The organism is Niastella sp. sgz303648 (assembly GCF_059587045.1).
Map to the genome: position 1 here is coordinate 1 of NZ_JCAPSW010000017.1, position 186,595 is coordinate 186,595.

The window sequence follows — 186,595 nt, forward strand, 5'->3', positions numbered from 1 at the left end:
TCACGATTTAGATTAAATACGATGAAATGTAATTTTTTTTCCCCGTGATTTTGAAAATTACTAAGCATTTTAAGTTAATTCTCAATAAAAAAAAATCTACGGCCGCAGAAAAAGTAACTATCACCGGAACAAATGAAGTTATCAAGCCGGAACATGAATCTAAAACGGTAAAAGAAGTGACTAACGCTGAAGAAAATGTTGCTATCGATGGAGGGGAAGTAATTATCGTGCAGGGACTTTAAAGCTATAGCCGGGAAAACTAATTATAGATGCAAAAAAGTAACTAAAATTGGAAAATGATGCTATTACAGGAGAAAAATACTTAATTACCTGCGAACAAAGCTAACTGCGGGTATTTAATATTCTCTAAATATACTGTCCTTTCAGGAATTTTTATGCCTCAACAAGCCCTCCACAGCTTTTCAACATGATCCTCCATCACCTGATCCCCATTTATTTACTTTACGAATAAAATCGCAACACGCTTAAATGCAAAAACCCTCAGCTATTGCCGAGGGTCTTTGTTGCCCGACCTGGATTCGAACCAAGACAAACTGAACCAAAATCAGTTGTACTGCCATTATACTATCGGGCAGTGCCTGAAGCACTTCTGAAAGGAGTGCAAAAGTAAGGCCTTCAGTTGTTTTTCCCAAATGATTTGTGCCGATAATTTATTATTTTTCCTTTTTCTGTGGCCGGAAATTAAAATTAACAGCCTTACCTTAAAATAGTTACATGCCAACATTTAATCGTCGTTCATTTTTGCAAACCTGTAAAGTATTATCTGCCGGAACTCTGTTGTCGTCTTTTACTGAACCGGCCTGGAGCCGTAACCTGCATAAAGCTTTGTCTGCAACTACCGATAAATCGCCCGAACAACTGGCATCTGATGAAGATTTCTGGTACTATGTTCAGCAGTCTTATAATGTTTCATCCGGCATCATTAATTTAAATAATGGGGGCGTGGCGCCATCGCCAAAAACCGTGGCAGATGCCATGAAAAGGAATTTCGATTTTAGTAACGAGGCGCCCAGCTACGCTATGTGGCGAATTCTTGACCAGGGCAGGGAACCCCTGCGCCGTAACCTGGCCAAACTGGCGGGTGTTGAAGCCGAAGAGGTTGCTATTCAACGAAATGCGTCGGAAGCGTTGGAAACCATCATTTTCGGACTGCCCCTGAAACCGGGCGATGAGGTGGTGCTAAGCAAACAGGATTATCCTAATATGATCAATGCCTGGAAACAGCGCGAACAGCGCGAAGGAATCAAATTAGTTTGGGTGAATCTCCAATTGCCCAGCGAAGACACCGACTACCTCGTAAAATCATATACTCAGGCATTTACGCCCAAAACAAAAGTGGTGCATATAACCCACACCATTAACTGGAACGGTCAGATATTGCCTGTGCGAAAAATTGCCGACGCAGCCCATCAACGCGATATTGAAGTGGTGGTCGACGGGGCCCATAGCTTTGCACATTTTCAGTTTACGATACCCGATACAGGCGCCGATTATTTTGGCACCAGTTTGCATAAATGGCTTAGCGCCTGCATTGGGGTAGGTTTGTTGTATATAAAAAAAGAAAAAATTAAAAATCTGTATCCTTTTTTTGCGGCTGCCGATGCTCATGCCGATGATATACGCAAATTCGAACAGTTGGGTACACGTCCGTTTTTTATTGAACAGGCTGTTGGCAAAGCCATTGATTTTTATGATATGATAGGGGCGCAGCGAAAAGAGCAACGGTTGCTCTATTTGAAAAATTACTGGATGAGTAAGGTAAAAGAAATTCCGGGGGTTCACCTTGGCACATCCATGAAGCCGGGTTTTGGCTGTGGTATCGGCATTATAAGTATGCAGGGTAAAGCAACGCTCGACTTTGAATACTTCCTGTGGCAGAATTATAAAATACATACTTCTCCGGTCGACTGGGACAGCATCAAAGGGTTGCGCATAACACCCAATGTGTATACTACCACAAAAAATCTTGATGTGCTGGTGCAGGCAATAACGGAGTATGCTAAAAAGTAAAACTGATCAGATTGTTCAGCAAAAAAATACACTAATATTAAATTCAAAATCATGAATTAATATTAGTGTATGCGGGAAATCTATTAAACTAAACTGCTTTTACAAGATAGTAGTTGCCTTTTCCTTTTTTCACAAGTATGTATTTCCCATGTAGTAACAAAGACGTGCTGAGATTTAGCTGGATGCTATCTACTTTTTTACGGTTAATGCTCACCCCGCCGCCCTGCACCATTTTACGGGCTTCGCCTTTGCTTGGAAAGATTTTCGATTCGGCCAGAAAGGTTACTACGTCGATACCACTTTCAATTTTGTTTAACTCATAATCATACTTCGTTACGCCATGCATACCTTCGAGGTCATCGATGCTCAGCGATTCGGCCGGGGCTTCCTGTTGTCCGAATAACTTTGCGGTAGTTTCAACAGCCTTGTGATATTCTTCTTCACCATGCACAAAAATGGTTACTTCTTTGGCCAGTGTTTTTTGTAATAAATGGTCTGCTTCATTTTTACGGTGTTCTTCAATCAGCTGGTCAATGGTTTCTTTTGTTAAGAAAGTAAATATCTTAATCCATTTTTCAGCATCTGCATCCGTGGCCTTTAGCCAGAACTGGTAAAACAGGTAGGGCGATGTTTTGGCAGGATCGAGCCATATGTTACCCTGTTCGGATTTGCCGAATTTGCCACCATCGGCCTTGGTAAGCAGGGGGCAGGTTAACGCAAATGCTTCCCCGCCGGCTTTGCGCCGAACCAGTTCGGTACCGGTGGTAATATTTCCCCATTGGTCGCTGCCGCCCATTTGCAGTTTGCAGTTTTTATGGGTATATAACCAGTAATAATCGTATCCCTGCATTAACTGGTAAGCAAATTCTGTATAGCTGATGCCTGTTTCGCCTTCAATACGTTTTTTAACGCTGTCTTTGGCCATCATATAATTTACAGTAATGTGCTTGCCCACATCGCGCAGAAAATGTATAAACGACATATTCTTAAACCAGTCGTAATTGTTGGCCATTTCAGCCGCATTGGGTTTTGATGCATCAAAATCGAGGAATTGCTGCAGCTGGTTTTTTATGCCATCGAGGTTTTTTTGCAGTTGCTCTTCGCTTAACAAATTCCTCTCTTCGCTTTTGCCCGAAGGATCGCCTATCATACCGGTAGCTCCACCCACCAGGGCAATGGGTTTATGACCGGCTTTTTGCAGGTGAACCAGCAATAAAATGGGCACCAGGCTTCCAATGTGAAGGCTATCCGAAGTTGGGTCAAAACCAATATAGCCGGTGGTCATTTCCTTGTTCAGTTGCTCTGCAGTTCCGGGCATAATATCCTGTATCATACCCCGCCATTGTAATTCTTCAACCAGGTTCATATTCAATTGACATTAAAGAAGTAATAAAATCTGTCGACTAAAAAAGCCCCCTCATCGGTTTACTTTCCCGGTACTATGCAATAAACGGGATTTTATACATAGTTTTATGTAGTAAATCAATGATTTGTGCAAATGTAAGGAATACCACAACTTTGCCCGGGCAGCTGCAATATTTTAATTACAAAATCGTTTGGATAAATCGACCCCGACCTGAAAGAAAGCTTCACTATTTGAGATGACCCGGAACGCTTTTGCTTCGGGGTGCAGCCAATATCCTGAAGAAATAGTCTAATACTTGAAATTGCTTATTTAGAAAACTGGATCAATGAAAAGGAGCCATTATTACGTAACCCTGGTCGTGTTGCTTTTGGTACAGCAATTTTCCTATGCACAGTTTCGTAAATATTCCAATGAGTTTTTGAATATAGGAGCCGGAGCCCGCGGTTTGGCCATGGCCAGTGCGCAGGTTGCTTCGGTTAATGATGGTACCGCCGGTTACTGGAACCCGGCAGGTTTGGTGTATGTGAAAGACAATCCCCAGCTGAATTTAATGCATGCCGAATACTTTGCCGGTATCGGCAAATACGATTATGGCAGCCTGGCCATTCCTTTAAAAGATAATAAACGGGTGTTGGGATTATCGTTATTACGGTTTGCAGTAGATGATATTCCAAATACTATTTTCCTGGTTCAGTCCGACGGGTCGATTGATTTTACCAAAATGACCACCTTTTCATCGGCCGATTATGCGTTTCTGGTATCGCTTGCCCAGCAGGTAAAAACAACCGGAAGCACTAAAATAAATGCCGGTATCAATGCCAAGATCATTCATCGCAAGGCCGGCGACTTTGCATCGGCATGGGGTTTTGGTTTTGATGCAGGGGTGCAAATCGTTAATGATAAATGGAAAATTGGCATAATGGCCCGCGACGTTACTACTACGTTCAATGCCTGGTCGTTTAGCCTGAACGATCAGATGCGGGAAGTTTTTTATGTTACCCAAAACGATATTCCTGTAAAATCAACCGAGTTAACGGCTCCCAAACTGATTGTTGGGGGCGATTATACTTTCAGGCTGAATAAGAACCTGCACCTGATGACCGAAGTCAACCTCGATCTTACGTTTGATGGTCGTCGTAATACCGTGCTTAGCTCAAATGTGGTAAGTGTTGATCCAAAGCTGGGAATGGAGTTGGCGTGGAAAAACGTTTTCTTTGTTCGGGCCGGTATTAATAACTTTCAGAAAGCCCTTGACGACAACGATATAACCAATCAAAAGAAAGTATGGATTTACCAGCCTGGCGCCGGCGCCGGCTTCAGAGTATCGAACGTTCAGATAGATTACGCATTTACCAACCTTGCTAACCAGTCGAACCCGTTATATACCCATGTTTTTTCGTTAAAAGTAGATTTGAAGAAGAAGGAAAACAAAAAATAAAGTACCCTATAGAAGGAATCTGAAACTTGTATATTATGAGGAAGATTTTTACCCTGTTGCTATTATTGGCAGGCTTTGTCGTTTCTGCTCAGCAGTACAACAATGAATGGATTCAGTTTAATCAAACCTACTATAAGATTAAAATAGCGATGGCCGGTGTTTACCGGGTGCCTAAATCCCTGCTTGATGCATACAGTTTGGGAAATACCCCGGTTGAAAATTTTGAATTGTGGCGCAATGGCCAAAAAGTGCCGTTTTACCCGTCGGTAAGCAGCGGGGCGCTTCCGGCCAATGGTTACCTCGAATTCTGGGGTGAACCGAATGATGGAAAACCGGATAAAATTCTGTACCGGGATACTACCTATCAACATACCGATAAAATCAGCCTGCAAACCGATACGGCCGTTTATTTTTTAAGTGTCAACGCTAATCAATCGGGTTTTCGATACACAGATGTTTTTAATAATGTAGCAGGCAATTCGTTACCGGCGGAGACTTATTTTATGTATACTGCCGGTAATTATTATTTTATACCTGCCAGTCTTCCAAACTCAGGTTTTGCAGCGGTAGTAGGGGCCAATGTGTATTCATCTTCGTATGATAAAGGGGAGTTTTTTGCCAGTGGTAGTATTACTCCTGGTGGGGGGCTTACTACAACGTTGCCTAATTTATATCCTTATGCGGGTAGTAGTCAGGAAAGCACGTTAAAATTTGGTGCTGTAGGAAATAACCTTAATCAACGGCATATCAAAGTACAGGTTAATGGAACAGAGGTAAAGGATACAATCATGGATTATTTTAATGATGTGCTTACTGCAGCATCTGTCGATAACGCCCTGATCAGTTCGGGGGCAGCCGCTGTTAGTTTTATCAATACGTCGTCAATTTCGACCGATAAAATGGTGGTATCATTCTTTGAACTTACTTACCCCCGGCAGTTTAATTTTAACGCACAAACGAATTTTAAATTTGTATTACCCGCAAAGAACAGCGGTTATTTTTTACAGATAACCAACTTTAGTTACGGCAGTGCACAGCCCGTTTTATATGATATCACAAATGGTGAACGATATACCGGAGATATTTCTTCGCCAACTATGGTGCAGTTTGCATTGCCTGGCACGGCGAACGACCGGCAACTGGTTTTGGTTAGTGAAGACGCAGCTAATATTAATTCGGTAACAGACCTTACGAAACGCAATTTTACCCGGTATACCGATGTTGCCCACCAGGGCGATTTCCTTATTATATCTCATTCGATCCTTCATAGCGGATCATCCGGAAATGATCCGGTGATCGATTATAAAAATTACCGTGAATCTGCCGCAGGCGGAGGTCATAAAGTGCTGGTTGCAGATATTGACGAACTGGTTGACCAGTTTGCATTTGGTATTAAAAAACATCCGCTTTCTGTTCGGAACTTCATTCGTTTTGCAAGAGACAATTTTCCTCAGCCGCCAAAGTTTGTTTTTTTGATGGGGCGGGGGATGAACTATGCAGAATATCAAAGAGCAAATAGAAATCCTGGTTCATACCCGCTGGCTGAGCAACTAAACCTGGTTCCTACTTTCGGGTTTCCGGGTTCCGACAACCTGTTAAGTGCTACAGATATAACCATTCCTGTACCTGGTACGCCCATTGGCCGCCTGTCGGTTGTAAGTGGTAAAGAGATAGAAAATTACCTGGAAAAAATTAAAGAATATGATCTTGCCCAAAAAACCGCTGCCAATACAATAGACGGCCGGGGATGGATGAAGAATGTGGTACATATAACCGGGTCGAGCGATGCTTATCTTGGAACGGTTTTATGTAATTACATGAATGCCTATAAACAGGTTATAGAGGATACATTGTATGGGGCTAAGGTGACTACATTTTGTAAAACTTCAACCAATCCGGTTGATATGGTATCGCCTGAAAGAATATCAGCGATGTTTGAAGAAGGGATAAGTTTTCTTACCTATTTCGGGCACTCATCTGCTACTACCCTCGAATTTAATATCGACAATCCTGAAAATTATAATAACCAGGGAAAATATCCTGTGTTTTTCGTGAATGGTTGTAAAGCGGGTGATTTCTTTACATACTATGCGTTACGACTTCAGGTAAATGAAACATTGTCTGAGAAATTTAATTTAGCCAAACAGCGCGGTACGATAGGTTTTGTGGCCAGTACCCATTATGGCCTTGTAAATTATCTGAACCTTTTTTTAACCGGCCTGTACGACGTAATAACAAAACAGGATTTTGATAAATCACTGGGCGAAACAATGCGCGACGCTTTGCGCGAAATGATAAACGCAACCGGTAGCTACGACTTTTTCTCCCGTATGCATGCAGAGCAAATGACATTGCATGGCGACCCTTCAATTTTCATAAATGCCCAGCCAAAACCTGATTATGTGATAGAAGAATCACTTATAAGGGTAAACCCGGCATTCATTTCACTGGCCGAACAAAGCTTTGATGTAAAAGTTAAAGTAATAAATCTTGGTAAATCGACACCCGATTCCATTACGCTCGAAATAAAGCAACAATACCCAAATGGAAGCACCGGAATACTTTTCAGGCAAAAAATAAAGGGAATACGTGAAGCGGATTCTGTAACACTGGTTGTACCTATTATATCTGCCCGCGATAAAGGCCAGAATAAAATTACTGCTACCATTGATGCTGATTTTAATGTAGATGAAGTATCTGAAAGTAATAATACAGCTTCGAAAGATATATACATCTATGAAGATGAGGCGCGGCCGATATATCCTTATAATTATGCAATTACCAATAATGTAACTCAAAAATTATTTGCATCTACTGCAAACCCGGTCAGCGCTGCAAAAATGTATGTGATGGAGATCGATACAGCAGGGGCATTTAATTCCTCGTTAAAAGTGCGTAAATCTGTTACTACGGGAGGCGGTATTATTGAATTTGATCACGGTTTACATTTTATCGACAGCACCGTTTATTATTGGCGAATTTCCCCCTCGGCTGCTTCTGAAAGTGATCTGCGGTGGAATGTAGCCTCATTCATGTATATTAACGGCACTGTAGATGGATTTAATCAGTCGCAATATTATCAGCATAGGGAATCAACACTGGATCGAATGACCATTGATTCTGCCAGTCATGAATGGAGATTTGGAGTTAATGCGAATAATGTTTTCATCAGAAATGGTGTGTTTCCCACAGCCGCCAACCAGGCGTCAGACGTAATGGTTTCTATTAATGGCTCATCCGCCATTCAAAGTGTGTGTGATGTATCGGGTCTTATTTTTAATGTATTTGACCCCATTACTTTAAAACCCTGGTATAATAATGATGTAGGCCTGCCTGGCCAATATGGCAGTGAGGTTATTTGCGGTACTGAAAGGCGTTGGAACTTTCAATTCAATTTTTCACCCACTGATACAGCCAAACGCCATAAAGTGATCCAGTTTATGGATATGATCCCTTCGGGCTACCTCGTTGTTGCTAAAAATATGTGGAGCAGTACCTATCCTACATTGAATGCATATGTTCAGGACTGGATGGGTGATACTATGAATCTTGGAAGCAATACTTCTATTTATCACCGGTTGCTGGAACAGGGCTTCACTACCATTGATTCTATGAACAGGAACAGGTCGTTTATATTTATTTATGAAAAAGACCGTCAAAGCTATTTTACTCCGCGTTATGTGTTAAGCAATGGCGTAGCCGATCGTATTAATCTGTCGTTAACTGTTAATACACCGGATACTATCGGATATATTACTTCTCCTAAATTTGGTCCGGCGAAGCAATGGCGCCAGGTTTTATGGAATGGAATTTCCGCTGAAAGTCCTGTAGTTGATAATCCTTCTGTGAATATAATAGGTATCGATAATAATAACACAGAAACTGTATTATACACATTGGATAAAGATACCCACTCGTTTGATGTCTCTGGGGTTGATGCGATCAAGTATCCGTATTTGCAGTTGAAAATGCGAAATATTGACTCGGTCAGATTAACGCCCTATCAGTTAAAGAACTGGCGTATTTTATATGATCCGGTACCTGAAGGGGCTTTGGCTGCCAACCTGTACTTTACAACAAAAGATACGCTGGATATTGGTGAAACGCTGAAGTTTGGAATTGCCTTTAAAAACGTAAGTAAAACACCGTTCGATAGTATAAAAGTGAAGGCGCAGGTTTTAGACCAGAGCAATGTTTCTCATACGCTGTTTGTACGCCGGCAAAAACCAATTATTAGCGGTGATACCATTAAAGTTGAATTTGAGCTGAATACAGCTTCCTATTCAGGAAACAATACCCTGTTTGTAGATGTAAATACGGATAATGACCAAAAAGAGCAGTATTTCTTTAATAATTTCATCTACAGGAACTTTTATGTAAAACCGGATAATAAAAATCCGCTGCTCGATGTAACATTTGATGGCGTACATATTTTAAACCGTGATATAGTTTCGGCCAAACCGCATATACAGATCAAGTTAAAGGATGACTCGAAATACCTGTTGCTGAACGATACATCGATAAGCAATGTACAGGTTCGATACCCCGACGGTACCCTGCGTACCTATAACTTTGATGGCGACACATTGCGGTTTATACCAGCTACCAGCGGGGCCGACAATACAGCAACTATTGAATTTACCCCGCAATTTTCGGGGCAAATAAATCCTGAAGGTGATGTGTATGAGTTGATCGTTAAAGGAAAAGATAAAAGAGGTAACAATACAGGCGATATATCATACCGTATTGCATTTACGGTAATTTCGAAACCAATGATTTCGAATATCCTGAATTATCCTAACCCATTCAGTACTTCCACCGCTTTTGTATTTACCGTAACAGGTAGTGATATTCCTCAGAATATCAGGATACAAATATTAACGGTAACCGGTAAAATTGTTCGTGAAATAACCATGAATGAATTAGGGCCTATTCACATCGGAAGAAATATTACCGACTTTAAATGGAATGGTACCGATCAGTACGGTCAAAAACTGGCCAATGGTGTATATCTGTATCGTGTTATTACTTCAATGAATGGTAAAACCATGGAAAAGTATAAGTCGAAAGATGATGATACGGATAAATATTTCAACAATGGGTACGGTAAAATGTATTTAATGCGATAATTTTTATAACCCGTATTTGCAAAAAAGTATCAATTCACTAAGAGTTGATACTTTTTTTATTGGCAAAATATTTTCAATTAATTTCGATGATACGGATTCTAATATGAGCAATATAAAACAACTGCCTTCGCTAACAGGAATCAGATTTGTTGCTGTAACAATGATTTTTTTACTTCATTATAATTCGCCTTTGTTTGGCAAACAATTAAATGCGGTGTTTAATCAGTTTTATTTGGGTGTAAATATGTTTTTTGTGCTTAGCGGATTTTTAATTTATTACAATTATGGTAAATCGGCTTCCCTTGAAAAAACATTTTTAAAGAAATACTACCTCAACCGGTTGGGGCGTATCATGCCTCTTTATTTTGTGATTTTGACGGGTACGTTTATAATGTTTCATATACGGCATATTGGTGGTAATCATTTGTTTGGTGTTTATTTGCTGAATCTTACATTTATTAAAGGGTTTTCGTATAAATTTATGTTTACAGGTATTTATCCTACCTGGAGTTTAACACCCGAAATGACCTATTATGTGCTCTTTCCGTTTGTTTATATCCTGATCGTAAGATTTGGCTGGTTGTTAAAACAAGTAATATTATTTTGGATAATCGGACTGTTGCTGCTTTTGTTTTTTCATTATTTCCCTTTTGAAGGATTTTTTCAGGATTTTCATTTTATAGCGATGGCGACATTTTTTGGCCGTTGCTTTGAATTTTTTTTAGGTATTAAACTCGCCATATTAATTAATAACCGGCAGGCAAAAAATGACTTAAATGATCCTGATGAATTAAAAAGGCGATTACCAGTATATACTATTTCTGGCGCTCTTTTGTCAATTGCAATAATTGGTATACAGGCAGTCATAAGTCCAACAACAGGTGCTTCAACTCAGGGCGTAGGATTGGCTTTAAGCTTGCTGGCTTTCCCTGTTGCGGTGTTTGTTTTATTTTGGGGGATTCTTACAGAAATTACCTGGTTTAGCAGAGTGCTGTCGTCGTCTTTGTTTCAGGTATTGGGAAAAAGCTCATATGCCTTATTTCTTATACACACAGGCGTTATTGCAGGCTATGTAATTCCGTTTTGGAAAGATAATCTGCTTCTTTCATTTATTTCATTAACAGGTATCTCAATTATCCTTTTTTACTTTTGGGAAAATCCGGTTAATAAATGGATAAAAGCCTATACTGCTAATTTAACATATACAAAAGCCCACTGATTACCTGATTGTTTTTGTTCAATCATTTAAGCATTTTCTTCATCCCGGCTTTTAAAAGAATACGCTTGGCAGAATTTTTGACTAACTCTTTTACTGGGGTGGCTATTTTTTTGAAAAAAGGTTCTTTGGGCCTGGCTTTAAAAACTGTATCGTGATAGATAACACCATTTGGCAAAGGAGTAAAGTAATATTGATAGTAAGACTTCCTTGTAATTTCTTCAGGCACTGAAATTTTGCTGTACCCGTGGTACGAAACATCTGAACACTCAAAAATTACACACCGGTTAAATATCGGGGCTATGCTTTGAATACAGTTTTTAACTTCACCATCCCATAATTCAAGATGCCCTCCATAATTGCTTTCCCAGGCAGGATTAAAGAAAAGGATCAGGTTCAGTTTGCGATACAGTTTCTGAATAGGGTGAATGTTGTAATCAATATGTATGTCGAGAAAGCTATTATTTCCTCCCTGATGTAATCCATAACCCAGGCGATCGTTTATTATAGTACAGTTATCAATGCCGGTACATTCAGTAATCCATTGAAGAAACTGTTCAGACGAAAGTGCATAATGCATTACTGAAAAGCAGCTTTCCAGTATATCAAAATTCGAATCTTCTGATTTTTGCTCATTCAAACCCTTGTAACGGGTTTTCATGGCTTCAAGCGAAGGGAAATTTTCGTATATATCTAACGCAAAACGATTTTCAAGAAAGTTGTCAATTACTATATGGCGGATGGGCTTATTGGTGTTAAATAAATTATGAAAATTTTGCTTGTTTTTCTCCGTAAACAAGTTGGTGTTGAATATTTCATTTCCTGCCATAGGATGTGAATATAATAAATAGTTTATTTATAACCGGTAAGCCAAGGAATATTATGTAGGGCGAAATACTTAGGAAAAAACGGTTATGCCAATCGTCACAGGTGAGAATGGTGGTTGCCCAGGTTGTTAAAATAGCGCAGGAAAAATACAATATCCAGTAAGGGTAATTTTTAAACCACCATTTTATGCTTAAAATGGCGATTATATAGGTTGGATAGAAAAATGAAGCGAGAAAAATATTATGGCCTGTACTGAAATAAGAACGCATTAGTCCAAAAAAGGCTTTGGTTTTTAGCAAAGCAAGGCGCGAAAACTGACCGAAGTTGTGAATGATATAATACCATAAACCATAAACCGAATTGCCGTCAGGTGCTGTCTTTATATCCACAAAATGATAAAGGGTAGGCACCCCGCATATAATCCGCTCATCGAGGAAAGGCAACATAAAATCCCACTCTCCTTTACTGCCGATCACTGTATTAAGAGCAAACAAAAAAATAACAGTTACGGTTAGTATAATGATTGTTTTTACTACTGTGCTTATGAATTGTAAATACCGGAAGAACAGGTATAAAAATGTAGCCGGCACGAAGAGAATACCGGTAGGGCGGGTGATGCAAAGAAGCAGGAGTGAAAATAATATAACAAGAAAATGCAAAAATGTAAGTCTTGAACGACTCAATAAATAAACACTGAAAATAATAGTAAAGCTGAAAAATAAAGATTCGGTTTGTAAATACATATTATACTCCTGCAATGGATAGTTAAGCAGCAGTAATACTGCACAGGCAGCAGCTGTATTTTTAGAAAATAACCTGCCGGCAAGCCGGTAAAATGCAAAGGTTGCAATTAAATTAAAAAAGAGGTGTACTGCTATTACAAACCAAAATCCCAGGCCAAGTTTCTGGGTTAGTGTTATGAGAAAAATTTCGGTAGAATAAACCCAGAAGTTAGGAGCGCTGAGTGTTCCGGTGGCGATAAAATACTTCGCCTCAGTAATATATTTTTCAGGTTCGCCAATAACGACTATACCTTTTTTGTACATCAAAATGGCCTGAACTATTAGCCACACTATAAGTATAAAATATGCTGACCGGGATTTAAGACCGAGTTGTTGTAACAAAATGAAAATTTTATTTATTGGAGAATTAACCGCTGGTATGCAAAGGCTATTTTTTATGCAGTTACACTATTTACCTGATATATCCGGTTAACATATTTCCCCATCATATCGAACTCAATATTAACCACGCTTCCCGCTTGTATGTTTTTAATATTGGTATGTTCGAACGTGTAAGGTATGATGGCTACCGAAAACTCATTTAAAGCAACATTGAAAATAGTTAAACTGATGCCATTCAGGCTGATGGACCCTTTTTCGATCACCAGCATGGCAAATGCTTCGGGAAAACGGAAACGGAATTCCCAGCTGCCATCCAGTTCCCGGCTGTTGATGCAAACTGCCGTAGTATCTACATGGCCCTGAACAATATGTCCGTCGAGCCGCCCATTCATTTGTAAGCACCTTTCTATATTTACCAGGTCGCCGGTTTGCAGGGTGCCCAGGTTGCTCTTTTGCAGAGTTTCGTCAATGGCTGTAACCCGGTGGCGGTTGCCCTGAACTTCTTCAACAGTGAGGCACACGCCGTTGTGGCTTACGCTTTGATCGGTTTTTAGTTCATGCGATAGGGATGAGGTGATCCAGAGCGTTTTATTGGATCCGCTGCTGCTAATTGCTTCAATTTGGCCAATGGTTTCGATGATTCCTGTAAACATGGATGCAAAATTCGGATTTTTGACGGTAAGTTTCGTGTTTTCGGATTTTTGGTTATATTTGCACCCCTTAAAGGTTTAAAGGAGGTATAATAAATTATGCTGATCATCGATTCAAAAGATTGCGAAAATATCGACAAGGCGCTCAAGAAATATAAGAAAAAATTTGAGAAAGCGAAAATATTGGTGCAGTTAAGAGAGCGTCAATCGTTCACCAAACCGTCTGTAAGGCGTCGTAACCAGGTGTTAAAAGCCGTTTACAAGCAAAAAGTTGCCAGCGGTCAGATCGAAGGATAACTTTTCTGTTACAATAAATAATTAAGATAGCTGCAGGGCCGTTAGGTTTTGTAGCTATCTTTTTTATTTTATATGGTGTAGATTTGGTGTAATTTATGATGGATCAATCAACGCACCTGGTCATACAGTCTTTTATCGATTACCTTAAATTCGAAAAAAGGTATTCGCCGCATACGATTACTTCGTACCAGGATGACCTGGAACAGTTTTTTACTTTTTTGAACGCTCAGTTCGAAATGAAAGATCCGGCGCTTACCGAAATTTCCTCCTCTTTTATCCGCAGCTGGCTGGCGTCGCTGAAAGAAGCAAAGAACAGCGCCAAAACCATTAACCGGAAGATATCTTCGCTAAAGTCGTTTTTCAAATATCACCTGCGTACCGGTAAGCTCGAACAGTCGCCCATGACTACTATCGTAGCTCCCAAAATACCTAAGCGGTTGCCTGTGTATGTTGAACAAAAAGATACCGGTACTTTGTTTGAATATGTTGAATTTCCGAACAACTGGCGGGGTAAAACCGACCGGCTGTTACTCGCTGTTTTTTATAATACCGGTATGCGGTTGTCGGAGCTGGTACATTTAAAAGAAAGCCAGGTAAATGTTGCTTCCAACACCTTAAAAGTGCTTGGAAAGGGGAATAAGGAACGGGTAATACCCATTAGTTCTCAACTGGTTAAGGAAATCAGCGAATATATTGATCAGAAGAAAACGACCCTTGAAAAGGCCGACAGAACCTTTTTACTGGTAAATGAAAAGGGCCGTCGTTTATATGCTAAATATGTATATCTGACAGTTAAAAAATACCTGGCCCTTGTTACAACTGTCGATAAAAAGAGTCCGCACGTACTGCGACATACTTTTGCAACGCATCTTACCAATAACGGCGCCGATCTGAATGCCGTTAAAGAATTGCTGGGCCATTCGAGCCTGGCCGCCACGCAGATATATACACATAATACTATTGAAAAGTTAAAGGATGTTTATAAGAAAGCCCACCCGAAAGCGTAGGAAAAAAGTAGCGTCAAAATATCGAATGAGCAACGATATTTAATTTGGAAATACACCCTTGTTGTATTATCTTCATAGAGATTAAAAAACGGATGCTTATGTAGCAATATCATTCCCTGGAATTAGCCATCTGTTTAGCTTTTATCTCCCCGATAATGATGGCTCCCAAATAAGATCTTTCATTTATTGTTTAAATATTGTTTCACTGTTAAAATGCGATTGTTATGAACGTAAACATTCAGACTGTGCGGTTTACTGCTGATGTAAAACTTATCGAACATGTTCATCGTAAACTTCAAAAAATTAACACATTTCACGACCGCATTATTAAGGTAGACGTTTATCTGAAGCTTGATAATGTGGTTCACACAATAAAGGATAAAATCGCAGAAATCAGAGTTCAGGTCCCTCGCCATCAGTTTTTTGTTAAATCAAGTTCCAAATCGTTTGAAGAATCTTTCGACAATGCCCTGGAATCACTGGTTACCCAGGTTAAACGAAAAAAAGAAAAACAAGCTGCCTGATAAAATAATTTACTGTAAACTTAAAACCTCCCCCTGCGGGAGGTTTTTTTATTTGGCGCCGTTGAAGAATCTCCCTCACATTGTATTAGTTATTGGTTAATCCCGAATATCTTTGCGGCGGAAATTGAGTATTCCGGCAGGGGGTGTTTATTTCTGCGATAAATAGTTTAACCCCGGAAAAATGAAAAAAGGTTTTTTGTTCCCGGTAAAATGCTTTGCAGTTCTTTCCGGTTAATGGTAAGCGGTGGCAGAATTGCAAATCATTGAAAACAAACAAAAAAAATCTGAATCAAAATTTCTGAATTACACAAATTCATTTACCTTTGCCTTCCTCAAAAAAAGGGCAGGTGAGAAATGAGGATAGAGGGAGTTCTTTACAGGCTTGAATTTCATTGAATTCCACGGATTTTTTAAGGAGTAAACCGGCAGATATAATAAATAACGGTAATGGAAATTTAATATTGCCATTTTGCTTCGCCGGAGGCCGTAAGTTGATGATAGAAAAGGCCAATTCTTATAAAAAAAAGCCACTTTAAGCTTAGCCGGTAGAGCATCCCGACTTTGAAGTTGGGAAGATCGTTGGTTGAAAGATTAAAAGGCAATATGTTCTTATAAACAATGCCACTTTAGCTCAGCTGGTAGAGCAACTGATTTGTAATCAGTAGGTCGTTGGTTCGATTCCGACAAGTGGCTCAAGGTATATTTCAGGGCAGGTTCCAGAGCGGCCAAATGGGGCGGACTGTAAATCCGCTGTCTTTCGACTTCAGAGGTTCGAATCCTCTCCTGCCCACAGATTAAATTTGAAAATTAGCCAATTTGAGAATTGGCATTTTCGAATTTTTTGAGTTCATGCTAATACCGGTTGAAGTTTGACTGTATGCCTGATTTTTAAATGAGCACATTTTCAAATTTTCAATTTACAAGCGGAAGTAGCTCAGTTGGTAGAGCGATAGCCTTCCAAGCTATAGGTCGCGGGTTCGAACCTCGTCTTCCGCTCAGTTCTTTAAAAAATATTGAATGTGAGAATTACTCACAGCTTTACCAGCCGTTGTAGCTCAGTGGTAGAGCACTTCCTTGGTAGGGAAGAGGTCGTGAGTTCGATTCTCACTAACGGCTCAAAAGTTATTTGAAAACTTTCATCTATACCAGCTTCGGACCGCGTGGTTAACGGAAAGAAGAAAAGCTGAATATAGATCCAAACGCTGAAGTGTGCGACGCAACAAAAGTCTCATCGGCTTTCTGTTGCCGGTTACATAAATCCTTTATTTCCCGGGTGGATGATAAAGGAAGGCCTATTTAATTATTTGTAAAACCACAACTAAAAACAGATAACGATGTCAAAAGAGACTTTTAAGAGGGATAAACCTCACGTTAACGTTGGTACCATCGGTCACATTGACCACGGTAAAACCACTTTAACTGCCGCCATCACCACCATTTTGGCTAAATCGGGTTTGGCGACAGCAAAAAAATATGACGAAATTGACGCAGCTCCTGAGGAAAAAGAGCGTGGTATTACCATCAATACCGCTCACGTGGAGTATCAGACTGCCAATCGTCACTATGCACACGTGGATTGCCCCGGTCACGCTGACTATGTGAAGAACATGATTACCGGTGCTGCCCAGATGGATGGTGCTATTCTGGTTGTGGCTGCTACAGATGGTCCTATGCCCCAAACAAAAGAACACATTCTGCTTGCCCGTCAGGTAGGTGTTCCCCGTATGGTGGTATTCATGAATAAAGTTGACCTGGTTGATGATCCTGAGTTATTAGAGCTGGTTGAAATGGAAATTCGTGAGCTGTTGACCTTCTACGGTTTTGATGGCGATAACACTCCGATCATTAAAGGTTCTGCTACCGGCGCTTTAGCTGGTGAAGAAAAATGGGTTAAAGCTGTTGAAGAACTGATGGCGGCTGTGGATACTTACATTCCCCTGCCTCCCCGTCCTGTTGATCAGCCTTTCCTTATGTCTGTTGAAGACGTATTCTCAATCACTGGTCGTGGTACAGTGGCTACCGGTCGTATCGAAAGAGGCCGTATAAAAGTAGGTGAGGGTGTTGAAATCGTAGGTTTGGTTGAAAAACCTTTGACTTCTACAGTTACCGGTGTTGAAATGTTCCGCAAACTGTTAGATGAAGGTGAAGCTGGTGATAACGCAGGTCTGCTGCTGCGCGGTATTGAAAAGAAAGATATCCGCCGTGGTATGGTAATCGTTAAACCCGGTTCTATCACTCCTCACACTGAATTCAAAGGCGAAGTATACGTACTGAGCAAAGAAGAAGGCGGACGTCATACTCCGTTCTTTAACAAATACCGTCCTCAGTTCTACTTCCGTACAACCGACGTAACCGGTGAAGTAGAATTACCAGCTGGTACTGAAATGGTTATGCCTGGTGATAACACCAACCTGCATGTGAAGCTGATTCAGCCGATCGCGATGGAAAAAGGTTTGAAATTCGCTATCCGTGAAGGTGGTCGTACCGTAGGTGCCGGACAGGTTACTGAAATCCTGAAATAAGCGTTCGCCCCCGTTCCGCCAACAGGCGGATACGCAGAGTGCAATACGTTTAGTATATTTGCAAAGTACTTGAGCGGTTTAAGTTCAGGTACTTTGTTTTCTAATACGGAAGTTCTTTCATAACGCTAAACGCATAAAGCAAAACGCAAAACGCTCAAAGCTCCGGCAACAAAGCGTTAGGCGTTCAGCATTAAGCCTTTAGCGTACCTACGGGCATAGTTCAACGGTAGAATAGAGGTCTCCAAAACCTTCGATCTGGGTTCGAATCCTAGTGCCCGTGCTAAAATGTGCTAATTTGATAATTAGCTGATGTGCTAATAAACCCTTTGAATTCGGGGGCCGTTAGCACATTATCACATTAGATAATTAGCTAATCAGGAGTTATGAATAAAATATCAACATACCTCAGGGAGTCATACAGGGAACTGGTAGAAAAGGTAACCTGGCCAACCTGGCTGCAGTTACAACAATCAACCATCATTGTATTGGTAGCCACCTTGCTGATCACTGCAGTGGTTTGGGCTATGGACCTTGTTGCCCAGTCTGCCCTTCATTTCATTTATTCACTATTTTAGATAATGGAAAATCAAGCTACTCAACAACAGGAAACTAAATGGTATGTGCTACGGGTGGTGAGCGGTAAAGAACGCAAGGTTAAAGAATACCTTGATAAAGAGATCTCCCGTGGCGGATGGGGCGAGGTGGTTAAGCAAGTGTTTCTGCCTGTAGAAAAGGTTTATAAAGTGCAGAATGGGAAAAAAGTGATGCGTGAACGGAACTATTATCCGGGCTATGTAATGATTGAAGTGCTGGAAAATAAATTAAGCGACGATTTACGCGAAGCCATTAAAAACACTACTAATGTAATTCACTTCCTGGGTAAGGAAAACCCTATAGCCCTCAGGAAGGCCGAGGTAAACAAAATGCTCGGTAAAATGGATGAAATGGCCGAAACCGGCGGTGTTAGCATGAGTGAGCCGTTCATTGTAGGTGAAACCATTAAGATCATCGAAGGACCGTTTAATGACTTTAACGGTATCATTGAAGAGGTAAACGACGAAAAGAAAAAGCTGAAAGTTACAGTAAAAATATTCGGGCGTTCTACACCGGTAGAGCTGAACTATATGCAGGTCGAGAAATTGAGTTAACACTGTGCCGAACCCCAAAAAATACTATAAACATCTGCCCCCGGGCGGATGTTTTTTTTGCATATGCCACAAGCCCCGAAGACGGAAGTCTGATGTCTGAAGTCAAAGAAAAAGCAAATGAGCTAAAGCATTTGGGTTCTTCTGACTTCTGACCGCTGTCGACTTCAGACTTCCTTAAAACAAAAAACCTTTCCGCTTCGGGGAAAGGTTAATTTTTTTTGTAGCAGATCACCCGCAACTGTTTATATTTCGTTGTCATCATCCTCGTCACTCACGTCTTCGCCCATGTCGTCGTCGCCTTCAACAGGTTCTTCAATGGTATCAATGTCTGTATCGGTATCTGTGTCAGTGTCTGTATCAGTATCTGGTAAGTCCTCTGCCGGAATAGGAGCTATAATTGTTTCCTGTTCCTGAACGGGTTCTGCTACTGGTTTTGAAACGGCTCTTTTCTTTTTCGGAGCTTTTTTGGCTGCTTTCTTAACTGCCGGGGCAGGTGATTTTTTCGCTGCTTTGGCAGGCGATTTCTTAGCTGCTTTTTTCGCGGCTTTTTTCGGAGCTGCTTTTTTGGTAGCCTTTTTTGCTACTTTCTTGGCGGCTTTCTTCGGAGCTTTTTTGGCGGCTTTTTTCGCAGCTTTTTTCACTGCTTTTTTCACTGCTTTCTTAGCAGCTTTCTTTGCAGCTTTTTTGGCTGGTGATTTTTTCTTCGCTGCCTTTTTAGGTGCAGCTTTCTTTGCTGATTTTTTCTTTGCTTTGGCCATAGTGTTGATGTGTTTTTTTTTGTTCTTGGTTAATTGCTATTAAGAAGAAGCAATATAGCAATATTATTAAACGCAAAAGCTACGCATAAAAATTCAAAAAATAAAAAACTACTATCATTTTGCTAACAGCTATGATGCATAGTGGTGCATAATTGCATTGTTTAATGATGCTGTTATTGCAAAAAACCGGCCATCATTTATAGGTTTTAAGAGCATTATTTTATGTGATCATTCTCATATAACCATTGCCTGCTGTCAGGTGAATATGCTATACATGAAAATCGGCTGAAACATTTGCTGGTACCGGGTTCTGTTCAAAATGACCCGCTTCGGATATAGCCCCCGGACCCCTGTAAAAGGTGCCCTTTTTTGTACTGCTGCGGGTATTACAACCATATTGAATGATATTATTTAACAGGAATGATGTAGTAGCAACAATTAAACATAAAGCGTTTAACCGGCTAACTATAAAGTATACTGAACAGATAGATCAAATAGTTTGGGTTCCATACAAATTGAGTTGATTAGTTTGAACATTACTTTGAATGTTTCATGCTGCTTGTGTAACTCTATTACAACTGTTGTTATAACATAAAGTTGTTTCGGCCATACCGCCATCATATGCCGGCTGCCTGGTGTTTGTGCTTCAGGAATGGCCCCCTGGGGTGGTTTATTGGGTGGCTGAAACCGAACCGGGACGCGATTTTTATACTATTTTGCCCTTTTAATTGGTGTTTGTTTAATAAAAACCTTTTACTATCTTTGCGACCCCAAAAGAAAGTTCTTTAAAATCCGTCGCTGTTGGCGGATAGAGGAATTTGGGAGATTAAGTAATCGCGCCACAGGCGTTATGAAAGATCGCTTGAACCAATAAATCAGTAAACATGGCAAAAGAAATTACCGGCTTCGTAAAGCTACAGGTAAAAGGTGGTCAGGCCAATCCGGCTCCTCCTGTAGGTCCTGCACTGGGTTCCAAGGGTATCAACATCATGGAATTCTGCAAGCAATTCAACGCCCGCACGCAGGATAAAATGGGCAAAGTTCTCCCAGTATTAATCACAGTTTATTCCGACAAGTCGTTCGAGTTTGTAATTAAAACTCCCCCGGCATCAGTTCAGCTGCTTGAAGCTGCCAAATTGCAAAGCGGTTCAAAAGAACCTAACCGCAACAAGGTAGGAAAGGTTAACTGGACGCAGGTAGAGGCTATTGCGAAAGACAAAATGCCCGACCTGAACTGTTTTACCATTGAAAGCGCCATGCGCATGGTGGCTGGTACTGCCCGCAGCATGGGTCTTACTGTAGAAGGTAAAGCTCCCTGGGAAAATTAATTGTTCAATTCCCGGCATGGTCGGGATTATTAAAACTGAATGACAATGGGAAGAATTCCTAAAAAAAGAAAAGCAGCTGAAACAAAGCTCGATAAAAACAAAGTGTATTCACTGAAAGAGGCTTCCTCGATCGTGAAAAACGTTAATACAACAAAATTTGATGCGTCGGTTGATTTACATATCCGTTTGGGTGTAGATCCTAAGAAAGCCGATCAGGCCATTCGTGGTACAGTAACCCTGCCCCACGGTACCGGTAAAACCAAAAAAGTGCTGGTATTATGCACACCCGATAAAGAAGCCGATGCAAGATCAGCCGGTGCTGATTTTGTAGGTCTCGATGAGTTTGTTACAAAAATCGAAGGTGGCTGGGTTGATGTGGATGTTATTATTGCAACCCCCTCTGTAATGCCTAAAATTGGTAAGCTGGGTAAAATATTAGGTCCCCGTAACCTGATGCCCAACCCCAAAACAGGTACCGTTACCAATGATGTAGCAGCAGCCGTTAACGAGGTAAAAGGCGGTAAAATCGCGTTCAAGGTAGATAAAGCCGGTATCATCCACGCTTCTATCGGTCGCGTAAGCTTCACCCCTGAAAAAATTGCCGAGAACAGCCACCAGCTGATCGACGCCATTATCAAGGCTAAGCCCTCCTCAGCAAAAGGCACTTACCTGAAAAGCATATTCATGGCCAGCTCCATGAGTCCTGCTATTGCTGTAGACACAAAATCTTTAATGAACTAAACTTTAATAACGCAACAATATAGCCCGGCTTCAATGGGGAAGAGGTTATAAGCGAAACAAATAAAAAATCAGCGTTATGACAAAACAGGAAAAAAATGAAGTAATTGAAGTATTGAAGGAGAAATTTTCTCAATACAACAATTTCTATGTTACCAATACAGAGTCGTTAACGGTTGAGCAGGTTGTCAAACTGCGCCGGGTATGCTTTAACAAGCAGGTTGAAATGAAAGTGGCCAAAAATACCCTCATTCGTAAAGCGCTCGAAGCCCTCGACGAAAAAAGGTATGCCGGCATGTTCGATTCACTGAACGGCGTAACCGCTTTAATGTTCAGCGAAAATGCGAAAGAGCCCGCATTGATCCTCACTGAGTTTCGCACTGCCCTTACTAAAGGCAAAAAAGACGCCAAGGAGAAACCCGTGTTGAAAGCAGCTTTCATCGATGGCGATGTATTTATGGGCGACGATCAATTGAAGACATTGACTTCTCTGAAAAGCAAAAACGATCTTATCGGGGAAATCATCGGTCTGTTGCAATCTCCTGCCAAGAATGTTATCAGCGGCCTGAACGCCGGCAACAAACTGGCTGGTTTGATCAAAGCACTGGAAGACAGAGCGCAATAATTTCTGATTTTTTGATTTTGAGATTTTGGGATTTAAATCCAAAAATCTCGAAATCCCGAAATCTCAAAATATTAACCTGAGCCTGAAGGTTAAGAACACAAATTTTTTTAAACATCCGCCGGAGCTCCGATCAGGCTATCGGAACAATGAAGGCGGGAAAAATTTACAACAATGGCAGATTTAAAAGCATTCGCAGAACAGTTAGTAAGCTTAACTGTAAAAGAAGTTAACGAGTTAGCAAAAATCCTGAAAGAAGAATACGGCATCGAGCCTGCAGCTGCTGCTGTAGCTGTTGCTGCTGGTCCTGCTGGCGCTGCTGCTCCTGCTGCTGAAGAAAAAACTGCGTTCGACGTTATCCTGAAAAATGGTGGCCCTAACAAACTGAACGTAGTGAAAGTGGTTAAAGAATTAACCGGTTTAGGTTTGAAAGAAGCTAAAGATTTAGTTGATGGCGCTCCGAAACCAGTTAAAGAAGGTATCAGCAAAGCTGATGCTGATGCTCTGGTTGCTAAGCTGAAAGAAGCTGGCGCTGAAGTAGAAGTAAAGTAAGAAGCTACAAACTGGCTATAATGACCCCGCCCATGGCGGGGTTTTTTTATGGAAATACCCTTGCTTTCAGGAGGATATAAAAGCAGAAGCCGCCGCCAATCGGAATTTATAGTGCGAAATCAATGGTAATAAGGTTTAATTTCATAGTTTAGTAGTCATCTTTATATAATATATTATCTAATATGAAACGGGTCTCCCTCAAAGATATCGCACGCATCGCCGGTGTGTCGCCCTCAACCGTATCATTTGTGCTGAATGGCAAAGCGAAGCAAATGCGAATTAGCGAAGCACTTGCCGGAAAAATAATGGAGGTTGCAAAAAAAGAAGGTTATCATCCTAACCCGGTAGCAGTTAGCTTGCGAACCGGTAAATCACAGATACTCGGACTGATCGTTGAAACTATTTCAGGTAACTTTTTTGCTTCACTTGCCAGGATCATTGAAGATGAAGCCGCCCGCTTTGGCTATAAAATAGTTTATACCAGTACCGAAAATAATCACCAGAAAGGAAAAGAATTAATCGGCATGCTGTCGCAGCGCCAGGTCGACGGATATATCATTACCCCCACACCCGGCATGGAACCGGAAATCAGGGAATTGATTGCCGACAATAAAGCGGTGGTTTTAATGGACAGTTATTTCCCCGGTATCGATGTACCACATGTACTGGTAAATAACTATGAAGGGGTGATGAAGGGCATGGAACATATGATCGAAAAAGGATATCGCCGCATAGGGTTTGTTACCGTTGATCTTGAACTGGTGCAAATGGAAGAACGGTTAAGAGCCTACCACGACAGCATGAAAAACCACCATCTTGCCGATGACAACCTGGTGCTTACGCTGCCTTATGATGGCGCCAAAGAGAGCGGCATTCAGCAAATCACCGACTTTATAAAAAATACCTCCGACCTTGAGGCTGTATTTTTTGCAACCAATTACCTCGGATTGCTCGGGCTCGAAAGCATACACCGTTTGGGTTTTAAACTGCCCGACGACCTTGCTATGATTTGCTTCGATGACCACGATGTATTTCGGCTGTATCCGCCCGGTATTACCTGCATTCGCCAGCCGGCCGAAGAAATTGCAAAAACAGCCCTTGAGCTGCTCATGAATCAGCTGGGCAAAGGCAACAATACAGCAGGTCAAACCAAAATTGAAGTATCACCGGCATTGATCGTACGCGGAACTACCGAGTACGTTCAGAAGGTTAATAAATAAGCAGCCTACCGGTATATGTTGCGTTGATTAACCCGGCATCGGTAAGCAATTACAGAAACAGACAATTCTTCTTTTTTTATTGAATAAAATGCTCAGGTATGCAGGCTTTCAGGCCCGTACCTTACGCCATGCACTGTTGAATTCCGCTATTTGATGAGTTTTCAAGGCAATTTAACTGTAAGTTCATTCGAAATATTTTGCAAAATCGTTTTAGAATTTGTACTTTAGTCCTACAATTCAACAGATTATTATTTAGAAAAGACTTCTTCAAATTATAGCCATATGTATTGTAGGAATGACTCTTCGCGGCAGGTGGTCCCGTAAACCTGTTTCGCCGTCCTTGTTTTACTGTTCTGGTATTTGGTAGCTGATAGCATTATTAATCCGTTCCGTATTTTATAAATATCCGGCAGGATATTTTAATCCGGTTACTAAAGGCATAGCCATGAAATCCGGCCCCTGAATGCGGTGCAGTTAGTGAATGCAGGATCAGGCCATGAGTTTTGCATTATAATGTACCTGCAATTATACATCCCCACCCGGACCCAGGTATAAATGGAGTATAGTATATAACTCCATGGCACATGCGATGCCATGTGCCTGTTATTTTATTGCCTAACATTTTTTGGTAGCAGAATGAATGTCTGTTTCAGGAGTAGAGACAATATAAATTCAACTGTTCTTTTTGCTAAAACGTTGTAGTATTTATTTTAAAACCAAAACTTGCATATGAAAAAGCAGTTTTATCCAGTCGGAAGGTTAGTTCTTCTATGTTTTCTCGCAATGTTCATTTCAGTTTGCGCTATTTCACAAAACCGCATTATTAACGGGAAAGTCACCGACCCCAAAGACGGGACGTTGTTACCCGGTGTGTCGGTTACCGTTAAAGGTCAGCGTACCGGCGTAACAACCGACATGAATGGAAATTACAGTATCAGTGTTCCCCCGGGCGCAACGCTTGTTTTTAGCCACACGGGTTATGAAGGCCAGCAAATTAAGGTAGGGGAGGAAGCTACGCTTAATGTTCAGCTGCAGTTAAATAATTCTGCCCTCGGCGAAGTGGTTGTGATCGGTTATGGTACCGTTCGAAAAAAAGACCTGACCGGGTCGGTAGGCTCGGTTAAAGCCACGCAGCTGCAGGAACGGCCCTCTGCTTCGGTGAATGAAGCTTTATCGGGTCGCATAGCCGGTGTTCAGGTAAGCACCAACTCGGGCCGGCCGGGTGGTCAAACCCGTATTCGTGTGCGCGGTTTCAGTTCCATCAACTCATCAAGCAATCCATTGTATGTGGTAGATGGCGTGTACATTCCCATCGGCAACCAAACGCTCAACAGTAATTCTATCGACTACATCAACCCGAACGATATAGCCTCGGTAGAAGTGCTGAAAGACGCATCGGGAACTGCCATCTATGGTGCCCGTGGCGCCAATGGCGTTGTGCTCATTACCACTAAACGGGGTACAAACGGACCTGCCAAAGTAACGTACGATGGTAATTACAGCGTACCCACTATCGGTCCCAAAAGAGTGCACATGCTGAATGCACAACAATACCTCGATCTTGAAAATCTGGCTTACGATAATATAAAAGTATACGATCCGGCAGGATGGGCTGCCGGTAATTATTCATCAGTAGCAGATCCCCGGGTAAAAAGAAAAAGTTTGCCCAACCTGTTCGATGCCAATGGTAACCCTTTGTATAATACCGATTGGCTGAAAGAATCGTTACAACACAAGCTTTCGCAAAACCATCAGATTGGTGTAACCGGTGGAAGCAACAACAATTTATATGGCCTGTTCCTGGGCTACCGCGATGATAATGGCTTACTGCTTAATTCTTACCTGAAACGTTATTCGGCCCGCTTTGTTCTTGACTTAAAACCCAAAGACTGGTTGAGGATCGGCGGTAGTGTAAGTTATAATAACCAGGAAGAAAATCTGGTTGATCAGGGAACCGGCGGACTGAACTCGGTGCGTATGATCACAGAAGCATTCCCTTTTATGCCGGTTAAGTTTGCCGATGGATCGTGGGGAGATAACTACCTGTATCCCGGTGCCGAAGGCGGTTCAAACCCCGTACACATTTTGACCGACAGAAAATACATTGTGAACGTTCAGAATATGCTGGGTCATTCATATATAAATCTTTTACTCGGAAATGGTTTCGATATCAAAAGCCAGGTAGGTGTAAGCGTTGTGCAACGGCAGGAAAACCAGTTCAGCGGCCGGTCGCTTCATAATATATCGATGGACCAGAACGGTATCGCCAGCATTTTTGATAACAGGGAAATATACTGGTCGAGCGAAACTTTCCTGAACTACAACAAAAATTTTGGGGAGGCTCATTCGCTGAATGGTTTGGTGGGGCTTTCGTGGCAGGGGACCAATTATCAATCGGTAAACGCCAGCGCCCAGAATTTTTCGACCGACTTTTTCCAGTACTATAACCTGGGAGCAGGTAGTGTTCAAAATGCATCGAGCTCGGGTAAAAGCGGCTTTGCTTTCAACTCTTACTTTGGCCGGTTGAACTATGGATACAAAGAAAAGTACCTCGTAACTTTTACCGGTCGTGTTGATGGCAGCTCAAAATTCGGCGATAACCATAAGTTCGCTTTTTTCCCTTCGGCAGCAGTAGCCTGGAAAGTATCGAGCGAAGATTTTCTCAAAAACGACAAAATCATTTCTCATCTTAAACTGCGCGTGAGCACTGGTTTAACCGGTAACTCAGAAATTGATCCTTATTCATCAGATCCTTTGCTGGGATCTTACACCGCTATCTTCAACAATTCGCGTTTCAGCGGCGTGGGATCGAACCGGTTAGGCAACCCCGATCTGAAATGGGAAAAAACGGCCCAAACCGATGCCGGGGTTGAATTAGGCCTGCTCAACAACCGGATCAGCTTTGAAGCGGATTATTATTATCGCAAAACAACCGACATGCTGCTGGCGTCGCCATTGCCAAGATCAACCGGCTATCTTTCTATCATGAAAAACGTGGGCAGCATGGAGAATAAAGGGCTTGAGCTTACTTTAAATACAGTTAATATCAATACCAAAGACTTTACATGGAATACCACTTTTAATATTTCTCTGAACAAAAATAAAGTGCTTTCGCTTGCAACGCCGGCACCTATCTTCTCAGGTAATCCCAACTTTTTATCAAACACAGGAATCATTCAGGTAGGACAGCCAGTTGGTTCGTTCTGGGGGCTTGTACGCCTGGGTGTTTGGACAGAAGCAGAAAGAGCAGAGGCTGCGAAGTATACCAGCTACCGTGGCGGTAAACCCATTTTGCCAGGCGACTTAAAATACCTCGATGTAAACGGTGATTATGCTATCAATGATCTCGACAGGGTGATCATTGGTAATGGCAATCCTAAAGGCTGGGGCTCTTTCATCAATAGTTTCAAATATAAAAACTTCGATTTGCTTATTGAGATCGGTTATATGTACGGAAACGACGTGTTGAACCAAAGCCATCACTCCGGTGAAGACAGAACCGGTATTGCCAACAGCTTCAGCTCGGTGCTCGATTATTATCAACCCAGCAAGAATAATAACAATACCATGATCGCAGCCATTCGCGATACACGGGCAGGTTATGTAACCAATGTTGATACCCGCTGGGTAGAAGACGGTTCATTTATTCGCGGAAAGAATTTATTGCTGGGCTATAATTTACCCGCCGGTACTGTAAGCAGGTTAAAAGTGAACCGGATAAGAGTAACGGCTTCTGTTCAGAACTTTTTCCTTAAAACAAAGTACTCGGGCAATGATCCCGAAGTAACCACTTACAGCAATGCCTTTGCACAGGGACAAACATTCTTTGATTATCCCAAGCCAACAACTTACATGCTGGGAATAAGTGTGGGATTATAAAAATTAACATTAAATAAGCTCATATGAAAATTTGTAAAATAAATTCTCTATATATTCTACTGTTATGTGCTTTCGTGTTTACAGCCGGTGGTTGTAAAAAATGGCTGGTAGATGAGGATAATGATCCATCGAACCTTTCGCCCGACAATTATTATACATTGCCCGGGCATGCCGATGCGGCCATCGCTGCTGCCTACGACAGAACACGTTTCATTGGCAATGGCGCCGGCATATTTGCCAACAATTTCTCTATGCTCGAAATGCCAACCGGTACGGCCAAAACCGAAACCGGACAAAATACCGATCTGAACAACCTGCTCGGTCTTAGCTACAATGGTGACAATGTATTTGTGCTTAACTGGTGGACGGGTTTGTACAGCGTGATTGCCCAAACCAACCTGGTATTGGATAAGGTGCCTGGTATAAAAATGGATGATGCCTGGAAAAAGCGGGTATTGGGTGAAGCGCAGTTTTTACGTGCCTGGTCGTATTTTTATCTGGTACGCCTGTTTGGCGATGTGCCTTTGCTTACTACATCAGTTTTGACAGCAACCGATTCAAAGATATTTGCCGGCCGAACAACCAAAGACTCAATTTACATGCAGGTGGTAACCGATCTGAAGGCGGCTGAAGCTTCGGGCCTGGCCTGGACAGATGCCGGAGGACGTGCTTCGCTGGGCGCTGTGAAATCGCTGCTGGCAGAAGTATATTTAACAATGGCCGGATATCCGCTTAATAAGGGAACCGCCTATTACCAGCTTGCTGCCGATAAGGCCCGGGAAGTAATTGCCAGCGGTAGTTTCAGTCTTTTTCCCAATTACATGTACCTGCACGATGAGGCCAACGAAAATAAAGGAGAACAGATTTTTGAAATACAATACCTCGCCGGTGTGGCCAATAATGACAACCAGGCTATATTGTTGCCAAACTTCAAGGATATTTCGGCATACGGTACCGAAATCGGCTCTACCGTGCCTACCACTCAGTTTTATAATTCATTTGAACCGGGTGATTTAAGAACGGTTGACAGACACGGTTTTTTTTATACTTCGTATTGGTCGGGTGGCAATGGCACTTTGCAAAACCTGGGGGCTCCATATATATTTAAACATTTCGACTCACTGGCCAACGGCAAAGAAGGTTTGGCAGGTACAGCTAACAGTGGATTGAACTGGATGAACATGCGGTATGCACAGGTATTGCTTACTTATGCCGAGGCGCAGAACGAAGTAGCAACCAGCCCTACACAGAGTGCGCTGGATGCATTAAAAAGTATACGCGACAGGGCAGGGCTTACAACCGGTGCGCTGGGCAGCTTTACTCAAACTTCTTTCAGGGAAGCTGTGTGGAAAGAGCGCTGGCACGAGCTGTGTTACGAAGGCGTAACCTGGTTCGATATGATCCGGTTGAAAAAAGCCTATAACGAATCCACCAACAGCTTTGAGAATTTTGTTGGTCATGTGTTGCCCGAAAGCAAAGCGGTACTGGCCGAAAAGCATTTGCTTTTTCCGTTACCTACGCTTGAAATGCAAAACAATCCGAACCTGAGACCACAAAATTCGGGATACCCTGGTATTTAATGAGGTAACAGGTATATGTGAATAAGTATAATTGAGTAAAACATATTTTTCAGCCGCAAAGTAATCATGCTTTGCGGCTTTATTTTTATCTTTACACCCTGTTCAGGTATCCGGGTTTTACCCCACCTGAAGTCCCTTTCCTCAACCTGCCAGGCCCTTATCTCAACCCGATTGGCAGGGATCTTTTCCGGTCCGATTTTTGGGCAATTAATTCTTGGTAATTAAGGTATATTTCTTACCTTTGCCCTCCATTTTTCACAAATGCTAATTAGCAGAGGTATAGTTGATACATGGCCATATTCACATAACTGCCTCTTTTTCAATTCTTTGGGAGTTTAGCCTTTACAGTTCAAATGAACAGGAAAGGGATGAAATTCTCAAGGGATAATTTTTTTGTCTATAGATGATTTGACGTCGAACATTAAAAAAACCGGTTTTAAGCAATATGTCTTCAACAAAATTGTCAAACAGGGTCAACTTCGGTAAGATCAAAAATTTAGCTGAAGCTCCTGACTTACTCGAAGTACAAATTCAATCTTTTAAAGAATTTTTCCAGTTAGAAACCACCCCCGATAAACGTAACATCGAAGGGTTGTTCAAGGTATTCAAGGAAAATTTTCCTATCACGGATACCAGGAACATATTCGTACTGGAATTTCTTGATTATTTTATTGACCCGCCCCGTTACACCATTGAAGAGTGTATGGAGCGCGGATTAACATATGCCGTTCCTCTGAAGGCGAAACTGAGGTTGAGTTGTAATGATGAGGAGCACGTTGACTTCCAGACCATCGTGCAGGATGTGTTTTTAGGGAACATTCCTTATATGACTCCCCGTGGTACTTTCGTGATCAACGGTGCCGAACGTGTTGTGGTATCGCAGTTACACCGGTCACCTGGTGTATTCTTCGGCCAGAGCATTCACCCCAACGGTACAAAAATCTATTCAGCCCGCGTAATTCCTTTCAAAGGCGCCTGGATGGAGTTTGCTACCGATATCAATAACGTGATGTATGCCTACATCGACCGTAAGAAGAAATTCCCGGTAACTACGTTATTGCGTTCGATCGGCTACGAAACAGATAAAGACATTCTGGAACTGTTCGGAATGGCCGATGAAGTAAAAGGCGATAAAAAATCACTGCAAAAATATCTTGGCAAACGCCTCGCAGCCCGTGTATTAAGAACATGGGTTGAAGACTTTGTTGACGAGGATACCGGTGAGGTGGTTTCTATCGAAAGAAACGAGGTTGTGCTTGAGCGCGACACCGTTCTTGACGAAGAAGCTGTTGATATGATCGCCGACATGGATGCGAAGAGCGTGTTTGTGCAGAAAGAAGATGTGGGTGGTGACTATGCAATTATATATAACACGCTTAATAAAGATACCTCGAACAGTGAGCTGGAAGCCGTTCAGCACATCTACCGCCAGTTGCGCGGTGCCGATGCGCCGGATGATGAAACAGCCCGTGGTATCATCGACAAGCTGTTCTTCAGCGATAAACGTTATGATCTGGGCGAAGTTGGCCGTTATAAGATCAACCGCAAGCTGAACCTGAATCAGCCGCTCGATCAAAAAACATTGACCAAGGAAGATATTATCGAGATCATCAAATACCTGGTTCGTTTAACCAATGGTAAAGCTGAAATTGATGATATCGATCACCTGAGCAACCGTCGTGTACGTACCGTGGGTGAGCAGTTGTACGCTCAGTTCGGCGTTGGTTTGGCCCGTATGGCCCGTACCATTCGCGAAAGAATGAACGTGCGCGATAATGAAGTATTTACGCCGGTTGACCTGATCAATGCACGTACGCTGTCGTCTGTGATCAACTCGTTCTTCGGAACCTCACAGTTGTCGCAGTTCCTCGATCAAACCAACCCGCTGAGTGAAATCACGCATAAACGTCGTATCTCGGCCCTCGGACCCGGTGGTTTAAGCCGCGAAAGAGCAGGTTTCGAGGTGCGTGACGTACACTACAGCCACTACGGCCGTTTGTGTACTATCGAAACGCCTGAAGGTCCGAACATCGGTTTGATCTCTACCTTGTGCGTACACGCCAAGATCAACGAAATGGGCTTTATCGAAACGCCTTATCATAAAGTAGATAACGGAAAGGTTGACCTGAAAAAGCTCACCTTCCTGAGTGCCGAAGAAGAAGACAACGCCAAGATCGCCCAGGCAAGTTCGCCGCTCGATGAAAAAGGACACTTTGTGGAAGAGAAAATCACTTCGCGCCAAACCGGCGACTTCCCGATCCTCGATCAGGGCGAAGTGGAATTCATGGACGTAGCGCCGAACCAGATCGTTGGTTTGAGTGCTTCGCTGATTCCGTTCCTTGAGCACGACGATGCCAACCGTGCGCTGATGGGATCGAACATGCAACGTCAGGCCGTTCCGCTGATCCGCCCTGAAAACCCCATCGTGGGTACAGGTTTGGAAGCCAAAGCTGCCCGCGACGCCCGTGTGCAGATCCTTTCAGAAGGTGAAGGTGTTGTTGAGTATGTTGACGGTAGCGAAATACACGTTCGTTACGATCGTACTGAAGCTGACCGTTTGGTGAGCTTCGAAGACGATCTTAAGATTTACAGACTGACCAAGTTTATAAAAACCAACCAGGAAACCTGTATCAACCATAAACCTGCGGTTAGAAAAGGACAACGCCTGAAAAAAGGCGATTTCCTTACCGAAGGATATGCAGTTCAGGCTGGTGAACTGGCCCTGGGCCGTAACCTGAAAGTGGCCTTCATGCCATGGAAAGGGTACAACTTCGAGGATGCCATTGTAATCAGTGAAAGAGTGGCTAAGGAAGACCTGTTCACTTCTATTCACATATCTGAATATGAACTGGAAGTTCGCGATACCAAACTGGGTGAAGAAGAGCTGACCCCCGATATTCCAAACGTATCGGAAGAAGCTACCAAAGACCTCGATGAAAATGGTATCATCCGCCTGGGCGCCGCTATTAAAGAAGGCGACATCCTGATCGGTAAAATCACCCCTAAAGGTGAAAGCGATCCTACTCCTGAAGAAAAACTGTTACGCGCCATCTTCGGTGATAAAGCCGGTGATGCCAAGGATGCTTCGCTGAAAGCTCCGAACGGTGTAGAAGGAGTGGTGATCGGTAAAAAACTGTTCCAGCGCGCCAAGAAAGATAAGAACGCAAAAATTCGTGAAAAAGCAGCTCTGGAAAAACTGGAGAAAGTTCACGAAAAGAATGTTGAAGAGCTGAAAGAAGAGTTGTTGAATAAACTGCAGACTTTATTAAAAGATAAAGCCTCTGCCGGTGTAAACAACAACTTCGGTGAAGTTCAGATTGGTAAAGGTGCCAGGTTCAATGTAAAGAACCTGAGCTCGATCGATTACCAGAACGTGAATCCGCTGGGCTGGACAGGTGATGCTTCTATCGATGATTCCATCAACACCCTGTTGCACAACTACAACATCAAGTACAACGAAGAGCTGGGTAGATATAAAAGAGAGAAGTTCAACATTTCGATTGGTGACGAGTTACCAGCCGGTGTGTTGAAGCTGGCTAAAGTATACCTCGCCGTTAAGCGTAAGCTGAAAGTGGGTGATAAAATGGCCGGTCGCCACGGTAACAAAGGTATTGTGGCCAAGATCGTTCGTGCTGAAGATATGCCGTTCCTCGAAGACGGAACACCGGTTGATATAGTTCTGAACCCGCTGGGGGTACCTTCGCGTATGAACCTGGGTCAGATTTATGAAACTGTACTTGGCTGGGCTGGTTTGCAAATGGGAGTGAAGTTCGCTACGCCTATCTTCGACGGAGCTACTACTGATGAAATAGCTCAATACATTAATAACGCAGGTTTACCAAGCTTTGGTCATACTTTCCTGTACGACGGTGAAACCGGCGACCGCTTCCACCAGAAAGCAACCGTGGGCGTAATTTATATGATTAAACTGCACCACATGGTTGATGATAAAATGCACGCACGTTCTATCGGGCCCTACAGTCTTATTACACAGCAGCCGCTGGGTGGTAAAGCGCAGTTCGGTGGTCAGCGTTTTGGTGAAATGGAAGTTTGGGCGCTCGAAGCATACGGTGCATCGAACATTCTGCAGGAATTGCTCACCCTTAAATCGGATGATATTATCGGCCGTGCAAAAACCTATGAGGCAATTGTAAAAGGTGATAATATTCCAAGAGCCGGTATTCCTGAATCGTTCAACGTATTGGTGCATGAGTTGAGAGGATTAGGACTTGACCTGAAATTTGAATAGGCCCCCTCCCGACCTCCTCCGGTGGGGGAGGAGAAACACAGGAGGCGACTAGAAGAGTAGAGTAGGAGAGCCGAACGTTGAAGTGTGCGACGCAACAGTAGTTGAAATGAGTTGGTGTCGCTGGTATCAGAAATTTTAAACGAATAAGAAAATTAAGATATGGCTATCAAAAAAGATAATCGTCCCAGAGCCACATTTTCTAAAATTACTATCGGGTTGGCTTCGCCTGATTCCATTTTGGAACGCAGCTATGGTGAAGTATTAAAGCCCGAAACAATAAACTATCGTACGTACAAGCCTGAGCGTGATGGTTTATTCTGCGAACGTATTTTCGGTCCGGTAAAAGATTATGAGTGCGCGTGCGGAAAGTATAAGCGTATCCGTTATAAAGGCATCGTGTGCGACCGCTGCGGTGTTGAAGTAACTGAAAAGAAAGTACGTCGCGAACGCATGGGCCACATTAAACTGGTGGTGCCTGTAGTTCATATCTGGTATTTCAAAAGCTTACCTAATAAAATCGGTTACCTGCTGGGCGTTAGCTCCAAAAAGCTCGAAAGTATTGTGTACTACGAGCGTTTTGTGGTAATACAGGCTGGTATTCGTGAAGATCGCGGTTTAAAAACAGCCGATCTTTTAACTGAAGAAGAATACCTCGAAATACTGGAAAACCTGCCTAAGGAAAACCAGTATCTGCCTGATGATGACCCGCAGAAATTCATTGCCAAAATGGGTGCCGAAGCGGTGCACGATTTGCTGCAAAGAATTGAGCTGGATACTTTATCATTCGATTTGCGTAATTCAGCTGCTACCGAAACCTCACAGCAACGTAAAGCCGATGCTTTGAAGCGTTTGAGTGTGGTAGAAGCTTTCCGCGAAGCCAACAGCCGCATCACCAACCGCCCCGAGTGGATGGTAATGCAGTACATTCCGGTTATTCCGCCGGAGTTACGTCCGCTGGTGCCTTTGGATGGTGGTCGTTTTGCATCTTCTGACCTGAACGACCTGTATCGCAGGGTGATCATTCGTAACAACCGTTTGAAAAGATTATTAGAGATCAAAGCCCCTGAGGTGATCTTACGTAACGAAAAACGTATGCTTCAGGAAGCTGTTGACTCACTGTTCGATAACTCGCGTAAATCAAACGCAGTAAAAGCCGAAGGTGGTCGCGCACTGAAATCACTGTCGGATGTACTGAAAGGTAAACAAGGCCGTTTCCGTCAGAACCTGTTGGGTAAACGTGTTGACTACTCAGGTCGTTCTGTAATTGTGGTAGGTCCTGAACTGAAACTGCATGAGTGCGGTTTACCGAAAGATATGGCGGCTGAATTGTTCAAACCGTTTATCATTCGCAAACTCATTGAAAGAGGTATTGTGAAAACGGTGAAATCGGCCCGCAAACTGGTCGACAGAAAAGAAGCCGTGGTTTGGGATATCCTCGAAAATATTCTGAAAGGGCACCCGGTTATGCTTAACCGCGCCCCGACGCTCCACCGTTTGTCGATCCAGGCCTTCCAGCCTAAATTAATTGAAGGTAAAGCGATACAACTGCACCCGCTCGTATGTTCTGCGTTCAACGCCGACTTCGACGGTGACCAGATGGCGGTTCACGTTCCGTTGAGCAATGCCGCTGTACTGGAAGCCCAGTTGCTGATGCTTTCTTCGCATAACATTCTGAACCCGCAGAACGGTGCGCCGATGACCCTGCCTTCGCAGGACATGGTACTCGGGTTATATTATATTACCAAGGGTAAAAAATCTACTGAAGCAGAAAAAATTCGTGGTGAAGGCAAGGCTTTCTACAGCACTGAAGAAGTGATCATTGCCTATAACGAAGCACGTGTTGACCTGCATGCATTCATTAAAGTAAAAGTGGATGTACGTGTTGCAGAAGGTAAGATTGCAAGAAAACTGATTGAAACAACCGTAGGACGCGTTATTTTCAATGAATTCGTTCCTAAGGAAGTAGGTTATATCAACGCACTGCTCACCAAGAAGAGCCTTCGTGAAATCATCGGTGATATTATTACCATCACCAATGTACCTAAAACAGCCAAGTTCCTTGATGATATCAAACAGCTTGGTTTCCGTATGGCCTTCAGAGGTGGATTGTCGTTCAACATCAACGACCTTATTATCCCGTCTATCAAAGAAGATGTGCTTGATCAGGCAAAAGGTGAAGTAGATGAAGTATGGGATAACTATAACATGGGTCTTATCACCAACAACGAACGTTATAACCAGATCGTAGACATCTGGTCGAGGGTGGATACCCGCATCACTGAAACGCTGATCCGTGAGTTGAGCAGCGATAAACAAGGTTTCAACTCGGTGTACATGATGCTTGACTCAGGTGCCCGTGGTTCGAAACAACAGATCAAACAGTTGTGCGGTATCAGAGGTTTGATGGCAAAGCCGAGAAAATCAGGTTCAAGCGGAAGTGAGATCATCGAAAATCCGATCCTCTCAAACTTCAAAGGCGGATTGAACGTATTGGATTACTTCATTTCTACGCACGGTGCCCGTAAAGGTTTGGCCGATACGGCCCTTAAAACAGCGGATGCCGGTTACCTGACCCGTCGTTTGGTCGACGTTGCACAGGATGTAGTAATTACCGAAGAAGATTGCGGTACGCTGCGTGGTATTGCCATCAGCGCATTAAAAGACAACGAAGAAATTGTAGAGCCGCTGTATGATCGTATCATCGGTCGTACGTCGCTGCACAATGTTTATAATCCTCAAACCGATGAGCTGATTGTTGAAGCCGGTAAGGAAATTGATGAAGAAATCGGAAAACAAATTGAGGAAGCAGCTATTGAAGCCGTTGAAATTCGTTCGGTACTTACCTGCGAAAGCAAACGCGGTGTGTGCGTGAAATGTTATGGTAAAAACCTGGCTACCGGTAACCGGGCGCAGAAAGGTGATGCAGTAGGTATCATCGCCGCCCAGTCGATCGGTGAGCCTGGTACACAGTTAACCCTGCGTACCTTCCACGTGGGTGGTGTTGCCGGATCTGCTTCGGTTGAATCTTCGATCGTTGCCAAATTCGATGGTACCATTCAGTTCGATGGTTTGCGTACTGTTGCATCGGTTAATAATGAAGGTGATCCGGTTCAGGTAGTTATCGGCCGTACCGGTGAAATCCGTAACATGGATCTCAAGAACGACCGCTTGCTGAATGTGGTGAACGTTCCTTATGGTTCTACGCTGTTTGTTAAAGATGGTCAGTCGGTGAAAAAAGGTGATACCATTTGTACCTGGGACCCCTTCAACAACGTAATCGTGGCCGAAATTGTAGGTCAGGTGAAATTTGATAACGTTATCGAAGGCATTACTTATCGCGAAGAGGCCGATGAACAAACCGGTCACCGCGAAAAAGTGGTTATCGAAACAAAAGATAAAACCAAAATACCTACCCTTATTGTAGAGGGTAAGGATGTAAAACAATACAACCTGCCTGTAGGCTCGCACATTGTGGTTGATGAAGCCGAAGATGTAAAAGCCGGTCAGGTGTTGGTGAAAATACCTCGTACGTTGCGTATGCAGCGCGACATCACCGGGGGTCTGCCTCGTGTAACCGAGTTGTTCGAAGCACGTAACCCGGGTAACCCTGCCATCGTTTGCGAAATCGACGGTGTGGTTGCTTTCGGTGCCATCAAACGTGGTAACCGCGAGATCATCGTTGAAGCGAAAGATGGTGTTATTAAAAAATACCTGGTGCCGTTAACACGCCAGATCCTGGTACAGGACGGTGACTTTAACAAAGCCGGTGCACCGTTGTCTGACGGTCAGGTTTCTCCGAGCGATATCCTCGCCATCAAAGGTCCGTTTGCAGTACAGGAATATGTGGTGAATGAAATTCAGGAAGTTTATCGCTTACAGGGTGTGAAGATCAACGATAAACACATTGAGGTGATCGTTCGCCAGATGATGAAAAAAGTTGAGATTGTTGATCCGGGCGATACACGCTTCCTTGAAGAAGATCTGGTTGACCGTTTTGATTTCAATGATGAGAACGACTGGATATTTGATAAGAAAGTAATTGCTGATCCCGGAGAAAGTGCACGCCTGAGAGCCGGTCAGATCGTGAGCCTGCGTGAAATTCGTGAAGAAAATTCACTGCTGCGCCGCTCCGATAAAAAACTGGTTGACTACCGCGATGCCAATCCGGCCACATCTCATCCTGTATTACTCGGTATTACCAAGGCTTCGCTGGGTACGCAAAGCTGGATCTCAGCTGCATCGTTCCAGGAAACAACCAAAGTATTGTCATCGGCTGCCATTCAGGGTAAAACCGACGATATGCTTGGTTTGAAAGAGAATGTGATCACAGGTCATCCGATACCGGCAGGTACTGGTTTGCGTGACTTTGAGAACATGATCGTTGGTAGCAAGGAAGAATATGAATTGCTGCAAACAACCCGCGAAGCGATGAGCTTTGACGACGACGAGTAAGCAACATTAATTTGTTCGAAACAAAAAATATAAAGTAGGAAGGCAACTTCCTACTTTTTTATTAAGACGATTCTCTGTTAAAACTTTTAACAATTCTATTTTAGACTTGTATTCTATCTTGCAAAAAAGGCGTTCATGAAAAATATCTCTACTATATTATCTGTTATCGCTCTTGTCCTCATAGGTATTCTTTTTTATTTACATTTTGCAAAAGGTGAAAAAAAGAACGGTTTAACCGTAACCTCAGATAAGAATGCTGCTCCCCATTTTGCCATTGCCTATTTTGATATTGACTCCCTGCAGGAGCATTATGAATATTTCAAGGATGTGTCGGGCGACATTAAGAAGAAAGAGAACGCCATGAATGCCGAATTGAGCGATTTAAATGCAAGAAACCAACGCACCATTCGCAAATGGCAGGAAAAAGGCAATAATATTACCCAATCCGAATACGAAGCTGCCCAGCGGGAAGTAGGTATGCAGCAACAGCAATTCAATCAACGCAAGGGCGAACTGGAGCAGGAAATGCAAAAGCTGCAGGTTGAACACATGACTGAGCTACGCAAACAGGTTGAAGAATATCTGAAAGAATACAACAAGTCGAAGAAATACGCGTATATACTTTCTTACGAGCCCGGATTTATCATGTACTACAAAGATTCTGCCTACAACATTACAGGTGACCTGATCGATGGGTTAAATACACAGTATAAGGAAAAGAAAAAGTAACCAATTGGCAATTTGCAATAAGCAAATGCCGATTTTTTATTGTTAATAACTCTTTTTTAAAGTTGCCGATTGCCAATTGCCAATTGCTTATTGTCAATTGGCTTTTGCTTTTGTCCTTCGGAGTAGTTTCCTTATCTTCAGGACGATTATTAATTTGATTATCTTACCCTTATACAATTAATATGGCAGAACACGCTTCGTCTTTTAAACCATCATTAAGTTTGGTTGATGCTACTATGGTTGTAGCCGGTTCTATGATTGGTTCGGGTATTTTTATAGTTAGTTCTGATATTACCCGCAACGTAGGCAGTGCAGGCTGGATGATTGCCGTATGGCTGATCACCGGTTTTATGACCATTACAGCAGCTGTGAGTTACGGCGAGTTGAGTGGTATGTACCCAAAGGCCGGCGGCCAATATGTATACCTGAAAGAAGCATTTAATCCGTTAGCCGGATTTTTATACGGATGGAGTTTTTTTGCTGTAATACAAACAGCAACCATAGCCGCCGTAGCAGTTGCTTTTAGTCGTTATACTTCAGTGCTGATACCTGAGCTTGGAGAATCGAATGCACTGTTAACAATCGGTAAGTTTAAAATATCAGCAGCTCAATTGCTGGCTATTGCTCTTATTACATTTCTAACCTATACTAATACGAAGGGCATTAAGGGTGGAAAAATTATTCAAACTACATTTACCACGGTTAAATTGCTTTCTTTATTTGGATTGATCATTTTAGGTTTTTTACTGGCAAAGCATAGCTTTTGGGGTGAAAACTGGCAAACAGGCATGCAGGCAACACATTACACGCCGGCTGCGTCTGGTACGGGGGGCGAATGGTTGTCGATAGGCGGTTCTGCTTTGATAGGAGCTATTGCGGCAGCAATGGTTGGTTCTATTTTCAGCAGTGATTCATGGAACAACGTTACATTTATAGCAGGTGAAATAAAAAACCCGAAGAGAAATATCGGTTTGAGTTTGTTTTTAGGAACACTCATCGTAACTATTATTTATGTATCGGCTAATCTTATGTACCTGAATGTGTTGCCATTAAACCAGATAGCTTTTGCCGAAAAAGACCGGGTAGCGACAGCTGCAGCTAATTCTATTTTCGGAACGGATGGCGCATATGTAATAGCGGTAATGATCATGATCTCAACCTTTGGTTGTAACAATGGATTGATACTGGCAGGCGCCCGCGTATATTATACTATGGCAAAAGACGGATTATTTTTTAAACAAACAGGAACATTGAATAAGAATGCCGTACCTGAATTTGGATTATGGATACAATGTGTCATGGCAAGTATATTATGTTTAAGCGGCAGCTACGGCGATTTGCTGGATATGATATCGTTTGTGGTGGTGTTGTTTTATGCGCTGACCATATTAGGAATTTTTATCCTGCGCAAAAAGCAACCCAATGCCGAGCGCCCATACAAAGCATTTGGTTATCCTGTATTACCCGTTATTTACATTATACTCGCATTGACATTTTGTATTTTCCTTATTAAAATGAAACCGCTTTATGCAGGTATTGGCCTGGGAATTGTTTTAACAGGTGTGCCTTTGTACTATATTGCGGTGCGAACAAAGAAAAATGCATAGTTACAGGTTTCAGGTTGCAAGTTTCAAGGGCTGAACCTGAAACCTGAAACTTGTAACCTGCAACAATAGATAGTATGAGCAACATAGATTTTGACAAACTTTTTGCCGGGTTTTCAGATATAAAAGTGGGCGTTATTGGCGACGTAATGCTTGATGTATACTGGTGGGGGCATGTTGAACGCATTTCGCCTGAAGCACCGGTACCGGTGGTGGCGCTTGATAAAAAAGAACATCGCATAGGTGGCGCAGGAAATGTGGCGCTGAACCTGGCAGCACTGGGCGCCAACGTTTCGGTATTAACCGTTATAGGCCACGATGACAACGGTTCGGCTTTGACTACATTATTCAACGAACATCACATCAATACAAACTGGTTGTTGCTGCAAACATCTCGCATTACCACTACTAAAACACGTATTATTAGCCGCAACCAGCAAATGATGCGGCTCGATGCAGAAATTACCAAAGAGTTATCGGCCGATGATGAAAATGCGCTGCTTGAAAAGGTACGTCAATACATCATCGCTGAACAGCCGCAGGTGCTTATTTTTGAAGACTATAACAAGGGTGTTTTAACTGAGCGGGTGATTAAAGAAGTAACTGCATTTTGCAAAAAACACAACGTGATCACTACGGTAGATCCGAAACGGAAAAATTTCTTTTCGTATGAAGGAGTAAACATCTTCAAACCTAACTTAAAAGAAGTTAAAGACGGATTGAACCTGCTGATCGATGAAGTGAACCTGCCAACCCTGAATGATATTCATATCCAGCTGCAAAAAAAGCTGAACCACTCTATTTCATTCATAACGCTGAGTGAAAAAGGTGTTTTTTACCAGGATAAAAGCACTTCGGAAATCATTCCTTCACATTTAAGAAATATAGCCGATGTGTCGGGCGCCGGTGATACGGTGATTGCCGTTGCCTCCTTAATTTATGCAGCTACCAAACGCATTGACCTGATGGCCGAAGTGGCCAATATTGCGGGTGGGCTTGTATGTGAGGAGGTAGGTACTGCCGCTGTTAACAAAGATCGGTTACTGCACGAGTGTAAATTGCTGTTGAAATAAGAATAATTACTTGCCTGGTACCAGTTACCGGATCCCGGTAACCGGCGACTGGTAACTGCTTCCTTTAACTATCATTCTACGCCTGGTCTGAAGCCTGGTTCCGAAGCAGGTACTTTTTCTTTAATAGTGAAAGAAGTAGTGATCGCCATACAAAAGCCCCGGGGTAATTTTTCAACACCAAATATGGCGCGGGTATGTTTTCCTGCATCGCCTAATACACTTAAAAAAAGATCTGAGGCGCCATCGGCAACGCGCGGAGCTTCGTCCCATTGTTCGGTACCGCGATAATAAATATCTGCGTGGTTCAATCCTGCTATATGCTCTAACCCAACGAATTTGTCTATTTGCCCCAACACATTAATGGCGGCCATTCTGGCGGCCTGATAACCTTCTTCGGTGGTTACTTCTTTTCCCAATCGCCCGATATAATAAAACTGATCGTCTTTAATCGCAAACTGAATGGCTACGTATGCAATGTTTGCCCTGATGTTTACGGCAACATATGAGCCGCCCGGTTTAGGTATGTTATTAAACTGAATGCCCAGTTCTTTTAGTTTGCCTGCGATGGTACTTTTTTCCATTGATGGTTTTATTTTCCAAGATAGCAAAATACCAGATACCAGTTACCGGTTTCCGGGTACCCGGTAACAGGAAACTGGTAACAGGCAAACGCTTAGCTTTGAAATATGATTTCCACTTCGGTTCAGTTGTATGTTCAGCAATGGCTAAAAGATACGATGGGGGCGGCGCCCACTTCTTTACGATTTACACCAGTTGGTGGTGGTTCTATCAATGAAACCTACCGTATTACAGCAGGGGAGCAATCGTTCTTTTGTAAGATCAATAGCAAGGCAAAATTTCCCTCATTATTTGAATGCGAACAAAAAGGACTTGAATTACTGGCTCAGCAAGCCATTATTCGCGTGCCGCAGGTAGCCGCTTGCGGCCATGCCGGTAGCGAACAGATACTGATACTGGAATGGATTGAACAGGGACTGAAAACCTCAACATTCTGGAAACGCTTTGGTGAACAGCTGGCGGCCCTGCATCATGTACAGGACGAATCATTTGGCCTGATCACTGATAACTATATGGGCGCTCTGCCTCAGTACAATAAACAGGCAAACCGGTGGACTGATTTTTTTATTCACCAGCGGCTTGAGCCACAGATACGGCTGGCCCTTGAAAATAAACTGCTGGAACCTGTGCATGCAAAACAGTTTGAAAACATGTTTAAAAAGTTGCCGGATTTATTTCCTGCTGAGCCTGCCGCTTTGTTGCACGGCGATCTATGGAGCGGGAATTTTTTATGCGATGACAGTGAAAAACCGGTTCTGATAGACCCGGCGGTGTATTACGGACATCGCAGCATCGATTTAGGTATGACCACCCTGTTTGGCGGTTTTGACGCTTTGTTTTATGAAAGTTACCATTATCATTATCCGCTGCCGGCCAATTATCGCGAGCAATGGGATGTATGCAATGTATACCCGCTTCTGATACATGTAAATTTATTCGGTAAAAGTTATCTGCCCGATGTGTTGAATACAATCCGTAGATATTGATTTACGTTATTGAGTGGGTAGGTGGGCAATGGACAGTTGGCAGTAGCTGTTGCAACAGCATCCTGTTGATTTTTTGTTGTCTGTTGAAAATTCGGGTGGTAACTGCAAATTGCTCCCGGCCAGCCGGGCCTAACTGCAAACTGGTTATATTTGTACAACCTAATGCAGCAGAATAAATTATATAATCGTCTTAAACAAAGTGATAACTTTTTAACGTATTGAATGCTGGCAGTTACTATACTGGGAAATAATTCGGCTTTGCCCGCTTACGACCGGCACCCTACATCGCAGGTAGTGACGCTGGATGATAATTTATTTCTGGTAGATTGCGGCGAAGGCACCCAGCAGCAACTGGCCAAATATCGCATTCGCTGGTCGCGCATTAACTATATTTTCATATCTCACCTGCATGGCGACCATTACTTTGGTTTACCGGGTTTTTTACACAGCATGGGTTTGTTGCACCGCGAGCACGACCTGCATTTATTTGCCCCGGCTCCATTAAAACAAATACTCGATCTGCAGCTCGAAGCTGCTTCCAATATGCTGCCTTACCAGCTGCATTTTCATCCCCTGCACGAGGAAGGGGTACTGGTTGAGAACGACCGGTTTAAAGTAACCTGTTTTGCCACCAAACACCGCATTCCCTGCTGGGGTTTCAGGTTCGATCAGGTACGTGCGCCACGCCGTGTAAATCCCGAAAAAGCCATAGAACTGGGCGTTCCGGCTGCTTTTTACGACCGGTTGAAATGGGGTGAAGATTATGCTACCAAAAGCGGTGAACTTATAAAAAATGAGCAGGTAACCAATCCGGGTGTTAAACCCTTATCATACGCGTATTGCGCCGATACTATTTTTGATGAAGAGCTCATTGAAAAAGTACAGGGCGTTGACCTGCTGTATCACGAAACCACTTATTTAAAAGACCTTGAATTAAGAGCCGCCATGCGCTTTCATTCTACCACCACGCAGGCTGCCTGCATAGCCAAACGGGCAAAGGCCGGCCGTTTACTGATCGGTCATTTCAGCTCCAAATACGATAAACTCGAAATTTTTGAACAGGAAGCCTGTGAAGTTTTTCCTTCAACCAGTCTGGCGCTTGAAGGCGTTACGTTCGTAGCAAGAATGGGAAAATGAGACTGGGATGCCGGGATTATTGGGATTTAGAGATTTTCAGATTTTGAGTTATAAATCCCGAAATCCAAAAATCTCCAAATCTCAAAATCATTTATTATTTGTCTTTAAGGTATCCTTTTACTTTCTGGTGAATGCCTTCACTTAAAGGCACCATAGGCAGGCGCAGGTAATTACTCAGTAAGCCCATTTCGGCCATGAAGGCTTTTACGCCGGCAGGGTTATTTTCGACAAACATCAGGTCGTATGCTTCAATCAGCACATCGTTCAGTGATTTGGCTGCTTTGAAATCGCCTTTTAAACATTGCCGTATCATGTGTGTGAATTGCTGGGGAAATGCATTCGCTGCCACGCTGATCACACCATCCATACCACAGGCAATCTGAGGTAATACCAATGCATCATCACCGCTTACCACCAGGAAATTGTCGGGGCGGTCGCGCAGTATTTGCATGCATTGCGCCATATCGCCGCTGGCTTCTTTAATACCCGCAATATTAGCTACTTCATTGGCCAGTCGCAGGGTAGTATCGGCCGTCATATTACGACCGGTGCGGCCGGGCACATTGTATAATAAAACAGGTTTTGGCGATGCCGCAGCCAGTGCTTTATAATGTTGAAAAATGCCTTCCTGCGAAGGTTTGTTGTAATAAGGGCTGGCGCTTAAAATAGCTACTGATTTATCTAACGGAAATGTTTCGAGCTCATTTATTACTTCATGTGTATTGTTACCACCGATACCTACAACTACAGGAACACGGCCGTTCACTTTTTCGTAAGTGAAACGAATAATGGCTATTTTTTCTTCTTTGCTGAGAGCGGGTGTTTCGCCGGTTGTACCAAGGGTAACAATATATTCAGTACCGCCATTGATAACAAAATCAATGATCCGGCTCAGAGCATCAAGGTCTACTTCAAAATTTGATTTGAAAGGAGTGACCAACGCCACGCCGGTGCCATATAATGTTTGACGAAGAGACATACTAATTTATATTTTGGCTGCCGTTGTTTTCGGCAGCAATTTGGTTGAAAAGATGAATAGAGATAAGAACGTACAAGTGTGCGACGCAACGTAAGATGGGTAGTGGGGTGGTGCCGACACTTCGACTTCGCTCAGTGTCGATGCCCGTATCCTTCGACCCTTCGACTGAGCTCAGAGCAAGCTCGCTCAGGACGCGCTTAGGAAGCAGATTCTTCCCAGAAGCCCATCTTACAAAACTTATCGACCCGCTTTCGGATGCGTTCTTCAGGATCCATCTGTTTCAGCTCATTGATGGTGTTGATGAGATGCGGTTTTAAAAGATTTGCGGCTTCGTCATAATCCCAGTGTGCGCCGCCAACAGGTTCGGGAATGATACCATCAATTAATCCAAATTGGTGCATATAATCGGGAGTGAGTTTCAATTGCTCGGCTGCTTTTTCTTTCTGATCCCAGCTACGCCATAAAATTGAGCTACAGCTTTCGGGCGATATTACTGTGTACCAGGTATTTTCGAGCATGAACACACGGTCGCCCACGCCAATGCCAAGGGCGCCGCCGGAGGCTCCTTCTCCGATGATCACGCATATTACCGGTACTTTCAGTCGCATCATTTCATATATATTACGGGCGATGGCTTCGCCTTGTCCTCTTTCTTCTGCCTCGAGGCCGGGATAGGCGCCGGGCGTATCGATAAGAGTAATGATCGGTTTATCGAATTTTTCGGCCAGTTTCATCAGCCGAAGGGCTTTGCGATAGCCTTCGGGATTGGCCATACCAAAGTTACGCAACTGCCGTGCCTTGGTATTGATACCTTTTTGCTGACCGATGAGCATTACGGTTTGTCCATCGAGCGAAGCAAACCCACCCACCATTGCTTTGTCGTCTTTTACGTTTCTGTCCCCAAACAGCTCCACAAAATCGGTTGTCATTTTGGAGATGTATTTCATAGTATACGGACGATCGGGATGCCGGCTCAACTGAACTTTTTGCCAAGGCGTAAGGTTTTGGGTGATAGCCCTACGGGTTTCGATCACCCTTTCTTCGAGTTTCTTTATCGGGTCGCTTAGGTCAATCTTACTTTTTTCGGCCTTTTGCTTCAAACCTTCTATATCATCAAATAAATCTTTGATTGGTTTTTCAAAATCCAGGAACTGACGATTTTTATCTTGCGGCATAGGCGGTGCTAATGAGCTGTAAAATTAAGGTATGATGGATTTTTAATAAAAGTTTTCTGTAAAGCGGTACCTGAGAGAACACAGAAGCACGCAAAATTGCTGCTTTTTTCCGTGAGCTCTTTAGCGGTACCAAACTGTTTAAAGAAAAATTTCTCTTATAATCGTTTCATTATTAATGTTCTTTGGTTTTTAATGAGCTAAGATTTCCTGCAAAGAAACACTCTATGATGATAAATTGATCACCTGGACCGTTTTTATTGATATTAAAATACTGAATTTGACCGGTTACCGCCTGTTCGGGGCTTTTCTCAGATGATCGCACGGGTGGGTAAATGCGCCCGCATATGCACAAGGCACAGATATATATTTCATTGATGGTCCTGGGTTTGTTCCCCCAAAATTGAACGATAATACCCCCATATTTGGCCAAATAATCCCTCAACCCAACTTCCCCGCAGTAATATTTTTGTATTAGCGGAACAAATACCTCGGGTGTGAACAGTTCATCCCCCGTGTTTTGTTCAGAACCGCTTGTATCAGGTAAAAAAAATGACTTAAAACCTGTAATTTACAAGCCGCTATACTTTACGATTTTGCTTATTGCCATGTACCAGCCACTGTTAAATTTTCTGAGAATCCCGATACGAAAAGCCGCTGCTGTAGTGAGTGTGCTGGTATGTTTATTATTACCCGCCCTGGTACAGGCAACGCCTTTGCCGCCGCTCGCTTTCCTCGATAATGAACAGGGATTATCTAATAACACGGTACGCAGTATTTTCCAGGATCACAGCGGTTTTATGTGGCTGGGTACATTCGACGGACTTAACCGTTACGATGGCTACGACTGTAAAGTATACCGCCACAAACTTAACGATGCACATTCACTGGTGCATAACATTATACTTTCTATTACAGAGGATAGCCTGCATAATATCTGGATTGCCACAAGACAGGGGGTTAGCCGCCTTTCTCCACTGTTGGATAGATTCAGTTCTGTTTATCTGCACGGCAACAAAAGCCAGCCACTGAACGCTGTGGTAAAAGAAGTGCGGGTCGATCGCAGCAATAATATTTTCCTGGCCACCGAGGGTATGGGGTTGTTGTTGTGTGCACAGGGTGCTTTGGAGGCTGAGCCCGTGCCGCTGGTTCAGGCAAACGGTATTATTACCAGCTACACCGTAAAAACAGTACGTGCAGATGCGGCAGGTAATTTATGGGCGCTGGTTCAAAAGCACGGACTGGCGCGCTATAACTATGCCACCAAACAACTGGTACTGGTAAATGCTTCACTGCCCGATGCAACCTGGCTTGAAACACTGGGCAGCAACCTGGTAATTGCCAACGGCACATCGCTATACAGTTACAACCCAACCATTCCCGCACCAGCTGAATTGTTCAACTATCAGCTGCAACTACCCGATGCCGGTAGTATTCTTACCTTTGCCATTGATTCAGCAGGCCGTTACTGGATGGGTACGTTATTAGGTCGCCTGCTGGCATGGAAGCCGGGAGAGCAGGTAGCCGCTTTGCCCGACAGAAAGGATGGCAACCAATCATTCAGCAGATTGGGGTTGCATACTTTGTTTATAGATCGTCAGTCGCGCAAATGGATAGGCACTGCTAACGGCGGCGCAGCGGTGATGGATCCGCACAAGGATCGTTTTCAAATACTCACCAGTGAACCGGGCAACAGCAATTCACTGGCCGATAAGGTGGTATCTGCCCTATACGAAGCCGGGGATGGTACCATGTATATTGGTACCGATGGTGGCGGTGTATCGATATGGAACAGAAAAGGCAACAGCTTTACTACTCTGCGCAACCGCCCCGGCGATGTGTATTCACTTTCAGACAATGCTGTTATCACTGCGATCAAAGCCGATAACACAAACCATATATGGATAGCTACCTTTCGACAGGGCATTAACCGTTATTCCCCCGCCACGAAAAAGATAGATCATTATCCTTTGATGAACCCGGCAAACAATACAGAAGACAGGATAGCCTATGCCGTGCTGGAAGATCGCAGCCACCAGCTTTGGGTATCTACCCTGCGCCTGAATAGTGTGTATGGTGCATTGTATCGCCTGAATGCTGCAACCGATCAATTTGAGGTGTTTGATGCATCGCTGTCTGATTTGTTTACGCTGTATGAAGATGGCAATGGTATATTATGGGGCGGTAACCTGAACCAGCTGGTAAAAATTGACAGGGTCACGAAAAAACATACCTTTTACAACATAGGCTATGCAGTAAGAAGTATTTATGAAGATAGCCGGGGTAACCTGTGGCTGGGTACCGAAGGCGGAGGCCTGCAATTGTTTGACAGGATGCGTCAGCGTGTTATTGCACGCTACGCTACCTCAGAAGGTCTGAGCAGTGATGTGGTGCTGACCATACTTGAAGATGGCAGCGGACATTTATGGCTGAGTACATTTAACGGACTGGTTCGGTTCGACAGAGACAAACGCAGCTGCCGTAACTTTTACCAGGCAGATGGTTTGCAAAGCAACCAGTTTCATTATAACAGCGCTCTGGCCTTACGCAACGGTCAGCTTGCTTTCGGTGGTATTAAAGGGCTGAACCTGTTTTACCCCGAAGCCATATGGGTAAACCATTCTATGCCACCGCTGCAGCTGACAGACATAGTTATTAATAATACACCGGTAACGGAAGACACTGCCTATATAAAGCAGATTGCGAACGATAATATTGCTGCAATTACCCTGCCCTATAACAAGGCTGTGCTCTCTTTTAAATTTACTGCACTGGAATACAGTGTACCGGGCAAGATTACCTACGCCTATTATATGGAAGGGTGGGACCGTAGCTGGAACAATGCCGGTAATATGCGCACTGCCGCATATACCCACCTCGATGAAGGCAGTTATGTGTTTCGGGTAAAAAGTACAAACGGCGAGGGTGAATGGAACCCACAGCAAATTGCTATTCGCATTACTGTGTTGCCACCCTGGTATCGCAGCTGGTGGGCATATGTTTTATATGGTATATGCCTGATAGCGGCAATATACCTTTTCATCAGTTATAAAACACGGCAGAGCCGCCTTCACTACGAAGTGAAAGAGGCTCAATTGCAAACCAAAGAAGCGCAGCTGAATGCACAAAAGGAAAAAGAAGTACATGAAAAGCGACTCACCTTTTTCACCAACCTTTCACACGAGTTTCGCACGCCGCTCACATTAATTATTGACCCCGTAAAAGAAATGATAGAGCAGGAAAAAGAAACCGTGCAAAAGGAAAGCTTACACATGGTATTTCGCAATGCCCGTCGCCTGCTGAGCCTGGTAGATCAACTGCTGCTGTTTCATAAAGCCGAAACAGAAGCCGATACGCTGCACCTTACCATGCTGAATGTAACAGAGTTGTGCAGAGAAGTGTTTTACAGCTTTGTGCAACAGGCACGTATTAAAAAACTCGACTATCGTTTTGAGTGTGCGAATGAAGTAATGGAGCTGTGCGCCGACCGGGAGAAACTGGAGATCATTGTTTTTAATCTGCTATCTAATGCTATTAAGTTTACCCCTGCCGGCGGTTTGGTATTATTGAAACTGTCAGCAACCGATACTCAGGTGCTCATACAGGTGAATGACAATGGAGCCGGCATACCCGCTGGCACAGGTGATAAATTGTTCAATCGTTTTTACCAGGTGAAAGATAGCTCCACCGCAGGCAAAACCGGCTTTGGTGTTGGTTTATTCCTGGTAAAGCATTTTACCACGCTTCATCACGGGCAGGTTACCTACGAAAGCAGGGTAAACGAGGGCACCTCCTTTTCACTTACCTTATTAAAGGGTACAGCCCACTTTGCCGGGTACGAAATCAATCCCGGGGAGCAAACCGCTGAAGAGCATACCACAGCCGAATTAGTAATACCCGAAGAAGCGGTTATTACTCCTGATAAAGGCAAAGAGCTGTTGGCCCTGGTTACAGAGAAGCCCGCTCTGTTGATAGTTGACGATGACGACGACCTGCGGAGTTACATAAGCAAAGTATTCAGCAATGAGTTTACTGTATTACAGGCTATAAATGGAAGGGAGGGACTTACATTGGCACAACAATACCTTCCTGATTTAATTATCAGTGATATAGCGATGGATGAGCTGGGGGGTATGGAGTTGTGCAAACAGGTAAAAGAAAACCCTTCTTTATCGCACATACCTGTTATTTTGCTAACAGCCAGCACCGCATCCGAAACACGGCTTAAGGGCATCGAGGCGGGGGCCGACGATTATATTACCAAGCCATTTGAAAAGGAACTGTTGAAAGCAAGGGCGGTGAGCCTGCTGAAAAAGCGTAACTCCCTGCAGCAGCATTTTTATAATGAAATTACGTTACAGAAAAGCGATGGCAAGGTATCAGTTGAATACCGCGAATTCCTTGATAAATGTATTCGCATAGTAGAGGATCACCTCGATGATGAAACATTTTCTATTAAAACACTCACTACCGAAATGGGGATGAGCCGTTCAAGCCTGTACCGGAAAGTAAACTCGGTATCCGGCCAGTCGATTGTTGGGTTTATCCGGTTTATTCGTTTGCGCAAGGCGGCAGAGCTGATGATAAATACCGAAAACAACGTAACAGAAATTGCTGCCATAAGCGGCTTTTATGATACCAAATACTTCCGCACACACTTTTCACAACTGTTCGGCATGAACCCCTCGGAATACATTCGCCGCTTTAGAAAGCCGTTTCATAACAATTTGCAACTCAATAAGAACATTCGCAAACCAGAATAGGGGAATTGAACGTTTATACCCCCTTTTTTGGTTTAAAAGACCACCCTCCCTGTATTTTTCCCCCTCTATTTTTGGGTCGTTCAACAATTACGATTCAACTCGCTTCAATTCATTTTTCAACAATTGCTGTATGAGAATAATCAGGCCCCTTTTACTATCATTAGTGGCAATACTGCCGGTCAGCATGCACGCCTGGGCGCAAACCCGAACCCTGAGTTCTCTATCAGGTCACCCGCAGGAATTTCCGAAAGCTATTTTGAGCGGTGATTATCCCGATCCATCTATTATACGTGAGGGAGAAGATTATTACATGACGCATTCCCCCTTTTATTACGCACCCGGTTTTTTAATCTGGCATTCGAACAACCTGATGAACTGGGAACCTGTTTGCCGGGTGATCACGGATTACAAAGGTTCTGCGATGGCGCCCGACCTGGTGAAATACAAGGGGAAATATTACATCTATTACCCGGCCGCCGGTACAAATTGGGTGGTTTGGGCTAATAACATACGTGGGCCATGGAGCAAACCCATCGACCTGAAAGTTGCAGGTATTGATCCGGGACATGGCGTTGACGAAAAAGGCAATCGCTACCTGTATGTGAGTGATGGCGAAGTAATTCAATTGACCGAAGATGGCCTGGCAACCATCGGCCAAAAGAAAAAAGTATATGAAGGCTGGGTATACCCTAAAAGCTGGGTAACCGAATGCATGTGCCTCGAATCGCCAAAGCTGACTTACCATAATGGTTATTATTACCTGATTTCAGCAGAGGGAGGCACTGCCGGTCCGGCTACCAGCCACATGGCTGTTGCCGCACGTTCAAAAAGCATTTTGGGACCCTGGGAAAATTCGCCGTATAACCCCATTGCGCACACGTATAGTGCCAATGATAACTGGTGGTCGAAAGGGCATGCTACATTGATCGATGATGTGAACGGAAACTGGTGGATGGTGTATCACGCCTATGCCAATGGCTATCATACCCTGGGGCGCCAAACACTTATTGAGCCCGTTGAGTTTACAAGCGATGACTGGTTCAGGACCAAAGCCACCAATGCACCCGTAAAAATAACAACAACGATAAAGCATGGTACTGAACTTAGCGACGACTTCAATAAAGATACATTAGGTCTTCTATGGACCTTTTGGAAAGAGTTTGCACCACAGGCGCTAATCTTCAAACAACAAAGCCTTTTTGTTGAAGCAAAGGGAACAACGCCTGGCAATGCCCGCCTTTTGCTGACCACCGCTGCTGATAAGAATTATGAAACACAGGTAGAGGTAACCTCAGGTAAGGGTAATACTGCCGGATTGATGCTGTATTACAACGAAAAAGCTTATGCCGGAATAGTGTGCAACGGAAGCCGGTTTACTATTTATAAGAATGCAAATGACTCCCTAACCGCGCCTGATACCATAGGAAAGCACTTCTATGTAAAGCTTCAAAACCGGGGAAATAGCGTTGATATATACACGAGTAAAGATGGAAAAACATGGATTTCAATGATAGAAAACCTTGATGTTTCCGAAATGAACCATAACAAATTCGGCGGATTTTATGCATTGCGCATAGGCCTGCTTTCAGCGGGGAAAGGAAGCGCCCGGTTCAATCAGTTCCGATACGAAAATGCGGTTCCGCAGGAAAAAGATATGAGTGCTTACCTGATGGTTTTCCATAAAGATGAAACGCATGGTTTGTATATGGCTTTAAGTGCCGATGGTTACAAATTTACTGCCTTGAACAATGGAAAACCGGTTATAGCAGGCGACACCATCGCACTGCAGAAAGGCATTCGTGATCCTCATATTTTCCGCGGTCCCGATGGAGGCTTTTATTTAGCGATGACCGATCTGCATGTTTTTGCAAAAAGAGACGGTCTTCGCGATACGGAATGGGAGCGTGATGGTAAACTGTATGGCTGGGGCAATAACCGTGGCCTGGTTTTGATGAAATCATGGGATCTGATCAACTGGAAACGCACGAATGTGCGCTTTGATACCCTGTCGGCAGCGTTGAGCGATATAGGGTGCGCGTGGGCGCCCGAAACCATATACGACGAAAAGAAAGGGAAGCTGATGATTTATTTTACCATGCGTTATAAAAACGAGAGGAACAAACTATACTATGTATATGTAAATGATGATTTCGATAAAATAGAAACGCTGCCGCAGCTCCTGTTCCAATATCCGAATCCAAAAGTTAACGCTATTGATGCCGACATAACAAAGGTGGGAGATAAGTACCGGATGTTTTATGTTGCGCACGATGGACCGGTAAGTATCATGCAGGCTGTTTCGGATAAGATCAATAGTGATTACCGGTTTGATGCCCGTAAGTACGACCCTGAAAAAGTATATTGTGAAGCACCCCATGTATGGAAGCGTATTGGTGAAAACAAATGGGTGCTGATGTACGATGTATATGGGGTTACACCACACAATTTTGGCTTCAGCGAAACCAGCGATTTTGTAAACTTCACTGATTTGGGCCATTTCAATGAAGGCGTGATGAAGACCACCAATTTTACTTCTCCCAAACACGGCGCCATTATTCACCTTACGAAAGAGGAGGCTACCAAACTGGCTCAGCATTGGGGACTTTCGTACGATTCGCTAACTGCACCGGATAAATGAAGATAGCAACATCATTTCAGCACTTTAAAAAGCATTTAAAATATAGGTATGGACACAAAAAACAGGAATGAAAATCGGATGATTGGAAATATTGTATGCATGATGTTGTATGTTATAGGCCTGCTTTTCCCTTTTGGGGTTATGGGGCAGTTACATGTTTTTGATGCACCGGCAGGTGTTGCACTGAATAATCGATTTATGGTACAGGTTAGGCTGGCCGGACAACAGCAGTGGCAGCGCGTGACAGCTTATAATGTACAGGTGGCTAAAATGGAAAACCTGCAGAAAAGTGAAGAAAATGCTTCACTGGCTTATTTCAGCGCTGCCGGTAAAGTTGAAGTTGCAGTACATCTGAATGAAGGTACTCTGCAAACTGCCCGTATAAGGCCATTGTCGTATGACATTAAACCAGAGCTCGAAGGCAATACGCTTTATTTTACCCTTGATAAGCCCTGCAACCTGTCGGTTGAGGTGAACGGCGATATTTTTCACAACCTGCATCTTTTTGCCAACCCCGTTTACGAATTCGCAGATACCCTGGCTAAAAATGTGATCTGGTTCAGGCCGGGTTTACATGAATTGACAAACGGACAGTTGCGGGTGCCTTCCAATACAACAGTATTCGTAGCGGGCGGGGCTTTTGTTAAAGGCCGCATTCTTTTCGATAGCGTTTGTAACTCCAGATTATTGGGTTATGGCATCGTTGATCCTTCTGAAAGTGGTGGTATAAGCATTGACAAATCAAAAAATATAGAAGTGGAGGGAGTGATCTCATCAAGGTGTTTTACAGGTGGATCCGCTGATATAAAGATAAAAAATGTAAAAGCCATTTCAGCTTACAGATGGGGCGATGGTATGAATGTAGTTTCCAGCAGCAATGTGTTGCTGGATGGTGTTTTCAACCGCAACTCCGACGACTGCACCACCGTGTACGGTACCCGTGGCCGTTTCAGTGGCGGCTGCAACAATGTAACCATGCAAAATGCTACCCTGTGGGCCGATGTGGCGCATCCTATATTGATCGGCACGCATGGCAGCACGCCCAATAAAGACACGCTGCAAAATCTCACCTACATAAATATCGATATACTCGACCACAACGAGACGCAGATCGACTACCAGGGCTGCATGAGTATCGATGCAGGCGACAACAACCTCGTAAGGAATGTTCGTTTTGAGAACATCAGGGTTGAAGATTTCAGGAAGGGCCAGTTGTTTAATGTGCGGGTGTTTTTCAATGCCAAGTATTGCACTTCACCGGGCAGAGGTGTTGAGAATGTATTGTTTAAAAATGTTGTTTACAATGGGAAACATGCTTCTACTTCAGTAGTGGATGGATATAACGACGATCGTAAAGTGAAAAATATTGTGTTCGAGAACCTGTTGGTCAATGGCAGATTGTATTACGACGGTATGAAAGAGAAGCCAGGCTGGTATAAGACTGCCGACCTCGCCTGTATTTATGTGGGCAATCATACAGAGAATATCATTTTTAAAAAGTCTGAATAAATAATGAGGAATACACGAATATGTTTTTTGATGCTGTTGCTGGTAGGGTGCATCGATTATGCCGTTTTGGCAAACGAGCCGGATTCAGTTTACCTGGTTTCTTATGCCACCCTTAATGATAAAGGACGTAGCGGATTGCGTTTTGCGTGGAGCGCTGATGGAAAAAACTGGGATCTGGTTGGCAACGGAAACGTTTATGTAAAATGTGACTATGGATCTCAGAAATATATGAACAGTCCTTACCTGTTTATGAACGCCACAGGAGAGTGGCAATGTGTTTGGAGCCTCAATGAAACGGTGAATCAGTTTGCGCATGTAGCTTCAACCAATCTGGTGACCTGGGGCAGGCAAAGTTATCCTTTCCTGAAGCAAAGCCAAAGCTTCAGGCAGCCCGTTGTACATTACGACAAAAGTAGCCGGCAGTATACCATTGCCTTTATCTCGGGCAACCAGTATCTTAAAATAAACACCAGGGATTTTAAGGCATTTGATCCGGCTGTAGCTATTCCTGCTGAAGAATATAAAGATGACCGGATCACGATAAACCTGCCTGCCGCAGGTGCCGTAACTGGCAACATGTTAAAGGTTGCCTGGCAGGTTGTTGACAAACTAACCGAAGCATATCAACTGAGGCAGTACAAAAACAACCAGGCCAAAGAATCATCATCCTTATACGACAGCATACGGTTTTCAGGATTAAAACAACTTACGGCAACCATTACGCTGAAACCTGAAACCCCCAAACCCATATCCGACCTTCTTATAGGTGTTTTCTTTGAAGACATCAACTATGCGGCCGACGGAGGCCTGTATGCGGAATTGCTGCAGAACCGTGATTTTGAATACGAACCCCGCGACAGGTTATACCGCGACAGTAGCTGGAACAGCAGGCACTCCTGGACAACCACCGGCCAATACCTCAGCTTTACTATCGACAGCATAGAGCCGCTTCATCCCAACAACCTGCATTACGCAGTGCTGAATGCAGAACAAACCGGCGGTTCATTAATCAACAGCGGTTATGATGGCATTCCCCTGAAAAAAGGTGATGCCTACGAGTTTTCGCTTTTTGCAAAAAACAGTGATGGCAAAAACCGAAGCCTGCTTGTAAAACTGGTAGCGCAGGATGGTAGTATACTGGCACAGGCAACGGTACCGCTCACAAGCGGTACCGGTTCGCCGAAGTGGCAAAAATACTCCACCATACTGATTGCCGGTGCTGATGCAAAAGATGCACAGCTGCAGGTGCAACCATTGTTTACCGGTCGACTGATGCTCGACGTGGTTTCGTTATTTCCTAAAAAGACTTTCAAAAACAGGAAAAATGGCATGCGGGCCGATCTGGCAGAAACCATTGCTGCCATTCACCCCCGGTTCATTCGTTTTCCGGGTGGTTGTGTAACGCACGGTGATGGCCTGGGAAATATTTATCGATGGAAAAACACCATCGGCGCCATCGAAACCCGAAAACCGCAACCCAACATATGGCGCTACCATCAAAGCGCCGGCCTTGGATACTTTGAATATTTCCAGTATTGCGAAGATATAGGTGCAGCGCCTTTGCCTGTGATCGCTGCGGGCGTTCCCTGCCAGAACTCAGGCCTGCTTACCGGGGCCAATGGCCAGCAGGGGGGCATACCCATGAACGAAATGGACGAATATGTGCAGGATATCCTTGACCTGATTGAATGGGCTAACGGGACCGTACATTCTAAATGGGGCAGGCTGAGGGCCGAAGCAGGCCATCCGGCGCCGTTCAACCTTAAATACATCGGCATCGGCAATGAAGATCTTATCACAGATGTTTTTGAAGAGCGTTTCACCATGATCTATAAAGCCCTTCAGCAAAAGCATCCTGAAATAACCGTGATCGGAACTGTGGGGCCAAATTATGAAGGAACTGATTACGAACAAGGATGGGCGTTGGCCGGCAAACTGAAAGTTCCTCTGGTAGATGAGCATTATTACAATAGCCCGGGTTGGTTTATCAACAACCAGCATTTTTATGATAATTATGATCGCAATAAACCAAAAGTATACCTGGGTGAATATGCTTCCCGAGGTAATACATTATACAATGCCCTTGCCGAAGCGCTGTACCTGACCAATATCGAACGCAATGGCGATATAGTTCGTATGACTTCCTATGCACCGCTGCTTGCAAAAGAAAAACACACCCAATGGAACCCCGACCTGATTTATTTCAACAACACTGAAGTAAAGCCAACTGTGAACTATGAAGTGCAGAAATTATTTGGAAACAATTCCGGAAATGAATACCTGCCTTCGGGCATAAAACTGTCGAATGAAGATGAGGCAGTAAGCAAGCGGTTGGGTATTTCGGTTGTACGCGATACAACCGATGGCGCCGTGGTTGTAAAGCTGGTTAACCTGTTGCCCGTTGCCACCACGGTGAAACTCGACCTGGGAAATATAACGGCAGGCGCCAAAGCCAATAAATCAGTAATACAGGGTTTGCCAAACGACAAGGCGCTTCCTGTAATAGTTACTGCAATGCCGGTTGCCAATGTGCTGGAAGATACATTGCCGCCCTGGTCATTTACCGTATGGAAGATTCATAAATAGCACCGAATAAGTGCATTGATACAAAAATTAAAACCAAAACGATTGTTATGTCTATGAGATTTCCTTTTCATTGTCTCTTAAAGAAGACTAAAATCCGGAACTGTCTATGGATAACAGTTATTACCATGTTGACTGGTACAGCTGCCATGGCACAACGCTTTGTGCATCCCGGCATACCGTTTACGAAGTATGACCTTGACCAGCTCAAAGCAAATATTACCAAAGAGCCCTGGCTATCGGCTTACAATGCCTTTGCAGGGGACTACCGCTCTAAACTTTCATACACGGGAAACCCCCAGGTTTCGGTGAGCCGTGCTCCGAATTTGTATAACACAGTTTGGATCAATGATATGATCGCGGTTCATCACCTGGCCTTTATGTGGATATTTACAGGCGACTCGGCTTATGCCCGCAGGGCGACCGACCTGCTGGATGCCTGGGCGGTGACCAATACGGTTTGGGGTGGTAATGAATCCATGCTCGATATTGGCGACTATGCCCAATGCTGGGCCACAGGCGCCGATATTTTGCGGGGCACGTTTCCCGGATGGACAGATTCGAATACCCTTCATGTTAAGAATTATTTTGCCAATGTACTCTATCCTACCGCCTTTGTGCCTTATCCGCTACGCGATGCCAACAAAGGCGCCCTTCAGTTGAAAATAGCGCTGGCTGCAGCAGCTTTCCTGGATGATGCTACTAAATTCAAAGAGGCCATTGATGTGTACCGCATGGATGCAGGCGGTGGCATGCGCAATTCACTCACAAACGGTGAAGTAGGTGATGCCGGGCGCGATGACCATTGGCGGGTACAGGCGGCAGCCCTGGTTTGGGGCGCTGAGGTAGCTTTCAAGCAGGGTATAGACATGTATGAAGAACTGGATAAACGTGTTTTGGCTATTGGCGAGTTGTATAACAAATATTCATTTGCAGGAGATACAATGACGTTTATTCCCATGGGTGGATATGCTTCTTTCTGGACCAGCTGGGGAATTCCAACAGGGTACAAGCAGGGCGACTATACTAACATTTTGAACGGAGCCTATAAGCTGCGCAAAGGTATTGCTACACCTTATAACGATATGATGCGGACAGCATTAATGCAGCCGGGCACCAGCTATTATTCTCCTGCCGGAGGCGATTTTTTATATCTGAAATCTTCCGATACTTCTACCGCAACAGTTCTTGCCCCGGTTTATTATCCGGCAGAGCATGTGCAGCCGGTAACTAATCTTACCAATGTTGATATTGGCAATCCTGGTATTGCCGGTAGTGCTTCTTATAACAACGGCGTGTGGACCGTAAACGCAGCGGGCAATTCAACAAGCAGTGCATTTAATTTTACTTTTAAGAAGATGAGTGGTGATGCCGGCCTTGTGGTAAAAGTGAACAGCATGTCGCTCAATTCGTCGGGTTGCGGTGTGATGATCCGCCAGTCACTGGCGCCCGGCTCCACTTTTTATGACATTTACCTCGCAGCCACGGGTGGTATTGGGAGGCATGGGCAGCCGAAAGCTCCGTGGTGGCTTAAGATCGAGCGGGTAGGCAACCGCATATTTACCTATCATTCACCTGATGGTGTTAACTGGACCGGTCTTAGTTGTTGGTATTCCCCTGCAGGTTATGCTAACGATCTGTATTATGGCTTTTACACGCTGTCAAACAATACTTCGGCACTCAATACGGCCGTTTTTACCAATGTAGGTTTCAGCCAGGCTGCTCCGGCGGGTTCTCCTGAAATCAGCAGTGTTACTTCGGCTACGGCTACCGTTGGTTCTCCATTTAATTATACGATCACTGCAAGCGGAGGCCCCACTACCTATAGTGCCGGCGGGCTTCCTTCGGGTTTGAGCATCGATGCTGCCACTGGTGTTATTTCAGGAACACCCACGGCAATAGGACAAAGTGAAGTAACCATCAGTGCAACGAATGCCACCGGTACAGGAACCGCCACTTTAATACTGAACGTGATTAATAGTGTTGCCCCGCCTGCGCCAGCTTCACTGGCCGCGTCGGTAGTGAACAGTACTCAAATCAAACTTACCTGGTCGGCGTCTGCTAATGCAACCACCTATTCGGTGAAGCGATCCCAGGCTTCAGGCGGGCCCTATACAACCATACAAACAGGTGTTACCGCCACCAACTTTATTGATGCCACACCTGTTCCCGAGGTAAATAATTACTATGTGGTGACAGCGCTTACCGGCAATAAAGAGAGTGCTATATCTAATGAAGTTTTTGCTGCAGTGCCACCGGCTGTTCCCGGCAAACCTGTAGTGACAAACAAAAACGGGCAGATAGATCTGGCATGGGATACAGCACATGGCGCCGCTACCTATAAAATAAAACGTTCGCTTGTTTCCGGCGGACCTTACACCGTCATCGCACAGGTTGCTGCAAACAGTTATTCTGATTTGAACGTTACCAACGGTACAGGATATTATTACGTTGTTTCATCTATGGGTAATACATTGGAAAGTGCGAACTCCATAGAATCATTCGGTGTGCCCGGTTCCAATACTTCTACCTGGAGCGCCACACCGGTATCTGAGAATTGGAGCAACGGCTCCAACTGGGTGGAAGGCACGGCGCCTGCCAGCCCGGCCCTGCTTACTTTCAAAAGCACTGCAGACAGCACTATAACAAACGACCTTACGGGGCTGCAGGTTTCGAGGTTGCTGTTCGATACTACCGCGAGCGATTACACGATCAGCGGTAACCCTATTAAACTGAAAACCGACCTCGTCAATAATTCGGCTTACACGCAAGCCATAAGCATGCCTGTTACAATAGACAGCCAGGTAACGGTAAGCGCCGTGTCGGGCATCAATATGACAGGTGTGGTAAGTGGTGCAGGCGGTTTGCTGAAGAGCGGAAGCGGTGTTCTGCAATTGACTGGTAAGAATACTTACTCAGGTAACACTACGCTTACCGGGGCCATTGCTATTGCCGGAACCGGAGCCGGAACATCGGGTACGCCCACATATGGTCCGTTGGGAACCGGAAAGATCATCATGAACGGCGGCACTATATACTCCGGTGACAGCGCGGCAACGATATACAACGATATTGAAGTGGCCGCAAATGCGAAAAGTTATTTGCTGCAAACCACGAATTCGATCACCCTTTACGGCCGCATTACCGGAAGCGGCACTTTCTGGGAAGATGGTAACGACTATCCGGGTGTGAACCTGTATGGCGATAACAGCGGTTTTACCGGAACATTTGTGGCAGCATTGCGCAGCGGAAGGAACCGCGTTCGCTTCATGGTGCCTGAATCGGGCAGCGCGAATGCGCTTTGGAACCTCGATGCCAATGGTATCGATTGTATTGGCATAGGCTTCACTTCCGGCACGCTTAATTTTGGCGGCCTCACCGGTCGTGGCTATTTCCGCAATGATGGCGGCGGCAAGCCAACCATCAGTATCGGCGCTTTAAATACCGACACCTGGTTTGGCGGTACATTGAACAATTATTTCGACGTTGTTAAAGTAGGTACGGGAACGCTTAATTTCACAGGCAACCATACCTATGGCGGAACAACTACCGTAAAAAATGGAAGGTTGTTATTGAATAATAATACCAGCACCGGCACCTTCGCCAGTGCAGTTGTTGTGCAGGGCGGCGCTTTTGGCGGAACCGGCAGAACACAGGCTGCTGTAAAGGTTGGAACGGGTTCCGGAACAGGTGCTTCCCTGGAGCCGGGCAGCGATGGTATCGGCACGTTCACTACAACGTCGGCCTTAACGATGTACACTGATGCCACTTTAAAAGCAGAACTGAGTATCCTGAATGATACATCAGATAAGGTGAGCGCGAACGGCGTAACGCTAAACAATCCCAAACTGGCAATAACAGGAATTGATTCCGGCGCTTTGGCATCGGGAACCAACCTGGTTATCATCGACAACAGCAGCAGTACCGCTGGAAGCGGTATAACGGGTACTTTCAACAATTTACCCGAACTGGCCCTGGTAACCGTGAAAGGTTATAATTTCCGTATTACTTATAGAGGCGGAGATGGCAATGACGTGGTGTTGCTGGATGAGCGTGTATTACCGGTCACTATCAGCAGTAAGACTGCCGACACTACCTTGCTTGGCAGATCATACACCTACACCATCACGGCCATTAAATCGCCCACCAGCTTTAATGCCACCGGTTTACCCGCAGGTTTAACGGTGAATACTTCCACGGGTGTTATAACAGGTACAGCTACTGTGGCAGGTTCGTTTGCAGTGACATTAACAGCCTCCAATGATACCAGCACCGCTACGGCGACATTGAATCTTTTAGTGCGCAACACTGTTGTTGACGGGGTAACGGCCATAGCTGGTACCGGAAAGAATACCATCGAATGGAACCAGGTGTTGAATCTTGGTTACAAGGTAAAGCGTGGCACTGCAGCTGCAGGTCCGTTCACTACGCTTGCAAACACGAGCAACACCTTCTATGTTGATTCAACAATTACAGCCGGCACCACTTACTATTATGTATTGGCGGCTTACGATTCAACGGGTGAATTTGGAAACAGCGCGGTGGTAACACCGGTTGTAACAACGGGCGCATACAGCTATTGGGATTTCAATGACAGCAGCGCTACAACAGCCAATGATCTCTGGGGCAGCCGCAAGGCAACGCTTAATTCGGGTGTTACCCGCGTAACCGGCGCCATTAAACAGGGCATCAGGCTCGATGGAACAACCAGTGGATATGCATCCCTTCCCTCCGGGGCTTTCACTTCGCTCAATGATTTTACTATATCAGGCTGGGTGAAAATGGATGTAGCCGCCAACTGGGCCAGAATGTTTGATTTTGGAACCGGCACCACTGCCTATATGTTCCTTGGAAGAAACAGCACCGGTTATTTGAGATATGCCATCACAACAGGTGGCGGTTCAAAGGAGCAGGGCATTACCAGTAACACGCCGATCAGCACCGGTATATACACGCATTTTGCAGTAACCTGGAGCGGCAACGTGGGTATCCTTTATATGAATGGAGTGGAAGTGGGACGCAACAGCGCCATGACATTGAAGCCATCGAGCCTGGGAACCACTACGCAAAACTGGTTCGGCCGTTCACAATATTCCGGTGATGCATATCTCACTGGTATCCTCGATGACATCCGCATCTATAGCCGCCAGTTGAGTGCATCAGAAATTCTGGGCATTGTGAATGCTACAGCGCCTTCCCAGCCAACAGGATTGACGGTGAATTCGGCGGGATCAAAGAATATAAAATTTACATGGACTGCATCTACAGGCGCAGCCAGCTATAGTATCAAGCGCTCAACAACAAGCGGTAGCGGGTATGCGGTTATTGCCAGCGGCGTTACAGCCACTTCGTATACCGATACAACGGTGGCCGGTGGTGGTCCGTATTACTATGTTGTAACAGCCCGGTCGGGTTTGTTTGAAAGCATTCCTTCCAATGAAGTAAATGTATTACTGGCCCCCGCAGCAGTAACTTATCCCATTGCTACCAGCTGGAATAAGCGGGTTGATGTAAGCTGGACAGGAGCATCAGGCGCCACCAGCTATACGGTGAAACGTACAACAGGAACAGATACAACGACGATTGCAACGCTTGCCGGTGTTACGTATAGTGATACCAGTGTAACGAATGGAACAGCTTATTCATATATTATATACGCTTCCAATTCGGTAGGAACAGGTGCCGCCAGCGCGGTGGCAACGGCTACTCCAATTAGTGCGCCGGTGGTGAATACCTGGTCGCACAGTGATGTAGGTTCAACAGTGCTCACGGGAAATGCCGGTTATGCAAATGGTATCACTGTTTATGGTTCCGGCGCCGATGTTTGGACCACTGTCGATGCTTTCCATTATACCTATCAGTCTTTAAGCGGTGATGGCGCCATTGTGGCTCATATAGCCAGCTTACAGAATTATGCAACAACTGCCACGATCAGCGGTGCTGCAAAAGCGGGCGTAATGATCAGGGAGTCGTTGGCGACAGGCTCAAGACATGGCTATGTGGATGTAACTCCTACAACAATAGAATTTATCCGGCGCTCTGCAACCAATGGCTCCAGTGTTGCCAGCTATGCTTCAGGCATTACAGCGCCCTATTGGTTGAAACTGGTCCGTTTGAAGGATACGTTGACGGCGTACCGTTCTGCAGATGGTATCAGTTGGACGAGCGTCGCCTCACAAACCATTAGCACGTTTGCAACAAATGCATACATTGGTTTGGCAGTGGTGAGCCATAATACGGCAGCTCTCGCCCGCGGCGTGTTCGACACGGTAAGTGTGGCCACTGCGGTTCCGGCCATTACCAGCGCGAAAACAGCTTCGGCTATTGTTGATTCGTCGTTCAACTTCCAGGTTACCGCAACCAATTCAGCGTATCATTATGGGGCTACCGGTTTGCCCACCGGATTATCGATAAACATAGGAACGGGTGTTATATCTGGCATACCGGCTGTTGCAGGTACTTTCCCTGTAGCTGTCGCTGCAACGAATGCATTGGGTACAACAACAGATACCTTGAAGATAACTGTTATGCGCAATCAGGTAATAACATTCCCTGCTTTAACCGAAGTGCATGTTGGCGTAGCCGACTTCGATGCAGGCGCAACAGCCTCATCAGGCCTGGCCATAAGCTATAGCAGCTCAAACGACAGCGTGGCAACAATAGTAAATGGTTTGATCCATATTGTTGGTAAAGGTGTTGCAACCATTACTGCTTCACAAACCGGAGATAGTACCTATAATGCTGCGCCAACAGTAAGCCGGCAATTGAATGTGTACATGCTGCCAGCAATAATAACCAAAAACATACAGGTGGCGGTAGGCAATGATGGAACGGCATCGGTTATTGCGCAGCAGGTCAATAACGGTTCAGTAAGCTACTCAGGGGCCTTAACATTAAGCCTTAACAGAACCGGTTTCAGTTGCGCTGATATTGGTACGCCTGTTACAGTAACGCTTACAGGAACCGATGCAGATGGACACTCAGATTCTGCAACAGCACAAGTAACGGTTGTTGACAGTCTGGCACCCGTTGTAACCGCGCCACAGGATCAGTTCTTCTGCTATAGCAATGGCGGTACATACACTGTTCCTTCTTTAACGGCAACAGATAATTGTGGTGTTGCTTCGGTAAGCTATGCTGTGAGCGGGGCTACATCGCGGAGCGGTACAGGAACCGATGCAAGCGGCGCCTATAATGCCGGCGTATCGACCATTTTATGGACGGTAACCGATGTTCATGGAAATGCCATCGCAAACACAACAAGGGTAACGGTAAATCCGGCGCTGAGCGCCACCATTCCCGATGTATATGCAATGAATCCGGCAGTGGATGCGAAGAATACCGTTTATATTGGGTATGGCCCAACTTCTCTTACTATTACTGCCACTTCTCAGGGAGGTACAACACCATACAGGTATTTGTGGAATACAGGAGACACCACAGCATCTGTTAGCGTGAGCGCGGCAGGAACCTATACGGTAACTGTTACAGACAGTAAGGGTTGTACCACTACTGCTTCAATAGTAATGAAAACGCTCGATGTACGATGTGGTAACAATAATACCAAAGTGATGATCTGTCATAATGCAAAAACCATTTGTATTTCGAAAGATGATGTGCAGAATCATTTAAATCATGGTGATTATTTAGGTTGCTGCACGGGTGCAGGAGCCCGCCAGGCTAATGAGGAAACACAAACCAATGGCAATGCTTCCTTAATCATTGTATATCCAAATCCTGTAAGTGAAAGACTCACTATTCAGTTAGGGGCCCTGAACACAGGTGCGGTGATGGAACTATACAATTCGGGTGGTGTATTAGTTGAAACTGAAAGACTGGTCAATAGAACCACAGAACTTTCTGTAAAAGCACTACCTGCAGGAATGTACTATGTAAGAATAAAGAATGGAGAAACTACCATTACGCACAAAATAGTGAAGTTGTAGTTAGTTGTTTTTAGTTTATGTTATCACGAGGCAGCCTCAATTGAGGCTGCCTCGTGAGTTTTTAGGCATATCATCCCTTATCAGTATTCCAATACCAGCACCTGAAAGGTATTGGGAACAATGGCCGGTCGTGCATTGGCTGTTGCAGCGGCTTCAAATTCGGCCGTTGGCAAATAAATCTTATGCGTGGTTGCATCGATCGCAATGGTTCTGGCGCCTTTTTTTGTAGTAACCGTGGCTATCTTATTAAAACTGTCTTTTGAGTTTTCCTTTATTACTGTTAATGTTCCATCGGCAGCGGAAGCAAAGATATAATTGTGTCCGGCATCAAATGCTACCCCATCGCAATCTGCTCCTATCGGTAACGAGGCAACTACCTTACCGTTCGCAGCATCCATTACAATCAGCATTTTATTATCGCTGCAACCCGAAAATAAACGGTTGGTTGCTTTGTCGAATGCCAGGCCGGTAGGCGCTTCGCCCGACCCCAGCGGCCAGTGATCCGTTACCTTAAAGCTGTTGGCATCGATGGCTACGATCTCGTTTTTGTTTTCGATATTAACATATAGCTTTCCCGCTCCATTGCTTACGACTTCTTCGGGTTTACCGCCAACGTCAACAGTAGCCACTGCTTTATCGCTCGCAGGATCAACAACGCTTACATCATGACTACGTCCATTGCAAACAATCACCCGTTTCGAATAGTCGTCGTAAATAATGGCATCAGGATTTTGCCCTACGGCTACCTGCCCAATAACAGCGTTTGTTTGCAAGTCAAATACAGTAAGTGTATTTAACCGGCCATTACTGGTATATCCTTTCTTTACTGCGGGTACGAAAGTAATACCATGTACGCCGGTTGTGTTGGGAATAACGGCTATTGAATCGCCTGTTGATTTATCAACAATGTTCACCTGCGTTCCATGCGATACATATAGTTTATTGGAATTAGGCTGCAATGACAGGTAATCCCAGCCACCGGAACCGGCTATATGAAAAGTAGTTGATAAATGAACGCCGGCCCCAGGCTGCGCCTTACAGCTATTGGCAACTATAACAAATAAGATTACCTGTACAACATTAAAAGTCCGTTTCATAAGAATAAAATTTGATTGGGATAGCTGTTATTAATCTTTTTCTTTTTCTGCTTTTCCTTCCTTTTCAGTTTTAATCAATTTACCATTGGAATCAAACACGTAGTCTGTACTATTGGCTTCTGCTTCATATACCACACTGCCATCGGCTTTGTTAATGATCGCTGTCTCTTTTATTTTCCGGCCTTTCAGGTGTTGGTCGATGTACTGCTTAACCGGTTGTGGCAATGCAGTAAAGGCAATAGCCGTTTCAGTTTCTTTCCATGTTCCGGAGGGATCGAAAACAGCGCTCATTTCGTTGCCGTCTTTTTTGAACTCTGATTCAAAATCCTTCTCTTCCATTGTCCAGGTTATTTTTGTAATACCCGGGTATTTCTTTGCCATAGCGGCTTTTACCGCTGCAGGCACTTTACTTTCAGATAGCTTTTGTGCGTAACTAAATGTGCTGAATAAGATGCCGGCGGCAAGCGTAAGAAAAATACTTCTTTTCATCGGTGCATTTTTAAGGTTAATAAATTGTTTTAAGCAATTAACATCCTTATTCTGAAGAAATATTGAAGTAACATAGTTGAATAGAATTTTTTATTACGGTTAAAATCTACTCATACAAATTGTCTTTTATCTTTATAAATAAGTCGTATGCCTGTTGGTAATACAACCAGTAACAGGGGCAACGCAATTAAAAATCCGCCGATCACTGCAATGGCTAAGGGCTGGTGCAACTGGGCGCCGGTGCCAATACCTAACGCCAGCGGCATAAGCGCAATAATGGCTCCGAGTGCTGTCATTAATTTGGGACGCAATCGGGTTGAGATAGAATAGATAATAGAATCATCTGCATTTTTTTCATGTAACGATTCCCTGAATTGCAGAAATGTGAATACTGCATTTTCACCAATTATTCCCACAATCATAATAAGACCCGTATAACTTCCTACATTCAGTGGTGTATGTGTAAGGTACAATGCCAGATAACTTCCTGATATGCCTAAAACGGCAATACCCAAAATAAGCAACGCTACCCAAAAGCTTCTGAACAGGAAAAGAATTACTGCAAACACCAGTAAACTGGATGTAATCAGTATCATCAGCAACTCATTGAACGATTGCTGCTGCTCGGCATAGGAGCCGCCATACTGAATATCATAAGACTGCGGAAGTTGCACCTCGGCAGCCAGCTTCTTCTGTATGTCTTTCATTACACTTCCCAGGTCGCGGTTTTCGAGGCGGGCCGTTACTACCCCCATCGATTGCAGGTTTTCTCTTTGTATTTCTGCATCACCCGAATTAACGCTTGCACGGGCCAATGCTGAAAAGGGTTTTAACCGACCATCGGGTAAAAATATTTTCAGGTTGTTGATATCACCCGTACTGAGCTTTCTGTTGCCGGGATATACCAGCCTGATAGCTGAATATTGCTCTTTTTCAAATAAATTACCAACAATATTTCCTTCGAGCGAAGTTTGTAACTGGTATTGAAAGTTGGCAGCTGTAAGACCAAATTGCGCCAGTTTTGCATAATCGGGTTGAATGCTGATAGATGGACCGGCAATCACTATTCCATTGAATACATCGGCTGTGCCGGGAACATTGGATATTTTGTCGGCAACCTGGCTGCTTAATTGTTGTAATTTTTTTTGATTATCGCCAAATATCTTTATTTCAACCGGCTGAACAGAGGTCATTAAATCGCCCAGCATATCACCAATCACCTGCCCAAAGTCAACACGCAATTCGGGCTGAGAGCTTTCTATTTTTTTTCGAATATCAGCAATTACATCATCCGTAGTTCTGTCTCTTTTCTTTTTTAACTGAATAAGATAATCACCACTGTTAGGTTCTGTAATAAAAAATCCCATTTGCGTTCCGGTTCTGCGCGAGTAGGCCTGCACTTCGGGTATAGTAGCGAGTATCTTTTCTACCTGGTGCAATTCACGATCGGTTTCATCGAGCGAAGTACCCGGTGGCGACGTGTAATCGAGTACAATGCTGCCTTCATCCATTTCGGGCAGGAAACCGGTTTCGAGTTGCGGAAGCAGAAATGCAATTAAACCAATCAGCACCACTACGATAATGATACTGATATAAGGTCTTCTGATAAAGAATGAAACCCATCTTTGTGTTTTTACACCGTGAGGTCTGATCCGTTGTGCAGCCGCGCTGCCATTATTTTTTGTAAGTAGCAAATACACCACAGGCAAACCGATCCAGGTTACAAAGAATGAACAAATGAGTGTAATGATCATGGTATTGGTCATTACACTGAAGTAAGCGCCGGCAACGCCGGTCATCAGTAAAAATGGAATAAAAATCACAATGGTGCTTACCGATGAACCCAGCATGGCAGGAAAAAGATAATGAATTGCTTTTTGCACCAGCGTGGTGCTGGGTTCGTCGGGATGTTCTTCATGGGTGCGATGAATTTGCTCTACCACCACAATGGCATCATCAATAATCAACCCAATGGCCGCAGCTATGGCGCCCAGGGTCATTATATTAAACGTATAGCCTATTGCATACAACACAATCAGGGTAAGGCATAGGGTTATGGGAATGGTGATCAGCAACGTAGTACTGGCTTTTAGCGACCGTAAAAAAATGATGGCTACAATAATGGCCAGCACCAGTCCGATCCATAAACTGTCTGTTACGCTGCGAATAGAATCTTTTACAAAATCGGCCTGTATGTAATAGGGAACTATGCGTACATCGGAGGGAAGGATTTTTTTCAGCTCAACGATCTTTTGTTCGATCTGGTTCGACAGGTCGACCAGATTGGCATTGGGTTGTTTAACCACTGCCACCAATACCCCATCCCTGCCATTGGCATTGATCTTAATATATTCTATGGCGCCATTTATCTGTATATCGGCAATATCTTTTAGCGTTACAATTCGTTTACCATCATTTTTTATTACAATCTGCTCCAGTTCGTCTTTGTTGTGTACCGTTGCATCTGTTACGGTAAGATACAAATAGCGATAGTCGGACAGAAAGCCGTTCGATTTAATAAAGTTCGACTGGCTTAATGCCGTATTAATCTGGTCGGGTGTTACAGAAAGCGTACTCATTTTCTGTACATTCAACTGAAGCCAGTATTCTTTTGTTTTGCCGCCGGTGACCCTGATCTCTGATACGCCATTGACCTGCGATAAAAAAGGCTTTACCGTATAATTGGCAATGAACTTTAATTCAATAGGCGATCGCGTGTTGCTTTCAAGCGAATATCCCATTACCGGAAGAATAGAAGGATTCATACGCGCCACGTTGATCTGCACTTCGGGTGGCAGCTGATTCCTGATCTCAGCTAATTTTGATTCAATCCGTTGCTGACTGATATCGATATTGGCATTCCAGTTCAAAAAGGCCGATATTTCGCAACTGCCGCGACTTGTTGTACTACGAATCATTTGCAGATCGGGCACCTGTTTGATGGCATTTTCCATTGGCCTGGTTACCGTTACCATCATTTTATCAACAGGCTGTAACCCGGCATCGGCAATGATCTTGATCTTGGGAAAGGTAATTTCAGGAAATAATGAGGTTTGTAATTTTGTGTAGATAAAAATACCACCGGTGATGGTGAGCACCAGCAAAACGATGATCGGGTTTTTATAAGAGAGAAAAAAGTTGTTCACCTGTAGCAATTTTTACTGGTTCACTATTTTAATCTTTGCCGTATCGGGTAATCCATAATTACCGGTTAACAGAAACTTATCCGTTGCTGAAAATTTTGGTGAAACGATCTCGACCCGGTCGTTGGTTTCGAGACCCTTTGTAACGGGCACTTTCACTGCCGTAGCGCTATCTATTATTTTCATTACCCAAAATTCGGTTTGTGTTTCGTTGCTCAATACGGCTGGTTTTGGCAATGATACCGCATTGGGCTTTGCCACTTTTTCGATCGTTACTTTTGCCACCAGGTTCACCGGTAACTGTTGCTGGTTTACTTTTATAAAAATATTTTGTGTTTGCGAAGCAGAATCAACCATGGCTGTTATTTCAGTTATTGTTCCGCTCAGCGACTGGCCATCGGGTAATTTTAACTGAACGTTTCTTTTTCCTAAAACATAGGGCCGTAGTTCATAGGGAAGATTCAATACAAACACAAAGCTGTTCACATTATTGATAACCGCCAGTTGTTCACCTTCCTGCACATAATCGCCTTTTTGATGGTTTACTTCTGATATATGACCTGTTATAGCGGCCCGAATAGTAATAAGACCTGAAAACTTAAAAGTAGAATCCAGCGAATTGATGGTATTGCCAATACTTTGGGCTTCTTTTGTTTTCAGTACAAACAATTCGCCGCCTGCCGAAATTGTTTTTCCCAACACCGCATTTACTGTTTGCAGATAGCCATTGGCACTGGCTTTTACAACGCTCTTTTGTATAAAGGCCGAAGTGGCATTCAGTTCAATGTATTCGACCATAGGCCCGGTATTAATAGTAGTAGCCGTTACAGGAGTAATCACCGGGGGCTCCTGAGCATCGGTTTCTGACGCCTGCTGCTGGCCGCAGGAAGCAATAAAAACGGCTAATAAAAAATATAAAACCAATTTAATCATATACAATCCGTATTACCTGTTCCAGTAGTTAAGCTGGTTGATAATTTTTAAACGATTAATATAATTTTGAGTGACAAGGTACCTGGCATTAAAATAATTGGTAAGCGACAATATAAAATCGGTTACCCGTATATCGCCTGTGCCCAGCAGCTTTTCATTTACAGTAATAAGTGTGTCGGTATACCTGATCTGCTGATTAATGTCGCTGATAAGTTTTTCGGTTGATCGTAACTGCTGCATTAGCTGGAATATCTGTTGCTGGCGCTGGTTGATAAAATAATCTCTTTTTGCCAGTCGTGTTTTTTCCTGCAGGTTGATTTTTTCATACTGAAATTTTCTTTGCCGTCCATCATATATGGGTACCGTAAGGTTTAAGCCAATACTGGCGCCCCAGTTTTTAGCAGGTTGAATGGTAAGACTGGAATTATACCCTGCATCGGCAAAGGCATTGATCTTTGGCCGGTAGTTTATGTCAATCAGCGCTCTGTCATTCCTGAGCTTCAGGCTATCGAGAATATATTGCCGGTAAAATGCTGATGAAGTATAATCGGGCAAAACATTCAATGTAAGCTGCGGATCCTGCAATGGCGTTGCTTCCAGTGTATCTGGTATACCGGCCAGGTAATTGAGGGTAGCATAGTCATTGGCGTATTGTATTTCAAGTTGCGATGTGGTAAGCAATTGTTGCTGCTTTGTAACAGCAAATGCCAGGTAATCGGCCTGTTTGAACACATTGCTTTGCGTGAGCTTTTTCAACAGGGTATCTTCCCTGGCTAAAAGACCATTAATTTCCTGGTTGAATTGTAACTGCATCCAGTCGCCAAAGGCGGTAACATATTGATCAGTGATCGCTTTTTTGATATCCTGTTCGGTTAGTCTGATGTTGTTGGAGGCCGTTTGCGCCTGTATTTGAAAGCTGGCGATCTGCGTGGTTATACTTCTTCTGCCCAAAAATGTTTTATTAACCGAAAGCATTCCCGATAACTGTCCCTGATTCGTTATCACCTCATCATAACCAACTCCATTAATAACAGGCGCATACAGGTTGTTGCTGTTGGCGCTTACCTGGGGCCGCAAGGTGGCCCGTACAATCTGGCTATCGAGCGAAAAGGATAATGCCTGGTTTTGAAAATCTTTAATTAACGGACTGTTCTTTATAGCATAACCCAGGTAATAATCAAGCGTGTTGTTATACTGGGCCGATACCCCTAATGAAATCAGACACACCAGTATAACGGTACCCGTTCTTAGAAAGTAAGAACCAATGCCTGTTTTTTGCCGGAATTTTACTGCCTCCATTGCTTATCAATTCAATTCTATTCTTTTTGCATTCAAAAATCAGACCTCTGGCCGGAAAGGGATGTAACTATGCTATAAAAACGAAACAGCAGTAAGGACTCTATTATCACTTTTAACAACCTGCCACCATATTAATAGCAAGCTATACGGGAAATCTGGTGAAATATTGAAGACCAGGAGGGTAGGGGCGGCGATCAACATTCGCTTCAGATTTTCTTCAGATTTGCCCTCTATTTTGCCCGATTTACTAACTTATGACTATAGCCAGAACAAGATATTCGATCCTTTTTTATTTTATCCTGTTTTTCCTGCTCATTTCTTTTTTAACAAGAACTATCTTATTGGTGTTGTCGTTTCACAAGGCTAATATCACTTTTCTGTCGCTTTTTAGCATTTATGGAAAAGGACTTGTTTTCGATACCATGGTAGCTCTTTTCTTTAGCACAGCATATGCCTTATACCTGTTGTTGCTGCCGGAACGGTGGAATAATTCAACCATAAACAGAATAATTACATATATCTGCTTTTTTATAGTTGTGCTGATCATAATGTTCTCTTTTTTTGCCGAGTTTGTGTTTTGGGATGAATTTGAAAGCCGGTTTAATTTTATAGCTGTAGACTACCTGGTGTATACGTTCGAGGTGATCAATAACATCAACCAATCGTATCCCTTGCCCTGGCTGATCAGTGGAATGGTGTTGCTTACCGGGCTGGTTATTTTTATCTTTTATAAAAGGAAGATTTTTTACCAGAGTTTTCATGCCAAAACCAGTTTTAAAAACCGGTTATTATTAACAGGTACCCTGTTAGCAGTTACCCTGGCCGGTTATTTTTTTGTATCCAATACCTGGGCCGATACAGGCAGCAACCGGTACCGGAACGAACTGGCAAAATCAGGCATCTTTTCATTTTTTGCCGCCTTCAAAAACAACGAACTGAACTACTATGATTTTTATGTAAAAGAAGATGAGGTCACTGCCTTTAAAATAGTTAAGGATCAATTGCAGGATGCTGTTACTCAATTTACCGGCCCGCAAACAAGCATCAGGCGGATGATCAAAAATCAGGGTGTTGCCCGTCAGCCTAATGTAATACTGGTAACCATTGAAAGTTTCAGTGCCGATTTTATGCAACATTTTGGCAACACGCAGGGGCTTACTCCTGTGCTTGATTCTCTGTCCAACAAAAGCATTTTATTTACCGATATGTATGCAACCGGTACCCGTACTGTTCGGGGAATGGAAGCCCTGACTTTATGTGTGCCGCCAACACCTGGTAATAGTATTGTACGCAGAAATGACAATGACCATTTGTTTTCTGTTGGCCACATATTTAAAAAGGCGGGATATAAAAGAGGCTTTTTCTATGGTGGTGACGGATATTTTGATAACATGAACAATTTCTTTGGCAATAACGGATTTGATATTATCGATAAAGGCGCACGCCTGGTGCCCGGTGAACACCTGAACACAACGCGTACTATCATTGCCGATCAATACATTCATTTTAAAAATGCCTGGGGTATTTGTGATGAAGACCTGTACGATGCGGTTATTCGTGATGCCGATTTGCAATACAGCCGGCAGCAATCTTTTTTTGATTTCGTAATGACCACTTCCAATCACAGGCCATATACCTATCCCGAAGGAAAGATCGATATTCAATCAGGTTCGGGCCGGGAGGGCGCTGTAAAGTATACCGATTATGCCATTGGCGAATTTCTTAAAAAAATACGCTCAAAGCCCTGGTTTAATAACACGGTAGTCATTTTTGTAGCCGATCATTGCGCCAGCAGTGCCGGTAAAAATGAAATTAATGTTTCAAAATACCATATCCCCTGCATCATTTATAATCTTGAACCAGACAGAGGCCGGTTAATTACTGAACAATGTTCGCAGATTGACCTTTTTGCTACTTTATTTGGTTTGCTGAACTGGCAATATGAATCTGCCTGGTATGGCCGCAATGTGCTGATACCGGGCTATCAGCCACGCGCATGGGTAGCTACTTATCAAAAGCTTGGATATCTGCAACACGATAGCCTTGTTATTTTGAGTCCGCAGCAACATGTAGCAACAAGCGCCTGGAATAAGCAAACCGATGAACAAAAAGCAATAACCGCAGATCCGGTGTTGACCAAAAAAGCCATTGCCAGTTACCAAACGGCCTATTATCTGTATAAAAACGGGGGCATGAAAGAATAATAGGGGGGCAGGGACCACACCTTTGCTTATCAAAAAAACAAAACCATGCTATTAAAGCAAACTATGCTGCTCATAGGCATACTGCCTTGTTTTCTCAACGCTTCATCACAAAACACCGGCATAGCACCAGCAACCGACAGCACTTTAAATATGCGGCAGCCGGTAATTATTGAAAAACCACGTTTACACTGGCAGCCGGTTGTTGCTTCGGGCATTATGATTACGTATGGTATCATTGCCCTCAAAAGCGACCAGCTACAGGCATGGAATTACGAAGTAAAAGACGAGATATGGAATGAAACGCCCCATAAGCAGGTGCATATTGATAATTATCTTCAATGGGCGCCGGCTGCTTCTGTTTTTGCATTGAGCCTGGCCGGCGTGCATGCACAGCACAGTTATACAGACCGTATTTTTATTGGCGGCATTGCTACCCTTATTCAAAGTTCATTGGTGGCTTCAATAAAAAAGATAAGCGATGAAACCAGGCCAAATGGCGAAAGCAACCAGTCATTTCCCTCGGGGCATACATCGAACGCATTTGCAGGAGCTGAGTTGCTGCGACGTGAATATTGGGATGAATCGCCCTGGTATGGTGTGGCCGGATATCTTATGGCGGCAACAACCGGTTTTATGAGAATGTATAATAACAAACACTGGCTGAGTGATGTGATAGCCGGCGCAGGAACAGGTATACTATCAACCAACCTCGCCTATTATATTTATCCTTTTGTGAAACGGGTTATTTCCGGAAAACATACTGTTTCAACAATTATATTACCAACGTATCAAAATGGCGCTATAGGTATTGCCCTGCTGCATCCGTTTTGAGGGATGCAGTCATTTTTTATCTTTCCAATTCCACCATTTCAGTTTTTCGGTTTCGTGTTGTTCTTTTGGTGTGTTGGCATAATATACTGCACATTTAAAAACATACAGTACACAACGGTCCTGAACTACACCTGCAAAACGATTTGAAAGGTCGTAAAGCAATTCCGGGTCTTTTTCTTTGAGGTCAGAAATTTTTGTAATACCAATATTCCAAAGGTCGGTAGCCAAGGATTTACCAACTCCGGGGATTTGAACAAGGTCTTTTATTGCTTCCTGCTTTGTCATTTACTTTTTGAAAGTTTCTTTTATAAAAATAAAAAACCCTTCGGAAAGAAAGGGTTTATATGATTTAAAAGTATAATCCCTGGTATCATTCCTGATGCGCATGGCTTTTTTCGATCAACGCGGCATTTTTTCAAATTTGTCCGCCAGTTGCGGTGCTTCTTTTTTCATCATATTTGTAATAACCTGATGCATCCAAATTAAGCAGGTACAAGATAGCAGGCACACAAACATCCAGGAGCTCGTCCATAACCCGGTTAGGTTTAAAAGATAACCAAACAGAATAGGACCAACAAACCCTCCAAGCCCGCCGATCATGCCCACCATGCCTCCTACTGCGCCAATTTCGTTAGGAAAATATTCCGGTATATGCTTAAACACAGCGGCCGTGCCAATGCCCCAACAAGCGCCAATTAAAATGATGATGGCCACAAGCACCCACATATTGGCATTGAAGAAAATCATGGTGGTACCCTGGGCCAGCAATTGTTTTTTAGCCACTTTATCGCCCTGCTTTACCATGGGTTCCTGCCATACATCTTTCGCTGGTAATATCAGCGCTTCCCTGTCTGTTTGCTCAAATTTGCGGCTCTTTTGTATAATAGGATATTGTTTTTGATCTACCTGTATAACCGAATCTGAAACCAGCGTAACGGTCCCGGCCTGCGTTGCCATAATGCCGGTACCGGGAGAGTAAATTTCCATACGTGGAATAATCAGCAAAAAGCTTAACGCAACAGAACTACCCAATACCCAATACATCACTCTTCGGGCGCCATATTTATCAGAAAGCCACCCACCCACGGCCCTGAAAGCACCTGCCGGCAGGCTAAAGGCCGATGCCAGAAAACCCGCAGTGATCAGGTTTACATTATACACGTTTACAAAATAGGGTAGCAGCCACTGTGAGAAAGTGACAAAACAACCAAAGGCTAAAAAATAATACAAACCAAACCGCCACACCCGTACGTTTTTCAGGGGCTGTAATAATTTAAGCAGGGTCTTATCTGATGATTCAGGCTTTTTATTTTTTGTGAATACAAGAAAAAGGATGCCGATAACGACTAAAGCAACAGCATATATAACAGGTAACCGCCGCCAGCCTTCGGGGTTGGCACCATTGCCGGTTAATGATTTTAATAAGGAAGGCGCCAACAGGGTGGTAAGTGCAGAACCAATATTGCCCAATCCGAACAATCCCAACGCCCTGCCCTGCCAGTTTTTGGGGTACCACACCGATGTAAACCCAACGCCGATGGAAAAACTGGTGCCTAACAACCCAAAGAAAAAACTCAGGGCCAAAAAAGCGCCATAACTATTAGCCTTTGATAAAAGAAACATGGGCACTGAACAGCCCAGTAATAAAGCAGTGAACACCCACTTGCCGCCTATCCTGTCGGTAAGTATGCCCATAGGCAGCCGCATCAACGATCCTGTGAGCACGGGCACACCCAACAGCCATCCAACTTCTACCAGACTCCAGTTAAAAATACCGGCATCTACCAGGTAAGTTACCAGTACGCCATTCAACATCCAGCCGGCAAAGCAAACAACAAATGCAAGAGTATTGAAAAGTAATATGCGGTGCGCTGTTGGTGATAGTGAGTTGACCATACAGTTAAAAAATTCGTTGTGATTTAATATATTTTTGAGAAGTGCTTATTCAGGTGATGGCTATATGTGCGCTGTTGCTGTAAAAGTATTGGCCATAATTTTCTACAGGCATGATATCTGTCATGCTAAAAATATGACACACATCATATTTTATGGAACTTTCATTGTTCAATTTTGATTAAAAATATTATTTAAATCATATTTTTAGGTGCTTTCCTGATTCAATTTTGTTCACTTTTATTATACGGGCATGAAATTTCGGTTGAATAGAATTGCTTTTATTACCGCATTATCCTGTTGCATTATAGTGGTAGCGCTTGTTTTTTATGGGTCCCGTAAATTGCAAAATTTTGATGCGGCATTAATCGCTTATTTATTTGGTACGGTGTTCGCCCTGTTTGGAATTATTTATCGTTATTGCGTATGGCTGCAACGACCGCCTACCTGGATGTATTTTAAACGGGGATGGCAATTGCTTTTTTCAAAAAGTTTTTTGGAGTATGCCGGTTTATCGGTTCAAAAACTGGTTCGCAACATCGCATTTCAACGGTTTATTTATCCTCGCGGTAAGGCACGATGGTGGGGGCATTTTCTGCTGGCGACCGGCTGCCTGCTGGCTTTTTCCGTTACTATCCCGCTCACCCTGGGCTGGATACATTTTACCATGAATCCTGCCACCAGCATTAATCCCGCAGATACCAACTATTACGAAGCTCATGTATTCGGTTTTAAAGTAATGGAGTTTAAACTGGGATCATGGATCGCGTTTTTTATTTTCCATATACTCAACTGGTGTTCCTGGCTGGTGATCATCGGCTGCTTATTATTTATGCGCCGCAGGTTGACTCACGCCGGACAGATAGCCACTCAAACTTTTGAAGGCGACTGGTTGCCGCTGATCCTGCTGATAGGTATTTCGGTTACAGGGCTGGGGCTTACCTATGATTATGAATTTCTAAAAGGCAAGACGTATGAATTTATGGCAGTGACCCATGCCGTTACCGTTATCCTGTTTCTGATATGGATCCCTTTTGGGAAGTTTTTTCACATCATACAAAGGCCCGCCCAGATCGGCGCCCATTTGTATAAAAAGGAAGGAGAAAAGAAGGGAATGGCCATATGTCCGCATACACATAAACCATTCACCACCCAAATGCATGTAAACGATTTAAAAACCGTAACAAAAGAACTGGGTTTTGATTTTACCCTGGAGGATGGCAGTTCACATCTTGACCTGAGCCCCGAAGGAAAAAGATCGGCCTTAGCAAAGGCACACCTCAAAGCCCGTGAAGAAAGTGGAAAGTTTTTTGGATAAGAAATGTATACAACAATAAGTTGAAATAAATACTCATGGCTAAATTACCAGTAACGGCAGAAAAAATCATTGAGCAATTCGGGCCTCATTTGAATTTCGCTCCACAGGAGGGTTACGCGGGAAGAGATGAGCCTGATAAAGTGGTGGAAACGCACTGTTGTTTTTGCGGCATGCAGTGCGGCATTAAGTTGCTGGTAAAAAACAATAAAGTAGTAGGTTTTGATCCCTGGATGGAATTCCCCTTTAATGAAGGCCGACTTTGTCCAAAGGGGGTACAGCGTTATTTGCAAAACAATCATCCGGACAGGTTGCTGGAACCGTTGCAAAGAGTAGAAGGCATGGGCTTCAAACCGGTCAGTTGGGAAGATTCAATGGAAAAAACCATATCCGAAATAAAGCGTATCCAGCAAACATATGGCAACGATGCATTCGCCATGCTTTCAGGGGTATCTATCACCAATGAAAAAAGTTATCTCGTAGGAAAATTTGCACGGGTGGCTCTTAAAACCCGCAATCTCGATTATAATGGCCGCCTCTGCATGGTAAGCGCCGGCGCCGGCAATAAAAAAGCATTTGGGCTCGACCGCGCTTCCAACAATTATTCAGACCTGAGTAAAGCCGAAGTGATCATGGTGTGCGGGGCCAATGTAAGCGAAACATTTCCCACACTTACCCATTGGATCTGGCAGGCAAGGGACAATGGCGCCAAATTGATTGTAGTTGACCCAAGAGTAATACCACTGGCACGAACAGCCGATTTACATTTAGACATACGACCGGGAACAGACTCCGCCCTTTATGGGGCTATGCTCCGGTACCTGGTTGAAAAAGATATGCTTGACCATGATTTCATCAATAACCATACAAGCGGCTTTCAGCAAACGATCGATGCCGTAAAAGATTATTCACCGGAATGGGCAGAACAGGTAACCGGCATTGCCAAAGAAAAAATTATCACTGCAGCTGAGTGGTGGGGGAAAGCAGCTACCAGTTTTTTATTGCATGCAAGAGGCATTGAACACCATTCAAAAGGTGTTGACAATGTATTGGGTTGCATCAACCTGGTACTGGCTACCGGAAGGATTGGCAAACCTTACTGTGGTTACGCCACTATTACGGGGCAGGGTAACGGCCAGGGTGGAAGGGAGCATGGTCACAAATGCGACCAATTGCCGGGCAACCGGGATATTAATAATCCTGAACATCGAAAATATATTGCCGGTGTTTGGGGAATTGATGAAAAAGAAATGCCAGGGGCCGGATACACTGCCTATGAGCTTATTGAAGCCATTCACCATGGGGAGATAAAAGGGTTGATATCACTTTGTTTCAATCCATTGGTATCATTACCCAATAATAATTTTGTACGGGAAGCATTTGAGAAGCTGGAATTTTATGCAACCATAGATTTTTTTCTGAACGAAACAGCCCGTCATGCAGATATTATATTTCCCGGATCGCTGCATGAGGAAGAAGAAGGAACTGTAACTACCGCCGAAGGCAGAGTGACCCGTATACGCCAGGCAGTTACACCGCCTAAACATGCCCGCACCGATACCTCCATTATTCTGGAGTTGGCAAAACGCCTGGGGGCCGGCGACAAATTCACGTATAACAACAGTGAAGAAATTTTTAATGAACTCAGAGAAGCTTCCAAAGGTGGAACGGCTGATTATTATGGCATAACATACGAAAAGATCGAAAAAAACATGGGCATATTCTGGCCATGTCCATCTGTTGATCACCCCGGCACACCACGATTATGGGAAGATAAAAAGTTTGCAACGGCGGATGGCAAAGCCCATTTCAACCCTGTGGTATATAAAGATCCCGGTGAAGTAACGGATTCAGCATACCCGGTTGTGCTTACCACCGGCAGGGTGGTATCGCAATACCTTAGTGGAACACAAACGAGGCGCATTGGCAAATTGGTAAATCAATATCCCGAGCCATTACTGGAAATACATCCTGAGCTGGCCGCTAAATATGGCATCACCCAGCGGGAACTGGTGAAAGTGATTACCCGAAGGGGAGAGGCTGAATTTCCGGCTAATATTGTGGAAACTATTCGCAGGGACACGGTCTTCATTCCCTACCACTGGCCTGGCCGTAAATCGGCTAACCAATTGACTCCCGGAACGCTGGACCCTATTTCAAAAATACCAGAGTTTAAAGTGTGCGCCTGCCAGTTGGTACCCTTACGAAAGGAGGCACCGTCACCGCAGGAAGCGAATGCTTATAATAGTATTTAATGTTGATCCACAATTAAAAATAATCGCATGTTACCTTCTTATTACAAAACTGAGATGGAATTTTTTGTGGATATGCAGCGTTGTATTGGCTGCAAAGCCTGCGAAGCCGCCTGCGCCGAATGTGAAACAAACGGTCAGCAGTCCATGATACACGTGAACTATGTTGAGAGGGCGGTGACTATACAAACCACTGTGCAGGTGTGTATGCATTGCGACGATCCCGTATGCGCCAATGTATGTCCGGCAGATGCCATCAGCAAAGATGAGTTTGGCGTAGTGCATACCGCTAATTCAGCCCGGTGCATTGGTTGTTCAAACTGTGTAATGGCATGTCCTTTTGGTGTGCCCATCAAGGAAGAGAAATACGACATGATGATGAAGTGCAACATGTGTTATGACCGCACCAGTGCCGGTAAAAAACCCATGTGCGCTACCGTGTGTCCCAGCCAGGCCTTGTATTATGGTACCAGGGAAGAAATGAGGAAGATGCGGCCAAACAGTGTGCCGGTAAATACTTTCCAGTTCGGAAAACTGGAAGTAAAAACCAAAGTGAATATCATGATGCCTGCCGGATCAACCATGCTGAAGGTTGACTGACGATGATTACAGAACGATTTTATTATAGTAATTGAACAAAAGTTAATATGCCTGATAAGAAAGAGAAAAACCTGGATTGGAAAAATGATTTTCCCATCAGCCAATCAGAGACCACCGAAGTAACCCGCAGGCAGTTTGCAAAATTTTTATGCCTGGTATCAGGCGGTTTGGCAACGGGTAGCGCTTTCGTAGCTGCAAAATCAGTTTTTTTTCCTGACAAAAAAATAATGGGTTTGCACCGGGTGTGCAGTATTCATGAATTGCCGGTGGGTGGCACAAGGTCATTTGTGTTGGAAGGAAGTTCAACTCCCTATATTCTGATACACCTTGAAAGTGGTGAATTCAAAGCGTACGAACAAAAGTGTACACATCTTTCCTGTGCGGTATTTTATAAACCGGGTAGCGGCAAAATTGAATGTCCCTGCCATAACGGTTGGTTCGATGCTATGACTGGTGAGGTGTTGCAGGGCCCGCCGCCAAGGCCCCTTCCCCGGTTGGAAGTGCAGGTGAAGGGAAATGATATTTTTGTTACCGCTGCCCCTTCGCAAGCGTAAAAAATTATGAGCTATGAGTACTTTTCGCAGGGCGCAGAGCCAGGCCCATCCCAATAAAACCAGCACCCTGATGCTGGCTATAATAGTGTTGCTGATTTTAAATGTAACCATTCAGATATGGTTACTGTATAGTGGACTAAACAATGCGCTGGAACATAATAAAGGCATTGCATTTCCCGCTTTTATAGGATCGCTGACCATATTCTTTATCAATTGCGGTTTGCTTTATTACCTTCCACGGAGCGGCAGGAATAGGATATAATCAATAACTAAGAAAACCCTTCCGAAAGAAAGGGTTTTGAATTAATTCCCGGTAACCACTATGCAATTACTTCAACAGATTTGTTATTGAAAATCTGCCGGCCGTTATAGTTTACTTCCCATGTAACAGGCAATGCTTTTTTAAGCATGTGACTAACGCCACAATATTTTTCCTGTGAAAGATTTACAGCAGTCAATGCAGCATCACTGTTAGCTTCATCGCCTTTAAAATCGTAGGCGACATGCATCGCGATGTATTCAATGGGTTGTTGTGCACTCAGTTCACCCGTTACGATTATATTTAATTCTTTTACTTCAGTATTTGACTTGCGCAGCATAGATACGATGTCCATTCCGGTACAACCCGAGAGCGCCGTGAGTACAAAGGGTTTGGGAATGGGGCCGTTATCTTCGCCACCCACTTTTTCAGGTCCATCCATAATAATGGTGTGTCCGTTTACCAATGCATTAAATTGCATTTTGCCCATCCATTGCGTTTCTATTTGATGCTTTGCCATAATCTTTTTTTTAATGAAGCAAAAATCTGCCGGAACCCATTTATGCAAAGTGACTTTTATCACACGTTGCAGATCAAAAACATGATTGTGGTCAGGTGTGCCAAAATACCGGGTAATAAAAGTATTTAAATACTTTTATTTGGATAGTTTTGCTTTTTCAAACCACTTTAAACGAAATAATATGGAAGCAATAGCAGCAAATATCCTTGATGTAACCCTCCTTGAACCAAGACAAAAGCATCCCACCATCTTTGCCCGTTTTGATAAACTGGCAGAAGGGGAAAGCTTAACGATACACAACGACCATGATCCCAAACCGCTTTATTATCAGCTACTGGGTGAAAGAGGTAATATTTTCACCTGGGAATACCTTGAACAGGGACCGCAGTGGTGGAAAGTGACAATTACCAAACGGGTCAAGGGGCAGGATGACGAAACGCTGGGACAGATTGCTGCGAAAGATCTGCGCAAAGCACAGGTATTTAAAAAGTATGGTCTTGATTTTTGCTGCGGTGGTAAGAAAACAGTAAAAGAAGCCTGTGCCGAAAAAGGACTGGATGTAACGAAAGTAGAACAGGAGCTTCAGCAGGCTGATAAATTACCATCTTCCCGACCAATTCCTTATGGAGACTGGAGCCTGGATTTCCTGGCTGATTATATCGTGAACACGCATCATAGTTATGTACGGAAAAACCTGCCCGATATAAAAGCGTATGCACAAAAGGTAATGAAAGTACATGGCGGTCATCATCCTGAACTGTTACACATTCATCAATTGGTGGAAGACATATATGCAGAGTTAACTGCGCACCTGGTAAAAGAAGAAAGGGTATTGTTCCCTTATATCAAAGCTTTGGTGGCAGCCCAAAACGGTAAACAACCACTGGAGGCGGCGCATTTCGGAACGGTACAAAATCCCATCGACATGATGGAAATGGAACATGAGATGGTTGGAAAAAACCTCGAAGCGATCAGGAAACTATCCAATAATTATGCATTGCCCGAAGATGCCTGCGCCAGCTACAGCTTACTGTACCGCATGCTCGATGAATTTGAAGAAGACCTGCATCTGCACATTCATCTTGAAAACAATATCCTGTTTCCAAAAGCATTGGAAATAGAAAAGCAATCATTATGATTATCAACATAAATACCAAAATAGGCGCTTTGATCAGGCATAAACCCGAAGCCCTCGAAGCGATTGTGGGGCTTTCGCCAAAATTTACCAAACTCAGGAATCCCCTGTTGCGAAAAGTGATGGCGGGAAGGGCGAGTATTGCCATGGCATCCAAAATCGGCGGTTGTACGGCAAACGATTTTTTCAACGTACTCAAACCATTGGGTTTTGAAATTGATCGCAATGCAACTGTTGTGGTGGAGCAGGCGGAATCAAATCCTGTTCCTGATTTCCTGAAGGATATAGCACCCGGCAATATTATTGAACTCGATGTTAGGTCTGTCATTGAAACCGGGAAGGATCCGCTGCAGTTGATCCTGCAGCAGGTAAAAGCGCTTCAGACCGGGCAGGTTCTTAAAATCATCAATAGTTTTGAACCCACGCCACTGATGCACCTGCTCGGAAAGCAGGGATTTGCCTCATACAGTGAAATGATAACGGAAGAATTGATACATACCTGGTTTTATAAACAAACAAGTGCACCGCTGAACCTGGCAACGAACGTTAGCAGCCATTCCCAGGGATGGGATGACGTATTGCAGCGCTTTACCGGCAAGCTGGAGACCATTGATGTAAGGCAACTGGAAATGCCTTTGCCCATGCACAGCATACTGGCGGCACTGGAAACATTACCACGGGAAAAAGCGCTGTTTGTATATCATAAACGTATACCCGTTTTTTTGCTGCCGGAACTGGAAGCACAACAATTCAGTTACCGCATCAGGGAGATCAGCGATGGGGAAGTACACCTGTTAATTTATAAAGATTGATATGATCGCCGTTACCGGAAATACAGCAGCATCCACAACTACTTCTCACCGGGTAGTGCTTCCATTTTATTTGTATGCTGCCATTGCTTTTTTGGCGGCAACTGTTTTACTGCTGTTGTCTGCAACGGCTGTTACGGGTCCTTATTTTCATCCCCATATTTTAGCGATCACGCATACCATGGCGCTTGGCTGGGGTACGATGATCATTCTGGGTGCGGGTCATCAACTGGTTCCCGTACTGATCGAAGGAAAGTTATATAGCACCCGGTTAGCTTATGCTTCCTTTGTACTGGCAGCCGCGGGCATTCCTTTATTGATATATGGTTTTTATCATTTTGATATGGGATGGCCTGCCAGATGGGGCGGGGGACTGATCATAGCCGCCATCATCGCTTATCTGATCAACCTGTCTGCAAGCATGGCAAAAAGCCGTCAGGAAAATGTGCATGCCGTTTTTGTTTTTACCGCCACGATATGGCTTTTGGCTACCGCTGTTTTCGGATTAATGCTGGTCTATAATTTTAGCGTGCTTTTTATGCCGGCCGGTTCGGTTGATTACCTTCCGTTGCATGCGCATATTGGTATCATTGGGTGGTTTTTATTACTGATAACCGGTGTTGGTTCGCGGCTGATCCCCATGTTTCTTATTTCCAAATACAACCATCCCGGCAAACTCTGGTGCATCTATGGACTGATCAACGGCGGATTACTGGCATTTGTTTTTATTTTTTTATATACAAATAACAGGTTGTTATTGTTCCTCCCGTTAGCGGCTGTAGCGACAGCCATTGTGTTGTTTGGCAATTACTGCAACCAGTGCTACCGGCAACGCATCCGCAAAAAACTGGATGAGCAGATGAAAGTCTCTCTGGTTTCCGTGCTGATGATGCTTTTGCCGGTCCTCTTCATCATGATCATCGTGGGCTTGATGCTCCTGTTACCCGGAGCAAACACCCAACTGGCAACCGCCTATGGTTTTGTTATTTTTTTTGGATGGATCACAGCTATTATTTTAGGAATGACCTTTAAGACATTACCTTTTATCGTGTGGAACAAAGTATACCATAAACTGGCAGGCAAGGGTAAAACTCCGAATCCCAAAGATCTGTTCAGTGACAGGGTTTTTCAGTGGATGGCAGTAAGCTATCTTACAGGCTTTACACTTTTTACAGCGGGTATTTTCCTGGGATATGAGCCGGTGCTGCGCGCTGCCGCGGCATTTTTGGTATGCGCTTCCCTGTTGTATAACCTGAACGTCATAAAATTACTGATGCATAAACCGGGCACTGTATGAATATCATCACCAACAGCCCTATAAAATGTACTGTTGCATTGGCTGCCCTGCAGCATGTCGTGGACCCGGAGATCGGGTTAAATGTGGTGGACCTGGGGTTGATCTATCAAATTGATTTTGATGAAACGGGAAAGAAAATATTTTGTACGATGACGCTCACTACGCAATTTTGCCCGATGGGAGAATCTATTACAGACGCGGTAAGGGAAACACTGCAAACCGCTTTTAACGGCTACGAGCCGTGCATTGCATTGACATTTAACCCGCCCTGGAACTACGAGCTGATTTCAGCGGAAGGACGTGAATTTTTAAATCAAAGATAAATGCTCAGTCTTACCTGCAAAACCGCTATCAAAGCAGTGATTTACCTGGCATCAAAATTTGAATCGGGCGAAAAAGCCGGCATCAAAGAAATTGCGGATGATATCGATGCGAGCGGGCACACCGTAGGGAAATTGCTGCAAACCCTGGTAAAAGAAAACGTGATCAACAGCGTTAAAGGACCTAACGGCGGATTTTATATCACGGCAAAACAAATGAAGCAACCGCTGTTAAACATTATAAACGCTATTGATGGTAATGAAGTTTTTAACCAATGCGGACTCGGTTTAAGCAAATGTTCTGCCTCTCACCCCTGTCCCATCCATAATGATTACAAAAAGATAAGGGACCAGTTCAAAGAAATGTGCCGGCAAAAGAAAGTACACGATGTAGCTGAAATCGTTACTGGTGGATTGGCTTATTTGCTTGGATAGAAAAGGAGTGTAAATAGAACAACGTTGTATTAACTATTATGGTTTTAAATTGTGTTTTGTATACGCCATTGATGAATGACTCTGCTTTTTAGAAAATGCGCTTTAAGTACTCCGCATCGTAGGGATATCCTAAGGATTGGCGGCGTTCAATCAGGGAGTTACATTACTTTATCTGTGGTTTTGGAACGGCGTATGTACCGTGCATATACAGAGCTTAGTGCTGGCTGCCCATAGCGCTGGCAAGGAATGAGTATGGTGCTGTTACAAAATTGATCAATGTCAAAATGAGCTGGTACACTTATTGTGCTGGTCCTTAATCGATAACTTAAATATATGGCCGAAGCTTTTGCGCCGTTTATTATTAAAGGAACCATACGCAATCTTACCTTCTATGTTATGGAAGGCAGGAACTTTGTGCGTAAAAAAAGCTCGCTTACCCGAAGAAAAGTACTTTATTCTCCTCAATTTGAACGCACGCGGCATAATGCCGGTGTAATGGCAAAAGCATCCAAAATAGGCTCTCACGTTTATAATGCATTGCCGCAATACTGGCGGCAGGGGTGGATGTACCGGTCATTCACCGGCGAAGCATATACCCTGCTTAAAAAAGGGAAGAAGGAAGAGGAAATTCAACAGCTATTGTATCAGCGATATGTAGAAGCAGTGATTAATAAACAACCTGCGCAGGAAGCCATTGCCGCTTTGCCTGCTGAGCCTAAACGCGCTTATCGAAAATTGAACAGTGCTTACTGGAAGGGTAAAACAATAAAGAGTGTTCGCCGCAAAGCCAACAGGCAGCGATTGCTATATAATGCCGGTCTGCTGGCCCGGGCATCAAAAATTGCTTCGAAATTATACGCACGGATCCCGTTACAATACAAGTGTCGAAGCTACTTTCAGCAATTAACTGCTTTTGCTATGCAGTTATTAAGAGACGAATGGTACGAAGCGGATATTATAGCTGAACTGTTACCCGCCCTGCAGCAACGGGACGATCGCCGGTAACCAGCTTCCCAAAAGAATACAGCCGGTCTTGTAAATCATTCAAAGGGCTCTTACCATTTTACAACTTCCCGAAACAAACGTTTTGATGGGGCGGCAGTCAGTGTGATACCCATGGACTGTCATTTTTCGCCATGCTGTGATCCTTTTTTATTGACCAGGCGGAACCACATATCCGAAAATGATGTGTATTGAAAATGAAATGCATATGCACTTTTCTTAAAAACTTCCCGATTCTGCCTTCCTGCCAACGCCGCTCATGAACAATGTGGCGTTGATATTTACCGGTTTTAAGCATTTAAGAATTTTTCAGGGTACCTTACCTGGGAATATCTGGAAAGCATTAACACAATTATGCCCGAAGACATCCTTTCCGGCGACCTCAATATCACTGCTCCACATCTGAGCACTTCGCAATTGGCCAGTCGCCAACTGTCCAATTATATCTTGTTGTTTATCAGACTATTGAAGTTAATCAGCCGGAAACGGCCAATTGCTTGCCCGCTATAATTTGAATGATTTTTCATGGATAAACGTATTATACTTCGCTTTTATCAGTATTAGGGGAGTGAAATCGGAAAAAATGATAAAAAGCGAATTAAACTTCGTTTTTATAGCAAATTTGAACTCTTATTCGTATTTTACACAAAAAAGCGAATTATAATGCGTGATATAATGATAAAGGTTGGGGACAAAATCCGGCTACGGCGGGAACTATTAGGTCTGGTACAGCCTCAGCTTGCCGCATTGTCTGGTGTTAATACACGCACAATCCAGTTGGTTGAGCAGGGAAAAGGAAACCCTTCTCTTGAAACCCTTCTCCGGTTGATCAACCCCCTTGGACTGAATCTTGAACTGGTATTAAAAACTCCCTTGCAAAATAGTAATGTATGAGAGCAGCCCAGGTACTATACAATGGTCAGTTAGCCGGCGTTTTGTCTAAATCGGCAGGGATATACCGCTTTGTATATGACAAAAACTATCTGGCCACTGCCACTCAGCCTGTTAGTCTCACATTGCCGCTCAGAGAAGCGCCCTACGATAGCGATGTCCTGTTCCCGGCTTTTGTTAATAGATTAAGTGAGGGGTCCAATAAAGCAATGCAGAGCCGGTTATTAAAAATTGACGAAAATGATTATTTCGGTTTGTTACTCGCTACAGCTGGTAGTGATAGTATAGGACCAATTACCATAAAAGAAATTCATGAGTCTGCCGGAAATTAACTGTTGCCCATCTACGCTTCAACCAGGATACCATACCTATAGCCCCGTAGCCCAGCTATCTTTGTTTGGCAGCCGTTCCAAAAAGGTATCTCATATTTTGCCGTTAGCCTCACCAGGAAAAAACGATGAACAGGCCCGTGAGTATAATGAAAAAAGAAAGCGGATAAGCATTAGTGGGGTTCAGGAAAAATACAGTTTGCGACTTCAAAAAAACAGCCTTTTACTTACCGATACGGAAGGAACCCATATTTTGAAACCGGTGCCGGCAGAGAGATTGACTATGGTCAACGATTTACCTGCCAATGAACATGTGAGTATGTTAATGGCCCGGCAGGTATTCGGAATAAAAACTGCTGCCTGTGGTATGATCTTTTTTGATGATGGCGCTCCTGCCTATATTACCCGCCGTTTTGATTACAAGCCTGAGGGCTCTGGTAAATATCAGGTAGAGGATTTTGCCACGCTGCTTGCAAAGACACCTGAAAAAGAAGGGGATAATTATAAATACAATGCATCCTACCTTGATATTGCAAAGCAAATTCAGCAACATGTGTCGGCGGTGCCAGTAGTGATGCATGAGTTTTTCCGGCTCCTGGTGTTTAATTATCTTATTGCGAATGGCGATGCGCATCTTAAAAATTTCTCCCTTATGGAAACGGAGCAGGGAGACTACATTCTGTCTCCGGCTTATGATCTCTTATGCACAGCGTTGCACATAGACGATAGCCGGCTGGCGCTGCATGAGGGGCTTTACGAAGGTGATTATAATGAAAAAGCTTACTTGAATTTCGGCACCTATACCCGCGCTTCATTCATTGTATTTGCGGAAATGATTGGTATAAACCCGATCCTGGCAGGCAAAGTTGTGGATGAAGTGATGCAGGGAACTTTGAAAGCTATGGAATTGGTGGAACGCAGCTTTTTAAGCAATGAGGCAAAGAAGAAGTATATAGATATACTGGGAGATAGGCATAGGTGTTTGGGTTTAAAGTAAGGATATTACATTGTATTATGAAATGCCCGTAAACATGTAGGCCGGTCTTTTTATAGAAATAATCCATTCATTACAATAGAGCATCGATTAAATTTACCCGGTTTTCCGTTCCTTACAGTGCCTCGCTTGTTTTACTAAAAATTCATCCGGGCATATGGGCTGGCAGCGTTATAATATGGCTTGCCTTATATTCCCCGGTTTGTTTAAAACCCAATTTTTCGTAAAAGGCCGAAGCCTCCGGATTGTCAGTGAATAATCGCAATACCGTAAAACTATAGCTAGCCTCCTCCATTATTTTATTCATTATTAAAGTTGCGTAACCTGCCCGGCGCTGAGCCTCCCGAACATACAGGTGTCGCACCCGACCAACCTTTGGTATGAGACTATAGGGATCTATATTCAGGCCACCGATACCTGTCAGATCTTTTCCTATGAATAATCCCCATAACTTTTCACCCGGCCTGTCAAACTTGTTCGCCCCGCTATTCCAGTCATCGATTGTTCTTTGTAAAAAATTATAACCAACGCGCTTTGATTCCCCGATCAAGGAATGCAATCCTCCAATATTTTCATCTGTAATTTCAATCAGTTCGCTTTCATGATCTACTGGCATGTTCAAATTTAAGAGAGAATCGCCGCTCTATTATGAATTTTCCGTTACTGTAACTGCAAGGAAACATCCCCCAGGAATTTGGATCAGGTTGAAAAGTTGGGGGCTTCTCCTGCCTGTTTTTTCACATTGCAGGTTGAGTTACACCCATCACCTGCTGTTTTTTTTCATGCTGCCGGCAGCTTTGTATCAATAACCTGCCAGGCTTTTATTCCACCAGTGGAGTGATAGCCTTAGCCTGTCGTTTTTTTCATTCCACACATGAGTTGTACCCTTCAACATGCCATACAATGGCTATTACCCGGCAGGTGGCGCCATTAACCCGGTTGGCGGTATCCTCATCCCGATTGGTAATACCCTTTACCCGGCTGGCAGTATCATTAACCCGGTTGGAAGTGTCATTAACCTGGTTGGATGTGTCATTAATCCGGCTGGAAGTATCATTAACCCGGTTGGCGGTACCCTCATCCCCGTTGGTAATACCCTTTACCCGGCTGGCAGTAGCATTAATCCGGTTGGAGGTGTCATTAATCCGGCTGGAAATGTCATTGAACTGGTTGGCGATATCATTAATCCGGTTGGAAGTGTCATTAACCTGGTTGGAGGTGTCATTAATCCGGCTGGAAGTATCATTAACCCGGTTGGCGGTACCCTCATCCCGGTTGGGAGTACCCTTTACCCGGCTGGCAGTAGCATTAATCCGGTTGGAAGTGTCATTAACCTGGTTGGATGTGTCATTAATCCGGTTGGGAGTACCCTTTACCCGGCTGGCAGTGTCATTAATCCGGCTGGAAATGTCATTAAACTGGTTGGCGATCTCATTAATCCGGTTGGAAGTGTCACCATGTAATAAAAGAGGACTAACTATTCCCCAACAATTTGACCTGATCCAAAACAACTACTTTCCATACAATCCCCCAATTTTTAAACCTGATCCAGAATTTGACTTGATCCCTGAAAATCAACCGGCTAAAAGTAAAGATGGGTAAAATGAAAAAGGACCACCATTGCTGATGATCCTTTTTCGCGGACCGGACGGGATATGTGCGGCCGTTATATCTTAAGGAAAATCAGCTATTTAAATTTTGGGTCGATTTTTTGGTCGATTCAATGAGCGGAGGTGGCTTATTCTTACCTGGGTTTATTCAGGTGAACGTTGGCGGGGTAAAGGTAGTCTTAATTTTATTTATTCTGACTGGCAGTTCTCAATCAGGTTTTCCAAAGCTGCAATGGCCGCCACATTTAAATTCCTTATATTGTCGATCAGATATTGCAAAGCATTAATGATTCTTCCTGTTTTTGAATCTTCATTTGGTGAATGCTTGAATACTGAATTCTGTTTACCATTCAGTATCCGGGATAATATATACACAACACCATCAAGCACAAACCCACCCCCTACGGGCTTTCTGGCTCCTAAAATAGCGGCATCTATTAAGGTATAAAGCTTATCTCCAATCTCATTTCTCAATTCAGCAGTTACTACCCTTTTTTCTACATCAGTTATGCCAGCGTTTTTATATAAAAGATACCAGTAATTGGTTACTAAAGTGGTGTAGGTTAGCAAATATCTTTCCTGCTTTTTATCAATTATTAATAAACTTTCTGGTTCAAAAGAAGGTTTTATAAGGAGAGAAAGTTGGTTTTCAATTATTTTATCAAATGGTAATAATGAGAAAAGATTCTTTTCATACGTACTTAAAATATCATCTCCTGATTTGTATTCAAACGGCTCAAAATGTTTCTGCGCTTCTATAAATAAAAGATGATTTTTATATTGACTTTCACAAATAGCCAATTTTTCCGGAGAATCAATTATGGAAAAGATCTCGAATTGTTTTTTGTATTCTTCGAATGTAATCATGAATAGCAAGATAATACGTTTATCCCGTCTATTATGAGATTATCTTTAAAAGGGATTTTCATCTTTTCAAAATTCTTGATTCGCTTAATGGATTTTGACTTTACATTAAGATTGTATATGCCTGGGTTTTAACCTTGGGATATTGACCAAACTTTATTTGAGGCGAAGAAGTGAACGCATCTTTACCCATACCACAATACGGTTGTTACTAGTAGATATTCTCAGTGACTTGCTTTTTTTGATAAGTAGCAAAAAATAATAACTTGCAAAAAATATTTTCTGTTAAACGTGGTGTATAATAGCGGAAATATTATTATGTTAGCTGTTACTCAAGGCAACCACCTCAATTAATCAAAGCTTATGAGTTACATAGCAATCCCATTTGCAGTAGATTATCAAAAAGTAAAGAATGTGTTCGGTTCAAAGGACCAAACACTCTTTGAAAATGTGAAAGCCACAGAATTATATGATAACTATGCAAGTCAAGGACAGAACGGTGAACCTCAATACCATTATGACATGGAAGAAATTCTAAAAGACATTATATTTAACTATGTAAAGCCTGAGGAAAGAAAAACAAAAAGCAGTTTTTTAGGATTAGTAAAATCGTCCCAAGGTTCAGGCCTAAAAGAAGATATGGGGCATGCATATGGTTATGCGCTCATTGCTATTTCAGGTTATTTAGGAACTCATTTACTTCCATATTGTGACGGCTTTTATTGTGGTGACTGGTTTGAAGAAGCACATAAAATAATAAAATTAAACGGATTGAAAGTTGATATTGGGGAAATGTTTGAACAGCACGACGTATTCGATATTCCTAAGCCCGTTGACTTTCCTGCAATGTTTTGTTTTTCAAAAAGTGACATAGCACATGTAAATTCCATAATGTCCAGTGTTGAAATTGATATAGAAAAGACTGACGATCATAACGAAAGTTTTGATGAAGTTCAAGAGATGCTAAAAAATATCCGTGACAGTTTTAAGACATGTGCAGACAACAATGTTGAAATGATAACTTTTTCTCACTGACCCAATGAGCAACAGCTAACAAAAGGTTTTGTGCAATTGGGGTTGAACAGAAGTAAAATCATCGGCAGTGAAAATCCAAGCTTCATATTCGGCGGACGGAATTCTGCCGGGCAGCAGTTCTAGCTTCAGTTCCGGGCGGACTGTTGGTCAATTCCAAAACTGCACAAAGCCTCCAACGTTGGCAGTAATGCAAAACCAGTTACCTATCAAATATCAAAACCTTTATGAGACAATTTTTTATTTTAGTAATATCAATATTGGTATTATCATCATGCAATTCAAAAACTAACTCTTCGGATGATGTGTCAAAATCTATTAATAAATTGAATAAATTTTTGAGTAATGACATTTTAACTAAAGACAGAATAGAAAATGAAAATGATTCAACATTAGAAGAATTAATTTTTTCAAACCTTTATGTAAATATAAAAGTTGATCTAAAATCTACTGACGAAGATTATAAAAATCAATTCAAAAAATTCACCATCCCACAACAAATATTTTATTCTACATTGACACTTGAAAATAATGTAAAGTACTTTGGATTTAAGGGTTACTTTGAACACAAACAAAGTGTCGGACAATTCGCAATTTATGCGTTGAATGGATACAACGAGTTAGGTTTACCAGAGATTTCTAATACCGTTAGCAAAGCAATAGACATAAATAATTCAGACTTGAAATTAAGTGATTCTAGTTTTCACAAATTGGACACAATTCTTCTTAATCAAATAGTCGAAAAAAATAGTTCTAAAGAGAGACTAAAATTAATTCGTAATAACATAGACAGTTTTGTAACAAAATGATAGTGCAACAAGTGGTTATGCGCAAGTGTGGCTTGACAAACAAACATCAAATATCCCTATATGCTTAAACGACTAAATTTTAAGTTGATTTTTTTATTCTTTGTCGCTTTATGGTTTTTCGACAAAGCGGGAGAAATTCTTGGTTATTTAAAAGACCCCATATTTGCAGAGCAAATCAGACATTCAAATGGAGACATGCCAGCGCTAAAAGTCGAAGGGCTGACCGTTATTAGTATAACAGGCCTGGTATTTGCGTCAGGACTTGCCAGTCTTGTAGGCTTACTAGCCGGACTAGTCATTTCAGTTATTATTTGCAGAAGACACAAATGGCATTGGTTAAATCCCGTCTTTGCTTTGGTGATTGTGTACCTGACTGGTTGGCTACATATTGACGGTACAAATTATATTGTAAGACTACTAAGAATGACAGGGGAGATATGTAATGGTATTTGGTATTACGTAATTAATGGCCTTGTAAGCATTTCATTAGGACTATTAACATTTGTCTTTATCAGTTTAAAGAAGGGTTCAAACAACAATGAGCAAATGACAGTCAAACCGCAAAGCGCTTAACCGGCGGTTTTGCGTCAGCAGGGCTGAAGTGCTAACCTGCAGCTTTGTGCTATTAAAAAACTTTAGATGAAATAGCTCCAATGCGATCTATACAGTTGAGGTAATTCCAGGTAACCATTAATTTCGAACTCATTAACAATCTGATTATCTATATTTTGTATAAATGGAGATTAAATCAAGGGAAACATTTCGAACAAGAAAACGCCTTCAAATTCAACAACTTGAAGGCGTTTCAATTTTTCCGCGGGCTGTAGGTTACAACTTTCGAACCGGTTTGGGGAAGAACTCAATAAAATAATAGATTTCTACAATGGGTATTTTATAAAGATTCAAACAGCAACATGAAAAATTCATTTGTTTCGGTGATGGGGATTGAGTTCGAACAAATAGGATATTTCAAATAAAGATTTACAAAAAGTACCAGTCCGCTGGATGGCCTAAAGCTACCTTGAGTTGTATTTGTGCTACCTGGTTATAACGGCGCTTTTCGTTAAGAAGTTTTAAAATAATAGCTTGTAAAAATAGGTTTCTGCTAAAAGTAGCGTATAATAGCAGAAATATAATATAAGTATACATAGGAACCTTTCATGTCTTCTGATTTCTATAATGAATTGGCTTTTTATACTTTGTCCCATGCTGATCCTTACTTTATTCATCAGAATGTAGTGGATGCATATACGGCACAAAGCGCAACAATACATACAAAGAAAATTGCCTTATTTTTTGCATTGGCTGGTCTATACCTGACCGTCGAAAAAGGGTATACTGGAAGGCAGGTCCAGCTGGCACATATGAAAATGGCCAACAATAAGCAAATGATACCTGATTTATCTATACCAGGCGATAAAGGAGCTTTAACAATAGAAACCGTTTTACAGGCTCCGGCCGGCGAACTTAGAGATAACATAATTAAAGAATGGTGTATTTCGGTATGGAACGCCTACTCTGATGAGCGCGATACTGTGATTAATTCCACAGAGGCACTCCTGAAGGATACTAAAAATGAAAGCTGAATCCAAGTACCTACAGAGCTATGCCCGCCTAATTTAATAAGTATGTTATAGCTGTGCAATGCTAATGATTTTCCATCTGAAATCTAATGAATAAAAGTGTTGATAGTTTTTAGTTATAGGAAGTAAGGCCATTCTAATTAACGAATAATAAACTAGATATTTTTTTACATATGAGAGGAACGCGTTTTTATCTACTTGCCTCAGCCATTCTGATTATGTCTGCCTGTTCAAAAAACAGCCCCGCGCCCACCTTTACTCCAGGCTACACCATTTATTTCGCAGGTCAGTCAAATTCTAATGCGGTTTACTGGAGAAATGGGCAACAAATAAATTTAGCCAACAATGCAGATGCATACTGCATTACACTATCTGATACCAATGTATATATAAGCGGCACGCTGAATTTTGCTGGTCTTGATATAAGGGCAACCTATTGGAAAAACGGCCAGCAGATACAACTGGAATCCACCGGTACATCCCATGCTTTCGGTATCGTGGTAAGTGACAATGATGTGTATTGCAGCGGCGATTATTTCGGCCCTGTTAACTCAGGTAGGGATACTGCAGTGTATTGGAAAAACGGAAAGAGGACTCCACTTTCTCCGTTTACTAACGGCGTCGCTCGATCTATTTATGTTTTTGGTTCGACTTTATATATTGCAGGTCAGGTTGGGGGTAGTTTTGATTCCGCTGTAGTCTGGAAAAACGGCGTGCAGACTTGGTATGGTATACCGGGTTCCATGAATGCCATTGCGACATCTGTCAATGATACTTTTTTCGTTGGTAATTTTAACGGTGCAACGTATTGGACGCAGGCAAGGTTTAAAACACTTAACCTTAGAGGGTTTGCGGGTTCCATTGCTGTTAACGGTTCCGATGTTTATATCGGAGGGGGAGTAAACGACTCACTCGGTAACACGCAAGCAGGTTACTGGAAAAATGATGTATATATTCCGCTGTCAAATAGCTATAAAACTTCCGCGGTAACTGCTATCGCCGTTGCAGGTAGTGATATTTATGCAGGCGGATATATTTACGATGGTGCCAAATATGTTCCGGTATACTGGAAAAATGGTGTGATGACGAAGCTGTCAGAAGAAGGAGAGGTAAAAGCCGTTTGTATAAAAAAGGAAAATCCTTAATTTGAACAAATAGAACAGACGGACTACCCCTAGGATTAGTTATTGACAAAACAGCAATGAACAAGCGAGGACAAATGGGAATTTATTGGAACTCATTGAACCATTTTAAGGACACTGAAAAGGAAGCCAGCAGATAGCATTGGGTTTGCTGCTCAGCTGGCTGACGAATAGATCCTTATCTTTTTGTTCGCTATCAACTTTAGTCCGGGCATGAGGTACAATTTTGATCATTTGTTGTTAACTTCAAATTTAGGTTTTTAAAAGGGCTTCGGCTCCGGGCTGGACGGTCAATGAATTCCAGCACAGCAGCAAGATCTTCCCGTTATCGACTATTTTATGACAGTACGACTATTAAATACGCTTCTTTTATTTGCAGTTCTTTTAATGGACTCCTGTCTGACTTTTGACAAGGCAATAATTTATAAAAAAGACTACGAACATGGAGAAAATAAGATGTTGCGATTTGATGGCTTTTATTCGGACACTCTAAAACGAGAAGTTTTCCAAAGGGATTATTATTATACTGTAAATCCAATTTATTTTTATTTAGATGGCTCAGTATTAGTAGCATCAACTTTTAAAGATACATTTGACCTCAGTAGCACAATAAATAATAAAACTCAATTTGGAACCTGGGGAAACTATAAAATAAGCGGTGACAGCATCATAATTGAAAGCTTTTGGGTTAATGGTGGGACTTGGCGAGAAGAGAGAGTTTTACAAAAAGGAATAATTATGGATGATAAACTTATTTTGACTAACGAGATTTATCGAAATGGAGAAAACAAAATTATTGATGAGGAAATTTATTTTAAAAAATTTAGCTGCAAACCGAACTCGACGCAAAATTGGATAAGACATAAACGCAAATATAATAGGTAGGCAAACAGCCACTAACATGTGGTTTTGCGGCAAGTACATCGAGCACTCAACAAAATTGATTTATATGTAGAAATCCCGCTTTAATCTGACAGTTGGAGCCTTCTTCATAGTCTCTGATTTCGAACCCACTAAATATTTGATAATCAAGCCTTGTTTTAAAGAAGAGTTAAACCTGTAGAATTAATTCGAACAAAAAAACGCCTTCAAATTGTTGGATTTGAAGGCGTTTCAATTTTTCTGCGGACCGGACGGCAAATTGAACCCATTTTTGAACTGGTCTTACCCGGACTTAACCTTACGATTAATCGCTGTTTTTCAATATTCTGCAACTTTTTCCGCAGCAAACCAGCGATAGCTTTACCTAACAGGAATGCACTTTAGTAGAACAAAACTCGACCTGTTAGTATATGCGCAGACATCCACTTACACTCATCGTAAAAAAAGGAAAAGAAAGAAAGGACGGCACCAGTATCGTCTTCTTACAGTATTGTTATTCGGACAAGCAAAAGCCATTGCTTGACACTGGTGTGGCTATCCCGCCTGCTTACTGGAACAAAAAAAGCAGAAAGATTTCAGACAACTTGCCTGCAGAGTATGGTAACGTCGAAGTGTTGGAGACGATTCTAACTACCAAGCTCCGAAAGGCAGAAGACATGATCAACGGAGCCCTTAAGAGAAAAGTATCGCCCGTAGAATTCTTAAAAATAAATTTTCCCCTGGCCGATAATTGGCAATTGAGCCAATTAAAAGAAAATAAGGACGAGTTGAACGTGTACAGCCAGTTCGATAATTATAAAGAGGAAAGAAGAACAGAAGTGTCCAAAGCCACGCTCAATGTAATCGGAATGGTTAAACACCACCTTAAGAGCTTTGAGAAATATTCAGGTAAGCCCATCACCTTCGACAGCTTTGACTTTGATTTTTACCGAGAGTTTGTAAAGTTTCTCACCTATGACTACGTTCTTTTAACCAGGAAGGAGGTAACAAAAGGATTGCGTGTAAACAGCATCGGGAAAACCATTAAATGGCTAAAGGCATTTCTTAGAAATCGGATGGCAAAAAAAATAATTCCTTACATAGACCTGATACTGTACCTGGGAATGGAAGAAGACACTGACGCGATTTACTTAAACTGGAAAGAAATATCTGCAATTTATCGGCTGGATTTATCGGGTAGCCCGGACATGGAGCATGTAAGGGACGAATTTATTTTAGGTTGCCTTACAGGTTTTCGCTTTAGTGATTATAGTGAGGTAGCTCCTGAAGAGATTAGAGACGGGATGCTGTTCGTAAAACAACGAAAAACCACTGATCGCGTCGTTGTTCCACTGCGACCCGAGGCGCTTGCCATTCTGCGGAAATATAACATGCAAATGCCGCCGGTAAATAACGTTGACTTCAATTGCTGGATAAAGGAGGTAGCCAAACTTGCAGAGATAAACGAACCAATCAAATTTTCATATAAGCGGGGTAATGAAATGATAGAAGAAATCCGTCCAAAATATGCCTGGGTTACCTCACATACCTGTAGGCGTTCTTTCTGCACAAATGAGTTTTTAGACGGTACACCAATCACCCTAATTATGGCTATTAGCGGGCACAAGACAGAGAAAGCCTTCAGGAAATATATTAAGGCGGACGCTCTTGAAAAGGCTCTCATGATTCAGAAAATATGGAAGGATAGACCATCATGGCAACGTGCTGGATAGATTATCACTGACAATCCCAAGAAGACATAGCTGCGCAGTTGAACATACCTGCGCAATGTTGGTCACATAGAAATCACAAATTTTAGAACGAAGTACAACGTGCTTCATTTAATCCAAGAAATTAAGAAAACATATTGGTTTTATCCGCGTTAAAGAGTTTCTCAAAAGTGTTTTTTATAATTATTTTTCCCAAATTACACTTAATGTATAATTGAAGGATTTTACAAATAAGCAATATTCATAAAATCGACTATCAGGCTCGTCATTACTTTTCATTTCAAACCAATCTGACTTCCAAATGTCCTGTTTAGCCGCATCGCCATGATATGCTTTTTTGCCTGAAAATATTTCATACGCAACTGAGCCAGTTGGCGGAGGTTCGTTGTACTGAAACAGTGAGTAACAATAGAAGTCATCTGATTTTTTAAACCACTTCATTTTGTTGTCTTTGCAAAAAACAACAAATACAGGATGATTGCCTCTTTTGACAAATTTGAGTATAGCTGCTGTTTTACTCACTTGAAAACGGGCCGCCAGATGATCAATAACCTTCGGTTCAAATTTTTTTCGTTCACACTCTTTATAAAAAAGTTCTGAAGGCATTAAAAATTCTGCGGCAAACTCATTTGCTTCTGTTTCATGGGGGCCAGCCTTATACCAATTGATTAAATCCTCCTCTGTATCAGAAAATATTGGTCGCTTATCGCGGTGCATTTCATAATGGCCTAATTCATGGCAAGCAGCAAATCTTTTTTTTGTTTCAAATTGTATATTGGAGTTAATAGTAATAATTGACCTGTTTCCGACTGATACTATTTCTCCTTCTTTGCCATCCAATGGTGCTTCTTCATAAAAAGCATGGCGTCCAAGAATTATTGTTTCCAGTGGAAATTCTGTCGGATCATTAAGCCCACAATCATCCAACACAATTTTTGCTTTTATCTCAGCTTGTGAATATTTGAAATTCATTTTTGGTCTTTGTCCTGATCCGTCATGAACTTTAAAGTAAAATGCTTGATGAGAATGTTTCGAATATCATCTTTACTCAAACTTTCAACGTTTCTGAAACTCATCGCCAGGTCTTCTTTTTGAACCAAATTTGTTAGCGAGAAATCCATGCTGGTCAACAGGCTGTCGACCCAGGCTGTTGCCTTTTCCTTTACCGCATCTGCTGCCTTCATTTCTGCCTCTGTTTTTTTGGCATTAGCCAACAGTTGCATTTGTTTAATTTTCTTTAATCCATCTGAGACTAATTTTTCAGTATTAATTCCCTCAGATTGTAAGTACGCTTTAGCAGTTTCTTTGCTATTACTATCTTGTTCTGCAGAACCATGGATAAGGTTTACAAAATCACACTTAGTTTTATTTTTTTTACTTGTCATGCAGACTGTGTGGTTTTATTGAATATTAAAGCGGCGCGGTTAATAACTGTCTTTAACCGACGCATCCCGTTGTTGTATTCAGCTTCAGTCATTTTGAACTCCTGAATTATTTCTCTTCGTATCATACCGTAAGAATATAAGCCCAAAAAAATGTTTTCTACGTCCTTATCACCCTGAATTTCCTTTTCAATATATTCTTTGATAGCCTTGTAATCAATATCATCGGGAAACAATGCTTCGATATGAGGTAGAATGCGGTCTAAATAGGACCCGTTGTCATCATCATCTTTATTGCTATTTGCAAATACATCTTTGCTCAATCGATTTTCTTCCTTTCTCGCATCATTACCAACCAAAGTGCGAATTAAGTTATACTTCAGATAATCAACCAAATTGCCTTTGGTATGATCAAACTTTTGTGGTTCTTCAAGGTATTTGTCGATTGCCGTAAAAACATAGTCTCTGACTTCTTTGCCCATCAAGAAAGTGGTTGTATTTGATTTCCGGAACCATGTTAAACTTGAAGCCAAGGAGCTGGTAAAAGCTGAAAGCTTTAAAATAATATCCTCCCAGTCTATTTCGCCTTGAGCAGTTGTTGGTGTACTCATGAAGGGGGTTGTTCATGATTAGTAATGTTGGTAAAGTAATTTTTTTTACGGTTACCTGCAAAAAAAAGCTTGTCACCAACATATAATAAGTATAAAACAAAATTTTTTATACGATGGAAAATCAGGCTCAAAATTCAGAGGATCAGCAGTTCCAGGAAGGAGTTGTTGATATTGAGGCATTTACAAAAGAAGGTAAAAATCCGCCTCATGGAAAACAGTATATGGTAAAGGTAAATGAAAAGCATTATGTTTTTGAAAAACAGATAGTCACAGGCCAGGAAATTCTACAGAAAGCAGGTTTTTCGCCAGTAGAATGCTATTGGCTTTATCAAAAGCTAAAAGGATGTGATTTTGAAAAAATCGACCTGAATGAACCAGTCGATTTGGCTAAGCCGGGCATAGAACAGTTTGTGGTTAAACCTACAGAAGTATTTAATTATTTCGTAGACGACGAACCAGAAACTACTGAACAAAAGGAATTAACGGCAAACCAAATTTTGGAAGCAGCGGGATTAACACCCGTCTCAGACTATTATCTGGTTAGGCTAAATGTCGATGGGTCCCAAACATCGTTTAAAGACAGCCCGACCACACCTATCAAAATGATTTGTCCGGCTGTAAAGTTTGTGTCTGCCTTCAGAGGTGAAACAGGCGTATCATAAAAAATCATCTATGGCTAAATTAGACTTTATCAATCAATTGCAGGCTCTTGGCTATCCAACTCAGGAGCCTGCAGCTGATTTCGTTGCTATTGAATACGAAATCCCTGTTGGAAAATTTACCGGGCAAAAAGTGCAAATGGCCTTACAGGTGAATGATAGTTTTCCCATGAACGCCCCACCAGGCCCTCATTTTAAGCCGCACCTTCTACCGGTAAGTGGTGGTGGAGGTAGCCATCCTTACGGTGGAATAAACGCCAGCCCTTTGGGAGCGGATTGGCAGTATTGGAGTCGGCCCTTCAAAGAATGGAACAGAAGCAATAAAGATGCTAAAACATATTTAGCGCACATCAGAAATTTATTTGCAACCATCTTATGAGAACTTATAGCGTTATAATCACTGATGATTTCCAGCAGCAGTTAGTTTCCCATTTAATCCGTAATGATGGCCAGGAAGACCTTTGCTTTGCAACATATGTCCCGTCAACTGGTAATGCGCGAACTACTGGTATTCTTTCGTTTATAATATTGCCGACAGAAGGTGAACGGAAAGTGCATGGAGATGTAGGCTTTATGCCGGAATATTTAGAAAGAGTGATACAAATTGCAAGGGACAGAAAAGAAGGCATTGTTTTCTTGCACTCTCATCCTTCTCCGGGCTGGCAGGGAATGAGTGGCCCTGATGTTATTGCTGAAACAAGAATATCACCTGCTGTAAAAGCTGCAACGGGATTGCCTTTGTTAGGCATGACACTCGGCACCGATGGTGCCTGGAGTGCGAGATTTTGGGTAAAGCATGAAACTCAGAAAAGAACATATAACCGGCTTTGGTGTGAAACAGTTCGGGTCATTGGAAAGAAATTATCAGTAACCTTCAACGACAATTTGCTTCCACCGTCATTTGATATTAATAAACAGCTCAGGACAATTTCAGCGTGGGGATCTAAAAAACAAGAAGATTTATCCCGCCTTAGAATTGGAATTGTTGGACTGGGAAGTGTCGGTAGTGTTGTTACTGAAATCCTTGCACGCACCGGAATTGCAAACTTTACGCTAATTGATTTTGATAGTGTTGAAGAAAAGAATCTGGATAGGTTAACCAATGTTTTTAAAGAAGATATTGGTAGAGCGAAGGTATTGGCAGTTGCCGATGGAATTCAAAGAAGCGCTTCTGCCCCCAAAGTAAAAATCGCTTGTTGTGAATATAGCATTTGCGAAAAAGAAGGATTTGAAGCAGCACTAAGCTGTGATATTCTCTTCAGTTGCGTTGATAGACCTTGGCCAAGGCAGGTTTTGAACTTTATTTCTTATGCTCACCTGATCTCCGTGATTGATGGTGGAATTTTTGTCCGAACAAATAAAAGCAATACCAATATTGCTGGCGCTGATTGGAAAGCTCAAACGATCGGTTACAAAAGACCATGTTTAGAGTGTTTAGGACAGTATAAGACTGAAAACGTTTCTCTCGAAATCAGCGGCATGTTGGATGATCCCGATTACATTAAAACATGGGATCAATCTAAAATTGTAAATGCTCACGAAAACGTTTACGTTTTTAGCTCTCATTTAGCCTCAATGGAAGTTTTGCAAATGCTTTCGCTATTTATGGCTCCTGCCGGCATAAGTGATGTTGGTCAACAGCTATATCATTTTACATTAGGAATGTTGGATATAGAAAATGAAATACATTGCCATGAGAACTGTTTCTTTCCTTCAATTACAGGTAGAGGAGATTTTGCAGGGGTAACGCCGTATACAAGGCATAAAGTTGCTGAAGATGCGAGAAATTTAAGAAATGAAATAAACGCCAGAAGAGTTCATTCTAGTAATAGTAACCCAAAGAAAAAAAATTGGCTCGCAAAATTAAAAGGGTTCTTAGGTATTCGAAACTAGAGAGAACATCTTATATGCTGGCTTTTATCGGCCGGCCTAATTAATATAAACTGATATCTAACTAAATATTCATGAGCTTAGTTGTAGCCCGAAAATTTGAAAACCAATTATCTATAGTAAGTGACACGAAACTTACTTATCCAAACCATGAGGTTAGGAAGCAAAAAACAAATCCTTCTGAGGGAGTAATAAAAAGTATTATTATCAACTCAAATATCTGCGTCTCTTTTGCAGGAGAAATTGATGCTGCAGAAAAAGCTTTTTCCGAAATTAAAGAAGATAGTACTATTGATGAAATAATCAATATCTTAAAATATTACCACCAGGTATCTGACTATAAAACCGAATTTCTTTTGTGTTATGGGCCTGTTCCAACTATTTATAAATTTAAGAGTAACGAATATGGTTCCGTTCATTCGTCCTGGATAGGCAATCACCAGGCATTTAATGCGTTCCAATCAAGTGTGATGGGTATTGCCCCTAAAACCAAAAAGAAAGAAAAGAAGCAACAAAATAAGAATTTGCCTGTTACTAACAAGCCGACGATAATACTTGAGGAAATGAACCTCACGATGGAGCAAGAAACGAATCCACTTTTTTCAAAATTATCATCAGCCATGGATGAAGTCATAGAAAATGGCAAAATAGACAGCGTTGGTGGATATAAGATTCATGTAGTGTTTAAAGAAAAGTTTTTTTACAATTTTTATGTAAAAACTTATAGAGGTGAATTTGCATTTGTGGGTGAAGGCTCACATATAATATCACATGGAGACGCCGCCGAAGGGGCTTACAGCATAAATTTTTTAGGTAGTTCCCCTGATTTTTTAAGCGTGGGTTTGCATATTAAGCAAGCAAACCTGGGGATCCTATATCACAGAAAACAAAACGGTTTATTATTGCCCTCCCTTTACAATATGGATGAAGTGGACTTTATCGATCTGGTAAAGACTGAGTATAATTTAAATGCACCGATATTCACACAAGACAGAATTCACAAATTTGTTACTGCGGGAAGAAAAGCTTTTGGCGAGAAAAATTTCAACAAGGCTAAGGAACTTTTTGACAAAGCAATTAACGGAGCAAAAGGAAAGCAAAAAGCGGAGATACTTTATTTCAATGGTGTTACGTTGCTGAATTTAAGAGAACAAGCAAAAGCCGTACTAGCATTTAAAGAAGCAATTGAACTTGATCGAACAATTGAGAATAGAGTGAGATTGGCTTTTCATTCATTCATAAGGAAAGAAAGTCAATGAATTCTATTTTTTTCAATAAATAGATCATTGACTTTCTATTAAATCAAAGTCGACCAGCATAGACCGCAGAATTTGGTTGAAGCAATTGAGGAATATACCACAAGACAAGGGGCGAAAAAACTTTATGGACTATTGAGCCAATTAAAAGAAAATAAGGACGAGTTGAACGTGTACAGCACTTATCAGACTTCTATTACCAACGAAGCACCCGTCGCCTTATATAAGGCAAATAGGACGAGAATGACCTAGTCATTGTCCCTTAAAAACAAGTTGCATTGGAGGGAGAGCCGATTATAAAAGCTGGAATAAACAGTGGACAAACTACTTTACGATCAGATGCACGAAAGGCTTGGGACACTCTATGCAAAGAAGATGAAAAAGCTCAGGCTATCAGCAGTAGAACCTGTACTCCGTACACTCATCAACTTTGTAGGGCTTCGCAGAATATGGACAAGAGGGATAAACAGTGCAAACAAATTTATGCTGGGAGCTGCCATAGCCTACAATCTTAAAAAATGGATGAATTATCATGAGAAAAAATCAAAACAGCAGTAATGGCCTTGAAAAAGGCCGGAAAAAGCTCACTTCTACTTATGGACGTTATTCCGATCCTATTTTGCTAATAATACCAAATCATTAAAGTATTACAGCAGTTATTGAAATAAAAAGGTTTATCAAAACCTGGCTACATCACTTTTATAAATTAGTTGTGCAACTGCCACTTTTGTTAGCTAGAGCTATTAGCCATTTGCAATTTGTTCTGCAGCAATATCAATCAAAGTCAAATATCTATCAAGTACATTTTGAGCTGCAGCACCAGTACGTGGGTCTGTCGCAAACAATAGTTGGTATGCGGTATAATTTGTACAAGGGGTAGATAATATTCGTGTCGCCAAACCATCTAATTTGTCAGATGTGGTAGATGATAAATGAGCTGCTGAATTTCGGATTGTTTTCATGTCCATTAAATCTGCATTTATAGCAGATAAAGCAATGTCAAATACATAACCTTGATGGAAAAAAATCTTACTAATCGCTCTAACGGTTTCGGGATTAGACCAATCCATATATTTCTGATTACCGATAATTATTTGATTTGCATGCTTTCTATCAATGGGCGTCGCCCATTTAGCAGGTCTTCTCCGTAAAATAGATTCTTCATTTATCAGGTAATCAATAAAGGAGCTTTCGACAAATGTTTCCCAAGCAACAAACATTTTTAGAAACGCTGATTCAGTAATGAATATTCTAAGATTTGCAGCTATTTTGAAATTACCTCTAGCATATTTTTGATGGGCAAACTGAATATGCTGTTTCATTTCATTAATAGTGGCTCTGAAATCAACTAAATTCTGATTTAAAGCCATATTAAATTGAATTAATAATTGCTAATAAGTATTTAGTCCTCCTTGTTCTCACCGTAGTATCGGTAGTAGCTCTCCTGCTATCTTCTAAGAACTGAATATCTCCAGGAGGAAGCTGATTAATTAATTTTACTTCAAAAAGTAAATTAAGCTCTGTAAGTCGGACTTTGACTTGTTCGTATTTAGTCTTTTCAATTTTTCGAACGGGTATATCAATTTCTTTCAGTCCAAATAAAGTGTGGTAAAAACTGGTGAAAAGTGAATAGAACAAATGAATTCTCTTGAACTCCGTATTCTTTAGCCCTTCGTCGAACACTTCCTTTATCAGATACATTGTTTTATCGAAGCTATCGACTATAGTATCTGTGTTGTAATTGAACTCTTTCTCAAATTTGTCGTAGAATGATTTTATTTGTTTTTTTGATTGGATACCTTCCAACATTGCGATTACTAAATCAGCTACCAATGTAGTGTCTTCCATACGTAATATCTTCTGGTTTGTCAGAAGTTTATTTTCAGTCCAGAAATCATTGAACTTATGGGCAAGCCTATCTACTACTATTTTGAACAGACTAAAGTGATTAGCATGGATTTTTTCCTGTTCGTTAAGAATTACAGAGTAAGAATTCAACCTGCTGAAAATATCCAATATTTCATTATCTGGTAAATTAACGAGAAGGTCGACTGCGAGCTCGTAGTTCAAAATCTGAGCTTGGATTTCAGGGTCAACATTTCCAAGTTGACTAAAAAAATAACCACCATATCTTTCATTATGCTTTTTACTTATTACGAATCCGTCATTGAGAAAAGAAATGATTGTTCGCAATCTTTGTTGTCCGTCAACGACTTCTCGTATTGATTGACGTGTATCAACATTAATTGTTTGTCGAATGAAAATTTTAGGAATGGGCTTGCCTCTAATAATTGTATCCATTAGATAGGACTTTGCATCTTCGGTCCAAACGGATTTTCTTTGAAATTTTGGAGAAAGTTGCAATTGCTTTTTGTCATTCCATTCTAAAAAGTCATTAATACTATATGTCCTACTGTCAAAATTCTTCATCTTGCAAGTTGTTTATTCGATTTGCGCTAATGCTCAAATTTAGGCAATAGCCGTACATTTTTAACTAAGTGAAAAGTAATCTTTTGACTGTACATAGTCAAGGAAAAGGAAGGCCGGCGAAGGTAGCAGATTACCCCGAATATGCGTAATGGAAACACGAAGCCTGTCCTGCGCCTACCAGTTATTGTTTTGGGTTGGTGTGGGCGCCGGATAGGTTTCTTGCCCCGCTGCCCTGCTGTCTTTTGCCCTTGCGAATAATCGGGGATCCCAACCTGCTATCGCCGTCCTTTCTTTTTGCTCCTGTCTCCCGTCACGCAAAAAAGGTTATCGAATTGAAACAATTGACGCAGGACAAGATTTGATGTTTAGCTGCATAGTTTTATTCCATAAGTCTCTTCACCCCAGAGCCGCATTCCACAAATAAACTTGTGGATCCTACAAAGCACAAAAAATAAGAAAACAGCCGCATTGCTAAGATAATAGCAAAAGAGCTAAAATGCTATTTGTAAGCCTTGGCACTACAAGGCCTTAAAGGGCCAGGTAACTTTTATACAGGAATGAAAAACGGCTCGATCAAGAAGCCTATTAGGTAAGTACAAAAAACAGCTTATTTACTTTTCACCCAGCTTTTCAAACAACCCCTTCGTATCATCACTAATTTTTTTATCAGTTACTCGGGCATAAATCTGAGTAGATTTTACACTTCTGTGCCCGAGCATTTTACTAACAGTATCAATGGGTACCCCTTTTCCCAAAGTAACAGTCGTAGCAAAAGTGTGCCTGGCGACATGAAATTTAAGATTTGTTGTGATGCCGCAAATGTCTCCAAGCTCTTTCAGATAGGCATTTACTTTTGAATTTGATGGAACAGGGAACAGCAGGTGTTCAGGAGATTTATTGCTATAATCCTTATATTTATCAATTAGGGCCGCTGCTGGAGGAAATACAGGAACTCTCTCAGAAATGCCAGTTTTCTGACGATTCTTGATTAGCCATTGTTTACCATCAATGCCAATTTTAAGATGATTCAATGTTAGGTTTATTACATCAACATAAGCAAATCCCGTATAACAACTAAAAACAAAGATATCGCGTACCGTTGCCAGGCGCGGGATACTTATTTCTTTTACTTCAAGCCGATGAAGTTCTTCATCTGAAAGGTGAGGAACTTTGGGATCAATGTGCTTCACTTTGTACCGGGAAAAGGGATCGTTATCCAACCATTCCTTGTCTACACAATCACGAACAATCTTTTTTAAATTTTTTATCATTTTGCCGGCTGAGTTTATGGTCATGCCCAATTCACCTTGCAAATAATAAACAAAATGGGATGCAAAAGGCAAACGCAGGTCCTTCAATAAGATATCACTTCCTAAGTCACGCCATTTCAAAAAATTGACCAGGTGCTTTTCCATCGTTTTGTACTTGGTCTGTGTCGATTTCTTATAAACACCTTTTGTTACCTGCTTTTCCAGGTCAAGCAGGCTTAATCTAACTGCTTCCAATAACGTACGTGTGTTGCGATCCTGGCCGAACCATTTTTCCCTAAGTGTTCGCACACTGAACTGGCGCCCTTCTTTTTGAATTTGTTCTTTATAATCATAGACTTTCTTTCTGATTTCATCGAGGTCCATATTAGTATGCATTACACTATCTGAAGTGCCAATCACCTTGCCGGCTGAAGGCGACCAGTTGGTAGGCTCTGTATGTTGATGTGTTGCTGCTTCAAAACGCTCGCCATCAATAGTAACGCGCAGGTAAATGGGAAGTAATTGGTGATGGGTAAGCCGCGATCTTTTTCCAATAAAATGGATAATAATTTTAGGTTCCATATATGCCTCCTTTTTTGTCACAGCAAAGCAGGCGTCTCTCAATTATATGGCCGCATAAACCTTACCAAACCGCACAAATTCAAAATATTAACTTTTATAGGATACCAAAAAAATCATCGATTTATGCCTCAGCATATGCACCCTGGGAGGAATTAATTTTTCTCACGCAGACAATCTATAAAGAATTGATCGAATGGAAATTAATAAAAGCGAAAATGAAGACTGTGAAAAAACGCGGACCCGAAAAATAAACTAAAATTATAAAGCCCTCTGATTTAGAGGGCTTTAAGTGCAGATTACCTGCGGACCGGACGGGACTCGAACCCGCGACCTCCGCCGTGACAGGGCGGCATTCTAACCAACTGAACTACCGATCCTTATGCTGTAAAACGTTTCCGTTTTTTTAGCTCGTTCGTTTTTGGGATGGCAAAGATAGTAGTTTTGGGATTACTCCAAAAAAAGTTTTTTAGATTTTTTTATTGAAAATGAAAGATTTCTGGTTTTAGATGCGAAGGAGTGGTGTGTTGAGAGGGAAGTCTTCTGGAAGGAATTAAATGTTTAATTTTTTTTGGGGGGAATTTCATATTGCAGTGTTATATAAATTATCTGTACAGACTAAAAAAAAGATCATTGAACCTCCCAACCAACATAAAAGAAACATTTTTTGAAACACTTTATGGTGATAAAAGTGTATTGGAATTTGAGCAATGGCTTTATGAAAACAAGCAACTGGAACTTATGTTGAGTCCCGAAGATTATTTAGACTTAATCTCATATGGGTATAAGGACACTAAGGCAAAGTATGAGTTGTACAAACTTTTAGAAAAACATATCGACGGGGGAGAATACGAAAAATGGAAGCTATTGAAATTATTACGTAAGGCACTTAAAAGGGATGGCGACCTTGCGACAATTTTGATGACTTTTTACCAACTTTATTGTAACGGTTATTATTTTTTAAACAATTTGGCAATTGGCTATGGTTTAACTGTCGAAGTGCCTAATGGCTACACTGATACGTGGGACGATCTTACTGCTGATCAGCAGAAAAAAATCCTTGATAGCTTTTATCCTGAAATTGAATATGAAATTAATAAAGTAATAGGTTGGTTAGAAAATGACAAGGTAATTTTTACCGGCAAAACAGCCTGAATAACTTTCAGGCTGTTTTCGATAAAGGGAGGGTGTATTATAAAATTTTACTGTTTCGTCAACGTAAATATCATTCTATCTCCTTTCGCAATTAAATCATCATGATAAAACACCAACTGCTTACAATCAAAGGCCGAAACAACGCCGTTGTCGATAATACCAGCTTCGCTGGTGGTTAGTACATTGTCTTTTACATTCCAGGTGCCGTTACTGCTTTCATTGGGTGAACAGGTTACACCAACGTCGTTATAATTATAAGTGCCATTGGCGTGCAATTCTATTATATCATCTTTTTCACAGTTGTCTAAGTATGGCAGATAATCTACCTCCGTAGCTGTACTGTTCGCTTTATATTTTACTGCCGTTAATTTATAAGTGCCTGATATATGTTGCATATCGGTTTTGCATTCATTATTGTTGCTCGATTCTTTTTGACAGGCTGTAAGCACTCCTGCCGTTGCAGTAATTAAAAATATAGACTGAATCTTTCTGATTATGTTACTCATGTAATAAAGTTTAATATTTACTAATTCTTTTGAAGCGCTTCGGGGGTAATACCCGCGTATACCCGGCAGAGGTTGGGTGAAAGAAAAAAATAATTTTTTTACGCCATTACCCAACCTTTGCATTGCATGTGGGGGTATTGCAGCAGAACCCGGTAATTAAACACTAACCTATATATGAAAAGTATAACAAGCCTGATCGTTTCGCTGATATTTACTTCCTGTACAGCCATGAAGTTATCGATACCCGATACCTTTAAAAAGCAGGCAACAAACTGGCGTGTGCAGGGCGCCCGGAAAAATAAAATGGTAGTAGGTGATTATTCAACCTCAAGAATTAAAAGAGGATTACATATTATGTCTTCGGGTGATAATGGTTTTTTTCTCGAAAATTTGTTGTTGTCGCCGGCAGGGGTGCAAAAGCAGGAACATGTGTCAACGGATAAAGCAAGGTTCAGGTATACTATATCTGATCAAAAAAATACGGCAGATATTTCTGGTCAGGAAAAGGAATTGTCCCGAAGCATCGGGTACCATGCAATGAGCAGTAATAGTATTTTGAACGGCCTGACACAGATTCAGCAACATGAATATATTTTTTCAGCACAAATAAAAACCAGGGGCGCCGATAGCACCGGTAACTGGCAACTGGCTATGAGTAACGCATATGACCGGCAAATAGATTCTGTAAAAAGCTTGTTCAAGTATGTACCGTCGGATGATAATGGTACTGCCACCAACGGTAAAGATACCATATTTATAAAATCCGTTTCGGTTCGAAATATGGAAGGAGCAAACGGTAAACAGGGAAGATTTCCCATTAAAATGCTGAGTGGCTATGAACTGAGCACTGCCGATGGCGTTATGGCGATTATTGATCTTATTGATAAAAGCGTTTGGATATACAATGAACTGGAAGAAAAAGACCATTTTATAATAGCCGCTATAACAACTGCACTCTTTACCCGGAAAGTGAATGATACAAAATGGTAAGATAAAATAGATAGAAAGAACACTGGAGCAGGAATTACATAGCATAATTGCTGATTGCAAAGCCGGCAACAGAAAGGCTCAGGAAAGTTTGTTCAAACAAATGTATCCTTTTGCTATGAGCATCGCTATGCGCTATTCGAGAGACGAGCAGGATGCTGCAGATATTCTCAGTCATGCTTTTATTAAAGTGTTTAAAAGTATGGCTTCATTTGATACAAATAAAGGAAGTTTTCATTCGTGGCTCAAACGCATTGTTATAAACGAAGCGCTTGATCATATAAAACATCGAAGCCGGTTCAGCAGCGAAGAGCTGGAAGAAGCGTACGATCCGGGCATCAGTAACAGTATTATTGAAAAAACAAATGCTGATGAAATCATGTGCATGATAAAACAACTGCCGCCGGCTACTCATGCCGTATTTACCTTGTTTGCCATTGAAGGCTATGGCCACAAAGAAATAGCACAGCAACTGGGTATCAGTGAGGGAACCAGCAAGTGGCATTTAAGTGAAGCAAGAAAAATTTTACAACAAAAATTATCAGTTACGGCTAAATAGTGAATGAGCGTACATCATATGAACAATTGATCGCAGAAAAGGCCGGGCAATGCACAGTGCCCGATATGGCTGATGCTATCTGGGCAACGATCGATGCCGGACTAAACCAGGCACCCGGCGATGCTGATAATACAGGCCAATCGTGCAATACCAGCCAATCAACCGGCCATTTTACCGGATGGGGAAAGCTATGGCTTTTTGCAGGATGCGTTATTGTAATCACGACAATTGTTTTGATATGGCTTAATTACAAAAGCGAAAAAATTAAACCGGAAAATTACCCGCAGCAACCGCAAAACCAGTCATCGCCTGTTCAGCGAAAAATGGATAGCCTGCAAATAGATTCGGTAATTGCAAAAAAAGCAACTCCCATATATTCACCATTGGTTCCAACCGCTGTTCCTTCCGTAATTGATAGCGCAGCTGTTAAAAATGATACAATCGCTAATCTTCCATTTATAAATCTTCCTAAGATTGATTCTGTTGTTCAACACCCGCAGGCGATTCCTGATTCTTCAGCTTCACTTCCTCCTCCTGCGTCAGCACCCCGGAAACCACGGGGCGTAAAAGGTATCATATTGGATGATTATAAAATAGTGCCGGTAAAAAAAGATTCTGCAAGCGAAAAAAACTGACCGGTTTAATATTTTATAACCATTATATTATAATGTTGCGCCGGAAGATCCATAGGGGCGCCGCTGTTATTGTTTAGCCTAACAGTAATTGTATTTGAGCCCGATACCCATGCATTATATGTTTCGCCATTACTCAGGGCTTCACCGTTTTTTTTGGTAATTAAAACAATATCGCCATCAGTTGCTCCCGGAACAGATACAGTTGTGGAAGAACTGTTGTTGTTGGTAATCGATGGGAAATCAAAAGTTATAGTGCTTCGCAGGGTACGTTGATAGGGTTCAACCGGCGCACCGCCAATAACCCTGAACTTTGGAGCTCTTGCATCACCCTGTTTGCCTGCTTTTACGCAAACCCATAATAGTTTTGTTGTATCAATGGTGTTTGTTTGAGTGGGATATCCGGGTCTTATAATATCTCCTTCCTTAAATACAATTGAATTGTAGAAACCTGTATAACCGGCCTGTAATTCGCCCGATAAACCGGTATTTTCCCAGTTTGTTTCATTCAATACGAATGCCCCGGTTTGTGAATATAAGGCGTTTGTACTAAGGGTTATTGAGTTACCACTAACAGCGGTAATGTACGTTCCAACGGGAAATGCAGGGTGATTGAAATACTGTCCGGCCTGCATCATATGATTGGCGCCAAAATCACCCGTTATATTAGTTATTGTATTTCCTGCAATATCGCCAATATAAAAGCTTGCCGTGGAGTGAAGTACCGGTTGCTGATACATATACAAAGACAATGCGCTGCCGCTATGAACCTTACCCGATAATCTCGTTACCGTAATTGTTTGTGCGGCTACATTCACTGATGCTATAGTTCCTACAGAAGCCAGTTTAGGTGTGCCGGTTACATCATCGGGCAAATAGCTTACTACCTGGGCCCCGGGAGCGCACTTAAAAATTTGTGTCCCCACTTTAAATACACAGGTGGCGGTTTTTGTATCTATAGTCGTTGGCGTAAAGGTGCCGGGAAGTGAATACACATTCATCCCTTTTCCACAAAATTTTTGCTTCATTTGTAATCCTGTCGAAGCTAAATCAAGGTAGCCGTTTTTGTAAAGCTCAAGTCCTGGTTTCAATACAATTGTGTTGGCAATTCCCGAACCATCGGTTATGAAATATTTCGGTCTTTCGCCTTCATTTGCATTCAGCTCATTATATACTGTATTGTCGAAAGGACCCTGTGTAAGAACCAGGTTGCCGGTGCAATTGTGTCGAATTACCATTTGTGCATTCACAAAAAACATGTTCGGGTCGCTTTCACTATAACAGCCAATATAGGAGTTATTAATGTTTAATATATTACACCAGGCAATTATCGGGGCGCGATGTTGTGAACCTGAGCTTTCTCCTGTAAGGTCAATAGTACAGTTGTCTAGTGTGATATTACCCAACTGATTGCCTTTGACAATGTCGCCTCCAATGCCATACAATAGCTCGGCGTGTATATCATTGAATTTGTGATTGTATCCTATTCCCCAGTTGGTCGTAGCCGTAAGCCACTTGTTACCGCCTGCAATATTGATATCTTCAGTATACACTGCACTGCTGGTACCATCGCCATACCGCTCATGATCAAAGATCACCTCGTTGCCGCCCCAGCACTTGATATCACGGCAATAGATTGTTCGGTTCTGTTGGTTACCAATGGCAATAGCAGATGCAGTGTGGCTAATCCAAAGGTGTTCAAAATTGTTGCATTCACCGTTCTGTGTCATACCGCTGGGCGAATTCATGATACCAACAGCAAACCCCTTCATGTAAACATTTTCTACTGAGATGGAAGTACTGCCCGAAGCGTTTACTTCGGTATACAAACCGGTTCTTAGCGGATACCTGTTGGCTGCCAGTACTGCCGAAGTACCAAACGGATCAATTACAACGCCCGCGTTTGGGCTGTATCGATTATTTCTGATACCAGGTAATGTCCATTTGGTAGCATTATCGCACATGTTCAGTGCGTTGATGTAGTAGGTGAGATTAAATCCTGTCATCGACAGGTTTTTAATGGTCATTGTTTTGCCTTTTTGTACGCCTATACAAAAGTCACTGCTGTCTGTTAAATGTAACACAGTTTCGCCCCCATCGCCATAAGTACCGGTACCATCATTGCCCCCGGTTTTATCGCCAACAATATCTACGCTTACAAATTCGGATACTCCATCTTTGTTGTCATCTTTTCGAATAAGTAAACCGCGCGACAACCAGTATACACCTGCCGGAATATAAACAGTTCCATGATTCCGGTTTTTGATGCACCAGTCAATTGCCCGCTGAATGTATGGATAGTCATCTGCTGTATTTTCAGCCGGGTTAGCCCCGAACCATCGAACATCGATATTGTTCTCGACATATCTTTTAAACCTTTTACCTCCGGGCGCCACCACTACCATAGCCGAATCATCGGTACTGGTAGCATCAGTAGGATCATAATAAAAATCGCCAATGGTGCCATTGTATATTACGCGGTATGTAACTGTTGGGGCAATATTGCTTATAGTTCTCAGGGCCTGGTAGCCGTTTAAATGTTCCATCAGATCTACCTTGGCCTTATCGCGGGCGCTCATTATGCCTGCCTTTTCTGCCTCTTTTGATTGTGCCAATAGCTCAACTGAACAAATGAGTAAAACCAAAAAAAAATTTAACCTTTTCATTTATAGTTGAATTAATAAAAAATTAAAGGAATTGAACCGTGTAATAGTTTCCGCTTACCTCGCAGTCAATAACCTGCATGCAAAAACACCCTGAAAATTTTTGGTATGTAAACGGTAAACGTACGGGTTTTTATTGCCGTGCCAGGCAAATTAAATGAATAATTATTATACTTTAAGGTATGATTCACACTCTTTTCACCTCCTGCATAAACTGCGAAGGCGTTTTGCCGAATTCTTTTTTAAATGCTTTGGTAAAGTACGATTGGGTTTGTATACCGATGCGGTACATTACTTCTGTTAACGAAACATCTTCATGCGTCATGATCTGAACAGCTTTTTTTAATCGGATGGTTCGTACAAAGTCGCCGATCGACTGGCCGCTGATGCTTTTTATTTTTTGATATAGTTTGGTGCGGCTCATACCCATTTGGGTGCATAAATGTTCAATATCAAATTCGGGATTAACCAGCTGCGAGTCGATGATCTGCAATACATGATTCATAAACTCCTTATCTTTTTCCGAATGCACCAGGTCCATCGCTTCAATATGATGTTCCCTGCTGAAATGCTCTTTCAACTTGGCGCCCTGGTTAAATACATTGCGAATGGTGAGCAGCAACAGATCGAGGTTCAGCGGTTTGGCAAAATAATAATCGGCGCCGGAGCCTAATCCTTCTACCTGCGATTTAACGGCACTTTTGGCCGTTAGCATGATGAAGGGTATATGGCTTGTTTCAATATCCTGCTTGATGGCTTTGCACAATTCAATGCCATTCATGCCGGGCATAATCACATCGCTGATAATCAGGTTGGGGAATGTTTCTTTGGCTTTTGCCAGTCCTTCGTGTCCGTCGGCTGCTTCTGCTATTTTATAGTAGGCCGATAAGTGGTCTTTCAAAAATTGTCTTAATTCTTCATTGTCTTCAACCAGTAAAATTAATTTCGATGGAGCCTCGTCGGTGTGGAACCCATTGGCGGCTGCTATCGTTTCGTTTGTTATATCTAACCGGTGCTCATGCTGACTGCTCAGGCTCTCGAGCCGAACGCCGCCTTCGGTATGGCCGGTTAGTTTTTTCTCTTCTTTTTTATAATCATTTTCATCAACGGGGATGCCGATAATTATTTCGGTGCCTTTGTCGCGCTCACTGTATACGTATACATCTCCCTTGTGCAATTTGGCCAAACTTTTTACAAATGCCAGACCCACACCTGAACCAAGGTGCGATTCGGTAATGCGGTAATAGCGTTCGAACAGGTGTTGCAGCGATTCTTTCGAAATGCCTATGCCTGTATCGGCCACACGTATGTACGCATAGGCTTTGCCACGGAAATCGTTCTTTAATATCAGCTCATTTTTAAAGGAAGGAGTAAAGTCACTTAACGAGTGCAGCAGTTCAATCGAAATGGTGCCCCCGTTTTTTGTGTATTTGAATGAATTGTGCAGCAGGTTCAACACAATTTTTTCCATTACCTGCCGGTCGAACCAGGTGCCGGGCAAACTAACAGCGTTGTGCAGGGTAAAGGTGATCTCTTTCTGCATGGCCCAGTCCATAAATTCTTCGGCAATTTCTTCCATAAAAGAATTCAGATTGCCTTTTGTAACGCTCAGGTGCAGCGAACCGCTTTCGATCTTTCTGAAGTCCATCAGTTCGGTAATCAAACTCAACAGGCGATGGGCATTGCGATGCATGATGGTATAATAATGGCGAAAAGCCTGGTGGCCGTCTTCTTTCATCAGTTTTTCCAACGGACCAACGATGAGCGACAGCGGTGTACGGAACTCGTGCGAAATATTGGTGAAGAACTGAAGCTGTACCTGGTGCATTTCTTCTTTTTTCTGTTCTTCCAGTTCTTTGAGTTTTAGTTTTGTTTTGAATTTATAGAACCAGTATAAACCGGCCGCGGCCATTATAAACAACAGGGCAATAAACCAGCCTGCTTTCCAGAAGGGTGGGGTGATGATGATCTTTATGGATGCGCCTTCTTCGTTCCAGGTGCCGTCGTTGTTGCTTGCTTTTACATGAAAGGTATATTCGCCCGGGGCCAGATTGGTGTAATTGGCTTTTGTTTCTTTGCCTACATAGTTCCAGTCTTTATCAAGCCCTTCCATTTTATAGGCATATTGGTTGTTCTCTGGCGCTGTATAATCAAGCGCGGCATAATTGAACGAAAAAGTGGCCTGCCGGTACGATAAAGTTATTTCCCTGGTTACGCTGATATCGTATTGCAAGGGCGATTTGTTTTCACCGGCATTTACTTTTTTGTTGAATACCTGTAACCCGGTAATATAAACAGGCGGTATGAACTTGTTGGTTTTGATATTGGATGGATAAAAGCAGTTAAAGCCGTTGATGCCGCCAAAATACATTTCACCGTTCCTGGTTTTTAAATAAGCGTTCGCTTCAAACTCAAGTCCCTGCAATCCATCGCCGGTATTGTATTTTTTGAAGGCGCCGGTTTCGGGATTGAAACGCGTTAATCCGTTTGAAGTGGCTATCCAGCAATTGCCCTGCTCATCTTCTGTTATGCCTTTTATAAATTCGGTACTTAAACCGGCTTTATCTGTATATAATGAAAACGTGTTTCTGGCGGCATCAAACAGGTACAATCCTTTCTGGCCAACCCATATGCGTCCTTTGCTGTCACAAAAAATCACCCGCAAATCGGGCATGCGCTCTTCATTATTGAAGTAATGTGTAAAATGCCGGGTAGTTTGATTATAACAATTCAAGCCACCATCGTCGGTGCCGATCCAGATATTGCTTTCTTTATCTTCACAGATCGAAACAATATTATTGCCGGTTAAATTGGTTTGGTTCGAAGGGTCGTTTATCAGCCGCGTAAATTTTCTGGTTGCCACGTTAAACAGATTCAATCCGCCATAATAGGTAGCCACCCACAGATCGCCTTTGTAATCTTCAAAAACTTTCTGAACAAAATTCGAACTGATGGAGTTGCTGTCGTTGGGGTTATGCTGAAAGCGGGTGAAGGTGCGCGTTCTTTTATCCATCAGGTTCAGTCCGCCACCCCAGGTGCTTACCCAGAGGTTCCCTTTCCGGTCCTGCATCACATGCAGCACCGCATTGGCGCCAAGACTTTTATCGTTGAACGGATTGTATTTATAATGTACAAAAGTTCGGCTGTCGCGTAAAAATAAATTGAGCCCTCCGCCATCGGTGCCGATCCATATATTACCACTGTTGTCTTCGCAAAAAGCCTTTACATCACTATAGCTTATACTGTTGCCGTATAATTCCTGCCGGTACAGGTTAAATTTTTCGATGCCGGGCGAATAACAATTAATACCGCCGCGGTGGGTGCCGATCCATAAATTGCCCTGGTTATCTTCATAAAGCGCCGAAATGGTCCTTTGCGATAAACTCGCGGCATTGCCCGGTTCATCGTGATAATGGAAAAAAGCATTTTTTGAAGGGTTGAATAAATTCAGTCCGCCGTTGATGGTGCCGGCCCACAGGTTGCCTTTTTTATCGGCCAGCAGGCTTTTGATCATATCGTTACCAAGGCTGCCCGAATCTTTGTCGGCATGTACAAACGAGGTATAGCTGCCATGCAGGGGATCGAACAGGTATAAGCCATTGTCTTCGGTGCCCAGCCATAAATTTCCCAGTCTGTCCTGCTGAATCACGCGAATGGCATTGCCCGAGGCAGATGTATCGGCCGGGTTGCGGTAGCGGGTAAAACGGCGACTGGTTGCATTATATAAACTAAGACCTGCTTCTGTTCCGATCCACAGGTTATTGCTTTTGTCTTTAAAAATGTAATTAACACGGTTATCGGCAAGGCTGCCGGCATCGGTGCTGGAATGTTGCAAATGATCGAAACCGGGTTTGGTTTTATTGAGCACGTTGATACCGCCTCCATAGGTGCCCACCCACAGGTTGCCTTCGTTGTCTTCTGCCAGGCAGGTAACCAGTTTGGCGCTCAGGCTGTGTGCATCGGCCGGTTTGTTTTTGTAGCGGGTGAACTGGTTTGTTTCGCGATTCAGTTTGTTCAAACCATTTATGGTTCCCACCCATATGGTTTGGTTATGATCTTCATAAATACATCTTATGTAAGGGTCGCTTAAACTGTTGCTGTCGGCGGGGTCATTTTTATACACCAGCATTTCAAGACCATCGTATCGGTTCAGGCCATCGCGGGTGCCGAACCACATAAAACCCCGGCTGTCCTGAAAAATAGCTTCAACCGTACTGTTACTCAGGCCCTGTTCATTTGAAATATGTTTAAACCTGAGGTTGGGCGCCTGGGCGGCGGCTTCGGCAGGTAATAAATACAAAGCTGCCGTCGCCAAAAGCGTACATAATATAATATATAGATGGTTCCTATGTGTAGTATGATTCTTCACCATGGCAGGCGCAGCTTATCGGGAATTTAGGTTCTCTTTTAATCTGTATTATAAAATTATTCAATTGAAATGCATTTTTCCAATGATTTAAGCCAATAACCAGTTAGAACCAGAGAAATGAACGTTTGAACAAACCTAACAATCACATCCTGTATACCTTGCAATACAGAAAGCTGGCAGAGAAAAGAGTGCTCGCGCAAAGGCGCAAAGCCGCAAAGCCTTTTCTTAGCGTTCTTACAGATCGCGAAGCGATCAACTTTGTCCCGCCATGGCGGGAGCGTCTTTGCGAGAAATCAACTGCCAACTTAAAATTTAGCGAGCGAATAAATAAATACCCGAAATGCTTGCCTTAAAGACAGACGGGTTTTTAACTTAAAAAAACTGCAATGAAAAAACGATTGCTTGTGAGGACCCACCTCCTTTTGGTGCTATTATTTATTGGCACTGCTGCCCTGTCACAAAACAAAATCATTACCGGAAAAGTTACCGATGCAAAAGATGGCACCCCATTACCGGGTGTTTCTGTAATGCCATCCCGATCAGGCGCCCCAGGAGCCACAACTGATGTAAACGGAAATTTCAGGATCGCTGTTCCCGACAGTGTAAAATCGATCCTTTTTTCTTTTGTTGGATTTACGTCGAAAGAAATGCCGGCTACCGAAGGTAACCTGGTGGTTTCACTCACCGGTACCAGCAATTCGCTGAGCGAAGTGGTAGTTATAGGTTACGGAACGCAACGAAAGAAAGATTTAACGGGCGCTGTGGCAACGGTTACAGCCAAAGACTTTCAAAAAGGAAGCATCTCCTCGCCTGAACAACTGATCGCGGGTAAAGTGCCGGGTGTTTCTATTATTTCCAACAGCGGCCAGCCTGGCGTGGGAAGTACTATAAGAATACGCGGCGGCGCCAGCTTAAATGCCAGCAACGACCCGTTGATCGTAATTGATAACGTTCCGTTGGATAACGATCCCATTGCCGGCGCCGGTAGTCCGCTCAGTTTTATCAATCCCAACGATATTGAATCGTTTACCGTATTAAAAGATGCGTCGGCTACTGCTATTTACGGAACGCGCGCCTCGAACGGTGTTATAATAATTACTACTAAAAAGGGACGGGGCGATGCGTTGAGAATAAATTTCAACTCTGTTAACTCTGTTTCGGCCATTACCAAAAAGGTATCGGTATTAAGCGGCGATCAAATTCGTGCTATCGTGAATGACAAAGGGACCGCCGATAAAAAAGCGATGCTGGGGTCGGCCAACACCGACTGGCAGGATCAGATTTACCAAACGGCTACCGGAACAGATAATAACATCAGCTTTACCGGCGGTATTAAAAAATTCCCTTATCGCCTGTCGCTCGGCTACCAGTATCTGAACGGTGTATTAAAAACCGATTATTTGCAAAAAGGCAGTGTGGCCTTTGCATTGAATCCTTCTTTTTTTGATGATCACCTGAAAGTAGACCTTAACCTGAAAGGTAGTTTACTCAATGCCCGCTTTGGTAACCAGACGGCCATCGGCGCTGCTATCAGCTTTGATCCAACACAACCGGTTAATTTAAAAAGCAATCGCTTTGGCGGATATTATGAATGGGTAATAAGCGATACCCTGAGTCCCCTGGCCGCACGAAACCCGGTTGGTTTGCTGAACCAGCGGTACGATAAAAGCAATCCTAAAAGAAGTATCGGCAATCTGCAGCTCGATTATAAATTTCATTTTCTGCCCGACCTGCATGCCAACCTGAACCTCGCTTACGATGTATCGGATGGTGCAGGAACAATATATGTACCCGATAGCGCTGCTGCTGATTATGCCCGGCATGGCAGAAATACACAGTATAAAAGAACCGTAACGAATACGGTACTGGATTTTTATTTGAATTATGTAAAAGACCTTACTTCGATAAACAGCCGGTTAGATGTAATGGCTGGTTATTCGTATAACGACTTCCTTACAAAAATTTACAACTATGCCGATTACGATGCGCATGGCGTGAAAATCCCTAATTCAGACCCTGCCTTCCCGTATGATAAGCCAGAACATACGCTTATCTCATTCTTTGGCCGCGCCAATTACAGTTACAGGAGCCGCTATTTATTAACGGCTACCCTGCGCCGTGATGGTTCGTCGCGTTTTTCGCCAAATAAGCGATGGGGGATGTTCCCTTCGGTAGCCCTGGCCTGGAAAATAAACGAAGAAGCCTTTTTAAGGAACAATACAATTATATCTGATCTTAAACTTCGTTTGGGATATGGCATCACCGGGCAGCAGGATGGTGCTGCCATCGGTAACTATGATTATTTGTCGTATTACTCACTCAGCTCGCAAAATGCTTCGTACCAGTTGGGTAATACTTATTACCAGGGATACCGCCCCGGCGGGTTTTATGCCAGCCGTAAATGGGAAGAAACGGCAACTACCAATGTTGCCCTCGACTTCGGTTTTTTGCATAACCGTATAACAGGTAGCATTGATTTTTACTACAAAAAAACAAAAGACCTGTTAAGCAAGGTGCCGCAACCGGGCGGCTCAAACTTTTCGGCCTACACCATTGCCAATGTGGGTGATATGGAAAATAAAGGAGTTGAGTTGAGCATCAATGCACAGCCATTGCACACCAAAGACTTTAACTGGGATGTAGGCTTTAATATTACCTATAATAAAAATACCCTTACCAGGTTAACGGTAATACCCGACGATACAACTTATATTGGTTTTCCCACCGGTAATATTGCCGGTGGTATAGGTGGACAATTTGCCTTTATCAATGCAGTAGGATCTCCAAAGAACACTTTTTATTTATACAAACAGGTGTACGATAATACAGGTAAACCTATCGAAGGGGTATTTGTTGATAAGAATGGTGACGGCATCATCAATCAAAATGATCTGTTTAAAAGCAAGTCGGCCGATCCTAAAGTGTTTCTTGGTTTCAGCACCAACGTTACTTACAAAAAATGGAATGCAGGATTTGTTATGCGTGCCAGTTTAGGCAATTACGTTTACAATAATGCTTACAGCCAAACAGGCACCCTCAACCAGATTATAGGTAACAGTGTTGTATATAATGCTTCATCCAACTACCTCAGCACCCTGTTTAAAGGTGGAAACGGGCAAACCCTGCTGAGTGATTATTATATTCAGAACGGCTCGTTTTTGAGAATGGACAACCTTACTATCGGGTACAATGTGGGAAATATTTATCAGCACAAAGTGAATATGCGTGTAAACGCCAACGTGCAGAATGTATTTGTGATCACAAAATATACCGGTCTTGATCCTGAAATTGGCCCCGGAGCGGCCTCCACCACCAATACCACTCCCGGTAATTACGGTATAGATAATAATTTTTATCCGCGTCCGAGAATTTTTTCACTGGGTCTGAACCTTAGCTTTTAACGATGTTTTGAACTACAAATTAAACGTATGAAAAAAGTTTCGCTTAATATATCAATGATAATAGCGGTTGCAGTAGTAGTGATGGCATCCTGCACCAAAAAGCTCGATCTTACGCCAACCAATGATATTACTGCACAGGATGTGTACAGCACATCAACCGGTTACAAACTGGCATTGGCCAAAGCCTATGCTGCTTTTGCTTTAACCGGCAACACAGGCGGTACAGGAACACCGGATATTCCGAAAGAAATTATTGCCGATGAAGGCAACTCCGATTTTCTGCGACTGTACTGGAACTTACAGGAGCTCACCACCGATGAAGCTTCATGGACCTGGCAAAATGATGCCGGAGTACAGGGTTTACACGAAATGAGCTGGTCGTCGATTAATCCTATTATTGGCGGCGTTTACTACCGCGCTTTTTTTCAGATAGCTTTATGCAATGATTTTATACGACAGGCGTCTGAATCGAATATCACCAGCAAAGGCTTTAGCACTGTTACGGTAGACAGCATTCGTAATTACCGCGCCGAAGCGCGATTCTTAAGAGCCTATCAATACTGGGTGCTGATGGACCTGTTCGCTAATCCGCCTTTCATTACCGAGAACGATGCAATTGGTACAGTAATTCCCAAACAGATCCAGCGCAAAGACCTGTTCGATTATATTGAATCGGAGTTAAAAGCAATTGATGGCGATCTGGTAAAGGCAAAGAACAATGAATATGGCCGTGCCGATCAGGCTGCCGCATGGGCCCTGCTGGCACGCATGTACCTGAATGCACAGGTATATACCGGCACCCAGCGATATACCGATGCTATTACCTATGCCAATAAAGTAATAGGGGCGGGGTATAAGTTGCACGATGATTATACGCAGCTGATGCTGGCTGATAACAATTTAAATACCGAAGAATTTATTTTCACTATTAATTACGATGCCACCTATACGCAAAACTGGGGTGGTACTACCTATCTTGTTCACGGACCGGCAGGTGTACCGGCTAAAATGTCGGGTACGAGCGGCACGTGGAGCGGATTGCGCTGTACACAAAATTTTGTTACGCTGTTCAGCGATTACAGCGGTAATACCGATAAGCGCGCGCAATTTTATACTTCAGGTCAAAATCTGAACATGAACGACCTGTATACAGCTGCCGATGGATATTCAACCTTTAAATTCCGAAACCTTACCCGGTCGGGCGGTGCGGCGCCACATGCCGATCCCGCTGGTAACTGGGCCGATGTAGACTTCCCGTTATTCCGTTTGGCTGAGATGTATCTTATTTATGCCGAAGCGGTACTGCGCGGAGGCAATGGTGGTAATGCCACCACCGCGCTGGGTTACATCAACCTGTTACGTACACGCGCTTATGGCGATAATACGGGTAATATTTCAGCAGGTGCATTAACCACTGATTTTATTTTAGATGAAAGGGCCCGCGAACTGTATTACGAAGCCCAACGTCGCACGGACCTGATTCGTTATGGAAAATTTACCGGCAGCAGTTATGTATGGGCCTGGAAGGGCGGTGTAAAAGCAGGTACCGGTGTAGCTGATAAATACAATGTATTTCCATTACCGGCCACCGACCTGTCGTCGAACCCTAACCTGAAACAAACCAGCGGTTATTAATTAAGGTTTTAAATCAACAGTTATGAAAATATTCCATTATAAATATTTACTGATGGCCTTCACGGCCCTCATATTTTACAGCTGTAAAAAAGATATTGGTGAAACGGTATTAACACAGCCTGCCGGTATTACAGGTTTTACAACAACAGCATCGCAGGTTGTTTTATCAACAAGTAACGACTCGGCTAACGTAGTTACCTTTAAATGGGATGCACCCAATTACGGGTTTACGTCGGCAAATACCTATACATTGTTGTTCGATATGCCATCCGATACCAGCGGCGCCAGTGCGTGGGCCAACGCCGTTAAGGTTACTGTAGCTACCAACACACTGCAGAAATCGTATCTGGGAACAGATTTTAACCGGTTGCTGAATCAGCTGGGATTACCCCTGGGCTCAGCCAGTACACTGGTGGTACGCCTATATGCCGATGTAAATCAAAGTACCGGAACGGTATCAACTGTGCCAACGCTTTCTTCTACCATAACCATGACGGTTACTCCGTATAAAATAGTGCTGATTTTTCCAAAGCTGTATATAGCCGGAGATTTCTTAACACCGTCGTGGACTCAGATCGATCAGCCCGGCTGGATAGTGGCTGCCCCCAAAAGCGATGGCGCTTATGAAGGGTATATTAACTTTACCGCTGCCGATAATAAGTTTAAACTTTGCAGCATGCCCAATTGGAACGGTATTAATTATGGCTGGGGTACAAGCGCTACAACAATAAGCGCCACCGGTGGTAATTTATATGTTGCAGGCCCGGCCTATTGTAAAGTAAATGTTGATGTAAATGCATTGACGATATCTTATAAACCAACTTCCTGGAGAATGGCTGGTGATTTTAATAGCTGGAGTTTATCTGCAACGCCCATGACCTTTAGTACTACGACCAATGTGTGGACGGCCACCAATGTGAGTCTTACCGCAGGCACCAAATTTAAATTTGAAGGCGATGACAGCTGGAGCACCCAGATAGGTGTAGATGCAAAGGGCAACCTGGCAAATAATGGCAGCGATATAATTGTTCCCAAAACAGGCACCTTTACCGTTACCTTAGATTTAAGCGGCGGCGCCGGCAATTATTCGTATACGATAAAGTAAGGTGTGATGAATTTCGTCTGTCCTGAGCGAAGTCGAAGGATGGCAATCTCTTAATAAATAGTTTGTATAAATGAAAACAATCCGTTGGGCTTATTGCATCTTATTGGTGGCGGTGTTTGGCTGTAAAAAAAATGAAGCCGCTTCAACAACCGATTCCTCTGTTACCACTTTTTTTGTAAAAGGAGCCGATGTAAGCTGGCTTACACAAATGGAAGCAACAGGATATAAATTTTATAATGCATCCGGCACTGCTATGGAATGCATGCAACTGATGCAAAGCCTGGGCATCAATTCAATCAGGCTGCGTGTTTGGGTAAACCCTGCCAACGGATGGTGTAATAATGCCGATCTGGTAACAAAAGCGCTACGGGCAAAAAAGTTGGGCTTCAGGATCATGATCGATTTTCATTACAGCGACAGCTGGGCCGATCCTTCCAAACAAACAAAGCCAACTGCCTGGAGTGGGTATGATTTTACTACCTTAAAGAACACCGTTTATAGCTATACGTACAGCGTGCTCGACACGCTCCGCAGCAGTGGCGTTGTACCTTCGTGGGTGCAAATCGGCAACGAAACAAATGATGGCATGCTGTGGCCCGATGGAAAGGCTTCAACCAATATGGCCAACTTTGCTGCGTTGATCAGTTCGGGCTACAAAGCGGTGAAGGCCATCAACGATTCTATAAAAGTGATCGTTCATATTTCAAACGGGTACGATAATACTTTATTCCGATGGCTATTTGATGGGTTGAAAAGCAATGGCGCCAGTTGGGATATTATTGGCATGTCGTTGTATCCCACTGCCGCCAACTGGCAATCGTATAACACCAATTGCCTGGCCAATATGAACGATATGGTATCGCGATACAATAAACCGGTTATGATCTGCGAAGTGGGCATGCCGTATACGGATGCATCGGCCTGCCAGTCGTTTATTACCGATTTGATCAGCAAAACAAAATCGGTTCCCAATAATAACGGATTAGGGGTGTTTTACTGGGAACCCGAATGTTACAATAACTGGCAGGGATATACATTGGGGGCATTTGATAATAATGGCAAGCCGACGGTTGCAATGAAGGCGTTTGCTGATTAAGGATAGGATATGTCGCGCAAAGGCGCTAAGGCGCAAAGTTGGCCCGTTAAGCGGCCTTTAAGTACGCGAAGAAAAAGCTTTGCGCCTTGGCGCCTTTGCGAGAATTTAAAAAAATCAGAATAGAAAAATTTATATGAATCGAAACGGTTATTGCTTATTGTTTGCTTTGTTGATTAGTAGCTTGTTCATATCCGCATCGGCGCAATCGCAGCGAACACATATTAATTTTGATGAGAACTGGAAGTTCAGTCTGGGCCATGCTGCCGACCCGGCCAAAGATTTTAATTTCAAAATAGCCAATATCTTTTCCAAATCAGGTAAGGCCGAAAAAACGGCGATTGATATGCGCTTCAACGACAGCAGCTGGCGTACAGTACAGTTACCGCACGACTGGGCCGTTGAACTGCCGTTTGAAAAATCAGACAATCCCGATGTGATGTCGCACGGATATAAACCGGTAGGCGGCTTATATCCGCAAAATAGTATTGGCTGGTACCGAAAACATTTTCGCATATCCCGGTCAGACAGCGGCCGGCGTTTTGAAATTCAGTTCGATGGTATTTTCAGAGACAGTAAGATCTGGATCAACGGCTTTTATCTGGGTAATAATGAAAGCGGCTATTGCGGCGTTTCGTACGACATTACCGATTACCTGCATTACGACAGAGATAATGTGATTGTTGTTCGGGCCGATGCTTCGCAATATGAAGGCTGGTTTTATGAAGGCGCCGGCATTTACCGACATGTATGGCTGAACAGTTACAATAACCTTCATTTTGCGTCAGACGGCGTTTTTGCTTATTCCACGGTGCAAAACAATACAGCCACCATAACACTCGAAACAAAAATTGTAAATCGAAACGCTTTACCTGTTACCAGTACGGTTACCGGATATGTTACCGACAGGGAAGGCAGGGTAGTGGTGCGCGGTCTTGTACAAAATGTATCATTAAAAGGCAATGAAACCAAAGTCATCAAACAACAACTGACCGTGCGGCAACCCATTTTATGGTCGCCCGAAACGCCATACCTGTATCGTATTGTTCCGGTAATAATATCAGGCAACAAAACAACCGATAGTCAATCGATCAGGTTTGGCATACGCACCATTAAAATTGATGCCACCGGTTTATATGTGAACGGTCGTTATACAAAAGTAAAAGGCGTTAATTGCCACCAGGATCATGCAGGCGTGGGCAGCGCTTTGCCCGATTACCTGCAGTATTACCGCATTCACAAGTTGAAAGAATTAGGGGTGAATGCTTATCGCACCAGTCACAGCGCACCCACACCCGAATTACTCGATGCCTGCGACAGTATCGGCATGCTGGTGCTCGATGAGCACCGGTTGCTGAACAGCAGTCCCGAATATATAAACCAGTTAGACAAACTGATATTGCGCGATCGCAACCGCGCCAGCGTTTTTCTATGGTCGATTGGTAATGAAGAAAATTATGTGCAAACCAATCCTGTTGGCAAACGCATAGCGCAAACATTGCTTGCTCGTCAACAGGAATTAGACCCTACACGAACCAGCACGTATGCCGCCGATGTGGCGAACATATTTAAGGGCGTGAACGAAGTGATACCTGTTCGCGGATTCAATTACCGCATTGCCGGTGTTGATCCTTATCATAAAGACCATCCGCAACAACCGATATTGGGAACTGAAATGGGTAGCACTGTTACCACACGCGGTATTTATATAAAAGATTCTGTTGCGGGCTATGTGCCCGATGAGGATATCACCGCTCCCTGGTGGGCCAACACCGCCGAACAATGGTGGACGCTGGCTGCAGATCGTCCGTGGTGGATGGGTGGTTTTATATGGACAGGTTTTGATTACCGTGGTGAGCCTACTCCTTTTGAATGGCCGAATATCAATTCGCATTTTGGTGTGATGGACATGTGCGGATTTCCTAAAAATATTTATTACTACTATCAGTCGTGGTTTACCAACGAAGATGTATTGCATATATCGCCACACTGGAATCACGCTAAAGACGGCACAGATGGAAAAGAAGGAACACCGGTGAATGTATGGGTAAACAGCAACGCCGATAATGTTGAGTTGTTCCTGAACGGAAAAAGTGTTGGTAAAAAAGATATGCCGCGTAACCGCCACCTCGAATGGAATATTCCTTTTGAACCGGGTGTGCTGGAAGCCGTGGCTTACAAACAAGGCCGAAAGATCACCTCACGCGTAGAAACTACCGGGCCTGCTTATGAAATTGTAGTATCACCCTCCAAAACTACGATGCTGGCAGATGGTACCGACGCCTGCGTGATTAACATTACTGTAACCGATAAACAGGGCCGCGAAGTGCCCGATGCCAATGACCTGATCAAATTTAGCATTACCGGTGATATGAAAATTATCGGCGTTGGCAATGGCGATCCCAGCAGCCATGAGCCCGATAAATGCGGTGATGGTAACTGGCAACGGCATTTGTTCAATGGTAAATGCCAGGTAATTGTGCAGGCCGGTAAACAAACTGATGTGGTGAAATTCGAGGCAACTGCTGCCGGTTTATTTCCCGGGTCTACGGATATTCATACCGTTCAGTCGGGCGCACCGCATTCAGTGCCGGCAGTTGCATATCCGGTTACACCAAAGCCGCTGTTGAAACCTGTTGACAAAATGCTGGGTGCTGATATTTCTTTTTTGCCGGAGCTCGAAGAAAAAGGAATCAAATTTTCTGATAAGGGCGTAAAGAAAGATGCGTTACAAATATTAAAAGACCATGGGTTTAATTATATACGGTTGCGCATCTTCAACGATCCGGCTGCCGATAGCGGGTACTCGCCCAAAAAAGGGTTTTGCGATATAGCGCATACCCTGCAAATGGCCAAAAGAATAAAGAACGCCGGTATGAAATTCCTGCTCGATTTTCATTACAGCGATTACTGGGCCGATCCCGGTAAACAATTCAAACCCGCCGCATGGCGTAATAAAGATATGTCGCAACTGGAGCGATCGGTGTATGATTATACCAAACAGGTAATGCAGCAGTTAAAAGCACAGGGAACTTTGCCCGATATGGTGCAACCCGGCAACGAAATAAATCATGGTATGATATGGCCCGATGGATTGATCTGTTACCCCGATAACCTGGCGCGTTTGGTATATGCAGGAATGGTTGCGGTAAAAGAAGTGAGTCCGGCTACGGCTACCATGCTGCACCTGGCTCTTGGCGGACAAAATGATGAATGTCATTTTTTTCTTGACAATATGATTGCAAGGGGTGTACCCTTTGATGTGATCGGGTTATCGTATTATCCCAAATGGCATGGCACGCTGGCCGATCTGAAACAAAATGTCAATGATCTGGCAACGCATTACAATAAAGATATTATCATCGTTGAATACTCGCAATTGAAGAACGAAGTAAATGAAATTGGTTTCAATTTACCCAACGGCAAAGGCAGGGGCACCTGCATCTGGGAACCATTAAGCACCTGGGAATCGATATTTGATAAGGATGGTAAAAGCAATGATTACCTGTTGTTGTATGATGAGATCCATAAAAAGTTTATGAAGTAATAAAAGCTGTGTATATTAATAAACTGAAAAAGCCCCCGGTTAATGTTACCGGGGGCTTTTTGCTAAATATTGTCATTGTATCAGATCTTTCCGCCTTTCTGTTTTAAAAACTGGGCCAGGGCTTTTATGCTGTCGGTATTGATATAATCTACGCCGATTTCCATTAATTGCTGCCAGGTATCAAGATAATCGGGAATGTTCCAGAAACGAACGGTTTTTTTCAGCGCATGGCCTTTGTCAACTGCTTTTTTCAGCGCAGCCATGTCTTTCTCCGGCGCTTTTCCGTTGCCTTTCCAGGTTGAGTAAGAAATGAAATTGTCGCTCAGCATGGCAACACGGGTAAGCGCTTCCTTTGAATAGTGCAACGTTAATAACCCGTCGAACCAGATGAACGAAGGATACGATATGTAATTGGAAGGTTCAGGTTTATTACCGCTTATTAAAATTATCAGCGACTTACATTTTGTAAGCTCAGGATATTTCATCAGCACGTCGATAATTTTATTAAGGGTAGCAACAGCTTCCGTTTTTACATCGATCATCAGCTGCAGTTTACGCGAAGTATCGGCATACGCATACCCGCCATTTTTTTGTATGTAACCCTGTAAAGGTTTCAGGTACAGGTCTTCGAGGGTACGGTGTTGCGGAAGATCGCGCTCGGTATGCGCTACCAGCAGCTCGTCATTGCTTAAAAAAACATCTACTTCAATGGAGCCAAACAATAAATTGTACGCAGCATAAAACGGCGATGTTTGCTGATAATCGTTGTGTGAATGTGCGTTGGCTGTTGTGTAGCTGGTTGGTTGTGCAAAAGAGGTGGTGTAAGCAAAAAAAACAAAAAATAATAGGTTTCGCATAATAATCATTCAGATTTTGCAGGTTTTACAATAAGATCATCTGGCAATTCGGATTCATCCTGCAATCGGAGTAAAATGAATGGACGCGCAAATTAATAATTAAACGTCATTCTAACACCTATTTATTGGTCAAAAACAGTACCTGTTTTTAAAAAACAAACACTCGTTAAGATCAATTGATGCAAACAGGAATCCCGGGAACGATTTGCTGTTACAACATAAGAAAAAATTGTAACGATTCATACGATTTTTACATAATTATCGTTCTAAGCGATGTTGCTTCGTTTCCTGAAGCATAGTTGCACAGTCGTGCCCATTGATTCACTGTTTACCTTTAATATAAACGTTAATTCGCTTTCAACGGTTGCAAAAGAGGCAAAAAATCCTTCGCATTATTTTGCGTGAAAAAAACCGGCACCCGATTGCATGCCGTGGTATGCCATACGAATGTTATGCTCTTGTTACCAATCCAACCATATTTCCTTCGGGGTCGCTGAACCAGGCGAATTTTTTATTGTCGGGCAGCGTAATGGGCCCTATTATTTTTTTACCACCTGCGGCTTCTATCTTTTGTAAACTGTCGTTGATGTCTTCTACCTGAATGTAAAAGGTTACATAGTTATGCGGCTCATGCCCCAGCGAGGTGATGTGCCCCTGAATACCATCGGCATTGGTATTTATTAACGAGGTCATGGGGATGCTCGTGGGCGTCCAGCCAAAAAGGCCGGTATAAAATTCAGTTGTTTTAGCAAGATCTTTACAGCCGATTTCAAAATGAACAACCGGACTTCCATTAGAAGCAGTCATATAGTTTTGTTTTTGTTGTTTCTCAAATTTATTCATAAAAATTGGTAAAACCTTTACCAAACCGGGCAACGAAATGATGCCTGCCGGTGTCTTGTATTTAAGGCGTAGGTTGATATTAATAATAACTGTTATGCAAATGTGTTTTCTAATCTGAAGAACCCGGATGCATAACTTACTTTTAAATGTTAACCTTAAACGATATGAATATCCTTTCCCTTTGTAAAAAAATGTTTTTACTGTGTGCTCTTTTTTTACTGTTGTATTCGTGCAAAAAACATCATGATGTTGATACAAACGAATACCTGCTATCGTCTGTTCAACGCAATGGGTTGAATTCCGTTAACTATTATTACAACGTTAGCGGGCAGCTGATTAAAAGTATTAACCGGCAACCAAAGAGCCCCAGTGCTTTTGTTGAGCTTTTGCGTGAATACAGTTATAACGATCAGAAGCAGATAACGCAGGTAATAAACACTTATTATTATACCGGTTATGGTACTAAAAATAATTATACTTACAATAGTGATGGCAAATTGGCTTTGATACAGGTGTATCATAGTGAAACAAATGCGTTGTTGAATACATACGAATACAGCTATACCGGTCACACGATTACTGAAACATATGCTGAAAATGGAGTGATTTCGTACGTTTATACATTCACCATTGACGATAAAGGCAATTTTGTAAAAGCGGTGTACGACGATCAAACGGCTGCCAACAGCGACCGCGTTGAAGAATGGGTTGATTATGATGATAATCCGAATATAGCAGGCCCCACAGTAGGTATTATTTCGTCAAAAAACAATCCGCGCACACATACGGTTGCTTTTCCCGGAAAAGACCTTATAACCGATTATTACAATTACCACTATAACAACGCGGGTTATGTAACAGAACGCAAAGAATACGAAACCGGCTGGAGCTATATAAATGTGTATAAGTATACATTGATTGTGAAGTAAACCAGCCGTGCCATGGTTCATTTGCGTTGTCAGGAAACCGTGGCACGGCTTCGGTTTATGGAAGCGTTTTGACGTGAATGTATCATTCTTTCCGGCCTTCGGTCTTTTCCGACTTTCGGACTATTTAGTTACTTTGCAGTATGCTATTGCGATACCCTTCCTCCATTAATCAGTCGGGCGCCGATGCGCTGCAGGTTGGCGACACGCCTTTTGCGCGGTACAGGCAGGCTTCAGCCGCCGGTAAAAGAACCAGCTTCATTACCGAGCACACTATTATTTTTGTAATGCGGGGCCATAAATTGCTGCATGTTGAAGATCAAACCTATATCGCAGAGGCAGGACATATTGGTTTGATGAAAAGAGGAATTTATGTGATGTCGGAATTTGTGCCTGATGGATTGAACTACGAAGCCATGTTGCTGTTCTTTACCGATGAGTTTGTAAAAAAATTCCTGCATAATCATCACTTAACCACTACAAAGGCAATCGAAACGTCATCTCATCTCGTTATTCCCGCCAACGAATTGCTCGATGGGTTTAAAAACCAGTTCATGGGCTATTTTGGTAAAACGGTGGATGGGCTTGAAAGCATATTGCAACTGAAAATGCAGGAACTGATGCTGTTGTTACTGGCCGGCCCGCAAAAGCAACAGGTACTCGCTTTTTTGCAAAGCATCGCTTTCGGTCAGCCCCTCAGTATTGACTATATTGTAAGAAAACATTTGTTTCAGCCGCTGTCGCTCGAAGAACTGGCAAAATTATCTGGCCGAAGCCTGGCATCTTTTAAACGCGATTTTCAGCAGCAGTATCAAAGCGCACCCAAAAAATGGATCAACGACCAACGTCTTGAGCATGCAAAAATGGAATTGCTGCATACCGGTAAACAGGTATCTGAAATAGCTATGGAATGCGGTTTCGAGAACATCCCCCATTTTATACGAATATTTAAACAGAAATTCGGTACTACACCCAACAGCATCAGAGCTAAAACTGCAATTAATTGAGCTTTTAACGTTACCGCCCGCCCTTCTTTTCTGAATACCTTAGCGGTATAAAATTTTTAGAATGAGAAGAAGCATTTCATTACTGGCAGGTATGGCGCTTATGGTAAACGCCATGGCTCAGGAAACAGAACTGGCTCACCCGGAAAGCATTAATTCCGACGGACAATTTTTTTATGTAACCAATATCGGCAAAGCGCTTGCGCCCGCTGAAAAAGACGGAGATGGTTTTATTAGTAAAGTTGCCACTGATGGTAAAATAATCACGGCTTCCATTACTACCGAAAAGTTAAATGCGCCAAAAGGAACCGCTATTATTAAAGGCGTTCTATATGTGGCCGATATCGATCGCATTGTAGGCATTGACCTTGCTTCGGGTAAAAAGGTAGCCGAAGTAAGCCTGGCTTCAACAAACACCTCTTTTGCCAACGACCTTACCGTAAAAGATGATAATACCTTATTTGTGTCGGCAACAGATGTTGGAAAAGTGTTTGAAGTGAACCTCAAAACCAGCCAGGTGCTACCGGTAGCTGATGTAAAAGGCGCCAATGGCCTGTGGTACGACAAAGCTACCAGCCGTTTATACACCTGCAGTTTTAGTTTCGAGAACCTGCAGGGTGGTGAAATCGGCGTAATCAGCTGGAAGGATAAAAAGCCGGTGTATGAAGCAATCGGTAATATACACGGTGGATTCGACGGACTGGCTTTGATAGATAAAAACACCCTGATCGTTTCTGACTGGGGCGCTATGGACCATCCTGCAGGATTTGTTGAAAAGATTGATCTGATCACCAAAACAGCAACCAAACTCGATTGGCCTGTATTTGCCGGCCCCGCAGATTTTTATCTCGATGCCAAACAAAAGCGTTTAATCATCCCCGAATTAGTTGCCGGAAAAGTGACGATAAAGACATTGTAGTCGTCAAACAATAGGCAATGAGCAATTTGTAATAAACAATTGTTTCAGGTTTCAGGGTACAGGTTGCAGGTCTAAGGAACCTATAACTTGTAACCTGAAACTTTTTTATATTTAACCCTTCAGCAATATGCCTGTAATTTGCTGTTGCCCCATTCACCATTGACCATTGACCATTCACGCTAAATACACCAACGCAAAGTCCTGCGGTCCCTGCGGAATGTTCGATCCAATAACATCTACCTTCCACGAACCGGCCGTTGGATTTTTTATTTCGATCACTTCTACATTGTTGATAGTATCTAAAGCCACCGAACCATTCACCGACTGATTGCCTGCATACTTTTTGCCGTCGGGGCCGGTAAGTATCAGGTTAAGGTTATTCACCAGCGCACTTCCCGGGTAATCGCTATATGCCAATACCAAACGCAACGATTTACTATTGGCTTTAACAGGTATCGTAACAGAATATGCTTCACCGGTAGACAGCCCTTTATTCACATCTGTAAACACCGCCTTTGCACCACCGGTTGGTGACAGTATCGCATCGAGATTTACACGCCCGTATCCCTGGTGATTATCGCCTGCAACACCGTTCGACGCTGTTCCCGGAAGCCGTACAGCGCCGGCAATTAATGTTGCTTTGAGTAATGCTGCCGAAGGTTTGGTAATCTTTTGTTTTGTTCGCAGGTATTCGCGTATCAGTGCTACAGCGCCGGCAGTAAGGGGTGTGGCCATGCTGGTACCTCCCATGAAAAAGTATTTTTTACTGGCAGGAAATGGCGCCCACGCAGTGTTATTGGCCGCTATCATGGTTGAACGCGTTGAAAGAATAAACGTGCCGGGTGCTACTACATCGGGTTTGATACGCTTATCGCGGGTAGGACCACGGCTGCTGAATGCAACCACCTGATCGGGCTGATCGGCCATGGGCGCATTTTTATAAGGCGCCACCGGATAATCTGATGGCCACCAGTTGCCATATACTTCATTGTTAAAATTTATTCTTTTGTTTTCGCAGGCGCCTACCGTTATACAGTTTTTGGCAGTGGCAGGCGAGGTTACACTCATAAGGTTGATGTTTCCATCGCCATCTTTATCAGTGCCATCGTTACCGGCGGCTACCAGCACACAAAAGTCTTTTTTCTCCCAAATAAACTGGTCCAATTGCCGGCACTGTTCATCATATTCGCCTGCTTTACCGCCACCCCAAGAGTTGGAATGTATACGGGCGCCTTTTTGATAAGCCTGCGAAAACAGGTCTTTCAAATCGGTAGGAATGCCTGCCAGCAAATAGCGGCCATAGTTCTGCAGGTCGGAAGGCTTTTTCCAGTCAAGCTCCTGTTCAACTGCCTGAAAAACCAGTTTCGCTTTATAGGCCAAACCACGAATGGGCCCCTGTATGCCCGACAAACCGGTAGAGCTGGCGCCGCTTCCCAATACCGAACCGGCCACATGCGTGCCATGTCCTTCATCAACATCTGCAGGGCCGTCATTGCCACCGGGGTTGTTGATATACGAATTGAAGTCGGGCGTAATGGGATAACTCTTTATCCACTTTATTCTATTTACAAAATCTTTATGAATATTGTTGGGATCACCTGTGTCGAGCCCCGTGTCGCAAATGCCAATCACTTCACCTTTGCCGCTTAATCCCAAACTGCCATTGGTGCTGCCCATAGACAATTTTGTGCCCATGATGTCGGCAGCCACATCGTTGCTGGGCCGGTTAATGGCGCGTTCATTGATGCGGCGAACACCATGCACGGTGCTCAGGTCGGTAATGCGGTTTGTTCTTTCTGATTCAACAATGAGTATTTTACCTTTCGGGTCTTTTGTAAGAATTTTAAATCCCAGTTTTTTAACCGCGGTAACCGAATTGGCTACGTCTTTGGGGCCGAAAAATTCAACGGTGTATACATGCGGTATAAGTCTGGTGCGGGGAAGCGGTGTGCTGCCTTCTGTTTTGGTTCTTTGGGCCTGCAGCTTTTTCAGCAAGGTTCTTTCTATTCTTGCTTCATAAGGCAAATGTCCTGCCCAGCGTACATACGGTAGCGTTACTACCTTTTGCATTTGTTTATCGGTGGCTCGTACAATGTAGGTGAAGCCGCCGTACGGGTCGCGCAGTTCGCCGCCTGCTTTTTTTACACCGGCCAGCCATGTTTGTTTTATGGGTCCGATAAACTGTACCAGGTAATGGTGTTTACCTGCCGGCAATGCCTTTTTGTCTTTACCTGAATAAGCGGGGTGGGCGCTTGTTTTACCGGGACCAGTTAACCGGGGAATGGAAGTGTCGATGTTTCCCGTACCCGTTTTTATACGGTACTGGTCGGTTATGTCTTCATACAAAAATGTGGTTGGAATATCCTTCACTTTGTTAGCCGGTACTTCGGCTAATACAAAACCATCATACTTTTCAATCACGGGATATCCGTTAATGATGTTGGGCTGCTCATCGGCAGAAGCGAATATTTTTAATACCCTGCTCATAGAATGTGATTTGTAACTGGTTATGGAATTAGTGCTTTTCTATGTTAATAAAGGGCAGGAAGGGGAGTTCAGTTGATTGAACGGATTGGTAACAACTGAATTTGATTGAAAAGGTATTTTATTAACAGTGTTGAAAAAACAGTATAATCACGGATTTTTAATCAGTAGAAATACCGGAAGTCGGAAGTCTGAAGCTGGAAGTTGAAAGTTTATAAGTTGACATGTTAACAGGTTGACAGGTTAACGGGGAACAGATAACTGGTAACCGGTAACTGGTAACCGGGGGTGCTTATTGTGTTCCTTCTCCTAATCTTTCGTTAAAGCAATATTGAGGAATTGTTAAATCAATTCCGGTATGATTTTTCCCCTACAAACATCGTTCCGCTTTGAACACATTTAAGTTTTCTTTACGATGCGCACATTCCCAAATCGATTATTTTTAATTTGAATTAATGATAACCGTCAACAGCACTAAATCGGGGATTCCCATGAAGAAAAAATCAGGTGATTTTTTTGCAGCCCTCAAATCAATCATTTTACCGGAGAGTAAAGACCAGCGTCAAATCAACGGTCCGGTAACCAATAATTACATTTTAAAAGAATTGCTCGATTGTTTTGATAATTCCTGCAAAAGAGAATCAGTAGGCAAAAGCTTATTGTTCAACATGCACTATCTAATCATTCTTCACCCCGAAGTGTACGAAGAACGGCTCCCTTCCCTGCCTGTTATTGTTAAAGAAGCCCTGAAAGCATTTTACCATAAGTTAAAAACCTACAAAAAGAACTACGACGATCTGTCGCCGGTGTCGTTTCACTGGCAATTCAGGTTTGCGCCCGGTACCGATTTTAACCAGGAAAAAATAAGTGTTGAAGATGTTCGAATCGTAGGCATGCTTACCGGTTTAAAACCGGCCGGCAGTGCAGGCATCGACCGGCATAATACAGCCAGGGTAACCATGAAGTCGAAAGCAACCAATGTTTTTGATAAAATGGATATCAACCTCGATGTGCTGCGCCATATTCATTTTGCCGAGAACGGCACCTTCACCATTAAGTTCAATCCCGATCTTTCGATTACCAGCAACACCGTACTGAAGCAACCACGTAATGTTGAAAGCGGTTTTGCGAAGATCGAATACTTTATGGCCGATAAAAACAAAGATGCATCGTATATAATGAAGGATACTGAAATAGTGATTGCCCGCAAAGAACCTGAAAACCTTGGTTACAGCAATTACCTGTTGATTGAATCGGCTTTTGTGAGTAACCCGCATGCACGTATCCGGTTTAACGAATCGCAGAATAAGTTCCAGATCGCTTCTTTTAGTAACAATGAAACAAGGGTGAATGAAACGGTGATCGCTAAAAGTGATGCCGACAATCCACGCTGGTTCGATCTTGACGATAAAAGCCAGGTATTATTGAATGGTATGGTTACTCTTCAGATTAAACAGCTTTTATAAACCCATGATAAACACCATCTCATCGATAGCGCTGTTTGTATTTGTGATTTTTTTATTAATACGGCACTTTAAAAACCTGCCACGCTAATATGAAAACTATGTTGATCAGTGGCAATACGCATCCGGGAATGCGCAGGAAGGAAAATGAGGATACCTTCACCTGCAGGCAACTGTGGTCGCCCGATAAAGCTTTGCTGGTGGTGATCGATGGAGTAGGGGGATATGCCGGCGGCGAACGCGCTGCGGCCATTGCCCGCGATTCGATAGATCAATACATGCAAACACCTAAGGGCGATACCCTTACCATGTTGCGTGAAGCGGTGATCTTTGCCAATAACCGTATTGCCGAAGAACGCAAACAGGACCCTAAGTATGGCGAAATGTGTTGTGTGCTTACTGCTGCCGTTGCCGATACCGCTGCCGGTATAGTATATTTTGCACATGTGGGTGATACCAGAATGTACCGGTTTAGAAAAGGTACACTCGAAAAATTAACCAGAGATCATTCATTTGTAGGGCTGCGCGAAGATGCCGGTGAAATCAGCGAGCGCGAAGCCATGAGTCATCCGCAACGTAACCAGATATTGCGTGAAGTTGGTTCTGCCATACACCGCATCGATGATGATGATTTTATTGAGTACGGAAAGGATGAACTGTTGCCCGGTGATTGTTTGTTGCTGTGCAGCGACGGTTTGACCGATATGATCACTGTGCAGCAAATGACTACCATATTGACTACCAATGTGGGGTTAACAACAAAGATCAGCAATCTCATTGCATTGGCCAATGAAATGGGCGGTCAGGATAATATAACCGTGGTGCTGTTAAAGAATAATCGCCCCAAACAACAACCGAACGGTACCAAAGTAAAAAAGACTGTTAAATCAAAAAACGGTTCGGCGCCACTACCGCTGCCAAAAGAAAAAAGCGAATCTGCTGAACAGCCGCAAAACAACAACAACCAAAAACAACCTGAAACCGGTGAGCAAACAGAACCGGTAAAAAAATCAGGTAAAGGAAATAAATGGTTTGGGTGGAGTATGCTGGTAATTGTATTGCTGGCAACCGGCTCGTGGTTCTTCTTTATAAAAAAAGATTCAACTCCTGCATCTTCACAAAATAATAACGGTCCTGCAACTGTTCACGCTGAGGATAATGCAACCGATACGGCGCATAAGAAGTCTGTTATTTTCAGTGGTGAGCATGCTGCGCCGGCTGGTCCTGCTGCAGCGCTGGCGCCGGATACCATTCGATTAGCTGCTACAAGGAATGTAAAAGATATTCAGCATTATGCCGATAGTGTAGGCAAAAACCTGGTGTTAATTCCATTGAAAGAAAAAGGCGTGCGTATAACTGCTTTGGAAATAAACAAAACAACTGCCAAAGCAGGCGATACCATGGTTATCAGAAACATGCACCTGAAGGGATTCGAAACAGGCATTAAAGTGAATGTGCCGGTGCATTTGCGATTCGAGAATATGATTTTTGAAAACATAAAGTATCCGGTTAGTTATTTATATAAAACAGATAGTAGCAGTAACAATCATTCTTTACAGATGATCAATACCGCGATGCAATAATATATGGCAACTTCAATTTTTAAAGAATATTTCAGGGGATACGAGATCCTGGGCGAAATAGGCAGGGGCAATGCCCGTGTGCTGAAGGCCCGGAATCTTGTATCCGGCGAACTGGTTGCCATAAAGCACTTTGCCTTTAACACCGATGCCGATACGCTGCGCCGCTTTCAGCGCGAATCGGAGATCATGAAATCTATTCAGCACGATCATATTGTAAAAATAGTCGACGTACACCTCGATGCCGAGCTGCCCTATATTGTTATGCAACTGATAGAAGGCGGCGATTTGCGCAGACTGTTAAAAGACTGGGGTACGCTCGATGTTGATACTGCTATTCGTCTTGTACATCATATGACCGATGCGCTGGATGCCATTCATGCAAAGGGCGTAGTGCATCGCGATATAAAGCCCGAAAATATCATGTACCGCCGTTTGCACAACGGTCAGATACATTTTTTATTAACCGATTTTGGTATTGCCAAATTACGCGAGCAAACCAATACGGTTACCGGTTCATCAATGCTAACCTATGAATATGCATCGCCCGAACAGTTCAATCACTCAAGAACGGTATCAACACCTACCGACTATTATTCACTGGGCGTTGTGTTATTCGAATGTTTAACCGGTTCGGTACCTTTTGAATTTAAGGATGAAGACCTGTTGTGGCATATAAACCGGGTTATTGAGGGTCCGGTGCCCGAACTGGTTTTGCCTTCACATCGCTTTTTGCCACCGTCGCTGTTGCAATTGCTGCATGGTTTGTTAACCAAGCAGGCGGCCAGTCGTATAGCCGATTCGCGGCAGGTGCGCGAACTGTTGTACAAAGCGAGTATCGAAAACACGCAAAGCCGCAACCCGGCAGACCATAGCAAAACCAAAACAAAAACGGTTACCAGGATATTCAATAAGCCTGTTGCTTTACCGGCAGTGGTTTCGGGCAAAAAGAAAGAAGTGGCTTTCACAGCCATGGGAGTGTTGCTGTTCAGTGCATTTATGATGGGCATGTGGGCTGTTTTCCCGCATAACCGCAAGGATCTGCGCGGTGATAACGAAACAGCTACTATTTTACCTGTTGATTCGGTGTCGGTTCCGGTGGGCCATAAAACAATGGCCAATCGCATAAAGCCGCCAATTGCGCCATCGTCGTCGATTATGCATACGGCGTCGACAAAAGAAAACCCGGTGATAGCTGCGGAAAGTACTGCAACTACAACCGCAGAAGCCGATCATGGGATTACGCTGCAGAACGGCATGTATTACGACGACTTTAGCGACGATGCCGACAGCATCTGGGATACAGGAAGAGATGCCAACAGTGAATTCAAATTTGTAAACGGAAAATACATCATCAAAGGGTTGACTGATAGTTTAACCTATCATGCCACCGTGAAGTTTGACCTGGATATTCAAAAGAATTTCAGTGTTTCGGCCAGCGCCACGCAATGGGGCAATGAACCCGATGAAGCCTATGGCATTAACTTCTGCGGCGACACCGACAGCGATTCCTATTTTGTATACTATATAACCGCCAGCGGTTATTACTCCATTGGTTCTATGAAAAACGGCGACTGGCAGCCCATTATCAACTGGACGCCTTCACAAAACATTCATCACAGCAACGACATGAATACCCTTTCCATTGAAAAGAAAAATAATTCGATCTTCTTTTTGATCAATGATAAAGTCGAGAACGTGTTACCCTTTACCGGTGGTTATGGTAATTGTTTTGGCATGCGGGTAGATGGCGCACAAACAGTAGCTTTTGATCAGTTGATTGTAAAAGGTTCTCATTGATGGGGCGCAGGCGCTTAAAATGCAGCCCTTCGCTACGCTCAGGGCGTCCCAAATGCAGTAGCGCTAAGAGCTAAAAGGGAAAAGGAGAAAAAAGAGTTATTTATATTTTTTGAACTTGTCGACTGTTTGTGTAAACATAGAATTTTTGAAAGAACAGATCTCTTTTTTTCTCTTTCTACTCTTATAGCTCTTAGCTTAAAAAAAAGAAAGCGCGAAGCGCTGTAAAAATAATATGGAAAATAATGCCCCTAAAACAGAAGGCTGGTTGTTGTTGGCAGGCGCGGCTGCGTTTATGCTGGTGCTGTTTGTTAAGTTGTTTTTGACATTGATGCCTGCATTAAAACGCAGCAACGAAGCGTTGAAAACAGGCCGTGCTATAAAGCTCGAATCGGGTATCAATAAAGATTCACTACGAAAAATTATAACCGAAGGAAATTATTTTACCGATACGCGTGATGTTGACCTGCTGGTTGATTCATTGTCGATGCGTTTGTTAACTGCCGGCAGCATTGATAACCTGGGGTCGATCAATAAAAGCGCTTTCGGTTTAACGGCTCCGCTTCAATGGAAAGCTTCCAACGGCGGACCCGATTTTCAGGGTAGGCTCGAAGCATCGCGCCAGCGGCTCGGCTTTGATTCCATATTGTATGAAAAAGAACTGAATGATCCCACTACGTACCCTTCCTCAGTAAATGTAGCGGCAGGTAAACGCGAAATAAGCGGCCGCATTCTTTTTCAGGGCGAACCCATGGCGGGCACCCTCGTGCAACTGAAAGAACATATTGCTACGCTCGATGATGATTCAATATATGAGCGGGTATTGTATGCACGAACCGATAACAACGGCGCCTTTCATTTTACCGGATTAAACCAGGATTCAGGATACAGTGTGCTGCCGCTTAAACCCGGTTACGAATTTGGGGGCAGGCAGGGAACGGCCCGGTTAACAAAAGATAAGTCTTATACGTTTTCGGGTAAGCCGCATAAAATAAGGTTGATCGGCCCCATTGCCTACGCCCAGTTGAAAGAAGATGGCGTGCTGATGGTACGAACACCGGAAGAATTTATTACCAGCTACTGGATCATTGCTGCAGGCAGTATATTGGCCTTTTTTATTGTTCATATTATTTTATGGGTTAGAAAAAAACAACCCGATATTTTTTTATTACCCGTACTGTTGTTGCTATGTTGTATTTCGGTGCTGCTGTTGCTGTGCATTCAACATCCGTTAACCGATACCCTGCATGCGGCCCAGGCATTACAGGGCATAGTGATCGGGTTAATAGGGTTTGCCATTTTTTCGATTATTGATGTACGTAAAATATATACCCGCTGGTGGTTTGATGCCCTGTTCAATTTCAGAAAGAAAAATATTTATGGTCTTCGCGGGTGGACCTGGCTGGCCCTCGCCGTAGGCATGGCATTATTAACCCTTTTGGCAGGTACAGGGCCCGAAGGAAGCGGGGTGAAAGTAAACCTGCAGTTAGGCGGCTTTACGTTTCAACCAAGCGAAATCACCAAATACCTGTTGTTATTGTTCCTGGCCGGGTTCTTTGCTGCCAATGAAGAAAACATTCGCAGTTTATCAGATATCCGCTGGCGTTTTCAGGTGAGCATCGGCGTGTTGGCAGGCGTGGGTGTTATTTTAGCGCTGTACCTGTTGATGGGCGATATGGGTCCGGCTATGGTGGTTTGTTTTACATTTCTTTTCTTCTATAGTATTGCACGCGGCAATTTATTATTAACAGTGCTGGCAGGTGTATTGTATTGCGTGTTGTTATCGCTGTTGCCCGGCTGGCTGGCAAGCGCCATCAGCTTTGTAGCTGTAGTAATAACCATGGTTATACAACGGCAGGTGAAAACATTAAAATGGTATGGTTCGCTGGCGGTGCTGGCCGATGCGCCGGTTATTGTGTTGCTGGTTATTGCAGCATTTGCATTTGGCGATCAGTTGCCCGGCATCGGCGATCGCCTTGCCGATCGAAAAGCCATGTGGATAAGCCAGTGGGATAACGATGTGTTTGGCGGTGATCATCTGGCGCATAGTTACTGGACCTTATCATCGGGTGGTTTAACAGGGCAGGGGCCGGGAAGAGGGTTTCCCAACACCATGCCGGCAGCGCATACCGATATGATTTTGCCAAGTATCGGCGAAGAGCTCGGCTGGCTGGGTCTGGTAGCCGTGTTCATTCTTTTTGGCATATTGATTCATCGTACCTTTTTACATGCGCGGCGCGCCGGTCAGTCGTTTAGTTTTTATTTATGTGCGGGTATCGCTATTGCCACCGGTATACAATTTTTATTAATAGCAGGCGGATCGATTGGTTTGTTGCCGCTGACCGGTGTAACCGTACCGTTTTTAAGTTATGGTAAAATATCACTGATCATCAACCTCGCCGCCATGGGCATTGTGGCGGGCATATCATCGCGGCCCGGTGTATCGATACAAACAGAACACCTGCGTAAGTATTATGATTTTGTATTGGGAACGGGCATTCTGTTCTTTTTAACAGGTATTGTGGTGCTGTCGGTAAAATTATACCAGGTGCAGGTTGTGCACAGCGCTGAATATCTCGTAAAACCGGCACGTGTGGTGAACCGGAACGGATTGCCTATTTACAGTTATAATCCACGTATAGATAAGTTAACGCGCTTACTGTCGGCCGGTACCATCTATGACCGCAACGGCGTTGTGATCGCTACCAGCGAACCGGAGAAAGTAAAGAGCAACATGAATGCTTTTGTAACCGCCGGTTTGGATACTACTCAACTGGAGAATCTGCTGCAAAAAAGAGTGAACCGTTTTTATCCTTTTGAAGAAAACCTGTTCTTCTGGACGGGCGACTACAACACCCGTTTATTCTGGGGGCAGGGCAATGGCTATTTTGCCGAAGCGCGTCATCTTACTTCGCTGCGCGGGTATGCTACCAGTCCTGAAAAACGTGATTATGTAAGCACCGAATACCGCCCCGATAAATTCACCCGGCCGGTGCAAAAAACAATAAAGCTGGTGAGTTATGATTATACGCCGCTGGTCGAAAGTTTGCAATCGGGTATCGACAGCAGCAGTGCAGCCGTTCGTAAAATAACACACAAGGAGCGCGACATCTATTTAACCCTCGATGCCGCTTTGCAAAAAGAAATACAGGACTCGCTGCATAAAAGCAATTTTAAAAACGATCGTATATCCGTGGTAGTGCTCGATGCTGCCAGCGGCGATGTATTGGCTTCGGCATTGAACCCGCTGCCCGATCTGCAGGCAACCGATCTGATGTTGATGTCTGACCGTGAGCGCAACAAACTGACCAAACCGGTTACCGATCGCGATCTGGGCATGACGTATGCTACAGCGCCCGGTTCTACTGCCAAAATATTAACCGGTATGGCTGCCTTTAATAAAATGGGGCCCGATGCTGCCAAAGTAAAGTACACCGATATCTACCGTAATGAAATTTTCCGCGATAATCCAACCGAGCAGGAACCGTTTATTCCCAAGGTGAATTATGTCGACATGCACGAAGCCATTGTGAATTCGAGCAATATATTTTTTATTCGCATGGCCAATGAAAATAATCTTGAAGATCAGATGGCAGCCCTGTACCAGGCAACCGGTATGAACATCAGTCAGCGTGGCGGATACGATTATGCGCCTTCGTTAGATAAAGAAAAAGCATCGGAAGACCTGGCGGCATGGCGCAAAGATGTGTTGAATCACGATCGCAGAGCGTACAACAATCCTAAATTAAAAGGAACCAAAAACAGGTACCGCAGTATGTTCTCGGGTCTTGCCTGGGGACAAAGCACGCTTACTGCCACACCTGCCTCGATGGCCCGTATGGCCGGCGCCATTGCCAACCATGGCGTAATGCAGCCTTCGCGGTATGTATTGAAGGAAGCCGGACAGTCATCTTCTGTTGCAGAAGGAATAGATATAGCAGAGGATACCACGTATGCTGATATACTGACCAAATATATGATCGATCAAAGCAACCAGCCCGGTAAACAAAAAATAAAGAATATGGTGGTGGCCGGTAAATCGGGTACGCCTGAACGCGTGATCAATGGTGAGCTTGATTCAGACGGATGGTATGTGTTTTTTGCGCCAACGGCCGATCATCGTTCACGCACCGTAACCTGTATACGAATTGAAAGAGGAAAAGGATCGTCCAATGCGGTACTGGTAGCCAATTCCATTGCCAAAGTGTTGGAGAAAAGAGGGTATATCGTTTCGTTTTAAATATGTTTGTGGTTTCAAACTTCAAACTGAATTAAACCAGCGCGTATGAAAAATTTATTTAAGTGGTTTACAAAAACCATGGTGCCGGAAGATACTGAACCAGCCAATGCCGGTTCAACCGCTGTCAAAGACAGCAATGCCGCCTTATCAATACCGGCTACCCGCGCAAAGCGCGAAGAGATCATTCGCTTTATCATCAACGGATTAAAACCCTATATTGATGAAAAGGCCGCTACCATTGCCGGTTTGCGGTTATATATATTATGCAACGATAAAGAACAGGAAGAAACGCTGCGCGTTGCCCTGTGTACCGATACAGCCGGCATGTTTCAGAAAGATCATCTTGAACGTAAGCTGGTAAACAATTTTATCAATCTGGCCGATGGCTGGTTTTTTGAATACCACTTTGTGAATAACAAACTGCCCGATCATTGCATGGCGCAGGGCATGTTCGGCCTGGAAGTCATTCGCCGCGGACAGGCTTTTGTACAGCAATATTCAAAAGCTCGTTTACAGGTGCTGAAGGGTAAAACCGAATTGCCCGAATATGAACTGAATCCGCAACTGCAATTGAAATTCAATATAGGCCGAACCAAAAACCCGCAATTAACATCGGGCAAAATTCATAAGAACGATATCGTTTTTTGGGGGCAGGGCGATGCGCAATTTGATGAACAAACCGCCGGCGCCAATTTACATGTAAGCCGCAACCATGCCTATATTATGTACAATCCGCAACTGGATAAATTTTTTCTGTTTCCCGACAAGGGCGGTCTACCTGAAAACGGTAACAAAACAAGAATATATACCGTTGATGATAAAGTGAAATCGTTAAACGTGCCGGGTGTATCGCACGAACTGCAGTATGGCGATCAGATTGAACTGGGCGGCCATGCGATATTGGTGTTTTTGGAAGCTGAAGGCTGAACGCTTAATGCAGAACGCTGAATGTGTAACGCTTAACGCTTAACGCAAAACGCTTAATGCTTAATGCAGAACGCAGAACGCTTAACGCTGAATGCACTGTCGCTTATTTTTGTGAATACTTCAAAAACAGGAAGTAACCTAAATAGCTGGCTGCTATGCTAAACGACATAATGGCTAAAGAGTGAATGCCAAGCGGTTGTTGATAATATACTAACGTAAGTCCCAGGCCCAGACCGGTTAAAATGGAAAACCATTTAATATTGATGTCCCGGTTTTTTTCAGTATCCGGTTGTAAAACAGATGCAACAAGGTTTTCAGGGATGCCCTTTTCCATAATTTTATTTTTAAGGCGGTAGTCCATAATCCTTTTCAGGATCGTTAAAATGAATAGCATAAACATGCCAATCAAAAAAATTATTGAGCATACATTGAAAATTTCTCTGTCTATACCGCTGCCATTATCAGCTGCTGCAAAGAAAGGTATTGCTACTGCTGTTATTATACTTACTATCTTTTTCATTCGTGCTGAAGTTTTATATATTGTTAGACCCATAATGGTGCTTAATGTTGCAAAAAAATTCTAATAGAGATTCAAAGCCTTCATTTGTGCCTTGTATTTTCTATACATATCTATACATAGAAAAACCAAAAGGCTAATTACAGTTGTAAAAACCAGTGCATATAACATGGTATTTACAGCATTGAACATACTTACAAATATGTTTTTGAAAAGATATATTATCACGCCGGCAATCAAAACACAGGTTGCAATTACGGCGTACAAAATGAATTTCTCTCCGGCTGTTTTGCGTGAAGGTGCGGGCAGCTTATCCATTACCACCGCCGTAAGATCGAAGCTGAACACAGGTTGTTGCTGCGCTTCGATGGCTTCTACCAGTAACATGTATTGCTGAGCCTTTGCTGCACAATCTGTACAAAACTCCATATGCTCACGAACATCGGTGCTGCAATCATTTTTTTGCAGTACAAATGCCTGAATTTCGCTATCGCTGCAATGTTTGTTTGTCACAATGCCTCTTTTTTATAATTGAGCAATAATTTATCTTTTAATGTTTTCCGGGCCCTGTATAAATAGCTTTTTACAGTGCCTGCGGGCAACTGCGTAATATGTGCAATTTCTTCATAACTTAATTCTTCATTATGAAATAAGGTGATCAGCGTTTTATAAACCGGAGGTAATTTCTCTATTTCGGTTGTTAATATTTGTTTTAGTTCTTTTCGAAATGCAGCCGACTCGGGACTATCGCCAGTTGATAGTACGAACTTTGTTAATTCAACGTCTGTGGTGCTATCGAATGCAGATTCGGTAAACAGGTCGTGCAAAAGCAGCGGTTTTTTCTTTCGCAGGTAATTGAAGCAGGTGTTATAGGCGATCTGCGCCACCCATGTCGATAACTTTGCATTGAATTGAAAGGATGCAAGATGATGGAAGGCCTTTAAATAAATATCCTGTGCAATATCTTTCCTGTCTTCTGCCAGCGGTATCATTTTAAAAACAATTTGCGCCACCAGGTTTTCGGTGTTTTTTACAATAATTCCAAATGCAGCGGTGTTGCCATTTAATATACTGGCAACCAGCTCTTTGTCGTTCAATTGATTTCCGATAACAGGGTTCACTGTTGCATTTGACAGGTTAGCGGTCAAAATGTTGCTAAAAATAAACGGAATTTTTTGTGTGGTATCTATACTAATAAAAAAGTCTGAAGCGGTGCGTTATATGCCCCTGCCTCAGACTTCAAATTTCTGGCTTCAAATTGCTGACTTCAGACTTCTTACATCTGACTTCAGACTTCTGATCTTCCGCCTCTTTGCGAGCGTTGGTCTCCTTGAGAACGTTGGCCGCTCGTTTCGGATCTTTGGCCTATGGTGTCGGAAACCGCTTTTGCTACGGCAAGTGTATCAAAGCAATCGCGGAAATGCGCGATCTTTTCCTGGTTATCGAATTCAAATGTCATAGCCCAGAGCGTAGTGCAGCGTCTGCCGGTTTGTTTGGAGGCTGCATTAAAATGACCGGAAGCTATTACGAGGTTGCCGTTTTCGAGAATGTGTTCCAATACAAAATCATTCATGTCTAAGCAATCATCCAGTTTGTTGAAGAACTGGCGAATATCATCTTGTCCGTGGTAAATACCGGCAAAGGGAATATCGGGTTGTCCCATTACTTCCCAAATGCAGTCCCTGCTGAGGGTGTTGATTATTGTATTGATATCGCGCCGTTGATAGGCTTCGTACAGCTGATTAACTTTCTGGCCATAATGAACTAAAGTTTCCATAAACAAGTTTTTAAGGTTAAAAAATAGCTACAACCGTTTTCCAGGGCATGCGGTAAATTGCGAACTGAACATGATCTTTCACTGAATGAAACGGATGCATTCAATACAAGCCGGTGGATGGTGGAATCGGAGCAGAAATGTTTACCTGTTCATGGTGTGCGGAAATGTAAATAAATGGATAAGAAATGCTTGGGATAAGACTACATATGCCGGATTATAAATATACTACATTTTAAACCCGATAGCCTCAATCAGTAATAGGTTTATTTTTGCGAAACAAGTTTGAATGATAGTATCGTTATAGCCTTGTACACCGTTGTGTTGGTGTTTTGTATACCGTTTAATAATCGTTTTGCACCCGCTATTTACCCGTGCAGTGGTGGTGCAGAATGCGGTATTTGACAAATAGCTTCTGATTCAGCAAAGTATTCTAACTAAATTTCGTTAAACATTTTTATTTTTCACACGAATGGTTTAATTTGTTATTGATTGAGATAATTAGCCCGAGAACTACTTTCGTAAAAATCAAGGTTTACTCCATCTCTGATTAGTGTATCCTGTACCAGATAACAAACACTGTTATTACAAGTGAATGCATTGCTGTATTGTTGATGAAAACGTCATTTTTTCAATAACGTAAATACCTCGCGTACTTACCTGATTTGTATTGTACACAGTTATTCCTACTACAATGAATCTAAAACCATTTATTTTAATTGCAGATGATGACCAGGAGGATCGTTATCTGATGCGCATTGCATTTGAAGAAATTGGACGGTCGGGCGATATTTATCTTGTAGAAAATGGTATGCAGGTCTTTAAATATCTCGATGACCTTATACAGCAGGAAGCGATGCCTGCATTGATCGTACTTGATTTAAACATGCCGATATTAAATGGCATGGAAACCCTTTCGCGATTAAAAGCCCACTCTGTATACAAAAATATTCCGGTTATTATTTATACCACATCGGTGCATGAGGTTGAAAAAGCAAAATGTCTTGAAATAGGCGCTGTTGATTTTATAAAAAAGCCGGCGCGGTTTCAGCAAACGATTAACACCGCTAAATTTTTACACGATTCAGCGATTAGCCAGATGGCTGTAAGTAACAGGCAATAGGCTCAATAGGCAGTAGGCAGTAGTGAATAGGCAGTAGTGAGCAGGCAACCTGTAACTTGTAACCTGTAACAGGCAACTGGTAACTGGCAATAGGCAGCTGCTAACTGCCGGCTATGAGATTCTTTTCCACCCATTTTCCTTCGCACTTTCAAAAACCGCTTCTATTACTTTCATGTTGTTGATGGCATCCTCCAGGGGAGTGGGTACCGGTTCGTTTTCTAAAATAGCTTTCGAAAACAGATCGCCCTGTATGGTGTATTGATCTACCGGTTCAAAAACAGCTTCTTCTGCACTGGTTTTAGAGTACCACCACAATCTTGTTTCCTGGTGGGGCGGTGCATTGAAAGGAATTTCTATTTCAATTCTTCCTTCGGTGCCCAGTATATTCACGCGTTGATAAGGCATTAACTGGGTTGAGCAGGTAAAGGTTGATGTGCCTGTTGAAAAATCGAGAATGCCCGAAGCGAGCGTGTCGGTGCGCAGCACCGGATCAAATTCAACATTTCCCAAAACGCGATCGGGCTCTTTGTTGAAAATAAAGCGGGCCAGCGAAACGCAATAGCAGCCAATATCCATCATGCCGCCGCCGCCCATGTCTTTCTGATTGCGGATATTTTTGGGATCAACATTATAATAAGAGAAGAACGACTGAATGGTTTTTAACTGACCGATATGGCCTTCTTCAACCAGTCGTTTTGCGTGTATCCATTGCGGGTGGAAGCGGTACATGAATGCCTCCATCACTTTCAGGCCCGGTTTTTCCGAAGCAACCTGCAACAGTTTGGCAGCCTCGGCCGAAGATAAGCCGATGGGTTTTTCGCACAATACATGTTTGCCTGCCTGTAACGACCGTATGGCCCACTCAACATGCATATGGTTAGGCAGGGGAATGTATACGGCATCGATATCAGGGTCGCTCAGTAGTTCTTCATACGAGCCATACACCACCGGTATTTCAAGCTTAGCGGCCACTTCCTGCGCCTGCGCCATATTTCGCGAGGCAATGGCTACTATATCACAAAAGGCCGATTGCTGCATGGCAGGAATTACTTTTTCCCGTGCAATTTTAGCGGTGCTTAATATTCCCCAGCGAACTTTGCTCATAGTTGTTTTTTTCGTGAATGGTCAATGCCGAATGGTCAATTGATCAAATATAGAAAATTCAGGTTACAAGTTACAGGTTTCAGGTTACAGGTTCCTTAACCGTGTAACTTGTAACCTGGAACCTGAAACCTGAAACTAACAGCAAGGGTGAGCCTCTCCGGAAAGAGAGACCCACCCTTGCAGATATTGCTAATTGCTTATTGGTTATCCACCTGCGCTTCTATCACACTCTGAATCGAAGTTGATACATTCGATAACAGGTTATAACCGGTGGCCGACTCAATGGCATCAACCGACGTGCGGTAGGATTTCCAGTCGCTGCTGATGCTGTTGATATTGGGAGTGTTAACCGCAATTACACGGGTTGAAGTGGTAACCCGGCTTAAATCGCCTGAACCGTTTGATAACACAACGATCACTTTCCATACACGATTGGGAACGGTTACATTTCCATTATCGACTGTGTTCAGGGTTCCGCTGCTGCCGGTACCACCGGTACCATACGAGCCCATTATTACATACACTTCATTTCCTGCTGTTACCAGCGAGCGCGTATAGCTTTCGAGGTTAGCCCAGGTTTGCTCGTTGTTGTTGGGTGCCTGCGGTATCATGTTGGTCATTAAAAATGTAGCAGAATTGGCTGCAACGCTGGAGGTGCGATCGCCCGAAGGGCAATTATGTCCGCGATCGAAGCCGCTGCCTGAGTAGCTGGTGCTTTGTACCTGGTACCAGCCTGAAGGCAATGTAGCATCGGCCCTGAAATCGTCCTGACGTGCAGTGCTGCCCAAATCGCTTGCCTGTATATGCCAGCTAACCCAGTTGGGCGTGCCGCGGTCGCGATGGTACGACATGGCATAATAGGTTTTAACCATTAAATAGTTGGTGTAATTGGCAACATCGGTGGTAGCGCCGCTGGGGTTACCCATCAGCATATTATCATCGTCGTTGCCGGTTCCACCGCCGCCACCGCCACCGCTGCCATAGGCGCTGATCACAACATCATCGATATTGATGCGGTTTGTACCACCTCCGGTTTTAACGATCGCAAACCGAACATTGCCCGATACATTCACGGTAAATGTTGCTGTTGTTAATGAGGTAGATGAAGTGGTAACTGTGCTGCCAACTTTGCTGTAGCTGCTGCCGCCGTTGGTAGATATCTGCAGTTCCCAGGTGCTGCTGCCGTCGCTGCTGAATACAGCGTGCTGTACGGTAACGGTTGATGCACCAGACGTTAAATCGAAATTCATTTCAATGCTTCCGGTATTGCGTATGCGGGCCGACTGGCTGCCGTTCTTTCTGTCGGTCGACAGTGTACCGATCAACGCATCATCAAAGTACCATGAGCCTGAGCCTACTGTAACATTGGCTGCTGCATAGGAGGTTTTGGTGCCCGATTCAAAAGTTTCATTGATAGATGTTAATTCAGTGACTGCTCTGGTGGCAGTTGGGATTTCGTTCGTATTACTAACTGCGTCGGTGTTTTTTTTACAGGCAGTAAACAGTAACGAAACAAAAAGTGCTCCCGTAAGGAGTTTGTTTGGTTGGTACATATATGGAAAGTTTTGGTTGCGAAGTACGGTTAATATTAGCGGCTATAACTTTAAGTTATTATTATCAATACATAGTTGAATAGTTAATAAGTTGATCAGTTGATAAGGAAAAACCTTTTCAATTTGTCAACATCAGCTGTTAACTTTTCAACATAGCTATACTTGTTGCAGATGGCATTAGCAATGGCGGTGGAGAAAGAAGGTAAGTCACCCGATGCGCAGCATCCCGTTTGTTAACCTTTTAATAATCCTCCAAAAGATACGGATTTTTCACTTTTGTTTTATAAATCGTATAGAATGAATCGCAGAACATTATTAAAACAGGCAGGCTTATGGGCCGCCGTAAGTACCCTGCCGGGTATTCGCTCTTTTGCCGCCACACAGGAAGAGGCCGGTAAAAAGAAAAAAGTGGCCGTACGCTTTGCTCATTTAACCGATGTGCACATGAAGCCCGACCTGCGGGCGCCCGAAGGACTGGCCGCCTGCCTGCATCACGTACAATCACAAAAACAGGCGCCCTCGTTCATCGTCAGCGGCGGTGATTCGATCTTCGATGCATTGAAAACGCCGAAAGACAAAACCGATGAACAGTGGAGTTTGTGGCATGGCACATTTAAAAACGAAAATTCATTACCTGTTGAATATTGCATCGGCAACCACGACTGCTGGGGTTTTGGTCAGAAAGAAGATCCGTTATACGGCAAAAAATATGCGCTGGAGCAAATGAAATTGTCGACCCCTTACCGCAGTTTTGATAAAGCAGGCTGGCATTTTATTGTGCTCGACAGCATTCAGCCGAAAACCGACGACAGCTGGTACAGCTGCTTCCTCGATGAAGAGCAATTTGTATGGCTGCAGAACGATCTGGCCAAAACACCGGTCGAAACGCCCATAGTAGTTATATCACATGTGCCATTGGTATCTGCTGCAACAGTGGTAGTAGATAATAAAGTAAAAGGAGAGCAGGGGTATATACTGGGACTTGGTTCAATGCACATCGATTCGGCCCGCATCATCAGCTTGTTTGATAAATACCCCAATGTAAAATTGTGTTTGAGCGGACATATCCATTTGTACGAGCAGATATTGTACAACGGTGTTACCTATATCAGCAACGGGGCTGTAAGCGGCAACTGGTGGAAAGGCATTCGCTATCGAACTGATAATGGATATGCAATGGTGACCTTGTACGATGACGGCAGTTTTGAGAACGAGTATATTACGTACGGCTGGAAGGTGTAAAGAATAGTTACTTCGTATAGACAACTGGGTTAAAAGAGGGGCTGGATAGACATCCGCCCCCGTTTTAATCCAAAAATACTCTTTGAAAAACTATAGAAACTAATTCAAATTACACGCCAATCCTATAATAAACCATGGTTTGCATATATAAAAAGCCATAATGTGAATTAATTTCCTCAGCAGTGGAAATTTCTTCCTTGAATTAATTCCTGTTTTGAAAAATATTCCAAAATCAGGAAAATAGTAATGTCGATATGACAGTTACTTAATGTTTTAACACTGTGCTTTTTTGTTAATGTATTAACCTGTTCTTATACGGTAGTGTGTACTTTTTTATTGACAATTTCTGTATCGATCCAGTGTAAAAAATTATAGGACGCATATTCAGGATGTTCATTGTGCAGGAAAAACTGCAGGGCGGTACAAAATGTTTGCTGGTAAAAATTAAAAGCCATCAGCACAGGCATATCGATGGTGACTGATTCATAAAACCGTTTTAAGGGCATATAGGGCGTTTGTTTAAAAAACGTATCGCTTAGTAATTTCCGCAATAACAAAGGCGATAACGACTTCTCCAGGTCTTTAATAATAATATCCGCCGCCAGGTGTTCTGATGTATGACTGATCAAATGAGCTATAGAGGGTATGCCTTCCTGGTTAAAAAAACTGATCAGGAATTGCTTTACCTGTTGCTCGAGTTGCTGTAACAGATCAGTTGTATAAAATGCGTATTGCTGCTTAAATAGTTCAGCCGTAAAACGGTCGCCCAGCGATTCAACAATAAAACCGGTTACCATCGATTCCTGTTGCATAATGCATTCAATATTCGCCAGCCGGGCCGGTAAATTATAGCCGGGTTGATGCAGCAAGTGATCAAACACCCGGCTTTTAAAGTTCAGCGCCCGTTTGCCGTACATAACCGTAATATAAACAGGGTACACTTCCTCATTAAAAAAAGGAATTTTATGCTTCACCCTTGTGTGCTGATAGATCCGATATGAAATTTTCCCTTTCGGCATGTTGAAAAAGTTTCTGGTTTCCGGTCACCGGTTACCTGGAATCGGGTAACCGGTAACTGGTAACTTGTTTTAGTCCATCTCCTGTCCCAGCTTTCTGTATCCCAGATAAAAGAACAACGGGAATACCAGCAGGGTGAGGAAGGTAGCGGTTATCAATCCGCCGATCACTACAATGGCCAGAGGGCGCGATGTTTCGGAACCAATACCATGGCTCAGCGCCGCCGGCAACAAACCAATCGCTGCCATAAGGGCCGTCATGATCACCGGCCGTACCCTCGACCGCACGCCTTCCGATATCACCTGTTCAAGCGAATGATGATTGAACTCGTGCCTCTTGATCTTTTGCAGATTGCTTTTGAATACCGAAATCAGGATCACCCCGTTTTGTATACAAATTCCAAACAACGCTATAAAGCCAATACCGGCCGATATACTAAAGTTGGTACCTGAGATCAGCAGGGCGCCGATACCGCCTATGATGGCGAATGGTACGTTCAGCAGCACCATGCCGGCGTCTTTTACATTGCCGAACATCACAAATAAGATCAGGAAGATGATCAGCAAGCTTACCGGTACTACTTCGGTCAACCGTTTCGTGGCGCGTTGCTGGTTCTCAAAATCGCCGGCCCATTGCATTTCGTAGCCTTTGTTTAACTGAACGGTTTTGTTCACTTTGCTTTGCGCTTCGGCAATGGTGCTACCCATGTCGCGGCCGCGTATCGAGAACTTAATAGCACTGTACCGCCGGTTATCGTCCCTGAAAATAATGCTGGGGCCTGTTAATCGTTCAATGTTGGCGATATTTTTAATGGGTACCTGTGCACCGCGTAAGGTGGGCACCATCAGGTTGCTGATCGCTTCGGCGTTGTTGCGATAGTCTTCCTGATAACGCAGTCGCAGCTGAAATTTCTTTTCACCTTCATATATCTGCGATACGGCTTTACCGCCGATGGCCATTTCAATGGTGGCATTGGCATCGGCTGTGGTTACCCCATACAGCGCCATTTTGTTTTGATCGAGGTCTATGCGCAGTTCGGGCTGGCCGATATTGCGTATCACGCCGAGGTCTTCAATGCCCTTCACATTTTTCATTACTTCAAATACCTGGTAGGCTTTCTTTTCGGTATAAGACAAACTATCTCCATATATTTTCACACACAGCGAACCTTTAACACCCGATACCGCTTCTTCCACATTATCCATGATGGGTTGCGAAAAGTTCAGGTCGATACCGGGAAACACCGACAGCATGTTTTGCATTCGATCTATCAGCTCTTCTTTGGTCAATCCGCTTTTCCATTCTTTTTTGGGATAGATGTCAACGTGAAATTCGATATTGTAAAAACCGGTTGCATCGGTGCCGTCGTTAGGCCGGCCTGTTTGCGACATCACCTGTTTTACTTCGGGGAAGGTGAGTATTATTTTGCGCATTTTGTTGGCGAGGTCGCGCGATTCATCGAGCGATACGCTGAGCGGACAGGTAGCGCGAATATAAATAGCGCCTTCATCCAGCTCGGGCAAAAATTCGGTACCCAGAAATTTAAAGCTAAACAATCCGATGGCCACTATCACCATGGCAATTAGCATACTTATTTTCTTATGCGTGTAGGTCCAGGTAAACATGCCCATCACGCCTTTGGTAATTCCTTCAACAAAAACATTGTGTTTTTCGCGAACGTTTTTGCGAAGCAATATGCTGCTTAATAAAGGAATTAAAGTGAGCGTTAAGATCAGCGCGCCCAGCAGGGCAAAACCCAGTGTCCAGGCAAGGGGCGAAAACATTTTACCTTCTACTTTCTGAAAAGAGAATATAGGTAACAAACCGGCAATGATGATCAGCTTTGAAAAGAAGATCGCTTTACCCAGTTCGCCGCCGGTGTTTTTGATCATACCCAGTTTCGACAGGCGGTTAAAACGCGTCATGCCAAACTGATGGGCCTTTTGATCGAGCAACACAAATATCCCTTCTACCATCACCACGGCCCCGTCGATGATAATACCAAAGTCGATAGCTCCCATCGACAGCAGGTTGGCGCTCATGCCACGCAGCGTTAAACAAATAAAGGCGAACAACAACGCCAGCGGAATTACAATGGCCACAATGACCGTAGTGCGCCAGTCGGCCATGAATATGAACACGATCACCGTAACGAAAATAATACCCTCGAGCATGTTGTGCAATACGGTATGTGTGGCGAAATCGATAAGGTCGTTGCGGTTATAAAAAGTATCGATCTTAACATCGGCCGGTAATACCTTTTCGTTCAGGTAATCGATCTTCGCCTGTACGCGTTTGATCACTTCGCCGGGGTTTTCGCCTTTACGCATTACGATGATGCCTTCAACCACATCATTTTGTTTATCGCGGCCAACCTGCCCCAGGCGCGGCAGCGCCGATATCTGCACCTCGGCCACATCTTTAACTAAAATGGGCGTGCCGTTGATATTGTCGACAATGATGTTGCCAATTTCTTCTACGTTATTGATCAATCCAATGCCGCGCACTACATACGACTGCGAATTATCTACGATCACATCACCGCCTACATTGATATTGCTTTTCGAAGCAGCAGTATAAACATCGAGCGGCGTAATATTATACGAAGCGAGCTTTTGCGGATTTACTTTTATTTCATAGGTTTTTACTTCGCCGCCAAAGCTCACCACATCGCCCACGCCGGGTACACCCAGCAGTTGCCGTTCAATGACCCAGTCCTGCAGGGTTTTCAGGTCCTTAACAGTTTTGGTGGTGCTTCTTAATGTATACCTGAAAATTTCACCGGTGGGGCCTGTTGGCGGTTGTATATCGGGGTCAGCGGCATCGGGCAATTCAACATCGCGCAACATGTTATTTACCTGCTGGCGGGCAAAGGCGTCGTCGACATTATCTTCGAAAATTACTTTTACCACCGACAAGCCAAACACTGTTGTAGACCGCACCGATGTTTTTCTCTGCACCGGGTTCATGGCCACTTCAATGGGAACGGTCACAAATTTTTCAACTTCCTCAGCACTGCGGCCGGCCCATTGGGTAATGATGGTAATTTGTGTGTTGGTAACATCGGGGAAGGCTTCAATGGGAATGCTTTTAAAAGCAATGGCCCCCCAGATGACGAGTATGGTGGTTGTTAGAAAAATAAACAGCCTGTTCTTTAACGAAAAGGCAATTATTCGTTTAATAGCTTTGTTCATGATTGTTTTATTATGCTAAACGCTTAATGCTTAACGCTTAACGCTGAATACACGCGGCGTTAGGTGTTTTGCTTGCTGCGTTTTGCGTTCCGCGTTTCGCGTTTAGTCATTGAGTGCCTGATAAATAAACACCTGCGAATTGGTTACTACTTCGTCGCCTTCTGAAAGCCCCTGTATATAGGCTTTGGTATCAACCCGTTTAATTAGTTGTATTTCTTTTATTTTCAGATTGGCGCCCTGCTTTACAACCACATAGTTTTTGCTGTTGTCTAACACAATCGCCTGCGAAGGAATGCTGAACATTTTGGCCGATGGCTGCACGTTTACTTTCACAGTCACAAACATCTCGGGCTTTAATTCATTGTTAGGATTATTCATGCTTATACGCACCTTCATAGTACGGTTAGCAGGATCGAGCACATTGTATATTTTGTCGATCTTACCATTGTAAGGCGTATTGGGATCGGCCAGTGTGGTTACCTGTACTGAGTCGCCGGTGCGTATTTTGTCGATATCTGATTCGTATACATTGGCGATGATCCATACTGTTGACAAATCGGCTACGGCAAAAAGGGGGCTGCTGTTATCCTGCCGTACTTCCGAATTGCCGGTGATATTTCTTTCAATAACATATCCTGTTAACGGCGCCTTCAGTTCGTACACGGCGTTTTTACCACCGGTAATGGCCGACACCTGTTTGGCGCGGTTCAGTTCGCTCTGGGCTTTGTTGTAGTCGATCTGTGCGCTCATGTATTCCCGTTCGGTAGCCAGGTTGCCCTGGTAAAGATCTTTTTCGGTTTCAAGATTTTTTTTGGTCATGGCCACATTGGCTTCGGCCAGCGACAGGTCGTTTGAAATGCCGGCTACTTCAGAACTTTGCAAAACGGCCAGTGTTTGTCCTTTTGATACTTTATCGCCCAGGGCCACATTTACGGTTCTGATTTTTCCGCTTACCAGTGCATATACTTTAGCCTGATGATCTTCATTGGCCTGCACTTTACCGTTCAGCTTTATTATTTCGGTTACATTATCAACAGTAACCGGTGATGTTTTAATGTTGCGCACAACGCTATCCCACACATTGTTGTTTTTTACAGGAGCCGCTTCGGGGCTGTTGCATGATGTGATGGCGGCAGTAGCTATTACAAAAGCGGGGATATATAATATTTTAGTGATCATGATTGCCTTTATTAAAAGTTAACGATGGGTTTACCTATTGTGAAATTCAATGACTCAATGGCCTGTATGCGATCGTTTTGCAGTTGATTCCATTGCAGCATATTTTGTTTGTATGAATCATAGAAATCGGTAAACTCCAGCAGGCTGATATTTCTTTTTTCGAAATTATCCGTAACACTTTTTAACAGTTTATCGAAGTCGTTTTGAAAATTGGGGTCTATCGATGTCAGCATTTTTTCGGTATTCAGCGCTTTTACATAAGCCTGCTGAACATCGTTTTCAACGGTAAACCGTTGGCGGTCGAGCACGACCTTACTTTGATCAATAGCTGTTTTTGCTGCTTTTATATTTCCCTGGTTGCGGTTAAAAAACGGCAGGTCCATAGCAAGGGTTAAGAACGATGCGTTGTTTACGTAGCTACCCCGTTTATCGAACTGCGCGCCGGCCATCAGGTCGGGTACGGCCATGGCTTTTTGCAGACTATAATTTTGCTGACTGAAGTCAAGCGCATTGGCAGCCAGCTTCAGGTCGTAGCGGTTGGCATAGGCACTGTCGACCAGCGTGGGCAGTACAAATTGCCGCATTGAAGGAAGTCCGGTAATGTTGATATCCGATACAGGAACAAACCAGGTGTGGTTATTCTGCAATAACATTTGCAGTTCGGCTTCGGTGGCATTAAACTGATTCTGCAAATTAGTTTGTTCGGCCTTCAGGCTGTACAGCAATGATTTGATGCGCACAACTTCTTTAAGGGTGATCACACCTTTAGCCTGCAGTTCGTTGTAGTTGGCTGATAATTTTTCCAGTGAGGCTATCTGCACCTGGTAGGCCGATACGGCATGTTGCAGAAAATAGGCCTGATAAAAATCACTGTGCAATGTAAAACGAAGGGTGCGCAGCAGATCATAGAAACGGTTTTCGGCCATCAGGGTGTTTGTTTCGGCCAGTTTGATCTGCTTGTTGCGTTTGCCGGCTAAGATGATCAGTTGCTGAATACCCGCAACATATTCGCCGGTGGCGTTACTTACATCAAGCACCTTTTTTTTATCAGGATTCCAGGCTGCAGCGGCTATCTGAATATTCGGATTGTTATACAACCGGGCCTGCATAACCTGAGCGCGGGCGATATCGATATTGTATTTCTCTGCCATCAATGCCAGGTTTTTTTCGGTAAACTGTTTTTCGGCATCGGGCAAACTAATGCGAAGCGTATCCTGCGCAGGACAATACAGGGCAGTGCACAGCACGCCCATAAAAACAATAGCGATTCGCGCAAGGTTGGTGGTTTTCATTATAACTGTTGATTTAATGTTTTAATAAGGCCGGGATAAAGCAGGCCTGTTCCTTTTCTCCTGCGCCCGGTGGGCGATGGGAGAAAAAGGCAAGCATTCGTTGCATGTATTACAGATAAAACCTTATGGGCAATACAAATTGATAGCGCGCCCATGACATGATGTTTATGAGCACAGGAACAATAAATGACAGTGATGATAATGTGCGATGCACTATGAGTAAGCCATCCCTAAAAGGATGATTGACTCAGTGCGAAGCATTCACCATTCACATTGACCATTCACGATCACGCTTTTGGGGGAGGTAGTTGAATACTGAAGAAACCGGGTTCGGTTTTGTTATCGTTGAAGTAAGGGAATACAGAATTTATTTCTGTACCTATTGCTATTTTTTCGTGTATTTCAGTGAAAAAGGGAACAAAGCAATAGTTCACCATTTTAACGAGGTGAAAATTCTGGCCATTGTCGTCGTCTTCATCTATGGGAGGGTTTTGTTGATGGCCTAATATCACAACGTTCACATATTCAACCACACTGTTAATGTCGTTGATCTGGTTTCCGGTACTATCATAGGCATCCTGCTCCGTCACCTGTGGTAAAAACATTGACGTGTTCATGTGGCTAAGGAGCAGTAAAAATGCAAGTACCTTTCGTAACATGGGGTACAAAATTATAAATAATAATATACCGGTTTGGCTGTTAACAAGATTTTTACATAACACGTGTTAACAAGCATTAACAAGCCGGAAATTGTTAATAGAATGTAAAGTAGACAACGACAAACAATAAAATCTGTTTGTTAAGTTCATCCGGCGAAGGCGGGCAGTGGCAGGTAATATAATTGTTAAGTTAACAATACACAGGCGGGGCTGGCTCTGACAGGGTTTTGCCTGACCGGGTATATACTTCCCGGCACTAAAAAAGGAGTTGCACGCCGCGCCTGAAGCCGTGCCGGGGCATAAATTATCTGATTGGTTGCCGCCAAATGGCCTCCTGACGGGTCTTTCAAGGTTACGCAAACGTTTTCGAAAGCCCCGGAATTAGGGTTGGAAACCATGAGTATTTTTTGCTGAAATGCAGTGTGGTAGCGGGTTTTGCAATCGTTCAGCAGGGTTTGCGATAATAAAACAGCCAAAATGTTGATTATAGAATAAACAAAGGACGCAGTACTTTTACATCATCAAACAACGGAGCAGCGGAAGAGAAGGAAAAAGAAGAGAAGAGGCTCCAACCTGAAGCAAAGCTTCACCCAACAAAGATCTTACGTTTTTTTTCATATGGCAAGCAATCGTTAGAGGTCAGCTGTTTCTACAGTGGACCTTTTTTATTTTATGCCGGTTAAGGCCACTGATACAAGAGTGTCGCCTGCGGCGACATAAATCAGTTTGCCAGAGCCTGTCCCGATTTGTCGGGGGATTTCACAGATGAACACAGATATGTTCCCTTAATTCCTAACTCTCCATTCATATTATCCGTTACCCACCTGATACTTACCACTCTCTTCAAAAATTCATTTGCAGCCATTGGGCTAACTAAGCCAAATACATTTTAACATTTTCTGGTTCCCGGGGTTGAAGTCACCGGGTTATATTTATACCATCCTGCACCTTCATGTCCTTATTCTTCACTCAATACCCGCCACTCCCCATTCACCATTAATATTTACGCGTAATAAATACAATTAAACTACTTCGGGAAAATTATCAATAAACATAATTGTTGGAGGGAATCATTAACAAAATATCGTGAAATGCAGGACTGGTGCGGGTTTTGACCTGGTTTCGGAGGGTTAGGCATAATAAAATGGCCGGATTGTTGATTATGAGGTAAGCAAACGGCGCTGTACTTTTACATCATCAAACAACGGAGCAGCAGAGAAGAGAAAGAAAAAGAAGATGAAGAGCTCCAACCCGAAGCAAAGCTTCACCCAAAAAAGATTTTACGTTTTTTTTCATATGGCAAGCAATCGTTAGAGGTCGGCTGTTTCTACAGAGGACCTTTTTTTATTTCAGGCTACTACAGTTTTACATATTCCCCTTGCTTTAATAAAAGCGGCTTGACATTATGTTCTCCTGCAAATCGTAAAAAATTACCTTCAGGATCGGGCGTTTCAAAATAGTTTTCACCGGCACGGCCATAATGAATGGGGCAAACTGTTGCCGCATTGAGCAATTGGGATGCTACAACAGCTTGTTTAGGATCCATGACTGCAGGGATCCCCGTATCCCGTACATTCCCCTGGTTGATCCGGGCCGCATTGATCGGCATAAATGCAATGTCAAACGGTCCATATGCTATTGCAATATCCCGCCAGTATCCATGCCATAAGGTATCTCCACAATGAATGATCCTTTTTCCTCCTCCCTGAACCACCCACGATACCTGAGGATGTCCGAATCCATCTACCGCCGGAACAGGGATCGCTACCAAATCGCCAGTCCAGCGGGAAACGTCAACAGGTTGATAAAGCTTCACAGGCTGTGTTCTCAAATCCCGTGTATCGATCCATGGTATTGTATCCTCAAAACAATACAAACGGCTTCTTTTGTCGAAAACATTTCTGAGCGCAACAGCATCGTAGTGATCAGAATGATGATGAGTAATAAGCGCATGCTTATTTTCAGTCGTCGCCTCCGGTTTCATATCCCTGTACTCGTCGTAGGAAGTGGCATCGATAAATAGAGTGGTTGTGTCCAGCTCAATCTTAATCCCTGCCCAGGGAAGTCTTTGAATTTTCATTCCTGAATTATTTTTCTCTTCGCCCTTATCTGGCTTTTCATTCCTGTGTGCGATTTCGGTTGCTCCGGCGAGTGGTGACAGCAAGCCTGCTGATGCTGCTGAAACAGCGGACTTTATCAGTGTTCTTCGTTTCATCCCTTAATTTGCTTTATGTTTTTAGTGAACGTCATAAGCGCGTATAGTTGCACCCATATTCGCCAGTTGTAACAATGTGCTTCGACGAACTTCATCAGCAGTCAATTCTCCAAGTAATTCATGCTTCATGTCGCATGCACCTGTAGCATTTATGTCGAGGGAAACCTTCAGATCGAGCATAATGGCTTCCCTTGCGGTCGTTGACACGCAACCATGCGTATAAAAGCCAGTGATGAGCACCTCGTCAACACCCAATTTCTTAAGCCACTGACCGATATCAGAGCCGGTAAAAGCGCCATAGACATTCTTTTGAAATTCCTTTTCGAGTTCATTTCCCGAAAGGGGGCCTAAGCCGGAGTTGAATTCGGCGCCCCATGTGCCAGGAATAAAAGCAGGCGACTCATCGGGCTTGTTAAAATGCCTTACCCATGCTATCGGTGTTTTTGACATTCGCGCCACACCTGCGTGTTTTTTTATTACTTCAATTGCATTGAGATAATTTGGAACAGGTCTCTTTCCATTTTGAGAAAACTCATTTTGAGCGTCAATTACGATTAATGCCTGCATACAATTTTTGTTTATCGGTTATTATCAGCGCATCGGAGATGCCTGATTATAACGCGCAAGCTATAACCGCAATCTTTGGTCTGCAATCCAATTCTTGCTATTGTTATTATTCGAAGCGGTTCAACAATGCATTCTCCCAGCCAATCATTGTAAGTTTTCGAACTTTACCGAAATGATAATTGCCCATGGTTCCGTTCTTTGAGATGATACGATGACATGGGATCAGATAGAGGATGGTATTTGAACCAACGGCCGAGCCTACGGCTCTCGTTGAATGAGGCTGTTTGATGGCTTCTGCAATTTGTTGAAAGGATGCCACTGATCCGAAGGGAATCTTAACCAACGCTTCCCAAACCTTTATTTGAAAATCGGTCCCTTTCACCAACACCGTAAGGCTATCATGGTTGTGATGGGCCGCGTGATCGGAAGTTCCTGCCTGATGTTGGTATTTTTTAAATATTCGATTGATATAGCTTTGTGTGTAATCGGGTTTATGAACCAGCTTTGCCAGTTGCCATTGCCTGGAAAACATTTCAAACTCATTTCTGCTTTTTTCTTCATCGATAAACTTCAATGCACAGATGCCCTTTTCTGCAATAGCTATAAAACACATTCCAAAGGGCGAAGCATGGTACCCATAGAATATTTCCAGGTTCTTTCCTTCAGTTTTATACTGCTGCGGACTTACCCCTTCGATCTTCACAAACAGGTCATGTACTCTCGACTGGCTCGACAAACCGGCAAGCTCCGCCGCCTCCATCATGTTTTCGGTTTCTTTTATCTTATTCTTTAAATAATCCAGTGTGATATATTGCAGAAATTTCCTGGGGCTAATGCCTACCCAATCGGTAAAAACCCTTTGAAAATGGAAGGGGCTCATATATACCTTTCCGGCGATTTCATCCAGGTCGGGTTGGTCTTTAAAGCGTTGGGTTAAATAGCCGATCGCTTTTTCGATCCTGTAATAATTTACAATTTTATCAGACATTATTATCAAGCGCTATATACCTGATAGCTTTTTTCGTGAAATTAGATTTTCTGTGGAAAGCAAGCAATCCAAATATTGCTATTTTTTGACGAGCTTCATCAAAATGGCCCCACATGCACAAGAAATAAAATGAAGATTGAACCATGGTTATCCGAAATCTGTTAAAAAAGTTTGGCACGTACAGAAGCAGCCCCGAAAACATTACAAAGATCAGTAATTCATTTTAGCAGGCTGGATGTAAAAGCCCTGAAAGAAATTGTAGAATGGAAAAGAGATAAGGAAATATTGAAGTAAGTTTGCTGTAATCTAAAAAAAACAGGTTGTATACCAACCCTACGTCACTCCGGCTCGTCATACTACCGGAATCATTCATTATAGAAACGCAATAAAATCCCCGGGAATAAGCATGAAAACAAAAGGCAGCGCACCCGCTAAAAAGCCAAAGATATATGCGATGGTTTTCGGGTATAAAAAATTGATTGCGCTTTTAATTTTTTTTACCGTCAGCGCCAGCCTTTTGGGGTTGCTGATTCCAAAAATCATTGCAAGGGCGATCGACTCATATGTGCAGGCACATACGATCAAAGAACAACTATTGTGGCAATTTGCTATCATTACCTTTTTGGTATTTATTTTCACTTACCTGCAGTCGGTAGTACAATCCTATGCTTCAGAAATAGTGGCCAGAGATTTGCGGCAGCAGTTTGCAGAAAAGATCGCACAGCAGAATTATTCGTATGTGATGGAAGTATCCCCGGCCCGTTTGCTTACTAATCTTACTTCCGACGTTGATGCCATAAAATTGTTTGTAGGGATGGCTGTAGGTAACCTCATCTCTTCTTACTGTTTGATCATTGGCGCCAGCATGCTGTTATTGATCACCAACTGGAAGCTGGCCCTGCTGGTGCTTTTACTGGTATCTGTTATTTGGGTGGCCCGCTCTATTATTATGAAAAAGATCAGGAAATTTTTCAGGGAAGTACAGGGCATTATTGATTGGTTAAATAAAGTGATTAATGAAAGCATTCTGGGCGCCGCGCTTATTCGCGTATTGAATACCCGGCAACAGGAATACAATAAATTTATTGACGCCAATACAAAAGCCCGCAGCATTAGGTTAGCGATACTTAAATATTTATCAATTCTTATTCCTGTAATTTCTTTTGTTGCCAGCCTCAGTTCCATGCTCATCCTGCTTTTGGGCGGGCATTTTGTGATCACCGGCAGCATGTCGCTGGGCGATTTTTCTGCGTTTAACAGTTATTTAGCCATTATGATATTTCCCATTATCATGATTGGTTTTATGAGCAATATCATTGCACAGTCATCGGCTTCGTATGAACGCTTTTCTGCACTCTTATTGGCAGAAGGCCCTAAAAAAGCCGGAACAATGCCGGTTCAATTAACCGGACCGGTGCAGCTTTCAAATATTACCCTTCGGTTTGGCGAAAAGAAAGTGCTGAACGATATTTCACTATCGATACAACCCGGCACCAGAACAGCCATCATTGGCCCTACGGCAGCAGGGAAAACACAATTGTTGTATGTGTTGAGCGGTTTGGCACAACCGCAGGAAGGAAAGGTGCTGTATAATGGAGTACCTCTGGACGAAATCGACAGGCAATTGTTTCACCGGCAAATGGGCTTTGTATTTCAGGACAGTGTGATATTCAATTTGACCATCCGTGAAAATATCGCTTTCTCTGAAACCGTTACTTCGGAAGACCTGCATAAGGCCGTTCGGGCTGCGGAGTTGACCGATTTTATTGAATCGCTACCCAATCAGCTCGAAACGGTTATTTCGGAACGGGGGCTAAATTTATCGGGCGGTCAAAAGCAGCGCATTATGCTGGCCCGTGCACTGGCCCTGAACCCCAAAGTATTGTTGCTCGATGATTTTACGGCGCGGGTAGATGCCCATACTGAAAAAAGAATCCTTGAAAATGTAAGCACCCTGTATCCGGGAATCACGCTGATATCGGTTACTCAAAAGATCGCTTCTGTTACCGATTACGACCAGTGTGTATTGCTTATGGAAGGAGAAATTATTGCTACCGGAACGCATGCGCAATTATTGAAAAGCTCGCCTGAATATAATCAACTGTTCGAATCACAAAAGAGTACCAGCCAGTATGAAATACCAGCTTAATACGGGAACCACCAGACCCTTTGCGGCCCTGAAAAAGTTAATGCCCATTTTGAAAGGCGAGCGTAAGATCCTTTCTGTCGCTTTTCTGGCATTGATATGCAATACGCTTACTTCCCTGATAGTGCCGGTGATTATTGCCCATACTATCAATACATCTATTCTGCACAAAGATTATCCGGGTGTTGTAAGAGCATCCGTGGTGGTCTTTGCCTTGTACCTTGCAGGTTTTATTGCCAGCTATTTTCAAACCAGGTGGATGGGAACGGTGGGCCAGCACATACTGTTTTCGCTGCGCAACCAGTTGTTTTCAAAATTGCAGTCTCTGCCCGTTGCATTCTTCAGCCAGAACAAGGCAGGAGATCTGATATCGCGCATCAACAATGATACTGATAAACTGAACCAGTTTTTTTCACAGGGCTTGCTGCAATTCGTAGGTGCACTTTTTATGATGATCGGTGCAGCTGTTTTTATTCTGGCCGTGAATATAAAACTGGGGCTGGCAGCATTGGCGCCTGCAATGGTCGTGCTGCTTTTTACCCAACTCGCTTCGCCCTGGATCAAAAAAAGAAATGCAGCCAGCCTGCAGTCTGTAGGGAGTATGAGTGCCGAAATACAGGAAAGCCTTGACAATTTTAAAGTAGTAGTGGCATTCAACCGTCGTGATTATTTTAATAAACGATTTGCTGCGATCAATGAACAGAATTATCGCCGGGCGGTGGCAGCAGGTGTTGCCAATAATATATTTATTCCATCGTATGGGTTTGCAGGTAATGTGGCCCAGATCATCGTGCTTTTTTTTGGCATCTATCTGCTGGGGCAAGGACAGTTTACCATTGGATTTATGATCAGTTATTTCGTTTATCTATCCCGTTTTTATGATCCGATGCGGCAAATCGCGGGTGTGTGGCCTATTTTTCAGGTAGCCATGGCCGGTTGGGACCGCATTTCTGCTGTACTGGCTATGGAATCTGATATGCCGGTGCTGGCTTTGGAGCCGGCTAATGGAAAAGGATTGCTTGAGTTTCGCGATGTTTCGTTCAGCTATGACGATAAGGAAGTGCTTCAAAAAGTGAATTTTACATTAGAGCGGGGAAAAACTTATGCCTTTGTGGGACCTACCGGTGGCGGAAAAACCACCACCGCTTCACTGATAGCGCGTTTATACGACCCGGTAAGCGGACAGGTATTACTGGATGGGAAAGACATACGCACATACAAAACCGAAGAAAGAACGCAAAAGATCGGCTTTATTTTGCAGGAACCTTTTTTGTTTACCGGTACCCTGTACGATAATATCCTGTATGGTAATGAAATATACCAAAAATATAGTCCGGAACAGTTGAATGAAGTATTACAACAAAAGGGGCTGTTGCACATACTGGGGCGGTTCGACAAAGGATTAGAAACGCCTGTGTTGAGCAAGGGGGAGTCGATGAGCCTGGGGCAGCGGCAATTGATCGCTTTTGTACGGGCTTTGCTGCGCGAACCGGAATTGCTGATCCTGGATGAAGCCACTGCCAATATAGACACCGTAACCGAACAATTGCTGGGTGAAATACTGGATAAGCTTCCTGTTCAAACTACCCGGATAGTAATTGCCCACCGGCTGAATACCATTGAAAAAGCCGATGAGATATTCTTTGTAAATGCCGGGCAAATTATTCAGGCCGGCTCTTTTGATCATGCCATTAAGTTATTGATGGAAGGGAAGAGGGTGAGCTGAATTACAATACCAAAAAATGAAATGGGTTTACTGTTCATGTCATTTCAACTTTTGCGATCATCGTAAATGTCCATATAGCATTCATAGTCCTATTCAATTTCTTTTCTTATAACGGCTGCAGTATCATTAATGTCGCAAATCAAAATAATTTTTTGATTATATGCAAGGCGAGATGCCACGAAATAAACGTGAAAAATCACGTTTATTTTGTCATAAAAAATGCTTATATACTATTATCATTTGAGCCCACGCATAGAAGAGAGTGCATTAAAGCTGAGTGATAAAAAAGACTTCATGAGAAATTAACCGTACACTGTTTGTTAGGGTAAAAAATATTTTCTACATTAGTTGAGTATTTACTCCAATTTCTTGTAGAACTCCATCCCTGTGTTAGCAAATCTCCACTTTGTGATCGACTTTAATTCATTCATCTAAACGCTTCTTTTATGCCCCTTTACAAAACAGTAGAAGACAATACGTCTTTCTCACATCTTTCCATTAAAGATTTAGTGGAAGCCCGTGATACATTTCATGTGCATTTAATGAACAAAAGAAATGTGATTGCAACTGCAATAGGAAGGTACCGGATCAGAAAATCTGACTTCGATGAAAAAGGTGAATACCATCCAACTAAAGATTTCCCGAGACCTGTGCGAACCTTAGAGAACAGTATTGTGACAGATTTTTCGTGGCCCTGTGTACTGGTTTTTGTCAGAAAATGGGAAGATGAGGGCGAACTTATCCATGATGGGGCCAACAGTATAATCCCCAGAAGTATTTTTATGCCCGATGGCAGGGTTGTGCCTATTTGTGTAGTGGAATCTCCCAGATCGGAAGTTTCAGACATGATCGTTAATGAAGGTGATTTGAAATTCCCTAAAAACCTGGTCAGCGGTGGTTTTCCGTTAATAGTACACACTCAGGGCGAGCAGAGAATCGCATCTGTTGGATGCCTTGTAACTGACGGAAACAAAGTTTATGCTCTTACAAATAAACACGTTACCGGCAAAGAGGGAACCGAAATCTTTTCACGCCTGAATACCGTTGAAACGAGGATTGGCGTCAGTTCATCAAAACAATTAGGCAAGAATAAATTCATTGAGCTGTATCCCGGTTTTACAGGTAATAATCTTGTCGTAAACAGTGACGTAGGACTCATAGAAGTAGATGATTTAAACATGTGGAAGACTGAAGTTTTCGGACTCGGACAACTTAATGAATTAAAGGACCTCAATACCTTCAATCTTTCGCTTGATCTTATTACAAAAAAAGTATTTGCCTTTGGCGCCGTTTCACATGACCTGCAGGGTGAAATAGCAGGGCTGTTTTACAGGTATAAATCTGTTGGTGGCACTGAATACATCGCTGACTTCCTGCTCGCAGGACCCGGCGGACAGGATTTAAATACGCATCATGGCGATAGTGGAACACTTTGGTTGATAGAAGATGAAGATAGCGATAAGAACAAAATTCTGCGTCCTTTTGCTCTTCACTGGGGACAGCATGAATTCATGGATGGCGACAAAAAGAAAAAAAGAACATACGTACTTGCCACGAGCCTGAGCAACATCTGCAGGGAGCTGGATGTTGATCTGCTGCGGGGTTGGAATATCGACCAGGAATACACGTGGGGGAAAACCGGTCATTTTAAGATTGGTTCAAGAGCTTGTGATCTCGTCACGAATCAGGCATTACTTACCCTATTACAAAAAAATAAATTTAATATCGGTTACTCTGATGAAGACTTAAATAATCCCGGCGACCTGGTTAAAGGAGGCAGCGGAGAATTTACACCATTGTCTGATGTTGCCGATCTTGTTTGGCGACCACTGAAAGGCAATAAGGGAGTTGCCAGGGGTAATGATGAATCAAACCATTTCGCTGACATGGACGACCATTATAGAGATGTAATGGATAACTTAAGTTTATTAGACTTATGCTTTAGGCCTGACGGTTCAGTAAATGAGGATTTCGTTAACAAAGACAAATGGCTGGATTTTTACGGACAATTGGATGCTGTAAAACCTGAAACGGATAAAAATGGGGATCCGAGAAGAAGGCTTGGGGCATTACCGTTCAGGGTTTGGCAGATGTATGACATTATGGTAGAAGCGTTGAAAAAAGGGAAGGTAGATGAATTTATCTGCGCAGGCGGGACCATGTCGCATTACGTGGGAGACGCCTGCCAATGCCTGCATATCTCAGCTAAGCACCATGGTATTAAACCCGAAGATTACGATGTTCATGGAGATTATGAAGATAAAATGCTTACAAACAAAAACAACAGGGAGGAATTATTTGAAGGCCTTAATGCGTTTGATGCCACGGTCAATGACCCTGATCTCTTTGAGGGAGGGAAAGGCGCCGCAATTGCGGTTCTTGCATTAATGAAACAAACATTTGATAATCTTAGCCCTGATACCGTTATCAAAGAATGGAGAAAATCAGGTCGCGACATGGAAATACTCTGGAGTAAAGTCAAAGAAGCCACTATCGAAAATATCAATAACGGTTCTCTTACGATGGCTACGATCTGGCAGAGTGCCTGGGTTGAAGGAAACGGTGAACAAATTGCGCTCAGCAAGCTTGTTAAAGTAGACCAGGACAGACTAATGGAGTTATATACCGATAAAAGCTTTGTGCCTTCCTTCACTTTGGACAAGCTGAAGTTGAAAGAAGCAGAGCTGGTTTAAAGGCTAAGAGGTAACGTATCTATCTTAAGCAGGGGCTGTTGCGAGCACGCAATAGCCCTTTGATTGATGCAGGCACAGACTGCAAAGGCAAAGCAATTCGTTACGCTTTTGTTAGTTGCCAAAATCAGACCGTATATTCAATGGTAGTGGGTAATTTCTTAGAGATGGGCGCTATCGTTAGAGAAGCGGTAGAGATTGGTATGGGCTTTGACATATGAAGAAGCTCTTATTTAAATATGTGTATAAACTAAAATTATCGTAAATGGCCTATTCATCAACGACAGCAACTAATCTTATTGGCGCAGAAAGAACTGCTGACTTTCAATGCAATCATGTTGTAAATGAGGTGCTCACCGGTACTAAATATGGCAGATTAGCGGCGGATTATCTTAATTATGGAAAGGTTATTAATACTCCGGTAGCCGGCGCCGTAGTTGTAGGGCTTGACGGGAAACATGTAGGCATTTTTATAAGTTCTACTGAGTTTATTCATTCAAGTACCAGTAAGATGAAAGTAATCAAAGCCCCTTTGTCGCAACTGCCTTACGTTTTTCCTTTGGGATATCAATTTAGAATTGAATAATAAGCATGGATCGCTATTACAATAGAATTTACTATACTTTTCGCTTGGCCCCTTCTCCGACCCATAGACCGCAATGCTCTATTGGGTTTATGCGAGCCGGACTTTTTTATCCAACCATCCTGGAATTTTTCTTTCAAAAAATATTTGGTAACTGTATCAAATATTCGAATTATACATATATTTGATAGCACGATTTGCATCTTCGGTTAAGTTGTGATTTGCTTTTAATTTATTCAGTAGCTTAGCTATTACCCCAACCCGCATACCCAACCACTTCAGCACAAAGATATACAGCTTGTATGGTATAAACCATGCGGCGTCTACACACACATCACAAAGGCTCAGATTATTGGTATTATTAATTACAGGCGTTAAATTTTAAATCATGTCATTCATTGCCAGACTGCAACTGCAGGATGAAGAAGAAATGAGTGTGCTCCGCTGCGGCTATAAGTTTAATCAGCTGATCGATGTAACAGGCAAGCCTACTTCTATGCCACAGGGTGGAACCATTAATATGGTATTGGTAAGTAATAGTCATGCCGGTTTGTTTGACTGGATGATCAGTCCGTTACATACCAAAAGCGGAAAGATCACTTTTATCAGGTACGATACCATGAGCAAGTTAAAGATACTTGAATTTGAAAACGCACATTGTGTGGAGTATTACGAACTCTTCGATCAAATGGGCGAGCACCCCATGCAGTTGCAGTTAACCATCAGCGCCCATATTATAAAGTTGAACGATTCGGTGTTTAAGAATAACTGGCCCACGTAAGCTTCGCAAACGGTTGCAGGTTACAGGTTACAAGGTACAGGGAATACCTGTGGCCAGGAACATTGTGACCTGAAACGTGTAACCTGAAACCTGTAACCTGTAACATAAAAGATACATGTCACAATTAGTTGAAACAGAAATTGATATAGATGGCACTGTCATTAAAAAATTCTCGTCGCTGAACCTGAGCCAGGAAATGTTTGCGCATCATACATTTAAACTGGTATGTCCGGCAGAGGTGGTGGATGGCCAGTCGAATGAGTTGTTTACTGTATCGCGAAATCTTATAGGACTTCCGATACGTATAAAGGTGAAGTCTGAACAGGAAAAAGCATCCTTAGCGTTTTTAGGTGTAGTAACAAAAGTAGAAGCTGTTCGCCGCAATGGTCATACCGGTGATATTGTTATCAGCGGGTATAGTCCGACTATTTTGCTCGATAATGGTCCGCATTGTAAAACCTGGGAAAGAAAGGCCATTAAGAACATTATGCAGGATGTGCTAAAACAGTTTCCGCCCGGATTGCTGAAGTACAAAGTTGCCCCTTCGAGCCGCGAAACCATTGCCTACACGGTTCAATATAAAGAAACGGCCTGGCAGTTTATTAACCGTCTCGCAGGCGCTTATGGCGAATGGTTATATTACGACGGACAGAAATTATTGCTGGGCCTTTCGCAGACCGATAAAACCGAATTGCAATATGGTACCGAGATAAGTCGCTTTACCATGAGCATGCAGGTAAAGCCACCCAATATACACCTGCTGGCATATGATTATTTAAACCATGAGGTATATAATGGCGTATCACAAAATATTGCCGGATGTGCCGGTCTGGATGATCTGGGCAAACATGCTTTTGAAAAAAGCGAAGGGTTGTATACCGTTCAGCCAAAGCAGTGGCATAATCAATTTTTAAGAGATAAAAAGCAGCTCGACGAACTGGTGAACACCCGGGCCGCTATGCAAAACAGCGATGTGATACGGTTTAATGGTATCAGCGATATGCCCGGTATGCAGCCGGGCGCCATGATAACGGTAAAGGGCCAAAACATGTTCAATCAGCAGCGCGAGTTGTTTGGCGATTTTACGATTATCAGCATCGATCATTATTGCGATGGACAGGGCAATTACATCAATCATTTTACGGCTGTGCCTGCATCGGTGAAATTTCCGCCGGTAGCAGGATTTACCGAGCCCCGGTGTGAAACCCAAAGTGCATTGGTGGTAGATAATAATGATATAAAAGGATTAGGAAGGGTGCGGGTAAAATTTCACTGGATGAATGAAGAAGAGCGAACGCCCTGGTTGCGCATGACCATGCCGCATGCCGGAAATGGCAAAGGAATATTTATAATACCCGAAATTGGCGAAGAAGTAATAGTGGCGTTTGAGGGCGACAATGCCATCAAGCCCTATGTGATAGGCACCGTTTTTCATGGAAAAGCGAAAGCCGGTGTTGTTAGCAGCAGTAACGATATAAAGGCCATTCAAACCCGAAGCGGTAATAAAATTGTGATGAACGATCAGGAAGGAAGTATTCAGGTAGAAGATAAAGACGGCAATCATGTTAAAATGGATGGGGCGGGTAATATAAAGGTGATATCGAACAACTCGATGACATTCCAATGCGGTGATTCAAAAATTGAGATCAGGAAAGATGGTGTTATCAGCATTAGCGGAAAAAATATTGACATTACCGGAAGTTCCAAAACATCCATAAATGCCAGTGAAAAGGTTGCTGTAAAAAGCGACTTGATCACCCTCAATTAATGGTTGATGCTAACCATGTTAACCATCCATTTTGTAAATTTCATAGTTTGAGCAAACCGGCAGCACGAATAAGCGATACGCATGCCTGTCCGATGGTAACGCCGGGCTCGCCACCGGTACCTCATGAGGGCGGTCCCCTAATCGGTACAGGCTGCCAATCGGTATTAATAGGAGGCCTGCCGGCGGCCACAATTGGTGATGCCTGTATTTGCACCGGCGGACCGCCCGATTCCATCATTTCTGGAGCTGGCAGTGTGTTGATTGGAGGAAAAGCGGCGGTGAGGATGGGGGATAAGAGTGAGCATGGGGGGAATGTTACAAGTGGATGTATAACAGTGTTGATTGGGGGAGAGGCAGTTGAAATGCTTCACGGAAAACTGGTAAAGGCTTATGAAGAAGAGGAAGAATTCAAATGGCCGGAGGAAGAAGAAAGAACAAGAATAATTAATCAGGCGATTGCTGATTGTATTGGTCTGCTGATAAGGAAACTAAATCTGTTAAAGAAAAACGACTATAATACATTAGAGGAATTTAAGAAGTGGTTTGGGAGTGATGATGAGAAATCAAGGAAAGTAATTATGACGCGAATTCGGAGAGAAATAAGTTTCTTTAAAAAATTGAGTGAATCAGATTTTAAAAAGATAAGAGATGAAGACGGAAGGAGAAAATGGCTGGCATATATTATTGATGTGGATGAAACGCGCACTATCTATTTAGGAGATAAGTTTTGGAAGGCAGATTCAATTGGCAAAGATTCTAAAACAGGTGTATTAATACATGAGATGTCACACTTTAGTGATATTGGTGAAACGCGAGATTATATTTACGGAGAATATTGTCTTGATTTAGCACAAGATATTCCTGAAGAAGCATTGTTTAATGCTGATTCTTTCGAGTATTTTATTGAAACTTAGCTGTTCTTATTTAGAAATGATTTTCTGTTTTTTAACATCGAGGATATGATAAAAAAGTCAATTAGTATTCATTTGTCTATAGAACTTAAAGAAGATGTCATTATAGCACATTTGTTGTTTTCAAATGATGCAAATGAAGATATATATTTGGATACCTGGGCAATATTTGAAGGGAATGAAATGAGAAATAATTATTTTAATATTCTTGATGAAAATGGCAAAGAAGTTAAGTATATAGGAATGCTAATAAAGCGCATGTTCAATCGGGAAGACTTTATTCTTTTTCATGCTGGTGAAAAAATAGAAACCAGCATTGCTTTAAATGATGCTTATATGCTTGTAAAAGGGGAGAGGTATTCAATTAAATACTCAACCTACCACCCAGCCTCATTAGACGAAAGGGGAATAATGAAGCTGGAATCCAATCCTGTTGAAATTAATTATTGAGGATGTTAACTTCTCTGACCGAGGGATCACCGAACTCAATAAGTGTATAACATCAACCTCCAAACTATAAATTTCATAGTTTGCAAAAACCGGCAGCACGAATAAGCGATACGCATGCCTGCCCGATGGTAACGCCGGGCTCGCCACCGGTACCTCATGAGGGCGGTCCCATTACCGGTACAGGTTGCCAATCGGTATTAATAGGGGGCCTGCCGGCCGCCACTATCGGCGATGCCTGTATCTGCGCCGGCGGCCCGCCCGATTCCATCATTTCCGGAGCTGGCAGTGTGTTGATTGGGGGCAAAGCGGCGGTGAGGATGGGGGATAGGAGTGCGCATGGGGGGAATGTTACAAGTGGGTGTGTAACGGTGTTAATAGGTGGAGAGGCAGTTGAAATGCTTCACGGAAAACTGGTAAAGGTTTATGAGGAAGAGGAAGAATTCAAATGGCCTCCGGAAGAAGAACGAACAAGAATAATTAATCAGGCGATTGCTGATTGTATTGGCCTGCTGGTAAGGAAACTAAATCTGTTAAAGAAAAATGACTATAAAACATTAGAGGAGTTTAAAAAGTGGTTTGGAAGTGATGATGGGGAATCAAAAAAGGTAATATTAAAAAGGATTAGAAAAATAATAAAGGCTAGTAAAGGCTTGACGGAAAATAATTTTGCAATTATAGGTGATGAATCAGAGAGAAAGGATGACTTTGCTATTTCATACCATAAAGATAAAACTCATACATTTTTTTTGGGTGATAAATTTTGGAAGACAGGCACAGTGGGGAAGAATTCAAGACCAGGGGTATTAATTCATGAAATGTCACACTTTAAAGATATAGGTCGAACTGAAGATGCAATTTATGGAGAAATAGGATGTTTGAAGTTGGCTATTGGTGATCCCAATGGAGCGTTATACAATGCAGATTCGTTTGAATATTTTATAATAACATAATTTCAAAGCTTTAGAAAAGTGAACTAAAAAAATAAGCTAATTGTATGCAATCAAAGTTTATTGATATTCATTTGAGCGTGGAAGTAAAAGATCGGTTACTATTGGCGCAACTGTTATTTTATAACAATACAACTGATGTTGTGTATTTGGATAATCAGACTATTTGCTTAGATGGCAAGACACGAAGAAGTGTTTTTAATATCACTAATGAAAAAAATAAAAAGGTAGATTATACTGGAATGTTGGTAAACCGTGTTGTGGTTTCGGAAGATTTCATTCCACTTAAAGCCGGTGATAAAATAGAAACGAGTGTAGCATTAAATGAAGTGTATGAAATAATAAAAGGCCGTAAGTATACAATTCAATATTCAGTATATCATCCCAATTACATGGACGAGGGAGATCTTAATAAAATTGAATCCAATAAAGTTGAAATTATTTACTAATCAACCGTCCGCGTTAAGCCTTCAACCTTCAGCGTTCAGCATTTATCGTTCAGCCTTCAGCGTTTCACGTTCAGCGTCTCATCCAAACTAAACCCATGTAAAAACCTCGCTGTGGATATCATTTGATCAAAGCTTACGGGTTTTTTGATGAAATCAACCGCGCCCATTTTGAGGCATTTGTCTTTTTCTACCTCATACATCGATGTGGAGTGAATAATAACGGGAATATTTTTGTAACGTTTGTTCGATTTTAATTGAAGCAGGGTGTCTATGCCGCCAAGCACCGGCATATTCAGGTCGAGCACAATTAATGCCGGCAGACTATCATCTTCGGGTATGGCATTCAGATGGCTCATTACCTGAACGCCGTTCTCAACCATAAACAGATCTTCGAACGAGCCGATCTCCTTAAATGCAATGTCGATCAGAAAGCGATCTTCCTGGTCGTCATCCGCTATTAGGATATATGGTTTTCTGGTCATAGCATTTAATTAAAATCAGGCGAAATATAAATACCAATTGCTAACAATGCAATATATATAGTCAAAAAAATAATGCCAAATTATTAACACAGCACCCCTCTCAAAACACTTAGTCCATTTTTCCCATTGTTCGTTATCAAAGGTTTTTTAAAGCATCCATTTTCAACCGGTTATGCTTTTCATAAAAAACCGGCTAATGCCGGATTCTGCAGCAACAAATGCCTGTTTTTAAGTGGTTTTTCATCAGACGGATTTTTTCAGGTAATAGTTTAATTACACAGTACCGGATTGCCGGTTTTGCTGATATATAACACAGCGCCGGTTCAGATAATTACTATTAGAAAAGGGTATTTAATCGTTCGTTTTACTTCGGTACAGAAATGATTGGTAGCAGGAGTATGTAGTTAATACAAATTTAGGCCGATAAGTCTGTTTGGCAAAAACAAGAAACGCCGGATGACTGCCAAAAACTATATTTTTTTAAAAGCCATATATAGCATCTTCAATAATCAGTGTATTCTTTATAGTTAGATCATTATATATTTCCCTAAATGAAAAAGTTGTTTCCACCGGTTTCAGCTATTCGCTTTAGCATGATTATGCACCACATCTTTTATTTTCAAAACAGCAAACACCCTTTAGGAGATGGTGGTTATTAAATAACTTTGCATTAACTAATGTTAACTGTTATGAACGCTTATCCTGAGAATAATGGCTTCCCGCAAAAACCTTCTAAATATATTCATGCTGTAATAGAGGCAAAAAGTTTTATTATAAAAGCATACGAAAAACGACTTAAAAAACTCGATAAATACCTGAAGAACGGCCTCATTAATGAAGAGAAATATAAACAACTGCGCGGCGAGTTTGCCGACAATGCCGATGCATTATTACGAATCGAAATAAAAGACCAGAAAGATTATTCCTACATCCGTCTCATGGCTGTTTTTGATACCGCCGAAGCCATCGAATTTAAACTCGACTAACCATTTTTTCTTCCATTATACCGCCTGATCACAAACAGACATTTCGCTGACTATCATCATGCCGCCAGGCAGCTTTTGCATGTTATCTTTATGTCGAATTAACCCACGGTAGTTCAGTAAAAAAGAAGGATGTAATGAGTAATGACGGGCGTTACAAACCTTTAATTTCACTGAATCTTTAGCCGCAAACAGGGTTAAAGATCGATGCCGGTAGAATACTGCTATAAAAGTTACACATCCTACCCCCATCAAACGAGGCGGACTTAAACGGTCCGCCTCATTTTTTTAACAGGCGCCGGGCCCGAACTTTGTATATTTGATTTACACCCACATAAAAATTATGGCCGGTACCACCTTTATTTTGATGTGAAAGATTTTGATGAAAAAAAGATTACCTGTTCAAATTGCGGTTGGATTCCGACACCATCATCATCGATATGTATGGAATAGGAAAGTATATGTTGGTTAATTGTTCTAACTGCGATAAAGGAATACAAGGCATCGGGGCAACCAGGCATTAAGGCAACGAGCGAAGGCACAGGCAGCAAGGCACAAGAAACCCTCCTTCGCTAAAGCTTCGGCGGGCAAAGCAAGAAACAAGGCAAAGGAACAACCGCCGGCGTCACGCAGATAAATTTGTATTATTTTTTGATGTTTACAAACGGAACTCCGGCGGCGAAAATGAACTTACAACTTATAACTTACCACTTAATACTTATTTCAGCTCAGGTACTATCAGCAATGGAATATTGGTGGCAAACGTCATGGCGCGTGTGGTGCTGGTAATAAACCAACGTTCGAACAAAGTATGCTGATGCGCGATCATCGCCAGCATGGTTACATGCTTCGTTGCTGCAAATTCATTCAAAGTTTTCGGTACGTTATTGCCATACGGATAAACATATTCGGGCTGCAGTTTATTCACTGCATGGTTCAGCTTAAACGGACGGTTATGCATTTCAATAATTTCGTCGAATATATCTTTAACGATCCGCACCATATACAATTTTGAATGAAACCGGTTCGCAATTTCGCAAAGTGCATCTACCGCATGCGGATTTGTTTGCAGATTGATATCGGCATCCGTAGCCAGCGCAATCGCCTGGGGAGTAATAAAGGGCGCATCTTCGGGTATCACCAGCAATGGCACATTAATTTTTCCAACGAGTGCCGTAACGGTGCTGCCAAATAAACGGCGAATACCTTTGTTGTTTTTTTTCATGCCCGCAATTACTATATCGGGTTGCCATTTATTAATCGCTTCAATAATTACTTCACCCGCACGTCCCTGTGCATATTCGGTTTCAATATCAACAATGCCAACGGGATCGAGCAATTCTGCTTCTTCTTTTAATTCATGGTCCGCTGCTTCGGCCGGATCATCGGGCGTTACTGTTACCATCAGGTCACTTACCGGCACCGGTATAGGTTGAAAGGCATTTATTAAAACCAGCCTTGCATTAAATGTTTTGGCCAGTTCGGTAGCATATAAAGCTGCATTGTGAGAAGCTGCTGTAAAATCAACCGCAGCAAGAATGGTTTTCATAATTTAAAGTTTTCATCAAAGCTCAGAAATCATGCTTTTTTTTTGAGTGATCGTTGTCAGCAGCGAGTATGATATCTCCCCACACCCCTCTCCTTCAGGAGAGGGGCCGGGGGTGAGGTAGGAGAGGGGTGAGGGGAATCACTCTGTAATCTGAGCAAGATCATTTTATCGCTTTTTATAACAAATACCTTTGATTTCATAAACGATTTTTATGGATGCAAGGGATACTTATAAGATTCAACAGAAGTATTATTACGATTTTTCTTTTTTTCCCATACACGGGTTGAAAAAGCGGAACTATTTCATGTACAAAACATATTCTGCCAATAAAAGAAAAGTAACTGACGTATTCGATAGCATGCTCAACAGCGAAGTGGTTGATATCAATTGTATCATTGCCATTCGTAAAAAGATACTTAAAAGCAGTTTTCCTCAAACCGAAGCCGTGATCGATCAGCTGGCGCTTACATTGCATTCCGTTACCCGGCTGCCGCCCTCATTTCATCGCGACGAGGTATTATATTTAATGGGCACCATCCGCACCCTGCATCGTACATTGTTTAATTATGGCGAAGCGCAGCAAAAATTAACCGATGAAATGAAAAAGCTGTTAAGCAATAGTCGATTTACCACCGAATACCGAACCAGCGCCGAAGACATCGGCCATGTGATCGACATGCTGCAAAAGATGAACAAATCAATCACAGGCACCATAGATTGTTTTACCGGTTTCAAACGGCTGCAACCCGATAACAAGGCCGACCTGCCCGCCTATTGCGAGGTGCGCCAAAATATCATCGATCTGCTCGAAGGGTTAGAAAAACTACTGCATCTGCAACAGCTAACGTTATTACAATTACGGTCGTGGAAGAAGATCAGGACGCTGCATGAACAGCAGCAGGTTTTGAATTAAGAGCAGGAAGCAGGATACAAAGCAGGGCAACTGTACCGCAACATGGAAGAAGTTGCAGGTTACAAGTTTCATGGATCAAACGAGTTCTGTATTTCCCTGTAACCTGTAACCTGAAACTTGTAGCCGTGAACTGGTTTCAAGAATGAACAGCACATGTATTTCCCTGCAACCTGTAACCTGAGCCCTGTGCCCTGCAACCAGAATCCTGCAATTTGTAACCTCAAACGGGGTAATAGAGATAATTCTCCACATTCTTTAGTGAAAATACCTGCCCGGTTGTTTTAATGGTGCAGACCATTTACCGATTGATTTTTTTCTACTAACTTGTGCCCATTAACCGTTCTTTATCCTTCCCGGTTATGAACCTGTCCTGCATGTTGCGGCACTTCCTTTAAAAATGGGAAAGTAGCCCCCGGGGAATTGATAGCAACAGCATTATTCACCGTTATTTATTGTAAGGCTCTCCTCATGACGAATGAACATAAGGATCATATTGTTTTGCCCGGATTTAAGGAAGGCGATATCCGTGTATTTCAGCATGTTTTTGAGGAGTATTTTCCTGCCCTTTGTTATTTTGCCGAACGACTTATTGAAGATCGGGAAGAGGCTGAAGATATCGTATTGGATATTTTCACCAAACTATGGCAGCGGAAAGAGGGTTTCGAAACGCAGGAAAATATAAAGGCATTTTTATATATCAGCACCCGCAATACCTGTTTGAATTTTTTAAAATACCGGCAACGTAAAACCGAACAGAAAAAAGAACTGCAATACGTTACCGAAACCAATGCTCCCATGGGATTTGATTATGAGCTGATCAATGCCATGGTGATGCAGGAGATCAATAAACAGGTAGAAGAATTACCACCGCAATGCCGCCAGGTTTTTAAGCTCATCTTTTTTGAAAATTTGTCTGCAGTTGAAGTTGCGGCCCGCATGGGCATCTCACCCAAAACGGTACACAACCAAAAGCAAAAAGCTGTTCATTTCATCCGCTCCGAACTGCTCAAACGCAAACTCTTTATGATAGCCCTGTTTTTTCAGTGGATTATTGAAACGAAAGGATGAACTGGTTGCCGGTTACCGGGTCCCTGTTTCCTGTTCTCTGTTCTCCGTTCCGGATTCCCGGTATCCGGTAACTGGTAACAGGTAACTGGAGGTAGTTGTTTAAATAGCTGATGGACGGTAATATAATTCCCTCACTTTTTCTGGTGTAAAACCCAGTGAAAGACCAAGCGTTTCCAGAAAGTTTTTTAATTTTTTAAGGTTGGAAGGTCCCATTCCTTTAATTTTTTTTAGTGATGCCTCTTCAGTAAGCATACTTTCCCCGATAGTACGTACATGAATGCTATACAGGCAGCACCTGATGGTTTCGCTAAATTTAAATTGATGAAATTTCAGTCCCATAAGGTAAGGATAGTAAAAGTGCAGCAACACATTTTCTGAGGGGATATTAAAGGTTAAGGCGTGTACGTTTAACAGCCGCTCCATATCGTTTATTTGTTCGGCAGAAAGCGAGTATTTTTCCTGGATGTGCTCTTTGGTGTTAGACAGGCAATCACCAACTGTACAAATGGTAGCGCCGAGATCTATGATATTTCTTTGCAGCAGGGTATGAATATAATGTTCATACCAACCAAATGCCCGGTCGAGGTAAAGATTATACTCCTCCCTGAGGACAGTCCAGCCGATCCTGGTGTCATTTTGTATAAACCTGCCGGGTAAGATGCGCGGTTCCACGGATTCGGATGTTGGATGATGAATAGCGTTTAATTGTTTTTGCAAGGTATAATTTATGGCCCCCAGTTCATCGTTCCTTTGTAAAAGATAGAGTAGTGTTTGATGAAAATAGTGTGCTGAAGTTATTCTGTCAAAAAGTGTTTGCATGCTATCGCGACATAACTTTTCAGCAGCCTTTGGGGTTATTTTCCTTTCCGTGGCAATATCACTGAGCGTTTTGCCCTCCAGAATATCCTGCAGTAAATGGGATCCCCCCCGAACATAATTGAAAACATAATTTTTATCGCCGGTCAATTCATATAATCTGCTGCCGGTGGAGTGAGCAATTAATCGTCCGAGCTTTACCATTTCCTCGTAGTCAAAAAGTAATTGCTGCAGGTTCTCCTTAATACCCTCAATATAATGTTTGCTAAGTGATAATTCCCGGCCATCTGAATCCACGATGCGGGGATTATTAATGTCCATAGAGATAAGGTTTAATTTGTTTTAGGAATCAGGTTAAGTTATTACTTGCCATAATTTACGAAAAAATACTGGAATACCTCACATGCGTACCCGCTGCCAAACAGTTAAACCCGCTGGTTGCCGGTTGCCGGTTTCCTGTCCCCAGTTCCCAGTTCGCGGTATCCGGTAACTGGTATCCGGTAACTGGTATCCGGTAACAGGTACCTTGTATACCTTTCTTTACCACCTTCTTTACACCTTCTAAGTATTTG

At 43.0% G+C, this 186,595-nt stretch carries 139 protein-coding genes and 7 tRNA genes; 96 read left to right on the plus strand and 50 right to left on the minus strand.

Features of this window, described 5'->3' with window-relative positions; all coding sequences use genetic code 11:
• Positions 1–44 precede the first annotated feature (44 nt).
• A complete protein-coding gene (locus tag AC59IL_RS32130) occupies positions 45–242 on the plus strand; it encodes a hypothetical protein (protein WP_496556354.1) in 198 nt (65 codons plus the stop codon).
• Between the two features lie 282 nt (positions 243–524).
• On the opposite strand, the gene AC59IL_RS32135 is transcribed toward AC59IL_RS32130, so the two are convergent.
• Positions 525–595, minus strand: a tRNA-Gln gene (locus AC59IL_RS32135).
• Positions 596–735: 140 nt separating this feature from the next.
• Here AC59IL_RS32135 and AC59IL_RS32140 point away from each other — a divergent pair.
• Positions 736–2,031 (plus strand): aminotransferase class V-fold PLP-dependent enzyme, encoded by a 1,296-nt coding sequence (locus AC59IL_RS32140; protein ID WP_496556355.1) that lies wholly within the window; start codon positions 736–738, stop codon positions 2,029–2,031.
• Positions 2,032–2,119: 88 nt separating this feature from the next.
• On the opposite strand, the gene tyrS is transcribed toward AC59IL_RS32140, so the two are convergent.
• Positions 2,120–3,397 carry a tyrosine--tRNA ligase gene (gene tyrS, locus AC59IL_RS32145; RefSeq protein WP_496556356.1) on the minus strand — a complete coding sequence of 426 codons (1,278 nt, stop codon included), beginning with the start codon at positions 3,395–3,397 and terminating at the stop codon, positions 2,120–2,122.
• 325 nt (positions 3,398–3,722) lie between these two features.
• Here tyrS and AC59IL_RS32150 point away from each other — a divergent pair, with 325 nt between their 5' ends.
• From AC59IL_RS32150 to AC59IL_RS32160, 3 genes are all read left to right on the plus strand, one after another.
• The gene (locus AC59IL_RS32150) at positions 3,723–4,835 is read left to right on the plus strand and encodes a putative type IX sorting system protein PorV2 (RefSeq protein WP_496556357.1); all 1,113 of its coding nucleotides are present in this window, start codon (positions 3,723–3,725) and stop codon (positions 4,833–4,835) included.
• 35 nt (positions 4,836–4,870) lie between these two features.
• Positions 4,871–9,964 carry a putative type IX secretion system sortase PorU2 gene (gene porU2 / locus AC59IL_RS32155; protein ID WP_496556358.1) on the plus strand — a complete coding sequence of 1,698 codons (5,094 nt, stop codon included), beginning with the start codon at positions 4,871–4,873 and terminating at the stop codon, positions 9,962–9,964.
• A 103-nt stretch (positions 9,965–10,067) separates the two neighbouring features.
• On the plus strand, positions 10,068–11,183 hold the full coding sequence (locus AC59IL_RS32160) for an acyltransferase family protein (RefSeq protein WP_496556359.1): 1,116 nt from the start codon (positions 10,068–10,070) through the stop codon (positions 11,181–11,183).
• Between the two features lie 22 nt (positions 11,184–11,205).
• Here AC59IL_RS32160 and AC59IL_RS32165 read toward each other — a convergent pair whose 3' ends face one another.
• Genes AC59IL_RS32165 through AC59IL_RS32175 form a run of 3 tightly spaced genes read right to left on the minus strand, consistent with a single transcriptional unit; the run spans position 11,206 to position 13,785 of the window.
• On the minus strand, positions 11,206–12,009 hold the full coding sequence (locus AC59IL_RS32165) for a 2OG-Fe(II) oxygenase (protein ID WP_496556360.1): 804 nt from the start codon (positions 12,007–12,009) through the stop codon (positions 11,206–11,208).
• Positions 11,996–13,132 (minus strand): hypothetical protein, encoded by a 1,137-nt coding sequence (locus AC59IL_RS32170; RefSeq protein ID WP_496556361.1) that lies wholly within the window; start codon positions 13,130–13,132, stop codon positions 11,996–11,998. Before AC59IL_RS32170 ends, AC59IL_RS32165 begins: the two co-directional genes overlap by 14 nt.
• A 53-nt stretch (positions 13,133–13,185) precedes the next feature.
• Positions 13,186–13,785, minus strand: a complete 600-nt coding sequence (locus tag AC59IL_RS32175) for a riboflavin synthase (RefSeq protein WP_496556362.1) — start codon at positions 13,783–13,785, stop codon at positions 13,186–13,188.
• Positions 13,786–13,881: 96 nt separating this feature from the next.
• Between AC59IL_RS32175 and rpsU the strand changes: the two genes are divergently transcribed.
• The 11 genes from rpsU to nusG all read left to right on the plus strand — a co-directional run bounded on the left by rpsU (position 13,882) and on the right by nusG (position 19,280).
• A complete protein-coding gene (gene rpsU, locus AC59IL_RS32180; protein WP_496556363.1) occupies positions 13,882–14,079 on the plus strand; it encodes a 30S ribosomal protein S21 in 198 nt (65 codons plus the stop codon).
• A 95-nt stretch (positions 14,080–14,174) separates the two neighbouring features.
• A complete protein-coding gene (locus AC59IL_RS32185; protein ID WP_496556364.1) occupies positions 14,175–15,086 on the plus strand; it encodes a tyrosine-type recombinase/integrase in 912 nt (303 codons plus the stop codon).
• 224 nt (positions 15,087–15,310) lie between these two features.
• Positions 15,311–15,610 carry an HPF/RaiA family ribosome-associated protein gene (locus AC59IL_RS32190; RefSeq protein WP_496556365.1) on the plus strand — a complete coding sequence of 100 codons (300 nt, stop codon included), beginning with the start codon at positions 15,311–15,313 and terminating at the stop codon, positions 15,608–15,610.
• Positions 15,611–16,230: 620 nt separating this feature from the next.
• Positions 16,231–16,303, plus strand: a tRNA-Thr gene (locus AC59IL_RS32195).
• Between the two features lie 14 nt (positions 16,304–16,317).
• Positions 16,318–16,400, plus strand: a tRNA-Tyr gene (locus tag AC59IL_RS32200).
• Between the two features lie 133 nt (positions 16,401–16,533).
• A tRNA-Gly gene (locus AC59IL_RS32205) sits at positions 16,534–16,606 on the plus strand.
• Between the two features lie 48 nt (positions 16,607–16,654).
• Positions 16,655–16,726 (plus strand) — tRNA-Thr (locus tag AC59IL_RS32210).
• A 218-nt stretch (positions 16,727–16,944) separates the two neighbouring features.
• Positions 16,945–18,132: an elongation factor Tu gene (tuf, locus tag AC59IL_RS32215; RefSeq protein ID WP_496556366.1), complete on the plus strand. Its 1,188-nt coding sequence runs from the start codon at positions 16,945–16,947 to the stop codon at positions 18,130–18,132.
• Between the two features lie 209 nt (positions 18,133–18,341).
• Positions 18,342–18,412 (plus strand) — tRNA-Trp (locus AC59IL_RS32220).
• A 103-nt stretch (positions 18,413–18,515) separates the two neighbouring features.
• Positions 18,516–18,707, plus strand: coding sequence for a preprotein translocase subunit SecE (gene secE / locus AC59IL_RS32225; RefSeq protein WP_496556367.1), 192 nt, complete (start codon positions 18,516–18,518; stop codon positions 18,705–18,707).
• A gap of 3 nt (positions 18,708–18,710) precedes the next feature.
• Positions 18,711–19,280 (plus strand): transcription termination/antitermination protein NusG, encoded by a 570-nt coding sequence (gene nusG / locus AC59IL_RS32230; RefSeq protein WP_496556368.1) that lies wholly within the window; start codon positions 18,711–18,713, stop codon positions 19,278–19,280.
• 242 nt (positions 19,281–19,522) lie between these two features.
• Here the strand turns inward: nusG and AC59IL_RS32235 are convergent, their stop codons facing one another.
• Complete coding sequence (locus tag AC59IL_RS32235; protein WP_496556369.1) at positions 19,523–20,038, minus strand: hypothetical protein; 516 nt, start codon at positions 20,036–20,038, stop codon at positions 19,523–19,525.
• 884 nt (positions 20,039–20,922) lie between these two features.
• Between AC59IL_RS32235 and rplK the strand changes: the two genes are divergently transcribed.
• The 12 genes from rplK (at position 20,923) to AC59IL_RS32295 (ending at position 42,064) form a co-directional block, all read left to right on the plus strand.
• A complete protein-coding gene (gene rplK / locus AC59IL_RS32240; RefSeq protein ID WP_496556370.1) occupies positions 20,923–21,366 on the plus strand; it encodes a 50S ribosomal protein L11 in 444 nt (147 codons plus the stop codon).
• A 45-nt stretch (positions 21,367–21,411) separates the two neighbouring features.
• A complete protein-coding gene (gene rplA / locus AC59IL_RS32245; RefSeq protein ID WP_496556371.1) occupies positions 21,412–22,107 on the plus strand; it encodes a 50S ribosomal protein L1 in 696 nt (231 codons plus the stop codon).
• A 76-nt stretch (positions 22,108–22,183) separates the two neighbouring features.
• Positions 22,184–22,729, plus strand: a complete 546-nt coding sequence (gene rplJ, locus AC59IL_RS32250; protein WP_496556372.1) for a 50S ribosomal protein L10 — start codon at positions 22,184–22,186, stop codon at positions 22,727–22,729.
• A gap of 171 nt (positions 22,730–22,900) precedes the next feature.
• On the plus strand, positions 22,901–23,278 hold the full coding sequence (gene rplL, locus AC59IL_RS32255; RefSeq protein ID WP_496556373.1) for a 50S ribosomal protein L7/L12: 378 nt from the start codon (positions 22,901–22,903) through the stop codon (positions 23,276–23,278).
• Between the two features lie 182 nt (positions 23,279–23,460).
• Positions 23,461–24,498 (plus strand): LacI family DNA-binding transcriptional regulator, encoded by a 1,038-nt coding sequence (locus AC59IL_RS32260; protein WP_496556374.1) that lies wholly within the window; start codon positions 23,461–23,463, stop codon positions 24,496–24,498.
• A 783-nt stretch (positions 24,499–25,281) separates the two neighbouring features.
• Positions 25,282–28,377 (plus strand): SusC/RagA family TonB-linked outer membrane protein, encoded by a 3,096-nt coding sequence (locus AC59IL_RS32265; RefSeq protein ID WP_496556375.1) that lies wholly within the window; start codon positions 25,282–25,284, stop codon positions 28,375–28,377.
• Positions 28,378–28,400: 23 nt separating this feature from the next.
• Positions 28,401–29,957: a RagB/SusD family nutrient uptake outer membrane protein gene (locus AC59IL_RS32270; RefSeq protein WP_496556376.1), complete on the plus strand. Its 1,557-nt coding sequence runs from the start codon at positions 28,401–28,403 to the stop codon at positions 29,955–29,957.
• 445 nt (positions 29,958–30,402) lie between these two features.
• Positions 30,403–34,206, plus strand: a complete 3,804-nt coding sequence (rpoB, locus tag AC59IL_RS32275) for a DNA-directed RNA polymerase subunit beta (RefSeq protein ID WP_496556377.1) — start codon at positions 30,403–30,405, stop codon at positions 34,204–34,206.
• 159 nt (positions 34,207–34,365) lie between these two features.
• Positions 34,366–38,658, plus strand: coding sequence for a DNA-directed RNA polymerase subunit beta' (gene rpoC / locus AC59IL_RS32280; RefSeq protein WP_496556378.1), 4,293 nt, complete (start codon positions 34,366–34,368; stop codon positions 38,656–38,658).
• Between the two features lie 135 nt (positions 38,659–38,793).
• Positions 38,794–39,387: an OmpH/Skp family outer membrane protein gene (locus tag AC59IL_RS32285; protein ID WP_496556379.1), complete on the plus strand. Its 594-nt coding sequence runs from the start codon at positions 38,794–38,796 to the stop codon at positions 39,385–39,387.
• 182 nt (positions 39,388–39,569) lie between these two features.
• The gene (locus AC59IL_RS32290) at positions 39,570–40,994 is read left to right on the plus strand and encodes an APC family permease (protein WP_496556380.1); all 1,425 of its coding nucleotides are present in this window, start codon (positions 39,570–39,572) and stop codon (positions 40,992–40,994) included.
• Positions 40,995–41,068: 74 nt separating this feature from the next.
• Positions 41,069–42,064: a bifunctional heptose 7-phosphate kinase/heptose 1-phosphate adenyltransferase gene (locus tag AC59IL_RS32295; protein WP_496556381.1), complete on the plus strand. Its 996-nt coding sequence runs from the start codon at positions 41,069–41,071 to the stop codon at positions 42,062–42,064.
• A gap of 71 nt (positions 42,065–42,135) precedes the next feature.
• Here AC59IL_RS32295 and AC59IL_RS32300 read toward each other — a convergent pair whose 3' ends face one another.
• Positions 42,136–42,645 carry a RidA family protein gene (locus AC59IL_RS32300; protein ID WP_496556382.1) on the minus strand — a complete coding sequence of 170 codons (510 nt, stop codon included), beginning with the start codon at positions 42,643–42,645 and terminating at the stop codon, positions 42,136–42,138.
• Positions 42,646–42,750: 105 nt separating this feature from the next.
• Here AC59IL_RS32300 and AC59IL_RS32305 point away from each other — a divergent pair, with 105 nt between their 5' ends.
• Together AC59IL_RS32305 and AC59IL_RS32310 are read left to right on the plus strand one after the other, a co-directional pair.
• The gene (locus AC59IL_RS32305; RefSeq protein ID WP_496556383.1) at positions 42,751–43,629 is read left to right on the plus strand and encodes a fructosamine kinase family protein; all 879 of its coding nucleotides are present in this window, start codon (positions 42,751–42,753) and stop codon (positions 43,627–43,629) included.
• A gap of 222 nt (positions 43,630–43,851) precedes the next feature.
• Positions 43,852–44,766: a ribonuclease Z gene (locus tag AC59IL_RS32310; RefSeq protein WP_496556384.1), complete on the plus strand. Its 915-nt coding sequence runs from the start codon at positions 43,852–43,854 to the stop codon at positions 44,764–44,766.
• A 94-nt stretch (positions 44,767–44,860) separates the two neighbouring features.
• Here AC59IL_RS32310 and dapA read toward each other — a convergent pair whose 3' ends face one another.
• Entirely contained in the window at positions 44,861–45,745 is an 885-nt protein-coding gene (gene dapA, locus AC59IL_RS32315; protein ID WP_496556385.1) for a 4-hydroxy-tetrahydrodipicolinate synthase, read from the minus strand.
• A 197-nt stretch (positions 45,746–45,942) separates the two neighbouring features.
• Positions 45,943–46,920: an acetyl-CoA carboxylase carboxyltransferase subunit alpha gene (locus tag AC59IL_RS32320; RefSeq protein ID WP_496556386.1), complete on the minus strand. Its 978-nt coding sequence runs from the start codon at positions 46,918–46,920 to the stop codon at positions 45,943–45,945.
• A gap of 494 nt (positions 46,921–47,414) precedes the next feature.
• Here AC59IL_RS32320 and AC59IL_RS32325 point away from each other — a divergent pair, with 494 nt between their 5' ends.
• The 5 genes from AC59IL_RS32325 to AC59IL_RS32345 all read left to right on the plus strand — a co-directional run bounded on the left by AC59IL_RS32325 (position 47,415) and on the right by AC59IL_RS32345 (position 66,356).
• On the plus strand, positions 47,415–51,680 hold the full coding sequence (locus tag AC59IL_RS32325; RefSeq protein ID WP_496556387.1) for a hybrid sensor histidine kinase/response regulator transcription factor: 4,266 nt from the start codon (positions 47,415–47,417) through the stop codon (positions 51,678–51,680).
• Between the two features lie 130 nt (positions 51,681–51,810).
• A complete protein-coding gene (locus AC59IL_RS32330) occupies positions 51,811–54,318 on the plus strand; it encodes a family 43 glycosylhydrolase (protein WP_496556388.1) in 2,508 nt (835 codons plus the stop codon).
• Positions 54,319–54,366: 48 nt separating this feature from the next.
• On the plus strand, positions 54,367–55,827 hold the full coding sequence (locus AC59IL_RS32335; RefSeq protein WP_496556389.1) for a glycosyl hydrolase family 28 protein: 1,461 nt from the start codon (positions 54,367–54,369) through the stop codon (positions 55,825–55,827).
• A 3-nt stretch (positions 55,828–55,830) separates the two neighbouring features.
• The gene (locus AC59IL_RS32340; protein WP_496556390.1) at positions 55,831–58,413 is read left to right on the plus strand and encodes an alpha-L-arabinofuranosidase family protein; all 2,583 of its coding nucleotides are present in this window, start codon (positions 55,831–55,833) and stop codon (positions 58,411–58,413) included.
• Positions 58,414–58,538: 125 nt separating this feature from the next.
• On the plus strand, positions 58,539–66,356 hold the full coding sequence (locus AC59IL_RS32345; protein ID WP_496556391.1) for a LamG-like jellyroll fold domain-containing protein: 7,818 nt from the start codon (positions 58,539–58,541) through the stop codon (positions 66,354–66,356).
• A gap of 80 nt (positions 66,357–66,436) precedes the next feature.
• On the opposite strand, the gene AC59IL_RS32350 is transcribed toward AC59IL_RS32345, so the two are convergent.
• From AC59IL_RS32350 to AC59IL_RS32370, 5 genes are all read right to left on the minus strand, one after another.
• A complete protein-coding gene (locus AC59IL_RS32350; RefSeq protein WP_496556392.1) occupies positions 66,437–67,453 on the minus strand; it encodes a YncE family protein in 1,017 nt (338 codons plus the stop codon).
• A gap of 30 nt (positions 67,454–67,483) precedes the next feature.
• Positions 67,484–67,942, minus strand: a complete 459-nt coding sequence (locus AC59IL_RS32355) for a PepSY-like domain-containing protein (protein ID WP_496556393.1) — start codon at positions 67,940–67,942, stop codon at positions 67,484–67,486.
• A gap of 110 nt (positions 67,943–68,052) precedes the next feature.
• Entirely contained in the window at positions 68,053–71,088 is a 3,036-nt protein-coding gene (locus AC59IL_RS32360) for an efflux RND transporter permease subunit (RefSeq protein WP_496556394.1), read from the minus strand.
• A 12-nt stretch (positions 71,089–71,100) separates the two neighbouring features.
• A complete protein-coding gene (locus tag AC59IL_RS32365) occupies positions 71,101–72,018 on the minus strand; it encodes an efflux RND transporter periplasmic adaptor subunit (RefSeq protein ID WP_496556395.1) in 918 nt (305 codons plus the stop codon).
• Positions 72,019–72,030: 12 nt separating this feature from the next.
• Positions 72,031–73,317 (minus strand): TolC family protein, encoded by a 1,287-nt coding sequence (locus AC59IL_RS32370; RefSeq protein ID WP_496556396.1) that lies wholly within the window; start codon positions 73,315–73,317, stop codon positions 72,031–72,033.
• Positions 73,318–73,571: 254 nt separating this feature from the next.
• Here AC59IL_RS32370 and AC59IL_RS32375 point away from each other — a divergent pair, with 254 nt between their 5' ends.
• Both AC59IL_RS32375 and AC59IL_RS32380 read left to right on the plus strand, forming a co-directional pair.
• Positions 73,572–75,521 carry an LTA synthase family protein gene (locus AC59IL_RS32375; RefSeq protein WP_496556397.1) on the plus strand — a complete coding sequence of 650 codons (1,950 nt, stop codon included), beginning with the start codon at positions 73,572–73,574 and terminating at the stop codon, positions 75,519–75,521.
• A gap of 45 nt (positions 75,522–75,566) precedes the next feature.
• Positions 75,567–76,352 (plus strand): phosphatase PAP2 family protein, encoded by a 786-nt coding sequence (locus AC59IL_RS32380; protein WP_496556398.1) that lies wholly within the window; start codon positions 75,567–75,569, stop codon positions 76,350–76,352.
• Positions 76,353–76,361: 9 nt separating this feature from the next.
• Here AC59IL_RS32380 and AC59IL_RS32385 read toward each other — a convergent pair whose 3' ends face one another.
• Complete coding sequence (locus tag AC59IL_RS32385) at positions 76,362–76,637, minus strand: helix-hairpin-helix domain-containing protein (RefSeq protein ID WP_496556399.1); 276 nt, start codon at positions 76,635–76,637, stop codon at positions 76,362–76,364.
• Between the two features lie 114 nt (positions 76,638–76,751).
• Positions 76,752–78,248, minus strand: a complete 1,497-nt coding sequence (locus AC59IL_RS32390) for an MFS transporter (RefSeq protein WP_496556400.1) — start codon at positions 78,246–78,248, stop codon at positions 76,752–76,754.
• A gap of 250 nt (positions 78,249–78,498) precedes the next feature.
• Here AC59IL_RS32390 and AC59IL_RS32395 point away from each other — a divergent pair, with 250 nt between their 5' ends.
• From AC59IL_RS32395 to AC59IL_RS32415, 5 genes are read left to right on the plus strand one after another with little or no spacing between them, the layout of a single operon-like run.
• Positions 78,499–79,563, plus strand: a complete 1,065-nt coding sequence (locus AC59IL_RS32395) for a hypothetical protein (RefSeq protein ID WP_496556401.1) — start codon at positions 78,499–78,501, stop codon at positions 79,561–79,563.
• Between the two features lie 35 nt (positions 79,564–79,598).
• On the plus strand, positions 79,599–81,815 hold the full coding sequence (locus tag AC59IL_RS32400) for a molybdopterin oxidoreductase family protein (RefSeq protein ID WP_496556402.1): 2,217 nt from the start codon (positions 79,599–79,601) through the stop codon (positions 81,813–81,815).
• A gap of 27 nt (positions 81,816–81,842) precedes the next feature.
• Positions 81,843–82,412 carry a 4Fe-4S dicluster domain-containing protein gene (locus tag AC59IL_RS32405; RefSeq protein ID WP_496556403.1) on the plus strand — a complete coding sequence of 190 codons (570 nt, stop codon included), beginning with the start codon at positions 81,843–81,845 and terminating at the stop codon, positions 82,410–82,412.
• 47 nt (positions 82,413–82,459) lie between these two features.
• Positions 82,460–82,966 (plus strand): Rieske (2Fe-2S) protein, encoded by a 507-nt coding sequence (locus tag AC59IL_RS32410; RefSeq protein ID WP_496556404.1) that lies wholly within the window; start codon positions 82,460–82,462, stop codon positions 82,964–82,966.
• Between the two features lie 13 nt (positions 82,967–82,979).
• The gene (locus AC59IL_RS32415) at positions 82,980–83,228 is read left to right on the plus strand and encodes a DUF6755 family protein (RefSeq protein WP_496556405.1); all 249 of its coding nucleotides are present in this window, start codon (positions 82,980–82,982) and stop codon (positions 83,226–83,228) included.
• Positions 83,229–83,286: 58 nt separating this feature from the next.
• On the opposite strand, the gene AC59IL_RS32420 is transcribed toward AC59IL_RS32415, so the two are convergent.
• The gene (locus tag AC59IL_RS32420; RefSeq protein ID WP_496556406.1) at positions 83,287–83,745 is read right to left on the minus strand and encodes an OsmC family protein; all 459 of its coding nucleotides are present in this window, start codon (positions 83,743–83,745) and stop codon (positions 83,287–83,289) included.
• Positions 83,746–83,926: 181 nt separating this feature from the next.
• Here AC59IL_RS32420 and ric point away from each other — a divergent pair, with 181 nt between their 5' ends.
• The 9 genes from ric (at position 83,927) to AC59IL_RS32465 (ending at position 90,960) form a co-directional block, all read left to right on the plus strand.
• On the plus strand, positions 83,927–84,883 hold the full coding sequence (gene ric, locus AC59IL_RS32425) for an iron-sulfur cluster repair di-iron protein (protein WP_496556407.1): 957 nt from the start codon (positions 83,927–83,929) through the stop codon (positions 84,881–84,883).
• Positions 84,880–85,692, plus strand: a complete 813-nt coding sequence (locus AC59IL_RS32430; RefSeq protein ID WP_496556408.1) for a DUF2249 domain-containing protein — start codon at positions 84,880–84,882, stop codon at positions 85,690–85,692. The genes ric and AC59IL_RS32430 overlap by 4 nt, the downstream gene beginning before the upstream one ends.
• Position 85,693: 1 nt before the next feature.
• Entirely contained in the window at positions 85,694–86,986 is a 1,293-nt protein-coding gene (locus tag AC59IL_RS32435; protein WP_496556409.1) for a cytochrome C oxidase subunit I, read from the plus strand.
• Entirely contained in the window at positions 86,983–87,309 is a 327-nt protein-coding gene (locus AC59IL_RS32440) for a metal-sulfur cluster assembly factor (protein ID WP_496556410.1), read from the plus strand. Before AC59IL_RS32435 ends, AC59IL_RS32440 begins: the two co-directional genes overlap by 4 nt.
• Positions 87,310–87,741: an RrF2 family transcriptional regulator gene (locus tag AC59IL_RS32445; RefSeq protein ID WP_496556411.1), complete on the plus strand. Its 432-nt coding sequence runs from the start codon at positions 87,310–87,312 to the stop codon at positions 87,739–87,741.
• A gap of 333 nt (positions 87,742–88,074) precedes the next feature.
• On the plus strand, positions 88,075–88,746 hold the full coding sequence (locus AC59IL_RS32450; protein ID WP_496556412.1) for a hypothetical protein: 672 nt from the start codon (positions 88,075–88,077) through the stop codon (positions 88,744–88,746).
• Between the two features lie 672 nt (positions 88,747–89,418).
• Positions 89,419–89,637 (plus strand): helix-turn-helix transcriptional regulator, encoded by a 219-nt coding sequence (locus AC59IL_RS32455; protein WP_496556491.1) that lies wholly within the window; start codon positions 89,419–89,421, stop codon positions 89,635–89,637.
• A complete protein-coding gene (locus AC59IL_RS32460) occupies positions 89,634–89,966 on the plus strand; it encodes a HipA N-terminal domain-containing protein (protein ID WP_496556413.1) in 333 nt (110 codons plus the stop codon). Before AC59IL_RS32455 ends, AC59IL_RS32460 begins: the two co-directional genes overlap by 4 nt.
• On the plus strand, positions 89,947–90,960 hold the full coding sequence (locus AC59IL_RS32465) for a type II toxin-antitoxin system HipA family toxin (protein WP_496556414.1): 1,014 nt from the start codon (positions 89,947–89,949) through the stop codon (positions 90,958–90,960). Before AC59IL_RS32460 ends, AC59IL_RS32465 begins: the two co-directional genes overlap by 20 nt.
• Positions 90,961–91,102: 142 nt before the next feature.
• On the opposite strand, the gene AC59IL_RS32470 is transcribed toward AC59IL_RS32465, so the two are convergent.
• From AC59IL_RS32470 to AC59IL_RS32480, 3 genes are all read right to left on the minus strand, one after another.
• On the minus strand, positions 91,103–91,573 hold the full coding sequence (locus tag AC59IL_RS32470; protein ID WP_496556415.1) for a GNAT family N-acetyltransferase: 471 nt from the start codon (positions 91,571–91,573) through the stop codon (positions 91,103–91,105).
• A gap of 247 nt (positions 91,574–91,820) precedes the next feature.
• Complete coding sequence (locus AC59IL_RS32475) at positions 91,821–92,468, minus strand: hypothetical protein (RefSeq protein WP_496556416.1); 648 nt, start codon at positions 92,466–92,468, stop codon at positions 91,821–91,823.
• A gap of 288 nt (positions 92,469–92,756) precedes the next feature.
• The gene (locus AC59IL_RS32480; protein WP_496556417.1) at positions 92,757–93,434 is read right to left on the minus strand and encodes a hypothetical protein; all 678 of its coding nucleotides are present in this window, start codon (positions 93,432–93,434) and stop codon (positions 92,757–92,759) included.
• Positions 93,435–93,794: 360 nt separating this feature from the next.
• Between AC59IL_RS32480 and AC59IL_RS32485 the strand changes: the two genes are divergently transcribed.
• The 7 genes from AC59IL_RS32485 (at position 93,795) to AC59IL_RS32515 (ending at position 100,591) form a co-directional block, all read left to right on the plus strand.
• Complete coding sequence (locus tag AC59IL_RS32485; RefSeq protein ID WP_496556418.1) at positions 93,795–94,466, plus strand: DUF7691 family protein; 672 nt, start codon at positions 93,795–93,797, stop codon at positions 94,464–94,466.
• Positions 94,467–94,690: 224 nt separating this feature from the next.
• Positions 94,691–95,272 carry a DMP19 family protein gene (locus tag AC59IL_RS32490; protein ID WP_496556419.1) on the plus strand — a complete coding sequence of 194 codons (582 nt, stop codon included), beginning with the start codon at positions 94,691–94,693 and terminating at the stop codon, positions 95,270–95,272.
• A 60-nt stretch (positions 95,273–95,332) separates the two neighbouring features.
• Complete coding sequence (locus AC59IL_RS32495) at positions 95,333–95,845, plus strand: hypothetical protein (RefSeq protein ID WP_496556420.1); 513 nt, start codon at positions 95,333–95,335, stop codon at positions 95,843–95,845.
• Positions 95,846–96,432: 587 nt separating this feature from the next.
• Positions 96,433–96,858, plus strand: coding sequence for a DUF5946 family protein (locus tag AC59IL_RS32500; protein ID WP_496556421.1), 426 nt, complete (start codon positions 96,433–96,435; stop codon positions 96,856–96,858).
• Positions 96,859–97,028: 170 nt separating this feature from the next.
• On the plus strand, positions 97,029–98,000 hold the full coding sequence (locus tag AC59IL_RS32505) for a hypothetical protein (RefSeq protein WP_496556422.1): 972 nt from the start codon (positions 97,029–97,031) through the stop codon (positions 97,998–98,000).
• A gap of 336 nt (positions 98,001–98,336) precedes the next feature.
• The gene (locus AC59IL_RS32510; RefSeq protein ID WP_496556423.1) at positions 98,337–98,882 is read left to right on the plus strand and encodes a hypothetical protein; all 546 of its coding nucleotides are present in this window, start codon (positions 98,337–98,339) and stop codon (positions 98,880–98,882) included.
• A gap of 407 nt (positions 98,883–99,289) precedes the next feature.
• Positions 99,290–100,591 carry a site-specific integrase gene (locus AC59IL_RS32515; RefSeq protein WP_496556424.1) on the plus strand — a complete coding sequence of 434 codons (1,302 nt, stop codon included), beginning with the start codon at positions 99,290–99,292 and terminating at the stop codon, positions 100,589–100,591.
• A gap of 180 nt (positions 100,592–100,771) precedes the next feature.
• Here AC59IL_RS32515 and AC59IL_RS32520 read toward each other — a convergent pair whose 3' ends face one another.
• From AC59IL_RS32520 to AC59IL_RS32530, 3 genes are read right to left on the minus strand one after another with little or no spacing between them, the layout of a single operon-like run.
• Positions 100,772–101,560 (minus strand): ImmA/IrrE family metallo-endopeptidase, encoded by a 789-nt coding sequence (locus tag AC59IL_RS32520; protein WP_496556425.1) that lies wholly within the window; start codon positions 101,558–101,560, stop codon positions 100,772–100,774.
• Complete coding sequence (locus AC59IL_RS32525) at positions 101,557–101,973, minus strand: hypothetical protein (RefSeq protein ID WP_496556426.1); 417 nt, start codon at positions 101,971–101,973, stop codon at positions 101,557–101,559. The genes AC59IL_RS32520 and AC59IL_RS32525 overlap by 4 nt, the downstream gene beginning before the upstream one ends.
• The gene (locus AC59IL_RS32530; RefSeq protein WP_496556427.1) at positions 101,970–102,581 is read right to left on the minus strand and encodes a hypothetical protein; all 612 of its coding nucleotides are present in this window, start codon (positions 102,579–102,581) and stop codon (positions 101,970–101,972) included. Before AC59IL_RS32530 ends, AC59IL_RS32525 begins: the two co-directional genes overlap by 4 nt.
• 113 nt (positions 102,582–102,694) lie before the next feature.
• On the opposite strand from AC59IL_RS32530, the gene AC59IL_RS32535 reads away from it, so the two are divergent.
• The 5 genes from AC59IL_RS32535 (at position 102,695) to AC59IL_RS32555 (ending at position 106,944) form a co-directional block, all read left to right on the plus strand.
• Positions 102,695–103,243, plus strand: a complete 549-nt coding sequence (locus AC59IL_RS32535) for a multiubiquitin domain-containing protein (RefSeq protein ID WP_496556428.1) — start codon at positions 102,695–102,697, stop codon at positions 103,241–103,243.
• 10 nt (positions 103,244–103,253) lie between these two features.
• Positions 103,254–103,619, plus strand: coding sequence for an E2/UBC family protein (locus tag AC59IL_RS32540; protein WP_496556429.1), 366 nt, complete (start codon positions 103,254–103,256; stop codon positions 103,617–103,619).
• Positions 103,616–105,133, plus strand: coding sequence for a ThiF family adenylyltransferase (locus AC59IL_RS32545; RefSeq protein WP_496556430.1), 1,518 nt, complete (start codon positions 103,616–103,618; stop codon positions 105,131–105,133). Before AC59IL_RS32540 ends, AC59IL_RS32545 begins: the two co-directional genes overlap by 4 nt.
• Positions 105,134–105,204: 71 nt before the next feature.
• Positions 105,205–106,389 (plus strand): tetratricopeptide repeat protein, encoded by a 1,185-nt coding sequence (locus AC59IL_RS32550; RefSeq protein WP_496556431.1) that lies wholly within the window; start codon positions 105,205–105,207, stop codon positions 106,387–106,389.
• A 336-nt stretch (positions 106,390–106,725) separates the two neighbouring features.
• Entirely contained in the window at positions 106,726–106,944 is a 219-nt protein-coding gene (locus AC59IL_RS32555; RefSeq protein ID WP_496556432.1) for a transposase, read from the plus strand.
• A 185-nt stretch (positions 106,945–107,129) separates the two neighbouring features.
• Here AC59IL_RS32555 and AC59IL_RS32560 read toward each other — a convergent pair whose 3' ends face one another.
• The 4 genes from AC59IL_RS32560 to AC59IL_RS32575 form a co-directional block, all read right to left on the minus strand.
• Positions 107,130–107,756 carry a hypothetical protein gene (locus AC59IL_RS32560; RefSeq protein ID WP_496556433.1) on the minus strand — a complete coding sequence of 209 codons (627 nt, stop codon included), beginning with the start codon at positions 107,754–107,756 and terminating at the stop codon, positions 107,130–107,132.
• Between the two features lies 1 nt (position 107,757).
• The gene (locus tag AC59IL_RS32565) at positions 107,758–108,816 is read right to left on the minus strand and encodes a GmrSD restriction endonuclease domain-containing protein (protein ID WP_496556434.1); all 1,059 of its coding nucleotides are present in this window, start codon (positions 108,814–108,816) and stop codon (positions 107,758–107,760) included.
• A gap of 611 nt (positions 108,817–109,427) precedes the next feature.
• The gene (locus tag AC59IL_RS32570; protein WP_496556435.1) at positions 109,428–110,648 is read right to left on the minus strand and encodes a site-specific integrase; all 1,221 of its coding nucleotides are present in this window, start codon (positions 110,646–110,648) and stop codon (positions 109,428–109,430) included.
• Between the two features lie 303 nt (positions 110,649–110,951).
• Positions 110,952–111,025 (minus strand) — tRNA-Asp (locus AC59IL_RS32575).
• Between the two features lie 253 nt (positions 111,026–111,278).
• On the opposite strand from AC59IL_RS32575, the gene AC59IL_RS32580 reads away from it, so the two are divergent.
• The gene (locus AC59IL_RS32580) at positions 111,279–111,800 is read left to right on the plus strand and encodes a hypothetical protein (RefSeq protein ID WP_496556436.1); all 522 of its coding nucleotides are present in this window, start codon (positions 111,279–111,281) and stop codon (positions 111,798–111,800) included.
• Positions 111,801–111,847: 47 nt separating this feature from the next.
• Here the strand turns inward: AC59IL_RS32580 and AC59IL_RS32585 are convergent, their stop codons facing one another.
• Positions 111,848–112,306: a lipocalin-like domain-containing protein gene (locus tag AC59IL_RS32585; protein WP_496556437.1), complete on the minus strand. Its 459-nt coding sequence runs from the start codon at positions 112,304–112,306 to the stop codon at positions 111,848–111,850.
• Positions 112,307–112,480: 174 nt separating this feature from the next.
• Here AC59IL_RS32585 and AC59IL_RS32590 point away from each other — a divergent pair, with 174 nt between their 5' ends.
• Genes AC59IL_RS32590 through AC59IL_RS32600 form a run of 3 tightly spaced genes read left to right on the plus strand, consistent with a single transcriptional unit; the run spans position 112,481 to position 114,487 of the window.
• A complete protein-coding gene (locus tag AC59IL_RS32590; RefSeq protein WP_496556438.1) occupies positions 112,481–113,296 on the plus strand; it encodes a hypothetical protein in 816 nt (271 codons plus the stop codon).
• Positions 113,297–113,318: 22 nt separating this feature from the next.
• Positions 113,319–113,852 (plus strand): RNA polymerase sigma factor, encoded by a 534-nt coding sequence (locus tag AC59IL_RS32595; RefSeq protein WP_496556492.1) that lies wholly within the window; start codon positions 113,319–113,321, stop codon positions 113,850–113,852.
• Positions 113,852–114,487: a hypothetical protein gene (locus AC59IL_RS32600; protein WP_496556439.1), complete on the plus strand. Its 636-nt coding sequence runs from the start codon at positions 113,852–113,854 to the stop codon at positions 114,485–114,487. Before AC59IL_RS32595 ends, AC59IL_RS32600 begins: the two co-directional genes overlap by 1 nt.
• 5 nt (positions 114,488–114,492) lie before the next feature.
• Here the strand turns inward: AC59IL_RS32600 and AC59IL_RS32605 are convergent, their stop codons facing one another.
• On the minus strand, positions 114,493–117,150 hold the full coding sequence (locus AC59IL_RS32605) for a putative phage tail protein (RefSeq protein ID WP_496556440.1): 2,658 nt from the start codon (positions 117,148–117,150) through the stop codon (positions 114,493–114,495).
• Between the two features lie 184 nt (positions 117,151–117,334).
• Complete coding sequence (locus tag AC59IL_RS32610; protein WP_496556441.1) at positions 117,335–121,462, minus strand: hybrid sensor histidine kinase/response regulator transcription factor; 4,128 nt, start codon at positions 121,460–121,462, stop codon at positions 117,335–117,337.
• A gap of 440 nt (positions 121,463–121,902) precedes the next feature.
• Here AC59IL_RS32610 and AC59IL_RS32615 point away from each other — a divergent pair, with 440 nt between their 5' ends.
• The 5 genes from AC59IL_RS32615 to galA all read left to right on the plus strand — a co-directional run bounded on the left by AC59IL_RS32615 (position 121,903) and on the right by galA (position 132,297).
• On the plus strand, positions 121,903–124,917 hold the full coding sequence (locus AC59IL_RS32615) for a SusC/RagA family TonB-linked outer membrane protein (RefSeq protein WP_496556442.1): 3,015 nt from the start codon (positions 121,903–121,905) through the stop codon (positions 124,915–124,917).
• Positions 124,918–124,944: 27 nt separating this feature from the next.
• Positions 124,945–126,552 carry a RagB/SusD family nutrient uptake outer membrane protein gene (locus AC59IL_RS32620; protein WP_496556443.1) on the plus strand — a complete coding sequence of 536 codons (1,608 nt, stop codon included), beginning with the start codon at positions 124,945–124,947 and terminating at the stop codon, positions 126,550–126,552.
• Positions 126,553–126,574: 22 nt separating this feature from the next.
• Entirely contained in the window at positions 126,575–127,657 is a 1,083-nt protein-coding gene (locus AC59IL_RS32625) for a SusE domain-containing protein (RefSeq protein WP_496556444.1), read from the plus strand.
• Between the two features lie 70 nt (positions 127,658–127,727).
• Positions 127,728–128,753 carry a glycoside hydrolase family 53 protein gene (locus AC59IL_RS32630; RefSeq protein ID WP_496556445.1) on the plus strand — a complete coding sequence of 342 codons (1,026 nt, stop codon included), beginning with the start codon at positions 127,728–127,730 and terminating at the stop codon, positions 128,751–128,753.
• Between the two features lie 133 nt (positions 128,754–128,886).
• A complete protein-coding gene (gene galA, locus AC59IL_RS32635; RefSeq protein WP_496556446.1) occupies positions 128,887–132,297 on the plus strand; it encodes a beta-galactosidase GalA in 3,411 nt (1,136 codons plus the stop codon).
• A gap of 80 nt (positions 132,298–132,377) precedes the next feature.
• Here the strand turns inward: galA and AC59IL_RS32640 are convergent, their stop codons facing one another.
• Together AC59IL_RS32640 and AC59IL_RS32645 are read right to left on the minus strand one after the other, a co-directional pair.
• Positions 132,378–133,154 (minus strand): PI-PLC domain-containing protein, encoded by a 777-nt coding sequence (locus AC59IL_RS32640; protein ID WP_496556447.1) that lies wholly within the window; start codon positions 133,152–133,154, stop codon positions 132,378–132,380.
• A 450-nt stretch (positions 133,155–133,604) separates the two neighbouring features.
• Positions 133,605–133,961, minus strand: coding sequence for a VOC family protein (locus AC59IL_RS32645; protein ID WP_496556448.1), 357 nt, complete (start codon positions 133,959–133,961; stop codon positions 133,605–133,607).
• A 200-nt stretch (positions 133,962–134,161) separates the two neighbouring features.
• On the opposite strand from AC59IL_RS32645, the gene AC59IL_RS32650 reads away from it, so the two are divergent.
• From AC59IL_RS32650 to AC59IL_RS32660, 3 genes are all read left to right on the plus strand, one after another.
• Complete coding sequence (locus AC59IL_RS32650; RefSeq protein WP_496556449.1) at positions 134,162–134,926, plus strand: hypothetical protein; 765 nt, start codon at positions 134,162–134,164, stop codon at positions 134,924–134,926.
• A 140-nt stretch (positions 134,927–135,066) separates the two neighbouring features.
• Complete coding sequence (locus tag AC59IL_RS32655; protein WP_496556450.1) at positions 135,067–135,930, plus strand: helix-turn-helix transcriptional regulator; 864 nt, start codon at positions 135,067–135,069, stop codon at positions 135,928–135,930.
• Between the two features lie 61 nt (positions 135,931–135,991).
• Positions 135,992–136,846, plus strand: a complete 855-nt coding sequence (locus tag AC59IL_RS32660) for an SMP-30/gluconolactonase/LRE family protein (protein ID WP_496556451.1) — start codon at positions 135,992–135,994, stop codon at positions 136,844–136,846.
• A 174-nt stretch (positions 136,847–137,020) separates the two neighbouring features.
• Here AC59IL_RS32660 and AC59IL_RS32665 read toward each other — a convergent pair whose 3' ends face one another.
• On the minus strand, positions 137,021–139,333 hold the full coding sequence (locus AC59IL_RS32665) for a S8 family serine peptidase (RefSeq protein ID WP_496556452.1): 2,313 nt from the start codon (positions 139,331–139,333) through the stop codon (positions 137,021–137,023).
• Between the two features lie 488 nt (positions 139,334–139,821).
• Between AC59IL_RS32665 and AC59IL_RS32670 the strand changes: the two genes are divergently transcribed.
• The 5 genes from AC59IL_RS32670 (at position 139,822) to AC59IL_RS32690 (ending at position 149,337) form a co-directional block, all read left to right on the plus strand.
• A complete protein-coding gene (locus AC59IL_RS32670; RefSeq protein WP_496556453.1) occupies positions 139,822–140,796 on the plus strand; it encodes an FHA domain-containing protein in 975 nt (324 codons plus the stop codon).
• An 89-nt stretch (positions 140,797–140,885) separates the two neighbouring features.
• A complete protein-coding gene (locus AC59IL_RS32675) occupies positions 140,886–142,376 on the plus strand; it encodes a PP2C family protein-serine/threonine phosphatase (RefSeq protein ID WP_496556454.1) in 1,491 nt (496 codons plus the stop codon).
• Between the two features lie 3 nt (positions 142,377–142,379).
• The gene (locus AC59IL_RS32680; protein ID WP_496556455.1) at positions 142,380–144,173 is read left to right on the plus strand and encodes a serine/threonine-protein kinase; all 1,794 of its coding nucleotides are present in this window, start codon (positions 142,380–142,382) and stop codon (positions 144,171–144,173) included.
• Between the two features lie 232 nt (positions 144,174–144,405).
• Positions 144,406–148,410 (plus strand): FtsW/RodA/SpoVE family cell cycle protein, encoded by a 4,005-nt coding sequence (locus tag AC59IL_RS32685; protein WP_496556456.1) that lies wholly within the window; start codon positions 144,406–144,408, stop codon positions 148,408–148,410.
• A 45-nt stretch (positions 148,411–148,455) separates the two neighbouring features.
• Entirely contained in the window at positions 148,456–149,337 is an 882-nt protein-coding gene (locus tag AC59IL_RS32690; protein ID WP_496556457.1) for an FHA domain-containing protein, read from the plus strand.
• Positions 149,338–149,440: 103 nt separating this feature from the next.
• Here AC59IL_RS32690 and AC59IL_RS32695 read toward each other — a convergent pair whose 3' ends face one another.
• The 4 genes from AC59IL_RS32695 to AC59IL_RS32710 form a co-directional block, all read right to left on the minus strand.
• Entirely contained in the window at positions 149,441–149,857 is a 417-nt protein-coding gene (locus AC59IL_RS32695) for a hypothetical protein (protein WP_496556458.1), read from the minus strand.
• Positions 149,858–149,917: 60 nt separating this feature from the next.
• Entirely contained in the window at positions 149,918–150,367 is a 450-nt protein-coding gene (locus AC59IL_RS32700; RefSeq protein WP_496556459.1) for an anti-sigma factor, read from the minus strand.
• Positions 150,364–150,975: an RNA polymerase sigma factor gene (locus AC59IL_RS32705; protein ID WP_496556460.1), complete on the minus strand. Its 612-nt coding sequence runs from the start codon at positions 150,973–150,975 to the stop codon at positions 150,364–150,366. Before AC59IL_RS32705 ends, AC59IL_RS32700 begins: the two co-directional genes overlap by 4 nt.
• A 167-nt stretch (positions 150,976–151,142) precedes the next feature.
• Positions 151,143–151,631 (minus strand): nuclear transport factor 2 family protein, encoded by a 489-nt coding sequence (locus AC59IL_RS32710; RefSeq protein ID WP_496556461.1) that lies wholly within the window; start codon positions 151,629–151,631, stop codon positions 151,143–151,145.
• Between the two features lie 691 nt (positions 151,632–152,322).
• Between AC59IL_RS32710 and AC59IL_RS32715 the strand changes: the two genes are divergently transcribed.
• The gene (locus AC59IL_RS32715) at positions 152,323–152,751 is read left to right on the plus strand and encodes a response regulator (RefSeq protein ID WP_496556462.1); all 429 of its coding nucleotides are present in this window, start codon (positions 152,323–152,325) and stop codon (positions 152,749–152,751) included.
• Between the two features lie 111 nt (positions 152,752–152,862).
• Here the strand turns inward: AC59IL_RS32715 and AC59IL_RS32720 are convergent, their stop codons facing one another.
• A complete protein-coding gene (locus tag AC59IL_RS32720; RefSeq protein ID WP_496556463.1) occupies positions 152,863–153,855 on the minus strand; it encodes a Gfo/Idh/MocA family protein in 993 nt (330 codons plus the stop codon).
• 197 nt (positions 153,856–154,052) lie between these two features.
• The gene (locus tag AC59IL_RS32725) at positions 154,053–155,408 is read right to left on the minus strand and encodes a DNA/RNA non-specific endonuclease (RefSeq protein ID WP_496556464.1); all 1,356 of its coding nucleotides are present in this window, start codon (positions 155,406–155,408) and stop codon (positions 154,053–154,055) included.
• A gap of 297 nt (positions 155,409–155,705) precedes the next feature.
• On the opposite strand from AC59IL_RS32725, the gene AC59IL_RS32730 reads away from it, so the two are divergent.
• Positions 155,706–156,650 (plus strand): metallophosphoesterase family protein, encoded by a 945-nt coding sequence (locus tag AC59IL_RS32730; protein ID WP_496556465.1) that lies wholly within the window; start codon positions 155,706–155,708, stop codon positions 156,648–156,650.
• 311 nt (positions 156,651–156,961) lie between these two features.
• Here the strand turns inward: AC59IL_RS32730 and AC59IL_RS32735 are convergent, their stop codons facing one another.
• The 8 genes from AC59IL_RS32735 to AC59IL_RS32770 all read right to left on the minus strand — a co-directional run bounded on the left by AC59IL_RS32735 (position 156,962) and on the right by AC59IL_RS32770 (position 167,761).
• A complete protein-coding gene (locus AC59IL_RS32735) occupies positions 156,962–157,669 on the minus strand; it encodes a hypothetical protein (protein WP_496556466.1) in 708 nt (235 codons plus the stop codon).
• A gap of 69 nt (positions 157,670–157,738) precedes the next feature.
• Positions 157,739–160,861: an efflux RND transporter permease subunit gene (locus tag AC59IL_RS32740; protein WP_496556467.1), complete on the minus strand. Its 3,123-nt coding sequence runs from the start codon at positions 160,859–160,861 to the stop codon at positions 157,739–157,741.
• A 102-nt stretch (positions 160,862–160,963) separates the two neighbouring features.
• Positions 160,964–162,040, minus strand: coding sequence for an efflux RND transporter periplasmic adaptor subunit (locus AC59IL_RS32745; protein WP_496556468.1), 1,077 nt, complete (start codon positions 162,038–162,040; stop codon positions 160,964–160,966).
• Positions 162,041–162,051: 11 nt separating this feature from the next.
• Positions 162,052–163,332 (minus strand): TolC family protein, encoded by a 1,281-nt coding sequence (locus AC59IL_RS32750; RefSeq protein WP_496556469.1) that lies wholly within the window; start codon positions 163,330–163,332, stop codon positions 162,052–162,054.
• Between the two features lie 287 nt (positions 163,333–163,619).
• Positions 163,620–163,991 (minus strand): hypothetical protein, encoded by a 372-nt coding sequence (locus AC59IL_RS32755; protein WP_496556470.1) that lies wholly within the window; start codon positions 163,989–163,991, stop codon positions 163,620–163,622.
• A 1,357-nt stretch (positions 163,992–165,348) separates the two neighbouring features.
• Positions 165,349–166,206, minus strand: coding sequence for an MBL fold metallo-hydrolase (locus AC59IL_RS32760; protein WP_496556471.1), 858 nt, complete (start codon positions 166,204–166,206; stop codon positions 165,349–165,351).
• A 21-nt stretch (positions 166,207–166,227) separates the two neighbouring features.
• A complete protein-coding gene (locus tag AC59IL_RS32765; RefSeq protein WP_496556472.1) occupies positions 166,228–166,773 on the minus strand; it encodes a cysteine hydrolase family protein in 546 nt (181 codons plus the stop codon).
• 106 nt (positions 166,774–166,879) lie between these two features.
• Entirely contained in the window at positions 166,880–167,761 is an 882-nt protein-coding gene (locus AC59IL_RS32770; protein WP_496556473.1) for a methylated-DNA--[protein]-cysteine S-methyltransferase, read from the minus strand.
• A gap of 171 nt (positions 167,762–167,932) precedes the next feature.
• On the opposite strand from AC59IL_RS32770, the gene AC59IL_RS32775 reads away from it, so the two are divergent.
• The 11 genes from AC59IL_RS32775 (at position 167,933) to AC59IL_RS32825 (ending at position 180,212) form a co-directional block, all read left to right on the plus strand.
• Positions 167,933–168,055 carry a hypothetical protein gene (locus AC59IL_RS32775; RefSeq protein WP_496556474.1) on the plus strand — a complete coding sequence of 41 codons (123 nt, stop codon included), beginning with the start codon at positions 167,933–167,935 and terminating at the stop codon, positions 168,053–168,055.
• Positions 168,056–168,167: 112 nt separating this feature from the next.
• Positions 168,168–169,910: an ABC transporter ATP-binding protein gene (locus tag AC59IL_RS32780; protein ID WP_496556475.1), complete on the plus strand. Its 1,743-nt coding sequence runs from the start codon at positions 168,168–168,170 to the stop codon at positions 169,908–169,910.
• The gene (locus tag AC59IL_RS32785; protein ID WP_496556476.1) at positions 169,894–171,633 is read left to right on the plus strand and encodes an ABC transporter ATP-binding protein; all 1,740 of its coding nucleotides are present in this window, start codon (positions 169,894–169,896) and stop codon (positions 171,631–171,633) included. Before AC59IL_RS32780 ends, AC59IL_RS32785 begins: the two co-directional genes overlap by 17 nt.
• A 446-nt stretch (positions 171,634–172,079) precedes the next feature.
• On the plus strand, positions 172,080–174,326 hold the full coding sequence (locus tag AC59IL_RS32790; RefSeq protein ID WP_496556477.1) for a Nal1-like putative serine protease: 2,247 nt from the start codon (positions 172,080–172,082) through the stop codon (positions 174,324–174,326).
• Positions 174,327–174,588: 262 nt separating this feature from the next.
• Positions 174,589–174,909 (plus strand): hypothetical protein, encoded by a 321-nt coding sequence (locus AC59IL_RS32795; protein ID WP_496556478.1) that lies wholly within the window; start codon positions 174,589–174,591, stop codon positions 174,907–174,909.
• A 385-nt stretch (positions 174,910–175,294) separates the two neighbouring features.
• Positions 175,295–175,687 (plus strand): type VI secretion system tube protein TssD, encoded by a 393-nt coding sequence (gene tssD, locus AC59IL_RS32800; RefSeq protein ID WP_496556479.1) that lies wholly within the window; start codon positions 175,295–175,297, stop codon positions 175,685–175,687.
• 115 nt (positions 175,688–175,802) lie between these two features.
• Positions 175,803–177,455: a type VI secretion system Vgr family protein gene (locus AC59IL_RS32805; RefSeq protein ID WP_496556480.1), complete on the plus strand. Its 1,653-nt coding sequence runs from the start codon at positions 175,803–175,805 to the stop codon at positions 177,453–177,455.
• 47 nt (positions 177,456–177,502) lie between these two features.
• A complete protein-coding gene (locus AC59IL_RS32810; RefSeq protein WP_496556481.1) occupies positions 177,503–178,369 on the plus strand; it encodes a M35 family metallo-endopeptidase in 867 nt (288 codons plus the stop codon).
• A gap of 45 nt (positions 178,370–178,414) precedes the next feature.
• On the plus strand, positions 178,415–178,816 hold the full coding sequence (locus tag AC59IL_RS32815) for a hypothetical protein (protein WP_496556482.1): 402 nt from the start codon (positions 178,415–178,417) through the stop codon (positions 178,814–178,816).
• Positions 178,817–178,896: 80 nt separating this feature from the next.
• Positions 178,897–179,766, plus strand: a complete 870-nt coding sequence (locus AC59IL_RS32820) for a M35 family metallo-endopeptidase (RefSeq protein WP_496556483.1) — start codon at positions 178,897–178,899, stop codon at positions 179,764–179,766.
• Positions 179,767–179,810: 44 nt separating this feature from the next.
• Positions 179,811–180,212: a hypothetical protein gene (locus AC59IL_RS32825; RefSeq protein ID WP_496556484.1), complete on the plus strand. Its 402-nt coding sequence runs from the start codon at positions 179,811–179,813 to the stop codon at positions 180,210–180,212.
• 56 nt (positions 180,213–180,268) lie between these two features.
• Here AC59IL_RS32825 and AC59IL_RS32830 read toward each other — a convergent pair whose 3' ends face one another.
• A complete protein-coding gene (locus tag AC59IL_RS32830) occupies positions 180,269–180,694 on the minus strand; it encodes a response regulator (RefSeq protein WP_496556485.1) in 426 nt (141 codons plus the stop codon).
• Between the two features lie 689 nt (positions 180,695–181,383).
• Here AC59IL_RS32830 and AC59IL_RS32835 point away from each other — a divergent pair.
• Entirely contained in the window at positions 181,384–181,680 is a 297-nt protein-coding gene (locus AC59IL_RS32835; protein ID WP_496556486.1) for a hypothetical protein, read from the plus strand.
• A gap of 715 nt (positions 181,681–182,395) precedes the next feature.
• On the opposite strand, the gene AC59IL_RS32840 is transcribed toward AC59IL_RS32835, so the two are convergent.
• Positions 182,396–183,226, minus strand: a complete 831-nt coding sequence (locus AC59IL_RS32840) for a universal stress protein (protein ID WP_496556487.1) — start codon at positions 183,224–183,226, stop codon at positions 182,396–182,398.
• Between the two features lie 211 nt (positions 183,227–183,437).
• Between AC59IL_RS32840 and AC59IL_RS32845 the strand changes: the two genes are divergently transcribed.
• Together AC59IL_RS32845 and AC59IL_RS32850 are read left to right on the plus strand one after the other, a co-directional pair.
• A complete protein-coding gene (locus AC59IL_RS32845; protein WP_496556488.1) occupies positions 183,438–184,139 on the plus strand; it encodes a hypothetical protein in 702 nt (233 codons plus the stop codon).
• Between the two features lie 468 nt (positions 184,140–184,607).
• Entirely contained in the window at positions 184,608–185,207 is a 600-nt protein-coding gene (locus AC59IL_RS32850) for an RNA polymerase sigma-70 factor (RefSeq protein ID WP_496556489.1), read from the plus strand.
• 99 nt (positions 185,208–185,306) lie between these two features.
• Here AC59IL_RS32850 and AC59IL_RS32855 read toward each other — a convergent pair whose 3' ends face one another.
• Positions 185,307–186,344, minus strand: coding sequence for a hypothetical protein (locus AC59IL_RS32855; RefSeq protein ID WP_496556490.1), 1,038 nt, complete (start codon positions 186,342–186,344; stop codon positions 185,307–185,309).
• Between the last annotated feature and the right edge of the window lie 251 nt (positions 186,345–186,595).

Bases quoted from the DNA above. Each gene is read 5' to 3' on its own strand.
- AC59IL_RS32140 (WP_496556355.1), top strand. From the start codon at position 736: ATGCCAACATTTAATCGTCGTTCATTTTTGCAAACCTGTAAAGTATTA.
- tyrS (WP_496556356.1), bottom strand. From the start codon at position 3,397: ATGAACCTGGTTGAAGAATTACAATGGCGGGGTATGATACAGGATATT.
- AC59IL_RS32150 (WP_496556357.1), top strand. From the start codon at position 3,723: ATGAAAAGGAGCCATTATTACGTAACCCTGGTCGTGTTGCTTTTGGTA.
- porU2 (WP_496556358.1), top strand. From the start codon at position 4,871: ATGAGGAAGATTTTTACCCTGTTGCTATTATTGGCAGGCTTTGTCGTT.
- AC59IL_RS32160 (WP_496556359.1), top strand. From the start codon at position 10,068: ATGAGCAATATAAAACAACTGCCTTCGCTAACAGGAATCAGATTTGTT.
- AC59IL_RS32165 (WP_496556360.1), bottom strand. From the start codon at position 12,009: ATGGCAGGAAATGAAATATTCAACACCAACTTGTTTACGGAGAAAAAC.
- AC59IL_RS32175 (WP_496556362.1), bottom strand. From the start codon at position 13,785: ATGTTTACAGGAATCATCGAAACCATTGGCCAAATTGAAGCAATTAGC.
- rpsU (WP_496556363.1), top strand. From the start codon at position 13,882: ATGCTGATCATCGATTCAAAAGATTGCGAAAATATCGACAAGGCGCTC.
- AC59IL_RS32185 (WP_496556364.1), top strand. From the start codon at position 14,175: ATGATGGATCAATCAACGCACCTGGTCATACAGTCTTTTATCGATTAC.
- AC59IL_RS32190 (WP_496556365.1), top strand. From the start codon at position 15,311: ATGAACGTAAACATTCAGACTGTGCGGTTTACTGCTGATGTAAAACTT.
- tuf (WP_496556366.1), top strand. From the start codon at position 16,945: ATGTCAAAAGAGACTTTTAAGAGGGATAAACCTCACGTTAACGTTGGT.
- secE (WP_496556367.1), top strand. From the start codon at position 18,516: ATGAATAAAATATCAACATACCTCAGGGAGTCATACAGGGAACTGGTA.
- nusG (WP_496556368.1), top strand. From the start codon at position 18,711: ATGGAAAATCAAGCTACTCAACAACAGGAAACTAAATGGTATGTGCTA.
- AC59IL_RS32235 (WP_496556369.1), bottom strand. From the start codon at position 20,038: ATGGCCAAAGCAAAGAAAAAATCAGCAAAGAAAGCTGCACCTAAAAAG.
- rplK (WP_496556370.1), top strand. From the start codon at position 20,923: ATGGCAAAAGAAATTACCGGCTTCGTAAAGCTACAGGTAAAAGGTGGT.
- rplA (WP_496556371.1), top strand. From the start codon at position 21,412: ATGGGAAGAATTCCTAAAAAAAGAAAAGCAGCTGAAACAAAGCTCGAT.
- rplJ (WP_496556372.1), top strand. From the start codon at position 22,184: ATGACAAAACAGGAAAAAAATGAAGTAATTGAAGTATTGAAGGAGAAA.
- rplL (WP_496556373.1), top strand. From the start codon at position 22,901: ATGGCAGATTTAAAAGCATTCGCAGAACAGTTAGTAAGCTTAACTGTA.
- AC59IL_RS32260 (WP_496556374.1), top strand. From the start codon at position 23,461: ATGAAACGGGTCTCCCTCAAAGATATCGCACGCATCGCCGGTGTGTCG.
- AC59IL_RS32265 (WP_496556375.1), top strand. From the start codon at position 25,282: ATGTTCATTTCAGTTTGCGCTATTTCACAAAACCGCATTATTAACGGG.
- AC59IL_RS32270 (WP_496556376.1), top strand. From the start codon at position 28,401: ATGAAAATTTGTAAAATAAATTCTCTATATATTCTACTGTTATGTGCT.
- rpoB (WP_496556377.1), top strand. From the start codon at position 30,403: ATGTCTTCAACAAAATTGTCAAACAGGGTCAACTTCGGTAAGATCAAA.
- rpoC (WP_496556378.1), top strand. From the start codon at position 34,366: ATGGCTATCAAAAAAGATAATCGTCCCAGAGCCACATTTTCTAAAATT.
- AC59IL_RS32285 (WP_496556379.1), top strand. From the start codon at position 38,794: ATGAAAAATATCTCTACTATATTATCTGTTATCGCTCTTGTCCTCATA.
- AC59IL_RS32290 (WP_496556380.1), top strand. From the start codon at position 39,570: ATGGCAGAACACGCTTCGTCTTTTAAACCATCATTAAGTTTGGTTGAT.
- AC59IL_RS32295 (WP_496556381.1), top strand. From the start codon at position 41,069: ATGAGCAACATAGATTTTGACAAACTTTTTGCCGGGTTTTCAGATATA.
- AC59IL_RS32300 (WP_496556382.1), bottom strand. From the start codon at position 42,645: ATGGAAAAAAGTACCATCGCAGGCAAACTAAAAGAACTGGGCATTCAG.
- AC59IL_RS32305 (WP_496556383.1), top strand. From the start codon at position 42,751: ATGATTTCCACTTCGGTTCAGTTGTATGTTCAGCAATGGCTAAAAGAT.
- AC59IL_RS32310 (WP_496556384.1), top strand. From the start codon at position 43,852: ATGCTGGCAGTTACTATACTGGGAAATAATTCGGCTTTGCCCGCTTAC.
- dapA (WP_496556385.1), bottom strand. From the start codon at position 45,745: ATGTCTCTTCGTCAAACATTATATGGCACCGGCGTGGCGTTGGTCACT.
- AC59IL_RS32320 (WP_496556386.1), bottom strand. From the start codon at position 46,920: ATGCCGCAAGATAAAAATCGTCAGTTCCTGGATTTTGAAAAACCAATC.
- AC59IL_RS32330 (WP_496556388.1), top strand. From the start codon at position 51,811: ATGAGAATAATCAGGCCCCTTTTACTATCATTAGTGGCAATACTGCCG.
- AC59IL_RS32335 (WP_496556389.1), top strand. From the start codon at position 54,367: ATGGACACAAAAAACAGGAATGAAAATCGGATGATTGGAAATATTGTA.
- AC59IL_RS32340 (WP_496556390.1), top strand. From the start codon at position 55,831: ATGAGGAATACACGAATATGTTTTTTGATGCTGTTGCTGGTAGGGTGC.
- AC59IL_RS32345 (WP_496556391.1), top strand. From the start codon at position 58,539: ATGTTGACTGGTACAGCTGCCATGGCACAACGCTTTGTGCATCCCGGC.
- AC59IL_RS32350 (WP_496556392.1), bottom strand. From the start codon at position 67,453: ATGAAACGGACTTTTAATGTTGTACAGGTAATCTTATTTGTTATAGTT.
- AC59IL_RS32355 (WP_496556393.1), bottom strand. From the start codon at position 67,942: ATGAAAAGAAGTATTTTTCTTACGCTTGCCGCCGGCATCTTATTCAGC.
- AC59IL_RS32365 (WP_496556395.1), bottom strand. From the start codon at position 72,018: ATGATTAAATTGGTTTTATATTTTTTATTAGCCGTTTTTATTGCTTCC.
- AC59IL_RS32370 (WP_496556396.1), bottom strand. From the start codon at position 73,317: ATGGAGGCAGTAAAATTCCGGCAAAAAACAGGCATTGGTTCTTACTTT.
- AC59IL_RS32375 (WP_496556397.1), top strand. From the start codon at position 73,572: ATGACTATAGCCAGAACAAGATATTCGATCCTTTTTTATTTTATCCTG.
- AC59IL_RS32380 (WP_496556398.1), top strand. From the start codon at position 75,567: ATGCTATTAAAGCAAACTATGCTGCTCATAGGCATACTGCCTTGTTTT.
- AC59IL_RS32385 (WP_496556399.1), bottom strand. From the start codon at position 76,637: ATGACAAAGCAGGAAGCAATAAAAGACCTTGTTCAAATCCCCGGAGTT.
- AC59IL_RS32390 (WP_496556400.1), bottom strand. From the start codon at position 78,248: ATGGTCAACTCACTATCACCAACAGCGCACCGCATATTACTTTTCAAT.
- AC59IL_RS32395 (WP_496556401.1), top strand. From the start codon at position 78,499: ATGAAATTTCGGTTGAATAGAATTGCTTTTATTACCGCATTATCCTGT.
- AC59IL_RS32400 (WP_496556402.1), top strand. From the start codon at position 79,599: ATGGCTAAATTACCAGTAACGGCAGAAAAAATCATTGAGCAATTCGGG.
- AC59IL_RS32405 (WP_496556403.1), top strand. From the start codon at position 81,843: ATGTTACCTTCTTATTACAAAACTGAGATGGAATTTTTTGTGGATATG.
- AC59IL_RS32410 (WP_496556404.1), top strand. From the start codon at position 82,460: ATGCCTGATAAGAAAGAGAAAAACCTGGATTGGAAAAATGATTTTCCC.
- AC59IL_RS32415 (WP_496556405.1), top strand. From the start codon at position 82,980: ATGAGTACTTTTCGCAGGGCGCAGAGCCAGGCCCATCCCAATAAAACC.
- AC59IL_RS32420 (WP_496556406.1), bottom strand. From the start codon at position 83,745: ATGGCAAAGCATCAAATAGAAACGCAATGGATGGGCAAAATGCAATTT.
- ric (WP_496556407.1), top strand. From the start codon at position 83,927: ATGGAAGCAATAGCAGCAAATATCCTTGATGTAACCCTCCTTGAACCA.
- AC59IL_RS32430 (WP_496556408.1), top strand. From the start codon at position 84,880: ATGATTATCAACATAAATACCAAAATAGGCGCTTTGATCAGGCATAAA.
- AC59IL_RS32435 (WP_496556409.1), top strand. From the start codon at position 85,694: ATGATCGCCGTTACCGGAAATACAGCAGCATCCACAACTACTTCTCAC.
- AC59IL_RS32440 (WP_496556410.1), top strand. From the start codon at position 86,983: ATGAATATCATCACCAACAGCCCTATAAAATGTACTGTTGCATTGGCT.
- AC59IL_RS32445 (WP_496556411.1), top strand. From the start codon at position 87,310: ATGCTCAGTCTTACCTGCAAAACCGCTATCAAAGCAGTGATTTACCTG.
- AC59IL_RS32450 (WP_496556412.1), top strand. From the start codon at position 88,075: ATGGCCGAAGCTTTTGCGCCGTTTATTATTAAAGGAACCATACGCAAT.
- AC59IL_RS32455 (WP_496556491.1), top strand. From the start codon at position 89,419: ATGATAAAGGTTGGGGACAAAATCCGGCTACGGCGGGAACTATTAGGT.
- AC59IL_RS32460 (WP_496556413.1), top strand. From the start codon at position 89,634: ATGAGAGCAGCCCAGGTACTATACAATGGTCAGTTAGCCGGCGTTTTG.
- AC59IL_RS32465 (WP_496556414.1), top strand. From the start codon at position 89,947: ATGAGTCTGCCGGAAATTAACTGTTGCCCATCTACGCTTCAACCAGGA.
- AC59IL_RS32470 (WP_496556415.1), bottom strand. From the start codon at position 91,573: ATGCCAGTAGATCATGAAAGCGAACTGATTGAAATTACAGATGAAAAT.
- AC59IL_RS32480 (WP_496556417.1), bottom strand. From the start codon at position 93,434: ATGATTACATTCGAAGAATACAAAAAACAATTCGAGATCTTTTCCATA.
- AC59IL_RS32485 (WP_496556418.1), top strand. From the start codon at position 93,795: ATGAGTTACATAGCAATCCCATTTGCAGTAGATTATCAAAAAGTAAAG.
- AC59IL_RS32490 (WP_496556419.1), top strand. From the start codon at position 94,691: ATGAGACAATTTTTTATTTTAGTAATATCAATATTGGTATTATCATCA.
- AC59IL_RS32495 (WP_496556420.1), top strand. From the start codon at position 95,333: ATGCTTAAACGACTAAATTTTAAGTTGATTTTTTTATTCTTTGTCGCT.
- AC59IL_RS32500 (WP_496556421.1), top strand. From the start codon at position 96,433: ATGTCTTCTGATTTCTATAATGAATTGGCTTTTTATACTTTGTCCCAT.
- AC59IL_RS32505 (WP_496556422.1), top strand. From the start codon at position 97,029: ATGAGAGGAACGCGTTTTTATCTACTTGCCTCAGCCATTCTGATTATG.
- AC59IL_RS32510 (WP_496556423.1), top strand. From the start codon at position 98,337: ATGACAGTACGACTATTAAATACGCTTCTTTTATTTGCAGTTCTTTTA.
- AC59IL_RS32515 (WP_496556424.1), top strand. From the start codon at position 99,290: ATGCGCAGACATCCACTTACACTCATCGTAAAAAAAGGAAAAGAAAGA.
- AC59IL_RS32520 (WP_496556425.1), bottom strand. From the start codon at position 101,560: ATGAATTTCAAATATTCACAAGCTGAGATAAAAGCAAAAATTGTGTTG.
- AC59IL_RS32525 (WP_496556426.1), bottom strand. From the start codon at position 101,973: ATGACAAGTAAAAAAAATAAAACTAAGTGTGATTTTGTAAACCTTATC.
- AC59IL_RS32530 (WP_496556427.1), bottom strand. From the start codon at position 102,581: ATGAGTACACCAACAACTGCTCAAGGCGAAATAGACTGGGAGGATATT.
- AC59IL_RS32535 (WP_496556428.1), top strand. From the start codon at position 102,695: ATGGAAAATCAGGCTCAAAATTCAGAGGATCAGCAGTTCCAGGAAGGA.
- AC59IL_RS32540 (WP_496556429.1), top strand. From the start codon at position 103,254: ATGGCTAAATTAGACTTTATCAATCAATTGCAGGCTCTTGGCTATCCA.
- AC59IL_RS32545 (WP_496556430.1), top strand. From the start codon at position 103,616: ATGAGAACTTATAGCGTTATAATCACTGATGATTTCCAGCAGCAGTTA.
- AC59IL_RS32550 (WP_496556431.1), top strand. From the start codon at position 105,205: ATGAGCTTAGTTGTAGCCCGAAAATTTGAAAACCAATTATCTATAGTA.
- AC59IL_RS32555 (WP_496556432.1), top strand. From the start codon at position 106,726: ATGCACGAAAGGCTTGGGACACTCTATGCAAAGAAGATGAAAAAGCTC.
- AC59IL_RS32560 (WP_496556433.1), bottom strand. From the start codon at position 107,756: ATGGCTTTAAATCAGAATTTAGTTGATTTCAGAGCCACTATTAATGAA.
- AC59IL_RS32565 (WP_496556434.1), bottom strand. From the start codon at position 108,816: ATGAAGAATTTTGACAGTAGGACATATAGTATTAATGACTTTTTAGAA.
- AC59IL_RS32570 (WP_496556435.1), bottom strand. From the start codon at position 110,648: ATGGAACCTAAAATTATTATCCATTTTATTGGAAAAAGATCGCGGCTT.
- AC59IL_RS32585 (WP_496556437.1), bottom strand. From the start codon at position 112,306: ATGAGTAACATAATCAGAAAGATTCAGTCTATATTTTTAATTACTGCA.
- AC59IL_RS32590 (WP_496556438.1), top strand. From the start codon at position 112,481: ATGAAAAGTATAACAAGCCTGATCGTTTCGCTGATATTTACTTCCTGT.
- AC59IL_RS32605 (WP_496556440.1), bottom strand. From the start codon at position 117,150: ATGAAAAGGTTAAATTTTTTTTTGGTTTTACTCATTTGTTCAGTTGAG.
- AC59IL_RS32615 (WP_496556442.1), top strand. From the start codon at position 121,903: ATGAAAAAACGATTGCTTGTGAGGACCCACCTCCTTTTGGTGCTATTA.
- AC59IL_RS32620 (WP_496556443.1), top strand. From the start codon at position 124,945: ATGAAAAAAGTTTCGCTTAATATATCAATGATAATAGCGGTTGCAGTA.
- AC59IL_RS32625 (WP_496556444.1), top strand. From the start codon at position 126,575: ATGAAAATATTCCATTATAAATATTTACTGATGGCCTTCACGGCCCTC.
- AC59IL_RS32630 (WP_496556445.1), top strand. From the start codon at position 127,728: ATGAAAACAATCCGTTGGGCTTATTGCATCTTATTGGTGGCGGTGTTT.
- galA (WP_496556446.1), top strand. From the start codon at position 128,887: ATGAATCGAAACGGTTATTGCTTATTGTTTGCTTTGTTGATTAGTAGC.
- AC59IL_RS32640 (WP_496556447.1), bottom strand. From the start codon at position 133,154: ATGCGAAACCTATTATTTTTTGTTTTTTTTGCTTACACCACCTCTTTT.
- AC59IL_RS32645 (WP_496556448.1), bottom strand. From the start codon at position 133,961: ATGACTGCTTCTAATGGAAGTCCGGTTGTTCATTTTGAAATCGGCTGT.
- AC59IL_RS32650 (WP_496556449.1), top strand. From the start codon at position 134,162: ATGAATATCCTTTCCCTTTGTAAAAAAATGTTTTTACTGTGTGCTCTT.
- AC59IL_RS32655 (WP_496556450.1), top strand. From the start codon at position 135,067: ATGCTATTGCGATACCCTTCCTCCATTAATCAGTCGGGCGCCGATGCG.
- AC59IL_RS32660 (WP_496556451.1), top strand. From the start codon at position 135,992: ATGAGAAGAAGCATTTCATTACTGGCAGGTATGGCGCTTATGGTAAAC.
- AC59IL_RS32665 (WP_496556452.1), bottom strand. From the start codon at position 139,333: ATGAGCAGGGTATTAAAAATATTCGCTTCTGCCGATGAGCAGCCCAAC.
- AC59IL_RS32670 (WP_496556453.1), top strand. From the start codon at position 139,822: ATGAAGAAAAAATCAGGTGATTTTTTTGCAGCCCTCAAATCAATCATT.
- AC59IL_RS32675 (WP_496556454.1), top strand. From the start codon at position 140,886: ATGAAAACTATGTTGATCAGTGGCAATACGCATCCGGGAATGCGCAGG.
- AC59IL_RS32680 (WP_496556455.1), top strand. From the start codon at position 142,380: ATGGCAACTTCAATTTTTAAAGAATATTTCAGGGGATACGAGATCCTG.
- AC59IL_RS32685 (WP_496556456.1), top strand. From the start codon at position 144,406: ATGGAAAATAATGCCCCTAAAACAGAAGGCTGGTTGTTGTTGGCAGGC.
- AC59IL_RS32690 (WP_496556457.1), top strand. From the start codon at position 148,456: ATGAAAAATTTATTTAAGTGGTTTACAAAAACCATGGTGCCGGAAGAT.
- AC59IL_RS32695 (WP_496556458.1), bottom strand. From the start codon at position 149,857: ATGAAAAAGATAGTAAGTATAATAACAGCAGTAGCAATACCTTTCTTT.
- AC59IL_RS32710 (WP_496556461.1), bottom strand. From the start codon at position 151,631: ATGGAAACTTTAGTTCATTATGGCCAGAAAGTTAATCAGCTGTACGAA.
- AC59IL_RS32715 (WP_496556462.1), top strand. From the start codon at position 152,323: ATGAATCTAAAACCATTTATTTTAATTGCAGATGATGACCAGGAGGAT.
- AC59IL_RS32720 (WP_496556463.1), bottom strand. From the start codon at position 153,855: ATGAGCAAAGTTCGCTGGGGAATATTAAGCACCGCTAAAATTGCACGG.
- AC59IL_RS32725 (WP_496556464.1), bottom strand. From the start codon at position 155,408: ATGTACCAACCAAACAAACTCCTTACGGGAGCACTTTTTGTTTCGTTA.
- AC59IL_RS32730 (WP_496556465.1), top strand. From the start codon at position 155,706: ATGAATCGCAGAACATTATTAAAACAGGCAGGCTTATGGGCCGCCGTA.
- AC59IL_RS32735 (WP_496556466.1), bottom strand. From the start codon at position 157,669: ATGCCGAAAGGGAAAATTTCATATCGGATCTATCAGCACACAAGGGTG.
- AC59IL_RS32740 (WP_496556467.1), bottom strand. From the start codon at position 160,861: ATGAACAAAGCTATTAAACGAATAATTGCCTTTTCGTTAAAGAACAGG.
- AC59IL_RS32745 (WP_496556468.1), bottom strand. From the start codon at position 162,040: ATGATCACTAAAATATTATATATCCCCGCTTTTGTAATAGCTACTGCC.
- AC59IL_RS32750 (WP_496556469.1), bottom strand. From the start codon at position 163,332: ATGAAAACCACCAACCTTGCGCGAATCGCTATTGTTTTTATGGGCGTG.
- AC59IL_RS32755 (WP_496556470.1), bottom strand. From the start codon at position 163,991: ATGTTACGAAAGGTACTTGCATTTTTACTGCTCCTTAGCCACATGAAC.
- AC59IL_RS32760 (WP_496556471.1), bottom strand. From the start codon at position 166,206: ATGAAACGAAGAACACTGATAAAGTCCGCTGTTTCAGCAGCATCAGCA.
- AC59IL_RS32765 (WP_496556472.1), bottom strand. From the start codon at position 166,773: ATGCAGGCATTAATCGTAATTGACGCTCAAAATGAGTTTTCTCAAAAT.
- AC59IL_RS32770 (WP_496556473.1), bottom strand. From the start codon at position 167,761: ATGTCTGATAAAATTGTAAATTATTACAGGATCGAAAAAGCGATCGGC.
- AC59IL_RS32780 (WP_496556475.1), top strand. From the start codon at position 168,168: ATGAAAACAAAAGGCAGCGCACCCGCTAAAAAGCCAAAGATATATGCG.
- AC59IL_RS32785 (WP_496556476.1), top strand. From the start codon at position 169,894: ATGAAATACCAGCTTAATACGGGAACCACCAGACCCTTTGCGGCCCTG.
- AC59IL_RS32790 (WP_496556477.1), top strand. From the start codon at position 172,080: ATGCCCCTTTACAAAACAGTAGAAGACAATACGTCTTTCTCACATCTT.
- AC59IL_RS32795 (WP_496556478.1), top strand. From the start codon at position 174,589: ATGGCCTATTCATCAACGACAGCAACTAATCTTATTGGCGCAGAAAGA.
- tssD (WP_496556479.1), top strand. From the start codon at position 175,295: ATGTCATTCATTGCCAGACTGCAACTGCAGGATGAAGAAGAAATGAGT.
- AC59IL_RS32805 (WP_496556480.1), top strand. From the start codon at position 175,803: ATGTCACAATTAGTTGAAACAGAAATTGATATAGATGGCACTGTCATT.
- AC59IL_RS32815 (WP_496556482.1), top strand. From the start codon at position 178,415: ATGATAAAAAAGTCAATTAGTATTCATTTGTCTATAGAACTTAAAGAA.
- AC59IL_RS32825 (WP_496556484.1), top strand. From the start codon at position 179,811: ATGCAATCAAAGTTTATTGATATTCATTTGAGCGTGGAAGTAAAAGAT.
- AC59IL_RS32830 (WP_496556485.1), bottom strand. From the start codon at position 180,694: ATGACCAGAAAACCATATATCCTAATAGCGGATGACGACCAGGAAGAT.
- AC59IL_RS32835 (WP_496556486.1), top strand. From the start codon at position 181,384: ATGAACGCTTATCCTGAGAATAATGGCTTCCCGCAAAAACCTTCTAAA.
- AC59IL_RS32840 (WP_496556487.1), bottom strand. From the start codon at position 183,226: ATGAAAACCATTCTTGCTGCGGTTGATTTTACAGCAGCTTCTCACAAT.
- AC59IL_RS32845 (WP_496556488.1), top strand. From the start codon at position 183,438: ATGGATGCAAGGGATACTTATAAGATTCAACAGAAGTATTATTACGAT.
- AC59IL_RS32850 (WP_496556489.1), top strand. From the start codon at position 184,608: ATGACGAATGAACATAAGGATCATATTGTTTTGCCCGGATTTAAGGAA.
- AC59IL_RS32855 (WP_496556490.1), bottom strand. From the start codon at position 186,344: ATGGACATTAATAATCCCCGCATCGTGGATTCAGATGGCCGGGAATTA.